The 227,812-nt window shown below is 71.7% G+C and carries 210 protein-coding genes, 3 tRNA genes, 3 pseudogenes and 3 riboswitches (2 of these 219 cut by a window edge); of the genes and pseudogenes, 71 read left to right on the plus strand and 145 right to left on the minus strand.

Annotation, left to right across the window (positions count from 1 at the left end; translation table 11 throughout):
* The 9 genes from DSM112329_RS14755 to DSM112329_RS14795 form a co-directional block, all read right to left on the minus strand.
* Nucleotides 1–403: the beginning of a type IV secretory system conjugative DNA transfer family protein gene (locus DSM112329_RS14755; protein ID WP_354697311.1), read on the minus strand. It extends 1,334 nt beyond the left edge of the window; only the first 403 of its 1,737 coding nucleotides appear in the window; the start codon lies at nt 401–403; the stop codon falls past the left edge of the window.
* Nucleotides 400–885 carry a hypothetical protein gene (locus DSM112329_RS14760; protein WP_354697312.1) on the minus strand — a complete coding sequence of 162 codons (486 nt, stop codon included), beginning with the start codon at nt 883–885 and terminating at the stop codon, nt 400–402. The genes DSM112329_RS14755 and DSM112329_RS14760 overlap by 4 nt, the downstream gene beginning before the upstream one ends.
* Entirely contained in the window at nt 882–2,741 is a 1,860-nt protein-coding gene (locus DSM112329_RS14765) for a lytic murein transglycosylase (protein ID WP_354697313.1), read from the minus strand. The genes DSM112329_RS14760 and DSM112329_RS14765 overlap by 4 nt, the downstream gene beginning before the upstream one ends.
* A complete protein-coding gene (locus tag DSM112329_RS14770) occupies nt 2,738–5,470 on the minus strand; it encodes a hypothetical protein (RefSeq protein ID WP_354697314.1) in 2,733 nt (910 codons plus the stop codon). Before DSM112329_RS14770 ends, DSM112329_RS14765 begins: the two co-directional genes overlap by 4 nt.
* A 106-nt stretch (nt 5,471–5,576) precedes the next feature.
* Entirely contained in the window at nt 5,577–8,030 is a 2,454-nt protein-coding gene (locus tag DSM112329_RS14775; RefSeq protein ID WP_354697315.1) for an ATP-binding protein, read from the minus strand.
* On the minus strand, nt 8,027–8,635 hold the full coding sequence (locus DSM112329_RS14780) for a hypothetical protein (RefSeq protein WP_354697316.1): 609 nt from the start codon (nt 8,633–8,635) through the stop codon (nt 8,027–8,029). Before DSM112329_RS14780 ends, DSM112329_RS14775 begins: the two co-directional genes overlap by 4 nt.
* Complete coding sequence (locus DSM112329_RS14785) at nt 8,635–9,012, minus strand: hypothetical protein (RefSeq protein ID WP_354697317.1); 378 nt, start codon at nt 9,010–9,012, stop codon at nt 8,635–8,637. The genes DSM112329_RS14780 and DSM112329_RS14785 overlap by 1 nt, the downstream gene beginning before the upstream one ends.
* 15 nt (nt 9,013–9,027) lie before the next feature.
* Complete coding sequence (locus DSM112329_RS14790; RefSeq protein ID WP_354697318.1) at nt 9,028–9,861, minus strand: hypothetical protein; 834 nt, start codon at nt 9,859–9,861, stop codon at nt 9,028–9,030.
* A 2-nt stretch (nt 9,862–9,863) separates the two neighbouring features.
* Complete coding sequence (locus DSM112329_RS14795) at nt 9,864–10,046, minus strand: hypothetical protein (RefSeq protein ID WP_354697319.1); 183 nt, start codon at nt 10,044–10,046, stop codon at nt 9,864–9,866.
* 333 nt (nt 10,047–10,379) lie between these two features.
* On the opposite strand from DSM112329_RS14795, the gene DSM112329_RS14800 reads away from it, so the two are divergent.
* Nucleotides 10,380–10,655 carry a hypothetical protein gene (locus DSM112329_RS14800; protein ID WP_354697320.1) on the plus strand — a complete coding sequence of 92 codons (276 nt, stop codon included), beginning with the start codon at nt 10,380–10,382 and terminating at the stop codon, nt 10,653–10,655.
* A gap of 199 nt (nt 10,656–10,854) precedes the next feature.
* Here the strand turns inward: DSM112329_RS14800 and DSM112329_RS14805 are convergent, their stop codons facing one another.
* Nucleotides 10,855–11,517, minus strand: a complete 663-nt coding sequence (locus DSM112329_RS14805) for a hypothetical protein (RefSeq protein WP_354697321.1) — start codon at nt 11,515–11,517, stop codon at nt 10,855–10,857.
* Between the two features lie 299 nt (nt 11,518–11,816).
* Between DSM112329_RS14805 and DSM112329_RS14810 the strand changes: the two genes are divergently transcribed.
* The 5 genes from DSM112329_RS14810 (at nt 11,817) to DSM112329_RS14830 (ending at nt 17,076) form a co-directional block, all read left to right on the plus strand.
* A complete protein-coding gene (locus tag DSM112329_RS14810; RefSeq protein WP_354697322.1) occupies nt 11,817–12,593 on the plus strand; it encodes a ParA family protein in 777 nt (258 codons plus the stop codon).
* Nucleotides 12,590–13,483, plus strand: coding sequence for a ParB/RepB/Spo0J family partition protein (locus DSM112329_RS14815; protein WP_354697323.1), 894 nt, complete (start codon nt 12,590–12,592; stop codon nt 13,481–13,483). The genes DSM112329_RS14810 and DSM112329_RS14815 overlap by 4 nt, the downstream gene beginning before the upstream one ends.
* Nucleotides 13,484–13,907: 424 nt before the next feature.
* A complete protein-coding gene (gene istA / locus DSM112329_RS14820) occupies nt 13,908–15,359 on the plus strand; it encodes an IS21 family transposase (protein WP_354702484.1) in 1,452 nt (483 codons plus the stop codon).
* The gene (istB, locus tag DSM112329_RS14825) at nt 15,356–16,129 is read left to right on the plus strand and encodes an IS21-like element helper ATPase IstB (protein ID WP_354697324.1); all 774 of its coding nucleotides are present in this window, start codon (nt 15,356–15,358) and stop codon (nt 16,127–16,129) included. The genes istA and istB overlap by 4 nt, the downstream gene beginning before the upstream one ends.
* Before the next feature lie 419 nt (nt 16,130–16,548).
* On the plus strand, nt 16,549–17,076 hold the full coding sequence (locus tag DSM112329_RS14830) for a hypothetical protein (RefSeq protein ID WP_354697325.1): 528 nt from the start codon (nt 16,549–16,551) through the stop codon (nt 17,074–17,076).
* A 117-nt stretch (nt 17,077–17,193) separates the two neighbouring features.
* Here DSM112329_RS14830 and DSM112329_RS14835 read toward each other — a convergent pair whose 3' ends face one another.
* Nucleotides 17,194–18,249, minus strand: a complete 1,056-nt coding sequence (locus DSM112329_RS14835; RefSeq protein WP_354697326.1) for a hypothetical protein — start codon at nt 18,247–18,249, stop codon at nt 17,194–17,196.
* 89 nt (nt 18,250–18,338) lie between these two features.
* On the opposite strand from DSM112329_RS14835, the gene DSM112329_RS14840 reads away from it, so the two are divergent.
* The 5 genes from DSM112329_RS14840 (at nt 18,339) to DSM112329_RS14860 (ending at nt 22,607) form a co-directional block, all read left to right on the plus strand.
* Nucleotides 18,339–20,033 carry a hypothetical protein gene (locus DSM112329_RS14840; RefSeq protein ID WP_354697327.1) on the plus strand — a complete coding sequence of 565 codons (1,695 nt, stop codon included), beginning with the start codon at nt 18,339–18,341 and terminating at the stop codon, nt 20,031–20,033.
* Nucleotides 20,034–20,296: 263 nt separating this feature from the next.
* On the plus strand, nt 20,297–21,130 hold the full coding sequence (locus DSM112329_RS14845) for a hypothetical protein (RefSeq protein ID WP_354697328.1): 834 nt from the start codon (nt 20,297–20,299) through the stop codon (nt 21,128–21,130).
* Nucleotides 21,131–21,411: 281 nt separating this feature from the next.
* Nucleotides 21,412–21,792: a single-stranded DNA-binding protein gene (locus tag DSM112329_RS14850; protein WP_354697329.1), complete on the plus strand. Its 381-nt coding sequence runs from the start codon at nt 21,412–21,414 to the stop codon at nt 21,790–21,792.
* 47 nt (nt 21,793–21,839) lie between these two features.
* A complete protein-coding gene (locus DSM112329_RS14855) occupies nt 21,840–22,076 on the plus strand; it encodes a hypothetical protein (protein WP_354697330.1) in 237 nt (78 codons plus the stop codon).
* A 102-nt stretch (nt 22,077–22,178) separates the two neighbouring features.
* Nucleotides 22,179–22,607 (plus strand): hypothetical protein, encoded by a 429-nt coding sequence (locus DSM112329_RS14860; protein WP_354697331.1) that lies wholly within the window; start codon nt 22,179–22,181, stop codon nt 22,605–22,607.
* Nucleotides 22,608–22,631: 24 nt separating this feature from the next.
* Here the strand turns inward: DSM112329_RS14860 and DSM112329_RS14865 are convergent, their stop codons facing one another.
* A complete protein-coding gene (locus tag DSM112329_RS14865; protein ID WP_354697332.1) occupies nt 22,632–22,865 on the minus strand; it encodes a hypothetical protein in 234 nt (77 codons plus the stop codon).
* Between the two features lie 943 nt (nt 22,866–23,808).
* Between DSM112329_RS14865 and DSM112329_RS14870 the strand changes: the two genes are divergently transcribed.
* The 3 genes from DSM112329_RS14870 to DSM112329_RS14880 all read left to right on the plus strand — a co-directional run bounded on the left by DSM112329_RS14870 (nt 23,809) and on the right by DSM112329_RS14880 (nt 28,120).
* Nucleotides 23,809–24,489, plus strand: a complete 681-nt coding sequence (locus DSM112329_RS14870; RefSeq protein WP_354697333.1) for a hypothetical protein — start codon at nt 23,809–23,811, stop codon at nt 24,487–24,489.
* A 428-nt stretch (nt 24,490–24,917) separates the two neighbouring features.
* The gene (gene mobF / locus DSM112329_RS14875) at nt 24,918–27,596 is read left to right on the plus strand and encodes a MobF family relaxase (protein ID WP_354697334.1); all 2,679 of its coding nucleotides are present in this window, start codon (nt 24,918–24,920) and stop codon (nt 27,594–27,596) included.
* Complete coding sequence (locus DSM112329_RS14880) at nt 27,593–28,120, plus strand: hypothetical protein (RefSeq protein WP_354697335.1); 528 nt, start codon at nt 27,593–27,595, stop codon at nt 28,118–28,120. The genes mobF and DSM112329_RS14880 overlap by 4 nt, the downstream gene beginning before the upstream one ends.
* Before the next feature lie 122 nt (nt 28,121–28,242).
* Here DSM112329_RS14880 and mreC read toward each other — a convergent pair whose 3' ends face one another.
* The 3 genes from mreC to DSM112329_RS14895 form a co-directional block, all read right to left on the minus strand.
* Entirely contained in the window at nt 28,243–29,079 is an 837-nt protein-coding gene (mreC, locus tag DSM112329_RS14885) for a rod shape-determining protein MreC (protein WP_354697336.1), read from the minus strand.
* A gap of 4 nt (nt 29,080–29,083) precedes the next feature.
* Nucleotides 29,084–31,183, minus strand: coding sequence for a penicillin-binding transpeptidase domain-containing protein (locus DSM112329_RS14890; protein ID WP_354697337.1), 2,100 nt, complete (start codon nt 31,181–31,183; stop codon nt 29,084–29,086).
* Nucleotides 31,184–31,558: 375 nt separating this feature from the next.
* Nucleotides 31,559–31,963: a hypothetical protein gene (locus DSM112329_RS14895; RefSeq protein ID WP_354697338.1), complete on the minus strand. Its 405-nt coding sequence runs from the start codon at nt 31,961–31,963 to the stop codon at nt 31,559–31,561.
* Between the two features lie 942 nt (nt 31,964–32,905).
* Here DSM112329_RS14895 and DSM112329_RS14900 point away from each other — a divergent pair.
* The 6 genes from DSM112329_RS14900 (at nt 32,906) to DSM112329_RS14925 (ending at nt 39,984) form a co-directional block, all read left to right on the plus strand.
* Nucleotides 32,906–34,657: a DUF1963 domain-containing protein gene (locus DSM112329_RS14900; RefSeq protein WP_354697339.1), complete on the plus strand. Its 1,752-nt coding sequence runs from the start codon at nt 32,906–32,908 to the stop codon at nt 34,655–34,657.
* A 202-nt stretch (nt 34,658–34,859) separates the two neighbouring features.
* Nucleotides 34,860–35,372, plus strand: a complete 513-nt coding sequence (locus tag DSM112329_RS14905; protein ID WP_354697340.1) for an RNA polymerase sigma factor — start codon at nt 34,860–34,862, stop codon at nt 35,370–35,372.
* Nucleotides 35,373–35,425: 53 nt separating this feature from the next.
* Nucleotides 35,426–36,643, plus strand: coding sequence for a hypothetical protein (locus DSM112329_RS14910; protein ID WP_354697341.1), 1,218 nt, complete (start codon nt 35,426–35,428; stop codon nt 36,641–36,643).
* A 106-nt stretch (nt 36,644–36,749) separates the two neighbouring features.
* Nucleotides 36,750–37,292, plus strand: a complete 543-nt coding sequence (locus tag DSM112329_RS14915) for an RNA polymerase sigma factor (protein WP_354697342.1) — start codon at nt 36,750–36,752, stop codon at nt 37,290–37,292.
* Nucleotides 37,282–38,325 (plus strand): hypothetical protein, encoded by a 1,044-nt coding sequence (locus tag DSM112329_RS14920; protein ID WP_354697343.1) that lies wholly within the window; start codon nt 37,282–37,284, stop codon nt 38,323–38,325. The genes DSM112329_RS14915 and DSM112329_RS14920 overlap by 11 nt, the downstream gene beginning before the upstream one ends.
* A gap of 243 nt (nt 38,326–38,568) precedes the next feature.
* Complete coding sequence (locus tag DSM112329_RS14925) at nt 38,569–39,984, plus strand: AAA family ATPase (RefSeq protein WP_354697344.1); 1,416 nt, start codon at nt 38,569–38,571, stop codon at nt 39,982–39,984.
* Between the two features lie 244 nt (nt 39,985–40,228).
* On the opposite strand, the gene DSM112329_RS14930 is transcribed toward DSM112329_RS14925, so the two are convergent.
* On the minus strand, nt 40,229–41,506 hold the full coding sequence (locus tag DSM112329_RS14930; protein ID WP_354697345.1) for a hypothetical protein: 1,278 nt from the start codon (nt 41,504–41,506) through the stop codon (nt 40,229–40,231).
* 545 nt (nt 41,507–42,051) lie between these two features.
* On the opposite strand from DSM112329_RS14930, the gene DSM112329_RS14935 reads away from it, so the two are divergent.
* Both DSM112329_RS14935 and DSM112329_RS14940 read left to right on the plus strand, forming a co-directional pair.
* Entirely contained in the window at nt 42,052–42,819 is a 768-nt protein-coding gene (locus DSM112329_RS14935; RefSeq protein ID WP_354697346.1) for a hypothetical protein, read from the plus strand.
* Between the two features lie 95 nt (nt 42,820–42,914).
* Nucleotides 42,915–43,904, plus strand: coding sequence for a hypothetical protein (locus tag DSM112329_RS14940; protein WP_354697347.1), 990 nt, complete (start codon nt 42,915–42,917; stop codon nt 43,902–43,904).
* A gap of 276 nt (nt 43,905–44,180) precedes the next feature.
* Here the strand turns inward: DSM112329_RS14940 and DSM112329_RS14945 are convergent, their stop codons facing one another.
* Nucleotides 44,181–45,356 (minus strand): hypothetical protein, encoded by a 1,176-nt coding sequence (locus DSM112329_RS14945; protein ID WP_354697348.1) that lies wholly within the window; start codon nt 45,354–45,356, stop codon nt 44,181–44,183.
* Nucleotides 45,357–45,592: 236 nt separating this feature from the next.
* Here DSM112329_RS14945 and DSM112329_RS14950 point away from each other — a divergent pair, with 236 nt between their 5' ends.
* The gene (locus DSM112329_RS14950) at nt 45,593–45,754 is read left to right on the plus strand and encodes a hypothetical protein (protein WP_354697349.1); all 162 of its coding nucleotides are present in this window, start codon (nt 45,593–45,595) and stop codon (nt 45,752–45,754) included.
* A 136-nt stretch (nt 45,755–45,890) separates the two neighbouring features.
* On the opposite strand, the gene DSM112329_RS14955 is transcribed toward DSM112329_RS14950, so the two are convergent.
* From DSM112329_RS14955 to DSM112329_RS14970, 4 genes are all read right to left on the minus strand, one after another.
* Nucleotides 45,891–46,244: a hypothetical protein gene (locus tag DSM112329_RS14955; RefSeq protein WP_354697350.1), complete on the minus strand. Its 354-nt coding sequence runs from the start codon at nt 46,242–46,244 to the stop codon at nt 45,891–45,893.
* 247 nt (nt 46,245–46,491) lie between these two features.
* Nucleotides 46,492–47,754, minus strand: coding sequence for a hypothetical protein (locus DSM112329_RS14960; protein ID WP_354697351.1), 1,263 nt, complete (start codon nt 47,752–47,754; stop codon nt 46,492–46,494).
* Nucleotides 47,755–47,915: 161 nt separating this feature from the next.
* On the minus strand, nt 47,916–48,401 hold the full coding sequence (locus DSM112329_RS14965; protein ID WP_354697352.1) for a hypothetical protein: 486 nt from the start codon (nt 48,399–48,401) through the stop codon (nt 47,916–47,918).
* Nucleotides 48,402–48,646: 245 nt separating this feature from the next.
* Entirely contained in the window at nt 48,647–49,039 is a 393-nt protein-coding gene (locus tag DSM112329_RS14970; protein ID WP_354697353.1) for a hypothetical protein, read from the minus strand.
* Nucleotides 49,040–49,144: 105 nt separating this feature from the next.
* Between DSM112329_RS14970 and DSM112329_RS14975 the strand changes: the two genes are divergently transcribed.
* Entirely contained in the window at nt 49,145–49,909 is a 765-nt protein-coding gene (locus tag DSM112329_RS14975; RefSeq protein ID WP_354697354.1) for a DUF6193 family natural product biosynthesis protein, read from the plus strand.
* Nucleotides 49,910–49,953: 44 nt separating this feature from the next.
* On the opposite strand, the gene DSM112329_RS14980 is transcribed toward DSM112329_RS14975, so the two are convergent.
* From DSM112329_RS14980 to DSM112329_RS15020, 9 genes and pseudogenes are all read right to left on the minus strand, one after another.
* Nucleotides 49,954–50,307 carry a hypothetical protein gene (locus DSM112329_RS14980; RefSeq protein ID WP_354697355.1) on the minus strand — a complete coding sequence of 118 codons (354 nt, stop codon included), beginning with the start codon at nt 50,305–50,307 and terminating at the stop codon, nt 49,954–49,956.
* Between the two features lie 63 nt (nt 50,308–50,370).
* The gene (locus tag DSM112329_RS14985) at nt 50,371–51,030 is read right to left on the minus strand and encodes a hypothetical protein (protein WP_354697356.1); all 660 of its coding nucleotides are present in this window, start codon (nt 51,028–51,030) and stop codon (nt 50,371–50,373) included.
* 729 nt (nt 51,031–51,759) lie between these two features.
* Nucleotides 51,760–52,107 carry a hypothetical protein gene (locus tag DSM112329_RS14990; RefSeq protein WP_354697357.1) on the minus strand — a complete coding sequence of 116 codons (348 nt, stop codon included), beginning with the start codon at nt 52,105–52,107 and terminating at the stop codon, nt 51,760–51,762.
* 10 nt (nt 52,108–52,117) lie between these two features.
* On the minus strand, nt 52,118–52,816 hold the full coding sequence (locus tag DSM112329_RS14995; protein WP_354697358.1) for a hypothetical protein: 699 nt from the start codon (nt 52,814–52,816) through the stop codon (nt 52,118–52,120).
* A gap of 103 nt (nt 52,817–52,919) precedes the next feature.
* On the minus strand, nt 52,920–53,405 hold the full coding sequence (locus tag DSM112329_RS15000; RefSeq protein WP_354697359.1) for an SAM-dependent methyltransferase: 486 nt from the start codon (nt 53,403–53,405) through the stop codon (nt 52,920–52,922).
* 126 nt (nt 53,406–53,531) lie between these two features.
* Nucleotides 53,532–53,687, minus strand: a pseudogene (locus tag DSM112329_RS15005) (type II toxin-antitoxin system VapC family toxin); the annotation flags it as partial.
* A 158-nt stretch (nt 53,688–53,845) separates the two neighbouring features.
* Entirely contained in the window at nt 53,846–54,625 is a 780-nt protein-coding gene (locus DSM112329_RS15010) for a sulfite exporter TauE/SafE family protein (protein WP_354697360.1), read from the minus strand.
* Nucleotides 54,626–54,638: 13 nt separating this feature from the next.
* Complete coding sequence (locus tag DSM112329_RS15015) at nt 54,639–56,048, minus strand: MBL fold metallo-hydrolase (protein WP_354697361.1); 1,410 nt, start codon at nt 56,046–56,048, stop codon at nt 54,639–54,641.
* Nucleotides 56,045–56,398, minus strand: a complete 354-nt coding sequence (locus DSM112329_RS15020) for a rhodanese-like domain-containing protein (protein ID WP_354697362.1) — start codon at nt 56,396–56,398, stop codon at nt 56,045–56,047. Before DSM112329_RS15020 ends, DSM112329_RS15015 begins: the two co-directional genes overlap by 4 nt.
* Nucleotides 56,399–56,508: 110 nt before the next feature.
* On the opposite strand from DSM112329_RS15020, the gene DSM112329_RS15025 reads away from it, so the two are divergent.
* The 3 genes from DSM112329_RS15025 to DSM112329_RS15035 all read left to right on the plus strand — a co-directional run bounded on the left by DSM112329_RS15025 (nt 56,509) and on the right by DSM112329_RS15035 (nt 59,583).
* Nucleotides 56,509–56,865, plus strand: a complete 357-nt coding sequence (locus tag DSM112329_RS15025) for a metalloregulator ArsR/SmtB family transcription factor (protein WP_354697363.1) — start codon at nt 56,509–56,511, stop codon at nt 56,863–56,865.
* A 91-nt stretch (nt 56,866–56,956) separates the two neighbouring features.
* Entirely contained in the window at nt 56,957–59,125 is a 2,169-nt protein-coding gene (locus DSM112329_RS15030; RefSeq protein ID WP_354697364.1) for an MMPL family transporter, read from the plus strand.
* Between the two features lie 209 nt (nt 59,126–59,334).
* Nucleotides 59,335–59,583 (plus strand): hypothetical protein, encoded by a 249-nt coding sequence (locus DSM112329_RS15035; protein ID WP_354697365.1) that lies wholly within the window; start codon nt 59,335–59,337, stop codon nt 59,581–59,583.
* Nucleotides 59,584–59,681: 98 nt separating this feature from the next.
* On the opposite strand, the gene DSM112329_RS15040 is transcribed toward DSM112329_RS15035, so the two are convergent.
* Nucleotides 59,682–61,727 carry a GMC oxidoreductase gene (locus DSM112329_RS15040; protein WP_354697366.1) on the minus strand — a complete coding sequence of 682 codons (2,046 nt, stop codon included), beginning with the start codon at nt 61,725–61,727 and terminating at the stop codon, nt 59,682–59,684.
* 279 nt (nt 61,728–62,006) lie between these two features.
* Nucleotides 62,007–63,710, minus strand: coding sequence for an amidase (locus DSM112329_RS15045; RefSeq protein ID WP_354697367.1), 1,704 nt, complete (start codon nt 63,708–63,710; stop codon nt 62,007–62,009).
* A gap of 223 nt (nt 63,711–63,933) precedes the next feature.
* Between DSM112329_RS15045 and DSM112329_RS15050 the strand changes: the two genes are divergently transcribed.
* A complete protein-coding gene (locus tag DSM112329_RS15050) occupies nt 63,934–64,377 on the plus strand; it encodes an SRPBCC family protein (protein ID WP_354697368.1) in 444 nt (147 codons plus the stop codon).
* Nucleotides 64,378–64,560: 183 nt separating this feature from the next.
* Here the strand turns inward: DSM112329_RS15050 and DSM112329_RS15055 are convergent, their stop codons facing one another.
* From DSM112329_RS15055 to DSM112329_RS15075, 5 genes are all read right to left on the minus strand, one after another.
* Complete coding sequence (locus tag DSM112329_RS15055; RefSeq protein WP_354697369.1) at nt 64,561–64,863, minus strand: MmcQ/YjbR family DNA-binding protein; 303 nt, start codon at nt 64,861–64,863, stop codon at nt 64,561–64,563.
* A gap of 283 nt (nt 64,864–65,146) precedes the next feature.
* Nucleotides 65,147–65,659 (minus strand): hypothetical protein, encoded by a 513-nt coding sequence (locus DSM112329_RS15060; protein WP_354697370.1) that lies wholly within the window; start codon nt 65,657–65,659, stop codon nt 65,147–65,149.
* A 203-nt stretch (nt 65,660–65,862) separates the two neighbouring features.
* Entirely contained in the window at nt 65,863–67,011 is a 1,149-nt protein-coding gene (locus DSM112329_RS15065) for a hypothetical protein (protein WP_354697371.1), read from the minus strand.
* Nucleotides 67,012–67,410: 399 nt separating this feature from the next.
* Nucleotides 67,411–68,301, minus strand: coding sequence for a hypothetical protein (locus DSM112329_RS15070; protein ID WP_354697372.1), 891 nt, complete (start codon nt 68,299–68,301; stop codon nt 67,411–67,413).
* Nucleotides 68,298–68,807: a sigma-70 family RNA polymerase sigma factor gene (locus DSM112329_RS15075; protein ID WP_354697373.1), complete on the minus strand. Its 510-nt coding sequence runs from the start codon at nt 68,805–68,807 to the stop codon at nt 68,298–68,300. The genes DSM112329_RS15070 and DSM112329_RS15075 overlap by 4 nt, the downstream gene beginning before the upstream one ends.
* A 258-nt stretch (nt 68,808–69,065) precedes the next feature.
* Between DSM112329_RS15075 and DSM112329_RS15080 the strand changes: the two genes are divergently transcribed.
* Entirely contained in the window at nt 69,066–69,563 is a 498-nt protein-coding gene (locus DSM112329_RS15080; RefSeq protein ID WP_354697374.1) for a hypothetical protein, read from the plus strand.
* On the opposite strand, the gene DSM112329_RS15085 is transcribed toward DSM112329_RS15080, so the two are convergent.
* Entirely contained in the window at nt 69,560–70,063 is a 504-nt protein-coding gene (locus DSM112329_RS15085; RefSeq protein WP_354697375.1) for an SRPBCC family protein, read from the minus strand. The genes DSM112329_RS15080 and DSM112329_RS15085 overlap by 4 nt on opposite strands.
* Nucleotides 70,064–70,226: 163 nt before the next feature.
* Between DSM112329_RS15085 and DSM112329_RS15090 the strand changes: the two genes are divergently transcribed.
* Nucleotides 70,227–71,600: a hypothetical protein gene (locus DSM112329_RS15090; RefSeq protein WP_354697376.1), complete on the plus strand. Its 1,374-nt coding sequence runs from the start codon at nt 70,227–70,229 to the stop codon at nt 71,598–71,600.
* A 21-nt stretch (nt 71,601–71,621) separates the two neighbouring features.
* Here the strand turns inward: DSM112329_RS15090 and DSM112329_RS15095 are convergent, their stop codons facing one another.
* Nucleotides 71,622–73,115: a hypothetical protein gene (locus DSM112329_RS15095; RefSeq protein ID WP_354697377.1), complete on the minus strand. Its 1,494-nt coding sequence runs from the start codon at nt 73,113–73,115 to the stop codon at nt 71,622–71,624.
* A 108-nt stretch (nt 73,116–73,223) separates the two neighbouring features.
* On the minus strand, nt 73,224–74,219 hold the full coding sequence (locus DSM112329_RS15100; protein WP_354697378.1) for a hypothetical protein: 996 nt from the start codon (nt 74,217–74,219) through the stop codon (nt 73,224–73,226).
* A 117-nt stretch (nt 74,220–74,336) separates the two neighbouring features.
* On the opposite strand from DSM112329_RS15100, the gene DSM112329_RS15105 reads away from it, so the two are divergent.
* The gene (locus DSM112329_RS15105; protein ID WP_354697379.1) at nt 74,337–75,074 is read left to right on the plus strand and encodes an SDR family oxidoreductase; all 738 of its coding nucleotides are present in this window, start codon (nt 74,337–74,339) and stop codon (nt 75,072–75,074) included.
* Nucleotides 75,075–75,086: 12 nt separating this feature from the next.
* Here the strand turns inward: DSM112329_RS15105 and DSM112329_RS15110 are convergent, their stop codons facing one another.
* Nucleotides 75,087–75,671 carry a hypothetical protein gene (locus DSM112329_RS15110; protein ID WP_354697380.1) on the minus strand — a complete coding sequence of 195 codons (585 nt, stop codon included), beginning with the start codon at nt 75,669–75,671 and terminating at the stop codon, nt 75,087–75,089.
* Nucleotides 75,672–75,777: 106 nt separating this feature from the next.
* On the opposite strand from DSM112329_RS15110, the gene DSM112329_RS15115 reads away from it, so the two are divergent.
* A complete protein-coding gene (locus DSM112329_RS15115; protein WP_354697381.1) occupies nt 75,778–76,818 on the plus strand; it encodes an LLM class F420-dependent oxidoreductase in 1,041 nt (346 codons plus the stop codon).
* Nucleotides 76,819–76,827: 9 nt separating this feature from the next.
* Nucleotides 76,828–78,027, plus strand: coding sequence for a nucleotide disphospho-sugar-binding domain-containing protein (locus DSM112329_RS15120; RefSeq protein WP_354697382.1), 1,200 nt, complete (start codon nt 76,828–76,830; stop codon nt 78,025–78,027).
* Here DSM112329_RS15120 and DSM112329_RS15125 read toward each other — a convergent pair.
* From DSM112329_RS15125 to DSM112329_RS15135, 3 genes are all read right to left on the minus strand, one after another.
* Nucleotides 78,024–78,641, minus strand: coding sequence for a hypothetical protein (locus tag DSM112329_RS15125; RefSeq protein WP_354697383.1), 618 nt, complete (start codon nt 78,639–78,641; stop codon nt 78,024–78,026). The genes DSM112329_RS15120 and DSM112329_RS15125 overlap by 4 nt on opposite strands.
* 60 nt (nt 78,642–78,701) lie before the next feature.
* A complete protein-coding gene (locus tag DSM112329_RS15130; RefSeq protein ID WP_354697384.1) occupies nt 78,702–79,874 on the minus strand; it encodes a cellulase family glycosylhydrolase in 1,173 nt (390 codons plus the stop codon).
* A 71-nt stretch (nt 79,875–79,945) separates the two neighbouring features.
* Nucleotides 79,946–81,088 (minus strand): cellulase family glycosylhydrolase, encoded by a 1,143-nt coding sequence (locus DSM112329_RS15135; RefSeq protein WP_354697385.1) that lies wholly within the window; start codon nt 81,086–81,088, stop codon nt 79,946–79,948.
* Between the two features lie 62 nt (nt 81,089–81,150).
* Between DSM112329_RS15135 and DSM112329_RS15140 the strand changes: the two genes are divergently transcribed.
* On the plus strand, nt 81,151–82,287 hold the full coding sequence (locus DSM112329_RS15140; protein ID WP_354697386.1) for a glycosyltransferase: 1,137 nt from the start codon (nt 81,151–81,153) through the stop codon (nt 82,285–82,287).
* Nucleotides 82,288–82,304: 17 nt separating this feature from the next.
* Here DSM112329_RS15140 and DSM112329_RS15145 read toward each other — a convergent pair whose 3' ends face one another.
* The 15 genes from DSM112329_RS15145 to DSM112329_RS15215 all read right to left on the minus strand — a co-directional run bounded on the left by DSM112329_RS15145 (nt 82,305) and on the right by DSM112329_RS15215 (nt 97,187).
* Nucleotides 82,305–82,880: a hypothetical protein gene (locus tag DSM112329_RS15145; protein ID WP_354697387.1), complete on the minus strand. Its 576-nt coding sequence runs from the start codon at nt 82,878–82,880 to the stop codon at nt 82,305–82,307.
* Between the two features lie 4 nt (nt 82,881–82,884).
* Entirely contained in the window at nt 82,885–83,619 is a 735-nt protein-coding gene (locus DSM112329_RS15150) for a 3-oxoacyl-ACP reductase family protein (protein ID WP_354697388.1), read from the minus strand.
* Nucleotides 83,616–84,965, minus strand: a complete 1,350-nt coding sequence (locus tag DSM112329_RS15155; RefSeq protein WP_354697389.1) for a class I adenylate-forming enzyme family protein — start codon at nt 84,963–84,965, stop codon at nt 83,616–83,618. The genes DSM112329_RS15150 and DSM112329_RS15155 overlap by 4 nt, the downstream gene beginning before the upstream one ends.
* Nucleotides 84,966–84,977: 12 nt before the next feature.
* Nucleotides 84,978–85,211 (minus strand): hypothetical protein, encoded by a 234-nt coding sequence (locus DSM112329_RS15160; RefSeq protein ID WP_354697390.1) that lies wholly within the window; start codon nt 85,209–85,211, stop codon nt 84,978–84,980.
* An 88-nt stretch (nt 85,212–85,299) separates the two neighbouring features.
* Nucleotides 85,300–86,190 carry a glycosyltransferase family 2 protein gene (locus DSM112329_RS15165; protein ID WP_354697391.1) on the minus strand — a complete coding sequence of 297 codons (891 nt, stop codon included), beginning with the start codon at nt 86,188–86,190 and terminating at the stop codon, nt 85,300–85,302.
* Nucleotides 86,191–86,200: 10 nt separating this feature from the next.
* The gene (locus DSM112329_RS15170; RefSeq protein ID WP_354697392.1) at nt 86,201–87,349 is read right to left on the minus strand and encodes a glycosyltransferase family 4 protein; all 1,149 of its coding nucleotides are present in this window, start codon (nt 87,347–87,349) and stop codon (nt 86,201–86,203) included.
* Between the two features lies 1 nt (nt 87,350).
* The gene (locus DSM112329_RS15175; RefSeq protein WP_354697393.1) at nt 87,351–88,448 is read right to left on the minus strand and encodes a glycosyltransferase family 4 protein; all 1,098 of its coding nucleotides are present in this window, start codon (nt 88,446–88,448) and stop codon (nt 87,351–87,353) included.
* A gap of 11 nt (nt 88,449–88,459) precedes the next feature.
* On the minus strand, nt 88,460–89,284 hold the full coding sequence (locus tag DSM112329_RS15180; RefSeq protein WP_354697394.1) for a methyltransferase domain-containing protein: 825 nt from the start codon (nt 89,282–89,284) through the stop codon (nt 88,460–88,462).
* A 108-nt stretch (nt 89,285–89,392) separates the two neighbouring features.
* Entirely contained in the window at nt 89,393–89,962 is a 570-nt protein-coding gene (locus tag DSM112329_RS15185; protein ID WP_354697395.1) for a serine acetyltransferase, read from the minus strand.
* The gene (locus tag DSM112329_RS15190; RefSeq protein ID WP_354697396.1) at nt 89,962–90,927 is read right to left on the minus strand and encodes a glycosyltransferase family 2 protein; all 966 of its coding nucleotides are present in this window, start codon (nt 90,925–90,927) and stop codon (nt 89,962–89,964) included. The genes DSM112329_RS15185 and DSM112329_RS15190 overlap by 1 nt, the downstream gene beginning before the upstream one ends.
* Nucleotides 90,928–90,987: 60 nt before the next feature.
* A complete protein-coding gene (locus tag DSM112329_RS15195) occupies nt 90,988–91,734 on the minus strand; it encodes a class I SAM-dependent methyltransferase (RefSeq protein WP_354697397.1) in 747 nt (248 codons plus the stop codon).
* A complete protein-coding gene (locus DSM112329_RS15200) occupies nt 91,721–92,584 on the minus strand; it encodes a methyltransferase domain-containing protein (RefSeq protein ID WP_354697398.1) in 864 nt (287 codons plus the stop codon). Before DSM112329_RS15200 ends, DSM112329_RS15195 begins: the two co-directional genes overlap by 14 nt.
* Complete coding sequence (locus DSM112329_RS15205; protein ID WP_354697399.1) at nt 92,581–93,978, minus strand: O-antigen ligase family protein; 1,398 nt, start codon at nt 93,976–93,978, stop codon at nt 92,581–92,583. Before DSM112329_RS15205 ends, DSM112329_RS15200 begins: the two co-directional genes overlap by 4 nt.
* Complete coding sequence (locus DSM112329_RS15210; RefSeq protein ID WP_354697400.1) at nt 93,978–95,510, minus strand: polysaccharide biosynthesis tyrosine autokinase; 1,533 nt, start codon at nt 95,508–95,510, stop codon at nt 93,978–93,980. The genes DSM112329_RS15205 and DSM112329_RS15210 overlap by 1 nt, the downstream gene beginning before the upstream one ends.
* A gap of 15 nt (nt 95,511–95,525) precedes the next feature.
* Complete coding sequence (locus DSM112329_RS15215) at nt 95,526–97,187, minus strand: O-antigen ligase family protein (protein ID WP_354697401.1); 1,662 nt, start codon at nt 97,185–97,187, stop codon at nt 95,526–95,528.
* Nucleotides 97,188–97,893: 706 nt separating this feature from the next.
* Between DSM112329_RS15215 and DSM112329_RS15220 the strand changes: the two genes are divergently transcribed.
* The 4 genes from DSM112329_RS15220 to DSM112329_RS15235 all read left to right on the plus strand — a co-directional run bounded on the left by DSM112329_RS15220 (nt 97,894) and on the right by DSM112329_RS15235 (nt 102,940).
* The gene (locus DSM112329_RS15220; RefSeq protein ID WP_354697402.1) at nt 97,894–98,994 is read left to right on the plus strand and encodes a hypothetical protein; all 1,101 of its coding nucleotides are present in this window, start codon (nt 97,894–97,896) and stop codon (nt 98,992–98,994) included.
* A 92-nt stretch (nt 98,995–99,086) separates the two neighbouring features.
* A complete protein-coding gene (locus DSM112329_RS15225) occupies nt 99,087–100,595 on the plus strand; it encodes a sugar transferase (protein WP_354697403.1) in 1,509 nt (502 codons plus the stop codon).
* 18 nt (nt 100,596–100,613) lie between these two features.
* Nucleotides 100,614–101,390, plus strand: coding sequence for a hypothetical protein (locus tag DSM112329_RS15230; protein ID WP_354697404.1), 777 nt, complete (start codon nt 100,614–100,616; stop codon nt 101,388–101,390).
* Nucleotides 101,390–102,940, plus strand: coding sequence for a hypothetical protein (locus DSM112329_RS15235; RefSeq protein WP_354697405.1), 1,551 nt, complete (start codon nt 101,390–101,392; stop codon nt 102,938–102,940). The genes DSM112329_RS15230 and DSM112329_RS15235 overlap by 1 nt, the downstream gene beginning before the upstream one ends.
* A 43-nt stretch (nt 102,941–102,983) precedes the next feature.
* On the opposite strand, the gene DSM112329_RS15240 is transcribed toward DSM112329_RS15235, so the two are convergent.
* From DSM112329_RS15240 to DSM112329_RS15255, 4 genes are all read right to left on the minus strand, one after another.
* The gene (locus tag DSM112329_RS15240; RefSeq protein WP_354697406.1) at nt 102,984–104,597 is read right to left on the minus strand and encodes a Calx-beta domain-containing protein; all 1,614 of its coding nucleotides are present in this window, start codon (nt 104,595–104,597) and stop codon (nt 102,984–102,986) included.
* A gap of 109 nt (nt 104,598–104,706) precedes the next feature.
* A tRNA-Asn gene (locus DSM112329_RS15245) sits at nt 104,707–104,778 on the minus strand.
* A gap of 94 nt (nt 104,779–104,872) precedes the next feature.
* Nucleotides 104,873–107,101 (minus strand): DNA primase, encoded by a 2,229-nt coding sequence (gene dnaG, locus DSM112329_RS15250; protein WP_354697407.1) that lies wholly within the window; start codon nt 107,099–107,101, stop codon nt 104,873–104,875.
* A 29-nt stretch (nt 107,102–107,130) separates the two neighbouring features.
* Nucleotides 107,131–108,171, minus strand: a complete 1,041-nt coding sequence (locus tag DSM112329_RS15255; RefSeq protein WP_354697408.1) for a deoxyguanosinetriphosphate triphosphohydrolase — start codon at nt 108,169–108,171, stop codon at nt 107,131–107,133.
* Nucleotides 108,172–108,243: 72 nt separating this feature from the next.
* Here DSM112329_RS15255 and DSM112329_RS15260 point away from each other — a divergent pair, with 72 nt between their 5' ends.
* Both DSM112329_RS15260 and DSM112329_RS15265 read left to right on the plus strand, forming a co-directional pair.
* Nucleotides 108,244–109,161, plus strand: coding sequence for a zinc-binding dehydrogenase (locus DSM112329_RS15260; RefSeq protein ID WP_354697409.1), 918 nt, complete (start codon nt 108,244–108,246; stop codon nt 109,159–109,161).
* Nucleotides 109,162–109,472: 311 nt separating this feature from the next.
* Nucleotides 109,473–110,480 (plus strand): IS30 family transposase, encoded by a 1,008-nt coding sequence (locus DSM112329_RS15265; protein WP_354697410.1) that lies wholly within the window; start codon nt 109,473–109,475, stop codon nt 110,478–110,480.
* Between the two features lie 58 nt (nt 110,481–110,538).
* On the opposite strand, the gene DSM112329_RS15270 is transcribed toward DSM112329_RS15265, so the two are convergent.
* The 3 genes from DSM112329_RS15270 to recO form a co-directional block, all read right to left on the minus strand.
* A complete protein-coding gene (locus DSM112329_RS15270; RefSeq protein ID WP_354697411.1) occupies nt 110,539–111,321 on the minus strand; it encodes a GNAT family N-acetyltransferase in 783 nt (260 codons plus the stop codon).
* 2 nt (nt 111,322–111,323) lie between these two features.
* Nucleotides 111,324–113,897: a pyruvate, phosphate dikinase gene (ppdK, locus tag DSM112329_RS15275; RefSeq protein WP_354697412.1), complete on the minus strand. Its 2,574-nt coding sequence runs from the start codon at nt 113,895–113,897 to the stop codon at nt 111,324–111,326.
* Nucleotides 113,898–113,964: 67 nt separating this feature from the next.
* Nucleotides 113,965–114,711 (minus strand): DNA repair protein RecO, encoded by a 747-nt coding sequence (gene recO, locus DSM112329_RS15280; protein ID WP_354697413.1) that lies wholly within the window; start codon nt 114,709–114,711, stop codon nt 113,965–113,967.
* Between the two features lie 31 nt (nt 114,712–114,742).
* Between recO and DSM112329_RS15285 the strand changes: the two genes are divergently transcribed.
* On the plus strand, nt 114,743–114,997 hold the full coding sequence (locus DSM112329_RS15285; protein WP_354697414.1) for a glutaredoxin domain-containing protein: 255 nt from the start codon (nt 114,743–114,745) through the stop codon (nt 114,995–114,997).
* 3 nt (nt 114,998–115,000) lie between these two features.
* Here the strand turns inward: DSM112329_RS15285 and mutM are convergent, their stop codons facing one another.
* The 4 genes from mutM to xerD form a co-directional block, all read right to left on the minus strand.
* A complete protein-coding gene (mutM, locus tag DSM112329_RS15290; protein ID WP_354697415.1) occupies nt 115,001–115,840 on the minus strand; it encodes a bifunctional DNA-formamidopyrimidine glycosylase/DNA-(apurinic or apyrimidinic site) lyase in 840 nt (279 codons plus the stop codon).
* Nucleotides 115,841–116,447: 607 nt separating this feature from the next.
* Nucleotides 116,448–117,602 (minus strand): phosphopentomutase, encoded by a 1,155-nt coding sequence (locus tag DSM112329_RS15295; RefSeq protein WP_354697416.1) that lies wholly within the window; start codon nt 117,600–117,602, stop codon nt 116,448–116,450.
* Nucleotides 117,602–118,192 carry a hypothetical protein gene (locus tag DSM112329_RS15300; RefSeq protein ID WP_354697417.1) on the minus strand — a complete coding sequence of 197 codons (591 nt, stop codon included), beginning with the start codon at nt 118,190–118,192 and terminating at the stop codon, nt 117,602–117,604. Before DSM112329_RS15300 ends, DSM112329_RS15295 begins: the two co-directional genes overlap by 1 nt.
* Nucleotides 118,193–118,259: 67 nt before the next feature.
* Entirely contained in the window at nt 118,260–119,207 is a 948-nt protein-coding gene (xerD, locus tag DSM112329_RS15305) for a site-specific tyrosine recombinase XerD (protein ID WP_354697418.1), read from the minus strand.
* 180 nt (nt 119,208–119,387) lie between these two features.
* On the opposite strand from xerD, the gene DSM112329_RS15310 reads away from it, so the two are divergent.
* Nucleotides 119,388–122,942: a M14 family metallopeptidase gene (locus tag DSM112329_RS15310; RefSeq protein WP_354697419.1), complete on the plus strand. Its 3,555-nt coding sequence runs from the start codon at nt 119,388–119,390 to the stop codon at nt 122,940–122,942.
* On the opposite strand, the gene DSM112329_RS15315 is transcribed toward DSM112329_RS15310, so the two are convergent.
* The 6 genes from DSM112329_RS15315 to DSM112329_RS15340 all read right to left on the minus strand — a co-directional run bounded on the left by DSM112329_RS15315 (nt 122,943) and on the right by DSM112329_RS15340 (nt 129,450).
* The gene (locus DSM112329_RS15315) at nt 122,943–123,500 is read right to left on the minus strand and encodes an NUDIX hydrolase (protein WP_354697420.1); all 558 of its coding nucleotides are present in this window, start codon (nt 123,498–123,500) and stop codon (nt 122,943–122,945) included.
* Nucleotides 123,497–124,624: a DUF3866 family protein gene (locus tag DSM112329_RS15320; protein WP_354697421.1), complete on the minus strand. Its 1,128-nt coding sequence runs from the start codon at nt 124,622–124,624 to the stop codon at nt 123,497–123,499. The genes DSM112329_RS15315 and DSM112329_RS15320 overlap by 4 nt, the downstream gene beginning before the upstream one ends.
* A 3-nt stretch (nt 124,625–124,627) precedes the next feature.
* On the minus strand, nt 124,628–125,812 hold the full coding sequence (locus tag DSM112329_RS15325; protein ID WP_354697422.1) for a M20/M25/M40 family metallo-hydrolase: 1,185 nt from the start codon (nt 125,810–125,812) through the stop codon (nt 124,628–124,630).
* A gap of 25 nt (nt 125,813–125,837) precedes the next feature.
* Complete coding sequence (locus DSM112329_RS15330; RefSeq protein WP_354697423.1) at nt 125,838–127,514, minus strand: CTP synthase; 1,677 nt, start codon at nt 127,512–127,514, stop codon at nt 125,838–125,840.
* Nucleotides 127,511–128,419: a hypothetical protein gene (locus DSM112329_RS15335; RefSeq protein ID WP_354697424.1), complete on the minus strand. Its 909-nt coding sequence runs from the start codon at nt 128,417–128,419 to the stop codon at nt 127,511–127,513. Before DSM112329_RS15335 ends, DSM112329_RS15330 begins: the two co-directional genes overlap by 4 nt.
* Before the next feature lie 161 nt (nt 128,420–128,580).
* Complete coding sequence (locus DSM112329_RS15340; protein WP_354697425.1) at nt 128,581–129,450, minus strand: DUF5718 family protein; 870 nt, start codon at nt 129,448–129,450, stop codon at nt 128,581–128,583.
* 60 nt (nt 129,451–129,510) lie between these two features.
* On the opposite strand from DSM112329_RS15340, the gene msrB reads away from it, so the two are divergent.
* On the plus strand, nt 129,511–129,921 hold the full coding sequence (gene msrB, locus DSM112329_RS15345) for a peptide-methionine (R)-S-oxide reductase MsrB (RefSeq protein WP_354697426.1): 411 nt from the start codon (nt 129,511–129,513) through the stop codon (nt 129,919–129,921).
* 15 nt (nt 129,922–129,936) lie between these two features.
* On the opposite strand, the gene DSM112329_RS15350 is transcribed toward msrB, so the two are convergent.
* The 5 genes from DSM112329_RS15350 to DSM112329_RS15370 form a co-directional block, all read right to left on the minus strand.
* The gene (locus DSM112329_RS15350; protein WP_354697427.1) at nt 129,937–130,830 is read right to left on the minus strand and encodes a copper transporter; all 894 of its coding nucleotides are present in this window, start codon (nt 130,828–130,830) and stop codon (nt 129,937–129,939) included.
* A 45-nt stretch (nt 130,831–130,875) separates the two neighbouring features.
* Nucleotides 130,876–132,015, minus strand: a complete 1,140-nt coding sequence (gene steA, locus DSM112329_RS15355; RefSeq protein WP_354697428.1) for a putative cytokinetic ring protein SteA — start codon at nt 132,013–132,015, stop codon at nt 130,876–130,878.
* 51 nt (nt 132,016–132,066) lie between these two features.
* The gene (gene recN / locus DSM112329_RS15360) at nt 132,067–133,737 is read right to left on the minus strand and encodes a DNA repair protein RecN (protein WP_354697429.1); all 1,671 of its coding nucleotides are present in this window, start codon (nt 133,735–133,737) and stop codon (nt 132,067–132,069) included.
* A gap of 86 nt (nt 133,738–133,823) precedes the next feature.
* Nucleotides 133,824–134,693 (minus strand): NAD(+)/NADH kinase, encoded by an 870-nt coding sequence (locus tag DSM112329_RS15365; protein WP_354697430.1) that lies wholly within the window; start codon nt 134,691–134,693, stop codon nt 133,824–133,826.
* Entirely contained in the window at nt 134,693–135,487 is a 795-nt protein-coding gene (locus DSM112329_RS15370) for a TlyA family RNA methyltransferase (RefSeq protein ID WP_354697431.1), read from the minus strand. The genes DSM112329_RS15365 and DSM112329_RS15370 overlap by 1 nt, the downstream gene beginning before the upstream one ends.
* A 112-nt stretch (nt 135,488–135,599) precedes the next feature.
* Between DSM112329_RS15370 and DSM112329_RS15375 the strand changes: the two genes are divergently transcribed.
* Nucleotides 135,600–135,959, plus strand: a complete 360-nt coding sequence (locus DSM112329_RS15375) for a hypothetical protein (protein ID WP_354697432.1) — start codon at nt 135,600–135,602, stop codon at nt 135,957–135,959.
* A 153-nt stretch (nt 135,960–136,112) separates the two neighbouring features.
* Here the strand turns inward: DSM112329_RS15375 and DSM112329_RS15380 are convergent, their stop codons facing one another.
* The 8 genes from DSM112329_RS15380 to DSM112329_RS15415 all read right to left on the minus strand — a co-directional run bounded on the left by DSM112329_RS15380 (nt 136,113) and on the right by DSM112329_RS15415 (nt 143,428).
* On the minus strand, nt 136,113–136,856 hold the full coding sequence (locus tag DSM112329_RS15380; protein ID WP_354697433.1) for a class I SAM-dependent methyltransferase: 744 nt from the start codon (nt 136,854–136,856) through the stop codon (nt 136,113–136,115).
* Nucleotides 136,857–136,931: 75 nt separating this feature from the next.
* The gene (locus DSM112329_RS15385; RefSeq protein ID WP_354697434.1) at nt 136,932–137,714 is read right to left on the minus strand and encodes an alpha/beta hydrolase; all 783 of its coding nucleotides are present in this window, start codon (nt 137,712–137,714) and stop codon (nt 136,932–136,934) included.
* Nucleotides 137,715–137,875: 161 nt separating this feature from the next.
* Nucleotides 137,876–139,855: a 1-deoxy-D-xylulose-5-phosphate synthase gene (gene dxs, locus DSM112329_RS15390; RefSeq protein ID WP_354697435.1), complete on the minus strand. Its 1,980-nt coding sequence runs from the start codon at nt 139,853–139,855 to the stop codon at nt 137,876–137,878.
* Entirely contained in the window at nt 139,852–140,763 is a 912-nt protein-coding gene (locus DSM112329_RS15395; protein ID WP_354697436.1) for a polyprenyl synthetase family protein, read from the minus strand. Before DSM112329_RS15395 ends, dxs begins: the two co-directional genes overlap by 4 nt.
* 55 nt (nt 140,764–140,818) lie before the next feature.
* Nucleotides 140,819–141,076, minus strand: coding sequence for a hypothetical protein (locus DSM112329_RS15400; RefSeq protein WP_354697437.1), 258 nt, complete (start codon nt 141,074–141,076; stop codon nt 140,819–140,821).
* Nucleotides 141,073–141,675 (minus strand): transcription antitermination protein NusB, encoded by a 603-nt coding sequence (locus DSM112329_RS15405; protein ID WP_354697438.1) that lies wholly within the window; start codon nt 141,673–141,675, stop codon nt 141,073–141,075. The genes DSM112329_RS15400 and DSM112329_RS15405 overlap by 4 nt, the downstream gene beginning before the upstream one ends.
* A gap of 7 nt (nt 141,676–141,682) precedes the next feature.
* Nucleotides 141,683–142,243 (minus strand): elongation factor P, encoded by a 561-nt coding sequence (gene efp, locus DSM112329_RS15410; protein ID WP_354697439.1) that lies wholly within the window; start codon nt 142,241–142,243, stop codon nt 141,683–141,685.
* A gap of 84 nt (nt 142,244–142,327) precedes the next feature.
* Entirely contained in the window at nt 142,328–143,428 is a 1,101-nt protein-coding gene (locus DSM112329_RS15415) for a CAP domain-containing protein (RefSeq protein ID WP_354697440.1), read from the minus strand.
* A 223-nt stretch (nt 143,429–143,651) separates the two neighbouring features.
* Here DSM112329_RS15415 and DSM112329_RS15420 point away from each other — a divergent pair, with 223 nt between their 5' ends.
* Complete coding sequence (locus DSM112329_RS15420; protein WP_354697441.1) at nt 143,652–144,359, plus strand: calcium-binding protein; 708 nt, start codon at nt 143,652–143,654, stop codon at nt 144,357–144,359.
* Between the two features lie 314 nt (nt 144,360–144,673).
* Here DSM112329_RS15420 and DSM112329_RS15425 read toward each other — a convergent pair whose 3' ends face one another.
* Complete coding sequence (locus tag DSM112329_RS15425; RefSeq protein WP_354697442.1) at nt 144,674–145,519, minus strand: methyltransferase domain-containing protein; 846 nt, start codon at nt 145,517–145,519, stop codon at nt 144,674–144,676.
* A 368-nt stretch (nt 145,520–145,887) separates the two neighbouring features.
* The gene (locus tag DSM112329_RS15430) at nt 145,888–146,667 is read right to left on the minus strand and encodes a hypothetical protein (protein ID WP_354697443.1); all 780 of its coding nucleotides are present in this window, start codon (nt 146,665–146,667) and stop codon (nt 145,888–145,890) included.
* A 121-nt stretch (nt 146,668–146,788) separates the two neighbouring features.
* Here DSM112329_RS15430 and DSM112329_RS15435 point away from each other — a divergent pair, with 121 nt between their 5' ends.
* Entirely contained in the window at nt 146,789–149,332 is a 2,544-nt protein-coding gene (locus DSM112329_RS15435; protein ID WP_354697444.1) for a hypothetical protein, read from the plus strand.
* A gap of 139 nt (nt 149,333–149,471) precedes the next feature.
* Here DSM112329_RS15435 and DSM112329_RS15440 read toward each other — a convergent pair whose 3' ends face one another.
* The 12 genes from DSM112329_RS15440 to DSM112329_RS15495 form a co-directional block, all read right to left on the minus strand.
* Complete coding sequence (locus DSM112329_RS15440; RefSeq protein WP_354697445.1) at nt 149,472–150,560, minus strand: Xaa-Pro peptidase family protein; 1,089 nt, start codon at nt 150,558–150,560, stop codon at nt 149,472–149,474.
* The gene (locus DSM112329_RS15445) at nt 150,560–151,009 is read right to left on the minus strand and encodes a type II 3-dehydroquinate dehydratase (protein ID WP_354697446.1); all 450 of its coding nucleotides are present in this window, start codon (nt 151,007–151,009) and stop codon (nt 150,560–150,562) included. The genes DSM112329_RS15440 and DSM112329_RS15445 overlap by 1 nt, the downstream gene beginning before the upstream one ends.
* A gap of 28 nt (nt 151,010–151,037) precedes the next feature.
* Complete coding sequence (locus DSM112329_RS15450; RefSeq protein ID WP_354697447.1) at nt 151,038–151,454, minus strand: PIN domain-containing protein; 417 nt, start codon at nt 151,452–151,454, stop codon at nt 151,038–151,040.
* The gene (locus DSM112329_RS15455; RefSeq protein WP_354697448.1) at nt 151,451–151,711 is read right to left on the minus strand and encodes a hypothetical protein; all 261 of its coding nucleotides are present in this window, start codon (nt 151,709–151,711) and stop codon (nt 151,451–151,453) included. Before DSM112329_RS15455 ends, DSM112329_RS15450 begins: the two co-directional genes overlap by 4 nt.
* 49 nt (nt 151,712–151,760) lie before the next feature.
* The gene (locus tag DSM112329_RS15460; RefSeq protein ID WP_354697449.1) at nt 151,761–153,299 is read right to left on the minus strand and encodes a bifunctional shikimate kinase/3-dehydroquinate synthase; all 1,539 of its coding nucleotides are present in this window, start codon (nt 153,297–153,299) and stop codon (nt 151,761–151,763) included.
* A 21-nt stretch (nt 153,300–153,320) separates the two neighbouring features.
* The gene (aroC, locus tag DSM112329_RS15465; RefSeq protein WP_354697450.1) at nt 153,321–154,484 is read right to left on the minus strand and encodes a chorismate synthase; all 1,164 of its coding nucleotides are present in this window, start codon (nt 154,482–154,484) and stop codon (nt 153,321–153,323) included.
* Between the two features lie 65 nt (nt 154,485–154,549).
* Entirely contained in the window at nt 154,550–155,446 is an 897-nt protein-coding gene (locus DSM112329_RS15470; RefSeq protein ID WP_354697451.1) for a hypothetical protein, read from the minus strand.
* Nucleotides 155,443–156,291, minus strand: coding sequence for a type II secretion system protein GspM (gene gspM / locus DSM112329_RS15475; RefSeq protein ID WP_354697452.1), 849 nt, complete (start codon nt 156,289–156,291; stop codon nt 155,443–155,445). The genes DSM112329_RS15470 and gspM overlap by 4 nt, the downstream gene beginning before the upstream one ends.
* Complete coding sequence (locus DSM112329_RS15480) at nt 156,288–157,067, minus strand: hypothetical protein (RefSeq protein WP_354697453.1); 780 nt, start codon at nt 157,065–157,067, stop codon at nt 156,288–156,290. Before DSM112329_RS15480 ends, gspM begins: the two co-directional genes overlap by 4 nt.
* On the minus strand, nt 157,064–158,113 hold the full coding sequence (gene pilM / locus DSM112329_RS15485) for a pilus assembly protein PilM (RefSeq protein WP_354697454.1): 1,050 nt from the start codon (nt 158,111–158,113) through the stop codon (nt 157,064–157,066). The genes DSM112329_RS15480 and pilM overlap by 4 nt, the downstream gene beginning before the upstream one ends.
* Nucleotides 158,114–158,339: 226 nt before the next feature.
* Complete coding sequence (locus DSM112329_RS15490) at nt 158,340–159,095, minus strand: prepilin peptidase (RefSeq protein WP_354697455.1); 756 nt, start codon at nt 159,093–159,095, stop codon at nt 158,340–158,342.
* A 56-nt stretch (nt 159,096–159,151) separates the two neighbouring features.
* On the minus strand, nt 159,152–159,580 hold the full coding sequence (locus DSM112329_RS15495; RefSeq protein WP_354697456.1) for a prepilin-type N-terminal cleavage/methylation domain-containing protein: 429 nt from the start codon (nt 159,578–159,580) through the stop codon (nt 159,152–159,154).
* 138 nt (nt 159,581–159,718) lie between these two features.
* On the opposite strand from DSM112329_RS15495, the gene DSM112329_RS15500 reads away from it, so the two are divergent.
* Entirely contained in the window at nt 159,719–161,398 is a 1,680-nt protein-coding gene (locus DSM112329_RS15500) for a hypothetical protein (protein ID WP_354697457.1), read from the plus strand.
* A 58-nt stretch (nt 161,399–161,456) separates the two neighbouring features.
* Here the strand turns inward: DSM112329_RS15500 and DSM112329_RS15505 are convergent, their stop codons facing one another.
* The 3 genes from DSM112329_RS15505 to DSM112329_RS15515 form a co-directional block, all read right to left on the minus strand.
* A complete protein-coding gene (locus tag DSM112329_RS15505; protein WP_354697458.1) occupies nt 161,457–161,900 on the minus strand; it encodes a type II secretion system protein in 444 nt (147 codons plus the stop codon).
* 92 nt (nt 161,901–161,992) lie between these two features.
* Nucleotides 161,993–162,074, minus strand: a riboswitch (cyclic di-GMP riboswitch).
* A 218-nt stretch (nt 162,075–162,292) separates the two neighbouring features.
* On the minus strand, nt 162,293–162,733 hold the full coding sequence (locus DSM112329_RS15510) for a type II secretion system protein (RefSeq protein WP_354697459.1): 441 nt from the start codon (nt 162,731–162,733) through the stop codon (nt 162,293–162,295).
* A 92-nt stretch (nt 162,734–162,825) separates the two neighbouring features.
* A riboswitch (cyclic di-GMP riboswitch) is annotated at nt 162,826–162,907 on the minus strand.
* Between the two features lie 168 nt (nt 162,908–163,075).
* Nucleotides 163,076–163,516, minus strand: coding sequence for a type II secretion system protein (locus DSM112329_RS15515; protein WP_354697460.1), 441 nt, complete (start codon nt 163,514–163,516; stop codon nt 163,076–163,078).
* A 92-nt stretch (nt 163,517–163,608) separates the two neighbouring features.
* Nucleotides 163,609–163,692: riboswitch (cyclic di-GMP riboswitch) on the minus strand.
* A gap of 407 nt (nt 163,693–164,099) precedes the next feature.
* Between DSM112329_RS15515 and DSM112329_RS15520 the strand changes: the two genes are divergently transcribed.
* The 7 genes from DSM112329_RS15520 to DSM112329_RS15550 all read left to right on the plus strand — a co-directional run bounded on the left by DSM112329_RS15520 (nt 164,100) and on the right by DSM112329_RS15550 (nt 172,133).
* A complete protein-coding gene (locus tag DSM112329_RS15520) occupies nt 164,100–164,888 on the plus strand; it encodes a prepilin-type N-terminal cleavage/methylation domain-containing protein (protein ID WP_354697461.1) in 789 nt (262 codons plus the stop codon).
* The gene (locus DSM112329_RS15525; protein ID WP_354697462.1) at nt 164,885–165,709 is read left to right on the plus strand and encodes a prepilin-type N-terminal cleavage/methylation domain-containing protein; all 825 of its coding nucleotides are present in this window, start codon (nt 164,885–164,887) and stop codon (nt 165,707–165,709) included. The genes DSM112329_RS15520 and DSM112329_RS15525 overlap by 4 nt, the downstream gene beginning before the upstream one ends.
* Entirely contained in the window at nt 165,700–167,412 is a 1,713-nt protein-coding gene (locus DSM112329_RS15530; RefSeq protein ID WP_354697463.1) for a hypothetical protein, read from the plus strand. The genes DSM112329_RS15525 and DSM112329_RS15530 overlap by 10 nt, the downstream gene beginning before the upstream one ends.
* A 40-nt stretch (nt 167,413–167,452) precedes the next feature.
* On the plus strand, nt 167,453–168,619 hold the full coding sequence (locus tag DSM112329_RS15535) for an acyltransferase (RefSeq protein ID WP_354697464.1): 1,167 nt from the start codon (nt 167,453–167,455) through the stop codon (nt 168,617–168,619).
* 12 nt (nt 168,620–168,631) lie between these two features.
* Entirely contained in the window at nt 168,632–169,549 is a 918-nt protein-coding gene (gene gluQRS, locus DSM112329_RS15540) for a tRNA glutamyl-Q(34) synthetase GluQRS (RefSeq protein ID WP_354697465.1), read from the plus strand.
* A 248-nt stretch (nt 169,550–169,797) separates the two neighbouring features.
* Nucleotides 169,798–170,964, plus strand: a complete 1,167-nt coding sequence (locus DSM112329_RS15545) for a ribonuclease D (protein ID WP_354697466.1) — start codon at nt 169,798–169,800, stop codon at nt 170,962–170,964.
* Between the two features lie 149 nt (nt 170,965–171,113).
* Nucleotides 171,114–172,133, plus strand: coding sequence for a hypothetical protein (locus DSM112329_RS15550; RefSeq protein WP_354697467.1), 1,020 nt, complete (start codon nt 171,114–171,116; stop codon nt 172,131–172,133).
* Between the two features lie 62 nt (nt 172,134–172,195).
* Here the strand turns inward: DSM112329_RS15550 and DSM112329_RS15555 are convergent, their stop codons facing one another.
* Nucleotides 172,196–173,104, minus strand: coding sequence for a hypothetical protein (locus tag DSM112329_RS15555; RefSeq protein WP_354697468.1), 909 nt, complete (start codon nt 173,102–173,104; stop codon nt 172,196–172,198).
* Nucleotides 173,105–173,164: 60 nt separating this feature from the next.
* The gene (locus DSM112329_RS15560) at nt 173,165–174,109 is read right to left on the minus strand and encodes an SGNH hydrolase domain-containing protein (protein WP_354697469.1); all 945 of its coding nucleotides are present in this window, start codon (nt 174,107–174,109) and stop codon (nt 173,165–173,167) included.
* A gap of 88 nt (nt 174,110–174,197) precedes the next feature.
* Between DSM112329_RS15560 and DSM112329_RS15565 the strand changes: the two genes are divergently transcribed.
* Nucleotides 174,198–175,061: an aldose 1-epimerase gene (locus DSM112329_RS15565; RefSeq protein WP_354697470.1), complete on the plus strand. Its 864-nt coding sequence runs from the start codon at nt 174,198–174,200 to the stop codon at nt 175,059–175,061.
* Nucleotides 175,062–175,091: 30 nt separating this feature from the next.
* Nucleotides 175,092–176,282 carry a hydroxymethylglutaryl-CoA reductase gene (locus DSM112329_RS15570; protein WP_354697471.1) on the plus strand — a complete coding sequence of 397 codons (1,191 nt, stop codon included), beginning with the start codon at nt 175,092–175,094 and terminating at the stop codon, nt 176,280–176,282.
* A 53-nt stretch (nt 176,283–176,335) separates the two neighbouring features.
* Here the strand turns inward: DSM112329_RS15570 and purU are convergent, their stop codons facing one another.
* From purU to DSM112329_RS15585, 3 genes are all read right to left on the minus strand, one after another.
* Nucleotides 176,336–177,193, minus strand: coding sequence for a formyltetrahydrofolate deformylase (gene purU / locus DSM112329_RS15575; RefSeq protein ID WP_354697472.1), 858 nt, complete (start codon nt 177,191–177,193; stop codon nt 176,336–176,338).
* Nucleotides 177,194–177,243: 50 nt separating this feature from the next.
* Entirely contained in the window at nt 177,244–179,739 is a 2,496-nt protein-coding gene (locus DSM112329_RS15580; protein WP_354697473.1) for a PLAT/LH2 domain-containing protein, read from the minus strand.
* A gap of 96 nt (nt 179,740–179,835) precedes the next feature.
* Entirely contained in the window at nt 179,836–182,067 is a 2,232-nt protein-coding gene (locus tag DSM112329_RS15585) for an ATP-dependent DNA helicase RecQ (RefSeq protein WP_354697474.1), read from the minus strand.
* Between the two features lie 357 nt (nt 182,068–182,424).
* Between DSM112329_RS15585 and DSM112329_RS15590 the strand changes: the two genes are divergently transcribed.
* Together DSM112329_RS15590 and DSM112329_RS15595 are read left to right on the plus strand one after the other, a co-directional pair.
* Nucleotides 182,425–182,841 carry a hypothetical protein gene (locus DSM112329_RS15590; RefSeq protein WP_354697475.1) on the plus strand — a complete coding sequence of 139 codons (417 nt, stop codon included), beginning with the start codon at nt 182,425–182,427 and terminating at the stop codon, nt 182,839–182,841.
* 9 nt (nt 182,842–182,850) lie between these two features.
* The gene (locus DSM112329_RS15595) at nt 182,851–183,396 is read left to right on the plus strand and encodes an RES family NAD+ phosphorylase (protein ID WP_354697476.1); all 546 of its coding nucleotides are present in this window, start codon (nt 182,851–182,853) and stop codon (nt 183,394–183,396) included.
* Nucleotide 183,397: 1 nt separating this feature from the next.
* Here the strand turns inward: DSM112329_RS15595 and DSM112329_RS15600 are convergent, their stop codons facing one another.
* From DSM112329_RS15600 to DSM112329_RS15690, 19 genes and pseudogenes are all read right to left on the minus strand, one after another.
* Nucleotides 183,398–183,970, minus strand: coding sequence for a hypothetical protein (locus DSM112329_RS15600; protein WP_354697477.1), 573 nt, complete (start codon nt 183,968–183,970; stop codon nt 183,398–183,400).
* A 55-nt stretch (nt 183,971–184,025) separates the two neighbouring features.
* On the minus strand, nt 184,026–185,234 hold the full coding sequence (locus tag DSM112329_RS15605) for a type II secretion system F family protein (protein ID WP_354697478.1): 1,209 nt from the start codon (nt 185,232–185,234) through the stop codon (nt 184,026–184,028).
* A gap of 2 nt (nt 185,235–185,236) precedes the next feature.
* A complete protein-coding gene (locus DSM112329_RS15610; RefSeq protein ID WP_354697479.1) occupies nt 185,237–186,349 on the minus strand; it encodes a type IV pilus twitching motility protein PilT in 1,113 nt (370 codons plus the stop codon).
* 70 nt (nt 186,350–186,419) lie between these two features.
* Complete coding sequence (locus DSM112329_RS15615) at nt 186,420–188,222, minus strand: ATPase, T2SS/T4P/T4SS family (RefSeq protein WP_354697480.1); 1,803 nt, start codon at nt 188,220–188,222, stop codon at nt 186,420–186,422.
* A 1-nt stretch (nt 188,223) separates the two neighbouring features.
* A complete protein-coding gene (aroE, locus tag DSM112329_RS15620; protein ID WP_354697481.1) occupies nt 188,224–189,030 on the minus strand; it encodes a shikimate dehydrogenase in 807 nt (268 codons plus the stop codon).
* Nucleotides 189,030–190,931 carry an endolytic transglycosylase MltG gene (gene mltG / locus DSM112329_RS15625; protein ID WP_354697482.1) on the minus strand — a complete coding sequence of 634 codons (1,902 nt, stop codon included), beginning with the start codon at nt 190,929–190,931 and terminating at the stop codon, nt 189,030–189,032. Before mltG ends, aroE begins: the two co-directional genes overlap by 1 nt.
* The gene (gene ruvX, locus DSM112329_RS15630) at nt 190,928–191,332 is read right to left on the minus strand and encodes a Holliday junction resolvase RuvX (protein ID WP_354697483.1); all 405 of its coding nucleotides are present in this window, start codon (nt 191,330–191,332) and stop codon (nt 190,928–190,930) included. The genes mltG and ruvX overlap by 4 nt, the downstream gene beginning before the upstream one ends.
* 10 nt (nt 191,333–191,342) lie before the next feature.
* A complete protein-coding gene (gene alaS / locus DSM112329_RS15635; protein ID WP_354697484.1) occupies nt 191,343–193,937 on the minus strand; it encodes an alanine--tRNA ligase in 2,595 nt (864 codons plus the stop codon).
* A 14-nt stretch (nt 193,938–193,951) separates the two neighbouring features.
* Entirely contained in the window at nt 193,952–195,205 is a 1,254-nt protein-coding gene (locus tag DSM112329_RS15640; protein WP_354697485.1) for an MFS transporter, read from the minus strand.
* Nucleotides 195,202–195,342: a hypothetical protein gene (locus DSM112329_RS15645; protein WP_354697486.1), complete on the minus strand. Its 141-nt coding sequence runs from the start codon at nt 195,340–195,342 to the stop codon at nt 195,202–195,204. Before DSM112329_RS15645 ends, DSM112329_RS15640 begins: the two co-directional genes overlap by 4 nt.
* A 21-nt stretch (nt 195,343–195,363) precedes the next feature.
* A pseudogene (locus DSM112329_RS15650) lies at nt 195,364–195,660 on the minus strand (MarR family transcriptional regulator); the annotation flags it as partial.
* 128 nt (nt 195,661–195,788) lie between these two features.
* Nucleotides 195,789–196,610 carry a hypothetical protein gene (locus tag DSM112329_RS15655; protein ID WP_354697487.1) on the minus strand — a complete coding sequence of 274 codons (822 nt, stop codon included), beginning with the start codon at nt 196,608–196,610 and terminating at the stop codon, nt 195,789–195,791.
* 74 nt (nt 196,611–196,684) lie between these two features.
* On the minus strand, nt 196,685–198,118 hold the full coding sequence (mnmA, locus tag DSM112329_RS15660) for a tRNA 2-thiouridine(34) synthase MnmA (protein WP_354697488.1): 1,434 nt from the start codon (nt 198,116–198,118) through the stop codon (nt 196,685–196,687).
* Nucleotides 198,119–198,144: 26 nt separating this feature from the next.
* Nucleotides 198,145–198,861 (minus strand): hypothetical protein, encoded by a 717-nt coding sequence (locus DSM112329_RS15665; protein WP_354697489.1) that lies wholly within the window; start codon nt 198,859–198,861, stop codon nt 198,145–198,147.
* A gap of 75 nt (nt 198,862–198,936) precedes the next feature.
* A complete protein-coding gene (gene aspS, locus DSM112329_RS15670; protein ID WP_354697490.1) occupies nt 198,937–200,721 on the minus strand; it encodes an aspartate--tRNA ligase in 1,785 nt (594 codons plus the stop codon).
* The gene (hisS, locus tag DSM112329_RS15675; protein ID WP_354697491.1) at nt 200,718–201,959 is read right to left on the minus strand and encodes a histidine--tRNA ligase; all 1,242 of its coding nucleotides are present in this window, start codon (nt 201,957–201,959) and stop codon (nt 200,718–200,720) included. The genes aspS and hisS overlap by 4 nt, the downstream gene beginning before the upstream one ends.
* A complete protein-coding gene (locus DSM112329_RS15680; protein WP_354697492.1) occupies nt 201,959–202,618 on the minus strand; it encodes an MBL fold metallo-hydrolase in 660 nt (219 codons plus the stop codon). The genes hisS and DSM112329_RS15680 overlap by 1 nt, the downstream gene beginning before the upstream one ends.
* Nucleotides 202,618–202,998: a hypothetical protein gene (locus DSM112329_RS15685; protein ID WP_354697493.1), complete on the minus strand. Its 381-nt coding sequence runs from the start codon at nt 202,996–202,998 to the stop codon at nt 202,618–202,620. Before DSM112329_RS15685 ends, DSM112329_RS15680 begins: the two co-directional genes overlap by 1 nt.
* A 6-nt stretch (nt 202,999–203,004) precedes the next feature.
* Nucleotides 203,005–203,895 (minus strand): glutamate formiminotransferase, encoded by an 891-nt coding sequence (locus tag DSM112329_RS15690; protein WP_354697494.1) that lies wholly within the window; start codon nt 203,893–203,895, stop codon nt 203,005–203,007.
* A gap of 172 nt (nt 203,896–204,067) precedes the next feature.
* Here DSM112329_RS15690 and DSM112329_RS15695 point away from each other — a divergent pair.
* Nucleotides 204,068–204,141, plus strand: a tRNA-Met gene (locus tag DSM112329_RS15695).
* A 96-nt stretch (nt 204,142–204,237) separates the two neighbouring features.
* Entirely contained in the window at nt 204,238–204,564 is a 327-nt protein-coding gene (locus DSM112329_RS15700) for a hypothetical protein (RefSeq protein ID WP_354697495.1), read from the plus strand.
* Between the two features lie 49 nt (nt 204,565–204,613).
* Here DSM112329_RS15700 and DSM112329_RS15705 read toward each other — a convergent pair whose 3' ends face one another.
* Entirely contained in the window at nt 204,614–204,766 is a 153-nt protein-coding gene (locus DSM112329_RS15705; protein ID WP_354697496.1) for a hypothetical protein, read from the minus strand.
* 250 nt (nt 204,767–205,016) lie between these two features.
* Between DSM112329_RS15705 and DSM112329_RS15710 the strand changes: the two genes are divergently transcribed.
* From DSM112329_RS15710 to DSM112329_RS15735, 6 genes are all read left to right on the plus strand, one after another.
* Nucleotides 205,017–205,751 carry a hypothetical protein gene (locus DSM112329_RS15710; protein WP_354697497.1) on the plus strand — a complete coding sequence of 245 codons (735 nt, stop codon included), beginning with the start codon at nt 205,017–205,019 and terminating at the stop codon, nt 205,749–205,751.
* Between the two features lie 88 nt (nt 205,752–205,839).
* Complete coding sequence (locus DSM112329_RS15715) at nt 205,840–206,196, plus strand: YciI family protein (protein WP_354697498.1); 357 nt, start codon at nt 205,840–205,842, stop codon at nt 206,194–206,196.
* A 12-nt stretch (nt 206,197–206,208) separates the two neighbouring features.
* A complete protein-coding gene (locus tag DSM112329_RS15720) occupies nt 206,209–207,423 on the plus strand; it encodes a sigma-70 family RNA polymerase sigma factor (protein ID WP_354697499.1) in 1,215 nt (404 codons plus the stop codon).
* Nucleotides 207,424–207,435: 12 nt separating this feature from the next.
* Complete coding sequence (locus DSM112329_RS15725; RefSeq protein ID WP_354697500.1) at nt 207,436–207,876, plus strand: PGPGW domain-containing protein; 441 nt, start codon at nt 207,436–207,438, stop codon at nt 207,874–207,876.
* A 129-nt stretch (nt 207,877–208,005) separates the two neighbouring features.
* On the plus strand, nt 208,006–208,194 hold the full coding sequence (locus DSM112329_RS15730) for a hypothetical protein (RefSeq protein WP_354697501.1): 189 nt from the start codon (nt 208,006–208,008) through the stop codon (nt 208,192–208,194).
* A 65-nt stretch (nt 208,195–208,259) separates the two neighbouring features.
* Nucleotides 208,260–209,042, plus strand: coding sequence for an enoyl-CoA hydratase (locus DSM112329_RS15735; protein ID WP_354697502.1), 783 nt, complete (start codon nt 208,260–208,262; stop codon nt 209,040–209,042).
* A gap of 12 nt (nt 209,043–209,054) precedes the next feature.
* Here DSM112329_RS15735 and DSM112329_RS15740 read toward each other — a convergent pair whose 3' ends face one another.
* The 7 genes from DSM112329_RS15740 to DSM112329_RS15770 form a co-directional block, all read right to left on the minus strand.
* On the minus strand, nt 209,055–210,215 hold the full coding sequence (locus DSM112329_RS15740) for an AAA family ATPase (protein ID WP_354697503.1): 1,161 nt from the start codon (nt 210,213–210,215) through the stop codon (nt 209,055–209,057).
* Entirely contained in the window at nt 210,212–210,853 is a 642-nt protein-coding gene (locus DSM112329_RS15745; RefSeq protein WP_354697504.1) for an RNA ligase family protein, read from the minus strand. Before DSM112329_RS15745 ends, DSM112329_RS15740 begins: the two co-directional genes overlap by 4 nt.
* 140 nt (nt 210,854–210,993) lie before the next feature.
* On the minus strand, nt 210,994–211,857 hold the full coding sequence (locus DSM112329_RS15750) for an ABC transporter permease (RefSeq protein ID WP_354697505.1): 864 nt from the start codon (nt 211,855–211,857) through the stop codon (nt 210,994–210,996).
* Between the two features lie 12 nt (nt 211,858–211,869).
* Complete coding sequence (locus DSM112329_RS15755; protein WP_354697506.1) at nt 211,870–212,733, minus strand: ABC transporter permease; 864 nt, start codon at nt 212,731–212,733, stop codon at nt 211,870–211,872.
* A 151-nt stretch (nt 212,734–212,884) separates the two neighbouring features.
* Nucleotides 212,885–215,041 (minus strand): acyltransferase family protein, encoded by a 2,157-nt coding sequence (locus tag DSM112329_RS15760; RefSeq protein WP_354697507.1) that lies wholly within the window; start codon nt 215,039–215,041, stop codon nt 212,885–212,887.
* Between the two features lie 144 nt (nt 215,042–215,185).
* Nucleotides 215,186–216,586: a calcium-binding protein gene (locus DSM112329_RS15765; protein ID WP_354697508.1), complete on the minus strand. Its 1,401-nt coding sequence runs from the start codon at nt 216,584–216,586 to the stop codon at nt 215,186–215,188.
* A 108-nt stretch (nt 216,587–216,694) separates the two neighbouring features.
* Nucleotides 216,695–217,627, minus strand: a complete 933-nt coding sequence (locus DSM112329_RS15770) for a hypothetical protein (protein WP_354697509.1) — start codon at nt 217,625–217,627, stop codon at nt 216,695–216,697.
* A gap of 24 nt (nt 217,628–217,651) precedes the next feature.
* On the opposite strand from DSM112329_RS15770, the gene DSM112329_RS15775 reads away from it, so the two are divergent.
* Nucleotides 217,652–217,876: a hypothetical protein gene (locus DSM112329_RS15775; protein WP_354697510.1), complete on the plus strand. Its 225-nt coding sequence runs from the start codon at nt 217,652–217,654 to the stop codon at nt 217,874–217,876.
* 68 nt (nt 217,877–217,944) lie between these two features.
* Nucleotides 217,945–218,157, plus strand: coding sequence for a hypothetical protein (locus DSM112329_RS15780; protein ID WP_354697511.1), 213 nt, complete (start codon nt 217,945–217,947; stop codon nt 218,155–218,157).
* Between the two features lie 32 nt (nt 218,158–218,189).
* On the opposite strand, the gene DSM112329_RS15785 is transcribed toward DSM112329_RS15780, so the two are convergent.
* A complete protein-coding gene (locus DSM112329_RS15785; RefSeq protein WP_354697512.1) occupies nt 218,190–218,360 on the minus strand; it encodes a hypothetical protein in 171 nt (56 codons plus the stop codon).
* 76 nt (nt 218,361–218,436) lie between these two features.
* On the opposite strand from DSM112329_RS15785, the gene DSM112329_RS15790 reads away from it, so the two are divergent.
* Together DSM112329_RS15790 and DSM112329_RS15795 are read left to right on the plus strand one after the other, a co-directional pair.
* Nucleotides 218,437–220,206, plus strand: a complete 1,770-nt coding sequence (locus tag DSM112329_RS15790; RefSeq protein WP_354697513.1) for an ABC transporter ATP-binding protein — start codon at nt 218,437–218,439, stop codon at nt 220,204–220,206.
* A complete protein-coding gene (locus DSM112329_RS15795; RefSeq protein WP_354697514.1) occupies nt 220,206–222,035 on the plus strand; it encodes an ABC transporter ATP-binding protein in 1,830 nt (609 codons plus the stop codon). Before DSM112329_RS15790 ends, DSM112329_RS15795 begins: the two co-directional genes overlap by 1 nt.
* Nucleotides 222,036–222,047: 12 nt before the next feature.
* On the opposite strand, the gene DSM112329_RS15800 is transcribed toward DSM112329_RS15795, so the two are convergent.
* Complete coding sequence (locus DSM112329_RS15800; protein ID WP_354697515.1) at nt 222,048–222,419, minus strand: hypothetical protein; 372 nt, start codon at nt 222,417–222,419, stop codon at nt 222,048–222,050.
* 68 nt (nt 222,420–222,487) lie between these two features.
* On the opposite strand from DSM112329_RS15800, the gene DSM112329_RS15805 reads away from it, so the two are divergent.
* On the plus strand, nt 222,488–223,180 hold the full coding sequence (locus DSM112329_RS15805; protein ID WP_354697516.1) for a hypothetical protein: 693 nt from the start codon (nt 222,488–222,490) through the stop codon (nt 223,178–223,180).
* Nucleotides 223,181–223,361: 181 nt separating this feature from the next.
* Here the strand turns inward: DSM112329_RS15805 and DSM112329_RS15810 are convergent.
* The 5 genes and pseudogenes from DSM112329_RS15810 to DSM112329_RS15830 form a co-directional block, all read right to left on the minus strand.
* Nucleotides 223,362–223,433 (minus strand) — tRNA-Gln (locus tag DSM112329_RS15810).
* A gap of 76 nt (nt 223,434–223,509) precedes the next feature.
* Nucleotides 223,510–224,706 (minus strand): hypothetical protein, encoded by a 1,197-nt coding sequence (locus tag DSM112329_RS15815; RefSeq protein WP_354697517.1) that lies wholly within the window; start codon nt 224,704–224,706, stop codon nt 223,510–223,512.
* A 63-nt stretch (nt 224,707–224,769) separates the two neighbouring features.
* On the minus strand, nt 224,770–225,438 hold the full coding sequence (locus DSM112329_RS15820) for an NAD-binding protein (RefSeq protein ID WP_354697518.1): 669 nt from the start codon (nt 225,436–225,438) through the stop codon (nt 224,770–224,772).
* A pseudogene (locus DSM112329_RS15825) lies at nt 225,438–225,881 on the minus strand (NAD-binding protein); the annotation flags it as partial. The pseudogene DSM112329_RS15825 and the gene DSM112329_RS15820, both read right to left, overlap by 1 nt.
* Before the next feature lie 18 nt (nt 225,882–225,899).
* Nucleotides 225,900–227,812, minus strand: partial view of an amino acid permease gene (locus tag DSM112329_RS15830; protein ID WP_354697519.1) — the 3' portion only. Its footprint extends 130 nt past the window's final position; the window shows 1,913 of its 2,043 coding nt (coding positions 131–2,043); its start codon lies beyond the right edge, outside the window; it ends in the stop codon at nt 225,900–225,902.

A 227,812-nucleotide genomic window follows, 5' to 3' on the forward strand; every position in this document is an offset into this window, starting at 1 on the left:
GGTCTCGGGGGCGGGCGAAGGCCCGGGGGGACACGTGGCCGCGCGGGTCATAGGGCCGCCGGGCCAGTTCCTTGCGGCCGCGGAGCGCGTCGATGTACATCGCGACGGCCGCTGCTCCGGAGGTGAGCAGGAGCAGCACGAGGATCGTGATCACCCAGAACGCGGCAGCGGGCGGCAGGTCATCCCGCAGGACCGGCGGGAACCCCGCGGCGGGGTCGCTGGTGTGCCAGGGCAGGCGGGCCATGCCGATGATCGCCGGGGCCGGCGGCGGGATCGTCTGGGTGCTGATGAGGGTGATCGCGGTGCACAGCAGCCAGCTTGCGGCGGCGAGGATCGCGCCGGCGAAGACGGTGTAGAGCGCGACGGGGCTGAGGTCCGGCTGCGGGGTCGGCGTGGTGGTCACGGGGTGCTCCGGGGGCTGGTGGGCAGGACGATGTGCACGCGGGGTCCGGCGGCGGTGCTGCGCAGCCGCAGCTCCCAGTGCTCCGTGCGCCCGCCGCGGACGACGCGGGCCTCGAAGGTCCAGCGGCCCGCGGTCAGGACCGGCAGCGCCCGCAGCGATATGAGGCGCCCGGGTGGCGGGAAGCCGCGGTTGGTGGGGCGCGGGCGGGCGACGGCCCGCCTGGTCGCCTCGCCGGCCGTCAGCGCGCGAAGCTCGCGGCGGATGCGCGGACCGGCGCGGCCGACCTCCGCCCTGAGGTAGAGGTGCATGAACGTGCGCGCTGCCGCGGCGGCCGATCGTCGCGGTGACGGGTCAAGGGCCCTGAGGGTCGCCGGGGCGCGGTGGACCTGCGGCTCCGGCCGGGCCTGATCGGAGGCGCAGCCGATGAGAGCGGCGGCGGCGAGCAGGTTCACGGTCAGCGTCCCGGCGCGCCCGGGATTCATAGGCCCGGTGGGTGGCGGGCGGTGAAGCCGGTGTCCGGGCGCTGGGCGGTGTGCCAGCCGTTGCCGGGAACGCCGCGGTCTGCGGCACCCCAGCGGTGGGTGTCCCAGCGCAGGCCGGCGACGTACATGTAGATGTGTCCGTCGTTGGCCTGCAGGGTCACCCAGGTGCCGGCGCCGGGCTGGCCGTACTGGCGGGCGAAGGTGCCGGACACCCAGGCGGTGGTGCTGGGGAAGAGGCCGGCCTGGTGCAGGATGTAGCTGATGGCGCTCGAGCAGTCGTAGGCCGCCACCGCAGTGGTGAGGGGCGGGCCGTGGCCGCCGCCGTAGACGTAGGGGCGTCCGACGATCCGGTTGCCCGCGGCGAGGATCGCTTTGACCTGCGCCGGCGCCTCTTGCGGCGCGACGGCTTTGCCGTCCGGGGTGAGCTGGGCGCGTGGGCCGGCGACCGTGGCGATGTCCCCGCCGGTTGAGAGGGCGCCGGCGGGCGCGCAGTCTGAGCCGGGCGCGGCCTGCACCCCGGTGGGGTTCGCGGCGGCGAGGGCCTGGGCGATGAGGCGGATCGTCTCGTGGCCGTAGCTCTCCCCCGGTCCCTGGGTGAGGATCGCGATCCCGCGGACCTGTCCGGCGAGCGAGATCTGGGCGGCCTGGTTGGTGGTGAAGCCGCCGGGGTCTGGCCGCCAGCCGCCTTTGCCGGAGATCGGCTCGGGGATCCCGGCGTCCCAGATGCCCCACCGCTGGGCGGGCACGATCCGGGCGAGTAGGCGCAGGGCGTAGGTGCGGTGCGGGGCCGGGATGAGCGTGCCCAGCTGGGCGAAGAACCGGGCCTGGTCGGCGGCGGTGATCCGGGAGTTCCCCAGCCGGTAGACGGGGTCGTCGGTGCGCAGCTGAAAGCGCTGCATGCCCGCGGCGCGGGCGAGCTCGAGCAGGTCCTTGCGGGTGAGCTGTGCCCAGATGCGGTTTGCGGCGGTGTTGTCTGAGCGGGTGATCATCGGCTCAAGCTGGGCAGTGACTGCGGCGGGGATGGGCCGGGTGCTGAGGCGGCGCAGGCGGGCGACGAGCAGCATCGCTTTGGTCAGCGACGCGCTGGGGAAGGCCTGATCACCACGTTCGGCGGTGATGATCTGTCCTTGCGCGTCGGCGACGGCGTAGGCGACCTGGCCCTGCCGGGTGCGGGCGATGTCGAGGGCGGCGCCTGTCTGCGGGGCCTCGCTGGCCGGGGTGGTGGCGGCGCCCTGGGCGGGGAGGGCGACGGCGTCGGGGGCGGGGTCCTGGCCGGTGCCGCGGTAGGCGGTCTGGTGACGCAGGACGCGCTGGTAGTACCACTCGGCGTGGTTGTAGGCGAAGACGGCTTTGTGCCAGTCGCCGGGGGCCCCGGAAGCGGCGAGGTACTTGCCGGCGCTGTGGATGGCGTCGGCGGTGTTCTGGATGTCGGCGCGGCCGTCGCCGTCTGCGTCGATGCCGTAGGCGGCCCAGGTGCCGGGCATGAACTGCATGGGTCCTTGGGCGCCGGCGCTTGAGGTGTTGACGTTGCGGTTCTGGTCGGTCTCGACCTTGTGGATCGCGGCGAGCCACAGCCATCCCTCCGGCCCAAGCCCGAAGCGCTCGGCACTGGCGACGTACAGCGGGATGAACTGCGCCGGGATCGACCCTCGGCCGACGGTCGACATCGCCGCCGGGCTGCTGGCCGGGCTGCCGGGGGTGCAGGCCTGCTGGTCGGCGATGCTCTTGCCGCCGAGCAGGAGCAGCAGCACGATGGCGATCAGCGCCGCGATGGCGGCGGCGATGAGGGTGCTGCTGCCGCCGAGCAGCAGCAGCGTCCACGGCACCTGCCGGCGGTCGTCTTGGCGGTCGCTCATTCCGCGCGCCGTGCCTGCTGGCGAAAGGCCTCGCGGCGCTGCTCGGGCGTCGGCGCCGCGATCCGCGGCGTACGCCCCTCGCGAGGGCCGCTGTCGTCTTCTGTCTCAGCGGCCGGCTGCCTCGTCGCGGTATGGCGCGGTCCGTGCTCATCGCGAGCTGACGCGGAAGGCTGAGGTCTGGCCTGTCGCGCGGGCTCGCGCGTCGTCTCCCGGGGTCCGGGCGTCCCGGCTGCCGAAACGGGACGGGGGTCCGTCCGCCGTCCGGGGGCGGCCGGACCGGTGCGGGGCGCGGGGCGCGCCGCCGGGCCGCGGCCGCCCTCTGCGCGGGGCTGCGGGCTTGGGTGCCCGTTGATGGTGCGGCGCGCAGTCGTGCGGTGCTGCAGCTCGCGGTCGATGCGGTGGCGCATCTGCAGGCGCTGGCCGGCGGTGGCGGAGCGGAACTGCTCGGGGGTGCTGTCGATGAGCGCCGTCAGCTGCGGGTACTGGCGTCGCTCACCGGGGCCGGTGGTGCCGCGCGGCAGGTCGGATTGCTGGTCCAGGCGCCGGGCGAGGGTGGCCTGGTCGCGGCGAGGGTTCTCCTCGGCCGCCCGGGTCTTCTGGGCGGCATGCTCGGCCTGGGTGATGCTGGCCTGGACGGCCTGGCTTCGGCGCTGCAGGCTTGCCTGACGCCGCACCAGCACCGCGCGGCGGCGGCCGGTGGCGGCCGGCACCGCAGCGGTGACCTGTCGCAGCTGGCCCTTGAGCTGGGCGCGGCGCTCCCGCAGGGCCGGAACGTCCGCGGCGGCGATCCGGCGGTCGCGGTGTGCGCGGGCGCCGGCGACGGCCCGCTCGTCCTGGCGCTCGAGCAGCTGCCGGGCGCGGTCCACGCGGCGCTGGTCAGGAGCAGGCGCCTCGGCGCCGCTGTCGGCAGCTGACCCGCCCGGCGTGCGGTGCCCGCCGCCGACCGCTACGGCAACTGCCGTGTCGTCAGGCTCTCCGGCGCTTCCCGGGCTGCCGCTCTCGGCGGCCCGTGCTGCGCGGGCCCGGTCAGGTGGGGCGTCCGAGGGCGAGCCCGCGAGGGCTGGGGGCGGCGTCGTGGGCGGGCGGCGGCCGGCCTGCGCGCCGACAGATGCGGCGGGCAGGCCCGACGGACGTCGACGCGCAAGGCGCCGGGCGCCGCCGAGAGCAAGGCCCGTGGTCTGGGCGGGCAGCTGCACGGCTCGTGTGCTCGCGCGGACTGCGGCGGTGGTGCTGGCGTGCCGCACGAGCCGGCTGCCGGCATCCATCGCGGCGGTGCGGGGAGCGTTCGCGGTGCCCCACAGGCTCTTGCGGTTGGCGATCAGCTGCCACAGCATCAGCGCAAGCAGCAGCCACTGCATGACGAACCCGTAGCCCGGCCAGGTCGTGATCAGCCGCCACATCAGCATGATCAGGCCGAGGAAGAAGCTGTATGCGGCGGCGGTCAGCACGTTGCCGGCGAAGTCCCCGGCGAACGAGGTGAGGCGGCGGTTTCCGTGCTCCCCGATCAGCGCGAGCGGCGTGAGGAAGCAGAGCTGCAACAGGCGCAGGGTGGCCATCAGGCCGGCGGCGATGACCTTGACGGCGACGAAGGTCAGGGCGATCCAGAACGGGATGAGGCCGAGGAGAATCACGACGAGGCCGAGGGCGCGCTGCCAGGCGCCGCGTTCGGTGCGGAACTCCGCGTATCTCGCGTTGGGGCCCTTGCAGTCGGTGTCCTCGTCGCTCTGGCACAGGACGCGCAGCAGGCTCTTCTCGTTGTTGATCGAGTTGCGCTGCTTTGAGTTCGCCGGCCACACCTGAAAGAGGTCAAGGTTTGAGCGGGCGGCCCGGACGGCGGCGACCTTCTCCTCGTTCTCGCCGCGCGCCAGCGCGAGCGCAGCGGCCTGTAGCTCCGCGTCGAGTTTGTCGGGGCTGGTGCCCCAGTCAACGTCGCCGAACTCAAGCAGGGCGAGGGGCTGGTCGATGACGCCGTCGGCCATCGCCTGAAGCCCGGACTGGGCGGCCCCCTCCCCGTCCCCGGGCCGGCCCGCGGTCGCGCCGATGACGGCGAGGCCGACGCGCTGGCTCGCGGTGAGCGCGGCGCCGATCGTGCCGATCGGGTTAGCGAGGATCAGCAGGGCGCCGGTGATCAGCAGTCCGGAGAGCAGAGTCTGGGCGGCGGCGTGTCCGGGCCGGCGGCTGACCGTGGTGGTCCACATCAGCCAGACCGCCCCGACCGGTGCCAGCAGCAGCGCGAGCGGCCGGGTGACCGCGGTGATCTGCCGGTCCAGCGTCTGGGCGAGTGACCCGCGATGGGAGGGGTCAAGCGGGTTGAAGGCGAACGCGAACTCCAGGGCGACGAAGACGCCGCGGGTGAGGGTGACCATCAGCGTCCAGGCGAAGCTCAGGATGGTCAGGACGATCGAGATGAACCAGCGGTCGATCTTCGGTGCCCCCGTCCACGACGAGGTGTCCACGTGGCGGTCAAAGGAGGCGTTGTCCCCGCTCGCGCCGGATGAGGCAAGGCCGCCGGATGTGCAGTTGCGCTCGGCCTGCCCCATCAGCCGGCGGCCCGGCGCGCACCACGGGGACCGCAGGCCGTTGTCGGTGAGCAGGTCGCGACTGGTGCCGTGGACGTTGTCCTCCTCCCCTGCCTCGCCGGTGGCCGGGAGGGCGGCCGGGTCCTGCGCGGCGGCGCCCGGGGTCCCGGCGGTCGCGCTCTCCTCCGCGGGTGCCGGTGGTCCGAGCATCTCTTCCCCGGCCGGCGTCGACGGCCGCGGAACTTGCTGAGCTGCCGCCGGCGCCGCGCAGCCGGCCGCAAGCAGCACTGCCAGCGCGAGGGCAGCGAGCGCCCGCCTAGGCACGGGTGCGCTGGTGCGGGTTGGTCTGCACCTGCTCGGCGAGGGTCGGCGGGAGCATGACCTGCAGCCACTCGATCTGGCCGCGGTGATCACGCACCAGCGCCCGCCCCGACGGCGCGGACTGCAGATCCCGGATCAGCTGCCCGGTCGGGGCGCGGCCCAGCAGGTCCAGGGAGCGGATCGCCTCCTGTTCGGACGGGGCGCGGAAGCAGAAGACGGTGCCGAAGAGCGCGCCGACGGAGTCGCGGTCTAGGCCGATGTCGGAGGCGTACTGCGTCTGCAGCACCGGCACCGCCTTTTTGGAGCGGCCCAGTCGCTGCAGCTGGTCGATGAGCTTTCGGCCGAACTGGTGGTCCAGCAGGACCTTGACCTCGTCGAAGTTGAACAGCTTGGCCTGGTCCGGATGGCGGGCGAGGATTCCGAGCCCGAGCATCGCGACGAGCTTCGCCAGGGCGGAGCCTTGGCGCTCGAGCTCGTCGTAGGCGGCGCGGTCGATCCCGCGCTCGGGGACCGGGAGGTGCTCGAGCTGCACGTGGGTGACCTGCCGGCTGCCGAGGGTGCCGGCGATGTCCGTGCGGCCGGGCTGCGCGAACCCGAGCTGGCTCATGCCCGACCGGGACTGCGCCCGCAGGTGTTCGGCGATCGCCTGCGACACCGGCCGCGCGCGCTGCTCCAAGGCGGCGAGAACGAGCTCGTTGCATGGGGCCGCCTCGCGCTCGGCGACGGCGTCGACCGCGAGCAGCAGCTCGGTCTGCCACTCGGCGCTGACGCCGCGGGGCAGCAGGGCGGAGAGGAAGTCCAGGGCGCTGTCGCGGCGCAGCTCGACCGGGGCGTTGCACCACGGGTCAAGCAGCCCACGCCACTTGGCGTGGTCGGCGTCAAGCTCGATGACGTCGCAGTGCTCGTCGACCGGGGTGCGGGTGTGCCAGTGGTGATCGTCGCTCTTGGCGGTGAAGTCGAAGATCACCGCTCCGTCCAGAAACGCCTCCATCGCAAGCTTCGCGGCCGCCGTCGTCTTGCCCGCTCCGGAGTCCCCGACCATCAGCACTCCCGCCGCCGTGTTCAGGCGCGAGCCGTCCTGCGGGCACCACCGCGCCACCGGCCCTGAGCCGGCCGGCCCGGCCACCCCCCACGCGTAGCCGTGCGTGCCGCCCAGGCGATGGGCGCTGGTCGGTGCGGTCGCGGCAAGCTGATCGGCGGTCGCCCGGCGCACGAACCCGGTGGTCCACGGCCGCTGCGCGGGGAGCTGCTCGAAGAAGACGGCGAGCTGCTGTGCGGCGGGCTGGCGAAGCGTGACGCCGTGGCTTCTTAGGCAGGCAACCGTCTCGCGGACCCGCAGCCGCAGGCTGTCCTGATCCGGCGCGGCGACGATCGCGGTGAAGGTCAGCTCGAACAGCGGCTGGCCGCCGGCCAGGTACGCCTCGGCGTCACGGGCGACGTCCGCGCGGGCCAGCGCCTGGTCTGAGGCTCCGCGGGTCGCCTGGTGCTCCTCGCGGGCGGCTTCGTCGGCGCGGGCACGTTCGCTGTCCACGGCCTTGCCGGCGCGGCCCGGGGAGACGTAGCTTGCGCAGAGGGACAGGTCGATCGGGAAGCCGAGCCGGTCCTGCGGTGCGGAGAGGATCTGCAGCACCCGGGAGGCCTCCGGCGCATCCCCGGGCAGCGAGGAGGCGATCAGGCCGGCCTGCAGGCTGGTGCCAAGCTCACCCTCGCAGTGCAGCTGCCGGTACCCGGACTGCACGCAGTCCGTCCAGGCGAGCAGGTCGACCTGTACCGGCCGCAGAACCGACTGGCCGTTGCGCTCGAAGTACAGCGCGCGTGGCTGCCCGAGCCCGTCGACGAGCGGCTCGCCGAGGCCGCGCGTCCATGCGCGCCGCACCAACCACTCAACTTCAGGGACGCTCGCCGGCCGGGTGCCGGGGAGGAAGCTTGCGATGCGGGTCAGCACGTCGGCGGCGCGGTCGTGATCGGCGTCGATGTCCTGCTGGTCGCGAGCCCACGCTCCCATCCCCACCTCGCGCAGTGCTGCGCGTGCCTCCTCAACGTGGGCGGCGGGGTCCACGAGCAGCTCCCCCATCCGCTCGGCCGCCCGCGAGCGGCCGCCGCGCAGCGCGACGCTGAGCCACACCTGCGGGACCGCCGGCAGGCCGTCAAGGTCCGCTGCCTGCTCGGCCAGGTACCGCGTGCGGGCACCCGTGTGCGGCGTTGCCTGGACCTGCTGCTGCTGCTCGTAGGCGTCGGCGTCCCAGAAGCGGTGGGTGCGCAGCAGCTGCACGTCTGCAGCGAGGTCGACGAGCAGCTCGCGCAGCGCATCCAGTGTCCGCAGCTGCGCTGCCTCGTCACCGGGGTTTGTCGTTGGGAGCTGCAGGACGGCCCAGGGGTCGCGCATGTGGCGGGCGTAGATGACGTTGCCGCTGACCCACGTCAGCGGCCGCCGCGGGGCGCCCCTCATCGCTCCCTCCGCACCCGGACGGTGACCCCGGCCGGGACCAGCACCTCGCGCCCCTCCGTCAGGCACCCGGCGGCGGGGATCGGGGTCAGGACCTGGCGGCCCGCACGACGTCCCAGCAGCCGCTCGTGTGGCCGAAGCCGCAGTCGCACATGGCGGGCGGGACGGTGGCGCACGATCAGGCCCGGCCCGGTGTAGGCGAGTTCCTCGAACTGCGGGCGGCTTCCGTCGCCCTCCATTGGCAGCGGGCCCGGCCGCCACTGCTGCTCGGGGGACGGGCAGGGGTGCCAGCCGTGCAGGTGCCGCGGCGCGACCAGGTGCGCCGCCGCGACCGGGGCGAACTGGTGCACCCGCAGGCCGCCGGGCCGCACGAACCCGAGCGCGGCCGCGACGAGCGTGACGATCAGTCCGGCCGGCCAGAACCGGACACCGACCGGGAGGCTGGTGAGCAGCCAGCCGAGGATGACGCCGGCGGCGGCGTAGAAGATGACCAGCTGCGGGACGCCGCGGTCGCCGAGCGACACGTCGCCGATCCGATACCAGCGCGGGTCAGCGCCCCACAGCGCATCGACGTTGACGACCAGGCGGGCCGGGGTGCTCGTGCTCATCAGCGCTGCTGGATCTGGCCTGCGCCGGAGATGCTGTCCGCCGTGCTCTGGCCCGCCTTCCACATCGACCCGGAGACCGCGAAGCCGGCGATCAGGGCCATCACCACACCGATCCCGACGATCTTCATGCTGTTCTGCACCCAGCCGTAGAAGATCGTGCCGATCAGCAGCAGCGCGCCGATGATCTGCGCGATCGCCGCCCCCTGACTTTCAAGGCCCTTGGCGATGCCGAGGAAGTCGTCCCCGCCCCCGCCCGAGGAGGACGCCTGCGCAAGCGCCCCGGCCGGCAGCAGCGCCAGCAGCCCAAGGACGACTGCGGTGGACACGATCAGCGCGGCGGGACGCGAGGGGCGGGTGGTGGTGGGTGTCTGCGGCATGTGGTGCTCCTTGGCCTAGCGGCCGGTTGGGTGGGTGTGGATCGCGGCGACAAACCACCGCTCAGAGGTGCGGGTCAGGGCGAGTTCGTACGTCAGGCTCATCTGCGGCCCGTCGGGCTCCGCGGCGACGACGGTCGCCAGCACCGAGTCCGAGACGCCCTGCTCCCAGCGCAGCTCGCTGATGCGCTCAAGTCGCAGTGGCCGCGTCGGGACGCTGATCACCGCCTCGCCGGTCAGGTCCGCGGGCAGGTCCTGCACGCGGCCGGCGAGGTAGTTGCGCAGTGCCCGCGTGACGACGTCGCGCACGTCGCGGGCATCAACATCGCGGCCGCCCGGGTCGGGCAGCACCCCGGCGGTCAGCGGTCCGCCGACCACGGCCGGGAACCCGACGATCCGCAGCGCGCCGCTCGCATCACGCGTCGCGGTGACGGCGAGGTAGATCCGTCCCTGCGGCACCGTGTCAAGGCCGATCGTGAACCGCGTGCCCTGCGGGACGACGCTGGCCTGCACCACCTGGGAGGCAAGCACCCGCCGGCTTCCCGTCTGCGGCGGCAGGTAGCCCTCGCCGGCTGCGCCGCGGCCGCCGTCAAACGCGGCGAGGGCTCGCTCACGGGCCTCGGGGTCTTCGCTGCTGAACGACACGAACGCCTCAGCGAACCGCGCAGCATGCGCGCTCAGCGGCAGGTCAAGGCCCGCCCCCTGGCGCTCGCGGATCACGACCCGCGCCGGCGGATCCAGTGTCCGCCATCCCGCGAGCACCAGCATCAGCACGAGGCCGGCGGTGGCGAGATGACGGTTGTAGGCGGCCCGCCATTGCAGGCGCCGCAGCGCCACGCGATCGCGCTGCACGCTCACCGCCCCGTCCCGCGGACCTGCGCCGGCGGGGCGCCCGGAGACCGCGGCGGCTCGGCGAAGCCGCTGAGCAGGACACCGACGAGGGACCCGGCCGCGATCGCGGCGACGACCGCCGGCGCACGGCGCCACCGCCGCCGTGGACGTGGCCGCCGCACCGTGCCGGGCTCGCCGGCACTCATCGCCCGGCCCCGAACTCGCGACCGGTCATCGTGCCGCCCCACTCCCGCCGCCGCGGCACCGGCACCCGCCGCGGTGTCTGCACCCGTCGCCGGACCTGCGCCGGCCGGGTCGCCGCGGGGCGCGGCGGCGCCGGACGCACGGCAGCGGGCGACGTGCGGCGCGGCGCCCGCATCGCGGACGACGGACGGGCGCGCGGCCGCGTCACCCGGGCCCGCGGCGCAGCGGCGGGCCGACGCGAGCGCGGCCGCTGCGCTTCACGGCGCGGCGCCTGACGCACGGATGCAGGGTAAGCCGCGCTTCGACTGGGGCCCCGGCGGTCACGGCGCGCCCGGGTGCGCTTGACGGTCACCCGCGGCTTCGGCGCCGCCACGACCCTCGGTGTGGCCCGCGGTGCGCGCCGGCCGGCGTCGGACGAGGCCGGGGTGGGCGGCCGGTCGCTACCACCGGTCGCGACCACCACGATGATGACGGCGAGCGCCGCGGCCGCCGCAACCGCCACGAGCCCCGCCAGCGGCCCGGAGGCCGGCCTGCGCCGCGTCCCGGTGCCCCGCGAGTCCTGGCGCAGGTCCGGCGCGGGCGTCCGGCCGGGCGGATCGCGTCGCAGCTGACCTCGTGAGGACAGGCCGGTCGCCGACGCCGGCTGCGGCATGGCGGACTCGTGCTGCGGCGCGCGGTCCGCCGGCGGGGCTGTGCGCTGCGGCTGGGGCTGCAGGAAGTCCGCGTCGTCCTCAAGGACGTGGTCGGGGGTCATGCCTGTAATCCGCGACCGGCCCCGCAGGCTGCGCACACGAGGTTCCACGCGAGTGCTCACCGGGGCCGGGCGGCGGCGCCGGCGGGGTGCTGAAGTCCGTCGCCGCAGCGCTCACACCACTGCAGGTGCGTGCTGACCAGCGGGTCCCGCAGCGCGTCGGCGGCGCTTCCGGTCAGCAGCAGAAACCGCAGACGGCGCTCAAAGCGCTCGTGCACGGTGCCGTCCGCGACCCCGACGTAGAACTGCAGCAGGTGCTTGTGCGTGCTGGTCATCAGCCGGCGCGCACGGTCATGCCCCACGCCCATCCTGGCCGCCGCCTGGTTTCGCGTCAGGCCCTGCCCGGCGGTCAGGATGAGCCACTGCCGCTCCTGGTCTGAGAGCGGCAGGAAGAGCTCACGCATCCGGGCGCGGCTGACGATCTTCTCAAGCTCCCCCTCGTCCTCCGGGTCTGCGACCTCCTCCTCAAAGAGCTCGGCCGTCGGCGCGATCTGGCGGCGCCGGGCCTCGATCCGGACGCGGTCGAGCATGCGGTACCGGCTGCGGTTGACCAGCTCCCCCACGGCCATCGACACGTAGCTGCCGTAGCGGCGTCGGGCGCGGATCTCCTCAAGGGCATCAACGACGGCGTCGTGACACAGCTCCTCAGAGAACCCGGGGAACTCCTCGCTGAGCATGATCATCAGCCGCTCGTAGTTGCGCTCGAACAGCAGTGCGGTCACCCGACTTGACGCCTCCGCGCTGACCGGCTGAGGCCACACCACGGCGGCCTTCTGCATCCGGGCCTGAAGGTCTGCCCTGTCCTGCACCCGGCCCGCCCCCGGGACCCTGCGCTCCTGCGTTGCCTGCCCCATTGACACCACCCCCTTCGACTCGCTGACGATGCCTCTAGTCAGTGCGCGCTCTCGAATGTGTGTCGCCAACGACGGCGCGAGACACCGCGTGAAGCCGGCCTGCGCAGACGCCCCGAGCTGCGGCGTCTAGGAGCTAAAGACGTCAATCAGCGAAAGGATCGACATCCATGCACTGCACGATCGTGTGGGCCTCCAAGGGCGGCAGCGGCAAGACCACCACCACCGGCAACCTCGCCGCCGCACTCGCCCTCACCGGCTACGACGTGGTGGTCGTCGACGCCGACCCCGACGGCGACCTCTCCCACCTCTTCGGGATCCCCGAATCCGACCCGCTCGTCATCCGGCTGCAGCACCTGATCACTGACCCCGGCATCTTCCCGCCGACGGCCGCCGTCCCGGTCCCCCTGCCCGCCGGCAGCGGCACCCTGCGGGTCCTGGCCTGCGATCAGCAACTCGAGCAGGCCATCGTGGCGCTCGGCGAGAACGACTACACCGACCTGCGCCGCATCCTCGACACCTTCGAAGACCACACCGATCTCTGCCTCATCGACGTGCCCGGCGCCCGCGGCCCGTTCGTCACCGCCGCCTTCCGGGCCGCCGACAGCATCCTGCTGCCGATCCAGCCCGGCGACTTCGAGCGCTCCGCCGTCCACCGCGCGCTCGCCCAGGCCGACACCGACGCCGGCTACGAGCTGCCGGCGCTCGGCGTCGCCTTCGTCAACACGCCGCTGCGCAGCCGTGCCCTGCGCGAGCACCACCTCGAGCTCACCGACGCCGGCATCCACGTCTTGCAGCCCCACGTCCGCCGCGCCTCAAGCGTGCTGCGCGACCCCACCCGCGGCGGTCCCGCCGTCATCTCCACCCCGAAGAGCCCCGTCGCATCCGACTACCGCGAGCTCGCCGCCGCGGTCATCGACCGCATCCTGCGCCTGGGCGACCAATGACCAAGCGCAAGCTCACCGGCACCCGACCCGCGCTTGGCGCGCAGCCTGGGTGCGCCCCCGTCCCCGTCGACGGCGTCTACAAGCAGCTCGCCGCCGGCGGCCAGCTACGCACGGTCCCGATCGACCGGATCCTCCCCGACCTGCAGCAGGCCCGCCAGAGCTTCGACGCCGACGCCCTCGCCGCCCTCGCCGCCTCGATCACCGAGCTCGGCGTCTTGCAGCCGCCGCTGGTGACCGGCCCGCAGGACGGCACCTACCAGCTGATCGCCGGCGAGCGCCGCTGGCGCGCCGCACAGCTCGCCGGCCTCACGCAGCTGCAGGTCATCGTCCGCGGCGCCACCGACACAGCGCTCGCCGCCCTCGCCGAGAACCTGCAGCGCGAGGACCTTGACCCCATCGACGAAGCGACCGCCTACGCCCGCATCACCTCTGAGCACGCGATCTCGATCTCCGAGCTCGCCCGCCGCCTCGGCCTCAGCCGCACCGAGACGAGCAACACGCTGCGGCTGCTCGAGCTCTCCTCGCCGATCCAGCAGCACCTCCGCGAGCGCCGCCTGAGCAGGCGCCATGCCCGGATCCTGCTCACCGTCCCAGACCTCCAGCGGCGCGACCAGCTCGCCGACCGCGCCGCCGCCGAACACTGGAGCGTCGATCAGCTGCGGCGGGCCGCCGTCCCACCCGAGAGGCGTCCGCCTGTGCCTTCTGGCGATCCGCGCGCAGCGGCCGCCGTCGCCGCGCTGAGCCGCCAGATCGGCTGCCCGGTCACGGTGCGCCGCGCCGGCAACGGCTACCGCGCAGCGATGACGTTCAAGACCACGGCAGCGCTCGACGCGTACCTCGACCAGCACGGCGCGGGAGCACCAGACCGCGATCGTCCGTCGTCTGGCTAGGCGTCGTGCGCACAGGCGTCGGCGCCCGCGTCTCGAATCCCTGGGCGTGGAACCCGGGGTCGCGCACCGCCACCGCACGGGCTCAACCCGGCCGGCGAGCGCTGCGGCCGCTCCCACCTTCTCTCCTCACCATGTCCCTCAGCGCATGCCCCGCCCCGTCTTGCACGAGGGGCATCACGCGCCTGCACCACCGTGCACGTCTGCGGGCCATTGGACGCCTGGGAACGACGGTCTGAACTGGCCCCACTGCGACGGCTTGAAGTGGCCCCACCTCGTCCGATGCTGAGCTGACGCTTCGCGCTCATTTCGAGCGCGTGGTGGAGGTCGGCAGGAAGTGGGATCCAGAGTGGAACAGTTCGAGCAGATCCGGCGTGATCGCGACCGGGAAGGGCTGTCGATCAGGGCGCTCGCTGAGCGGCACGGGGTGCACCGGCGGGCGGTGCGGCAGGCGCTTGAGTCGCCGGTGCCGCCGCCCAAGCGCGCGCCCGTGACGAGGCCGGCGCCGAAGCTCGGCGTGTACCGGGAGTTGATCGATGAGTGGCTGATCGCGGACTTGACGGCGCCGCGCAAGCAGCGGCACACGTCTAGGCGGATTTGGCAGCGGCTCGTCGATGAGCACGGCCTGGAGGTTGCGGAGACGACGGTGCGTGATCACGTGCGTAAGCGCCGCCGCGCGCTCGGCCACGCCGGCACCGATGTGTTCGTGCCGCAGGTCCATGCCCCGGGCGCGACGGCGGAGGTCGATTGGGGCGAGGCCGACGTTCGCCTCGCGGGCGAGCAGACGCGGGTGCATCTGTTCTTCATGCGCGCGTGTTTCTCGGGGGCGGCGTTTGCGATGGCCTCGCCGGTCGAGACGCAGCAGGCGTTCCTGGAAGGTCACGCCTTGGCGTTTGACTGGTTCGGCGGCGTGTTCGAGGAGGTCCGCTACGACAACCTCGGCTCGGCGGTGAAGAAGGTGCTGAAGGGTCGCCGCCGGATCGAGACCGACCGGTTCGTGGCGATGCGCTCGCACTACCTCTACGAGTCGCTGTTCACCACGCGCGGGATCGCGGGCGCGCACGAGAAGGGCGGCGTTGAAGGTGAGGTCGGTCGTTTCCGCCGCCGCCACTTCGTGCCGGTCCCGGCGGCCGCATCGATCGCGGATCTGAACGTGATGCTCCGCGACGCCAGCGACCTTGACCTGCACCGCCGCATCGCAGGACGGCCCGGCACGGTCGCCGAGCAGCTGCAGATCGAGCGGCCGCTGCTGCGCGCGCTGCCGACGGCCGGTGGGTTCGACAGCACCGAGATCGCGTCGGTTCGGGTGGACAGCAAGGCGCTGGTGACCGTTCGCCAGAACCGCTACTCGGTGCCGGTCGCGCTCGCCGGACTGCGCGTCTCCGCTGCGGTTGGGGCGAGCGAGATCCGCATCGACCACGGCGGCCGCCAGGTCGCGCGGCATGAGCGGCTGCACGGCCGCTTCAAGACCAGCGCCCACCTGGACCACTACCTCGAGCTGCTCAGGCGCAAGCCCGGCGGCCTCGAGCGCTCCCTCCCGCTGGCCCAAGAGCGCGCCGCGGGCCGCTGGCCGGCCTGCTTTGACGAGCTCTGGGCCGCGCTCGCCGAGCGGTATGACGCCTCGACCGCGGCGGCGCAGATGGTCGACGTTCTGCTGCTCTGCCGCGAGCTCGGCCCTGCCCGCGTTGAGCTCGCCGTTCGCGGCACCCTCGCCGCTGGCGCGGTCGACGGCCGCGCCGTCGCCGTTCTCGCTCGGCGCGCCAGCGGGCCGGCCGCGCCGCCGGCGCCGCTGACCGACCTGGCCCCGCGGCTGGCGGCCTGCGACCGCCCCGAGCCCGACCTTTCCGGCTACGACGAGCTGATCGGCGGCCAGGCATGAGCTCCGCCAAGAACGCCAGGACCGCGGCGCTCGAGGCGCTGATCGAAGCCCACGCCACCGAGCTGAAGCTCCCGACCGTTCGCCGCCGCTACAAAGCCCTGGCCGACGAGGCCACCCGCGAGCAGCAGACCCCGGTCGCCTACCTCGCCGCGCTGCTCGAGGCCGAAACGGCCGAACGAGCTGAGCGCCGCGAGCGACGGCGGCTGATCGACGCCCGGTTCCCCGCGCTGAAGCGCCTGGAGGACTTCCGCTTCAGCGACAACCCGAAGATCCCGCAGACGACGATCGCCGCGCTCGCCGAGGGCTCGTGGATCACCGACCGCGAGAGCGTGATCCTCATCGGCGACAGCGGCACCGGCAAGACCCACCTCGCGACCGCGCTGGCGATCGCCGCCTGCCAGCAAGGCCGACGGGTTCGCTTCACCACGCTCGCCGCGCTGGCGAACGAGCTGCAGGAGGCGCAGACCAGCCGCGAGCTCGCCCGGGTCGTTGGCCGCTACGCCAGAACCGAGCTCGTGGTCCTCGATGAGCTTGGCTACCTGGCCTTGCCCGACGGCGCCGCCGAGCTCGTCTTCCAGGTCCTCTCCGAGCGCCACGAACGCGGCTCGCTGATCCTCACCACGAACCTCCCGTTCGGCGAATGGACCAAGGTCTTCCCCGACCCACGGCTCGCGAAAGCGGTCGTTGACCGGCTCACCCACCGAGCGCACATCATCGACACCGGCAACGAGTCCTGGCGCTTCCGCCACGGCCTCAGCCGCGGCACCTGACCCCCCGCCCCCCGAGGATCGCGCGCGGTTGGGATCGCGCTCCGCCGACGCCCTACGGGCGCCGGCTCCGCACGACCCCAACCGCGAACCCCGCCAGCCATCTGGCAGCATCCGCAGGACAACAACAACCAGCGCGAAGTGGGGCCACTTCAGACCGTCGCGCTGGGGCCAAGCGAAGCCGTCGTTCTCAACGCCACGGTGCGTCGCCGCCCGCCCGTTCGTGCCGGTACGGGCGCCGGCGTCGCGGGGGCACGACTCGCAAGGATCTCGGTGATGCCGCACGCCACAGTCCGCCCCCGCGGCCACGCTGTCGACCGGGCCGGTCGTGCGGACGAGCAGAGCCCGCGGCACGGGACCAGGACGCACGGCCGGCGATCACGATCTCGGGGCCACCGTTGAGGCGACAGCGGCATCACGCAGTGGCCGCGCTGCTGCTGTGCACGGCGACGACAGGCTGCGGCCGCGATCCACTCGTCGGCGGTCCAGCCCGCGCCTCCCCAATCCAGCGAGCCTTCGAAGTCCCGCCCGTCCGCGCGCAGCCGGGCGAGGCGATCATCGGCGTGCGGATCGGATCACCAGCGTCGACGGTGGTGCGCGGCCGCCGCTACGCGGCGCTCGCCGGCCAGGCGATCTCGGCCAACTTCGGCCCCAGAACATTCCCCGCGGCGCAGACACCGACCAGCACCATCTACCTGGAGGGAGCGATCTTCGGGATGCGGCGAAAGCGGGTCACGCAGATTCAGCTCTCAAGCCGCGGTAGCCGCATCGGCCGGTTCCGTGTCGGCCAGAGGCTCCGCGCCGCAGCCGCGGGCGACCCACGACTGGTCTGCCGCCCCGCAGATGCGGGCGCGCCCCACTGCACCGGCCCGGCGACCAAGGAACTTCACATCTGGCTCGGCGGCGACCCGATCAAGAGCATCACGATCTCCAGCGGCCCGATGCGCTGACACCAGACTGGCCGCCTTCGCAGTCCGCGAGGGTGCGCTGGGGGCGCCGGGCCGGCACCCGAACCCGAGACGATCTCAGCGTTCGCGGCCAGGCGGACCGGCGGCGAGCGGATGTGGCTAGCTCGCCGGCACCTCAGGCAGGCGCGGGGCGCCCGGGAGCCGCCAGACCCGCACGACCCGTCGCGTGAACGGCCCGGCATCGGTGAGCACGACGCGGCCAGCGGCCACCGGCGCGGCGGACGCCGTCGGCCGCAGCACCAGCGTGCGGCCAAGCGCGCGAGTCCCTACCTGCCGCGCCCGGGTCACGCCGCTGGGGCCGGAGGTGCTCCAGGCGATCCAGCCGCCGGTGAGCGTCCCGACCGAGCACGACGGTCGGCACGCCGAGAGCGTCAGGACACGCCGGGTGCCGCAGCGCTGCACCACCAGCGGCCCGCGCCGCGGCGTCGTCCCGATCACCCAGCCCGATGCCTCCTGGGGGCTGCGCTGCGTGAAGCCGCGGACACCGGACTGCGTCTGTCGGCGTGATGCCAGCACCGGGGCACACAGCGTCCGGGTCCGGGAGATGGTGTCAAGTGAGTCCACCGTCCGCCGCCCGAGGATCGGCGCCGTCTGCGCGACGATCCCGCGACGCGCATCCAGATCCAGCGGGTACTCAGACTTTTCACCAGGACACGAGGCGCGCACCCACCGCGTTCCAAGTCCCGTCCACGCGCCCGGGCACGGCGGCAGGTAGAACGAGGCGGGCGACGGAAGCAGCGTGGGTAGGCCCGCCGGCAGACGCACCGTCATCGTCCGAAGGTCAAGCAGCGTCGGGTAGGTCGTGACCGTCCCGGTCGTCCCGCACGTCCAGGCCAGCTGCCCGCCGCCGATCGCGGTCAGGCCGCGCCCAGCACCCGCGTCAAACGGCGCCCCGGCCCGGGCCAGGCACGCGTCCGGGACCGCGACATCGGTGAGCGTCCCGGTGCGGCCGTCCAGGATCCGGGTCGTGGACGCGTCCGGCTGCCACGCCGCCCAGCGCTCACCGTCGGCAAGAACCGCGCCGCTCACCGGTCCCAGTGTGCTCGCCCGCAGCGTCGGCGGCGCAGCACCGAGCGCTGGAGCGGCAACGATGCAGGCAAGGGGCGCCAGGGCGCCGAGGAGCCCGGCAGCGCGGCGAAGGAGCAGGCGGGGCATCGGCGATCAGAACGCTGACCCCGCCAGGGAGTTGCGCGCACCTTCCGCGCCTCGTGCGCGTTGCGACACACGTGCCGGCTCACCGCTCGATGCTTCTCACCTGTGCCGCGATCAGCGGGACGATGCTCGCGCTGCCTGCCCCCGCGCCCGCCGCACTGTTCGGTGCGCCGCAGGTGCTCGCCCCGACCGCGGCGGACGAAGACCTCGCCGTTGCGGCCGGGCCCGGCGGACGGGCGGCGGTGTCCTGGTCGCGGGCCGCCGGCCGTATCGCACTGGTCGCGGGCGCCGAGCGCCCCGACGGACTGACGGCGTTCGGAATGCCGCAGGCGCGCACTGGTGCGGCGCAGCTCGGCGACGGAAGCCACGCCAGCGCCTACGGGCCGGACGGGGTCCTGCAGAGCCTGTGGATCGGCCTCGACGGCACCTCCGCGAAGATCCAGACCGGCGACCCCGCCGCGCCGACCGTCCTCGACCGGCCGGCAGGCCCGATCAGCGTGGCGTTCGCGATCGGCGCCGACGGCACCGCCGCTGCCGTTTGGCGCACCCTGCCGACCATGCTGCTGCGCGGCGGCGTCATCCGCGTCGCGGTACGCCCGGCCGGCGGCGCGTGGTCTGCCCCGGTTGAGCTGCAGTCCTCAGACATCCTCGGCCAGCTCGCCGGGCCCCGCGTGGCCGTCGCCGGCGACGGGGCGGTCACCGTGGCGTGGGCGCAGGATGACGGCGCGGGCGACCAGGCCGTCGCCGTCCGGCACCGCCCCGCCGGCGGGACGTTCGGCCCGCCGCAGCTCGTCGCGGTGAAGGGCCCGGGGGCAGTCACGACGCTGCTGCTCATCGGCCGCCGCGACGGCACCCAGACGCTGGTGGCAAGCGAAGGCCTCTCGAGCACGCTCGAGGCCTTCGACGGCACCGCTGGCCGCTTCGGCGCGCCCACCACCGTCGGAACCACCGGCGAGTTCGGCGGTTCCGTGCAGCTCGCTGGCAACGACCGCGGCGACCTGGCGCTGGCGTTCACCGGCGGGCGGACAGCGACGCGCTACGCCCGCACCCAGCTCGCCTACCGGCCTGCCGGCGGCGCTTGGACGCAGCCCGCCCCGGTCGGGGGCTGCGGCGGTCGCCGGCGCGCGCTCGCCGTCGACGCCGGCGGCCGCACCGTCGTGGCGTACGAGCAGCGCCCTGGCGCGAGTGCCCCGGCCTCGTCCGGCACCCCAGGACCCGGGAGTCTGTTCACCGCGGTGCGCCATGCGGACGGGCAGTGGTGGGCGCCCGAGGAACTTGCGTCAGGCCACGACAGCACCGCGCCCGCGATCGCCGTCGATGATGCCGCCGGCGTCGTGCTCGCCGCACGAGTCGAAGGACGCGTGCAGGCCTACTCCGGCACGCTCGCGCCGGCCGACCCGCCCGCCACCGTCACTGAGGTCGGCTCTGAGGCCTACTGCCCGATTCCGCCGCCGGTCCCGGTCCTCCTCCCGACCGTCGCTGCCGGCGCACCGGTTGTGCGCCTGACCGCCGCCCTCGACGCACGCCGCCGACGCGCGACTGCCGCGATCCGCTGCCCCCGTGGCACGCGACGCTGCACCGGTGTGCTCGCTCTCGTTGCTCCCGGCGCACGCCGAAACCTCGTCGCCCGCCGGTTTGACCTCGCAGCGGGGCGCGCACGGAGCTTCGTCCTGACCCCGCCCCGCACCACGCGACTGCACGGGCGAACGTTCACGATCCTCGCCACGACCGCCGGCCCCGACGGGCACGCGGCCGTCGTGCGGCGCGCAGTCCGAGCTCCGAGATAGCAAGCCAACCCAGCACCAAAGATGTGCTCCGCGCCACAGCCGGCAACACCACAGAAGACACTGGCTCATGCCCGCTCCAGCGAGGCAACACGCCTGCCGTCGTAGGAGCGACGCCGCGGAGGTTAACTGTCGCCTAGGCGACACTTTTGGCGCGTTGCCGCTTGGGTGGCGAGCGGAGGTCGGGTCGCTCCCTGTCGCCCGGTAAACGGTTTTCCGCGCAGGACGACGGCCCCGGTCCGCGACCCGACTAGCCTGAGGGACCGGTGATCGGTCCGCACGCCATGCTCAGCTCGCCGGGCACTGCGGTTCCGCTGCAGGACGGCTGGTGCCTTGAGCCGAAGTGGGACGGGTGGCGGTGCCTGGTGACCGAACGGCACGGTCGCGCGGCCGCCTACTCACGGCACGGCACCGCGATCACCACCTGGCTTCCCGCGGACATGCGCAGCGCTCTGGCCGACGTCGCTGCCGGCGGCACCGTCGTCGACGGGGAGCTGGTCAAGCTCACCGCCGCAGCGGCGGGCCCCGTCGCCGACTTCGCTGGGCTGTGCCGGTGTCTGGACAGCCGCCACGGAGATGCGGCCGGACTGCACCTGGTCGTGTTCGATCTGCTTGAGCACCACGGAGCCGACGTCCGCCAGCTGCCCTGGCGGGAACGCCGTGCCCGTCTGCGCAAGCATCTGCTGCAGCGCGCCACACCCGACGGGATCGTGTCACTGATCTCCGAGCTGCCGGTCTCGCAGGCGGCGCACGATCACGCGGTCAGCCTCGGGCTGGAGGGCACCATCGCCAAGCGGGCGAGCTCGGCCTACCGCGCCGGGCGCTCACGCTCATGGCTCAAGCTCAAGGCACGGCATGAACACCCCGGCGTCGTGCTCGAGCTCGTCGACCACGACCGCGGGCCGCGTGCGCTCATCGCGTTGGACGCCGGCGGACAGAGCTGGGCGACTGCACGCAAGCACGTCACGCCCGGGCAGCACGTCACCGTGATCTGTAGTCGCCGTGACGCCGACGGCAGCCTCCGCGAAGCACGGATCGCGCCGGCCGGCCGCAAGAGCGAACCCGCCGGCGCCGCGCCGTCCCGGCAGGCTCGCGTGTAGGGAAGCTCCCCGGCCCGCCGCGCCCGGACCCACCCGACGGTGCGCCTCAGTCCTCCCGAGCGGCCGAAGCGAGCAGCCTGCCGGGACCCCGCTGCCAGGGTGACGCGAAGCAGCGGTTCTGACGTGCGGCCGGACCACGGACCTCCGAGCTCCGCGTCTGTCACGCACGGCGCCGTCGCCTGCGCGCAGCGACGACGTGACCGCTTGGGTGCGCGCGGACGGTGTGTGGGTTCGCCTTCTGGGCAAACCGCCACTCCCGGCGGCAACACCAAAGGAGTCTGATGTCCAGTCCCGCAAACCACGTCCAGCTGATCGGCCGGCTGACCGCCGACCCCAACCTCCGCACGAGCCCGAGCGACAAGGCGATCTGCGAGATGCGCCTCGCCGTCGACGGCCTCGGCGGCAAAGATACCGTCGGCTACATCAACGTCTCGTGCTGGAACGCCGCCGGCGAAGCGTGCGCCCGCCAGCTGACCAAGGGCTGGGCTGTCGCCGTCTGCGGCGAGTTGCGCATCGTCCCGTGGCGGACTGAGCAACGCTCCGGCACCGACGTCGCGATCCCGTTCGCCAGCGTCAAGTTCCTCACCGCCCCGCGCACCCGCACGGAGAACCCGGTGTCCGACCCGGCCCCTGAGCAGACCGCCGCCGAGGTGCGCTTCTGACCGTGGCGCCGGGCGCCCCGGCGCCCGGCGACCCACCCACCTGCACCATGCCATCTGCCCTTCCCCACCGCCAGCTGGCTGCGGCAACGCGCGAACTTCACGCTGCCAGCGACCTCCTCGCCGGCGTGCACTACCGCGTTCAGGACCTCAGCCACGAGCTGCGCGTTCCCATGCCCGCTGTCCTGGCCACGCTCGGTCACCTCGCCCAAGTCACGCTCACCCTCCACGACCAGCTCATCGCCGCCGAGCAGGCCAGCCGCGCAGCCGCGACCGCCGACCCTTAGCCACGCGCCCGCCGCAGGCTGCGGCAATTCTGCGCCGGGCAAGCACCAAGACCGTCCCCTCCCGCCCGGGGCCTACCGCGGCGGCGTAGACATGGATCGACCATGCCTCGCCGCCGTCCGACCGTCCCGCCGCCACTGCCCGACCTGCTGTGCGCACGGCTGCCGTTTGAGAGCCCGGCGCCCTGGCTTACCCGGCAGCTGCTGCGCCGTGCTGAAGCCGCCGCCCAACAGCACACTGTCCTGACGTCGGCCGAACACGCTGCCCTGCACCGCCTGCACGACGCCCTCACGCTGATCTGCCAGGCGGAGGACCTCCTCATCGAGGCCGGCCTCGAACCGGTCGCCACGCGGGTCCTGAGCTACTCCCCGGGAGACATCATCCTCGGGCTGCTCTGGCGCATCCCCGCCGCCGGACCCGAGGCCTACGGCGTGCAGCGCTGCCGCCTGATCAACGACACCGTCACCCTCCTGGAAGCCGACAGCGGCCTGCGCGTCGACGTCGCATGGCCCCGCTACCACGAGCTGCGCTGACCGGCGACCGGCACCCGGCTGCCGCTACTGCACGCTAGAGCGCGATACGTGAGCTGGGACCTCGATGCGCTCATCGTCAACGAAGCTGACCGTCCCGTCCTCAAGCCGCACCCGGTAGCTCAAGATCGCCCGCGTGCCCGCCGGAAGGCCGCGGGTGAACCGCGGCACGCGGCGCCTGTCTACGAGCTCTACGACCGTGACGTACTGCTCGTGGACGAACGAGTAGATGCGATCTCCCGGATTCAGCAAGATCGGCACAGCCTTTCACAGCCTATGGCGGGCGCCGACAAGTTTGGTTCCACACCCCGACAACCGCGACAGAGCGCGACGCCTGGTCGCCGCAGCGAATGTGGGAGGCACCCGCTCCGCTGGAGACGAAGGCGAGTCCGACTGCTGGCGCTGGCAGCATCACGCACCGTGACACGCGTCGTTGACCGCAACCCCGCAAGATCATGCTGTGCGTGCCTGCGCTCGTGGCCTGACCCGCGTACCGCCGGTTACGGCTGGGACCCGACGGCGAACGGCTGGCGCTGCCCGGACTGCAGCCGCCGGCGTCGCGCCCGAGTTGACGCCGGCGCCCGCGTGCTTCTGGCGCAGCGCGAGGACTGGTGGCAGCACACCACCGTCGAACGCGGGGCACGGCCGTGCCTGTGGTCAGAGGCAGTCCTGCGGGCCACCGACATCAAGCTCAGCGCCCCCAACCGCTAAGGCTCAGCGCATTTTCGAACCCCGCAGCGGTCTGCCGGTCGGGCCTGGGACGCGGTCGCCGTCTTGAGCTCGTGCCACGCGGTCCGCACTCGCGGCGAGGTGCTGCGTGCAGAGCACACATGCCTCCCAGTACCGCACCCGCGACGCTGCGCGACCTCGGAGGTTTGCAGGCGTCAGTAGCGCGCGTGGCTGACAGACTGGGCTCATGCGCTCGTCGATGGCGATGGTTGTCGTGCTCGTCGGGGCTACGCTGGCCGGCTGCGGCGAGGCAGCGGACCCTCCGGTGTACGCAGACGACCTCCCGCCCGCGGCGCGAGGCTTCGCGCCCGCTGTGCGGACAATCGATGACGCCCTCGGGCCGGTCGGCTTCGTCGCTGCGGACGCCGGAGCGGTGGTGTGGAGCGCCCCGCGCGCCGGCGGCATGAGCCTGCTGGCTCGGGCGACCCCGAGGGCAGGGACACGGGAACTGGTGCCTCGGTTCGAGACAAGCGTCGTGAGCGACGGCGCCTTCGACGTCGGCCGCGGGTCTCGCGGCCGGGCCGTCGTCGTCTGGACCCAGGGCTGCGATGGCCCTGGCCGCTGCCTGGTGCAGTCCGTTGCGCTGACAGGTGGCCGCCCGCGCACGATCGCGCGCCTGCCGGACGGTGCCCGCTCGCCGGTCGCGATCGACGGCACCTCCCTGGTCTATGTGGCGGACGCGGCCGGCTGCAACGAGCTGCGCCTGCTGACGCTGCCCGGCGGCCCCGATAGTTCCCTCGGTCGCGGTACCTGCGGCAGTGTTCTGCAGGTCGACGTTGACGGGTCGTTCGTCGCGGCCGCGGTGTCGACCGAGCCGCCCGGAGACGAGGACAGCTTCCCGAGCGAAGCGTGGCTCAGCGACGTGCGAAACGGCGGCGTGCGTATCGCCCAGGTCGAGGACGCCGGCTACAGCGGACCAGACCAAATCACGCAGGTCATGCTCGACCGGGGCGCGCTCTTCACAACGCGCCTCGGCGACAGTGGCGACCAGCTCGTGCGGATTCCCGTGAACGGTGGAGCCGCCACCCGGACGCGTGTCGCCGGCTCCTCCCCCGCGGTCGTCGCGCGGGACGCCGGGACCACCTACGTCATTGACGCGGTCAAAGAGGGTCGCCGCTCGGCGCTCCTGCAGTACCGGCTGGACACCGGACGCTGAGCGCCGTCCCCCGCGCGGGCGGGGCGGCGGCGGGGAGCTTTCGCCTGACCACCCCGTGTCGTCCTCCAGATCGCCTGCATGTCAGTTCCACGCTACGGCACGGTCTAGTGGCCTTCGCCGCTGTCTGCAGTTCACCGGCCCACCGACCGTCAGTTCCTCTCTAGTGCCCCAGCCCGAGCTCTGAGTGACGCCGAGGCGGCAAGGACCGTGGCCTCCGGGACGACCGCAGCCGCCCGCCACCCGAGCGAGAACCCGAGGCCAACACACGGACAGGCCCGACCTACAGCCCTTCGTGCTGACCGGCTAACGGCGACAGCAAAAGCAAGAACAGACTAAATGCACGAGGTGCCGCGTACTGCAAACGACTCCACCGCAGTGCGCACCCGGCGGCGCCCGTGACGCATGCCGGGCATGAGAAATCTCTCCCGATGGGCACGCCCGCGACCCGGTGGCCGGCGATGATGACGGTGCGGTCGATCGCTGCTGACGGCGTCGGCGACTACGCCGACTACCTGGACTCAAAGACCGTCGCCCCGGACCGCGGCGACTACTACCTCGGCCGCGACGGTGAGCCTGTCGAGGCTGCGGGCCGGTGGCTGACCCGACCGGACGCCCTCGAGGCGCTCGGCGTTGACACGGCCGCTGCCGTTCGCCGCGAGGACCTCGTCGCGCTCATGCAGGGACGCCGCCCGGGCACTGAGGAGTTCCTCCGCGCGGCGGGCCCGACCGGCAGCCGCAACGCCGGAGTCGACGTCGTGCTGTCTGCCCCGAAGTCCGTCAGCGTCGCCTGGGCGCTCGCCGGGACCGAGCAGCGCGCGGCGATCGAGGCCGTTCACCAGCAGGCGGTACAGCGGACCTTTGCGTTCATCCAGGCCACCGTCCCGCTCACGACCGAACGCGCCGGTGATCGCAATGCGCCGACGACCGCCCGTGACCTGCACGCCGCCGAGTTTCGGCACTCGACCGCCCGCGGCCTGCACGGTCGTGTCCCGGATCCGCAGCTGCACTCCCACCTCGTCGTCACCAGCGTCACTCGCAAGGACGGGAAGATCGCCGCAGTTCGCGACCGGGCGATGTACCGCGCCGCACGCGAAGGCGGCGCCTACTACCGCGCCGCGCTCGCCGAAGGCCTGGCCCGCGCCGGTTACGACATCGAGGCCGGGACGGGGAGGCATGGCCGCTACTTCGAGCTGGCCCGTGTGGACGAGGCCGCCCGCGAAGCGTTCAGCGGCCGCGGCAAGGAGATTCAGCGCCTCATCCACCAGCTCGAGGCGCGGGAAGGACGACGGCCAAGCCACCAAGAGCTGCAGCTGATCAAGGTCAGTAGCCGGCAGGGCAAGACCCCGCACACCACTCGTGATCTGACGGACGCCTGGAAGCAGACCGCTCGCGAGCATCGCCAGCAGCCCGTGCGGCCCCGCGCCCGGCCGCGAGACTTCAGCGACACCGACCCGCAATGGGGCCAGCGCGTCGAGCGTGACCTCACCCGCGAGCGCGCGACGTTCGCCGTCCGCGAGCTGCGCGCGACCGCCCTGGAGCAGGCCGCCGGAACCCTCAGCCCGGACACGGCCCTGCGCCGAGTCCACGAGCTCATCGTGGCGGGCCGGCTGATCGCGCTTGAGAACCGCAAACTCACCACCCGCACCCTGCGCCGGCTCGAGCTCTCCATCACCGAAAACACCCAGGCCATGAGTCGCCCCTCAGACGACCGCAGCCCCGCTGCCGAACGCATCCTGACGGCCGCCCGCGACCAGGTCAGCGAGCGTCTCGGCGCACCGATGTCTCATGAGCAGGAGCGCGCGCTTCGGGCGCTGACCGGCCCTGAGCGCATCGCGGCCTTGGAGGGCCAGGCCGGCACCGGCAAGGGGGTGGTCATCGACGCGGTCGCCCGCGCTGAACGCTTCAGTGGCCGGCGTGTCCTCGGCGTCGCGCTCGCAGGCGCAACCGCGCAGCGCCTCGGCGAGGACTCCCCCGCGCTCTCCGGCCACACCACCACCATCGCCTCGCTCCTCGCCCGCCACGACCAGAGCGGCCAGGAACTCGACGCGCAGACCACCGTCGTCCTGGACGAGGCCGGGATGGTCGACACCCCCACCCTCGCCGCCCTTGTCGGGGCCGCGCACGACTGCGGCGCGAAGCTGATCGCGGTCGGTGACGGCAAGCAGCTCCCGGCAATCGGGCCCGGCGGCATGTTCGACCAGCTCACTAAAGCCGCATCCAAAGCCACGCTCGCGACCGTCCGGCGCACCCAAGACGCCGACGAGCGCCGTGCGTGGCGCGCGCTTCGCAGCGGGTCGCCAGCCCGCGCCCTCGCGCACTACCTCGCCCGCGACCAGCTCCACCTAGAGAAAAGCCGCGACCAGGCGCTGCTCGCTGCCGCCAGCCGCTACCACGAGCTCTCGCAACAGCACGGCATTACCCGCGTTGCCCTGATGAGCGACGGGCCGACGAGCGAGATCGACCGGCTCAACGCCCGCGTGCAGCACCTGCGCGCCGAGCGCGGCGAGCTCACCGGCCAGCCCGTCACGCTCACAAGCACCGACGGGCCGAGCTACGCACTGCGCGCCGGTGACCTCGTCGTCTGGCGGCAGATCCAGCGGATCCCCGGCGACGCCCGGATCGAGAACGGCACCCGCGGCATCATCACCACCACCCGACCGCAACACGACGAGGTCGAGGTAAGCCTCGTCGGGTCTAAGCGAACCGTCACGATCACCGGACAGGACGACCTGGACGGCCTACGCCTGGGCTACGCGCAGCACCTCGTGCGCCAGCAAGGCGCCACCGTCGACCGGGCAGTCGCGGTCACCGGCGGCTGGCAGACCAGCCGCGAAGCCAGCTACGTGCAGGCCTCCCGCGCCCGCCAGGGCATCGACTGGCACATCGCCAAAGACCAACTCGGCGAGGCCGGCACCGACACCGAACGCCTGCAGCGGCTCGCCGACCGCATGACCAAAAGCCAGGCCAAGACACCGAGCATCGTCCATCGGGACGGGCCGCCACCGATCGATCTCATCGCCGGCGCGAACCTCCTACACCACGCGTTGCCGGACATCGCGCTTCGACCACGGCCCGCCGCTGCTCCGGACCGGAGCGTCGAGCGATGAGCCGTCGGCTGCAAGTCCGCGTCTCAGAAGAGCAGTACGAGGCACTCGCCGCGCTTGCGACGCTGCGACACCTGAAGACCGGCACACTCGCCGTGGTGATCCTCGCCGAACACCTGCAGTCCGTCGCGAGTGGGCCGCCCTCGCCACCTCCCGCCGCCGCGGACCCGATGCCCAGCCCGCCGCCCGCGCCAGCCACCCAAGCGGCGTGGCTGCAGCGCGACCGAGGCAGCGAATGGCTCCAGGAGATCTGGGACATCGCCCAGCAACTGCGCGAGTGGTATCCCGATCTTCACGATGCGACCCGCGATGACTGGCACAGCGACCGCTTCAGCCGCGACGGCGTCTTTGCTCTAGCCATCTGGCGAAAGCAACTCGACGAAGCCGCGGAGAACGACCCACGACTTGAGCTGCAGTGGCTTGCCGCCCTCCGCGACTTCAGTCGCAACCATGAAGAACACCGCCGCTGCCGCCCGACGCCGGGACGACAGCAGCTTCCGGTAGCCCAGAATGCTCGCGATGTCTAACGGTCGAGTGTTGACCTGCGCTTGCTACTCGATCGCTCAACGGCCTGGCGTCGGCTACGCAGAGCAAGACCGGCAGGACTCACGCAACGGCGCGCGAGTTTCGGGCCTGCCTGAGGGGAACGTCATCGCGGGCTGCGAGTTAGAACCACGACGTGCTCAAGCGTGCGGACGTCGACGATGGGGCGAACGTGAATGCGCTGGGTGTCGCTTCCCGGCTGCTCAAGCCGGCTCACCTGACCGAAGGCGACATTCGGCGGGTAGATCGACGGCAGGCGCGCGCCTGGGGCCGTGCCCCGCGTAATCAGCACCGCGCCCACGCGCACGTCTGCTCGCGGGTCGGTGGCGCGGAACAGCAGGTCGAGGGGATTGTTGCCCATGCGTGAGACCGCACCGACGATGTCGGTGCCGCGAACGCGAGCTTGGATCCCTAGGCCTTTGCTGGTGAGCAGCGAGATCCTCGCGGTCTCCGCGGTGACCGCGTCGACCTTTCCAACGATGCCGCCGGCAGTCACGACGGGCTGTTCGACCCGGAGGCCAGACGCCGAGCCCTTGTTGATCGTGACCTGGTCGTAGAGCCTGGTGCCGCCGGTGAGGATCACGCGGGCCCGCACCGGTCCGAGGCTGTCAAGGCCAGCCGAGTCGATCGTCCTTGCGATCGCGGCCGAGGTCTTGGTCTTTCGCAGCGCCGCCTGCAGCGCGATGTTCTCGCGGCGGCGCCGGTTTCGATCTGCAGCCAAATCGTCGTTACTGCCTTTGGCATCCCACGTCGCCGACACCCAGTCACGCAGGTCACGAGCCGGTTTCAGCGATCCGCTGGCGATGTCGCCGACCGAGGAGAAGCCGCGGCCGATCGAGCCTGAGCTGCCTGCGCCGGCGAACGACAGCGTGAGCAGCACGGCGCAGGCGACCAGGATCACGGCAAGGACGGCCCTGCGCCGCCAGATGGTGCGATGGTCCACGCCGCTATTTGGTTTCGCTTGCGCCGCGAACGACCGCGGCCTTGACACCGAACCAAGCGGAGAGAATCAGGCGGGCGATCGGCGCGGCGGTGTCGGCGCCGAAGCGGCCCTTCTCGGCGGTGACCACGACGACGATCGGTTTGCGCTCGGGAGACCGATCGTAGGAGTAGGCCACGTACCAGGACTGGTCGATGACCTGTGCGACGTTCTCGGCCGTGCCGGTCTTTCCGAAGATCGGAAAACGCTTCTGGTTCCACGGCGGGGTGGAGTTGCTGAACACGTCCGCGGAGGTGCCGCCGGGCTCGCTGGCCGAGCGGTGCAGGCCATCCATGATCGCGCTACGAAACGCGGCTGGGATCTTGATCTTGCGGCTCTTCTCGGCTGGGATCGGCTGCAGGACGGCGCCGGTATCGTCGATGACCTTGGAGCCGAGGTGGGGCCGGACGATGCGGCCGCCGTTGGCCAGGGCGGCGTAGGCGACCGCGAGCTGCAGGGGGTTGGTCTGCAGCGCTCCCTGGCCGACAGCGAGGTTGACCGCCTCGCCGAGGGTGAAGGGCCCGACGTCATACAGGCCGCAGTTTCGGGTGCCGGCGACGTCGCTTGGGGCCGACAAGGGAATCTTGTTTTTCTTGCGGCAGTCGATCTCGATCTGTCCTACGCGCCTGCGCCATGCGGCGTCAGGGACGTTGCCCTTGGTCTCTCCGCCGAGGTCGTTTCCAGTGATGCGGCCGAACCCGAGGCGCCGCGCCCATTTCTGTAGCGGCTCGCCTCTCTTCTCGAAGAGACGCAGCCCGAGGTCGTAGAAGAACGTGTCGGAGGAGACCTTCAGCGCCGTCGCGACGTTGATCTCGCCGTTGCCCTTGCCACCGCCGGAGTTACACGCCCTGCGTTTGTCGCCGCCGAACACGATGCAGCCCGTGTCCGCGTATGTGCTTGAGGGGGTGATGAGGCCCTCGTCGAAGCCGGCGAGAGCGGTGACGATCTTGAACGTCGAGGCGGCCGGATACAGCGACTGCGACACCCGGTCAAGCAGCGGACCGGCGCTGCCGTCCTTCGGCTCGAAGATCGCCTTATAGCGCCGGTCGCTGATCGGCCTGGCCAGCAACGTCGGGTCGTACGTGGGAAACGAGCCCGTAGCGAGGATCGCGCCGTTGCGCGGGTCCAGCGCGACGAAAGCGCCGTCCAGGTTGCCGGCGACACGCCGGTACGCGGCGTCTGCCGCTTTCTGAAGGTCCAGGTCGAGCGTGAGCTGCACCCCACGGCCCGGGGTCGGCTCGATGACCCTGCCGTTGCCGCGCGGATTGCCCTGCGCATCGACACGGAGCGTCTGACGGCCATCGGTGCCGCGCAGATAGTCGTCGAAAGCAGCCTCCACGCCGCTGCGTCCGATGACGGTGCCCGGCCTGACCTTCCGCTCCCGGTAGTAGCGCTCCTTGAGCTGCTCGGGGGAAATCTGGTTCGTCGTCCCGAAAATCTGCGCCGCCAGGGACCGCTGCGGATATGCACGCAGGAGCACCTGCGGTGTCTCGACCCCGGGGAACTGCTTCGGCCGCTCGAGGATGAACCCGGCGACGTCCTCTGGCAAGTTGGCCTTGATCGTGACCGGGGCGTAGCCCGCGAGAAATAGCCCGCGGATGATGCGTTCCTGAATCGTCGCCACACGCATCCCGAGCGTGCGGGCGAGGCGCTGCACGCGCGGCGCGAAGTCAGGCGGCACCGCCGGGATCGAGATCTCGGGGCCTTGCCGGCGCTTCGAGAGCTTCGCGCGCTCGATGACCTTGTCGCCGTAGTCGGCGGCGGCTTCTTTCTCGCTGGCCGGCAGCGAGTCCGGGCGCAGGCGTGCGACAACCGCTGCGGTGTTCTGCACCAGCGGTTCGCCGTTACGGTCGACGATCGAGCCGCGCGCGGCGGGGAGCGTCTCGACGCGGCTGCGGTTGCTGTTGGCCTGGACACGGTACGAGTCGCCGTCGAGGACCTGCAGGTACCACAGGCGAAAGAACAGCACCGAGAAGAGCAAGAACGCGACCAGCCCCACGGCGCTGATGCGCAGCGCCAGCTGCGGCGAGACCGCCGGCCGCCGATCGCCAGGGACCGGATCGATCACCGTCGACCTTCCAGTCCATGGGCGCGCGCGGGCATCATGAAGTAGGTAGTCGACGCAGCTCCGAGTGTGACGGATGCACGAAGAGTTTCGTCTCGCCGCCAGCCTCGTGCGAGATCGGCAGATCCAAGAAGGACATCCGACGCGTGACGAATGACCGCTCAGCATGCGAGCGTGCCTCGAGGTCCCAGCAGAGGCCGGTCATGCCCGCGCGCCCGCAAGCTCCCGCCGGCATGGCTAGGGAGTTGAGGTTTCGGCGCGCTGCCGCGCCAGTCCGGGAGCACGCGGCGTGCGTGCCTCGCTTTCCCTGCCCCTCGCCCAGGTAGCCGACAAGGCCGCTGAGCGCGCCGGTCGCACGCCGGCTGCGGCTGGGTCAGGTCACTCGGGGCACTGCATCGGGTACCGCGTCGTCGGATACCGCTGCAGCTTGCGCGCGTCCCGCGGGCGCAGCGCTGTTACGCGAAGCCGTCGGAACACCCGGATCGCGCCGCACGTCCCAACCACGTCCACACGCACCTTCACGGGGATCCGCGCACGTTCGTAGAAGTCGCCGTAATCGAAGATGCCCGTAGCGATCGCCGACTTCTCGCCCCAGAACGACCAGCGCAGCCTGATGTACCCGCCGTGGGCGCCCTGCCCTAGCGTCGTCGGCTTGTAGCTCAGCTCGTTGCGCAAGTAGTTCGGTAGCAGCGTGTATGGCGACGTCGCGGACGCGATCGCCGGGACCGCCAGCAGGACGGCCACTACGGCAGCGACGACCATCGAGCGAACGCGGACAGTCATGCGAACACCTCGCACATTCGAAGGTCCCGCGCCACAGACCGCGGGATTCGCGCGGGGATATCCGAGCACGGCCCGCCCGTGTCGCCCGATCCTTGGAACACCATCCGCCATCGACCCTCAGACTTGTGCGCCGCGATCTGCCCGTTGCCTTGCGGGCACCCGCGTCGGTTCGTCAGGACGACCTTCGCCCACCTGGTGCTAACGGTCGAGAGCGTCACGCGCGTGCATATCGTCGACCGTGCCGGCTTGCTCACCGTGGCACGCGTGACCGCACCGTGCTCCTTCGCGGTCGCCTTGCGCACGGCGTTCGCTGGCGAGGACGCACCCAGCAACGCCGTGACCGCAGCACCGGCTATCCACAGCTTCGTCATCTCATGACTCCCACTCGCCGTTCCGGTCTGCGCACCCGTCGCTACGCGCGAGCGGGGAACGTCGTCGCCTATCGCCTCAGTCAGCCGGGCGCCAGACAGATTCTCTAGCTGACGCCAGCCCAAACCCTTGCCCACCTCGGCTCACCCAGCCGCGACCTTACCGCGCGACTCAAGTCGGCAGGCCGCGAATGCGCGCTGCCACGGCTGACCAGACCCTTTCCTCCGTCGCCGCGAGCCACTCGCCTCGCGCAGCGAGCCGGCGCAACCGCACCGAGGTTGCGCGGGGCGCTCAGGCTACGGTCCGCGTATGAGTGACGAGGTCGAGGTAGTCGTGACAGTCGCGGGGCCGCGAGGTCCCGGAGTCGTGCGCAGCCGGGGGACGTTCTGGCTCACGGACGACGTGTCGCGTGGCGGCGCCTCGGGCCTAGAGGACTGCTCGGTGGTCCGGCAAGGGACGGCGGACGGGCGAACGATCGTGGGCGGCCTACTGCCCCGCGGCGCGGCCCGAGCGATCGTGACCGATGCACGCGGGAACCGCCACGATGCCGTCACGGGTCACGAAGCTTGGGCGATGGTGCTCGACGAGCACTACGACCGGCAGCTGCCGGCGGTGGCTTACAGAGACGCGGTCGGGGCGCTCGTCCGGCCGGCGGTCCCGGCGGCGTGGACGCCGGAACCAGTGATCGACGCGACCGAGGTGTGCCCGGCCTGCGGGGCGCACGTGTGGGAGCAGATCACCGCCGATGACTACTCCAGAGGTGCGTACGGAACCAACGACGCCGACATGCAACCGACACCATTTGTCGTCTGTGGTGCGTGCGGTCACGAGGAAGCCACAGTGTCGTTCTTCGCGCTGCCAGAAGAGGATCCGGACGCCGAGCCGCCCAGTCCCGACACCGTCGCCCGGTGGAAGGCCGAAGCCGTATCGCGGGCGCGCGAGGACCTTCGTGAACGCCTATCCGAGCTCGCGTTCACGCCGCGCGTGGTCGTTGGCCTCCCGATGGTGGCAACCGGATGGGGCGGGTCTGATGGTCGGGTGACCGAGCTGGTGACGCGTTACGGCGCTTCGGATTCGACGCCGTGGATGGAAGTCCGTGATGCCGAAAGCAGCCCGCTGTCCGAAGAGCCTGACGCCGTCGCGCAGGACGCGCTGGAGTCCATACTGAAGACGAACGAGCCGTGGCCTCGACGCTCCGAAGCCGCGCTGGCCCTGTGGCTCAGTGCTCGCGATCGCGACGCCACGCAGGCCGCAGCGTCAGCGTCCGTGAGCGTCATCTCACTCCCAGTCGACGGCGTGGCCAGCGGCTTCGGCCTGCGCCGGCTCGGCGCCCGCTGGGCTGCAGCGGCAGCGATCGGCACCGGGCGCCGGCGCCGATGGCTGATCCTCACCTGCGACGGGCTCGACGCCGCCGGTCTCGAGCTGCGCACGGTGCAAGACCCACTTGCACTGCTCCCGATGCAGACGCCAGAAGCCGAGGATGCCACGATCGCCTACGCGCCGTTGAACGAGCCGGTGCCAGCGTCCGGTGGGGACCGAGTCAGCCAGCTTGCGCGAGATGGGTCGCTAGCGCGTGTCGCCGCCGAGCTTGCGGCACTCGCCCGGCCGACCCTTGCACTGATCGCGACCTCGACGGCGTCCCGCACCGGGGAGACCCGTGTCGGCGGGGCGCCTGATCTTCCCCCGGGCACGCCGTGGCCGCGATTCGACGGCGAACACGGCGACATGCCGTTCACGTTCCTCGCCCAGGTCGCCCTTGACGAACTTCCTGGTGACGTCTGGCCCGGTCCCCGGTCCGGCCTGCTGTGCATCTTCGGCGCGATCGACGCGGACAATCTGAGTATCGATCGGCCTCAAGGTGCCGCCCTGATCCACGTCCCGGCCGGCGTGCCAGTCAGCCGCGCCGCCGTCCCGCCCGACCTCGCTCCCGAACTTCTAACCGAGGCACGGCCGGCGACGATCACGACTCACCTCTCGGTGCCGGGAGCATCGGTATCCGTCTCCCCGCCGCTGCGCGCCCTCGGACTGGCCGACGAGGACGACATGCTGAACGATGAGGACCAGGAAGCCCTCGACGAGCTGCAGGAAGAGCTCGCCCCCGAGGGGCACGAGCTCGGCCAGATCCTCGGCTGGCCCAAGCTCATGCAGCACGATCCGCTGGAAAGCCTCCAGCTTCAAGCGAGCGACGACCCGCACCCCTATGACGACTGGTCAATGCTGCTCCAGGTCGACCGCGACGGCACTCTGCTCACCGTCGGGCTCCTGACCACCGACCTTATCGCTGGCAATCTGACCATCGCCGAAGCGACCGTCGACTTCGACTAGCGGCTCCCGGCGGATCTCATGCCGCGGACAACCGAACGGTCGAGCGGACTTCCGCCAAGCCGTGCGCCTCACAGCGGGCCGCACTGCGCAACACTCCGCTGGTCCCGGCCGACGGCGCTGCGACCGTTGAGGCGCGGGATCGTCGACCCACGGTCACATGAGCCGACGTAAGGAACGGGGCCATGACGGACATGACGCTGATGTGAGCACGGCGCAGATCGAGCAGCTGTTCAGCGCACATGCGCAGGACGTGCTCGCGTACGCCCGGCGCCGGACCGACGCGGCATCAGCGGATGACGTTGTTGCAGACGTCTTTGCCACCGCCTGGCGGCGAGCGGACGTGATCCCGGAAGCCGACCCGCTGCCGTGGCTGTACGCCGTCGCCCGCCGCGTCCTTGCCAACCAGCGACGCGCGGCAGGCCGACGAGCAGCGCTGTCTGACGTTCTTGGCGTCCTGGCCCGGACACGCGAGCCTCCTGCTCCACACCAGAGCCTGCCGGTGCTCGAGGCGCTCGCCGCCCTCTCGCCCGCCGACCGCGAGCTGCTGATGCTCACTGCGTGGGAGGGCCTTGACGCTGCCCAGGTCGCGACCGTCCTGGGCTGCTCAACCGGCGCCGTCCACACCCGGCTTCACCGTGCCCGCCGACGACTTGAGCACGAGCTTCAGCGGGCAGGAGCCGCTCCCTACCCCACGCCGGAGGCCCACGCGCCATGACGAACGCCCTTGACCAGCTCGCTGACGCAAACCCCATCGACGCCTGTCAGGCGGTGGTGTCCGACGAGGTGCGCACCCGGGCCCTGACCCAACCGGGCCCGCCAGAACACCATGACTCCCGGTCGGGCCGGCGCCGCTGGATCGCCGGAGCGGCAGTCGCCACCGTGACCGCGGCGGCGGCAGTCATCGCCATCGGGAGCGCCGGCGACGGCGGCCCGCGACTCCCGGGACTTGCCGACCGCGCCTACGCCGCGACGACCGGCCCCGGGGTCCGGCACTGGCGGACCGATATCACGCAAAGCCGCTCGCGTCAGCCCGCTCGCGCGGAGGGATGGTCGGCCGGCTCAATTACCCACGTGGTCCTGTCGGCGGGCCGCACGGTGGCCACGTTGCGGCCCGAGCTTGAGCTACGCACCGCCGGCGGCCGCACCCAGTCGCTCTCGCCAGGTGACAACACAATCACCGAGCGCAAGGCGGCCGACGGACCGGGCGCCGACGTCTCGCAGCCATTTGAAGACCCGATGGCCGCCTTCCGCGCCGCGCACCAGGACGGACGACTCGTGCAGGCCGGGCCACGCACGTACCGCGTTCGCGAAGCCGCTGCGCCAGGACGACAGTTCGTGGATACCGCCAGCACCCGTGTGCTGACCTACGAGATCGACCCCCGAACTGCCCTCCCGCGGCGCCTGGTCATCCGGTACAAGCCGCGACCAGGCGCCGGTGCCGCGGCCCGGCGCGCGGCCGAGAACGTCGTGACCTACTCCTTCACCGTCTATGAGCGCCTGCCCGCAACCGCGGCGAATCTCGCCCGTCTGGCGCTACCCGCGAATGCCGGCAAGGGCCCGCCGCTGATCGACGCCCGCCCGCATTTCGCGGTCCTGCGCAGCGAACGCCGGCTGAACCCCCGCGAGCGGCGGCTCGCACGAGGGCTCGCCACCGGCTTTGGCCGGCAGTCCGCCAGGACGACGCTCAACCGAGCACTCGACGTGGACGCCGCACGCAGGGCCCGCGCCGGGGTGATCCTCATTCCAGGCGCAGACTCCGTCTGCATGATGATCAAGGGCGGCGGCACCTGCAGCCCAACCGAGACCGTCCTGCGCACAGGCCTTGCGTTGAGCGGCACCCGCATCCAGGGCATGGTCGTCGCCGTTCCCGACGGGGTGCGCAAGCTTCGCGCGCGGCTGCCCCGCCACCCGTGGCGGACCTTCGCCGTCCGCGACAACATCGCAACGCTGCCAAACGGCGGATACCGCTACCGGCTCGTCCACTAGAGACGACGGCCAAATCACGACAACTACCCGCGCGGCGGATCGCGCCGTGCGCCCGCGAGACCAAAGACGGTGTCACATCCGTACGCGGCAGTCCGTCCTATAGGTGGTGAAGCTCGACGCGGCCCTTCTGGGCGACATCTACCGGCAGGAAGCGACAAGCCTGGTCGCCGCGGTGACCCGGCAGACGCTCGACGCCGACCTTGCGCTCGACATCGTGAGCGAAGCCTTCGCCGTCGCGTTTGAGCGCCGCGCCACCTTCCGCGGCACCTCACGTGCGGAAGCCGTCGGATGGCTCTACGCCATCGCCCGCACCACCGCGACCGACCACTTCCGGCGCGGCGGCGCCGAGCGTCGCGCAGTGGTGCGGCTCGGAGTCGAACGCCCTGAGATGCACGAGGACGAACGCCGCCGAATCGAGGACCTCGCCGGTATCGCCAAGCTGCGCGCGAGCGTCGCCACCGAGCTCAGCCGGCTCCCGGGAGACCAGGGCCGCGCGGTCCAGCTACGGGTCGTCGAAGAGCTCTCCTACGCCGACATCGCCGACCAGCTTCACATCACCACCGAGGCCGCTCGTACCCGCGTGTCGCGCGGCCTCCGAGCGCTCGCCCGCGAGCTCGCACCCCTGAAGGAGCTGTCCGATGCTCTCTGACTCCGAGTTCCCCGCGATCTCCGCCATGACCGAATCGGTGATCGCCGCCATCGAACGCGCCGAAGCGTCCGAGACGGCGAGCGTCCGCGCCACCCGCAGCAGGCGTGTCCGTCGCGGCGGCCTGATCGCGCTTGCAGTTCTCGGGATAGGCACGCCCGCCGCGATCGCCGTGAAAGGAGCGCTCAGCCCAAACGCCGTCCCGGTGACCATTGCGGTGCCAGACCCCGTCACCGGCACCGTGCAGGAGGTCGACGCGACCGGCGTCGTCGTCGCCGAGGGGTTCCACGACTCCAAAGCATGGACGATCTACGCCCGCCGCTGCGAAGCCGGCGGCCTGGTCACGATCGCCGACGCTGCCGCCGTCGGCCTCCAGCGCCGCTCGCAGCCTGGAGGAATCTCCGCATGCTTCGGCGCCCGACCCAACCCAGATCGGCCCGGCACCCTCCACCCCAACGGGGCAGCGAACTTCCGCACCCGCGGACTGACCGTCCTCTACGGCTTCGTGCCTTCCGCCGCCGCCACCGTCGAGATCACAGCGACGTCCCACAAGGACCCTGCGGTCACCCGTACGTTCCCCGTCAGAGCCGAGCCGCTGCCCAACGCCGTCGTTAGGGAAGGCGACCTACTGGACGGATACAGCGTCTATCACGTCGAAACCGCCGAGGATCTCGCGATCCGGCGCGCAGACGTCAAAGACAGCGCGGGCCGCACGATCCTCATCTGCACCCCCACTGCCTGCAACCGACCGGGCAGCCCGCCGACCCCGCGACTCCCGGCACCACGCCCCGTCCCTTCGCCTCGCCCGCTCCCGGCCACCCCCCAGATCGGGAGCGGTCGCTGCTCGGCTATCGCCCGCAACACCGTTGGGCGCACCGAGATGCAAGCCGGCCGGTACGCGGTCTCGCACGGCTGCGCGCTCAGGGTCGTCCGCCGCGACGGCACCAGCCTGGAGCACTTCATGGACTTCCGCTCAACCCGCATCAACGTTGCGACCCGCAACGGCACGGTCACCGCCATCGAGTCCGTCGGGTAGGTCACGGTGACCGGCCACCATGCGACCGGTCAGCTCGTGCGATCGTGCTCCCGACAATCGGACACTCATCCACGACCTCGCTCGTGCAGCGGGTCGAGACGCCAGCGGCGAGCCGCCGTCAACTCTCTCGGTGCTCGTCCGAAGCGGTAGTGCTTTTGAGCGGCGTCAATGCCGTCTCGATGAGATCGAGAAGGATCCGTGCGCTGGGGACGGATCACAGTGTCCGCTGCAAGACTCGGACCTATGGACCTGAACGCTCCGCCATACGTGCTTACCGACCTAGCGAGAATCAACGTGCTGCTTGGTAAGAACGGGTGTGGCAAGAGCACGGTGCTCAAAGCCGCCGATGCACAAAGCGCAGCCGCGGGCGTCACCAGCCGTTACGTCACGCCCGAGCGAGGTGGATCGCTGGTATTCGATCCCAACGTCGAGAACAACATGCTCTCCGCGGCGGGGTGGCTCGGCCAGTCTCGTCGCGTCAACCGGTTTGAACAGTTTCGACAGCAGAGCTTTATCCAGTTGCGTCGGCTAGAGCTGCAGGTCCTCCGCGATCGCGAGCGCGAGGGGATCGTAGGGGATTTCGATCGGCACCTGCAGAAGCTCAACGGGCTACTAGATAACATCGAGATGCGGCGGGACGAGGGCAGCTTCCCGCTGTACTCGAGGGCGACGGGCGAGCGACTGGAACCGACGGCGATCTCGAGCGGCGAGTCTGAACTCATCTCTCTCGGCATCGAGATCTTGATGTTCGCGCAGGTAGCGTCTTCGGGCCAGAGCAACGTCTTGTTCTTAGACGAGCCCGATGTACATCTGCATCCGGATCTCCAGGTGCGCCTGATGACTTTTCTGCTTGAAGCCATCAGGGATCATCCGCTTTCGGTAGTGCTCGCCACGCACAGCACCGCGATCGTCGGCGCGTTGGCCCAAGTGGCTGACGCCCGCGTCTGCTTCATGCGGCCTCATCAGCAGGAACTTGCCTTCGATGCCATCTCGGAGGTCCACCGCCGCGTGCTTCCCGTCTTTGGTGCGCATCCGTTGTCCAACGTGTTCAACCAGGCTCCGGTCCTTCTGGTTGAAGGAGAGGACGACGTGCGCATATGGCAGCAGGCGATCCGGAGCTCCCAAGGACGCCTGAGTCTCTTCCCTGTGGCCTGCGGAAGCGTTGATGCGATGAACAGGTACGAGGTCGAGGTGGACAAGCTCATGTCGGCGGTCTACGAGAACGGCCGCGCGTACTCATTGCGAGACGGGGACGGCATCCATGGACTGATGAACCCGGAAGGGGCGGTTACACGCTTGCGACTCGACTGCCGCGCTGCAGAAAATCTCCTGCTGACCGACGAGGTGCTGGCTGCTGCTGGAGCGAGTTGGGATGACGTGAAGGCTCGCGTTGAGCAGTGGCTCGCCACGGACGTGCCGCATCCGAAGCGCGCAGCCGTACTTGCGTTCGCTGAGGCTGGTTTCGACCGACGAGAACACGACCTCAAGGACCTTCGCATGCTGCTGCTGGGTGAGATGATCGCCAGCAGCAAACCCTGGGAGGTGCTAGTCGGGCAGGCCATCGCGGGCCTCGACGCGACTAGATTGGAGGATGTCCGCTCCGCGCATTCCTTGACCGTCTACCTCGGCTCATCCATCCTGGACGCGGTGCTGGGCTGACTTTGGCCGGGTCGTTTGCGGCAGCCCAGGGCGCGGTTCGACGCCGCGAGGGCCGCGAAATCTGACCGAAATCCCCGAAGGCGCACGCTCCGACATCGACAAGTCGTGGCCCACTCGTCACGGGCCAGCTCGACCGTGCTGGAGCCAGTGTGTAAGCAGGTCGGCCGCCTTCGCTACGTCGCCTCCGACCGCACGCCTCGTCGCGGCAGCAGCGGGCTGCCCTAACTCTGTCCCTCACGCAGGGTTAGTTGTCCGTCGGCATCCCCAGGATTGCGGAGAGCTCCCAGTCCTTCATAGCCAGAAGGTCGCGGCGCTCGAAGAGAAGAGCCTCGAGAACGCGAATAACTAGGCGAATTGCAGAGTCCTCCTCGTCGTTGATCAGCTCCGGAACGGTCCCGCCGTGCACGATCTTGCTTCGTAGGCCATACAGCGTCTTGACCTGCCGGAAGATGTCGTGCCGAGCCTTCCGGTCCTCACCTAACAGGTGGGCGACGGCGGCACTCAGGCGGAAACTCAGTTCCTGCGAGACGGAAAACAACGACTCAAGAGCAATCATCGCGTCGACGAGCGTGTCCTCTGCGAGGTGGCTGGCGACCTGCTGACCAGACCGAGCCCGAGCCTGTCCGAGCCGCCTAGCGGCAGTGTCTACCCGCGTGTCCCACTCGACGACAAAGCGCTCCATCAGATCGCACACGCTCGGCAGGTCACGGACGCCAAAGCCGTGCCCGAATGGGTCGGGAGCATCGACGAGCTGGTTGCCGGGTCCGACGATGAGCGTGGCGAGCTGCACAAGCGTCACCCGAGCAGGCGGGCCGAGCTCTCCGTTGCGCTGCGACCGGCTCATCAACGCGACCCGGAACTGGCTGACGAAACGGTCGATCGCGGCTTGCGTGCGGTTGAAGTCCCGTGCATAGAAGTACTTTCCTTCCGGGACATCGATGAGGTAGAGCGGCAGGCGCGTGAAGATCGTCAGCCCGGTGAACGGCGGGGCTTCTTCATAAGGCGGCGGGATCTTGGTCCAGCAAACCCGACCAAACGCCGTGTCGCGCGAGAACCGCTTCGACATCTTCGGGCCATCGAACATGAAGCGCGCGGGAACCTGGATGGTCTGGCCGCAAGCGAGAGCGCGAGCGTCGTCAATGGTCTCCCACGCCGAACGGTCAAGGCTCTCGGCTGATGCCGGCCACCCCGCGAGGTTCATTCTCAGCCAGGGTCGTGAGACCAGGTCGAGGGCGATGTCGTCCGGTTCAAGCCCGGCGTCGACGCCGGTGCCCGTGCTTAGGAAGAAGCGGTCATAAAAGCGATCGAAGGCCCTGTCGGCGCCGACGAGCTCGACGAGCTCGCTCCATCGCGGATGCGCGCTCGCGGCGTCCGGCAGCATTCGCCACAGGTCGTCCCAGCCAGGAGACCGGTCATAGGGCGTGACTGCCGCGACAATCTCGGTGTAAGTGGCAATGAGCCGGCCGTCGACCGCTTCGGGCTGCTGTTGCTTCTTGCCGGTTTTCGTAGGTACATCGGACATGTGACCCTTTCTACGCCCCGCTCCAGACGTGAAGCTGTCACCTGGTTCGCTGGCTGTCGCACCGGCCGACTCGACCGCCGTGAGCGCCTCGCTCCGACACTCGCCGGAGGACTACGCGCCTACGACGAGCTTTCCCCGGCAACTCGATGTCGTCGACTCCCCGCTGACCGTCAGTCGCCGGCGGCCTCGGCCCAGCAGACACGACGGCGACCAACGCTCGTCTTGGTGCCGGAGGTCGTCGGCCCTGGACGACTCTTGCGCTGTGACTTGACTACCGCTTCGGGACGAGTTCCGGCTCGTTCGCCCGCTCGACCCTCACTTCTGTCAAGTCGCTCGCGATAACCCGCCGGCCTAGCGTTCGCGACCTAAGGCTCGGGCACCTGATCCGCGACTCGCCCGGACGACGGCGCAGACCGATCGAGCCGAGTCGACGCTCGGCTACCGGTGCGGCTAGTTGCAGGTACAAACGCGGAAGCCGTTGCTGCTTCAGATCCAGGCCGGAGCAAACGACGCAGCAGAACGTGGTCATCGCGAGGAGCATGTTGGTGGAGGTCCTGCGCTCGGTCTGCGCGCGTCTCGCAGTCGTCGCCGGCTCGGTCGCTGTGCGTGACCGCGGTTCGGTAGTGACCGTTACCGGGACATTGAACAACTGGCCCGTGGTCGCTGTCAGGCACGGCCACCGCATCTGGGGCGATCCGGTCCTGCTCAGGCTTGCCAGGGACCTGGCTCAGGAGCGGCCTGGCGAATACCTCGCCCCGCACCCGCTCTTGCCACAGTCCCTTCCGGGCCTTCACGCCGACGTTCCGTTCGTCGTGACCGTCGTTGATTTTTTCGATCCCGGTTCCTGGGCGGTCCGCAAGACAGTCATTCTCCCCCCGGTGCGGCTTCTAGTCGAGGCGCTCCGCAAGCGTTTTCGCCGCCGGACCGGGCGGCAGATGACCACGATCACCGGCGAGTTACGCGGGCACCCGGTGTGCGCAGTCCTCGTCGAAGACCGCGTTTGGGGCGATCACGTCCTCCTGGTCGAGTCTCGCGGCGACGCAGCCGGGATCAAGGCGCGAGCCGCGATGATCGGTGATCCCGGATGGGCCAGCGAGATTCTGTCGACGCCGTCGGGACGCGGACTGTGGCGCCAATGGCAGATCGAACACGTACTCGACCGCGCCACTTACGAGACCGCAGTTACCGCGTGGCTCCCACCCATCGCGGTCCTAGCTCCCGCGCTAGCCGACGCAGCCACGTTCTGGCCCGATTGGTGGTGGACCCTTGTGCGGGAGCGCATCCGAAGTTGCCGTCGGAGCCCACCGGCCTGACATTCCCGCGGCGGGCGCGCTTGCGCAGCCCCGGTCCGCGCATAGACCCCGCGACTCGGTGTCATGTTTGGCCCGCGATAGGCGACACTCCGCTCGTGACCGCTCCAGGCTGGGCCAGTTTTGCACCAACCGTCGTCGCCGCGATCAAAGCGGGCGACCCAAGCGCCGTCGACAAGAGCCCCACCGGCGGCATGCGATCACCGTTGAAAGGTGATGACGCATGGGTCCCCTGGGCCGCTGGTGACTACGCGAAGGGAACTGTCGGTTTCGGCGCGCCTTCGATGTCGCTTCGGGTGAGCCCGACATACGTGCTGGACGACCCGCTGGAGAACTTCATCGTAGGGCGGGACCTTGTCAGCCAGGCCTTGAACGGGCAGTGGCAGAAGGCCGAAACACACCGACTTGGATACGAGAACAGCGAAGACGCCGTCTCGTGGAACGTCTTCCGTTTGCTCCAAGAGGCCGGATTGCTCACCGCGGTCGCCTCCGCGCTCACCGAAGAGTCGTTCACAGTCGAGCCCGACCTCATCCTCTGGGGGCACCGCGTCACGCAGAACGCCGCACACGATGTGCCGGAGCTGCAAGTGGCGCTGGACACTCTCGAGCACGGGTACGCGCAGCAGACCGAACCGGACGTCATCCTCCGCGTGCCTGGCTGGGGTTGGGTGTTCATCGAGGCCAAGCTCGCTAGCCCATCCCCGAAAGTCGAGAAGCACAAGTTCGACAGCTGGGTCAAGCGGTACATCGACCCTTCGCCAACGGTCTTCGATAAGGAGGCCGTACTCGCAGCCGGCCACGCGAACGTCCACGGACAGCTTGCGCGGAACGTCGCCGTCGCATCTAGCGCCCTAATAGGAGGCGAGCGGGCGGTCGTCGTCGCACTTGTGCGCAAGAAGGACATGCCCAAGGTCGACGGGTGGGGTGCATCGATCGTCGTCTCGCACGGACCCGTGACAACCTCCTCGGCGTCATGGGAGGACTTTTACGTCCTCGCGCAAGCAGCTGCTGAACCACCCTCCTCGCTCCTCGAGTTCATGCGGGGCAAGAGTGTCGGACTGCGTCAGGCGTTCGACGTCGGTCAGTGACCAGCGAGGCGCACCGAGTGAACCCCGCGGCGCACCTTTCGGCGCCGTTGTTGCCGATTGCTGCGGACGGTGAGCAATCCCGTTAGCGGTCGAGGCCGTGGTCGGTGCAACAGCCGGTCACCAAGAAACCGAAGCCGATGTTCTCGGCCCCTTGATGGCGGCGAGAGTGCTGGTTTGGACGAGAAGAAGACGCAACGGGCCTTTGGGCGGTTGCGCAGCATCGCGGCAAGACGGACGGCTGCTCCGTGCGACGAGCAAACGTCTAGGCGCGGTCGCTCAGCGCAGCCCAGGTGGGAGACAGTTGCGGAGCGGCACGCCGCCGAGGTAGCGCGCGGTCGCGGCGGCGTCGCCTGGAAGCCCGTATGCGGCGGTCGCGAGCAAGAAGTGGCCGAACGTGTAGCCACCGATGGTCCAGACCCGAGGCGTCGTCGCAAGGACCTGGAGCAGCGCGTGCTGGGCCGGCGTGAGGTCAGAGGCCGTTGCGGGCGGTGAGGGACCGTCCGGCGGGAAGAGTTGCTCGAGCAGCACCGTCAAGAGGGTGACGGCTGCGAAGCCGTCGAGGGTGGCAAGCAGCGAGACGGCCTGCTCGATCGTCGCGGCGTCGAAGTGCTCGGCGACGACACCTAGCGTGATCCAGCCGAGCCCGAGGAGATCGCCGTCATTCCACGGGAGGTTCGAGCTGCTGAGGGCCTCGCGCTCGTCCGCGAGCATCTGCAGCAGGCGTTCCTGCGCGGCGCTGTCCGGCTGCCCTTCGGCATGGGCGATCCTGGCCGCGGCGCTCAACGCGGCGTACCGCACGACGGGATCCTGGTGCGCGCATAGATCGCCGACCTCCGCCTTGATGGCCGTAGCGCTGTTGCCGGATGCCAGCAGCCCAAGGGCGAGGAGCGCGCCCGCGAGCTCGGCCGGCTCCGGCCGGCGAGCGATCAGCCGCTCGAGGACAGGCACGGTGACGGCGGCCGCGTCCGCGAGGAAGCCCAGCGTGTGCAACGCAGCCATCCGGACGAGGGGGTCGTCGTCCTCCTCGGCCAGCGCGACGAGCCTCGGAGCCTCCTTGATCGCGGCGTCGTACACGGCGACGGCGTCGATTTTCCATTCGTCCCCGTCCTCGATCGTTTCCTGCTCATGCACCGCGTCGGACCGAGTCAGGCCCGTGCGCAGAAGGTCACCTTCCTGGAGGCCGACCGCCAGATGCGCGACGAGGCCCAGGATGCGCGGCCGGTCAGGGACGGTCGCCTCGCACGCGAGCTCGACGAGGAAGGGCAGCGCGTACGACGACGCCTCATAGCGCGTGCCCTGATGACCGATGCTCCCGTACAGGTCGTCCCGGGCCTCGTCACGGACCGCAGGGTCAGAAGAAGCCAACGCCCGGATTGACGCGGGGACGTCGCGAGCGGGACCGTACGCGTGGGTGAGGTCCTGCCATCTGATCTGATCGAGTCCCTCGAGCACGGCGACGATGGTCGCAGACGGATCCTTCGGTCGTTCGACACCGTGTGGCAGCGTGCTCCTGGTACTCGACGTCGTTCGTATCGGCCTGGGCTACCACTTCAAACGACGAGCAGTCGAACCGCGTTCGCGCTTGTCGGCCAATCGTGTCCGGGAAGCGCCACGATCGTTCTAGGGACTCGCCTTCGGACCCACGGCGCCGGTGGCTGAGTGACAGCCAGACTGGGCATCCCCAGGGCATGGACGACGAGGACGACTGGGTCGGTACCCCGCCAGAAGGGCGTGTGACGCGAGACCGCTCAGACCCGAGCTACTGGCAGCGCTCGTTCCCTGCGGTCAACGTCGCGCTCGGGTTACTCGGTGTTCTGGTCGTTGTCGTGATCGTCCTCGCGGCGACCTAGCGTCTTCAAATCGACACGGTCAAGCTAGGCGCTTGGTACCGGACCCGTCTTGCAAGCGCCGTCGACTTCCGTGAGGAGCGGGACTACCGCTCCGGACGATCTCCGACAGCGATACGAAGCCGAGCGTGCAGCGTCATCACCGCTCCCAGGCGAGTATTGAACGCCAGTCGGATTCGTTGAAGCTCCACGCCCGTAGCGCGCGCTGCGCGGCCGCCATCTCGTCTACCACCGCGCGGAGTTGATCGTGCGGCTGTGCGGGGTCGTCGCAGACCTGAACCGCCCAGAGGTCGACGTTCCCGACTCCCTCCAATATGACTTGGGCGAACTGACCAGTGGGCAGGTCGGCACGCTCGACCACGAGGTATCCGCCCGTGCTCGTCACGTAGTCGACAAGGGCGTCCAGAGAACTCGGTGTGAGGTCCGTGTACCGCTCGCCAAAGTCATCTTCAGCGCTTACCAGTCCAACTCCGCGGTCGCCAGGCGAGGCCATCGCTGAATGCTGCCGCACTCGGTAGCAAGCGACAACCTGCGCGCTGCGAAGGCGAACCCTGACCCGCTACCGCTCTGGGCGAGGAGTGGCGCGGGTCCAGCGCCCGACGTCCGCGGCTCGCGTTCCGGCAACCGTTGGCGCCGCAGGATCAGCCTGACGTCACCCAGCGTCGATTGCGTCTGCCCGCCATGGTCTCGCGATCGCTCACAACCCGAACACTGCTCACCGGTGCCCCTGGCCCGACGATTTAGGGGCGGACAAGCCTCACGCGCGGGCGCATCTTCTGCGGACCAAATGGCGTGAACGTTCGCGCGACAGGACGGTAGGTCCATCCGGCTACGACCTTCCCGCCGCCTGCGTCGAGGACGGCCGGCTCCTGGGCGTCGTCGGAAGAGATCAAGCGGCTCGTCCCAGTCGGGCGGCCGGCGGCATCCGCGCGGCGCACAAGGAAGCTGGTGGCGAGGTCGCGGCCTTCGGTGACGTGTCCGTAGAGCCAGCCCGCTCCGAACGGGGTAACGCCGATGCGTCCGGTGCCGAGGGTGAAGGGAAGCTTCACTGGCGGCCCATCTGGCGTCCCGTCGAACCTGAGCCGACGGGCTTTGAAGCCGCGTGACGCTCCAGATCCGGTCTCTGCGAACACCGTCAGCACGCGGCGTGGTCCGGCGGCGGCTGCGAGCGCGAAGGCGTTCGCGCCCCCAGGCTCTGAGACCACGCTGGTCTGGCCTTGTGCTCGGCCGTCGCTGTCCAGCGGACGCGCGTAGAGCTCGTCGTCGCCGTGCGCAAAGACCAGGAGTGCGCCGCCTTTCGGGGCGGCGAGCAGACGCAGATCAGTAGATGGCTTCTCGCCGCCGGTGGCGGCCGCGAGTGACTTGACGGCGGCCGCCGGCTCGCCGTCCGGGCGCAGCGCTTGGGAGATCAGCGACCCCTGCATCCCCTGGGCCGCGAAGGCCGCGAGCAGGAAGCGGTCGGCGCGGCGGTCGTAAGCGATACCAGGAACCGCCGCGCTCGCTGCGACGTCCGCTTCGTCCCCGGTCGAGGTGACCCGTCGCGCCTGTCCGGCAGGCTTGCCCGACGCGCCGATCGCGCGCACGAAGATCTCGCGCTTGGCCTCCCGGCAGGGAGACTCCGGCGGCCGATCTGGGCACGGCCGCTGAGGCATGTCGGTGGTGCGTCCGGACCACGCGACAAGCCACCGGCGGCGCTTTGAATCGTAGGCCGCGGCGGCCGGGTCGCCCGTCGTCCACGGACCCGAGGCGGCGTCCTCGCCGACGAGCACCGCCTTCCCCGCGGGAGCGCCGCCTGCGCTTATCCGGCGGGCGTAGACGTTGATCTGGAGGAGATCCTGGCCGCGGTACACCCCGCGGAGATAGACGCCGAGTTTTGGGCCGGCTCCAGGAGCCCCAGTAAGCACGAGGCTGCTGCCGTCCGCCGCGAGGTTCGAGGCGTGGGCGGCGGCACCGCTCGACGCGAGGAGCCCGGCCGTCAGGATCATGAGAAGGCGCCGCCGCATCAGCTGACTCTACGCGCGTGAGGGAGCGGCCCGATGCCGAGCGGCCAGGCGATCGCCCTCTGCGAGCAGGGTTCCTTCGTGGCCTCCCCCGGTCCCGCTGTCCGACCTCGCCGGCGGCATGCGGGCAGCGGCGTTGGCGCCGCTGCCCACTGCAGCTGAGCTCAGCGCAGCGCGTCGCCGAGCGAGGTGATGGTCCAGTGCCCGTCGCGCTGCTCAAGCTCGGTGCGGCCGGGTCCGGCATCCTCGAGGTCGGCCGTGCCGGGGATGTACACGTCCTTGTCGGTGATCCAGGCGCGGGTGCCCCGGACGGTCTCGCGGTGCGCTCGGACCGTGAGCAGGCGCTGCTGATCCAGCTCGTCGAGGTCGGCATAAATGGCGTCGATCATCTCGCCGCAGGATGCGAAGGGCATGTCCGTTGCCGTGCGCAGCTGCCGCACGGCGTCCCGTGTCAGGACCGAGCAGGCCATGTCCGGGGCGCCGGTGGCGATCCCGGCGAAGTAGCGGTCCACCGCCTCGCGCGGGGTCATGGCGGCATCGGTGTCGCCGCAGCCGGTGGCGGCACAGCCGGCGAAGGTCGCGCCGCAGGCGAGGAGCAGCGTCCTTGCTTGAGCGAAGTAGAGGGTGGACGAGGCCAGTCTTGTGGTCATGCCCCGAAGGCGCGACAGCCCCGGTCAGCTGCGCAGCGCCCTTCCCGCGGGTGGCCGCGCCGACGTCCAACGCGCACACGGCGGCCGTCGATCTTGTCCCGATGCGCGCCGTGTACGAGCAGACCCGCAACCAGCCGGTGCGTCAGCGCGGCGCTAACGACCACCGCCATACGTCCCCGCGCCAGCCCGATCATGCGTAGGCGCTCAGAGCATCGAGCGTGGCCGCCTCGCCCGCGGCTCCAGGTTCACACGAACTCCACGCGACCTTCCACGATCTGAATGGCGTCACCAAAACGGTCATGCAGGATCTGCCGAGCAGCATCGGTCACCGGGTCGAGCATGACCTCGACGAAGTTGCCGATGACATCAACGCTGATCGCGGACAGGAAAGACCCGACGTGGTCGAGGGCCGAGTCGAGGTTCGTGACCTCATGCTGGATGCGCTCCAGCTCCCGCAGGGAGCGGACGTGCTCGACGATCGTGACGTTCCGGGAGAGCCCGAGCACGGCTCTTGCCTCGGCGGCGTGCTGGTAGGGCTCGCTGGTGTACGCGACGAACTGGCGTCGTCCGTCGAGCCAGATACCGGCGAACGTCTCCGGAGCGAGCTCCTGCAGTTGTCGGGCGTGCGGGCCGGACATCTTACGAGCCTCGCACACCGCTGGACCGGGACGCGCGGAGATGCCGGCGCCGCCGCGATGTCGCGTGAACCACAGCCAGCACGCCCTAACCCTAGGATCGGTGACATGGCGGAGTCGCAGGACGCCCAGCTGGCAGGTTTGTATGGCGACATCGTTACCGCGGGTGGACTTGGACCCGTCCTGGAAGGTGTGCTTGGCCCGGGCTTCAGCGTCACGAGAGCGGGCTTCTATGAGGCTGTTGTCCGGCGGTGCGACCCAGGACGCGAGCAGGACATCCTGAGTGGCAGGCACTGGAGAGCATCCGTCGGGGTGGCGTTACTGGAGCGTCTGTTCCACGTGGACCTCGCCCCGGCCGGGCACGGCGTCGCGCTCGCGGGCGGCTGGATGCGGAGCGAGCATGAGGCGTGGGCGCTCATCGCTTCAGCGCTCGACGCCGCTGATGTCCGTCCGATTGTCGACGGGTGCTCCGACCTGAGCTGGTCATCGAACGGTCTGGCGGTGCTGTCGGGCGACGAGACCGAGTGGTGGTGGCAGTTTCATCTTGCGGAGACGCACGATCCGTTGCCCGTGCTCGCCCCGCTGATCGCCGCAGCCGCCGCCCAGCCGCGACTGCGCCAGCTGCGTCCGTACACAAGCATGTGGTCGCTGTGCTTCTCTCGCTGCACGCGTTACCCGTTTAGCGACGAGGGCCCGTTCATCGAGGCCGGCCGCGATCCGCGGACAAACGCGACCACGTACACGGTCTCCGCGTCGCCGCAACAGGCGCGGCGACCGCGCGTGGTCCTGGCTGACCCCGTGGAAGCGGCCGCCTACGCCGCCGGCCTGGTGCCGGCGAACTCGCCGGCCGTCGCTGGCTCTGGCCCCGATTAGCGCGTCCGCGATGTGTCGCGTGCGGCGCGGCGGGCCATAGGTGGTCAGTCAGATGTCGCCCGGATCGTCGGGCCGTATTCGTCGTCGAGCGTGACGCTGAACGCCCGGTCGGGAAACGCCCGCTTCAGACTCTGCTCCCAGCTGCTCACCATGAGCTCCCCGAGGTTCCAGAGCGGCAGGTAGTCCTTCTCGCCGGTGTCCGGGAGCACGTCCCACAGATGGACGTGGTTGAGCACGGCCTCGATGCTGCGGCGGTCACCGCCGGTGCTTTCCCACCACTGCTGGAAGTTCGCAGCGTCGAACTGGCGGGCGAGGATCACGCACCCGCGCTCCTGCCTCCACGACGGGACAACGACCTGGGCGAACGCCAACGCGGTCTCGGCATCGAGATGGAACATGCCTTGCGGCGGAAGAGATCCCGGCATCCGCAGAGTGTGGCGCGCGACGCGAGCGCGGCTGGCTTAGGCCGGGTAGCCGAGGTCGCGCGCCTCAGCTAGAACCGTGTCGACATCGGCTTCCGGGTTCAGTGCGCGGATGACGGCCGCGTCGAGCGGACGGCCTTGCATGACGTGCTCGACCGCGTCGATCGACAGCTCGACCTCGTAGTAGTCGGTGGCAAACTCGGCGTACGTGGTCGGGTCGCCGTTGAGCGTGCTGAATAGCTCAGTGGCTCCGCCGTCCGTGTCCGGCTCGACGTCGCTGGTCGCGACCCCGAACGACCATTCCGTCGCGTGCCGCTCGCGCCACAGGCAGACGGAGATCGACGGGACGTCGCTGATGATGAACGCCGGCTCGTCGACGTGCCGGCGGAGCGTCGCGGGCACATCGTCCGTCAGCCCGGGGAACACGCTTGGCGGTTCGTTCGTCCACGGTGAGAGCGCCGACTCATGATCGAAACCCCGGACGTACGTGCCCTCCGGAGAGAAGATGATCGAATACTCGTCGCCTCCTCCGTCGCTCATGGAGGCGTGCCGCTCGGTGTCGCTCCAACGGGGGTCAAACCGGTGGTACCGCATGTCCGGCTGGTCGTACATGATGACGTCCAGGGCCGCCAGCGAAACGCACCAACGTTCCAGCGTCGCGGGGTCAGGCAGGCGGGCAGCAAGCGCAGCAACGGACACGTCGCGACCTTACCTTCGAAGCGCTGCACGGCTCGGTTGCTTCTCGCCGCTTACGACCGGTGCCGTCGCCGGTGGCGACACACCGGCAGAGGTCGCGCCGCAGGCGAGGAGCCGCGTGCTTGCTCGTGCGAGGTAGAGATCGGCATGGGCCGGTGTATCGGCATACCGGGAAGCGCGACGGCCCCGGTCAGGTGCGCAGCGCTTTCCGCGGGTGGCCCGCGCCGACGTCGAACGCGCCACATTCGGTGGTCACCGCGGCCGTCGATCTTGTCCTCTGCGTTGTCCTCCGGGGGCCGGTTTGTCCTCCGGATTGTCCTCACCTCGCCGGATGGGCCTCGCGCGAAAAGCCCATGAACACTGGCTTTTGGCGGCAACGAGACGCGACAGTCTGATGCAGGTCAGCACTCATAATCCGTCAGATCCTGGTTCGAGTCCAGGCCGCCCTACTCCGAAAGCCGTGGAATCCATAGTTTCGAGCACGCGAGACCGAGGTTTCGTGCGCAAAGCTCGTGCCCGCCATGCCTCTTCAGGTGTCCGGAATACGCCCGGCCCCGTCGACTCGGCCGTTTGAGGTCGGGTACCGCCTGGTGTTTCGCGCGGACAGCGTCACGGGGCGAAAGTCAGCTTCATCGCAGCGTAGCCCTGGCCGGTCTTGTCCTTCGCACCTCTAGCGCGGCCGGTAGCGGTCCCTACCGGACGTACGCGCGCCGAGCCCGGACCCAGGAGGCCTCAGTCCTCGTCATCTCTGGCAACACCGGCCGGCCACGAGGCATCCCAAGCCGCGACGCGCCCAGGCGGGTTGTGCGCCCGGACCGAGGCGGCCTTGGCCGCGACGCCCTCGTCGTGCTCGGCGACGTAGACGACGAAGTCCTCGGTGGGAACGGCCACTCCGCGCCAGTCCGCTTGCGCGAGTTCGCGAGCCACCGCACCGAGCACGGTCCAGTACGGGTCGGCGGGCTGCAGCACGCTGGCCTCGCGCAGAAGGAGCCGGTCCAGGTCCTCGTCCAGCACGTCCTCGGAATCGACGACGTGGTCCTCCGGGTACCACAGCCTGATGCACGCGTTGAACCGGTCCATCTCCAGCGCTTCAGCACGTCCCCCCCTGGGTGCCGAACCGGGAATCGAAGCGCAGTGAACCGTGGACGTACATCAGCATCAACGCAAAGACCTCGGTGCCGGCAAGCTCGCCGTCCGCTCTCACCGCGGCGAGGACCCGCCCGGCCAGGTCTGGCACAGTCGCGGCCAGCTGATCGGGCCAGCTGCGTGATGGGCGCGCCCACACGGTCCCCTGCGAGCCGGCGATCCGCAGGAGACCGTCGGTGTCGTACGCGACCTTCAGCGTGCCACCGGTTTCGGCGCGTTCACCGTTCGCGGTGCCCCAAAGGCACTCGGCTTCCTCGATCGTCACCAGTCGCCCGGCAGCGTCATAGCTATAGCTCTCCTCCCCTTCGTCGCTGCCGGAGTACGTCGTGCAAGTCGGGCGATCGTCGGCGTCAAGACGGGTCCGGACCTCTGTACCGCTGTCGAGCTCGACGACGACCTCTTGCCCGAAGCGGACCGCCACCTCGATCGTCGGGTCGGTCTGTCGCTCGCTCTCGACGCAGCGCCGCGCCACCGGGGTGCCGTCGGCGGTGAGACCCGCCTCAACCCACGGGCCATCGTCGTCAGGATGAGCGCTGAGCAGCAGCGGGCATCCCCATGCGCGCTCGTGCAGCAAGGGCTCGCGGCGGTGGCCCAGCCACCGCGGCGACACCGGCTGCCAGCTCGCGACCTCGGGAGCACGCATGCCTCCCAGCCTACGACGGGTAAGTCTCACCGAAGATCAAGCGGGCCGAGTAGCCCGACCGATAACCGTCCGGCGGGGTTCCGGTATGGAGCGGTCGGACGACCTACCAGTAGTCGCGCATGAGGTCGATCGACCAGGGCGGCTGTATGACCTCGCCGCGGGCTGCGAACTCGCGCATGTGGGGCTTGATGTCGATGACCGGCGTGCCGTCGATCGCGTCGAGACCACGCACGCGCACCGTGGTCCCGGCGACCTCGATGAGTTCGCAGATCGTCACGCCAAGCCGGTTCGGCCGGTTTTTGCCGCGCTGCCCCAAGATCCCGACCTCCGGCCATTCTGGGTTTCCGCGAGGTCGGCGAGCTCCGTACTCCACTTTCGCCTCAGGGACCCGGTCGAAGACATAGACCACCTCGACGTGGCTGAAGCTCGTCAGTCCGCGCAGCGCGTCGGCAGACAATCGCGGGTGCGTCAGCTCTATCGACGTTTGCTCGCTGTCCCAGTTGTCGTCGCGCGCCTCGGCACGGGTGCTCCTCACCACGGCGATCGGCACGACGAGGAACGGCTGAGCACCGGCTCCGGGTTCGGTCACACTCCCGAGTCTGCCCGACCGCGCGCTTTGAGGGAGTGGAACGCCCGCGCCCGCGTTCGCGGGGTTCGGGTCCGGGCGGTGGCTGGTGGCTTCGAGTCGTTGCGGCGCGACGGGCACGCCCTTTGTTCACCAGGCAGTCGGCACCGCGTACCGGGCGATCTGGGAGTCGCGAGTGAGGACCGTCGCGCCTTCGACGACGGCCTGCGCAGCCAGCAGCCGGTCAAATGGATCGTGGTGATGGTCAGGGAGATCGCCGACGGCACCCACGTGCTCCAGCGTGATCGTCCGGCGACCCTTGCGAAGCGGGCGCCGCCCCATCACCAGGGCCGCGTCGCCTGGGCAACGAGGTCGGGTTGACCCGAGCGGGCACGCCGCAACCGGAGTGGCTGTGAGCTTCATGCCGTTCACGTCGCGGGCGCGAGCGAGTCATCACGAGGGGGTCAGGCTCCGGGGGCGCCGCCGGAGATGGCGGTGGCGATGAGGACGTAGCCGGCGACGAGGATGAGCAGGGCGGCGAAGCCGTGGGCGAGGTGCTGGGCGCTGACGCGGCGCCCGAACTGCGGGCCGGCGACGGCGCCGGCGATGCAGCCGGCGGCGAGCGGGACGGCGATGCCGAAGTCGATGGTGCTGCCGGAGACCAGGTGGGCGGCGAGGCCGCAGGCGGAGACGATCGTGACAATCGAGAGGGAGGTGCCGATGGCGCCGCGCATCGGCATGGCGAGCAGCACGGCGAGGACGGGGACGATGACGAAGCCGCCGCCGACGCCGAGGAAGCCGGTGAGGAAGCCGACGCCGAGCCCGGCGAGGATCACGCGGGTGCGCTGCACCGGTGGGCACTGGGTGCCGATGACGCCTTCCGTGGCGGCGGCGCCGTTGTTCCAGGTGGCCAGTGCGGCGGCGAGCATCAAGCCGGCGAAGAGCAGTAGGAGGGCGGTTGCGCCGACAAGTTGGTTGAGCGCCGTGCCGGCGACGGTGCCGGCGAGGGCGGTCGGGGCGAAAGCGCTGGTGTGTTTCCAGCAGACGCATTCGTGGCGGGCCTGGCCCCAGGCGCCGACGCCGGAGGCAAGCGCGACGACGAGCAGCGAGGTCGTGGTGGCGGTGTGGACGTCCTGGCCGAGGGCGTAGACGAGGACGGGGACGGTGAGGATCGCGCCGCCGCCGCCGAGCATGCCGATGACGACGCCGATGAGCAGCCCGAGGGTGACAGCTTCGATGATCATCGGCGTGCGGGTCTCAGGCCGCGGCGGCTGCCGGATCCTCAGGCGTTTGGATCGGCCAGCCCTGCCGGCCCCACTGAGGGACGCCGCCGTCCACGATGTGGGTGACGTGGGCGACGCCACCACGCTGCACGAGGCTCGCGCCGGTGGCGGCGCGCTGGCCGGAGCCGCAGATCACTGCGACCGGGCGGGTCGGATCAATGGTGTCCGGGAGGGCCGTCAGGTCGTGGTAGGGACGGTGACGGGAACCGGGGATGTGGCCTGCGTCCCATTCGGCCTGCTCACGGACGTCGAGGATCTGCGGTGCCCCGGCGGTCTGGTAGAGCTCACGGAGCTGCGCGGTGGTGACGCGGTCGATCCGGTCCACGGGGAGGCGTTCCTCGCGCCAGCTGGTCATGCCGCCGGCGAGGTAGCCGCCGATTCGCGTGATGCCGACGGCCTGCGCGAGGTCGATGGCGGCGCGGGCGTCCTCATCGTCGCGGCCGATGAGGACGATGTCCTTCTCGCGGTCGGCAAGCCACGCGAGCTTGGTGCCGAAGCCGGCGCGCAGCGCGGTGATGCACACGGCGCCGGGGATGTGCGCCTCGTCGAACTGCAGATCGGTGCGCACGTCGACGAGCAGTGCTCCATCTTCGTGCATCACTTGCACCTGGCGGGGGGTCAGGGGGCGGCCATCGACGCTCGCGTCGTGCAGGGGGCCGCGGTTGATCGCGACGATCGCCTCGAAGTTCGGCGGCTGCGGCCCGAGCTTGGCGAGGGCGTCGTCGACGAACGCGTCCTCGTCGGTGATCGCCAGGGAGGGGTTCTCGGCGCGCTCGTAGCCGATGGTGGAGCTGATCTTCATGTCCATGCCGGGGCCGCCGCACATCGAGCCGCCGAGGTGGCCGGGCCAGACCTCGACGTCCGGCGGCAGGTTCAGCAGCTTGGTCTGCAGCGACTGGAAGATGCCGCGGGCGCCCTCGTCCTTGTCGACGGCCAGGTCCGGGCGGGCGACGTCCCCGACGAAGAGGGTGTCGCCGGTCAGCGCGGCCCAGGGTCGGTCCGGGTCACGGCGGTTGTCGAACAGCAGGAACGCGGTGTGCTCGGGCCGGTGCCCGGGGGTGTGGAGCGCGCGGATACGGACCTGTCCGACGGCCAGCTCGAAGCCGTCGTCGAACGGCTCGTGTTCGTAGTCGGGGGCGGCGAGGCGGTGCACGTGGATCGTGGCGCCGGTGGCGGCCGCAAGGCGGCCGTGCCCTGAGACGTGATCGGCGTGGTTGTGGGTCTCCAGGACGTCGGTGATCTGCACCCCGAAGTACCGGGCCAGGCGCAGGTACTCGTCGATGTCGAGCTTCGGATCGACGACGCACGCAACGCCGGCATCCTCGTCGCCGATCAGGTAGGACGCGCAGCCCAGGTCGTCGTGGGTGATCTGGCGGAAGATCATGGTCCGGCCTCGGTGGGCAGCCCGGCCGCCTCCCAGGCGAGGTACCCGCCGGTGACGTCGTGGATGTCGGTGCGGCCGGCCTGCAAAGCGAGCTTGGCCGCCTTCTGGCTACGGGCGCCGGACTTGCAGCTGAGTGCAACCGGTCCGGGCGGGAGCTTGTCCAGCGCGGCGGGAAGGGTGCTGAGTGGGACGTTGCGCGCCCCGGCGGGGCGGCCGGCGGCGTACTCGTCCGGCTCGCGCACGTCGATGAGCGCGAGGGTGCCGGCGCTGCTGCCGCGGAGCGCGTCGGCCGGGTCGATGGCACGGGGCGCCGGCGTCTTCGGGCGGCGCGCGAAGGGGTTTCTGGGCATATGCCGGGTCCTTTCAGGCTGAAGGTCAGAGACGCTCGTGGAGCGCTGCAACGACCGTACCCACTTCTCGTCTGCTTTACAACTTCAAAGTTGTCGAGTAGTCTTTGGGTATGGCGACCGACAAGACCACCGTCCCGCACCCGATCCCCGCCGAGCTCGCCGAGCTCATCGCCCAGCGCTTCCGCGTGATCGGCGACCCGCTGCGGATCCGGCTGCTGGACCACCTGCGCGATGAGGAGTCCAGCGTGCAGCGGCTCACCGAGGTGGTCGGCGCCACGCAGCAGAACGTCTCAAAGCACCTGCAGGTCCTGCACCAGGCCGGCATCGTCGGCCGCCGCAAGGAGGGCACTTCGACGATCTACCGGATCGTCGACGCCTCGATCTTCGAGCTGTGCGAGCAGGTCTGCGGCGGGCTGCAGCGCCAGCTCGCCGACCTGAACGCCGTCATCCAGGGAGAGACCCGATGAGCACCCAGGCCGCGACCGAGGCGCGCGGGCATGGCTCCCCCGCGTTATCGGGCCGGCAGCCGGTGTTCGGCGTGACGCGGAGGCTGGCGCCATGACCCCGCCCGCCACGATCACGGCCCCGGCCCGCGGTCCGAACGCTGCCGCTCCGGCACAGCCGGCGCTTGGGCCGATGGGCCGCTTCGGCGCCTTCCTGATCGCGCACTCGCGGCCGGTCGCCATCGCATGGGCGGTTCTCGTGGTCGGGCTCGGCACGTTCGCGCCCGGCGTCGAGAAGGCGCTCTCCGGCGCGGGCTGGGAAGCGTCGGGCTCGGAGTCCGTCCAGGTCCGCGACGTCGTGGACCGCGAGTTCGGCGGCCTGTCGTCCTACGGCCTGACCGTCGTCATGCACAGCGACACCAAGACGACGACCGATGCCGCGTTCCGGCAGACCGTCGCCCGCGTGCAGCGCATCCTCCGCAGCGACACGCGCGTCGCCACCGTCACCACCCCGCAGCCGGGGGCGTCGATCAGCCGCGACGGCCACACAGCCATCGTGTCCGGCGGCGCCGGCCGCGACAGCAACGAGATGGTCCGCGTCGCCGACGACCTCAAAGGCCCGCTGCGCGCGGCCGGAGCCGGCGACGTGCAGGTCGCGCTGACCGGCGCGAGTGGCCTGTGGTCTGACTTCAACAAGGCGAACCTCGACGCGATGCTCCACTCGGAGCTCGTCTCCTGGCCGGTGACGCTACTGATCCTCGTCCTCGCCTTCGGCGCCCTGGTCGCCGCCGGGCTGCCGCTGATGCTCACGATCCTCGGGCTCGTCGCCACCGCCGGCTCGCTGTACCTGATGACCCTCTTCACCCCGGTGTCGGTGTGGGCGATGAACTTCGCGCTGATGTTCGCCCTCGCCCTGGGCATCGACTACGCCCTGTTCTTCGTCGTCCGCCACCGAGCGCTGCTGTTCGGCGAAGGACGCACACCACAGCAGGCGGCCGCCGAGACGATGGACAGCGCGGGCAAGGCGATCCTCTTCTCCGGCCTGACCGTCATGGTCTCCCTCAGCGCGGTGATGCTCGTCCCCTCGCCCGCGTTCCGTTCGATGGCTCTCGGGATCATGCTCTCCGTGGTGTTCGTGCTCGCCGCGACCCTGACGCTGCTGCCCGTCGTCCTCGCCCGCCTCGGCCACAGGGTCAACCGCCTCGCCCTGCCCTGGGCCCGTGCCGGTGAGGGGCGATCCGCCCGCTTTGAGGCATGGGGAAAGCGGCTGTGGCGAGCACCGAAGCTCCCCACCGCGCTGACCGTGGCCGCCTTGGTCGCCCTGGCGATCCCGGCGCTGTCGCTCGACACCGGGATGCCCTCGATCAAGGTCTTGCCGAAGGGCGACGGTGCCCGCGTCGGCTACGACCTCGTGCAGGCCGGCTTCGGCCCCGGCGCCCCAGGCACCTTGCAGATCCTCGCGCCAGCCGGCACCGCGTCGCAGGTGGTCCGGATCGCGGGCCGTGACCCGAACACCGTCCAGGTCGCCCCACCGCAGCTGAGCGGCGACGGCCGCACCGCCCTGATCGCCGTCGTCCCCAAGACGGACCCGTCCGCGCCGGCCACGGGCGCGATGATCGACCGCCTTCGGGGCAGCCTGCCCGACGGCGCGCAGATCGGCGGCGCCGCCGCCGAGAACCACGACCTGGAGGCCGTCCTGGCCGACACCACCCCGTACGCCATCGGCATGGTCCTCGCCCTCGGGTTCCTGCTGCTGCTCATCGCCCTGCAGGCCCCGCTGCTCGCCTTCCTCGGCGTCATCTCGAACCTGCTCGCCGTCGGCGCCGCGTTCGGCATCGCGAAGTGGATCTTCCAGGACGGCGCCCTGCAGTCACTGCTCGGCTTCGAGTCCCAAGGCTTCCTCGACGCCTGGGGACCGATCTTCTTCTTCGCGATGATCTTCGCCATCAGCATGGACTACACCCTGTTCCTGCTCTCCTCCGCCAAGGAACACTGGGACCGAACCCACGACCCCGAGCAGGCGATGGTCGGCGGCCTCGCCAGCTCCGGCCGCGTCATCTTCGCGGCCGGCGGCGTCATGGTCGCCGTCTTCTTCACCTTCGCCCTCTCCGGCCCGCTACCCCCGAAGGAGATGGGCGTCATCCTCGGCATCGCCGTCCTCCTCGACGCCGCCCTGATCCGTCTCCTGCTCGTCCCCGCGATCCTCGCGATCACCGGTCGAGCCGCGTGGTGGCTGCCCCGGCCGCTCGCACGGATCCTGCCCGCCGTCCGCTTCGGCCACTGACCCCGCGCGGCGGCCGCGGCCGCCGCCGCCTCACACCAGACGGAGCTCAACAATGGCCCAGGCCCTATCCCGTGACCAGGCGATGTCGAGATTCACGCGACGGCGCGCCACGTCCCTCAAGACGGGGCACCGCTGGTCGATCGACTGGTTTGTCGTCCGGCGAGTGGTTCCGTGGCAGAACGGAGCCGACGCGCGACCCTGCGTAGGGGGTGGCCGTTCACATATCTGATCTGGAGTTCCCCGACGGACCTGCAGGTGCTGAAGTCCGCAGCGGTGCGCCGCAAGACGTCGGCTGCGACGCGGATGCAGTCGTCGCGCTGCTCGTGCAAGAGGTGGAGGACTACGCGACCTTCGTCCTCGACTGCGAGGGTCACGTGGCGAACTGGAACGCGGGGACGCGGCGGTTCAAGGGCGAGGCCGCGGAGATCGTCGGCCGCCACTTCGCCGCGTTCTCATAATGCTGCGTCTCCCCGGCGATCCGGCCGCGGCGCGGGAGAGCCCGATCACCGAAGATGCTCTTCGCCGCACCCGGCCTGCCTCGATCGCCGCGTAGGCCCTAGGGGACGAACCGAGTCAGCACGAAGGGCAGGCCGCGCGTCGGCAGGCCCGCGACCGCGACCGCGGACATTCCGAGAAGACGGCCGTCAGGGAGCTGGCGTAGCTCGTCGCGGACGCGACACCACGGGAGCGGCGCGTCCGTGGAGTAGGAGAGCAGCAGGACGGGGCAGCCGTCGATGGCCGAGACGGCCGCGGACGCGGTCATCTCGAGGTGGGTGGCGGCGCCGTCGTGAATGATGTTGGTCCCGCGGCCGCGGGCGTCGAACCGCTTGCCGACCCAGCCGGGCAGACCGGCCGCCGCCACCCCTCGGGGGGCGATCGCCCGGAGGGCCTTGGGGCCGACGAAGCTCGCCTGCCAGTCGCCTTCGAGCGTCTGCCCGACCGGCGAGGGCAGCACGGACCAGAGCTTTGCGAGCTTGCCGAGGCCGGCCGGCAGGTCGGTCGCGGCGCTCGTCAGCGGACGCTCTTGCGGCGCCCCCAGACGCGACGCGAACCGTTCGCTCATCGCCGTGATCGTCAGCGACGGGTTCACGCCGACGTCGGCCGGGATCACGCTCGCGTCAGCGACGTAGAGACCGGGATGGCCGAAGACCTCGTGGTTGCTGTCGACGACGCCCTCGTCGGCGTCCTGCCCGATGACGGCGCCGCCAAGGATGTGGGCGGTGAACGACCGGCCGGCGATCGACTCGACGGTCATGTTCAGTGGCGTGCCGCCGGACGCGCGGGCGAAGGCCCGCGTTGCCTCGTTGGCGACCGGAATGTAGCTCGGGGCGGCCGGCCCGTCTGTGCGGGCAGACCGCAGGACGCGCTTCCAGGGGCGGACCGGGGAGCGGCCGTAGCGCAGCGCCAGGACCCCGTCGCCGGACTGCATCACGCTGAGCGCCGTGTACCGCGCTTCGAAGTCCTTCGCGAACACGATCCTCAACTGCGCGATCGGGTCCTTCGCGATCGCCTTGAGGGTGGCGCGGGTGCGCGCCGCGGGGTCGTGCCCGTCGACGAGCGGCCCGACCGATAGGCGCAGGATCCTGCCGCCGCCGACGTAGCGGTTCTGCGTGATGTGGGTCTGGGCGTCGGGGTGGAAGTCGGTGGAGATCGACGGCCCCCGCGTGAGCGGCGGTCCGCCGGGCGGCTGCAGGACGCCGGTGATCGCCTCGCTGTTGGTGCGCACCTTCTCGCCAAGCGTCCGGCTGAGGTGCGGGAGCGTGCCGAGCTCGTCGCGGCAACGGAGCAGCAGCTCCAGCGTCCCTAGGACCCCCGCGCTCACCACCACGCGCTCGGCGAGGACATCCGCCCCCGCACTCGTCCTGAGGGCATAGCCGCCGCCGAGCAGCGGGACGATCGCTTCGACCTTGGTGTCTGCGACGATGCGCGCGCCGGCCCGCTCGGCAAGGTGGAGGTAGTTGCGGTCCAGGGTGTTCTTGGCGCCGTACGGGCAGCCGACCAGGCAGCCGCCGCAGAGCCGGCAACCCGTGCGGGCTGGACCGTGGCCGCCGAAGAACGGATCCGGTCTGGTGATGCCCGGGCCGTCCCCGTAGTAGATGGCGGCAGGCACGCGGCCGAACGAGTCCCCTGCGTGCATCGCCTGCGCGGTCTGCTCGAGGTAGGTGTCCTGTAGCCCCAGGACGTCCGCCGGCGTGTGTGTCCTGCCGAGCATCTGAGCCGCCGTGGCGTAGTGCTCGGCCAAGGCCTGCCGCCACTCGCCGCCGCCCTGCGGCCACGCCGGATCGTCGAAGAACGCCTGGCCCGGTTCCAACAGGACGGCGGCCCAGACGATCGAGCCCCCGCCGACGGCGTTCGCGCCGATGATTCCCATGTGGCGGAAGACCCGCTGCCAGAAGAACCCGCTCGAGCCCGGTCCCCACAGGTAGGCCCGCAGATCCCGACGGGCGGCAAGCAGATCGGCGTCCGTCAATCGGCGGCCCTGCTCCAAGATCGTGACCTGCCATCCCTGCTCGGCGAGGCGAAGCGCGCTGACTGCGCCGCCGAAGCCGGAGCCGACGACGACGACGCTGCCGGGTTGCGGAATCGTGGAGTGCGTGTTCATGCGTGAGAGCCCTCGGCGGGACGGCACAGCTGCGCCGTCCCCGGGGACGCAGGAGGGTGCCACACCTGACCGCGGCGCAGCGCCTTCCACGGGCTCCCCGACCGTACCCCGGGTGCGTCCGCCCTGTTGGATCGCCGGCTGCCGCCGTCCAACACAGCCCGCGGCTTGCTCGAACTCGCGCTACGCCTATCGAGGCGTTCCACCACCGGCTGACGCCGAGGCCGCATGCCCGACGCCGACGGCCGGCGTCACGTCGGCTGGAGGCGATCGGCGCTCGCGCTATGCCGGCTCCGTGGCCAGGGTCGGGATGATCTGGAAGGCCGGGTGCTTGGCGTCGGTGTTCGTAGGGTCCGGCTTGCCCTTCGGGCCGGTGATGACCTTGCTGGTGGGGATGTCGCGCGGGGTCGCGAGCGGCTTGGGTGCGTCGGCCCAGTACGGGTGCGCGGCCTGGTAGTCGACGGCGAGCTGCAGCAGCTCGGCCTCCTGCCAGGCGCGCATGCCGATCTGCACGCCGAACGGCATGCCCGTCGCGTCGGAGCGGCCGATCGGGGTGGACAGGGCGGGGACGCCGGCGAGGTTGGCCCACACGACGTTGCCGGTGACCGAGCCGGCGAGCAGGCTGAAGATCGTGAGCCCGGCGACGGTCTTGCGGGTCGGGCCGTCGACGTTCGACCCTGGGTACACGATGCACGTCAATCCCTCGCGGGCGAAGAGCGCGTTGTACTCGTGCATGTATCGCGTGCGGTCGCGGTTCGCCGTGAGGTAGTCGCTGACCGGCAGGGCCTGAGCACCGATCGACGCGGCGACGACCGCCTGCAACTCCGCTCGGTACCTGCCGGTCGACGCAGGCGCGAACTGCTGGTGGTAGACGCCCGTCTCCGCCAGCGAGGACACGCCGCCGATCGTGCCGGTCGGGATCACGGGCATGTCGACCGTCTTGACCTTGGCGCCGAGCGCCCGGACCTCGTCGAGGAACCGCGCGAACAGCTTCGCGGTCGCCGCCGGCAGCTCGTCGACGCTCTCCCTGGCCACGCCGAACGTCTTGCCGGCGAACGGCCTGGCACCTCTCGTCGGGGTGTGCGGGTAGCCACCGGACGGCACTGCCGGGCCGGCGAGCGTCGACGGATCGTCCTGGTCAGCGCCGGCCATGTAGGACAGAAGCAGCGCGACGTCGGCCGCCGAGCGCGCCATCGGACCGCAGTGGTCGCGTGTCCAGACCAGCGGGATGACGCCGTAGGCGCTGACCCGTCCGAAGGTCGGCTTCAGCGACGTGATGCCGCACGCACTGGCCGGCAGACGCAGCGACCCGCCGGTGTCGGTCCCCGTGGCGGCCGGCACCATCCGGGCACCGAGCACCGCCCCGGATCCGCCGCTGGAGCCACCCGGCGAGCAGGCCGGGTTCCACGGGTTGCCGCTCTGCGGCGTCCCGACCCCGAACGCGAACTCGTCGGTGTGCGCGTGGCCCAGCAGCACCATGCCGCTGTGCCGCAGTTTGGCCCACACGGTGCTGTCCCCGGTGGCGACGTTACCCGCCAGGACCTGCGAGGAAGCCGTGACCGGGAGCCCCTTCGCGGCGTACAGGTCCTTCAGCGCGAGCGGGATTCCGCACACCAGCGGCGACTTGCGCCTCCGGGCCTTCTCGCTGCCCGGCGCCAGGCGCTCGTCGGCGGCCTTCGCCAGCCGCTCGGCGTATTCGGGATACACCCGGATCCAGGCGGTCGTCTCGCCATCCCGCGCGCGCGAGCGGGCCAGGCACGCCCGCGTGAGCTCCACTGATGAGAGCTTGCGGTTCTGCAGCAGCGACGCGCACTCCAGCAGCGAGAGATCGGCCGGATCGCCGACCTTGATCGTCGACGGGTCCGGGAGCCCAAGACGCTTGGACGTCGAGGCCGGCTTCTTCACGGCCGCCGCTGCGGACGCGGTGTGCACCCCGGCCGCGGTGGCGGCAGCGGACGCGAGGAATCGGCGGCGGCTGACAGGCATGGAGGCAATAACGGCAGCAGACCCCCTGTTCACGCTCGCCATCCGGTCCCAACCTGCACGACACGCGGTCGAATCCTCCGAACCAACACGGTCGAACACGGAGCTGCAAGCATCAGGCGCATGGGTGGAACAGCCTGCACCAGCATCGGTCGTGAGTCGTGAGCGACGAGGCTCGCGGCGAGTGTCCGCAAAGCACGCCGGGGGCGACGGAGGTAGGGCTGTGGTGAGGCTCGTGGTGAAGCGGACCATCCACGCAGCCGGCGAGCCGGTCTTCGACTGGCTCGCCGACTCAAGCAACTACACCGTTGCCCCTGTACTGCTGCGCGAGCGCCGCGTACGCGACGGCGAGGCAGCGCCCTACGGCGTCGGCGCGATTCGCGAGATGCTTGCCACGGGCGCGTGGTTCCGCGAGGAGATCACGACTTACGACCGGCCGCGGACCATCGGCTACCTCATCATCAGGTCCTACCCACGGCTGCTGCACCGCGGCGGCACCATCCAGATCACCCCGGTCGGTGACGCGGTCGACGTCGTCTGGACGTCGGAGTACACCGTGGCCCGGGCCTGGGGCGGGCGCCTTACCGCGCTTCTCTTCAAACCCGTCCTGATCTGGTCGTTCACGCGGATTCTCCGTGGCGCCGAGCGCGCCACGGCCGGCCGCGCCTGAGCCTCGGCAGCGGCAGGCACCGGGGCGCTCGACACCACCCCGACTGCCCAAGGGGCAGGTCCGCGCGGCGGTACCGGTCTACCGCTATTGGACGGGCGAGGTCGCCCCCGGCACGTCCCGGTCCCGGACCCGGGCGATCGCCTGGTGGCGATGCTCAGCGAGGTTCGGTAGCGGCGTGCGCCGTCATCGCTTGAACTCCCACGCTGCCTCGAGAAGGTCGGCCAGCAGACCCGGGTCGGCGGCATCGAGGTCCACTCGTACCGCAGCGATCCGGCTGCCCCATCGGACGACCTCGCAGGACCGCGGATGCTCCTCGACCGCCGCCATGACCCGGCCTTCCTCGACCATGACGTTCATCAGGCGCGGAGTCCACAGCGTCGCGAAGATGCGGCCGCAGACCCGAAACGACGGGCGTCCGTGATGGTCCTCCTCGGTGCAGCCCGGCAGCGCGAGCGCGCATGACCTGGCTGCGTCGGTCCGTACCATGACTGCGCAATGCCCGCCAGGGACTCCTGGCACGCCTCGGCCGGGAAGCAGCGTCCGGCGAGGTGCCGTGGGGCTGCTGCTCAGCGCTGCACATTCGCTGGACGCGGGTGGTTCCGTTCCGGAAGGTCGCGGTGATGGTGACGGTCTCCGGCGGCAGCTCCCCGCTGCAGGCGGTGATGAACGACGCTCACCCTGACGTACAGGGCCGGCCCCGCGGGACGCGGATCGAGACCCTCGCCGACCGAAGCGCTCGGTCGGCGAGGGTTCCCGGCGGAACGGCCTGCTACTTGTGGCCCATCCTGAGGATCTCGATCATCATCTGCTTCTTGCCGCCGCTGTCACCGCGGCGGTGGAACGCCACGAGGCCGCCGGAGACGGCCATGTGCGTCTCCTGACCCTCGACCATGGTCAGCTTGTGGCCGTTGACGATGACGTAGGGGCGGCCGACGCTCGGGTTGAACAGGTAGAAGTAGAACGTCTGGCGGTTCGTGGCCCGGACGATGACGCCCATCGGGTTGGCCGTGTAGTCGTTCCAGCGGCCGCCGTTGGCGTGGAGGTTGTGCACGAACGGGGTCACGTCGCACGGGTCGTGCCTGGTGCCGAACTGGTAGTGGATGCTCACGTGGCCGTTGGGACAGTAGGCGGCCGTCGTGTTGACCGTGCTCTTGTTGACCACGTGCAGGTTGATCGGGTTGCCCTTGTAGACGTACGAGGCGTTCGACGACGACGTGGACACGGTCATCGCGGTCAAGGCGAGGGCCAGCATCGTGGCCAGCTTGAGGGTCCTGCGGAGCATTGCGTGTTCTTTCTCTCTGATGGACGAGCCCGACTCAGGGAGGTCCAGCGCACCACCGTGCGCCGTCGCTGCTCTCTGGACCGAGCGGCGATCGTGTCCGAAGCGACGGGCTTGGTCAATCCACCATTCGTCCGCCGATCGATCCCCAGTTTTGCCAGCAGCCGGGGAGCGACCTGCAGCGCGTTCGCCCGCTCGACCGCCTGCTACGCGCCGACGTCGCGGGTCTCGCTGCCCGGGCCGCGGCGCGACTCGTCGTCGACCCAGGCGACCACTGCCGCGCTGAGCGCACGTGGCGAGGGCGACGCCTCACGGGCGCTCGCGACGAGCTGAAGGGAGGCAGGCACGACGCGCCGGTCGGCGCGGAGGATCGGGGCGAGGGCGGCCGCCTCCCGCACCGCCGGCACTCGGCGCAGCGCGCGGAGCCCGCCCGCGGCAAGGCGACGCACCCCGTCCGCGCCGACGACCGCCTGCACGAGCGACGCGGACGCAACGAGCAGGAATGCCCGGACCGCGCGACGGGTGGCGTCGTCGAGGTCCACGGCACCGAGCAGGCCCGGGACGATGGCTCCCAGCGCCAGCGCGGACCCGAGCGCCGCCCCGAGCTGCATCGCCCGGCGACCGGACCGCCCCGCGGCCACGGTTCCGACGGCGACCGCGGCCGCCACCGCCGCCAGCACAGGCCAGGCCGTCGTCGCGAGCATGAGGATCCACGCCGCCACGACCGACCAGGCCAGGACGACGACCCACCGTCCCGATCGCTGCGCCGGCAGCTCGCCCCTCGCCGCGACCGCCCGCGGCGTCCCGTCCTCCTGCGTGAGGGCGCGCCGGTAGACCGCGACCTGGATCACCGAGAACACGACGGCGCTGGCGACCTGCGACAGCGCGGACAGCCCGAGGGCGGCGGCCGTTCCCGTCGGCAGCAGTCCACCGGTGAGCTCGACGATGCGGTCGTAGGAGTCGACGTACGCGTCGATGCCGCCGACGACGACCGCCAGGAAGAAGGTCGTCAGCAGCGCGTAGTGCGCGAGCCGGACGGCGAGGCAGGCGGCGATCAGTGCGTTGCGGCCGCGTCCCCCCGCGTACATCGCTCCGAGCAGCGGGGCGCTCAGCGCCTGCGTCACCGGCCCGCTGATCCGCGCCGGTCCCATGACGGCGACCGTCTCGGTCATCACGGCCAGCGAAGCCCCGTAGCCGCCCCGCGCTCCGGTCCGGGCGCCGATCCGCGCCAGTGCGACCCCGCCGGCGAGCGAGACCCAGAACGCACCGACAGGCGTCACCCGACCCGCGAGGAACGACACGGTCCCGACGTGAGCGAGTCCCTCGACGGACGGGGGCGGCGGGGACGTCTGCACGATGCCGGTCACAGTACGTGGGCCGGCCTCCGCCGGTGCGCCGGGTCGCGGACTGAGCGTGGCGTCTCCGATCGTCACGCAGGACGGCGGCCGCCGGTCTGGCCACCGTCCGGGTCCCTGCCCCGCCTCCTCAGCTCAGTCATAGGACGTGCGGAGGATGAACTCGATCTGGGCTACGAAGACGTCGGTGTCAATTCGCGTGCTCGAGGGCGAGCGACACTGGGTCGGGGTTCGGCGGCTGCGCAGCGGCGCTCACGGCGTCTTCCCGCGGTGCTCACCATCGCTCGGACTGACCCGCGGGGCGCCGGCGAGCGGTGGCAGCGGACGGCATGACGGCGATGCTGACGGGTGTCGGCTGCCCTCGCCCTGCGGACGTCCCGGGCTCGCAGCCTGAGCCCGTCAGCGACCGTGCGGGTGGCTGGGCGCGGGCCTGGCGATCGTGCCCGGGGGGACCTGGATGGCGAGCAGCCGTTCGTTGGCAGCGGTCGCCGGGAGGCGCTCGTAGGTGGCGACGGTGAAGCGGATCATCGGCCGCACGTCCTGCCGGTCGGCCCCGAACTCCATCGTGCCGCCCACCGGCACGAACGTGTCCGGATCGACGTCATAGGTGAAACGGCTGAAGCCGGCGTCGTCCGTCAACGCGGTGACGAGCCGCCTCACCGTCCGGCCGCCGACGGTGCGCTCCCCCGTGTCCGTGACCTTGCCCGAGGCCAGCGCCGCCTCGAGGCTCGCCGCCGCGTTCCCGGACGCGCTCGGTCCGAGGAGCCCGGGGCCGGCCGCCCCGACGGCGTCGCTCCTGCGGGCCGTGACCTGCAGCTGGTTCTGTGAGCGGTCGTAGCTGCGCAGAGCGCCGTCGGCGTAGGCGTACTCGGACGGGACGCCGGCGGCGGCGCGCGCCGGCAGGAGTCGCCAGCGAGCCGGGTCCGATGCCAGCCACCACTCGGTCGACGACGGGGCCAGCTCAGGGCTGCCGACGTAGTCGAGGTCGATCTTGACGTGGAGGATCCCGGCACCAGGGGCGAGCGCCGCGCGGGCTTCGCTGACGATATCCAGGCGCTTGCCGGCCGACCCGCCGTCGATGAGCGCGCCCGCGGCGAGGATGACGAAGGCGAGCGCGACCGCGAGGCCGCCCGCGAGCACGGGTCCCCGCCGCGACATGCGCACCCGCGGGCGCTCGAGGACGTCGCGTCCGGGGACCGTCACCGCCAGCGGTCGCAGATCATGAGCTGCGTCGTCCGGCGACACGGGGTTGGCCGCCCGCAGGCGGTCGATGGGATCGGTGACGGTCATGGAGCCTCCGCTGCGGTGAGTGTTCGGTGGGACGAGTCGGGTCGGCCGGCGAGCTCGGCCGACAGCCGCGTGCGGGCGCGGTGCAGGCGGACGGCGAGCGTCCCCGTCCGCAGCCCGAGCGCGGCGGCAGCCTGGGCGGGCGTGAGCTCCTCCCAGGCGATCAGCATGAGGAGCTCGCGGTCGGACGGGCTGAGGGCCGCCAGCGCGGCGGCGAGGGCGTGGTCGCCGGGGATCGCCGGCGGATCGATGTCCGCCGGGACGTCGCGCGCCATGCGCTCGCGGAGCGCGGCGAGACGCCGGTGACCGCGACGCTGGTTGGCCAGGACCCGCCGGGCGGTCCCGAAGAGCCAGGGCGCCGCATCCTCCGGCACGCGCTCGGGACGACGGCACACGATGGCCCAGACCTCGGCGCATGCGTCGTCGGCGTCCGCGGGGCTGCTGCGACGCAGCGCATAGGCACGGACGGCGACGGCGTGTGCTTGGTAGAGATCCTCGGCCGATGCCACGAAGAGCAAGTGTCCGGCAACCGCGCCCGGATTACACGCCTGACCACGTGAGCGCTGCATCGCGCAGCTCCCTGGCCCTGCGACCGAGTCAGGGGTGTCCACCGACTGCGGCTGCGAGGATGGCGGGATGCCGGGTCCACCCACCGCGACAGGCGCACCATAGGCGCGCGGCTGGCACGCCTCGCGCTCGGCCTCTGGCTGTTCGGGACCGGAGAGGGTCTCGTCGTCCACAGCGCCCTGGGCAACTCGCCGTGGTCGGTGTTCGCCGAGGGCGTGTCGCTGCACACCCCGCTCTCGATCGGGACGGCGACGGTCGCGGCGAGCTTCGTGATCCTCGTGTGCTGGCTGGCGCTGCCGGTCCGTCCCGGCCTGGGAACGATCGCCAACGCGCTGTCGATCGGGCTCGTCATCGACCTCACGCTGGAGCTGCTCGGCGGGACGTCAGGCCACGTGACCGTCCAGGCGGTCGAGGTGCTCGCCGGGATCGGGCTGGTCGGCATCGGCTCCGGCCTCTACCTCGGTGCGGCGCTCGGTCCTGGGCCGCGCGACGGTCTCATGACCGGCCTGCACGCGCGGACAGGCACACCGATCGCTGCTGTCCGGGCGGGCATCGAGCTGAGCGCGCTGGTCCTAGGCGCGGTCCTCGGCGGGACCGTCGGCGTCGGGACGGTGGCGTTCGCGCTGCTGGTCGGGCCGGCGGTCCAGGCGTCGATGGCCGCGCTACCGGCGGCCACGACCGCCGCCGCGGACGACTAGTCGCGACCGGTCTCCCCGGCCGTGGGCGGGCGCTCCGACCTGCACCCCGCGCCCGGGCCGGTCTCGGCCGCTTCGGCGAGCCGGGCGACCGCCAGCACTGCAGCCGGCGAGGCGGGACGTCCGAGCATGCGCCCGAGCACGGCGCCGAGCGGGCGCGCCAGGATGCCGCTGAGCGCCACGCGGTGCGTGATGCGGGCTCCGCCGCCCGGCAGCTCGACGACCTCGTAGAGGTAATGGCCCTGGGCGAGACGCGGCCCGTGACCGTGGGTCCCGGTGTGGACGAGGCGCCGTCCCTCGTCGACCTCGCCGACCACCACGTCGACCGGCCGGGCGCCGGCGGGCTTCCAGCGTCCCGGCGTCCCGGGTCGCAGCGGCCCGTCCTGGGAGGCCCACTCCAGGCGCGGGTGCCACTCGGGGCGCAGCGCCGGGTCCGCCCAGACGGCCCACACGGCACCGGTCGACGCGGTCGTGTCGGCGGACGACTCGGCGACGGTGCGCATGCCCGGGGTACGCGTCCCCGGCCGCGGTCGATCGCTCCGGATCGAGAACGACGGTCCCGTGACTGCACGCCGTTCAGGGCGGGTCCCTCGCAAGATAGGCTCGGACGGTGCTCGACCTTCCCCGAGGCGACCGCGGCGCAGCGTCTCCGCGGTCTGACCGTGCTTGACTGATCTGGCGATCCGCAGACGACTGTTCAGCGGCGCACGGGCGCAGCTGCTCAACCACGTGGTGATGGTCGTTGCTCAGCTGGCGGGCATCGCGCTCTTCACCGCGCACTGGGGTCTGGACCTCTACGGCGAGTGGCTCATCCTCGCCGCCATCCCGGCGTACCTGACGGCAAGCGACCTCGGGTTCGTCACGGCGTCGATCAACGAGATGGCGATGTCAGTCGGCCGCGGCGACTCCGCGCAGGCCGCGGCCGTGCTGCGTGCGGTGTCGCTCCTTCTGATGGTGGTTGCTGTCGGCGTGGGTGCCTTGGCCCTTCCGGCCTGTCTCCTGCTCCCGCTCGACGACTGGCTGAACCTCGACCAGATCGACAGCGCGACGGTGACGCTCGTCCTGCTCGTCCTGGCGGCGGACGTCGTCGCCGCGCTGTACGGCCGCCTGCTCTACGGCGTCCTCGCCAGCCAGGGCCTTTACGCCCAGGGTTCCAACTGGATCACCGCGATCATCGTCGCGCAGACGACGGCGATCGCCGCGGTGCTGATTCTCGGCGGCGGCCCCGGAGCGGTCGCGGTCGCGATGCTGACGGCACGCGTGCTGACGACCACGGCGATCTACGTCTTCGTGCGGCGGCAGGTGCCGTGGGTCGCCGCTCCGGACGCAGCGCCAGCCGGCGCGCGGACCGTCCTCAGACCGCTGCTGGCACCGTCGCTGGCCTCGGGCGCGCTTCCTCTCGGGTACGCCCTGAACCTCCAGGGAGTGCTGATCCTCGTGGGCGTCGTGTCGGGGTCGGCGGCTGCCGCGGTCTTCGCGACGCTCCGAACCGTGAGCCGGCTGCTCTACACCCTCCTCAGCGCGCTCATCGCTGTGATCTCGCCCGAGATCGCACGCGCGTTCGCTGCCGGGGACGTCGCCCTGGTCCGTCGGCTGCATCGGGGTGCGGTGCAGCTCGCGGTCTGGGCGGCCGCAGCGGCACTTGCCTTCCTCGCCGCGTTCGGCTCACCCATGATCGAGTTGTGGACCTCGGGCCGCATCGACTCGGGCGGCACCCTCTTCCTGCTGTTCCTCGTCGGTGCCGGCGTGAACGCGCTGTGGTTCACGAGCTCGACGGTCCTGGTCGCCACGAACCGCCACGGCCCCCTCGCCGTGCGCTACCTGGCGATCTGCGTGCTCACGCTGCCTGCTGCGTATGCGCTCCTCGAGCTCGTCGGCTCCGAGGGCGCAGCGATCGCGCTCATCGGCACGGAGCTTGCCATGGCGGTGGTCGTCCTGCGCCGCGCGCTCCCCGCGGTATCGGACACGTTCGGCGGGCTGGTGATGTCGCTACGACCGCCGACGCCGGCAGCAGTCAGGAGCCTGGTCCGCAGCGGCTGACTGCCTTGCGTCGACCGGCGCTCAGCGCCGCTTCACCTTGCAGGGGACGAACGACGTCGTCGCCACCGCCCGTTGCCGGCCCAGCTCGTCGTAGGCGACCAGGCGCGCACGCCCGGGGCGCTTGGGGAGGGCCATCGTGATCGTGGTGGTGGCCGTCCGGCGGCCGGCGGCGTCGGGGTCACGGACCTCTCGACGCAGGCCGCCGGGCAGCGCGATCACGAACCGCCGATACGGCTCCGGCTCCGCGCCGAGGGTGAAGCGCACCCGCACCCGGCGCGCGGAGCAGCGGCGGGCCAGGGTGATTCGCAGCGGGCCCTCCACGCGAGTGGGGGCATGGATCAGACGAGGCAGGTCGGGCCGGCCGCACGGGCCTGGCCGGGTCGCCGGCGGCGGGTTCGACAGCACCCGCGCGACCGCGGCGACGTAGGCAGCTGCCGACGGCCGCATCACGGCGGTGACCGGGTCCGCCAGCCCGAACCACTCGGAGCCCTCGAAGGCCAGCTGCTGCTGCGTGACCCAGGCGTACGGCTGCACGGTCCCGAGGCCGCAGTCAGACGCGGCCAGCAGCTCGACCACCTCGCCGAGGTACCCGCCGCGGATCTCGTCGGTCACCGGCGTGATGTCGGTCAGCAGGACGCCGCCCGACGTCGTCCACCCGGTCTCGTTGACGTCGATCGCTGTGTCCCGTGCACCGAGCTCGTCCAGGGTTCGGCGGAACGCGACCACGTCCTCGAGGACCTGCTGCGGGATCCGTCGATAGATCGTGACGCCGACCGCGTCCATCTCCTTCACGAGGGAGGGTCGGGCGGCGACCATGGCGCGCAGGAAGCGCGATGCGGTGTCCTTCCCCTGCGCGAGGCCGCCGACCGCCACGCGTGCCTGCGGCTCAGCGGCGATGATCGCGGCCCGCACCCCGGCGTAGAACTCGGCGTACGTCGGGGCGGTCCACGACATGTCCAGGTTGGCCTCGTTCCACACCTGGTAGGTCGTCACGGGGACGTACGGCAGCTCCGGATGGTCCCGCCAGAACCGCCCGCCGCGGCCGTACCGCTCGGCGAAGGCGGTGGCGAACGCCGCGAATGGCTTCAGCGGGGCCGGGCCGGCAGCCGTCCCCGGCACCGTGCCCGCCCACGCCGATGAGAAGCCGAGGATGACGTCCCAGCGCAGCCCGTTACGGGCCAGGCCGCCCGCAGTGGCATCGGTCAGCGTCCACCGGAAGCGATGCGCGCCGGTCGCCCGGTCGGGCGCCTCCGGCTCGGCATGGTTCCAGTCGGCGATCACCCGCACCGACTGCAGGGGCGTCCGCCCGATGGCCTCGGCGTGAGGGGCTTCGTCGATCGGGCCCCGGAGGTCATCGTCGTGCCACAGCAGCCCGCCGCTGATGCCGAATGTCGGCGGCGCGGCAGCGGACTGCTTGCGCGCTTGCGCCCCAGGCGCGCCCACCCCCGCGCAGGCGAGCGTCGCCGACGCCAAGACGACGAAGCGCCGCAGCGGCGAGCCCCCTGTCAACCCCATGGCCGCGATCGTACCCGGGATGCCGACCCGGTACGACGTTTTCAGGCCTATTCCACGTTTTCGGCCCATGTTGGCGCCTCGCTACCTGTCCGGCCGATCAGGCGACGCTCAGCGCGGTGTCACCTTCGCCACCGCGCGCTGCAGCTCGCCGACGGAGACCGCACCCTCGAACCGGGCGGCCACACGACCCGCCTTGTCGACGACGAAGAACCACGGCTCGCTCGGCAGGCGGTACGCCCGCAGCTGCGGCCGGTAGCCCTTGGACGCATCGTTGTCGTTGAAGATCTCCTGGTGGATGAACGCGACGCGGCTGCCGACGGCCGCCCCCACCTGCGCGGCGATGTCGACGACGGGGCCACAGACCCGGCTGACGCACAGCTGCGGCGTGGCGAAGACCAGGACGATCGGCTTCTTGCCCAGGACGTCCGCGAAGTCGGTCTTGAGCAGGTCGACGTCAGGCGGGACGCGGGTCGTGATCTTGGTCGCGTCCCCCGCGACCGAGGCGAGGGTCGGCGTGTGGATCCGCGGCGCCCGGTCGCCCACCTTCGGCGGCGTGTTGCCGCTGCCCAGCACCTCCATCGAGCGCTGGCTGGTGGCAAGCAGCCGGCCGTCGACGCGGGCGACGGCCAAGACGAGATACTTCCCGGTCTTGGTGAACGGGACGTCGGCGACGTAGACGCTCTTGGCGGAGTCGGGGTCCTGGCTGGTGGTCCGGCTCTCGAACTGCGGCTTGACCACGAGCGACTCCGAGCGCGCGATGTACGGCCCGCGGACATGCGACCCGTCCGCGTCCGCGATGTACAGCGCGGCACCCGCCCCGGCGATCTCCTTGCGGGCCACGTCGAACAGGCCGAAGCCGAAGCGGTTGCGCCCGGGGGTGAGGACCGACACCGTCGGCGACAGGACCGGCCCCTCGGCCATTCCCGCCTGCAGCGCGCCGAGCGACTTCCCAGCGGGCTTCGGGAAGTCCTGCGCCGCGGCGGTCGGCGCGGGCTGGGCGGGCGGTGCCTTCCCGTCGCCGTCCTCCGACGAGCCGCACCCGGCGGCGGCCAGCGTGAGCAGGACGGCCCCGGCGAGGGTGGCCGATCGACAGGCGCGAAGCATTGCGCGGCATCCTGCCATGCCGGGCGGGGACGGGACGCCGGTGGCGCAGGCACGTCGTGAGCGTCTGGTTGGATAGCGGCGGCAGCGACACCTGGCGACGAGAGGGCGGGACACGACATGACGCAGCGAGCAGCACTGGTCACGGGAGCATCGAGCGGCATCGGCCTGGCGATCGCCGAGATGCTGGGCGACGAGGGCTACGCGCTCACGGTCGCCGCCCGGCGGCCGGAGAAGCTCGAGGCGGCGGCCGACGGCCTACGGGCGAAAGGCCTCGAGGTCCAGCACATCGCCGGCAACCTGGGTGACGAGGCGACGATCGAGTCGGTGGTCGCCGCCCACGTGGAGCGTTACGGGCGGCTCGACGTCCTCGTCAACAACGCCGGCGTCGGCGTGGGCCAGCCGGCCGACGCGCTGACCACCAAGATGATCGACATGCAGATGAACACGAACCTGCGCGCGATCTTCCTCTTCTACCGGGCGGCCCTCCCCCACCTGCGCAAGGCCGGCGCGGAGCACCGCAACGCGCTCGTCGTGAACACGTCGTCGATCAGCGGCATCCGCGGCGAGGCGTGGCTCAGCGTCTACTCGGCCACCAAGCACGGCGTCATCGGCTACACCGAGGCCATGAACAAGGAGCTGGGGACCGCGGGCATCAAGAGCACCGCGCTGTGCCCGGGCTTCGTCGACACGCCCATGACCGACTTCGTCAAGGAGCACGTCCCGGCGGACGCGATGATCCGCCCGGAGGACGTCGCCGAGGGCGTCCGCTTCCTGCTGCGGACGACTCCGGGCTGCGTCATCCCCGAGATCCGCTTCGAGCAGCCCGGCGGCGGTCTGGACCACCTGCCGGGCTGACCCGCGGATCGATCAGGCGGGCGTGAGCTCCTGCTCCCGATCGGCCAGCTCGCGCTCGCGCTCCACGCGGTCGAGGGCACGCTGCGTGTCGCGGTCCTCGCGGCGGCTGCGCAGGAAGCCCCAGTTGCCGTCGTCCTCCGCGGCCTCGCGGGCACGGCGGTCGCGGGCGGTCGCCTGGTGCTCGGAGATCGCGTCCCCGAGGGCGGGCACCACGAAGGCCTCGCGGCTGTGACGTTCGCGGCGGATCTCCTGGTGGGCCTGGATCGCAGAGCCGAGGTCGCTGACCGGAGCGGACTGCTCCTCCATCAGGCTCGCCTCGAGGTAGGTGCGCAGGATACGGAGCTCACGCTCGCTGGCCCGGCGCGCGCGCTTGACCCCGGCGAACGCGTCCCACGCCTTGGCGAACGAGACGAAGCTCGTGCGGCCACCGCAGCGGTGGGCGGCGAGCATCGGGCAGACGCCGCCTTCGCGGTCGGAGTAGGCGCCGACGATGATGTCGTTGGTGTTGATGCCCTCGAGCATCGCGCTGCGGGTCTTCTCGGGCAGGCAGTCGATCGCGAGTCGCAGATCGTCTGCCGGTGAGCGTCGGGTTCGCATAGGTAGGCTTGCGCGCCCCGGTCGGAATCGGGCGCCTCCGGTGCCCAGGGTACGGATGGTTCGTCCAAACCCCAAGACATTCCCCTCCCCCTGAATGAGGTCTTGCATGAAGCTCGGAGTGCACATCGGCTACTGGGGCCTCGGCCTCACCCGCGAGGACCAGCTCTCGATCGTCCAGGAGGCGGAGCGCCTCGGGTACGACTCGGTCTGGACCGCCGAGGCCTACGGCTCCGACGCAGCGACGATCCTCGGCTGGATCGCCGGGCAGACGACGACCATCAAGATCGCGTCGGGCATCCTGCAGATGCCGGGCCGGTCCGCCGCGATGACGGCGATGACCGCGGCGACCCTCGACCAGCTGTCGGACGGCCGCATGATCCTCGGCATCGGGTCGTCGGGCCCGCAGGTCTCCGAGGGCTGGCACGGCGTCCGGTTCGGCAAGCAGCTGCTGCGCACGCGCGAGTACGTCGACGTCCTGCGGATGACGCTCGACCGCCAGCGCCTCGAGTACCACGGCGAGTCGATCGACCTCCCGTTGCCGGACGGCCCCGGCAAGGCGCTGAAGCTCACGATCGCCACCGTCCAGGACCGGATCCCGATCTACATCGCCGCGATCGGCCCGAAGAACACGCAGCTGGCAGCCGAGATCGCCGACGGCGTCATCCCCACCCTCTTCTCCCCCGAGCACGTCACCGTGATCCGCGACGAGCTGCAGATCGGCGTCGACCGAGCCGGTAACGGCAAGACGCTCGACGACGTCGCCATCGCCCCCGCTGTCCAGGTCTTCGTCGGGGACGACCTCGAGGAGGCGCGCAACCTGATGCGCCCGTTCATCGCGCTGTACGTCGGCGGCATGGGCTCGCGGAAGCAGAACTTCTACAACACGATGGTCCGACGGTACGGCTTCGACGACGCAGCCCAGACCATCCAGGACCTCTACCTGGACGGCAAGAAGGACGAGGCTGCGGCGGCGATCCCGGACGAGCTGATCGACACCGTCTCGATCTGCGGACCCCCGGACCACGTCCGTGAGCGCCTCGCCGCGTACAAGGCCGCCGGGGTGCACACGCTCGGGGTGACGCCTATGGCGTGGACCCGCGAGGGCCGCATCGAGCAGCTGCAGAAGATCGCCGAGCTTGCTGAATAGCGCCTGCCGGTGAAGGTCCTCCTGGGCGCGTTCGGCGATCCCGGCCACACGTTCCCCGTCATCGCGCTCGGCGTTGCGCTCCGCGCCGCCGGGCACGACGTGACGCTCGAGACGTGGAAGCGGTGGCGGCCCGAGGTCGAGGCCGAGGGCCTCGCCTTCGCCGCTGCGCCCGAGTACGACGTCTTCCCCACCGAGGGCCGCTACCTGAAGCCGTACGAGGCGGTGGCGCGGGCGACGGTCCACACGCGCGAGCTCGTGCGGACCCTACGGCCGGACGTCGTCGTCCAGGACATCCTCACCCTCGCCCCTGCGCTCGCCGCGGAGCTCGAGGGCATCCCGGTCGCGACCCTCGTCCCCCATGTCGACCCTCGCCCGGCGTCGGGCTTCCCGCCGTACTCGATCGGTGCGCGACTCCCCCGTACGGCCGGCGGACGGCGGCTGTGGGACGGGCTCGCGCCGCTCGTCCGCCGCGGCCTGATCACCGGCCAGGCCGAGCTCAACGAGACCCGGCAGCGCCTCGGCCTTCCGGCGCTGGACCACGTCCACGGCGGGATCTCCCGCAGCCTGTGCCTGGTCGCCACCTTCCCCCAGCTCGAGTACCCGCGTCCCGGCGACCTGGACGCGCCCAACACGCACGTCATCGGGCCGCTGCTGTGGGAGCCGCCGACCGGCGACGTGGCGCTACCGGCGGGCGACCCGGCGGCGCCGCTGGTCCTGGTCGCGCCCTCGACCGCGCAGGATGCCGGGCACCGGCTGCTCAGGGCCGCGCTGGAGGGGCTCGCGGCCGAGCCGGTGCGCGTCCTCGCGGCGACGAACCGGAGGCCGCTCGCCGAGCCCGTCCCGTCCGTCGGCGCGAACACCCGGCTCGTGGACTGGCTGTCCTACGCGCGGACGATGCCCCACTGCGACGTGGTGGTCACGCACGCCGGCCACGGGACGATGGTCCGCGCGCTGGCGAGCGGCTGCGTCGTGGTCGCGGTCCCGGCGGCCGGCGACATGAACGAGAACGCGGCGCGCGTGGCGTGGGCGGGCGCCGGGGTCCGCCTACCGCGGCGGCTCGCCACGCCGCAGGCCGTCCGGCTCGCGGTCGGCCTGGCGCTGGAGCGCCCGGCGCTGCGGGCACGGGCGCAGGAGTTCGGCCGCTGGGCCGCCGGCAACGACCCGGCAGCGCGGGCGGTCCACCTGATCGAGCACCTGGTCCAGCGCTAGCGGCAGGCCACGCGCAGCTCGTGCAGCCGCTGGCGATGGGGGCGCAGCGCCCGGCGATCGACGCCGAAGAAGCGGTCGAACGCTCGGGCGAACTGCGCCGAGGACTCGGACCGCACCGCGACCTCGAGAGCGTCGGCGGCCCGGCCCAAGCGGTCGTAGACGAGCAGCTCGCCCTGCCGGTACCGCAGTGCGTCCCGGCACGGGACGTCGGACACGGACCGTCGCAGCGTCTGGTTCATGGCCCGGCCGGCTGCCGCCTGCCGCCGGACGGCCGACGCGTACCGGCGGATCGCCGTGACGCAAGGGCGGACCTGCTTGCAGCCCGTGATGTCGCCGAGGCGGAGCACCGCGTCGACGTCACCGCGGCAGGTCGCCCGGAAGGCGGCGACCAGCGCGGAGGTGCGCGGGAGCGCGCGGCAGGCCCGGTCCGCGGCCCTCACGCGGGCGGGGACAGGACGCCGGGCGTCGAGCGTCACCGCGCGCTTGCGCACCTCGACGATCGCCGCGTACTGCGACGGCGCAATCGGCGGCTCGGCCGCGGCGGCCCCTGTCGCGAGGAGCAGGCCGGCGATCACCGCGACGCTCACCGCCCAATGTCCAGCCGGTCGACCCATGCACCGGAGCGTAGGGTGTCGACGCCCGTCGTGCTCCGGTTTTCGTTGTGTCGCCGACCGTCAGCGACGAGCGGCCGCCGCATAGGCGGTGCGGACGGCGGCCAGCGCCGGCTTCGGCGTGCCGTCGAAGCCCGTGAGCCCGTAGTTGTGCTGCGGGTCGTCGGCATCGACGCCGATGTCGCGCAGGCGGTAGACGAAGACCCCGCTGGCGATGTCGATGCCCCAGGTGGCCGTCTGCAGCATGGCCAGCGACCGCACGAGGTAGTCCGCCTGCTGATCGGGCGAGACGCCGTCGAGCCAGAGCGACCCGCGCAGGGTGCTCGTGTTCCAGCCCAACTCGGACAGCCAGACCGGCGTGCGGTCGCCGCGAGCGTCGCGCGCGGCACGGATCGCCCGCAGCCCTTGGAGGAACGTCGCCGAGGCCCAGCGCGCGTCGATCAGCGCCTCGGGATCGCGCCCGTCGTTGTAGGGATGGACCGACAGGACGTCGTAGAACCCGTTGATGCCGGCGTCGTAGAGGCGCTGGAGGAACGCGGCGTCGCCCCCGGCGAGCGCTCCGGCGAGGACGGGCGTGGCCGGCGCTGCCCGCTTGATGAGCGGATAGGCGGCTTTCAGCAGCCGCGCGTACGCGAGGGCGGCATCGGGTGCACTCCAGAACGACGTGAGGTTGGGCTCGTTCCACACCTCGATGCCGGCCAGGCGCGAGCCGTAGCGGCGCGCCAGAAACGCCGCGAACTGCCCGTACGTCGCCGGATCGGCGGGCGGGGTGACGGCGGCGGCCTGCCCGCCCGCTGCGGCAGCGCAGAGCGAGGAGCCGTCCGCCGGCGGGACCGCTGCCCAGCACGGGGTGCGCAGCGGAGTCAGCAGCACCTTGACCCCGCGGGCGGCTGCCCGCGACACCAGCGCATCCACCCGACTCAGGTACCACCCCGCGTACTCACCCCGCCTCAGGGGCTCCAGGCCGGCCCAGTCGAGGGCGACCCGGACGCTGTTCGCGCCCATCGCGGCTGCGGCGTCGACGTCGGCGAGCTCGGCCGAGGCGGGCTCGAAGAAGCTGATGTCGATCGCGACGCCACGCTGCTCCAGGCGGGGCGACGACGAGAGCGTCGGCGACGGCGGACCGGGCCTGACCGCCTGTGCCGCGGGTGCGGCGACGCAGAGCACCAAGAGCGCGAGGATGGGGGCGTGCGCGCGGCAGCCCAGACGACGCAGGAGCCGACCGCGAGAGGACATGCCTCCGTTGTCGGACGAAGATCGACCGGCTTGATAGGCGATGCACCGTCAGCGGACGAGCGTCGGAGCGATCAGTCCTTGCCGCCGAAGGCCGCGCGGACCGCCGCGAGCGCCGGCTTCGCCCTGCGGGCCTTCGTGATGAGGCCGTAGTTCTGGTCCGGCACCGCGGGGTCGGCGCCGACGTCACGCAGCCGGTAGACAAAGACTGCCTCGGGGAAGCCGATGTCGCCGCCCGGCGATCGCAGCAGCTCCAGCGCCCGGCGCAGGTACCGCGCCTGCTGCGCCTCGGTGACGCCGTCCAGGAACGGCTGCCCGCGCTGGGTGCTCGTGTTCCACCCGATCTCCGTCACCCACACCGGTCGCCGCTCGTCGTGCCGGTCGAGCGTCTCCCGCAGCCGGCGCAGCCCCTGCAGGACGGTGGTCTGCGCCAGGGCCGGATCGACGAGGGTGTCGGGCGCGCGTCCGTCGTTGTAGGCGTGGACGGACAGCACGTCGAAGTGGCCGTCGATCCCGGCGGCGTAGAGGTCGTCGAGGAAGGTGCCGGTGACCCCGGCACCCGCGAGCGCGCCCGCCACCACCGGGACCGACGGCGCCGCCCGCTTGACCGCGGGATAGACCGCCTTGAGCAGGCGTGCATAGGCGGCCGCCGGGTCGGGCGTGTCCCAGGTGCCCCGCAGGTTCGGCTCGTTCCAGACCTCGATGCCCATGAGGGTGTCGCGATAGCGGCGGGCGAGGAACGCGAGGAAGTCGGCGTAGTCGCCGGAGCGCGTCGGCGGGAGCCGCGCCGTCTGCGCGGATCGCTCCGGGGTCCCGCAGCCGGTCGTGCCGTCCGGTCCGGGCGTGGCGACCGCCCAGCAGGGCGTGGTCACCGGCGTCAGCAGCACGCGCAGCCCGCTCTCTCGCGCGCGCCGGAACAGCGTGTCCAGACCGTCGAGGTAGTAGCCGGCGTACCTGCCCTTCGCGATCTCGAACGTCGACCACTGCACGCTCACCCGCAGCGCCTCGGCGCCCATCGCGGCGGCGATGTCGACGTCCGCGACCACCGCGTCCGGCGGCTCGCCGAAGACGACGTCGACCGCGACTCCCCCCACCCGCGTCGGCGGTCCCGAACCCGACCCGCACGACGCGAGGGCAGGCGCCGCCAGTGCCAGCAGCACGAAGAGGAGGAGACGCGCGTGCCCGGGGGCCCGTCGGAGCAGAGAGGCGCGCGACATCCGGGCGAGGATCGCACAGACGACCGGGTGCGTCCCGGACCTCCTTTGCCAGACTTCGCGCGATGCCGCCCGCCACGCAGCCGCCGGACGCCCCGCCCCGGCCCGGGCCCCTCGCTCCCGTCCTCGTCCACGACTACCTGCTCGTGTACCGCGGGGCGGAACGCTCGTTCGCGCAGATCGCCGCGTGCTGGCCGGGCGCGCCGGTCGCCTCGCTGCTCTATGACCACGAGGTGCTGGGCCCCCACCTGCAGGGACACCCGGTCCGCACGTCGCGCCTGCAGCGCCTGTCCGTCGACCAGCAGCACTTCCGTCGCCTGCTGCCGCTGTATCCCGCGGCCGCCGAGCGCCTGCCGGTGAGCGGCCACGACGTCGTCGTGTCGAGCAGCAGCGCATTCGCCCACGGCGTCCGCCCCGATCCGGGTGCTGTACACGTCTGCTACTGCTACACGCCGTTTCGCTACGCCTGGTTCGAGCGCGAGCGCGCGGCGGCCGAGCTCCCGGCCCCGCTGCGCCCCGCGCTCGCCGCAGCGCTCGCCCTGATCCGCCGCTGGGACGTTGAGGCATCGCAGCGCGTCACCCACTACATCGCGATCTCCGAGTTCTGCCGCGAGCGCATCGAGCGGACGTACGGGCGCGACTCCGAGGTCATCTTCCCGCCGGTGGACACCGAGCGCTTCACGCCGACCGACCCCGAGGACTTCCTCCTGGTGGTGACCGAGCTCGTCCGCCACAAGAACGTCGAGGTCGCGCTCGCCGCGGCCGAGCGGGCCGGACGCCCCATCAAGGTCGTCGGCGTCGGGCCGGACCTCCCCCGGCTCGAGGCGCTGCACGGACACCACGCGGAGTTCCTCGGCCGGATCTCCGACGCCGAGCTCACCGAGCTTCACCCGCGCGCGCTGGCGCTCGTCGTCCCCAACGTCGAGGAGTTCGGCATCGCGGCCGTCGAGGCACAGGCCGCCGGGCGACCGGTGATCGCCCCCGACGACGGCGGCACCCGCGAGACGGTCATCGACGGCGAGACCGGCGTGCTGCTCCCCCGGGTCGACGTCGCGACGCTGACCGAGGTCATGACGACGGTCGACTTCACGCGCTTCCGTCCCGAGCGCTGCGTCGAGAACGCCAGCCGGTTCTCCGAGGCGTCCTTCCGGAGTCAGATCACCCGGGCGGTCGAGCGCGCGGCGGCGCAGCGCGGGCGCTGACCGCCGCCTCCGGCGCGTCAGCCGTGGCCGGTGGCGGCGAGCGGCACGTTGCCGCGCGGCGTGACCATCATCCGGGGCGGGACGTCGCGGGTGACAACGCTGTTCGCGCCGATCACGCAGTCGTCGCCGATCGTGACACCGCCTACGAAGACGACGCCGGGGTACACGGTGACGCGGTCCCCGATGACGGGCCGCCCGTCCTGCGCGTCGCCGGCCAGCGTGACGTTGTGGCCGAGGCCGACATTCGTGCCGATCTTCGAGCCGGCCGCGAGCAGGACCCCGATCGGGTGCGGGATCTCGAAGCCGGGGCCGATCTCCAGCTTGCCGCTCCAATCCATCGAGTGCAGGCGCACGAAGAAGTTGCGCCAGATCCACCACGTGGCGCGCGGGCTCGCGTTCGCGACGCGCACGACGAAGACGGCCTGCAGGGACGGGTTGACCAGCAGGCGCGGGATCGCCAGGAGACGCCGCCGCCGGGGCGACTCCGGGGCCTTGTGGCTGCAGTGCGCGTGGTAGTCGGACCGGTACAGCGCGATGACCGAGCTGTGGGCGGTCGTGCCGGGCGGGTGGACGGGCGACGGCACGGCGGTCATGGCCTCACGCCGTCAGGCCGCCGTCGACCACGATGGTCTGGCCTGTGATGAACCCGGCGGCGGGCGAGGTGAGGAAGACGACGACCGAGCCGATGTCCTCGGGCTCGCCGAGCCGCCCGGCGGGGGTGCGCCGGGCGATCTGGTTCAGCTGCGCCTCGTCGAGCCCGTGGGACATCTCGGTCCGCAGGTAGCCGGGTGCGACCGAGTTCACCGTGATGCCGCGTGAGCCGAGCTCCCGCGCCAGCGACCTGGTGAAGCCGTCGAGGCCTGCCTTCGTCGCCGAGTAGATCGAGAGCCCGCGGTAGCCGGCGGTGCCGACGACCGAGGAGATGTTCACGATGCTGCCCGAACCCTGCCGCAGCATCCGGCGCGTGACGAGCCGCGTCATCACGAACGTCGCGCGCAGATTCAGGTCGAGCACCGTGTCGATGTCCTCCTCGAGCGCCACGGCGATCATGCCGTCACGGGCGATGCCGGCGTTGTTGACGAGGATGTCCACCCGGCCGAAGCGCGTGACGACCTCCCCGACGAAGGCCGCGGCGGCGGCGCTGTCGACGATGTCCACCGCGGCGAAGAGGAACCGGTCGGCGGTGGCCGGGTCCGCGGCCCAGCGCTCGGTGCGGTCCGTGGCGCTGCGGCTGCACGTCGCCACGATGTCCCCGTTCGCGAGGAAGGAATCGACGATCCCTGCTCCGAGCCCACGGCTCCCGCCGGTGATGATGACGACGCGAGGGGTCATGGCTTTGCCTCCAGGGCTGTACGGACGGTCTTGTTGCCGCGAACCTCGAGTGCCTCGACGATGCGGATCCGGCGCGGCCGGCCGGCCGCGGGCTGATCGGCGCACGCCGCCCGGACCCCGGCCAGCACCGCGTCGCCGTCGGCGCCGTCGTCGAGGACGACGTCCGCGGCGACGATCTGCCCGGTGATGGCGTTCGGGCGACCGTAGACCACGGCCGCGGCCACACCCGGGACCGACGCGATGAGCTCCTCGAGCGGCAGCGGATGGATCTTGGCCCCGCCGACGTTGATGATCTCGACCGTCCGCCCGACGAAGTGCAGGCGGCCGTCGCGCTCCTCGACGAGGTCACCGGTCGCGTGCCAACCGTCCCCGGCCGCGGCGTCCTGGCCCTGGTAGCCGAGCATCGCGTTGCGCGAGCGCACGTGCAGCTCGCCGTCGACGACCTTGAAGTGGGTGTCTGCGGACTCGTCACGGTCCAGGATGGAGACCGGCAGACCGCTGAGCCCGTCCCGCACCGAGACGACCGAGCCGAACTCGGTCCCGGCGTAGATGTGGGAGATCCCGGCGGCAGGAAACGCGGCGCGCAGGCGATCGATCACCGAGGCCGGCGCGGCCTCACCGCCGAGGGTGATCTGCTCGAGGGCCAGTTCGCGCGGCTCGGCCGCAAGCACCCCGAGCAGCATCCGCCAGAACGTCGGGGTCGCGCTGACGGAGGTCACGCGGTGCTCGAACATCGCGTCGATGGCGTCGCGGGCGTGCGTCGACGACGGCACGACGATCGTCGCCCCGTTCACGAGGCCGTGCAGCAGCACCTGGAAGGCGGCGAACTGGTTGATGTTGTAGGCCAGCAGCCAGCGGCCGGCGGCCTTGTCGGGGTTGCGGCGGACCGCGCGCAGGAGCCGCGCCCAGTCGTGACGCACGCCCTTGGGCGTCCCGGTGGTGCCGGTCGTGAGGATGAGGACAGTGCTCGCGGCGGGCGCGGGGAGCTCGTCGTCGGCGCTGCCGGCGAGCGCGTCGAGCGTCAGCCCGCCGGACCGGCCACGGTCGACCAGGACGGTCTCGTGGCCGAGGCGCTGCGCGAGCGTCGCGGTCGCCTCGGCGTCCAGCCCGCGCGGATAGACGCACGCCTCGACTCCGGCGGCGGAGGCGGCCGCCAGCACCGACACCACGTCGACCGGGTCCTGGACCGCGCAGCCGACCGCGACGATGCCCCGCGCGTGGAGCCCGCCGGCGATCGACCCCGCGGCGGACACCAGCTCGGCGTACGTGATCGTGCGACCGGCGGCGATGATCGCCTGGCGCTCGGGGTGCTCCGCCGCGGTGGTGCGCAGGACGTCGATCAGCACCGGGCGCCGTCCTCAGGCATAGAAAGCGACGAGTTCCCCAACGGTCGCGGGAATGATGCCCTGGCTGTAGGGGTCGCTGCCGAGCTCGTCCTCCAGCGCGGCCGACAGCTCGGCGAGCTCGAGCGAGTCGAGGTCCAGGTCGGGGCCGATCTTCGACTCGTGCGTGATCTCCGGCGGTGTGTCGCCCCGCCGCGTGATCAGCTCACGGATGGTGTCGGTGATCGTCTGCTCGGGTCCTTGCGTCATACGTATCCCATCTCGTGGCTGCCTGGTCGCGCGCTGCGCAGGGCCGTGTCCTCCCAGCCCGCTGCGCCCGGCGGCATCGTATAGCGAATCAGCGGTCGGGTTCGACCGGCGCCATGCTCTCGAGCGCCGACTCGTAGAAGCCCAGCCCGGAAGTCGGTCTTTTGGACATCCGCTCCCGGTACCGGTGGTGGACCCAGATCAACGGCAGCAACGCTTTGAGCCACAGCGGCCGGGCGTGGTCGCGCCGGGCCCGCTGACGCAGGCCGAGCAGCCATTTGGCCTCGTCGGGGTGGCCGAGGTGGCCGAGGGTCAGCGATTCGGCGTGGACGCGGTAGAGGCGCGCGGTCTCGCGCAGCATCACGATCCGTCCCCGCACGGTCAGCGAGGCCGCGAGCGCCCAGTCCTCGAAGAACTCGATGTCGTCGGCGAACCCCCCGGCGTCGCGGACCACGGCGGTCGGGAAGAGGGCGGGACCGGTCGTCGTGAACGGGCAGTAGAGCTGCGCGATCACCGCGAACAGCCGCGGGCGCCGCGAGAGCCGGTACATGAGCGACCGCGGCCACGGCCAGCGCTCGCCGGGGCCGGTCTCCGGGGTCCAGCGGAGGCTGTCCATGGTGACCGCGACGTGGCGGGGATCGGCCTGCAGGACCGTCAGCATGCGGGCCAGGGCCCCGGGCAGCATGAGGTCGTCCGCGTCCCAGAACATCACGTACGGCGCGCGGACCTCGGCGAGCCCGCGGTTGCGCGCGCCGCCGACCCACACCCGCTCGGCGGTCCGTACGACGTCGACCTCAGCCGGGAGCTCCGGCATCGGGACGTCCGAGGCGTTGTCGACCACGACGATCTTGATGCTCACGCCGGCCTGCGCCTGCAGCGACTCCACCGCGGCCGGGACGTACGCGACGTGGGCCCCCCAGGCGGGGATCACGACGCCGATGGCGGCGTCGGGCTGGTCGACGGCTGCGGCGGTGGGCGGCACGTCAGCGACCCTATGCCTTGCCGCGGGTCGGCGAGGCGAGCTCGCGGTAGCAGGCGGCCATTTCGCGGACGACGCGATCCATCAGGAACCGCTCGCGCGACCGCCTGCGTCCGGCCGCCGTCAGCTCGGCGCGGAGCCCGGGGTCGCCGAGCACGCGGTTCACGGCGTCGCCGAGCGCGGCGTGGGCGCCCTCGGGTACCACGAGACCGGCGTCGGCCACGACCTCCGGAAGCGCGCCGTTCGCGTAGGCGACGACCGGCGTCCCGACGTGCATCGCCTCGACGACTGCCAGGCCGAAGCCCTCCTTCCAGCCACCACGCTCCTGCAGCCGGCTCGGCTGGACCAGCACGTCGCAGGCGCTGACGACCGCCACCGCTTCACCCGGGCTGTGCCCCTTCAGCTTCGAGAAGCGGACGGCGTCGCCCACCCCCGCGGCCACGGCCCGCGCCCGGAGCTCGTCGCGGTAGCCCGGGTAGAACGAGTCCTCCACGCCGAGCAGCAGGATCCGCGCGCCCGGGTTCGCGGCTAGGATCGCGGGCGCGGCGTCGATCAGGTCCGTCTGCCCCTTCCCTGGGCACAGCCGTCCCGACAGCGCCACGACGGGACGTGCGTCCTCGCCGTCGAGCTCCTCGCGGAGCAGCGCGGCGCCGACCGCGTCGTCGACCTCGTAGTCGCGGATGCCGGCGAACACGACCCGCGCACGGCGAGCAGCGCGCGCGCTGAACGTCTCGTTCACGGCGGCGCTGATGCCCACGACCATGCGGCAGCGCAGGGCGACGAAGGTCGCCAGGGCCCCGTCCCAGCCGAAGTCGTACTTGAGCCACAGCACGGGCGGGCCGCCGAGCGGCGTGGCCAGGACGGCCGCCAGCGCCGCCTTGATGCCGTTGGCGTGGATGACGTCGGGCGCGGTGGCCCGAATGCTGCGGCGCAGGCGGAGCGCGTCGGTGAGGACGCTCGCGCGCCCGCGGGACGGGATGACCGTCACGTCGTGCCCGCCCTCGCGCAAGCGGCCGACGAACGGCCCGTCGTGCAGCGTCACGACACCGGCGGACCACCCGTCGCCGAGACCCTCGACGATCGAGCGCAGATAGGCCTCGCCGCCCCCGAGCTGGGCGTGCGAGGAGACGAACAGCACCTTGACGGGATCGGGCTCCGGCACGTCAGCTCCGTCCCTGCTCGGCGTCGGGCAGTGCCGCGAGGAGCGCTCGCGCGGCCGCGCCCCAGGTCCAGCGGCCGGATTCGGCGATCGCCCCGGCGCGGAGGGCAGCGTGGCCGTCGGTGTCCGTCAGCGCGTCCTGGAGCACCGCGCTCAGCCCGGATTCGGAGTCCGCGTCGTACGTGCGGCCGGTCGCGCCGTCGGCCACGAACTCCGCCGACGCACCGGTCCCCGGGCAGATGGGCACGCTGCCACAGGCCATCGCCTCGAGCATCGTCAGGCCGAGCAGCTCGGGCGGCGCGGCGCCGCCATAGCGCCGCAGGTCGACCGGGACCTGGACGGTGTGGCGCGCCCCGCGGTAGGCGGCGACCAGCTCGAGGTCGCTGACGTCGTGGCGGATCGGGACGCCGCGCTCGTGCGCGAGGGCTCGGACGCTCGCGACGTAGGCCGCGTCGTTGTTGTCCGATGGTCCGATGAGCTCCGCGCGCGCACCCTCGGGCAGCTGCTCGAGGAACCGCAGCTGTCCCTTGTACGGCTCGAAGCGGCCGACCATGAGGAAGTCCCGGTCGGGGGTCGTCCCGTCGGGCGTGAAGCGGCGCTCGTCGACGCCGCCGCGGACCGTCACGTGCCGGTCGGCCTTGATCGGGGAGATGCCCGCCTCGAACTCGCTCTGATGCGCGCCCAGGGTCGCCCCCGCCAGGGGAAGCCACGACAGCGCGTAGCCGAGCCGCGTGCCCGCGCCGTGGTCGATGACGACGAACGCCGTCCGGCGGCGGACCGGACGAACGAGGCGCAGCGTCGTCGCGGCGCGGGTGCGCCACTGGTGGCAGACGACGACGTCCGCGTCACGCAGTGTGTGCCGGAGCACCGTGGGCGCGCCCATCGCGTCGCCGACCGACAGGAAGCGCGCCCCGGGCCCGCCGACCGCCGTCCAGCCCTCGGGGACGTGGCGCTCGCGCTCGCGGGTGGCGACGACCAGCGCCCGCGTGCGCCAGGAGGGAAGCTCGCGGGTCAGCGCCTCGTGCAGGGCGACCGCGTAGCGCTCCGCGCCGCCACGCGCCCTCGCGAGGTCGGACGGGAGTAGCGAGACGAGCGTCGGCACGGGCGACGCGGTCAGGGCTTGACGGCGGCGATCAGCGCGTACCCGAGGGTGCCGTCGTCCCAGAACCCGCGCAGGACGTCACAGGAGTCGGCGAAGTCCCGGGTCGCCTGCTCCCCGATGAGGGCGACGACCTCGTCGTGGTGGCGGACCGCGTTCGCGGCCCATGCGTCGAAGGTCGGGCGCGTGAGCTCGGTGAGGTCGTGCTCCTCGTCGACCCGCAGGCCGCTCGCCTCCGCGAGGCGGCGATACTCGGAGACCTGCTCCATGCGGGCGTCCCCGTAGACGGCCCGCAGGAGCGTCAGCGGCTCCCGCAGCCGGCGGACCTCGGCCAGGTCGAGCGGTCGCTGCAGCACCAGGTCGCAGAGGACCATCCGGCCGCCGGGCTTCAGCACCCGCGCGTTCTCGGCGATGAGCCGGTCGCGCCGCCGCATCAGGTGGGAGGACTCGAGCACCCAGACGCGGTCGAACGCGGCGTCGGGAAGCCCGTTCGCCATGCCGTCGCGCTGCTCGAAGCGCGTGCGTTCGCTGACGCCGGCCGCCGCCGCGCGGGCGGTCGCGGCGGCGATGCCCTCGCTGCTCGTCGTGATGCCTGTGACGTGCACGCCGAACTCCTGCGCGAGCCGCACCGCGGGCGCGCCGGTGCCGCACCCGACGTCGAGGACGTTCTCCGCGCCGGCGATCTGGCCGCCGTCGATCATGCGCCGGGTGAGCTCGCCGGTCGCATCGGCCAGACCGGAGATCCCGTCGCTGAAGACGCCGTAGTGCAGCTCCTCGCCCAGCAGCAGGCCCCAGGCCGCCGTCACGCGGTCGTAGTGGTCGGCGGGTGCGTGGCTCATCGCGGCACCGTCAGGCGGTGGCGCACGGATCCGGGGACGTCGGCTGAGATCGGCATGTTCGGCGCAAAGAGATACCAGGTTCGCCTGCCGCGCCGACGGGGATCGTTCCTAGACGTCCCACTTGACCTGGCGGGCGACGATCCGGGTCCGCGGCGCGGCGGCCATGCCGCCGTCGGGCACGTCCTCGGTCACGACGGTGTTCGCGCCGATGACCGCACCGTGGCCGATGCGGATCGGACCGGCCAGCATGGCCCCGGGTAGGACGACCACGTCGTCTCCGAGCTGCGGCTCACCGGCGTGACGGCGGTCGGACCCCATGGTCACGTTCTGCGACAGCGTCACGTTGCGTCCGATAGCGACATCACCGCCGACACCGATGCCGAACGGGTGCGGCAGGCACAGCCCCGGGCCGATCTTCGCGCCGTACACGACTTCGCTGGAGTGCAGGGCGACAAGCACCGAGCGCCAGAACCAGTGCATCCACCGAGGCGACGCACACGTCAGCCGGACGAGTACGCACGCCCGCAGGGACGTGTTGGTGAGGAGCCGGATAGGCGCGCGCAGCAGCGCCGATCGGCGCTCGTCGCCGCGCCAGGCGACGTGGTGCTCGTAGTCGGACCAGATGAGCTGGAGCAGACCGAGGGTCTCGGGTTCCGGGGCGTCGGGGTGATTTGTCATCAGAGCAGGAGGGTGCGGTAGCGGACATTGCCGCTCATGAGCGCGACGAAACCGACGGCGTCGGCGACGACACGCGCGCCAGTCACGCGCGGTCCGAGACGGGCGGCATCACGTGCGACGAGCGCACCGTACGGCGCGGCGACCGTCAGAGGTCGGCCATCGCGGGTGAGCGCTGCGACCAGGATCCCGGCGACCGCGAGATCGACCAGCGGGCTACGGCGGTTGACGAACAGGCCGCGCCAGACGAACGAGGCACGGCGCAGTTCGGGGATCGCCAGCAGGAAACCCGGTGCGTGGCGACGGCGCGCGTGCTCGCTGATGTACTCGGCGGCGCCACGTCGTAGGACGGCGTGATGCACCATCGCGTCCGGCGCGAATGCGGGCCTCGCCCCGGCGCGGCGCAGCCGCCATCCGAGCCAGGTGTCCTCGCCGACCGGCGCGCGCTTTCCCTGTGCGTCGACCGCGAGGCGGCCGTTGTCGTGCAGCGGCGGGACCTGGAAGCCGCCGACCTGCTGGAAGAACGCCCGCTTCACGAACAGCGAGGCGGTCGTATAGGTGCCGTCGTCCTCCGAGATGCTCACCCAGCGGTCGTATGGGCGGGGCTCGGGACCCGGGTCGGGCGCGACGGCACCTTGGACCAGGTCCGCGCTGTCGAGGGCGTTGAGGCCTTCCGCCAGCCATGACGGCGTCGGGCGGCAGTCCGCGTCGGTGAACGCGAGCAGCTCCGCCGCGGCCTGCGCGACCCCGGCGTTCCGGGCCTCGCCGGCGCCGGACGGAGCCGGCCGACGCACGAGCGTCACCCCGGGGCGCGTCGCGACCGCCGCAGTGTCGTCGACCGACCCGTCGTCGACAACGATGACCTCGAACCGCGAGCGGTCGAGGGTCTGCTGGTCGAGGGCGTCGAGCGTAGCTGCGAGGGTCGCGCCGGCGTCCCGGGCGGGGATCACGACGGACACGTCGAACATGGGCGCGACCCTAACGCCTGAACCGCACGGGTGTGCCTTTCGCTCGCGCCCGGCGAGCGCTCACGCGAACCGATAGGCGGTCGTCGCGATGGTGCCCTCAGGGTGCTGGACGACGCATAAGGCGCGGGCTTCGCTCGGACGCAGGCTGAACGGCGGCGCCTCGAGGACGACCCCGGAGCGGACGGCCGTGCGGATCGCGGGGCCGGGGCTGATGTCGCGGTTGGGCACGAAATCAGGGTCGCCCGGGACGTGCTCGGTGATGACGGCCCAGTCGTACTGCGCGAGCTTCGGGAGGATCGTGCCGATCTGCGCGTTGCTCAGGTGCTGCAACACCTGCCGGATGAACACGACGTCGCCGGCGGGCAGCGGCTCCTCGATCATGTCGAGGACGCGGAAGTCGACGCTGAGGTCGGCGAAGCGCTCGCGGTTGCGCTCGATGACGATGGGCGCGACGTCGCAGGCGACGTACGCGCCGCACGTGTCCCGCACCCGCGCACCGACGTTGAAGTCGCCGCAGCCGAGGTCCACAACGTCAGGCGGGTCCCCGAGGGTGGCGACGAACTCGCGCACGGCGCTCACGTACGGGTCGACGATCGCGGCCTCGCGGCTGCCGCGGCCCGAGGTGATCTCCCCGCCGGCGTCGTCGTCCCAGAGGCCCTCGGCGTAGATGGACTGGAAGACCTCGGACGTGGACATCGTCGTGAAGCGGCGTCCGGCACGATCGGCGCGGACACGGTCGCGGGCCGCCATTGCCCGTTCGGGAACGAGCGTGCGCAGCAGGTCCTTCGCGCGTTCAGCGGGTCGCATCGATGAGATAGTACGGGGCGAGGTTCGCCCGGCCGGCGGTGTAGGCCCACTCCTCGTAGGCGAGGTATGGCGCGCGCAGGAGCGGGGACCACTGCAGGTACCAGCCGCCGGTGAACAGCGGCAGCACCTCGGCGTCCGACCACGCGGCGTCGGCGATGTCGGCGAGCGCGTCGTACCAGCAGTGGTCGTAGTGCGCGCGGAACACCGAGTCCGGCTCCCGTCCCCACAGGCGCTGCATCAGCGGGCGGGCGAGCCGGTGCGGCACCGCCCGGTTGAGCACGGCGTGGAGCGAGCGCCCCCCGGAGAGGTAGCCGAGGAACCGGCCGCCCGGACGCTGGTAGCGGCTGAGGTTGTGCAGCGCCGCCGGCACCGGCTTCACGTGCTCCATCGTGAGCCAGCTGAGGACGAGGTCGAAGCGATCGACGAGCTCGTCGTGCAGCACGGTTACGTCGCCTACGACGGTCTCGTCGTAGCTGCCGGGCGGGGCCTTGGCCAGCTCGTCGCCGTCCACGTCGAAGCCGACGTAGGTGACGCCCTCCGGGCGGTCGGCCGGAGGGACCATCGGCCGGGCGCCCGCGCCCAGGTCCAGGATCGAGATGCCGGGCCGCAGGGCCGACTCCAGCCGCGGCCGGAACGGCATGGCCCAGGTGTCCGTGGCGTAGCGCGCCGGCAGCCTGCCGCGGGGGGACTCGGCTGCCGCCTTCCACATGCGGGCGGCAAGCGACGGTCGCCGCGGGCGGTCGGTCCAGACCTCGATGCCGAGCTCGGTGGCGAGCGCGTGCAGCTCCGCGTCCGTCCTGCCGGCGGGACCCTGCGGCGGCGCCGCGGGCGCGGGTCGAGGCGCGCTCACGAGGGCGCCACGACCACGTCGCGCGGCCCGCTGTCGAGGTTGACGCGGAGTCCCACGGCGCAGCCGACGAGCACGAAGAACGCGGCCGCGAGCGGGGCGGCTCCGAGCGCGTAGTCGAGGATGCCGTTCACGAAGAAGGCGACGAACGACGCGGCGAGCGCGAAGGCGAACCCGCGCTCGAGTCCCGACCCGAGCCGGATCACGGCCAGCAATGCCCTGGCGACCGCTGCGTACATGAACAGGAACGCGGCAAGCCCGACGACGCCGGTCTCCGCGGTCATGGTGAGCAGCAGGTTGTGGGCGTGGTTGGGGATGCCCTCACGGGTCTCGAGGTCGTACTGCGGCGCATAGTGGGTGAACTCGAGGGCTCCGATGCCGAAGAACGGATGGTCCTCGATGATCGCGGGCGTCTTGCGCCAGAGATCGAGACGCGGGTTGGACGACGCGTTCTGGGTGGTGCCGCTGAGGCGGTCCACGACGTTGGACCCGATCGGCGTGGCGGGGTTGCTGCCGACGATCGTCAGCGTGATGAGGAGCGGCACGGCGATGAGCAGCGTACGCCGGAAGGGGTCCCAGAACGCGAGCACCAAAAACGCCGCGGCAAGCCCGATGAAGGCGCCGCGGGAGACCGACAGCGCCATCCCGGCGAGCGCCAGCGCCGCGCACCCGGCCCCGAGGATGCGGAGCTCCAGCGTCGGCGCTCGGAGCGCCAGCACGATCTGGATGGGGACCGTCAGGCCGAGAAGCATCCCGAGGGCGTTCGGCGAGCCCAGGCCGCCCGTCGCGCGGTTGACGTCGGTGCCCAGGAACACGGCGCCCACGAGTGGCTGGGGGTCGACGACGGCGATCGCCCCGGCGAGGCCGCCGGCGACCGCGACCGCGATGAGGATCAGCTCGACCCCCTTCGCGTTGGCGGAGTGCGCGATGGCGCCGGCGACGATCAGCAGGGCGCCCCAGGTGGCGAGCTGGCGGCCGACCACCGCCGGCTCCGGCGCGAACGCCATTCCGAGCAGGATCACCGCCATCAGCACGAGGAAGCCTCCGAGGGCCGGGTGCCGTGGAAGCGCGACGGGCGGACTCGAGGCCCAGCCGATGAGCCAGCCGAGCGCCGCGAGCCCGAGCAGCGCCTGCGAGGGGCCGACGAGGCCGGGGAAGTACCCCTCGAGCGGGATGGCCAGCACGCCGAGGCAGACGACCGCCAGGGGGCGCAGGACGGCGACGCAGAACAGCAGCGCGCCGCCGACGAGGGCAACGGGGACGAGCGGGTTCTCCGGAGCCGCGGCGACCGATCCCGCTGCGACGGCCGCCGCGAGCAGGCTCAGCGCGAAGACAGCGACCGTCGGCAGGCCGCGTGCCGGACGCGGTGAACCCCCGGCACGCAGCGTCAGCCCCATCAGCTGCTGGCGCCCGCCGGGGTGCTCGAGTAGCCGTACGAGCCGGTGTAGTAGACGCCCTGGCTCTTGTCCGCCGCAGTGATGACCAGGCCGACGGACTTGGTGTCGGCGCGGTCGAGCGTCGCCTTCGCCGCCTCCCCGTCGTCGCGCGTCGTCTGGCCGAGCCGCAGGCAGAGCACGACGCAGTCCGCGCGGGGCAGCAGCGCCAGCGTGTCGCTCACCGGGAGCAACGGCGCGCTGTCCAGGATGATGCGGTCGTAGACCTCGCTCACCTGAGCCAGGAAGTTCTCGAAGCGCTCGGACTCGAGCAGCTCGGCGTGGTTCTCCGTGTGCGCGCCCGCCGGAATGCAGACGAGTGACGTGGCGGCCTTCCCGGACAGGCCCTCGAGCTCGAGCGAGTGCACGATCTCCGACGGCTCGGCGTCGCCCCGGAGGAAGTCCGCCAGGCCGGGGCTCGCCGGGATCCCCAGCCGCTCGGCCACCGACGGGCGCCGCAGGTCGCAGTCCACGAGCAACGTCCGGCGACCGGTCATTGCCTCGGCCCAGGCCAGGCCGATCGCAACAGTGGACTTGCCCTCGGCGGGCAGCGGGCTGGAGACGAGGACGGTCTTCGACTCCCGGCCGCTGCTGACGAGGGCGAGGTTGGTCCGCAGGATCCTGAACGGCTCGACGTCCTCGTCACGGCGGTTGCCGCGACGCTTGCGCGGCGCCCACGGGGTGTGACCGAGCGCGGCCGTGTGCAACTGGCCCAGGACCGGGTCGTCGAACGCGCTCTCGACATCGCTCGGGTCACGCAGGCGCCGGTCGAAGGCCTGACGCAGGGACGCGAGCGCGACGCCGAGCATCAGCCCGAGGAGCCCGGCGAGCACGGCGTTGCGCACAGGCTTCGGCGACGTCGGTGCCGACGGCTCGACCGCGCGGCGGACGACGTCGACCGGCCGGGCGAACGAGGCCAGCGTCAGCAGCCGCGCCGCCTGGTCCTCGAAGACCGCGCGGCGGGCTGCGTTCTTCTCGCCCTTGAGGCGGCGCGCGCGAGCCTGCGTGTCCCGGGCGATGGCTCGGTACCGCTGCTGCGCCTCTCGCCGGGCGGCGGTCCGCGTCACGGACGCGAACGTGTTGGCGAGGTCTGCGGCGAGCTTCTCGTCCGACGCCTCGGCATCGATGGCGACGAGGTTGCTGGCGACCTCGACGGTCGTCGACACGGACGACTGCACCTTCTCGGGCGACTGCTTGAGCTCGAGCAGCTCGATGACCCTGGCAACGGCCGCCGGACTCGTGATGCGCTCGGCGGCGGCGGCGATCTCCTTCTCGGGCTGGAAGCTCGGCGTCGACGGGATGCCGATGGCCTGGAGCTCGGCCTCGTCGCTCGCGTAGCCGATCTGCGCGGACGCTTCGTACTTCGGCTCCTGCGAAGCGGAGATGGCCACGGAGGCACCGACCGCCAGCACCACGGTCAGTCCGACCAGCAACGCGTTGCGGCGGAGCAGGGCGAAGACGGAGGTGAGCGAGATCAATGATTGTGCGTCGTGCATCAGTGCAGTCCGTCCTCAGGAACCGGTGTGCCGGCGGCGGGCGACCATACCAGCGGTGGAAGCGGCCGGCTGCCGCTGTCCTCGCGCGAGCATCGCCGCCCCGCAGGCCAGCGCCGGGAGGGTAACCGAGCCCAGTTGCCAGTCCCAATCGAGCGCCGAATGGACGAGCCACACCGTCAGCACACCGCCGGCCGCGGCGGCCTGCGATCGGGTCAGCCCGCCGGTCGCGCGCCGCAGCCCGCGCATCCCTCCCACGAGCGGCGCCAGCATCGCGCCGAGCAGGAGGAGCCCGACCAGACCCAGCTCGGACGCCGTCTCGAGCTCGAGCGAGTGCGCGTTCCTGAAGCTCTCCGGGACGGTGCGTTCGCGATACCAGCGCACCTCGTAGCCGGCCGCGCCGTCACCCGCCAGAGGGTTCGCCTGGAAGCCGTTGATCGCCACCTCGTAGGCCTCCGAGCGACTGGACCTCGCGCTCGCGAGGCGCTCCGTCCCGACGGGCGGCGGCTTCGAGGTGTCCATGAAGGCGTCGTACTGCCGGTCGACGAAGCCGCGCACGCCGAACGTGCCGTTCGCCGCCTGACCCTCGAGCGTGTCCGCCGAGGTCGCGTACACGCCGACGAGCAGGACGACGACCAGCCCCGCGCACACTGCGTAGCCGGTCGCCGCGCGCGACCGCGGCGAGTAGTGGCTGACGTGCCGGTGCGTGCGGTTCAGGGCGCTCACCCGCGTGAGCGCGAGCTGCACGAGCGCGGCCCCGAGCGCGATGGCGAGCAGCGCCACGAGCACGGGCCGTCCCGCGTCCTCCTGCGCCGCCAGCGTCCCGGGCTCGTCGACCAGGATCCGGTCTGCCGAGAGGACCAGGACGCCTGCGGTCACCGTGGCCAGCATGAGGACGCCGGAGACGGCGAGCCGCACCCGCCGCGGAGACAGCACGAGGACGACGACGAGCGCGGCGGCGAGGGCGAGTCCCGCCCCGCGGGAGATGGTCAGGTAGAGGACGCAGCCGGCGATGGTGCCGCCTGCCGCGCCGGCGGCGCGCACCGCGGGGTGCTCGCGAGCGTCGGCGGCCAGGCCGAGGCAGCCCATGACCGCCATCGCCGCGACGGCGCCGAGGCCGTTCCAGTACCCGACGGGGAAGGCGAGGCGACCCTGGGAGACCTGCAGCAGCTGCGGGTCCACGTCGAACAGCGACGGGCGCAGCCGGCTCAGGAGCGCGACGACACAGACCCCGACCAGCAGCAGCACGACCAGCTGGACCAGGAGCGCCGCCCGTCGGCCGTTGCCCACGCCGAGCAGCGCAAGCAGGAGGAATGCGGCGTAGCCGAGGTCGCGCCGTGCTGCGAGGGTCGCGCCCTCGGGATCGGGTGACCAGGACGCCGAGAGCGCGGTCCAGAGCGTGAGGCCGACCGCCGCGCCGACGCACACGAGCGCCCCGCGCGTGGGGCGCCATGACGGGCCGACGACCAGCAGGCCGACACCGCAGGCGACCAGGGTCAGCGTCGTGACCGCGGCGACGTCGTCGGCGAAGTACCCCCCGTCGCGGTAGGTGCTCCACAGCGCGAGCACGACCGTGGCGACGCACAGGACCGGGGCCGCCCAGAGGGCCGTCCTCGCCGGCCCCGGGACCGGCGCGGTCGTCGACGCCTGCGGCGGCAGGGTCTCGGCGTCGGCCGTCATGCGCGGCAGCGTAACCGACCTCGGACCGCGTCCGGCGTAGCTGCCGCGCGTCGCGTCATCGGGCGCGTGCTTCCTCGCCTGTGAACGGTTCGACGAGGAGGCCACGCAGCGGGTCACGGCGTTCTCGAAAGGAACCGGACGGCGGAGGATGACGGCAGGCTGCCTCTGCGCCCCGCAAGCTTGGTCTAGGCTCGCGGTCGCTGTGTCCCCACTCCCCAAGATTCGCGTCGCAGCCGCCGTCGTCTGTTTGCTCGTCGCAGGGTGGAGCGCCTACGGCTGGCGGGGCGAACACCGGCTCGAGCGTGCTCGTGCGGCTGCAGCCTCGGGCGACGCTCGTGCGATTGCGAACATAGCCGACACGGTCCGCGGTCCCGGTCTTGCAGTCCGTCGCGAGCGCGTCCGTGTGCTTGCCGCGGTCCAGGCCGGCAACCTCGGAGACGCCGACCGCGCGCTCCGCTCCGCGATCGCCAAAGCCCCTAGAAACTGGGCTCTTCGGCGCGACAGAGCGGTCCTGCTGCAGCGCCTCGGCGACGTCCGCGGCGCCGAACGGGAGATGCAGAGCGCGCTGCAGATGAATCCGCTGCTCGTCCTGCCCCCGGGTTTTGGTCGAGTTGGCTAGCGATGCGACCGGGTCGAGACTAGGCAAACTCCGCTAGTCCGGTTAGTGTCCTTATAAGGGACTAATTCAGGGGGCTTCATGCGCAGGATGTTGTTGCTGGCCGCGGTTTTGACTGCGGGATCGACGGGGGCAGGTGTCGCTCTGGCACAGACGGCGGCCACGGACCAGTACGGGACGGACACTCCACCCGGGACGCCGACCACCACGACGAGTACGACGTCGACGACGCCCACCCCGGCTCCGGTCGGCGGCAGCGGCACAACGAGCACGACGCCGACGACGACCACGGGCGGCGGCACGACGACGACGCCGGCGACCGGGACGGGATCGTCCGAGACGCCGACCACGACCACCGGAACGACCACGCCGGCCACAGCTGGCGGCGGCACCACCGGGGGCGGCACGACGGGTGGCGGCACCACCGGCGGCAACGGCGGCAACGGCGGCAACGGCGGCACCGGCGCCACGGGCTCCGCGAACGGGACGGCGGCCGCTCAGGCGCCGACGGTCCACATCATCGACTTCGGCCGTGCGTCCGCGGTCCTGCGCAGCAACATCCAGGCAGCCATCGCGCTGACCGGCCTGCAGCGCGAGGCTGTCACCAAGGCCAACGCCGCCGCCTTCAAGCGGTTCCTGAGCTCGCCGTTGATGCGGTCGCTGTCGTCCGCCGGCGTCGGTGCCGCGGGTCGGGCGTTCGGAGCGCAGCTCGCGAGTGGGTCGCCCATCGCGCGGCAGGTGTACCGCCGGCTGTTCGGTGCCGCCGCACCGTTCGCCCCGGTCACCCACGCGGTCCTGACGCGACGGGTGAACCTGTCCTCGAAGGAAGCGCAATTCCTCAACGGCGTCGCACGCGGACTGAAGAGCTCCGGCATCCCGCTTGCCTACGTCGAGCGCACCGACGCGAAGAAGTCGTTCGCCAAGGGCTTCCGGAACCTGAAGGTCCTGACCGTCACCGACGTGGACAAGGCCCTCGGGCAGCGCCGCCTCGCGCGGATCATGCTGGGGCAGGTGACGTCGCAGAAGGCCGTCAACGCGCTCAAGACCACACGGGCCTCGCAGTCCCTGGGCAGCCCGGACGGCTCTGCGTCCGGTGAGTCGTGGGCACTCGTCGTCCTGCTGGTTGCAGCAGGCGGGTTCGTCGCGACCGGGGCCGTCCGACACCGGTCCAGGACGTCCGCACGCTCCTGAGCTGACGGGCATCACAGGCAGCACCCAGGACGGCCCTCGCTGGCAGGCGGATGGCCGTCATGAATCCTGACTTGAGAGAGGGGTGGTGAACCATGGCAAGCATCGAAGAGATCGGTCTGCACGCGCTCGTCCCGACCGTCCCCGGTGGGCAGCGGGTCGGGGACCTCGACGACCTGGGGTCGACGAGCAGCGGCGGTTTTACGCCCACGCTGCTCATGCCGGGCAATCAGCGGGTGTCCTCGCGTGACCGCTGGACGCGTACGGCGCTGGTCGGGGCCGACCTCGTCGGTCTCGTTGTTGCGGCGACCTTCGCCGTAGCCGTCACCGGGCCCGCCGGCGAAGCCTTCGTCCTGATCGCTGCCACCGGGCTGGCCCTCGTCCTTGTCCAACTCTTCGGCCTTTACGCCCGTGACGCCGTCGTCCTCCGCGCGGGCATGCTCGATGAGCTGCCGCGCCTCCTGCAGGCCCTCACGTTCGCCGCCGGCCTCGTCGTCGTCGTCGGTCCCGAAGTCGCGACGGTGTCGACCGGACTGGTGACCGCCTGGTGGGGAGCCGGGTGCGCGACCATCCCCGTCAGCCGCAAGGTCGCACGCACGGTCGTCCGCCGGCATACCTCCAATGACCGCGTCCTGATCATCGGCTCCGGCCGGATCGCCGACCTCATCGCGTCCAAGGCGGACAAGCACCGCGAGCTCGGCCTCGAGATCGTCGGCTGCATCGACGCGGTCGGCAACGGTCCCCGTCTGCTGTCCACCCTGCCGCAACTCGGCTCGCTCAACGACATCGATCACGTGATCGAGACCGAGCGGATCGACAGCGTGGTCATCGCGTTCTCGGCGGTGCCGCATGACGACCTACTGGACGCCATCCGCCGCTGCAAGCGCCGTCGCGTGAAGATCAGCGTCGTCCCGCGACTGTTCGAGGTCATCGGCAGCCGCGTCGAGCTTCACGACATCGAAGGCCTGACGCTGCTCGGGCTACGGGGCCCTGACCGCTCGCGCGGCGCCTTGACCGCGAAGCGCATCATGGACGTCGGCGGCGCGACGGCCGCGCTCATATTGCTTGCTCCGCTCATGGCGGCAATCGCGGTGGCTGTGCGCCTGACGTCACACGGGCCCGTGGTGTTCCGCCAGGAGCGCATCGGTCGCGGTCAGCGCCCCTTCTCGATGTACAAGTTCCGCACGATGGTCCAGGACGCCGACCTGCGGAAGGCCGAGATCCAGCACCTGAACGAGTGCGCCGGCGGGAAGATGTTCAAGATCGCCCACGACCCGCGGGTCACGCGCGTCGGCCGGTTCCTGCGGGCGACGAGCCTCGACGAGCTGCCCCAGTTCGTCAACGTCCTGCTCGGCGAGATGAGCATCGTCGGGCCCCGGCCGCTGATTCGCGAGGAGAACGACGCCGTGCTCGGGTGGCACCGGACGCGACTCGACCTGACCCCGGGACTCACCGGCCCCTGGCAGGTCATGGGCCGCCAGCACGTCCCGTTCGATGAGATGGTCAAGCTCGACTACCTCTACGTGGCTGAGTGGTCGCTGTGGAATGACATCAAGCTCATGCTGCGAACCGTGCCTGTGATGGTGCGGCGCACCGGTGCCTGAGGCGCGTAGGGTTACCACGTGAGCTCGAACGTCGAGGACGACACCACCCGTTCGCCGTGGCTCCCGGCCGAGCTCGGCAGCGTCATCGCGCCTGCCCCGCCGGAGCCCGTTCCGGCGCCAGTGGAGGGCGACGCCGCGCGCTGGCTGCCTGCTTCGGCAGCCTCGTCAGCCACGTCGTCGGCCGACGAGGGCCCGGCCTCGTGGTTTCCCGCAGACACCACCCCCACCGCCGTCCGGACGACCGTCCCCGCCCCCGCTCGGCGGACCCGGCCGGTCGCCGGCGTCGCTGCAGCCACGGTGGTCGCCGTCGCGGCCGGCGTCGGGATCGCCGTCATGACGGCGTCGGGCTCCGACGAGGCCCCGGTCCGGCCCCCGTCGGTCACCGCCGCCACCGCGTCCATCACGCCGGGCGACGCCCGCGAAGGCCTGGCCGAGATCGCGCGGTTCGGGTCCGGTGCCACGAAGCCCGCGCGCGTCGCCGCCAAGAAGACCAAGCGCACCGCGAGCAAGAAGGCGAAGAAGAAGACGCCCGCCAAGGCGTCGACCGCGAAGGCCGCCGCGCCGCGGACGCCGGTCGTCGCGACGCCGGCCACGGTGGTCACGCCGGCCGCACCGGTGCGCCGGACCCCCGTCGTCACGCCCCAGCGGACCCAGCAGCCGACGAGGACCACCGCCCCCGCGACGACCACCGCAGCGGCCGCGCCCGTCGCCCCCGCCAAGGCGGCCCCGGCCGGCCCCAAGGGCGCGGCTCCCGACAGCAACGACCCTGGCCGCCTCGGCACCGTCTCACCCTGATGCGCCGCGGTGTCGTACTTGCCGTGGTCGCCGCCGGCGGCGTCGTCGTCGCGCCGGCCACCGCGGTGTCGATCAAGGACCGGACCGTCCTCGTCAGCAAGAGCGCGGGGACCTCGCCGGTGGGCAGCGTCAACCAGGCCGTGCTCTCAGGCCGTGGCGACGTCGCTGCCTACGTCCAGCCCGTCGCAGACCCGCGCCTGCCCGACGGGCTGCGGACCGACGTGATCGCCACCGACCTGCGGGGCGCGGGCCGGCTCGTGGTCTCGCGCGCGCCTGACGGCAGCGCGGCCAACGGGCCGTCGAGCCGGCCGGCGATATCGGCCTCGGGCACGCGCGTGGCGTTCGTGTCGTCGGCGACCAACCTCGTCTCGAACGACACGAACGACGCTGCAGATGTCTTCGCCCGCGATCGCGCCGGCCTGCTGGTCCGGGTGTCCATCGCCTCTGACGGCACCCAGGCCAACGGCCCGTCGGGGCAGCCGGACATCTCCGGCGACGGGCGGTTCGTCGTCTTCAGCTCCGCTGCCACGAACCTCGTCGCCGACGACACCAACGGGCGCATCGACGTGTTCGTTCGCGACCTCCGGGAGCGCAAGACGACCCGCGTGAGCGTCACGCGCGAGGGAGCGAACTCGAACGCCGACTCGGTGGCTCCGGCCATCAGCGCGAACGGCGGCACCGTCGTCTTCACCTCGCTGGCCGACAATCTCGTGCCGGGCGACGACAACGGGTTGACTGACGTCTTCGCTCGACCGCTGACGGGGCGCGTCGAGCGGGTTTCCGTCTCGACGTCGGGCCGCCAGCAGGACAAGGCCGTGTCACTACCGTTCACGTCGGCAGCCGATGTGAGTGGCGACGGTCGCTTCGTCGTCTTCGACACCGACGCCACGACCCTCTACCAACAGGACCGCAACCAGCGGACCGACGTCTACATCCGTGACCGCAAGGCGCGCACAACGACCCTTGTCAGCGCGAGCTCTCTCAACGTCCAAGGGAACAACGACTCGGTCACGCCGCGCATCACGCCGGACGGACGTTTCGTGACGTTCCAGTCTTTCGCGTCGAACCTGTACCCCGCGGACGCCCCAGGAGCCGATCTGTTCGTACGCGACCGCCTGACGGGGACGACATCGACGATCAGCGCCACCAACACGGGCGCACGCAGGCAGCCCGAGCCGGGCGGGTTGACCACGCTCCAGACCGCTCCTATCCGTGATGACGGGACCGCGGCGCTCTTCATCTCCGCGGCCGCCAACCTGACGAATGCCTCCTCGACCCTCGGTACCCAGTTGTACGCCCGGAAGTTGGCTGCCCCAAGGCTGTCGCTCGCCGTGCCGGTCGCGCGGAAGGACGGGCTGGTCGGCGTCTCGATGCGGACCGACGACAAGGCGGCGACGCGCTTCCTGTGCCGCATCGATCGGGCGCCGGCGTACTACTGCGGCCCGATCGTGCTGGTACCACGAAGGGCCGGTCGTCGCCTCACGGTGCGCGCCGGCGGTCCCGGCCTCCGGTGGTCCGCGGGCCTCGTCGTGGTCCTCGCGACCCGCTGACGCGATCTGGCGGCTGCGCGTCCCAACGGCGCGCGGCCGTCGCCTACCGCTTGAGCGTGCCGGTGTTCTTGGCGGTGGAGACCCCGAACGTCGTGCTCGTGGAGACGCCGTAGGCGATCACCTTGTAGGTCTTGGCCTCCTTCAGCCACCGCTTCGCGGCGGCCGACAGCGTGTACGAGAGCGTCACCGTCTGCCCCGCGGCGAGATCGAAGCGCTTGGACCCGATCTTCCGCTCCGTGCGGAGGGCCTTCACCTTCGACTTCAGGATCGGGACCGTGAACACGGTGACGTTGCCCTTGCAGCGTCCCGCCCCTTCCGGGCAGCGGACGTCGTAGCGCAGCGCCGACGTAGCCCTCTTGAAGTTCAGCTTGCCGAGCTTGATGGGCGCCTTGCCCTCGGAGGAGTCAACGGGGGGCAGCGAGCCGGTCTTCCCTGGCTCGGAGATCACGCCGGTGCCCGGCGGGGTGGCGGTACTCCCGGGCGGTGTCGCGTCGTCGTTGCGGATCACGACGGGCGCGGTGCCGCCGTTCGTCGCGATCGCAGCCCCGGCCGGCTCGCTGAGGGTGACCCCGAAGATCTCGTCGGGCTCGGCGGTGGCGTCGCCGGTCACGGTGACCGCGACCAGGCCGCCAGGTTCGCCGGCGGCGATCGTCAGGGTGCCGCTCGCGGCGGTGTAGTCCGACCCCGCGGTCGCGGTGCCGTCGACCGTCGCGTACTTCACGGAAACCGCCTTTGCGCTGGGGGTCGACAGGCCGACGACCAGGTTGACGGCGGTCTGCGCCCCCGCGGCCCCTTCGTCGACGCGCGCCCCACCGATCGTGATCGTGGCGGTGTCGTCGTCGGTGATCGTGCCGGTCGCGACCTCGGTCCCCGCGGCGGCGAGCGAGGCGTTCGCCGGAGCGCTGAGCCTGAGCGTCAGCGTCTCGTCGTCCTCGTCGATCGCGTCGGCGGTGACCGGCACCGTGACGGTCCCGGTCGTGGTGCCGGCCGGGATGGTCAACGTGCCGGTGGTGGCGGTGTAGTCGGTGCCGGCGATCGCGGTGCCGTCGGACGTGGCGTAGGCGACGGTCACCGCGCGCCCGGACGCGGCCGAGAGCGTGACGGGGAACACGAGCCCGGTCCCTGCCGTGCCGGTGCCCTCTCCAGCAGCAGTCGGTGCAGCCGTCGTCACGGTCGGCGTCGGGTCCTCGTCCGTGATCGTGACAGTCGTCGTGCTGACGGCCGTCGTCGGCGCGGCCGCCGTTGCGAAGGAGACGGTGAAGGTCTCGTCGGCCTCATCGAGGGTGTCGCCCTTGATCGTGACCGGGATCTGCGTCTTCGGGCTGCTGGGCAGCAGGCCGCCACAGTCGATCGTGACGGTGGAGGACGAAGCGGGCAGGACGACGTCGGCGGGGGACGCCGTGCCGGGCGTGAGGGTCACGTCGTACGTGACGTCGCCCTCCAGCGGGCCGCAGGTCCCGTTCACCGCGAGGTTTAGCGTCTGGTCCGCATTGGTCTCGGCCGCCGTCGCGGTGGCCGCGGCGAACACGCCGGACGCCGCCTGGGCAGGTGCCGTCCCCACAACACCACCGAGCGCCATGGCCAGCGCCAGCAGCACCACTCGATATCCCCGGCCCCCGCCGCTTCGGGCCATCCCGGCCCGGGTCTGACTCTGCATCGCACGACGCTACCGCGCGCCGCCATCGCGTGCCACACGAGATCGTGCCGGCGGACGCTGTCGGGTCCGGAACGACGAACGCCGCCCGGTGGGCGGCGTTCTGTACAAGCTCCGGGGGTGGGATTCGAACCCACAACCGCTCGATTAACAGTCGAGAGCTCTGCCGTTGAGCTACCCCGGATCGGCTGTGCTGGAAGTGTACGGCAGCGCGCGCTGTCCGGCTTCCACCTCGGCGTGGCAGTTCGCGCAGAGGCCGACTTCGCACACCGGACGGATCAGCGGTCCGTGTCGCTCGCGTCCATGTGCCGCCCGATCGCCTCGCGCAGGGCGATCTGCAGCTGCTGACGCTCCCGCGCGAGCGCCGGGACCTCGCCCTTCGGCGCCCGCCGCATCTGCCGGTCGACCGCCGCGAGCTTCAGCTTCAGGACCTCGGCCTCGAGCGTCGCGGCGTCGGTCGCCTGCTCGGTGGCGCGGATGACGAGGCCGGCCATCAGCGAGGCGAGCACGGGATCGCTCTCGTCGACGGTCGCCATCGGCGGGCCGTCGTGGGTGAGCAGGTGCGCGGCGGCGCGCTGGTGGACACCGGGGATGAAGGCGTCCGGCCCCCCGAGCTCGATCAGCGCCGGGCGCCCGATCGCCGGCTGGGCGATGACCTGGATCAGCAGCGCGCGCTCCATGCGGGCGTGCGGGCCGTCGGGCATCGGGTCGCGGACCGGGCCGTCCGCCGGCTCCGGCGTGGGCACGGCCGCCGCCGGGGACTGCGCAGGCGCACCCGCGCGCGCGGGCTGAGCCTGCGACGTCGCGGCGGACGGCGGCGTGGCCGGCGTCGGCACCTGCACGTCCGGTGCCGCACCGGGGTCGAGCTCGTCCGGGTGCGGCTCGAGCGCATCCATCCCCTCCCAGCCCTCCCCGGCCAGCACGGTCGTCACGCCGCCGGTCCCCCGGTCCGCCGCGGCCGTCGGCCCCGCTCCCGGCGTCCCCGTCGGCCGCGGCGCCTGGACCGGCTGGGCCGGCCGGTTTGCCTGGGGCGGCCGGTTCGGCTGAGTCGCCTGCCCGCGCACGTCCCGCGGGTCGGCGCCGGCTACCCGCGGCTGAGCCGCCTGCAGCTGCTGCCGGGGCCCAGCCGGACGCTGCGGCGCGCCACCCGCCGGCCGTGAGGACAGCGACGAGGACGATGCCGGCGCGCGCGGAGCCACCACCGGCCGCGTGGCGAGCTCGCGCTCGATCACGCTTGCGGGCATGTCGGTCCGGTCGGCGACCACGCGGACGAGCTCCTCGCGCAGCGCCCCGGCCGGGACCTCGTCCAGCACGGGCTTCAGCGCGCCGAACGCCTCGTCGCGCCCCTCCGAGCTCATGAGGTTCGCCGTCTCCAGCGTCCGGTGCACACGGAAGGAGACGAACGGGACGCTCTCGTCGACCAGCCGCCGCATCGCATCGGCGCCTTCCGCCTGCACCAGGTCCGCCGGGTCCATGCCCGCCGGCAGCTTCACGACGCGCAGCTGGACCTTGCGACCGGCGGCGACCTGGGCCGCCCGCAGCATCGCCTCCTGCCCGGCGCTATCGGCGTCCAGCGCCAGAACCACCACGGACGCCAGCCGCGCGAGCTCCGTCACCTGGTCGGTCGTCAGCGACGTCCCCATCAGGCCTACCGTGTTCCGCAGACCGGCCTGGTGCAGCGCTATGACGTCGGTGTAGCCCTCGGCCAGGATCACCTGGCCGGCCTTCGTCGCGTGCGCCCGCGCGATGTCCGACGCGTACACGTTCTTGCCCTTGTGGAACAGCGGCCCGTCGTTCGAGTTCAGGTACTTCGGGCCCTTGTCGTCCTCGGCCAGCCGCCGGGCGCCGAAGCCCATCACGCGGCCTCGGCGGTCGCAGAGCGGGAACGTGATCCGCGCCCGGAAGCGGTCGTAGGGCGCGCCGCCCTTCTGCGACCGGATGACGAGCCCGACGTCGAGCAGGTCCTGCTCGGTGTAGCCCGCCCGCCGCGACGGGATCAGCACGGCGTCCCACTTGCGCGGGGCATAGCCGACGCGGAACTCCCGTAGCAGCGCCTCGTCCATCCCCCGCTCCGTCAGGTAGGCGCGCGCGTGCGACGCCTCCTTGGACTCCCACAGGTGGCGGACGTAGAAGTCGGCCGTCCGGCTCAGCAGCTCACCCAAACGGGCCTGCCGGGCGCGGGCCTGCGCGGCGCGGGGGTCCTCGTCCTCGACCTCGAGCTCCACCCCGAAGCGCTCGGCGAGGTGCTCGAGCGACCCGACGAAGTCCAGGCCCTCCTTCTTCTGCACGAAGGTCAGCGCGTCGCCGCCCTCGCCGCAGCCGAAGCACTTGAAGAACTTCTCGTCGACGTTGACGTTGAACGACGGCGTGCGCTCGTCGTGGAATGGGCACAGGCCCTTGTAGTTCACCGGCCCGGATTTGCGCAGGTCGGTGTACTGGCCGACCAGCGCGAGCATGTCGACGCTGTCCTTGACCCGCTCCTTGCTGGTGTCCGTGTACCGGGCCATCGACCGTTCAGCGTACCGGCGCCCGCCCGCTACCCCACGAAGCCGTCGGGGACCGCGAGCTCCTCGTAGGTGCGGATGCAGTACCGGTCGGTCATGCCGGCGATGTAGTCGGTGATCCGCTGGGCCCGGTCGGCCCCAGGGGCACCGCCGCCGTCGGGCGGCCCGTCCGGCAGCGACGCGTAGTGCTCGAAGAGCGTGCGGATGACGTTGCCGATCTTCTCCTGCTCCCGCAGCGACCGGGCACCCAGGTAGACGTTGTCGAACATGAACGTGCGCAGCGCCGACATCGCCTCGCCGGCCTCGCTGCCCTGCACGATGTCGCCGGCGGCGGCCGAGCACTCCACCAGGTCGTGCACCAGCCGGTCGATCCGCATGGAGCCGGTCGTCCCCAGGACCTCCAGCGGGCCGGACGGCAGGTCGCGGGCGTCCAGGACACCCGCGCGGATCGCGTCGTCGATGTCGTGGTTGATGTAGGCGACCCGGTCGACGATGCGCACGATCTTGCCTTCCAGCGTGCGCGGCTGCGGTGAGCGGCCGGAGTGGCACAGGATGCCGTCCCGGACGTCGGCGGTCAGGTTGAGCCCGAGGCCGTCGCCCTCCAGCACGTCGACGACCCGCAACGAGTGCTCGAAGTGCTTGAAGCTGCGGCCGAACCGCGCCTGGAGCGCCTCGTCGAGGTGGTCCTCGCCGATGTGCCCGAACGGCGCGTGGCCCAGGTCGTGGCCCAGCCCGATCGCTTCGGTCAGGTCCTCGTTCAGGTCGAGGGCCCGGGCGACCGTCCGCGAGATCTGGGTGACCTCGATCGTGTGCGTGAGCCGCGTGCGGTAGTGGTCGCCCTCGGGCGCGACGAACACCTGGGTCTTGTGCTTCAGGCGGCGGAAGGCCTTGCAGTGGACGATGCGGTCGCGGTCGCGCTGCAGCGGGCTGCGCAGGCCGCAGTCCACCTCGGGGACAGCGCGCACGCCGGGCCAGGACCGGGCGGCGAGCGGCGAGAGGTGCCCTGCCTCCCAGGCCTGGCGGCGCGCGGCGAAGGCGGAGGCGACCGGGCCGGGCTGGGCGTGCGGATCCATTGCCTCCATGATCCCAGCCCGGGCGATGTGTCTCGGTCCGGTGCCGCGGCGACAGGCCGCTACGGTGACCCGATGCGCGCCCTGACCGTCACCGCCGAGCCCCCGCACATCACCCTGGCGGACATCCCGGACCCCGTCCCGCTGCCGTCGCAGGCGCTCGTCCGGACGACGGCGTTCTCGCTCAACCGCGGGGAGATCAAGCGCCTGCCGACGATGACGGCCGGGGCGCAGAACGGGTGGGACGTCGCGGGCGTGGTCGAGCAGGCCGCGGCGGACGGGAGCGGCCCGCCGGCCGGCACCCGCGTCGTCGGTCTCGTCATGGGCACCGCTTGGGCGGAGCTCGTCGCCGTCCCCACCGCCATCCTGGCGCCGATCCCCGACGGCGTGACCGACACCCAGGCGGCCGCGCTGCCGGTCGCCGGGCTGACGGCGCTGCACGTGCTGAAAGTCGCCGGCCTCGTCCTGGGCCGCCGCGTCCTGGTGACCGGTGCCACGGGCGGCGTCGGCCGCATCGCGATCCAGCTCGCGCGGGAGTCCGGCGCGCACGTGACCGCGCTCGTCCGGGACACGGCCGTCGCCGACGACCTGACCCGGCTCGGCGCCGGCGCCGTCGTGACGAGCATCGACCGCGAGTACGACGTGGTGGCCGACGCGATCGGCGGCCCCGTCCTGGGCAGCGCGATCGAGCACGTCGCCCCCTACGGCGTGGTGGTCTCGTTCGCCAACACGGTCGCCGAACCCGTCAGCTACAGCACGCGCGAGCTCTTCGGGCGCGCGCCGGGGGCGCGGGTCTACGGGCTGATGGTCTTTAACGAGCTGGCCCGTGAGCAGTCCGGCACGCGGGACCTGGCCACGCTGCTGGAGCTGGTCGCGGCCGGCCGGCTGGACCCGCAGGTCAGCCACGAGGCGTCCTGGAAGGACGCGGGCACTGCGCTGACGGCGCTCATGGACCGGACGATCACCGGCAAGGCGGTCCTGCACGTCGACTGACGGTGCCCGATGTGCCACTACCCGCCACCCGCGCACGTGACGGCGCATCGGACAGCCCGCGGCGCTCGATGTGCCACCAGGCGCCGATGTGGCGGTGGGTTCCAGTGGTTGTTGCACGGATGTTGGTTTCCGTCGCGTGATCGTTGGGGGTTGGGATGAGGAAGGGTCGAGGTCGTAATGAGAGGTTGGGTCCCGCGGAGAGGTTGCAGGTGAGGGAGATCGTGGGTGGGGGCAGGTCGATGCGTGAGGCGGCGAGAGTCGCGGGGTGCTCGCGGATGACGGTTCAGCGGATCCTGCGGGAGAGTGGGGGGATGAAGCCCAGGAGCCGGGCGGTGTCGCCGTTGCGGTTGTCGGTTGTGGAGCGGGAGGAGATCTCGTTGAAGCTGGTGGCGGGGCTTTCGTTGGCGCAGATCGCGAGGGATCTGGGGCGGGCGGGTTCGACGATCAGTCGGGAGGTCGCACGGAACGGGGGCCGGGAGGGGTATCGCGTGACGGGGGCGGAGTGGGCGACGTTTCGGCGCTCCAGGAGGCCGAAGGTCCGCAAGCTGCTGTCCAATCCGGCGTTGCTTTTGGAGGTCCGCGAGGGCTTTGCGCAGTGCTGGTCGCCGCAGCAGATCTCGCGGGCGCTCAGACTGAAGTACCCGAACGATCTGAGCATGCGCGTGTCGACCGAGACGATCTACCAGTCGTTGTTTGTGCAGGGCAAAGGCAGCTTGCGGAAGGAGCTTGCGGTGTCGCTTCGTAGCGGCCGCGTGCATCGTCGCGCGCAGGGCCGCAAGGACGGTCGCGGCCAGATCCAGGGGATGGTGTCGATTTCAGAGCGCCCGGCGGAGGTCGAGGACCGGGCGGTTCCGGGTCATTGGGAGGGCGATTTGATCGTCGGCGCGTACGGCCGCTCGGCGATCGTCACCTTGGTCGAGCGGCATACCCGGTACGTGATGCTTGCCCGGATCGGAAAGGACCGCTCAAGCCTTGCGGTCTGTGAGGCGATTACCGGCCAGATCAAGCAGCTGCCCGCGCATCTGGCCAAGACGTTGACCTGGGATCAGGGCAAGGAGATGGCCCGGCACGCCGAGTTCACGATCGCGACCGGGATCGACGTGTACTTCTGCGACCCGCACAGTCCCTGGCAGCGCGGGACCAACGAGAACACCAACGGGCTGCTGCGGCAGTACTTCCCCAAGGGCACCGACCTCGCCGTTCACGACCAGGCCGAGCTCGACCGCGTCGCCCATCAGCTCAACGGCCGGCCCCGCATGACCTTGGAATGGCGCAACCCAGGTGAGACACTCAACGCACTCCTTGCGATGACCGCCTGAAACCGTCGGCGCCTAGTGGCACATCGACGGCGCCCGTCCGCGATCGGCCGTCCAGCGGTCAGCCCGATACACCGCGCAGGTGCAGCATCTCCCCCGCGATCCGGAAGCCCGCCCGGGCGTAGACCCGCCCCGCCGCCTCGTCGGCGGGCGTCAGGAACGGCGTCCGTGCCCCGCGCGCCACCGCCTCCCGCGCCAGGACCGCGGTCAGCGCACCGGCGATCCCCCGGCCCCGGTGCGCCGCGTCCACACCGATGCCCGCGAGCTCGGTGAACCCGTCGCGCACCGTGAGCGCGACCCCGCCGGCGATCACCTCACCGTCCGCGTAGGCGAACGCGACCACCCCGTCGCGCGCGGTCCGGCGCAGGCGCTCGACCTCGCCCTGCTCGACCACCCGCGCGGGCGCACCGAACGCGGCCTCCTGGACCGCGACGATCCGCGTCAGCGTCAGCGCGCTCGTCCGCGAGTCGGCGACCACGATGCCGACGCCGAGCGGGGGCGGGACGTCAACCAGGTCGGCGGCCGGCGCCAGCATCACCGGGATGCGGGCCTCCACGCCGAGCCCGCCCGCCCGCAACGGGCCCTCCGCGTCCGGCGACAGCGCAGGGAGGTACTCGAGCGCCGGGGTCAGCTCACGCGCCGCGAACGCCGCCATCAGCGCGGACACCTGCCCGCGCGACGGCGCGGTCCCATCGTCCGGGATCGCGTAGTTCAGCCCCGGCGACGGCGAGACCGCGTCGAGGTGCAGCACGAACGGCCCGGACCGGACGACCTCGCGGTGGTGGACGGCGGCGACCCGCAGGTAGGCCTGCAGCGCGACCAGGTCAGCGGCTGCCCGCAACACCGTCAGAAGCGCTTGTCGGCGATCTGCGCCTGCGCCGCCGCCAGCCGCGCGACGGGCACCCGCGGCGGCGAGCACGACACGTAGTCGATCCCGGAGTCGTGGAAGAACGCGATCGAGTCCGGGTCCCCGCCGTGCTCGCCGCAGACCCCGAGTTTCAGCTGCTCCTTCGTGGTGCGGCCGAGCCACGCCCCCATCCGGACCATCTGCCCCACCCCGGGCGTGTCGATCGTCTCGAACGGCGAGCGGTCGAGGATCTTCACGTCGATGTAGCGCTCCAGGATCCGCGCCTCGATGTCCTCGCGGCTGAAGCCCAGGCCCGTCTGCGTGAGGTCGTTCGTCCCGAAGGAGAAGAAGTCGGCGTGATCAGCGATGCGGTCCGCCAGGAAGCACGCCCGCGGGAGCTCGATCATCGACCCGAACTTGTAGTCCCGGCCGCGGACCACGCCCTCCTCCTCGCCGATCCGCTCGACGAGCTCCCGCATGAACTCGAGCTCCTGCTCGTAATCGACGAGCGGGATCATCACCTCCACGTCGGCGTCCGGGACACGGGCCGCAGCGCGGAACAACGCGCGGACCTGCATCTCGTAGAGCTCGGGCTGCAGGATCCCGAGGCGCACCCCACGTGTGCCGAGCATCGGGTTCTCCTCCTGGAGCGACTCGACGCGCGCCCGTTCGGGCGACCCCTCCGGCAGCTCGTGCGGCTCGGGCAGGAACTCGTTCAGCGGCGGGTCCAGCAGGCGTACGCACAGCGGGCGGCCGGCGAGCGCGACGAGGATCTGCTCGTAGTCCTCCTCCTGCAGCGGGCGCAGCTCGTCGATCGCGGCGGCACGCGCCTCGTCGCCCTCGGCCAGGATCACCGCCGCCATCAGCGGCTGGCGCTCGCCGAGGAACATGTGCTCGCTGCGGCAGAGGCCGATGCCCTGGGCGCCGAGCTCGACGGCCCGCAGCGCGTCGTCCGGCGTGTCGGCGTTGGCACGGACGCCGAGCCGGCGGATCCCGTCCGCCCAGTTCAGGACCTGCTCGAGCTCGCTAGAGACCCCCGGCGCGATGACCGGGACGTCGTCCAGCGTGATCTCGCCGGTCGTCCCGTTGATCGCGATGAAGTCGCCCTCGCCGACGGTCGTGCCGTCCGGCAGCCGCAGCACCTTCGTGCTCACGTTGATCTTCAGCGCGGCGGCGCCGGTGACCGCCGGCCGGCCCATGCCGCGGGCGACGAGGGCCGCGTGGGACGCCTTGCCGCCCGTCGACGTCAGGATCCCGCGGGCGGCCGCGAAGCCCGCCACGTCGCCGGCGTCCGTGAACGTCCGCACCAGGATCGTGTCGCGCTTCTCCGCGCGGGCGGCGACCGCGGCCCCGGCGCTGAACACGACCTGGCCCTTGGCGCCGCCCGGCGAGGCACCGATGCCGGTCGCGGCGACCGCGTAGTCGACGGCCGGATCGAACATCGGCGACAGCAGCGTCTCCAGCGACGCCGGGTCGATCGTCATGAGCGCCTCGGCCTCGGTCAGCAGCCCCTCGGCGACCGCGTCGACCGCGAACCGCACGGCCGCCTGCGCCGGGCGCTTCGCCGACCGGGTCTGAAGCATGTACAGCCGCCCCTCCTGCACCGTGAACTCCGTGTCCTGCATGTCCTTGTAGTGCGCCTCGAGCGTGCGCAGGATCTCCATCAGCTGCTCGTGGGCGCCGGGCAGGACGTCCTTCAGGTCGGCGATGTCCTGCGTGTTGCGCACGCCGCTGACGACGTCCTCCCCCTGGGCGTTGATCAGGAAGTCGCCGGACGGGTCGGGCTCCCCGGTGACCTCGTCGCGGCTGAACGCGACCCCGGAACCCGAGCTGTCGCCCATGTTGCCGAAGACCATCTGCTGGACGTTGACCGCCGTCCCCCAAGTGTCCGGGATGCGGTTCAGGCGCCGGTAGGTGACCGCCCGGTCGCCGAGCCAGGAGTCGAAGACCGCGCGGATCGCGCCGGCAAGCTGCGCCTGCGGGTCCTGCGGGAAGTCGTAGAAGCCCTGGAAGGTCCGGGTCAGCTCCTCGAGGGCGGCGGCGTCCAGGTCGGTGTCCAGGTCGACGCCGCGGGCGTCCTTCACCTCGGCGATCGCGTCCTCGAACCGCTCGCCGTCGATGCCGACGACCACGTTGCCGTACATCTGCACGAACCGCCGGTAGGAGTCCCAGGCGAAGCGCGCGTTGCCGGTCTTGTCCGCCAGGCCGCCGACCGAGGCGTCGTTCAGCCCGAGGTTCAGGACGGTGTCCATCATCCCGGGCATCGACTCGCGGGCGCCGGAGCGGACGGACACCAGCAGCGGATCGGTGTCGTCCCCCAGCCGCTTGGCGGCGTGGGACTCGAGCCGCGCGAGCGCCTCGGCGACCTGGGCGTCCATGCCGTCCGGCGCCGTACCGCCTGACTCCATGTAGGCGACGCACGCCTCCGTGGTGATCGTGAACCCCGCCGGGACGCGCCTGGCGCCCAGGATCCGCGTCATCTCCGCGACGTTGGCGCCCTTCCCGCCGAGGAGGTCGCGCTGCTCGCGGCTGCCCTCGCTGAAGTCCTGCACCCAACGTCGCTCGGCGCTCATCGAGCCAGCGTATAGACCCGATTCGGCTCCGGTCGGCGCCCCTCCGTCCTGTTCACGAAGCGTGACCTCAGCGCGCGGTCGCGCTGCGCAGGTGGGTGCCGACGTGGTGCTCGACGGTGTCGGTGATCGCGCGCTCGGCCTGGCGCAGCGCACGGCTGCCGACCCCGGTCGGGACCTCCGCCAGCGGCCGTCCGATCGCCGCGGCGAGGAAGTCGTGCGCCTCCTGGTCCAGCCGGAAGCCGCCCGCCTCGCAGGAGGCACAGACCACGCCGCCGGCTGCGCCCGAGAAGCCGACGAGGTGGTCGCCCTCCCCGCAGGTGGCGCACGCGGTCAGCTGCGGGGCCAGGCCGGCGACGAGGAGCAGCTTCATCCGGAACGCGAGCTGGTTCTCGTGGTGGGCGTGCGGCGCGACCCCGTGCACCCCGCCGGCGCCGGCGTCCAGGAGCTGCAGCTCGTTCGCCAATAGGTGGAAGACCGGCGGGCTGGGCTCGGCGGTGTCGAACAGCCGGGCGACCGCGTCGCAGGCGCGAGCGGCGCTGTCCAGCGCGGGGCCGTCGACCCGCAGGGCCGCGTACGCGCTCACCGTCTCCACGCTGGTGACGGTCATGAGGTCCGAGCGGCCCTCGTGCAGCACGAGGTTCAGCCGGAAGAACGGCTCCAGGCGCCCGCCGAAGCGGCTGCGCGTCTTGCGGACGCCCTTCGCGATCGCGCCGATCCGGCCGCGGCCGGGCGTGTAGCAGTGCAGGATCCGGTCGGCTTCGCCGTAGCGCAGCGAGCGCAGCACGATCGCCTCGGTCTTGACGGGCCCGGGCACGCGCTACGGAGTCGCTATCTTTGTTGAAGTAATGGCCGAAGTCATCGTTTACACCACCGAGCCGTGCCCGTACTGCACGCGCGTGAAGAGCCTGCTCGCCAAGCGCGGCGTCGAGTACTCGGAGATCAATCTGGCACGCGACGCGGACGGCCGGTCCGAGCTGGTCGAGAAGACCGGCATGATGAGCTTCCCCCAGGTGATCATCGACGGCACGCTGGTCGGGGGCTTCGACCAGACGCTGGCGGCCGACAAGTCCGGCAAGCTCGCGGAGCTGCTCGCCGCCTGACGTTCACCGCCGCCGCACCCGCGGCGGCCGCTGGCACGTCCGGCAGACGTAGGTCCCGCGTCCCGCCGCGACGAACTTGACGATCTCGGTCCCGCAGGTCCCGCACGGCTCGCCCGCGCGGAGGTGGACCAGGAACTCGTGCTGGAAGTTGCCGGACACGCCGTCCGGGTGGCGGAAGTCGTCGATCGTCGCGCCGCCGGCAGCGAGGCCGGCCTGGAGCGCGTCGCGGACCGCGCCCGCGAGCAGCTCGTACTGGGCGCCGGTCAAGCTGCCCGCCGGCCGCAGCGGATGGATCCCGGCCCGGAACAGCGCCTCGTCCGCGTAGATGTTCCCGACGCCGGCGACGCGGCGCTGGTCCAGGAGGAAGGCCTTGATCGGCGCGCGCCGGCCGCGCGCCAGGGCCCTGAGCGCCGGCCCGGTCAGGGCGCCGTCGAGCGGCTCGATCCCCAGGCGGGTGGCGAAGAACGCCTCACGCGCGTCATCGCCGAGCACGAGCTCCCCCGTCCCGAAGCGCCGCGGGTCGCAGAACGCCAGCTCGTGGCCGTCGTCGAAGGTGAAGGTCACACGGCGGTAGCGCTGGTCCGGCGCCGTGTCGTACAGCAGCGTCCCCGTCATGCGCAGGTGCATGAGCAGGTGGACCTCGTCGGTCAGCACGAGGTCGAGGTACTTGCCGCGCCGGCCGAGCGCCTCGATCCGCCGGCCATCGACCGCCTCGGTCACGACGAACGGGTCCAGCGGCTCGGTCCAGCGCGGGTCGTGCACCCGCAGCGCGGTGACGACGCGGCCCTCGACGAGCGGCTGCAGCCCGCGGCGGATCGTCTCGACCTCGGGCAGCTCCGGCATCACCCGAGTCTAGGAACGCCCCCGGACAGGGAGCTGCGCGAATGTGCCCCGACGCGCGACGCGCACGGAGGGTATGGCGGGCCTGACCCGTCGAACCCTCCGCGGCCCCGGGCGATCGAGCCGCTCCAGCGGCACCGGCTACGGCGCGTCCCCGATCCCCAACGGTCTGACGTCCAGTTTTGGTCGTCAGGACGACCAGAACTGGTCGTCAGGACGACCAGAACTGGTCGTCAGACGGGTGGGGACGCCGAGGATCCACCACTCGGCCCGTGCAGCCACCTGCCCGCCCCACGCCCCGCACCCGAGCCCCCGCAGCCCCCCAGCGCCCACCGCCGTCAGCAGCCCGCAGTTCCGAAGCCGCCACATCCGGGGCGGTCTTCGGCGTCAGCGCCACCGACCCCGACCACCAGCCCCGCAGCGTCAGCGCCCACCGACCCCGACCACCAGCCCCGCGACGTCAGCGCCACCGACCCCCACCACCAGCCCCGCGACGTCAGCCCCACCGACCCCGACCACCTGGCGCTCGGCGTCGGCCAGCCGACCCCACCGGCCCCCTGCCTCACCCCACCGACCCCGACGCCTCGGTCAGCGCAAGGAAGCCACTCGCTCAGAGGAACGACGTGCCCGGCAGGTCCGGCGCCGGACCGCCCGTCAGCCAGGCGTGGACCGACGCGCCCACGTCCGCCATCGGCCCGTCGTGGTGCCGGCCGCCGTGTCCCGCGAACGACGCCAGCAGCGGCGCGTGCTCGCGGGTGTGGTCGTAGTGGTCGGTGTCCGGGTCGACGCCGTGGTCGGCCGTCAGGATCAGCAGGTCGTCCTCCCCCGCGAGCTCCAGCCACTCCGCGACGGCGGCGTCGATCACCCGCAACGCGCCGGCGAAGCCCGCGACGTCCTTGCGGTGTCCGTACAGCTGGTCGGTCTCGATCAGGTTCGTGAAGATCAGGCCATGGTCGAGCTCGCGCAGCAGCCGCGTCGTGTGCTCGATGGCGGGGCCGTTCATCGCCGCCGCGTGCTTCTGCGTGATGCCGCGGTGAACGAAGAGGTCGTCCACCTTGCCCACCGCGTGGACCGGGATCCCCGCGCCCGTCAGCGCGTCCAGGTAGGACCGCGACGGCGGGTCCACGGCGAAGTCCCGGCGACCCGTGGTCCGCGTGAAGGCCCCCGGCGCCCCGGTGAACGGGCGCGCGATGACCCGGCCCACGGCGTGCTCCCCCAGCATCACGCCGCGCAGCGTGCCGCAGAGCGCCTGCAGCTCCGCCTCGGAGAGCACGCTCGAGTGGGCCGCGATCTGCATCACCGAGTCCTGCGACGTGTAGAGGATGAGCTCGCCCGTGGCGAGGTGGTGCGCGCCGAACTCCTCGATGACGGCGGTGCCGCTGTAGGGCTTGTTGCAGCAGAAGCGCCGCCCGGTCGCCGCGGTCGCCGCCGCGACCACCTCGGCCGGGAAGCCGTCCGGGTACACCGGCAGCGCGACGGGCGGGACGACGCCCATCAGCTCCCAGTGGCCTGTGGTCGAGTCCTTGCCCGGGCCCAGCGGATGGACGCGCCCGTGCAGCACCGGCGCTGACGACATGCCCACACCGTCGATCGGGCGGATGAGGCCGAGCCCGAGGGCCCCCAGGGTCGGCAGCTGCAGGCCGCCGACTGCCCGTGCCACGTGGACCAGCGTGTCGGCCCCCGCGTCCCCGTAGTCGGCGGAGTCCGGCAGCTCACCGGCGCCGCACGCGTCGAGGACGACGACGATCGCGCGGCGGCCGGCCATCAGGGGCTCGTCGGCGCCGTGATCTTCATCGACGCGACGAGCGGCCGGAAGGCCTGCGTGTCGACCCGGCGGAAGTCCTTCTCGGGCGCGTAGGCGTCGACCACGATCTCGCCGCCGAACGCGTAGATGTGCGTGGTGCGGACGGTGCGCGGCTTCCCGGCGATCGTCTCGGTCCCGCGGATCTGGACGGCGGGCTGGCCGTCGACCTTCAGCCGCGCGCGCTTGAGCTCGGTGAACGACGGGTCACGGGCCTTCGCGGCCGCGATCAGCGCGGTCGCCGCGTTGTCGAGGTCCTTCTTGGTCTTCGGCAGCGCCTCGGTGCGCGGATAGCGGAAGATCCCGATCGTCGCCTCGCCGGTCGCGATCGTGACGATCGCCGGTGCCGCCGCGAGCGACCGCGACCACCCCGAGGGCGCCTGCGGGAACTCGAGGCCGGCGGCCGGGTAGCGGACGTTCTCGCTGCCGTAGACCGGGCCGGGCGTCTTGACGTCGGGGGACGGCTGGCGCTCCTTGCCGCACCCGGAGGCGACCAGGGCGAGGAGCAGCGGCAGCGTGCACAGCGAGCGGCGGGCGGAACGTGAAGCGGTCATCGCGGGCGATCGTGCCACAGACCGCCCCGCCAAGGCGTCGCCGGACATCCGTCCGCCGGCGGCGTCCTCAGGCGTCCTTCGCGGCACGCGGGTGCGCCTTGAAGTAGACGTCCTTCAGCCGCTCGGCGCTCAGATGCGTGTAGATCTGGGTGGTGGCGATGTCGGCGTGGCCGAGCATCTCCTGCAGGGACCGCAGGTCGCAGCCCCCGGCGAGCAGGTGCGTGGCGAACGTGTGGCGCAACGTGTGCGGCGACATCGCGTCCTGCAGCCCGACGGTGGCGGCGTGACGCTGGACGATCTTGTAGAGGCCCTGGCGGGTGAGCCCGCCGCCGCGCTGGTTGACGAACAGGTGGCGCTCCTCGCGGGCGCCGACCAGCATCGGGCGGCCGCGCTTGAGGTAGATCGCGACCGCGGCGAGCGCCTCGCGGCCGACCGGGACCATGCGCTCCTTGCTGCCCTTGCCGCGGGCGCGCAGGACGCCGGCCTGCAGGTCGAGGTCGCCGACGTGCATCTCGGTCGCCTCGCTCGCGCGCAGGCCGCAGGCGTACATCAGCTCGAGCAGCGCGCGGTCGCGCAGCGCCGCGGGGGTCGTCCCGTGCGGGGCGGACAGCAGCGCGGCGACCTGGTCGCGGCTGAGGACCTTCGGCAACCGCTGCTGCTTGCGCGGCGCGCGCAGGTCGGCCGTCGGGTCGCGGTCGATCAGGTTCTCGCGCCGCAGGTGCCGGTAGAAGGAGCGCAGGCACGCGGTCTTGCGCTGCAGCGTCGCGGCGGCGACGGGCGGACGCTGCTCGCTGCCCTGCGCCAGTTGGGACATGAAGGCGGCGAGGTCGGCATGGACGGCCGTCAGCGCATCCTGGCCGCGGTCGTGCAGGAACGTGCCGAACTGCAGCAGGTCCGACCGGTAGGCCTCGAGGGTGTTCCGTGACAGTCCCCGCTCGAACTCGAGGTAGGCCAGGAAGTCCAGGACGTGATGCTCGAAGGAATGCCGGGTGCTCTCACCCGTAGCGATGGCCATACGCCGACTCTTCGCCCCCGGCCGCGGTCCCCCTGGTTGCTGCAAGGGACCTCTCATGACGATTCGGCCAACGGCCGCAACGCGCGTTGGACAGGTCGCCTGACCGTATGCGAACAGCCCTGGTTTCAGATGGGACCGCTGAGGAGACGTGCCGTGCCAGCCAACCTAAGGAAGCTCTAAATGCGCATCGCTCGTCGTGCCCGTCTCCCGCTGGTCCTCGCCACGTCGGCCGCCCTCCTGGCGCCGTCGGTTGCGTCGGCCGATGCGCTGAACGCCTACCGGGTCAAAGCGACCCCCAAGAACCTCCAGGCGCTCGCCCTGGCCGGGTTCGATGTCACGGAAGGCCGCAACCTGAAGCGCGGGACGATCGACGTCATCGGCACGTCCGGGCAGGTCGGTGCCGCGAAGCTCGACGCGAAGCGGGTGACGAACTACAAGGAGCCGGCCAAGGCCCCCGTCGCGAAGACCAGCCGGCGGGCAGCGCCGACCGACGGCGCGACCGACGCCGCGTTCAAGGTCTGGACGAAGTACGACGCTGTCGCGGGCGACGACAAGGAGCAGTACACCGAGCAGTTCGACCGCCTCGAGTCGTCGTTCCCCGGCATCGTCAAGCGACGCGTCGTGGGCAAGACCGTGAACGGGCGCGACATCATCGCCCTGCAGGTCACCAAGGGCGCGACCGGCGCCGACATCGCGGGCCGTCCGGCCGTCCTTTACACCGCCATGCAGCACGCGCGGGAGTGGCTGGCCGGCGAGACCTGCCGCCGCACGCTCGACTTCGTGACCGCCAACTACGGCAAGACCACCAGCGCGGGCAAGGAGGTCACCGGCCTCGTCGACAGCTCCGAGCTGTGGTTCGCCTGCGTCGCGAACCCCGATGGCTACGAGTTCACCTTCACCCCCGGGCACCGCCTGTGGCGCAAGAACCTGCGCGACAACGACGGCAACGGCACGATCACCGACGGTGACGGCGTGGACCCCAACCGCAACTACCCGTCCAACTGGGGCCGGGACGACGAGGGCTCCTCGCCGGATCCGCGCAACGAGACCTACCGCGGTCCGTCAGCCGCCTCCGAGCCCGAAACGAAGGCGATGCAGGCGCTGTTCGAGGAGGTCAAGCCGGTCTTCCACAAGAACGACCACACGGCCGCCCAGCTGCTCCTCTACCCGCAGGGCTTCCAGCAGGACACCCCCACGCCGGACAATCCCATCTTCACCGCGCTCGCCGGTGACCCGTTCAAGCCCGGGATCGAGGGCTTCCTGCCCGAGCTGTCCGCGGGGCTCTACATCACCAACGGCGACTTCACCGACTACGCCTACAACAGCCAGGGCTCGCTGTCGTTCACGCCTGAGGGCACGGCGGCCGAGGACCCGGCGGTGTCCGGCTTCGAGTACGCCGACTCCCCGCTCCAGGTGGACCAGGAGTACCGCCGTCACCTGCAGTTCGCGCTCGACCTCGCCAAGTCGGCGACGCGCCCGGACAACCCCGACTCGCACCTGGGCAACAAGGCCGCGTCCTTCGAGGTCGACAAGTTCACCTACTCGTTCGGCGACCCGCAACCGGTCGGCGCCGTCGTCAAGCGCTCGCTGGGAGCGGTCACGCTGAAGTACAAGGTCAACGGCGGCGCAACGCAGACGGTGACCACCGCCGACTACGCCGGCGGTGAGCGGTACAACAAGGACAAGGGCGTCTTCTACAAGCGCGTGCGCGGCTTCGTCGTCGGCACCAAGCCGACCGACAAGGTCGAGGCGTGGTTCAGCGGCGGCGGACAGGACTCCGAGCACTTCACCTACACCGCCGTCAGCGAGACCACGAACCCGGTCCTGCTGCTGGCCAACGAGGACTACTCGGGCAAGGTGCCGAACGCCGACCCGGCAGCCGGTCCTGCGTACCTGGACACCTACAAGGCCGCGCTCGACGCCGCAGGCGTGAAGTACGACGTCTACGACATCGACCTGGCGGGTCGCGTGGCGCCGAACGCGCTCGGCGTCCTGTCGCACTACTCGCACGTCATCTGGTACTCGGGCGACGACCTCGTCACCCGCGCGCCGAACGCTCCGGGCGGCTCGGGCATCGATCGCCTGGCGGTCGACACCCAGAACGAGGTGCGTGACTTCCTGAACGACGGCGGCAAGCTCTTCTACTCCGGCAAGAACGCCGGCCGCCAGTTCGCCGAGGGCTACACGTACAACCCGTTCCAGGTCGAGGAGGGCACGTACTGCCAGAACGCGAACCCGACGTGCATCGCCGTGCAGGACGACTTCCTGCAGTACTGGCTCGGCGCGTACCGCCGGGTCCTCGGAGGCGGTGAGAACGCCGCCGACGGCGCGGCCTTCCCCGTGAAGGGCACGACCGGCGCGTTCAACGGCCTGGACCTCGCCCTCGCGCCGACCGGCGGCGCCAACGACGCGAGCACCGCGACGATGCTCACCACGTCCTCGGTCCTCGACCCGACGACGTACCCGATCTTCGCGGACTCCGCGTCGGCCGGAGCCTGGCAGCGTCCCGGCGCACCGCCGTTCAGCCCCCACGCCGGGAGCTGGTTCGTGAGTGCCGGGGCGGACGACGGCGCCTACAAGCGCCTGCAGAAGCCGTTCGCCGTGCCGAGTGGCGGCGCGACGCTCGACTTCTGGACGTCGTTCGACGTCGAGCCCGAGTACGACTTCGTGTTCGCCGAGATCCACACCGTCGGCCAGGACGACTGGACGACGCTCGCCGACAAGAACGGTCACACGTCGGATTCCGTGGGCCAGTCGTGCATCGCGGGCGGCAACGGCTCCAACTGGCAGTCGATCCACCCGTTCCTGGCGCACTACCAGACCAAGACGGCCGACGGCTGCACCAACACCGGCACGTCCGGCAAGTGGAACGCGGCGACGGGCAACTCCGCCGGCTGGCAGCACTGGGAGATGGCGATCCCGGACGCCTACAAGGGCAAGAACGTCGAGATCGCGATCACCGTCGCGTCCGACCCCGCCGTCCAGGGCCTCGGGACGTGGATCGACGAGGCGCAGCTGCTGAGCACCGGCGGCCAGCCGATCACCTCGGCCGACCCGTCGTTCGAGACGGGGATCGACGGCTGGACCACCCCCGGTCCGCCGGCCCCCGCCGGTGAGGGCCAGTCGAAGGCGACCGGCTGGGTCCGCGCGCAGACCGCGCCGTTCGTGGAGACGCCGATCGTGACGACCGGCGACACCGTCTACACGGGCTTCGGCCTCGAGGCGGTCACTGACGCAGGCAAGCGCGGGGAGCTCATGAAGGCGGCCATCGGCCATCTCGGCGCCCCGGCCAAGCCGGTGTTCAACGCGCCGGCACCGACGGTGGAGACGCCGCCGGTGACGACGCCCACCACGCCGACGATCCCGACGAAGCCGACCCCGACGATCCCGGCCAGGAAGCGGCTGACCAGTCTGGCATTCGGCTCGCGGTCGCTGCCTTTGGTGTTCGCCCGCGGGCTCGCGGTGACGACGAAGTGCACCACCGGCTGCACGGTCAGCGTGAAGCTGACGGTCGACGCGGCCACGCAGCGGCGTTACAAGCTGCGCAGCCGGACGCTCGGCAGCGCGACCGCGAAGCTGACCAAGACGGGCAGCAAGACCGTCCGGGTCAGGCCGTCGGCGCTGATCCGCAAGCGCCTCGCGAAGGCGAAGACGCTGGTGGTGACCGTCGCGGCGACGCAGGCCGGGACGAAGCCGGCGGTGCGCAAGACGACGAAGGTGACCCTCCGGCGCTGATCAGCCGGGCGTCGGCGCGGTGCTGCTGCTCAGGCGCTCCCTGAGCAGCAGCAGGCCGATGAGGGTCTTGGCGTCCTTGACGGCGGCGATCGCGCCGTCGAGGTCGTCCAGGGGCCAGGCGACGAGCTCGATGCGCTCGTTCTCGCCGGAGTCGGCGTGCCGCTCGCTGAGGCCGGTCGCGCGGTAGACGTGGACCGTCTCGCGGTTCATGCCGACCGACGGGTAGAAGGTTTTCAACAGCTCCCAGTGGTCGGCCGCGCGACCGATCTCCTCCGCGAGCTCGCGCTGGGCGGCGGGCAGCGCGTCCTCCCCGGGCTTATCCAGGCGGCCGGCTGGGATCTCGAGCATGTCGGGCTCCCCCACGGCCTCGCGCGGCTGACGGATGAGGAAGACGTGCTCGTCGTCGTGGACGACGATCGCGACGGCGCCGGGATGGACGACGATCTCGCGGCTGACGACCTCGCCGTCGGGGTAGCGGAAGCGCTCCTCGCGGACGCCGATGATGCGGCCCTGCCAGAGCTGCTCGCCGCCCAAAGGCTCGAAGTCGCGTTCGCTCACGGCAGGCCATCCCCGTCGTCGTGCGCGTCGTCTTCGTCGTCCGGCGGCGGACCGGCGGCGAGCTGCATGCCGCAGGCCAGCGCGGCCTCGAAGAAGACCGGGTCCTCGGCGCTGCTGCGGCCCATCGTCCGTGCGGGCAGGCCGCTGGCGACGTAGCCGTCGAGGTCCGCCGTGTGGGCGGACCAGGCGTGGAAGCCGTGGTCCTCCGGCGGCGTCGTGCCTGTGGGCAGCGCGATCTGGACGGGCTGCAGGAGCAGCTCGACCACGGTCTGCGTGTGGTGGCTCAGGCCGCGATGGCGCGGGCGCGGGTCCCCCGCGGACATGCGCGCGCACAGCGTGGTCGGGTACCCCAGCGCCAGCGCCGCGTGGGCGGTGTCGAGGGCGATCATGCCGCCGTGCCCGAGGCGGCTGCCGGATCCGAGGATGCCCGGTCCGGGCCCGCAGAGCGCGATGTCCCAGCCGAGCACGGTGAGCGCATGGTCGATCGCACCGATCGTCGTGATCGCCTCGCCGTCGCGGCCGCCGTAGGCGGGGCTGGCGGCCAGGTGGCCGACCAGCAGCCCGCGGTCGAGCAGGTCGGTGACGACCCGCGAGTGGCCGCCGGGGAGCGCGCCGCCGGCGGTCTGGACGTAGCCGACGCGAAGCGGTGTGGCGGCGTTGGCGGCAACGGCCCAGGCGATCGGCGCCAGTTGCCCGTGGAGGCCGAAGACCCCGACCGCGGGCTGCGGCGACGGCGGGTGCTCGGGGGCGAGCGGCGCGTACGTCGTCCAGTCCGCGTCGGTCGGCAGGTCGAGCAGCTCCCGCTCGATCGGCAGCACCGCGTGCTGCAGCGGGCTGTAGTTCAGCTTCATGACGTGCGCACCGTCGACCCCGCTGCTGCCGAGGCCGCGCGTGAGGTTCACGTGGACGACGTCGAAGCCGCCGGACCCGAGCCGCAGGTCGACCGCCTGCCCGTTGACGACGACATCGTCGCCAACCTCCGCCGGGCCGACGTAGGCCACGTCGGCGATCGCCTGACGCTCGGCACCGTCGATCGTCACGACGAGCCGCTGCTCGCCTGTCGCCGGTGCCGGGTCCGCGGCGGTGACGGTCCCGCGGCGCAGGACGAGGCGCAGCGGGGCCATCGGTCAGCCGCCGAGCTCGGTCAGGAGGGCATAGGTGACGTCGAGCATGCCCTCGAGCGCGTCCGTGCTGACCCGCTCCGTCGGCTCGTGGTTGCGCTCGGTGCCGTTGGCGAGGTTCGTGCAGACGAAGCCCTGCACGGCGAACGCGTTCGCGTCCGATCCGCCGCCGGTGACGATCCGCTGGGGCGTGTAGCCGCAGGCGCGCAGCGCGTTCTCCGCCGCGACCACGGACGGCAGCGTGCCGGTGTGGCGGTAGCCGCTGAACAGGCGCTGCATGTCGATGTCCACGTCGCAGCTGCAGCGCGGATCGCCGGCCGCGTCGTGGCAGGCGTCGACGATCGCGGCGACGGCCTCCTCCACCTTCCGGTCGTCCAGCGACCGCGCCTCGGCCAGGACCGTGCAGTGCTCGGCGACGACGTTCGTCCCGCCGACGCCGCCGTGGACCGACCCGACGTTCGTGGTCGTCTCGGCGTCGAGGCGACCGAAGGGCATGGCGGCGACGGCAAGTGCTGCGGCCAGGACTGCGGAGCGGCCGTCCTCGGGACGGATGCCGGCGTGCGCCGGGCGCCCGTGGAAGTGGGCCGCGATCCGGTGGTACGTCGGGGAGGCCATGACGATCTCCCCGATCGGGGACGCGTGGTCGTAGACGTAGCCGAAGTCCGAGCGCAGGCGCGAGCAGTCGAAGGCCTTCGCCCCGGCCAGCGCGACCTCCTCGCTGGCGGTGAACAGCAGCTCGATGCCGACCGGCGGGCGCCCGCGCGCTGCCGAACCCTGCTGGCCTGGGCTGTCGCCGTCCGGGGCGGGCGCGTACCGCCGCGCGACCGCGAGCAGGGCTGCAACGGCCGCCTTGTTGTCGGCCCCGAGGATCGTGTCCCCGGCGCTGACCCAGCCGCCGTCCTCGAGCACGGGCTCGATCTGGCCCGCGTGCGGGACGGTGTCCAGGTGGGCGCACAGCAGCACGCTGCGGGTGCCGTCCCCCGGGATCCGGCAGAGCAGGTTCCCCGAGCCGGCGCCGGTGACGCCGGCCGTGTCGTCCTCTTCGACCTCGTGGCCGAGCCCGCGCAGCAGCCCGGTCACGTGGTCGGCGATCGCGCGCTCCTCGCCGGAGACCGAGCGGATGCGGCACAGCTGCGCGAACTCCTCGTGCAGCCGTGCCCGCTCGATCTCGCTCGCGCGTCCCTCGGTCACTGCGTTCGAGCCCCTGGGCGGGTCGCTACGAGACCGCGCGCGACGCGCGGACCTCGCCGTCGACCGGCTGCGGCGCGCGTTCGCGGGCGCGCACCAGGGCGGCGGCGACGAACTCGCGGAACAGCGGGGCGGGGCGCTCCGGGCGGGACTTGAACTCCGGGTGGAACTGGGCGGCCACGTAGAACGGGTGGTCGCGCAGCTCGACGATCTCCACCAAGCGCTCGTCCGGGGACGTCCCCGAGACCACGAGGCCCGCGGCCTCCAGGCGCTTGCGAAGGGAGATCGAGACCTCGTAGCGGTGCCGGTGGCGCTCGTAGATGACGGCCTCGCCGTAGATCTCGCGGGCGCGGGTGTCCGCGTGGAGCTTCACCGGGTCGGCGCCCAGGCGCATCGTCCCGCCGAGGTCGGAGACCTCCTTCTGCTCGGGCAGGAGGTCGATCACCGGCCATTCGGTCTCGATGTCGAACTCGGTCGAGTTCGCGCCGGGCATGCCGGCGACGTGGCGGGCGAACTCGGCGACGGCGATCTGCATGCCGAGGCAGATGCCCAGGTACGGGATCTGGTGCTCGCGGGCGACCTTCGCCGCGATGATCTTGCCCTCGATGCCGCGGCCGCCGAAGCCGCCGGGGATCAGAATGCCGTCGGCGCCGCCGATGCGGGCGACCGCCGTCTCCTCGTCGACCAGCTGCTCGGAGTCGACCCAGTCGATCTCGACCTTGCCGTGGTCCAGCCAGCCGGAGTGGCGCAGCGCCTCGGCGACGGAGAGGTAGGCGTCCTCGAGCTGGACGTACTTGCCGACCAGCGCGATGCGGAACGGCTCGGTGGCGTCGGCGGCCCGCTGGCAGAGCTCGGCCCAGCTCCGCGTGTCCGCCGGGGCGGCCTCCAGCCCGAGCTCACCCAGGATGAAGTCGTCGACGCCCTGCTCGGCGTACCAGAGCGGCACGTCGTAGATGTTGTTCACGTCCTTGGCGGACACGACCGCGGCGACCGGAAGCGACGCGAAGAGCGCGATCTTCTTGCGGATGTCGAGGCCGAGCTCGGACTCCGAGCGACAGAGGACCATGTCCGGCTGGATGCCGATACGGCGCAGCTCGTTGACCGAGTGCTGCGTCGGCTTCGTCTTCAGCTCACCGGCGTGACCGATGTACGGGACGAGCGTCAGGTGCACGAACAGGCAGTTGCGACGGCCGACGTCGACCGGGAACTGACGGATCGCTTCGAGGAACGGCAGCGACTCGATGTCGCCGACCGTGCCGCCGATCTCGGTGATGACGACGTCGACGTCGCTCGTCTCCGCGATCAGCTTGATGCGGTTCTTGATCTCGTCCGTGATGTGCGGGACGACCTGGACGGTGCCGCCGAGGTAGTCGCCGCGGCGCTCGCGGCGGATGACCGAGTTGTAGATCCCGCCGGCGGTCACGTTGGACGCGCGGCTCGTGTTCGAGTCCGTGTAGCGCTCGTAGTGGCCCAGATCGAGGTCCGTCTCGGCCCCGTCCTCGGTCACGAAGACCTCGCCGTGCTGGTAGGGCGACATCGTGCCGGGGTCGACGTTGATGTAGGGATCGAACTTCTGCAGACCCACCGACAGTCCCCGGGAGACGAGCAGCCGCCCGATCGAGGCGGCGGCGATGCCCTTCCCGAGGGACGAGACGACACCGCCGGTGACGAAGATGTAACGGGTCTTGGGGCGAACGTCGGTCACGCTGAAGCGTCCTTCCGGGGGTTATGGATCCTGCCCACCGAGTCTAGATGGCGCAGTCCTGGGGTGCGTTCGACGAACGCGGAAATAGAGCGGAATTCTCCGTAGGCCGTGATGGCCAGGAGGACGGCCGCGCAGAGGGCGAGGCCGAGGGTGCTCGTGATGCTCGTCACGAGCATCAGGCCGGCGACCGCACCGAGCAGGTTGGCCCCGGTGTCGCCGAGCATCCCTCGCTCGCGGAGGTCGTAGACGGCGACGACGGCGATCGCGCCGAGGTAGACGCCGAAGGCGTCGAGCAGCTCCGTCCCGACCGCGATCGTGCAGCCGATTACGACGAAGAGCAGGCCTTTTGCGGCACGGCCGGGACGGAGGTCGATGATGTTGAAGAGGTTGGTCGACAGCACCAGCACGACGACGGAGAGGAGATACGGCGCTGTGTGCGAATCGGGGTCGGCCACGATGTACGGCCCGATGTCCAGCGCGGCGAGATTGCCCGTCTCGGGGTACGGCGGGAGCTGGATCGCGTAGGCGGCGAGTCCGACGGTCCCCACCGCCTTGAGGAGCCCGCTCGGAAACTCACCGCGCCGCACGGCTGCCCCGTGGCCGCGCCAGCCGCGACTCGGACCGCTGTAGGCGTCGTCGAAGAGCCCGAGCGCGGCAACGCCAAGCACGAAGACGGGGCTGACGACGAAGAAGAGGCCATCGCCGTGCCACCCGAAGGAATCGATCGCCTGCAGCGCGCCGAGCGTGAGCGCGATCGCGGCGACGAGGATGATGCCCAGCGGGCAGGCCAGCTCGGCGCCCCGGTAGTTCTTGACCGTGTGGCCGCCGTCCACCAGCCCCTGCCGGAGCCCGGGTGCGACAGCCGCGGCGGCGACAGCGCTGAGGGCGATGGGCAGGACTTGCACCGCGGAACCGTACCCCGCCCCCCGGACGCCCCGCTGCGTCCCGTGCCCCCGCGTCCTAGCCACGCCCCTCCCCACCCGTCTGACGACCAGTTTTGGCCGTGGGAGCGACCAAAACTGGTCGTTAGACGCTCGAGAGTCCCGCCGACGCCGGGCGCCGGGGGTCAGGCCGGGAGGTCGTAGACCACTTGGCGCAGGACCGAGGCGGACTCGAGCTCCTCCTCCCGCCGATCCGCGATCATGCCGCGGACCTGGGCCGGCGAGTGGTGCTCGCTGTCGTAGACGACGACCACGGCCTCGTCGCGGGCCTCCAGGAAGGTCACCTCGCCGAACCGCTCGTAGCGCGTGGCGCCGATCCCGATCAGGACCTCAGACGGGTTGCCCGCGCCCCGCAGCAGCGCACCCACGTCCTCCAGCGGCGTCCCGTCCGCCCCCTTCTGGTGGTTCAGCCGGTCGACGATCCAGTCCAGCAGCTGCGTGCCGTAGTACGAGTAGCCGGGCAGCGGGCTGTCGACCCCATACGGCCGCGTCTTGCCGCCGCGCCGCATGAAGCAGGCCAGGCGGAACGACGCCGTGGGCCCGTCCGGCTCGAGGTCGGTCAGCTCGAAGGCCTGCGCCGCCACGCCCTTGGACTCGGCGCCCCAGTTCTTCTTGTGGCTGATCTTCGCCGCGCCCTCGCGCCGGATCGAGCAGTCGTTGAACGCCATGATCGCCTGCGGGGAAAGCCCGGCGGCCGTCCCGTCGTCGGCGTAGGTCACCGTGCACAGCACCCCGACCTCGGGCTCGATCTGCAGGCGGATCGGGTCGACGGACGCCGGCTTGGCGACCTCGTCGAACGCCAGCGGGAACTCGCCGAGGAAGGACGCGTGCCCCGGGACGTACCACGGGAAGATGCCCTTCGGCGCCTCGGCGGAGGCCGCCTCGACGGAGACGAAGTCACCCGCCTCCCCCGCCTGCTCGAGGTGGCCGGCGAAGTTCCCGGCGACGCCGAAGCCGAAGATGCCGCGCAGGCCGGAAAGCTGGAGTTGCCTCATCGCGCCCGCACTCTACGTCTGTCCCACATTCGCAAGCTCTGCGGCCCTATCGTCTATGGCATGGCCGATACCAGCGAGAAGATCCAGAAGACCGACGAGGAGTGGCGGGCCGAGCTCAGCCCCGAGGCCTACGCCATCCTCCGCCAGGCGGGCACCGAGCGCCCGTTCACCGGCGAGTACAACGCCACGAAGGACAAGGGCATGTTCACGTGCGGCGGGTGCGGCAACGAGCTGTTCTCGTCCGACACGAAGTTCGACTCCGGCTCCGGCTGGCCGAGCTTCACGGATCCCGTCAACCGTGAGAACGTGACGCTGATCGAGGACCGCTCCCACGGGATGGTCCGCGTCGAGGTCCGCTGCGCGAAGTGCGACGGCCACCTCGGCCACGTCTTCGACGACGGTCCCGCGGACGCCGGCGGCCAGCGCTACTGCATCAACAGCGCCGCCCTGCAGTTCGCCCCGCCGGAATAGCGGCGGCGCCGCCGTTCAGGGCTGCTTCGCGCCGACGATGTCGGGGAGCAGCCCGTCGGCGCTGTCCTTGCGCCCGAAGGCCCCCTGCTTGCTGCCCTGGAGCGTGAAGACGAGGGACGCGCGACCCGACGTCTCCTCGACGTCGTCGACCGACGAGATGTCGCGGTCCTTGTACCAGCCGATGCGGGACGGCTCGGTGCTGGACCGCTCGATCCCGACCACCGGGATCCGCGACTCACGCAGGCCGTCGACGAACCCGCGGTCGAAGCGGTCGCGGGCATTGCGTGCGTACCCCTTCTCGAGCTCGTCGGGGTCGTAGACGACCACGACCGCGTCCAGCGGCTGCAGCTCGGCGTTGCCCGGGTTGAAGGTCTCGAAGATCGTCGAGCGCTCCATCGTAAGCAGCTTGCCGGGGTTCACGTACTGCGCCCCGATGCGGAAGCCGAAGTCCTGGACCAGGTCCAGGTCGGGCTCGGGCGAGGTCGCCAGGTCCGCGTAGCGCGTGCCGACCGCGATGCGGCCCGCCTCGGCGAGGTTCGTCGGGTTCCCCGTCGCAGCGACCGACCGCAGCTCGGCGCCGGTGTCGCGCAGCGCGTCCTGTACGTCGTCGGTGAGGTCCTTGCCGGGGTTGCCCAGGAACACGAGCCCGATGGAGCGGTCGTCCAGCTGCCCGGCGACGAGCAGCGGGTAGACCTCCCGCTGGAAGCGGTTGGCCTCGGCGACGTCGCCTTGCGCGCTCTTCAGCTGCCGGCCGGCCTCGTTGACGTCGCTGCGCAGCGACTCGCGCAGCTTGCGGTCGGCGGACGAGACCAGGCCCGAGTCGCCGATCGCGACGCCCAGCAGCAGGCCGACCGCGAGCGCGATGAACACGGCGGTCAGCGAGAGGGCGTGGTAGCGGAAGTCGAACATCGTGGAGCAGGTACGGCGTGTGTGGACCCTAGACGCCCCGCGGCCTCAGAGGTCGCCTCCCAGGAGGATGCGGAGCTTCAGCCACAGCAGGTCGGCGACGCCGCGCAGCCCAGGGGTCGCGACGACGATGATGACGAAGGTGATGACGCCGATGAACGCCAGGCCGCCCACGGGCTTCAGGTCGGGGCGCGGCTGGTAGAGCCGGCTGACGCCCTTGGCGTCGACCAGGATCTCGCCGATCCGCAGCCGCGTCAGGAACGTGGACGACATCCCCTTTCGGGCCTTGTCCATGAACTCGACGAGGTTCGACTGCGACCCGACCGACACGATCAGCTCCGCGCCCTTCTCGGCGGCGATCAGCATCGCGATGTCCTGGCTCGTGCCCGGCGCGGGGACGACCTTGTGCGCCAGGCCCAGCTCCTCGAGGAACTCGCGGCCGGGGGCGCGCCCGTTCGGGTAGGCGTGGACGACGAGCTCGGCGCCGCAGCGCAGCGTCGACTCCTGGGCGGAGTCCATGTCGCCGACGATCATGTCGGGCTTAAAGCCGGCCTCGATGATCGCGTTCGCCCCGCCGTCGACGCCGACCAGGACGGGCTTCTGGTCACGGATGTACGGGCGCAGGATCTCGAGGTCCTGCTGGTGGTCGACGCCACGGACGACGACGAGCGCGGGACGGTCGCGGAAGTCGGTGTCGAACATCGGCAGCTCGAGCTTGCCGCTGAGCAGCTCCTTCTCCTCGAGCATGTGCTCGAGCGTGTTCTTCGCGAACGCCTCCAGGGCCTCGCCGATGTCGTCGCGGCGCTTCTGCGTCGCGGCCAGGACGTCCTCGGGCTCCAGGACACGGCCGGTCGCGACCACCTGACCGGCCCGGCGCACCGAGCCGCCGATGACCTCGATCGGGTCGCCGTCGTCCAGCAGCTCGAAGAGCCGGTCGTCCTCCATGTCCACGAGATGGACACCCGCCTGCACCAACAGCAGCGGGCCCATGTTCGGATACGACTCCGCGGCGCTCGCCTTGCAGTTGAGGACGCCGACGACGCCGACGCCGATCAGGTCCTCCGCAGACACGCGGTCCAGGTCGCGATGGTCGATGATCGCGATGTCGCCGGCGGTCAGCTTCTTGACCAGGTGCTTGGTCCTGCGGCCAGGGCGCGCGGGCCCGCTGATGTCCCGGGGGGCGGACAAGACGCCCGATCTTACGGACCAACCGGCAACCGGCTGCCCGACCCCCTGCAATCAGGCCGCTTTCAGGAGCTCCTTGGCGTGCCGCCGTGCCGCCACGTCGTCGGATTCGGCGCCGAGCATCCGCACCAGCTCGGGCACGAGGTCCTTCGTCCCGAGGGTGCGCACGGTGGTTCGCGCCGGGCTCGTGGAGGTGTCCTTCTCGATGCTGAAGTGGCGCGCGGCGAGCGACGCGATCTGCGGCAGGTGGGTGATGCAGACGACCTGCCGGCCGGCCGCCAGGTCGCGCAGCTGCTCGCCGACCGCGCGCGCCGTCTGCCCGCCGATGCCGGCGTCGACCTCGTCGAAGACCAGCGTCGCCGAGGAGCCGTCGTTCGCCACGCCCATCAGCGCCAGCATCACGCGCGAGAGCTCGCCGCCGCTGGCGATGTCCCGCAGCGGACCGGCCGGGACGCCGGGGTTCGACGCGATCAGGAACTCGACCGTGTCCGCCCCGGTGGCCGTCGGGGCCGCGGGCTCGCGGGGCTGGACGTCGATCTCGAACACCGCGGCCTCCATGGCGAGCCGCGCGAGGCGCTCGCGGACCGCCGCGGCCAGTTGCGGCGCCTGCTTGCGACGTGCCGCCGTCAGCTTCGCGGCGAGCTTCGCACGCTCCGCGGTCGCCGTCGCCAGCCGGGCGTGCGCCTCCTCGAGCGCGACCTCGGCCCCGGCCAGCTCGTCGCGTCGGGTCTGGCAGACGTCCGCGTGGGCCAGGACGGCGGCGATCGACCCGCCGTGCTTGCGCATCAGGCGGTCCAGCGCGGTCAGCCGCTCCTCGACCGCGTCCAGCGCCTGCGGCGAGCTCTCCAGGCCTTCCGCGTAGCCGCGCAGCTCGGTCGCGAGGTCCTGCGCCTCGATCGCGAGCGCGTTCCAGCGGACGGTCAGGGCGTCGAGGTTCTCGTCCACGCCCGCGGCGAGCTCGAGCCCACTGCCCGCGACGGCGAGCAGCCCGGTGACGCCCATGCCCTCCTCAGGGGTTAGCGCCTCGGCCGCGCCCCAGGCGCCGGAGCGAAGCGTCTCCACGTGCCGCAGGCGGTCGCGGGTCGCGCGCAGCTCCGCCTCCTCGGCCTCGGACGGGTCGAGCTCACGGATCTCGGCGAGCTCGAACTCGAGCAGGTCGATCTCGCGGTCCCGCGCGCCGGCGCGCTCGCGCAGCTCGTCGAGCGACGCCTCCAGCGCCCGGACCTGCTCGTGGACGGCGGCGTAGCGGACCCGCAGCTCTGCGTGGGCCGGGCCGCAGGCGGCGTCCAGCAGCTCGAGCTGGGCCGAGGCGAGGGTCAGCTTGCGGTGCTCGTGCTGACCGTAAAAGGCGATCATCCCCGCGGCGACGTCGCGCAGGTCGGCGACCGAGCAGGAGCGGCCGTTCAGCGACGCGCGGGTGCGGCCGTCCTCGCGGACGCGCCGCGCCAGGACCAGCTCGTCGGCGTCCGGGGCGATCTGATCGGCGGCGACCAGCGATTCGCGCAGCGGGTCCGGAAGGTCGAAGACGCCCTCGACGTAGGCCTCGGCGGCGCCAGGACGGACGATCCCGCTGCGCGCGCGGCCCCCGAGGAGCAGATCGAGGGCGTGGGCCAGGACGGTCTTGCCGGCGCCGGTCTCCCCGGTGAGGACGTTCAGCCCGGGCTGGAGGTCCAGCGACGCCCGCTCGATGAGCAGGAGGTTCTCGACGTGGAGCTGTGACAGCACACGCGTCGTTGTACCGACGGGCGCGGATGGACCGGGGCCCGTCGTGCAGTTCCGAGACGGTGCCGGCGCAGCCGCGGCGCAGCGCCCTAGGACGCCAGGCGGCCGAACTTCTCGCGGATGCGGCGGTAGAACGAGGAGCCCGGCACCTGCGCCAGGTCCGCCGCCTCGCGCACGAAGCGCGCCGCGACGTGCTCCCCCGGGCCCAGCTCGCCGACCGGCCGCCCGTCGACCGTCAGGTCCACGGCATCGCGGCCGCGGTTGTGGATCACGAGCTCGTCGTCCGGGGCGACGACCAGCGCACGGGCGGTCAGGGAGTGCGGCGCGATGAACGACACCACGTATCCCTCCACGCCCCAGGCCAGGACCGGGCCGCCGTTGGCCAGGTTGTAGCCCGTCGAACCGGCGGGCGTCGAGATCACGAGGCCGTCGCAGCGCACGCTGCCGACCTCCTCGCCGCCGACGCCATAAGCCAGCGTCGCCACGCGCTCCCCCACTCGGCGGTGGATGGCGACGTCATTGACCGCGGCCTGCACGCCGCCCGGCAGCTCGAGGGCGATCGCGGGCAGCGTCAGCACCTCGAAGTCGCCGGCGAACGCCCGCTCGAAGCCGGTGTGGACCTCGTCCGGGTCGATGGTCGCCAGGAAGCCGACCTCGCCGAAGTTGACGGCGAACACGGGAACGCTGGTCCCGGCGTAGCGCCGCAGCGCCCGCAGGATGGTGCCGTCCCCGCCGAGCACGACGCACAGCTCGACGTCGTCGCTCAGCGGCGCGCCGACGTGCATGACGTCGTCCCCCGTGAGCGCGTGCTTGTCCGTCTCCTCCGCGTCGAAGCGCAGCGTGACGCCCGCGGTCTCGGCGGCAGCCCGCAGCGCGCCGAGCGCCGCCTCGGTCTGGCCCGCACGCTGGTGGGTCAGGACCGACGCCGTGCGCGGGCGGCCGGCCGGGCGACCGCTCATCAGATGCCCTCCACGCCGGCCAGCGCCGCCGGGACGTCGTCCCAGGCGCCGTCGCGCCCGGCCTCGGCCAGCCAGAGAAAGGTCTCGTGGTTGCCCTTCGGACCGGGCAGGCCCGACGGCGCGGCACCGCAGACGACGGCGCCGCAGGACGCGGCTGCCGCTGCGACCGACGCGACGGCGGACCGGCGCAGCTCCGGCTCCCGGACCACGCCGCCCTTGCCGACCAGCGCGCGGCCGACCTCGAACTGGGGCTTGACCATGAGCAGCGCGTCATACCGGGGCGCCGCGCAGGCCAGCACGGCAGGCAGGACCTTCGCCAGGGAGATGAACGACACGTCGGCGACCACCAGATCCGGAGGGTAGGGCAGCATGTCCGCCGTGACCGACCGGGCGTTGCAGCGCTCGAGCACCGTGACGCGGTCGTCCGAGCGCAGCTTCCAGCTGAGCTCCCCGTAGGCAACGTCGAGCGCGACCACGTGCGACGCGCCCTGCTGCAGGAGGTGATCCGTGAACCCGCCGGTGGACGCGCCCACGTCGAGCGCGCGCCGCCCGGCCACCGGGACCGGCAGCGCCTCCAGAGCGTTCGCGAGCTTGGTCCCGCCACGCGAGACATGGCGCGGCGCCTCGTCGACGCTGACGACGGCGTCCTCGGTGACCATCTGGCCCGGCTTCTGGGCGCGCTCGCCGGCCGACCCGAGGCGGACCTCCCCGGCCATGATCGACGCCGCCGCACGCGTGCGGGACTCGAAGATGCCGCGCTGGGCCATGAGGGTGTCCAGCCGGACCTTGGGCATCCGCGGGGAGCGTAGTCCATGCCAAGCCCGGCGACCTACACCGTCGGCCGCCGACCTCGTGTGACCGACGTCACACCTGGTTGCGCGCGCAACCACCACACTCCATGGCCTGATGACCGCCGTCCGCCTCGTCCCCCTTCCCGTCCACGCCGTCCTGCGCATGACCACCGGTCTGCTCACGATGGCAGCGCCGTTCCTGTTCGGCTTCGCCGTGCCGGCCACGATCATGGCGATCATCGTCGGCTCGATCGTCGTCGGCGTGTCGCTCATCGCCTCCCCGGACGAGCGCGGCCGCACCTCGATCCCGGTGTCCACCGTGCACGCCCTGGACTGGGCGACGGTGATCGGCCTCCTGGGCGCTGCGGCGGTCGTCGCGGCCGACGGCGACGCAGTCGCCGGCATCGTCCTGACCGCGATCGGCGCCGCGCAGCTGGCCGGCAACCTCACGACGCGCTACAGCCTCCGCGGCTGAACCAAACTTCCCTCATAGCTCCATAAGCTGGACCCACATAGCAGTATCTCTCCTCCCCGAGACGGCCCGCCTCCCAGCGGGTCGTCTCATTTAACGACCCGCGAACCGGCGGGCGACAGCGACGAGGCCGCCACCGGCCGGGGAGAGCAACGCTCACTCCGGCTCGGAGACCACCAGCCGCAGCGAACCCTGGAAGCCGTCCTGCGCACGCAGGTGCCCGTGGGCCGCGTCCCAGGCGCCCGACTGCAGGGCGTCGGCCAGGCGGGCGACGATCTGCTGCTCGACACCGGGCTCCAGCAGCGTCCACATCGACTGCGCACGGCGCACGTCCGGGTTCAGCAGCGACTCCGGCCGGCGCCAGAACGCCTCGACGAAGCCGTCGTAGCAGTTGCCGGGGGTCGGGATGCCCTCGACGCGGGTCCGGCCGCCGAGCGCCTCGGCGATCGTGGTGACGGACGGGAAGCGCGCCCGCTCGGCCGTCACGGCCTCGTAGAGGAACTCCTGCTGCCAGCCGGGCAGGCCGTCGATGTCGAACGTGAAGACGACGACGGGACCGCGCGCGACGCGCCGCAGCTCGGCCAGGCCGGCCTCCAGCTGGTCCCAGTGGTGGACGGTGGCGAGTGCCATCGCGGCGTCGACCGAGTTGTCGTCGAGCGGCAGCCGGTGCGCGCGGCCCTTGATCGCGGGATGCTCGGGCGGACGCTGGGCGCGCATGGTCTCGCTCGGCTCGACCGCGAGCACGAAGCGGTCGTCCGGCTCGTACGACCCGGCGCCGGCACCGACGTTGACCACGGTCCGGGCCGCGCCCAGGGCGGCGTGGATGCGGGACGCGATCCGCGGGTCCGGGCGACGCTCGCGGGCGTAGGAGCGGCCATGCTGTTCATAGTCGACGGTCACGCCACGAACGTACCATCTGGATTCGCGGCCTAAACACACTCAGGCACGGCGGCAGCCGCCGCGCCGGGCCGCGGCTCAGCGCGCGATCGCGGCGGCGGCGTACGTGCCCATCGCGGCCAGCGTCTCCCCCGCGGCATCGACCACGCCCGCCCAGCGGAGGAAGCCGTGCACGTGGCCCGGGACCTCGCGCAGGACGACCTCCACACCCGCCATCCGCAGGCGCTCGGCGTAGGCGACTCCGTCGTCGCGCAAGACGTCGTGCGAGGCGAGCACGATCATGGCGGGCGGCAGTCCCTCCAGGTCCTCGGCCAGACCAGGTGACAGCTCCGGATCGCTCGGGTCCAGGCCGCCCGCGTAGTCGGTCCAGCAGAGCTCCATGTCCTTGCGCGTCAGCATGGTCTCGGGACCGAACGCGTCGTACGACGCGCCCGACATGGTCGCGTCGAGGGCGGGATAGGCCAGGATCTGCGCGCAGATCCGGCCGCGCCGGTAGCGGGTGGCGGCCGCGGTCAGCTGGGCGCCCGCGCTGTCCCCGACGAGCACGACGCGCTCGCCGTCCCACCCGTAGCCGTCGGCCGTCGCGGCGTCGACGGCCCAGTCGACGACCGTGAGCAGGTCGTCCTTCGCGGCCGGGAACGGATGCTCGGGGGCCAGGCGGTAGTCGACGCTGATCACGTGGTGGCCGGACCCGGCGCACAGCGCGCGGGCGATCCGGTCGAACCCGTCGAGGTCCCCGAGGCGCCAGCCGCCGCCGTGGGTGTAGACGACGACGCCGGCGGGCCCGTCGGCCGCGGGCAGCGGCCGGTAGACGCGGACGGGAACGGTCCCGCCCGCGATCGCGTCGTCGACCGCCGCCACCGCCGGCGGAGTGCCGCCGAGGCGGTCGGCGATCGCGGCGTACGCGCCGCGCAGGGCGACCAGGTCCGTGGGCTCGCTGTCCCCCGGGTCGCCGGCGATGAGCTCCTGGATCTGCGGGTGGAGCTGCGAGAGGTCCGCGCCCGCCGGGACGCCGGACTCGGCTATGACGGCAGGGCGGCGTCGAGCGCGCTGCTGATGTCCACGCCGAGCGCGTCCGCGACCCGGCGGGCGATCGCGCGCCCGGTCAAGCCGACCTCCTCGTGGAGCAGGGCCGGCTTGCCGTGGGTGATGTAGCGGTCGGGGATCCCGATGCGCAGCACCCGGGCGGCGTCGCTGCCGCCGTCCAGCCCGGCCTCGTTCAGGGCCTCCCAGACCGCCGACCCGAAGCCGCCCTGGAGGACGCCCTCCTCGATGGTCACGAGCAGCTCGTTGTCGGCGCTGAGCCGTGCCATCAGACCGGTGTCGATCGGCTTGACGAAGCGGGCGTCGGCGACCGTCGCCGTGATGCCCGCCTGCGCCAGGAGTTCTGCCGCCTCCTGCGCCTTGAGGACGCCGGTGCCGTAGCCGACCAGCGCGACCCGGCCGTCGCCCTCGGCGAGGACCTCGCCCTGACCGATCTCGACCGGGGTGATCGCTGCGGGCGCGAGCAGCGGCGCCCCGGGGCCCTCCCCGCGCGGGTAGCGCAGGGCGAACGGGCCGTCGTCCTGCAGCAGGGCGGTCCGCAGCATGCGCTGCAGCATCGGCTCGTCACGCGGCGCGGCGACGACGATGTTCGGCAGCGACCGCATGTACGCGATGTCGAAGACGCCGTGGTGCGTGGGGCCGTCGTCGCCGACCAGGCCGGCGCGGTCCATCGCGAAGACGACGTTCAGCTTCTGCAGGCAGACGTCGTGCACGATCTGATCGTAGGCGCGCTGCAGGAACGTCGAGTAGATGGCGGCGACCGGCTTGCGGCCCTCGAGCGCCATGCCGGCGGCGAACAGGATGCCCTGCTGCTCGGCGATGCCGACGTCGAAGTAGTGCTCTGGCTCGGCCTTCTGCAGGATGTTCAGGCCGGTGCCCGAGTTCATCGCCGCGGTGATGCCGGCGACGCGGCGGTCACGCCGGACCTCCTGCACGAGCGCGTCCCCGAAGACCTTCGTGTACTGCGGCGGCGCGGGCGTGGCGCCGACGATCGCGGGCTTGGCGGGGACGGGCACGCCGCCGGCGATCGACTTCGGCTTGGCCGCGTGCCAGGTCTCCTGACCCTCCAGGCCGCCGTCCTCGGCGGGCGCGAAGCCCTTGCCCTTGACCGTCGCGACATGGACGACGACCGGGCGGCCGGCCTTGAACGCCTGGCGCAGGGCGATGCGCAGGGCGTGCGTGTCGTGCCCGTCGATGACGCCCATGTAGGCCCAGTCGAGCTCCTCCCACCACAGGCCCGGGGCCCAGAAGGACTTGATCGACTCCTTCAGCTGCGGGCCGAGCCGCTCGACGGCCTTGCCGATCCGCGGCAGCTCGGTGAGCCGGTGCTCGACGGTGTCCCGCGCGTGCCACAGCTTCGGGTTCAGCCGGACGCGGTTGAAGTAGCCGCTCAGCGCACCGACGTTCGGGCTGATCGACATGCCGTTGTCGTTCAGGATCACGACGATCGGCGTCTGCATGCCGCCGGCCTGGCTGATCGCCTCGAACGCGACGCCGCCGGTCATCGAGCCGTCGCCGATGACCGCGACGACCTGGCCCTCGTCGATGTCGCCCTTCAGGCGCATGCCCTCCTTCAGGCCGACCGCGTAGCCGATCGACGTGGACGCGTGACCGGCGCCCATGATGTCGTGCTCGGACTCGAAGATCGCGCAGAACGGGGCGAGGCCCTCGTACTTGCGAATCGTCGACAGCTGGTCGCGCCGGCCGGTGAGGATCTTGTGCGGGTAGGCCTGGTGCCCGACGTCCCACAGGATCTTGTCCCGCGGGGAGTCCATCAGCGAGTGCAGCGCGACGGCGATCTCGCACGTGCCGAGGTTCGCGCCGAAGTGGCCGCCGATCTCGCCGACGGTGTCGATGATGTGCTCGCGCACCTCCTGAGCGACCTGGGCGAGCTCCTCCTCGCCGAGACCGTGGAGGTCCTGGGGTTTGTCGATGCGGTCGAGGATGCGTGAGGTCATGAGGTCCGGGTGAAGATGAAGTCGGTGATCTGCTCGAGCTCGGCGAGCCGGCCGCCGGAGTCCGTTCCGGTCCGCGCCAGCGCCGCGTGGGCGCGCGCGTGGCATTCAGTTGCAAGGTCCTGGGCTCCGTCGAGCCCGTACTCGCTGACGTAGGTGCGCTTGCCGTGGCGCTCGTCGCTGCCCTGGGGCTTGCCCATGGCGTCGGCGGTCGACGTGACGTCGAGGATGTCGTCCACGATCTGGAAGAGGACGCCGAGCTCGTCGGCGAAGGTGCGGAAAGCGGTGATCGTGTCGCCGCCGGTGCCGTTCAGCAGCAGCACGCACTCGACGGACGCGGCGATCAGGCGGCCGGTCTTGAGCGCGTGGACGGTCCGCAGGCCGTCGGCGTCGTCGGGCGCGACGTCGGCCACGTCGAGGTACTGGCCGCCGACCATGCCGTCGACGCCGGTCGCGGCCGTCAGCTCGCGCGCCGCGGCGAGGATGCCCGAGGGCTCGCCGGCTTGGGCGGTCAGGAGGAGGCGCAGCGCCTCGGCGTAGAGCGCGTCCCCGGCCAGGATGGCGACGTCCTCGCCGAACTTGACGTGGCAGGTGGGCCGGCCGCGGCGCAGGTCGTCGTCGTCCATCGCCGGGAGGTCGTCGTGGATCAGCGAGTACGTGTGGATGAGCTCGATGGCGGCTGCGAGGGGCAGGACCTGCTCGGGGTCGCCGCCGATCGCCTTCTGCGTCGCGAGCGCCAGCACCGGGCGGATGCGCTTGCCGCCGGCGAGCAGGCTGTACCGCATCGCGTCCTCGAGCCCCTGCGTCTGGGGGGCGACGGACGGGAAGCGCAGCTCCTTCAGATGGGCGTCGACCCGTTCCCGGAGGGCCTCCGGGTAGGTCGCGGTGGTGGTGGCGCCGTCGGCGGTCACAAGAGGGATACGTCCGTCGGGACCCCGCGGATACATCTGGGCGCGGATCCGGTCATCACAACAGCTGGTCCTGGCCGGGGAGCGGTTCGGATGCGGCCACCCGAGCGAGGCGCTCGAGCTCCGCGCTGGCGTTCGAGGCGACCTGCGCGCACTCGTCGACGAGCTTGGCGGCGGCGTCGGGTTCGAGGTCGCCGCTGCGCAGGCGCGCGGCGATGTCCTCCAGGTAGGCCGTCAGGCGCTCGAGCGCCGCCGTGTCACGGCCCTGGGCGGGGACGGCAGCAGCCGGGGCCGGGGCGGACGCGGGGTCGCTCATGCGGCTTCCGGGCCGCGGGACGGGGTGGCCGGGCGGGGCCGCGGGGCGGGCTTGACGGGCGGGGCGGCGGTGACCGGCGGGGCCGGGGTCGCCGGTGGTGCGGCGTCGTCCGTGACGGTGTCCGCCGTCGCCGTGTCCGTGGGCGGGGTCGCCGTGTCCGTGGGCGGGGTCGCCGTGGCCGTGCCGTTCGCGGTCGGCGCGGCATCGCCCAGCCCGCGGAAGACGGCACCGAGGATCCCGTTGACGAAGCCCGGCGCCTCGGCGCCGCAGAACTCCTTGGCGGTCTCGACGGCCTCGACGATGGCGCCCTCAGCCGGGATCGCCGCATCGCCGGGGGCGGCGTCCGGATGCAGCATCTCGAGCAGCGCCACGCGCATGATCGCCTTCTCCAGCGGCGCGATGCGATCGAGCGTCCAGCCCTTGGCGTACTTCTCGATCAGCGCGTCGAGGTCCTCGGCGTAGTCCTGCGTCGCGTACGCCAGCGCGCGGGTGAAGGTCGACGCGGCGGGCTCGAAGAGGTCGTCCAGCTCCCGCTTGGTCAGGTCGTGCTGGTACAGCGCGAAGACGGCGGCGCGGCGCTGGTCGGTGCGGCGGGGCAAGGGCGGGTCAGACCCTCGACATGTACTGACCGGTCTCCGTCTGCACCTTGACGCGGTCACCGACGTTGACGAACAGGGGCACCTGGATCTCGGCACCGGTCTCCACGGTGGCGGGCTTGTTGCCGCCGCCGGAGGCGGTGTCGCCGCGGACGCCGGGCTCGGTGTGGGTGATCTCAAGCTCGACGGACGACGCGAGCTGGATGTCCGCCGGCTCGTCGTCGATGAACAGCAGGTCCACGGTCTCGTTCGGCTTGGTCCAGCGCAGCTTGTCGGCAAGCGCGGTCTCCGGGATCGCCGTCTGCTCGAACGTCTCGGCGTCCATGAAGTGCGCGTCGGTGCCGTCGCCGTAGAGGAAGGTCATCTTGCGGGCCTCGGTGCGGACGGAGCGGAACTTCTCGCCGGCGCGGAAGGTCTTGTCGATGACGTTGCCGTCCTTGGTCCGGCGCAGCTTCGTGCGGACGAACGCGGGGCCCTTGCCAGGCTTGACGTGCTGGAACTCGACCACCTTGAAGATCGTGCCGTCGACCTCGATGTGGTTGCCGTTCTTGAGCTGGTTCGTGCTGATCATGTCTGCCCAGGAGTCTAGAGCGGCGCGAGCGGGACCGGTCGCTCGGCCGCTCGCGGCACGTCGGCTCGGGCAGGCTCAGGCGGCTCAGCCCAGGCGGACGGTGATCGCGGGCTGGACGCCGCGACCGATGCCACGCACGACGATCAGGACCTTGCCGCGGCCGCTCGGGCGCTTCGCCGTGAGCGAGTAGACGCCCCGGCGGACCTTGACCGTGTAGGCCTTGGCCGTCGCCGGCCGGGCGGCCGCCCTCCGGACCGTGACGCGGACCTTCGTGCGCCCCCCGCCGATGAAGCCAGTGACCTTGAAGCGGCCGGCGTTCCGCCCGGTGAGGCTGACGGCGCGGGCACTGATCCCAGGCTTGGGCGGTGTCGAAGGGGTCGTGGTCGACGTGGTGGTGCTGGTGGTCGGGGTGATGCCGGACGTAGTGGTCGTCGGCGGCTTGGTCGGGGTGGTCGCGCCGGTCGGGGTCGTGCCGGTGGTCGTTGTGGGTGTCCCGGTCGTCGACGGCGGGGTGGTCGTCGTCGTCCCTGGGCTGGTCGTGGTCCCGGTCGCAACGAGCGCCGCGTAGGGGCAGCCGGCCGCGGCGGTGGTGGAGGCGGGACTCGTCGGCTGGACGGCCGTCGCCCCGAAGTTCTGCACCCACATCGCGCCCGACGGTGCGCCCGGCGCCGCGCCGACCCCGAGGTGCTGGTAGCGCGAGCTCATGAAGTTGCGGCAGTGCCCGTCGCTCTTCAGCCACTGCGCGACCGTCTCCCTGGCGGTCGTGTTGCCGTAGGCGATGTTCTCCCCCACGAACGACGACGGGTAGCCCGCGGCCTGGGCGCGATCCGGGGGCGTGCGGCCGTCCAGCGACGCGTGCGCGAAGTAGTCCCGCGCGACCATGTCCTCGGCGTGCTGCTGCGAGGCGACGTCGAGTCGCGCGTCGGCGGTCAGGGCCGGGATCCCGCGGGAGACGCGCTCGTTGTTGACCAGGCAGAGCACCGCGAGGCGGACCTGCGCGACGTTGCTGCCCGTCAGCGCGACGTCCGCCCCGGCGCACGGCTCGACGCCGGGCCCGACCTGTGCGCCGACCGGCGCGGCGCCGAGCGCTACGGCCGCCGCGATGCCGGCCAGGCCTGCGGCGGCGATCCCGCCTGCACGGCGAGCGCGTGTCGTCCGTCCCTGACGTGCCTGCGATGACCGCATCGGACGATGGTAACGGCGGGAAGGGGACCGGGGACCGTCCGTCCGCGCCCGACAAATACGAGCGTCTACGCGCCAATGAAATGGATGTCTTTCGCGGGGCCAACCCCGCGCACACGGACGCCACCCTGCGGCCGATCCTTCCCGCATAAGTCGCTCCTCTGAGCCTGGTTGCTCCATCAAGTCCGGCACCCGGACGCCACCCCCCGAAACCAGGAGATCCACCATGTTCACCAGCACCCGCCCCGCCGCCCGCATCGCCGCCCTCGCCCTGGCCGGCCTCGCGCTCTCAGCGCCGTCCGCGCTCGCCAGCGGCAACGTGGTCGACGTCTACAACGACCCGTCCAGCGGCGTCCGCGTCATCGGCAGCGAGAAGGCCGATCAGGTCGTCGTCATGAACGGCGGCAACGCCACGCACGCGATTCACTTCGCCAAGTCCGACATCCCGGTGAAGGTCCACGGCTCCAACTGCACGCCGCTGAACCCGGTCACGAAGCTCGTGCGCTGCGCCCGCTTCCAGGGGGCGATCGACGTGACGGTCGTCGGCGCCGGCGGGGACGACAACCTGTTCGCGTCCTCGTCGTTCGCGCCGAACGTGACGTTCACCGGGAACGACGGCGACGACACGCTGACCGGCGGCGCGGGCTACGACTCCCTCGCCGGCAACGCAGGTGAGGACGAGATCAAGGGCGCCGGCGGCGGCGACCGCATCTGGGGCGGCGCCGACCGCGACGCCATCGTCGGCGGGGCCGGGATCGACAACATCGAGGGGAACGAGGGCAATGACGTCATCGACCTCCGCGACGGCGCGTTCGACGGCGTGAACTGCGGGTCCAACCCGGCGTCGATCAAGGACGTCGTCTACGCGGACCCGGAGGACGGGAGCGCGTCGTACCTGAAGACGCGCAGCTGCGAGGTCGTCGCGTACATCTGACGCGCGCTGTCATGCGGCCCGGCGCCCTTGACCGGCGCCGGGCCGCTGCCGCAGGATCGGCGTATGCCGCCCGAGGGGCCTGACCTGACGCTGTCCGACGTCGGCTTGCGGTTCGTCGCAGCCGCCCGCGGACGCGCGCTCACCGACAGGTTCGCTCCCGGGGTCGTCGCGGGTCAGCGACGCTTGGGGACCCTCGCCCCGCTGGGGCCTCCGTCCGGGGAGACGGGGTGTGACAGGGCGGCCGCGGGCCGTCGATGTGCCACCACACGCCACCGGCGCATGTGGCGGCACATCGAGCGCCGCTCTTGGACGCGTCAGCGGCGGACCGCGACGACCTCGACCGCCGGCGCGATCCGCCGCCACGCCTCGTAGCCGACCGGGCGGTGCGTCATATCGTCCGCCAGTTGCAGGAACTGCTGGCCGGCCGTCATCAGCGCGCGGTCCAGGCGACGGGCACGCCAGCGCGTGCGCCAGTGGGTAGTCCGGTCGTCGCGCAGCTCGCGAGCCATCTCGCGCATCCGGTAGCCGGGCTCGAGCGACTGCGGGTGGGGACAGAAGCGGCTCGGCCCGGCGCTCGTGACGTCGAAGTCGTCGCTGAAGAGGCGTCGTAGTCCGCTCTCGGTCGCGTTGAAGTAGTGGTCGGGGTAGCCGTGGAGCGGCTGCATGAAGGCCGCGAGCGTGTAGCACTCGCCACCGGGCTTGAGGACCCGGGCGATCTCCTTGGCCGCCGTCCACGGCGAGTGCAGGTGCTCGAAGACCGCCAGCGAGAACACGTAGTCGAAGCTTGCATCTGGGAACGGCAGGGCGTGCGCGTCGGCGACCAGGTCCAGGTGGTCCACCCCGTAGACGAACGCGTCGGTGCGGACGACGTTCTCCGCGCGGTGCGCGTCGAGGCCGGCGCCGAGCTCCAGCATCAGGTCCCCGCGGGCCAGGGCCGCGTCGACCGACGGGATGCCCATCGCCGAGCAGTCGTAGGTCGGCAGGTGGCCGCCGGTCTCGCGCAGGTCGATCGCCTGGAGGTCGGCGTCCGGGACCAGGACGGGGACGCCGGCAAGTGCGGGGTACGTGGTGCCGCAGGCGGTGCAACGCTGCTCGTCGGCCGGGTCGCCCTCGAGCGCGCCGTGGCAGCGGGGACAGCAGGGAGTCGGCGGCGCGGTCACGGGCGGTGGAGCCTATTTGGTCGTCGTTCCTCCGGGCTGCGGGCCGGCCGCCGGCGGATCGCACGGCTCTCAGCCCGGCGGACCCACATTCACCGCCGCCGAAGCCGCCGGCACCCGGTCACTGGCGAGACGCACGGCTCCGAGCCCGGTGAACCGCCATTCACCGCCGCCGAGGCCGCCGGCCCCTCGGTCACTGGCGAATCGCACGGCTCCGAGCCCGGTGGACCACCACTCCCCGCGCATGCGACCAGGGCTCGGCGATCCACGGCGGCGTGCGGTCCAGAGCTCGTCATGGGAGCTCTGGACCACACGCCGCCCGCTCAACCAGGACGCGAGGTCCGGCGCTCACGCCGCCCCGGGTCAGCGCGTCAGGCCGCGCGCGGCGTCGCGCCCAGCGCCGCCAGCAGCGCGTCCCAGGCAGCCGCCCGCGCCGCCGCCGCTTCCGGGCCCGCGCCCGCACCGCGGACGCCCACCCCCGGCGGGACCGGGACGAACGTCCCTGCCTCGAGCGTCCCCGCGTCGGTCGTCGCCGGCGGTATCGCCGCGACAGGCACCCGCCCACCGGCGTCCGCCGCAGCCGGCAAAGCGGCAACGCGCTCGACGGCGAGCGCCAGCGCCGCACGACCAGCCCCCGGCGCATACCGCGCCGGTGGCGCCACGACCAGGCTCAGGACGCCGCGCGACGCCAGCAGCGCTCCCGCGAGCGCGCCGACCGCCACCGCCTCGGCCCCTTCCGTCGCGTCCAGCACCGCCGCTGGGAACGGTCCCTCGCCGGCGGGCAGGTACAGCGACGCGGCCAGGTCGTCTCGCCAGCGCCGCACGCGCACCCCGTCCCCGACGAAGCTCCGCGTCACCGTCCGCGCCAACGCACGGCCGTCCGGCAGCTCGACCCGCACCTCCACCGCGACCGGCCGCAGCGACGCGTGCGCCGCCAGCTCACCCGTGCTCGACTTCGCCGGCACCCATGCCCTGGACAAGGCCCCCGGACTGTCGGCGATCGCCCGCCAGACACGACCCTCGTCGTCGTGCACCTTCGCGCGCCACACGGCGTCCGGCTGCTCACCCGCGCCGCGCAGGCGCGTCCCCGTCAGCCCATCGTCGAACAGGGCGACCGGGGCGGCGGACAGTTGAAGGGTCGGTTCGCTCACCCCCCGAGCCTGCCACGCAGGACCCTGAACGCGCCGAGCGGTGGGACATTCGTCCGCGCGCAGAAGCCCGGAAACCAGGCCACCTTGTTCTGGTACGCCCGTACAGCATACGATCGCGTCCATGCGCGCCTCGCCCTCCCCTGCCCGCACTGCAACACGATGGACCGCAATCGGGAGCGCGGCGCTCGTGGCGGCCTTCACCGCGACCCTCGTCCCGGCGACGCAGGCGCAGGCCGCCGACCTCGGGCCGAACGCGCGCTACGACCTCGTCCACGGGTGCTACGCGCTCAAGGCCGAGTCCGGCGGCAAGCTCGTCGCCAAGGCCGCGAACGGCTACGCCGTGAGCGCCGACGGCGTCGCCACCGCCGAGCCGTTCCGCCTCCAGGCCACCCGCCTCGGCGACTACCTGCTCTACGGCAAGGCCGGCGACTTCCTCAGCACGACGGCCGGCGGCGCCGTCGTCACGTCCACGGACCCCGGCCCCGCCGCCGACTTCACCGTCGACCGTGCCGCCGGCAACCAGGCGTTCACGCTCGTCAGCCAGGCCGGCAAGGCGCTGACCGTCGGCGACGGCGGCCGCCTCGCGCTCACCACCCCGGGCAGCGCGGGTCGCTTCACCTTCGTCCCCGCCGAAGGCTGCGCGACGTTCCCCGAGGCGGAGCTCGGCGCGACCGGCAAGCCGTCGACGGGCAAGACGCCGTACTCGGAGACGAAGGGCCTCATCGACGCCCACATGCACATGATGGCCTACGAGTTCCTGGGCGGATCGATCCACTGCGGCGCGCCGTGGAACCCCTACGGCATCACGAAGGCGCTGCCGACGTGCGCGAAGGACAACATCGTCAACCAGCAGGGCAGCGGCGTCGTCGACAACTTCCTGGCCGGTGGCAACCCCATCCAGCAGAAGGATCCCGTGGGCTGGCCGACGTTCGGCGACTGGCCCAATCACGAGTCGCTCATCTACGAGCAGAGCTACTACCGCTGGCTCGAGCGCGCCTGGATGAGCGGGCTGCGCGTGTTCGTGAACCTGTTCGTCGAGAACCACGCCCTGTGCTCGATCTACCCCGTCAAGAAGAACAACTGCAACGAGATGGAGAGCGTGCGGCTGCAGGCCAAGCGCCTGCGCCAGCTCCAGGACTACATCGACGCGCAGGAGGGCGGACCGGGCAAGGGCTGGTTCCGGATCGTCAAGGATCCGTTCGAGGCGCGCCGCACGATCAACGCCGGCAAGCTGGCGGTCGTCCCGGGCATCGAGGTGTCCAACCTCTTCGACTGCGGGCTGAAGGACGGCAGCGCGACGTGCACCCGCGCGCAGGTCGACGCCGGGCTCACCGAGGCGTACGACAAGCTCGGCGTCCGCGACATGGAGCTGATCAACAAGTTCGACAACGGCTTCGGCGGGGTCGCGGGTGACGCAGGGTCGACGGGCCTGATCATCAACGGCGGCAACAAGCTCGAGACCGGCGCGTTCTGGGACCTCGAGACCTGCACCGGGCCAGCGGAGGAGTCCGACCGCGAGCAGCTCACCCTGCCCGGCCTGGGTCGCGACGAGCTGCTCGGCGCTGCGCTCGGCGTCCTGGCCCCCAACAGCACGCTGCCGCTCTACCCGCCCGGACCGCACTGCAACAAGCGCGGGCTGAGCGACCTCGGCCGCTACCTGGTCCGCTCGATGGCCAAGCGCGGCATGATCATCGACCCCGACCACCTCAGCGTGAACGCGCGGCGCTCGCTGCTGGCCGAGGTCGAATCGACGGGCTACGGCGGCATCGTCTCGAGCCACAGCTGGTCGACGAAGGACGCCTACCCGCGGATCTACGAGCGCGGCGGGATCGTGACGCCCTACGCCGGCGGGACGACCGGCTTCCTGCAGGCCTGGAAGAGCATCAAGCCCACCCGTGACAAGCGCTTCCTGTTCGGCTTCGGCTACGGCGCGGACATGAACGGCTTCGGCAGCCAGGGCGGCCCCCGCAACGGCCCGAACCCCGTGAAGTACCCGTTCAAGTCCTTCGACGGCGCAGTCACCTTCGAGCGCCAGAAGACCGGGCAGCGGACGTTCGACATCAACACCGACGGCGTCGCGCACTACGGCCTGTACGCCGACTGGCTCGAGGACCTGAAGAACATCGGCGGCCGTCAGATCATCGACGACATGGCCAACGGCGCCGAGGCGTACGTGCAGATGTGGGAGCGCGCGATCGGCATCGACGCCGAGCACAGCCAGCGCCGCGAGGGGCGGCTGCGCTTCACCGCGAAGGGCCTTGGGGCGACGCGCCTCGCCGTCGATCCGGAGGAGCTGCTGCGCGGCGGTGGCCAGCCCGCGACCCGCAAGGCCCGCGTCTGGTCCTACCGCGTCAAGGGCAAGGGCAACGCGGGTTCGCGCATCAAGGCGGTGTTCAGCGGCGCGGAGAAGGTCGTGCTGGTCAGCTCGAACGCGGTCCGCCACCGCGCGGTGAACGTCGGTCGCGGAACGTCGGCGGCGAAGCTGAAGGGCGTGGCGCGGCCGTTCGGTGCGGGTGTCCTGATCCGGTCCGCCGGCGGTGGCCGGTCCTACCTGTACGGGGTCCGCAAGGGCCGCGTGACGTGGACGGCGGTCGCGAGCAGCGGGGTGACGAAGTCCGCGGCGACGACCCGGCGGTACCTGGCGCTGGCGGACCTGATCCGGTGAGCGCGGCCGCGGCCTGACTCGACCGGCCGGGCGCGGCGGTCGTCGCTGCCGCCCCCGGCGCGACTCGGCCGCGGCGACATCGCGGGTACTCGGGCCCTACTGGTGTCGTCGGAGTGACACCGGACGAGCCGATCCGCGCTCAGCCGACGACCGTGAGGTCCTTGGTCAGCCCGTTCAGCACCTCGTGCCCGTCCTCGGTGACGATCACGAGGTCCTCGATCCGCACCCCCACGGCGCCGGGGACGTAGACCCCGGGTTCCACCGTCACGACGTGTCCAGGGACCAGCGCGACCGTCCCGAGCTTCGACAGGCGCGGGCCCTCGTGGACCTCCATGCCGACGCCGTGGCCCAGTCCGTGCCCGAAGTGCTCGGCGTGGCCGGCGCCGTCGATGATGCCGCGGGCGACCGCGTCGACCTCCTTGCCGGTCGGTCCCGGCTTGACCGCCGCCAGCGCGGCCAGCTGCGCCTCCAGGACGAGGTCGTAGATCTCACGGTCGCGCGGGTCCAGCTCGCCGGTGGCGTAGGTGCGCGTGCAGTCGGACGCGTAGCCGTCCAGCTGAGCGCCCCAGTCGATGACCACCAGAGTCCCTGCCGGGATCTCGACGTCCCGCGGCGAGGCGTGCGGAAGGGCGCCGTGCGGTCCTGCCGCGATGATCGGGGAGAAGGAGACGGCCTCCGCCCCCATCTTGCGCATGGTGAACTCGAGGTCCAGGCCGACGTCCCGCTCGGTGCGGCCGACCAGGCCGCGGCCGATGACCTCGGTGAGCGCCGCGTCAGCCAGCAGCGCAGCCGCCTTCAGCCGGCCCTTCTCCGCGTCGTCCTTGACCGCGCGCAGCCCCTCGACGAGGCCGGCGCACGGCACGAGCTCCACGTCGTCGCCCACCAGCTCCTGCAGGCGCGCGTGCTCCTTCACCGTCACCGCGGCGTCGTCGAACCCCAGCCGAGTGACGCCGTCCAGCAGCGGCGGGACGGCAGCCGCCAGGTCCGGGACGATCCGCCGGTCCCAGCCCGCGTCGAGCTGCTCGGCCGACTGCGTGAGGTAGCGGAAGTCGGTCAAGAAGGCGCGCAGGTCGCCGGCGCCGATCACGGCCGAGCCGCTCGAGCCGGTGAAGCCCGTGAGCCAGCGGACGTTGACCGGGCCGGTGACGAGCAGGGCGTCAGCGCCGGCGTCGTCCAGCAGGTCGGCGGTCCGCTGAGCGCGGTCCATGTCGGTCTTGGTGGTGCTCATCACGCGTCCTTCAGCAGGGTCTGACAGCGGGTCAGTGCCTCACGGTAGCCGTCGGGTCCCTGGCCCTTGATCGTGCCGACGCAGAGGTCGCGGATGACAGAGACGCGGCGGAACTCCTCGCGCGCATCCACGTCCGACAGGTGAACCTCGAACGACGGCAGCGCCGCGAGCTCGAGCGCGTCGCGGATCGCCCAGGCGTAGTGCGTCCAGGCGCCCGGGTTGATGATGATCGCGTCGGCCAGGCCCTCGAGCGTGTGCAGGTGCTCGACGAGGTCGCCCTCGTGGTTGGTCTGGAAGAACCTGACCTTGAGGCCCAGCTCTTCGGCCCACGCGGAGATCCGGAACGTCAGCTCGTCGTAGTTCAGGCCCCCGTAGTGCTCGGGGTTTCGGCGTCCGAGCTGGTCGAGGTTGACGCCGTGGATGACCTCGATGCGGTTGCGTGCGCTCACGCCACCGATCCTCGCAGGTGCGCTGGTGTCAGTCGCGGTCGAGCCGCACACTCAGAAAGCCGAGCACGGTCGCGAGCGTGTCGTAGTGGCTGTCGAGGTGCAGCACCCCGAACCCGCGCTCGGCGGCCGCCGCCGCGATCAGGTAGTCGGCGGCGGGCAACCGCCTACTTCCGCGCAGCTGCCGCGACGCCCCTAGCGCCGCTGTACAGACTGTCGCGGTGACCGGTGCCTGCGGAAGCGCGCCGAGCGCCCCGTCGAGGGCTGCGTGACCGGCTTCGTCGCGCGCGCTGGCCAGAATCTCGAGGGCGGCGACGGGGCAACTGGCCACCAGCCCGGCGCGGAGCGTCGCCTGCCACCGCTCTGCAACTCCCGGATCGCGGTGCCGAGCCCACGCCGAGGTGTCGACGACGAGCGGGATTCCCGATCCGAACGGGCGATCGTTCACCGCAGCCGCTCGCCTCGCGCGTCTGCTAGCGCACCTGCGGCGGCGAGGTCGTAGTCGCGGACGCCCGTGGCGATCTCAAGGAGCACGTCGATTGCTGCCTGCGAGCGCTGCTGGTCCTCTTGCCGAGCTTGCGCGCCACGGAGGGCGAGGTCGCGGACAAGCCGCGATGCGCTCTGCCCGCCGGGGTTCACGGCATCCAGCGCCTCGGCGAGCTCGTCATCGATAGTGACCTGAATGCGCGGCCTGACAGTTGCCATCAGGCAAGTGTACCACCGTCGTGGTACACCTCGATGGGGAGCAGCCGGATTACGGCAGCAATGACGCGATCGCCCCGCGGACCTCGGGCAGGCCGCGCTGGTGCCCGAACGTCACGTCCCCCGGCGCGCCGACGAGCACGAACGGGGTCGACTCCCCCACGCGCTTCTTGTCCTTCGCGGTCGCGGCAAGAACGGCGTCGACCTCGATCGCCGGGTCCATAGTCACGGGCAGCCCGGCCGCCGCGACCAGGTCGGCGACCTGGTCGCGCAGGTCCTCCTGCCCGGACAGCGTCAGGGCCGCCAGCAGACCGAGGGCGACGGCCTCGCCGTGGCGGTAGCGGGCGTAGCCGGTGACGGTCTCGATGGCGTGGCCGATCGTGTGGCCGAGGTTCAGGACCTGGCGGCGCCCACCGTCCCGCTCGTCCGCGGCGACGGTCGCGAGCTTCGTCCGCGCGCAGGCGAGGATGACGTCGTCGTCCACGGGTTCCCCCGCGGCGATGCGATCCCACAGCACGCCGCCCGCGATCAGCGCGGTCTTGACGACCTCGGCGTAGCCCGCCGCGTGCTCCTCCGGCGGCAGCGTCGCGAGCGTGGCGGTGTCGACGATCACGCCCGCCGGCTGGTGGTAGGCGCCGACGTAGTTCTTGGCCTCGGGCAGGTCGACGCCCGTCTTCCCGCCGTACGCTGAATCGACCTGCGCGACGACGGTCGTAGGGACCTGCACCACGGGGATGCCGCGCTGGAAGGTCGCGGCGGCGAACCCGGCCAGGTCGCCGACGACACCGCCGCCGACGGCCACGACGTGGTCGCCACGGGTCGCGCCAACGTCGACCAGCGCCCGCCACACGCGCTCCGTCGTCTGCAGCGTCTTCGCCTCTTCCCCCGGCGGGATCTCGATCAGCCCGGACAGGTCGCGGACCCGGCCCGCGTGCAGCTCGCCGACGGTCTCGTCGCTGATGCCGAAGCGGCGGCCGGTCGCCGGCCACGGCAGCCCCTCGTGGCCCAGCAGGGCGCGGCCGACCCAGACCGGGTATTGCGCACCGCCGGCGCTGGCCCACAGCAGGCGCGTCCCGGGCGGACCGGACGGCAGTCCGCGGATGGCGTCGATCGCCCCGCGGACCGCGCCGAGCCCGGTGCCGGCGGGCAGGACGACGTCCGCCGCGGCCAGGTAGATGGCCTCGCGCTCGCGGTACAGCGCGGTGAACGCCTCGCGGTCCTGAGCCAGCGGCCGGCCCTTGCCATGGGCGCGCTGCCAGGCGACCTCGAGGTCGACGTCGACCAGGACGACGGTGTGGCGCTGGAGCGCCGTGCGGACGCGGTCACTCCCGAGCGCGCCGCCACCGAGGGCGATGACGCCGCCGTCGGCGCCGTCGAGCAGCTCGCCGACGAGGCGCGACTCCTCCGCCCGGAACGCCGCCTCGCCGTTCGCAGCGAAGAACGCCTCGATCTCCATGCCGAAGCGGTCGGTCAGCAGGCGGTCGCTGTCCTGGACGGGGACGTCGAGGACGTGCGCGACCTCACGGGCCAGGGTCGTCTTCCCGGCCCCCATGAAGCCGGTGAAGACGATGGCGGGCTGCAGCTGCGTCACGTGGTGAAGAAGCGGCGCGGGCTAGGAGGCCGGCCAGCCGATGCGGGCCCGGTAGGCGGCCACCGCGGCGCGGGCGTCGTCGATGTGGTCGCCGCCGAACTTCTCGATGCAGGCGCTCGCCAGGACGTGGGCGACCATCGCCTCGCCGACCACGCCGGCCGCCGGGACCGTGCAGGAGTCGGTCCGCTCGCGCAGCGCCTGGGCCGGCTCGTGCGTGGAGATATCGACCGATTGCAGGGGTTTTGTCAGCGTCGGCAGCGGCTTCATCGCGCCACGGACGAGCAGCGGGTCGCCCGTCGTCATCCCGCCCTCAAGCCCGCCGGAGCGGTTCGTGTGGCGGGCGTAGTGGTCGTCCTCGTAGAAGATCTCGTCGTGGGCCTGCGAGCCCGGGCGGCCCGCCACGTCCCACGCGTCCCCGATCGAGACGCCCTTCACGGCCTGGATCGAGCAGATGGCCATCGCGAGGCGGCCGTCCAGGCGCGTCTCCCAGGAGACGTGCGAGCCGAGGCCGGGCAGGACGCCGAACGCAACGACCTCGAAGACGCCACCGATCGACTCGTTCGCCTTCCGCTGCTTGTTGATGTGGGCGACCATCTCCTTGCTCGCGGCCTTGTCCAGGCAGCGGACCGGATCGTCGTCGATGCCCTCGAAGTCGCTGAGGCCCAGGACGTCCGGCTCCGGCGCCTTGACCGACCCGATCTGCACCACGTGTGAGCGGATCTGGATGCCGAGCGCGGCCAGGTACGCCTTGCAGAGCGCGCCGCCGGCGACGCGCGCTGCCGTCTCCCGGGCCGACGCGCGCTCCAGGATGTTGCGGATGTCGGTCTGGCCGTACTTCCAGGCCCCGACGAGGTCGGCGTGGCCGGGACGCGGAAGGTGGACCTCCGGCACGTCGGCCTCCACCGGCCACGGGTTCATCCGCTCCTCCCAGTTCTTGTAGTCGCGGTTGGCGACCAGCAGGGAGATGGCGGACCCGAGCGTCTTGCCGTGGCGGACGCCGGACGTGACCTCCGCGCCGTCCTTCTCGATCTTCATGCGCCCGCCGCGCCCGTGACCGAGCTGGCGGCGCTGCATGTCGAGGTTGATCCCCTCGCGGTCGAGCTCGAGGCCCGCCGGGAGGCCGTCGACGATGCAGGTGAGGCCGGGACCGTGTGATTCGCCGGCGGTGATGAGCGTCAGAGCCATGTGAACGCCTCATCCTACGTGGCGACCGGCGCCCGGCGGCGCCCGGTCGCCTGGTGCGGCGGGGCTCAGCCGATGGCGCGGACGGTCCGGGTCACCTGCGTCGCCGGGGCGACCGAGCGGCTCGTGGACTTGCCGCGGCTCTTGGCCTTGCTGACCTCGGTCAGCGTGATCCGGTTCAGCTTCAGGCGGACGTGGACGATCGGCTGGCCGTTGCCCGCGGGCGGCGTCTTGTGGATCAGGACGCTGTCCCCGGCCTTGAGCTCCAGGAACTGGCAGTCGGCGGAGGCCGGCGTGCAGTCCTTGTCGCGGCCGGCGACGACGACGCGGTCCTGCGGGACGAAGACCGCGGTCTTGCCGTCCGGCTTGATGCCGACGAACGCCAGGAGCGGGTAGTCGTTCGACGGGACGTAGTTGACGGCCCGCACGCCGCGGCGCGTGGTCACTTCGCCGAGGCGCTTGGACTCGAAGGACAGCGCGTAGTCGAAGAGCTTGGTGCTCGACGAGGTGCTGGTCGACGGGGTCGTGGAGGGGACGGTGACGCCGCTGTTGCCGGTCGTCGAGGACCCGCTGGACTTGCCGGAGTCGGTCGCCGTGCTGCCGGTGTCGGCCGGCTTGACGGCGCCGGCGGTCGCGCCGCTCGCGCTCGGGGACGCGGTGGCGCCCGTCGTGGCCCCTGTTGCCGCTTGGGCCTTCTTGACCTTGGCAAAGACCTGGGCGCGGAAGGGGTCGCGAGCCTTGCCGGGGCGCGACCGGATCTTGGTCGTGTCGGTCACCGCAACTGTCACGTCACCGGCCGCGGCGCCGGTGGCCGGAGCCGCCGGCGGCGGCGCTGAGGCGACGTCTGAGGACGAGTCCGACCCGAGGAGGATCGGCGTGGCGATCGCCGCCAGGACAAGCACGACCGCGACCGGCCACAGCCTCTTGTCGACGAGGTCGCGCCACAGGTTCTGGATGAAGGTCATCGTCCGACTCCTACGGCGGGGGTGGCGGTGGCAACGGCAGGGGCGGGCGTCCCTGCGGACGCGGTAGCTACGGCGGGCGCGCCGGGCGTCGCAGCGGCCGTTGCGGCAGCTGCGGCGTCGGCGGGCTGGAGGAACGCGGTCGCGTGGACCGACGCCTTCATGTCGGGGAATCCGACGAGCGAGAAGCCGTCGATAGTCAGCAGGCGCCCGGACACGGTGACCTTGTCGCCGACCACCTTGGTGAACTTGCCGAGCTTCCGCATGAGCGTCTCGAAGTTGTCGAAGACGGTGCCGAACTGGAAGTCGAACGGCATGGTCGGGAACCCGGCCTCGCCGATCGCCGCTCCGGGCGGAAGCCCGGCGAACGCCGTCTGGGCGGCCGCGACCTCGGGGGTGGCGGCTGCGGCGGGCGCCGGGGCGGCCGTCGTGCCGGTCGTCGTGCCCTTCTGCTCGGCGGCGAGGCCGGCGACCTGACCGGTCGGGGTGGCCGCGACGGGGGCGGCTGCCGCGGCGGCGGTGCCCGTGAGCTTGATGGACGCGAAGGCCACCTTGCTCCCGGTCGATGCCTGCTGCAGCTGGAACACCAGGGACGGCACGTCGTCGTCGGCCGGGACTGCCTTGCCCAGGTTGGCGACGGTCTTGTAGTCGCGGCGGTAGGTCGCCTTGGCGGCGGTCGCCGACTGGAGCTCGGTCTGAGCGGTCTGGAGACGCGCTTGGCCGGCTGCGATCTGGTCCTTCAGCTCGCCGACCTCGCCGTTCTTCGGCGACAGCAGCAGGAACCAGAAGGCGGCGAGCATTGCGAGCAGGCCAAGCACCATCACCACGGTGCGATCACGCGAGGTCACTTTGCACCTCCAGTAGAAACGGCGGTCGTCGTAGGGGCAGCGGCAGCGGCGGCCGGGTCAACGGCAGCGGCAGGCGCGGCCGGGGCAGCGGGCGCGGGCTTCGGGTCGAAGAACACCACCGCCTGGAAGTTGCGCGAGCACTCCGTGATGCCGCCGGCAGGCTTCGCGCCGGGGGCCGGCGGAACGTCGGTGGCGGTGGTCGGTGCCGCCGACTCGGTCTGCGACTTGTAGACGGACTGCTGGAGCGTCACCCTGCGCACGCCGTCGATCTGCCGTAGTGCCGTGAGCATCGACGGGATGGCCGCCTGACTCGGGGCGCAGCCCTCCAGCTCCAGGGCCGGGACGTCCAGCGCCGAGCGCAGCGGAACGGTCGGACCGTTCTCGACCGGGACGCCGTTCTTGACGGTGCCTCGGAGGCCGATGAGGGTGATGTTGCTCGGCAGGGTGCGGCCGAGCTCGTGCATGGCGTGCGCCCAGTCGAAGCGGCTGGCGGCGATCGACTTGACCGTGGTCAGCCGCGCCTCCTTGGTGGCTGCGAAGGCCTTATAGGGAGCGAGGGCCGTGGCCTGCGCCTCGGCCGAGGTCGCCTTCGCCTCGATGCTCGCGAGCTCGCTCTTCTTGTCGTCGAGCGACTTCGAGGTCACCGAGTAGGCGACGAGCATGACGACGACGAGGCCGAGGGCCGCGAGCAGGACGTACGCGGCGCCGCCCGTGCGTCCGGCGGCTCCTCCGGCGCCCTTGCGCTCGCCTTCAGGAATGAGGTTGACAGCCTTCATGCGACCAGCGCCTCCTCGATCGCGAGTCCGGCGGCGACGGCCAGGCGGCCGGCCTCGAGTCCGGGCGGCACCTTCATGGTGCCGGCCTCGACAGGGATGTTGAGCTCGGCGCCGAGCGCCGCGGCGAAACCGGCGACGGCCACGGCGGGCCCGGTCAGGACGCAGCGCTGCACGCTGGCGGCGGCACCGGAGCCCTGGTGGAAGTCGACCGAGTTACGGACCTCCCCGCCGATGCGCCGTACGCCGTCCATCAGGATGGCGCGAGCGTCATCGATGATGTCGCGGTCGTCTGCGTAGCCCTTGAGCATCTCGACGGGCTGCTCGAGGCCGACGTGGACGAGCCAGCCGGAGGCGTGCTCGAGCGTGAGGCCGCGGCGCTCGGCGAGCTCGACGGCGAGCGCGTCCAGACCGCCGCCGATGACGCGGGTGAAGGTGCAGACCGTCCCCTGAGCGACGGCAAGATTCGTGACGCCGGCGACCGAGACGTAGACGACGGTCTCGCCAGGCTTGCCGTGGTGGTGCAGCGCACGGACCATGCCGAACGCCGCGAGGTCGATGCCCTCCGGCTTCAGGCCGGCGTCGCGGACCGCCGAGAGGACCCGGTCGATCATGTCGCGGCGGGCAGCGACGACGGCGACACGCTGGCGGGGGCCGGCGTCGGTGTCGATGATGTCGAGGGCGCGGAAGTCGAGGACGGCCGAGTCGAGCGGCATCGGGATCTGGTCCTGAGCCTGGAAGCGGACCGCGGTAGCGAGCTCCTTCGGGTCCTTGATGACCGGAAGCTCGATGACGCGCAGGACGATGCGCTGGTTGGCGATCCCGATCCGGACCCGCTTGTCGAGGTCTTTGTGGTCCGCGAAGAGGGTCCGGAGGACTTGCGCCAGTCCGGCAACGTCCTGCACCTCCCCGTCGCGGATGACGCCCGGCTCGAGCGGCGCATAGGCCGCAGTCGTGACGGAGAGGGCGCCATCGGTACCGACTGCAGCTGCCGTGACGGAGCTGGGGTCGATCTCGAGGCCGGTCAGGTGGGGTGTGCGCTTGGCCATGGGGTGAATGGTCCTGCCTGCGTTAGGGGGTCCCGTTGACCCCTCGTGAGAGACATCGGCACCTGGTCTCGTCTGTCAAGACCGGATGCTTCCTCCCTCCCCCTTTCGTCCAGACGGCCCCAACTCTTGAGCCTGTTGGACGACGAAACTGGCCTCACCGACGCGAGATCCCTGGGTGTCCACCTCACCGGTTCCCGGGCGAACGCCCGTTGCGCCGGCGCCGCGGTCAGAAGCTGTCGGCGTACGCGTCGACGAGGTCGTCGCCCACGAGGAAGGCGATCAGACCGCCAAGGGCGAGGAACGGCCCGAACGGCACCCGCTTCTTGCGGCCGGCAGCCACGCCGACGCGCGCCATGATCGCGCCGCCGACCACGACGCCGGAGATCAGCGCGATGAAGATGCCCGGAGCGACCGCGCGGCCCAGGTAGAGCCCGAGGACGCCGGCCAGGCGCACGTCGCCGAACCCCATCCCGCCGGGCTTAGCGATGTAGGCGACGTAGAAGAAGAGGAAAGCAGCCACGCCAGCGATGAGATGCTCGGGCAGGTCGCCGGCCTCGAGGACGGCGAGCGTGACGAGCGCAGCGCCCGCGAAGGGGTACACGAGCGCGTTCGGGATCCGTTGGACGTCGAGGTCGATCATCGTCACCGGCACCAGGAGCGTGACGAGCAGGATCCCGAGGGCGATCTGCGTGGTGTCGTCCCACGCCACCGCAACGACCAGCACGTAGAGCGCACCGGTCGCGGCCTCGATGAGCGGATACCGCGGGCTGATCGGCGCCTTGCAGCTCCGGCACTTCCCGCGCAGCTGCAGCCACCCGAGGACGGGGATGTTGTCGTATGGCTTGATCGGGGTCTCGCACTTCGGGCAGTGCGACGCGGGGTGCGACAGCGACTCGCCCCGCGGGAGCCGCCAGATCACGACGTTCAGGAACGATCCGATGGTGACGCCGAACACGGCGGCGAAGACGAGTGCGGCGAACATGGTGGCGACCGTATCGGTCGGCCGCAGTCAGCTCTTGACCGGCGCGGCCGGCGCGGTCACCAGGACCCGTTGCGGCAGCCGCCCGAGTCACTCCCGGTCGACGTGCAGGTCCGCACGACGCCGTCCGCATCCCGGGTCAATGTGAACCGGTTGCCGGTCGCGGAGACCCCGGACACCTCGAAGCTGTCAGCGGTGCTCTCGACCACCGCACCGTCGATACCGCCGCTGTCGAAGCCCGGCGCGCCGGTCTCGCATGCGGTGTAGTCGCGGGCGAGCGCGTGGCACGCCTCGACCTGCGAGACGAGGTTGCGGACGTCCGACTTGGTGGCCGTGTCGTGGGCCTTGTCGGACTGGCCGACGAACGACGGCAGCGCGATCGCAGCCAGGATGCCGACGATGAGGATCGTCAGCAGCAGCTCCGGCAGCGTGAAGCCGCCGTCCCGGTGTGCGCGCTGGGCGTCGTCCGTAGTCCCGGGCTTCCTCACGATGCTCTTGAAGTCGACCGATCGCGCGCTGGTGCCGAGTGGCGCACCCCGTGGGTGGACGTCTGACCTAGTCAAAAAGTGCAGGGCCGGAGCGGACGCCCGGTACGCTTGCTCGCGACGTGACGCGACGGACACAGCTTGATCCCTGAGCCCAGCTCACCGCCGCGGGACACCTCCTCGCCGCGCGGTCGTTCCCGGACCCGCGTAGCCGCCCGGTCGTCGCTGCTGGCCGCCGCCGCAGTGGTCGTCTTCTACGCAGCCTTGTACGCCCTCGCCCCGACCGACCGGCCGGTGATCATCGCCGACTCGCCCGGGTACCTCGCCGTCGGGCGGTGGCTCACCGGAGCGGGCGAGATCCCGCAGCAGCTGAGTCCGTTCTACTCGTGGTTCTACGGCGCCGTGTTCGCCGTCCCGTACTCGATCACGCCGGACCTCGACGTCGCGTACGCATTCGGCGTGGCGCTGAACTGCGTGACCGGTGGCGTTCTGTTCGTGCTGCTCGACCGGATCGTGCGGCGCGCGTTCCCGGACCTCGCCCCGCGCCTGGCGACGGTGCTCGCGATCAGCGGCGCGTGCTGGGCCGGGGTGTCGATCCAGGTCGGCCAGATCTGGCCGGAGATCGTCCTGGCCGCGATGGTGGCCGGCTGGACGCTCGCGATCCTCCGGCTGGGCGCGGGAGCCGCACGGGCGCCACTGGAGCTCAGCCTGATCACGGTGGTCATGTTCGCGACCCACCACCGGATGGCGGGGGCGATCCTGGTCGCGGGCGCCCTCCTCGCATCCCACGCGCGGCGGACAGGGCTGCGACAGGTGGTGGCACCGTTCCTCGTGCTGGCCGGCGGGCTCGCGCTCACGCTCCTCGTCGATCGGGTGGTGAAGGACGCGCTGTACCCGCGCGGCGCGGCCGACGTCCCGTTTCGCCTCGCGCTCGACGCTCCGGATCTGGTGCTCCAGGTCTTGATCGGCGAGCTCTGGGCCACGGCGGCTGCGACCGGTGGCCTCATCGCGCTTGCCAGGTCCTTCCCACGGGAACGATCGATGGTGCTGCCCGCCCTCGGGGCGGCGTTCGTGCTCACGGCTCTTCTCGGTGCCGCCCAGCTCGGCGCTGCCCTCGAAGCCGGGGCCGCGTTCCGCGGTGACTTCTTCGCGTACGGCCGCTACGTCAGCCCGTTCGTCCCGGTGCTCGTGGTACTCGGTGCGGCGCGCCTGGTCACGTCGCGTCGGTGGAGCGTCGCCGGTGTCGCTCCCGCGGCAGTGATCATCGCGTCCGCGCTCCAGCTGACCGTCAATGGGACGACCCTCGGCGGGTTCACCGTGCCGCTGCAGGTGTCCGGTCTCCTGGGCATGGGGATCTTCGGGGTGCCGCTCGACCTCGTGCGGCCGTCGCTGCTGGCCTGCGGGTTCGCGGTGGCGCTGGCAGTCCTGACGGACCGTGTCCGGCCGGGGATGCTCGCCGGAACGATCGCCGCGGTGACCCTGCTCGTGGCGGCGGGCGGCGCCGAGCGGATCTCGAACTACCTCGGCCGTGCGGACGACGGCGGGGACCACATCGTGTCCTTCCTCGACACGCTGCCTTCCGATGTGCCGGTGTACGTCGACCCCTCGACCGGATCGGGCACGTTCGAGCTGCTGCAGATGATGCGCCCCGCGCGACGGTTCCGTGCCCAGGCGGCGGACGCGCGCAGTCCGATGGCCTACGTGGTCCATGGGCAGCTGTGGTCGCCGCCGCCGCGCGCCGAGGTGACGACAGTCTCCGATGTCGGGGCGTTCCAGGTGCTCTCGTGCGTCGGGGACCAGTGTCCGCGACCCACCCGTTAAACGCCGCGAGGCGGGCCCGTGGGCCCGCCTCGCGGATGAAGCTCGATGGGGCCTGGGGCTACCAGACGCCGCCGGCGGGGCAGCCGCCCGTGCCGGCCGTGGTGCAGGCGCGGGTGTAGGAGCCCGGCGAGCCCGAGGTCTTCGTGATCGAGAAGACCTGCGTGTTGGCGGTCGAGGACACCGCGTTGATGGTGTAGCCCGCGCCGCCGAGGCCGGTGACCGTGACGGCGGAGTCGCCGGCGCCGAGGACCTGCGGGTTCGTCGCGCAGGCAGCGATGACCGTCGCGGTCGCGCCGGTGCCGTCCGCCGCGCAGGACTCCATCTGCGTCACGGCGTTACGCGCATCAGACTTCGCGGCGGAGTCCTTGGCCTTGTCGGACTGACCGAGGAAGGAGGGCAGGGCGATCGCGGCGAGGATACCGATGATCAGGATGACGACCAGGAGCTCGATGAGGGTGAAGCCCTCGTCGGAGTTCTTCTTGGCCAGCAGGTTACGCAGCATGTGAATCCTCCAGGGATTGCAATGAGTGGACCGATCTGAGTGAGTCAGTAACCCGCGGTATCCATCTGGCCGTGGGGGTCCACTTCAACCCCGGTGGCAACCCGGCTGCCTCGCTCGTCGCGAGGCCCTTGGGCTTTGCGTCCCACCCTCACGAGTGGTTTGCCGTTTTCACCTTAGGACTGCTCAATACCCCTATCGGAGGACTGTCGCGCGGACTAAAGCCCTTCCCCACAATTTCTTTTGGACTGGACGTTTGTTCTAGGTGGACGACCCCAGCCTGCCCAGGTACCGCGGGCCCGCGCAACCGCAGCAAGGGCTCACGGAGGCCGGTTTAACGCCGCGAGGCGGGCCCGTGGGCCCGCCTCGCGGATGAAGCTCGATGGGGCCTGGGGCTACCAGACGCCGCCGGCGGGGCAGCCGCCCGTGCCGGCCGTGGTGCAGGCGCGGGTGTAGGAGCCCGGCGAGCCCGAGGTCTTCGTGATCGAGAAGACCTGCGTGTTGGCGGTCGAGGACACCGCGTTGATGGTGTAGCCCGCGCCGTTGGTCGTGACGGTGACGGCGGAGTCGCCGGCGCCGAGGACCTGCGGGTTCGTCGCGCAGGCAGCGATGACCGTCGCGGTCGCGCCGGTGCCGTCCGCCGCGCAGGACTCCATCTGCGTCACGGCGTTACGAGCGTCCGACTTCGCGGCGGAGTCCTTGGCCTTGTCGGACTGACCGAGGAAGGAGGGCAGGGCGATCGCGGCGAGGATACCGATGATCAGGATGACGACCAGGAGCTCGATGAGGGTGAAGCCCTCGTCGGAGTTCTTCTTGGCCAGCAGGTTACGCAGCATGTGAATCCTCCAGGGATTGCAATGAGTGGACCGATCTGAGTGAGTCAGTAACCCGCGGTATCCATCTGGCCGTGGGGGTCCACTTCAACCCCGGTGGCAACCCGGCTGCCTCGCTCGTCGCGAGGCCCTTGGGCTTTGCGTCCCACCCTCACGAGTGGTTTGCCATTAGCACCTTGGGACTGCTCGAGGCCGCTATCGGTCGATGTGCGCGCGGACTTGAGGCCCGGTGACGTGCTCCTCCGGAAACTGGACGCTCGTTCGATGTCGGACACCGTGCGTCTTAAACGCCGACGAGGCGGGCCCGGGGGCCCGCCTCGCGGATGAAACTGATGGGGTCTGGGGCTACCAGACGCCGCCGGCGGGGCAGCCGCCCGTGCCGGCCGTGGTGCAGGCGCGGGTGTAGGCGCCCGGCGAGCCGGCGGCCTTGGTGATGCGGAAGACCTGCGAGGCCGCCGTCGAGGACACCGCGCTGATGGTGTAGCCGGAGCCGTTCACGGTGACGGTGACGGCGGAGTCGCCGGCGCCGAGGACCTGCGGGTTCGTCGCGCAGGCAGCGATGACCGTCGCGGTCGCGCCGGTGCCGTCCGCCGCGCAGGACTCCATCTGCGTCACGGCGTTACGCGCATCAGACTTCGCGGCGGAGTCCTTGGCCTTGTCGGACTGACCGAGGAAGGAGGGCAGGGCGATCGCGGCGAGGATGCCGATGATCAGGATGACGACCAGGAGCTCGATGAGGGTGAAGCCCTCGTCGGAGTTCTTCTTGGCCAGCAGGTTACGCAGCATGTGAATCCTCCAGGGATTGCAATGAGTGGACCGATCTGAGTGAGTCAGTAACCCGCGGTATCCATCAGGCCGTGGGGGTCCACTTCAACCCCGGTGGCAACCCGGCTGCCTCGTATTGCGGACGAGGCCCTTGGGCTTTGCGTCCCACCCTCACGAGTGGTTTGCCGTTAGCACCTTGGGACTGCTCAATTGCCCTATCGGACGACATTCGACCGGACTAAAGACCATCCCCGGAAATTGTTCGAACCTGGACATCTGTACTAGGGGCCGCACCCCAGCGCGGTGGGCGTCCGGGTCAGCCGGCGCTGTCGGCCCGGCGGGCCGCCTGCGCGTCGTGCGCGGGTATGAAGGTGCCGGAGCCCTCGCACCACGGACAAGGGACCTCGTGTGCATCCCCGCCCAGCTTGGAGCTGAGGCGGCCGGTGCCGCGGCACGGCGAGCACGGGGCGGGATCGGGCGAGGGTTCGTCGGTCACGGGGCGCGGAGCGTAGCGCCGTGACGTTGCTCGCGACGCGAGGTGGACGTTCGGCAATCCGCCCCTCCCCACTATTGGGGATGCAGGCTCGCTGCCGATAAGAGCAGTGTGAAGGACAACGGCCACCCCACCCGCACCGACGCAGGCTTCACGATCGTCGAGGTCATGGTCGCGATGATGATCCTGCTGGTCGGGGTCCTCGCGATGCTCAACTTCACGCTCTCCGGCGCGAGCAGCACCGGGAAGACCGCCGCTCGCGAGCAGGGCACGAACGTCGCCCGCGAGCTCATCGAGCGCAGCCGACAGGTCCCCTACGCCAACGTGACGGCGACCACAGCTCCGGCGCAGCTCCGGGCGACGCTCCCTGACGCCGGCGCGCTCTCGGGCTCGTCGTTCGCGGTCACGCGGCGCGGCACCACCTACACCGTCTCCATCGCGGCCTGCTCGATCGACGACCCCTCGGACGGCGTCGGCGTTGGTGACGCCACGTACTGCGCCAACCCGAACGGCTCGGCCGGCCCCGGCAGCGCCGCCACGAGCACCGCGGTGGGCCTGAACGTCCTGGGCATCTCGGTCGCCGCCGGCGGCAGCCTGCTGAGCACGGTCTGCAACGCGCTTGGCACCAACTCCACCATCCTGAACGCCGTCACGGCCGCGGTCAGCGCCATCGCGCCCGTCTCGGCCTGCACGAGCACGTCGGGGACGGCGGCGTTCGACAGCCGCCCCGACGACCTGCGCCTGGTCCAGGTCACCGTCAACTGGACGAAGGGCACGGCGCAGACGCTCCGGCAGACGACGCTGCTCACGAACCCGCTGCCGAACGACTGCCCCATGGCGCTCGCCCAGGTGACCACCGCCACCCCCCTGCCCTCCGGCTGCCCCACCCCCACCTCATGACTCCACCCCGCCCACGTCGCCGGGACGACGACGGCCTGACCCTCGTCGAGCTCCTCATCGCGATGTCGTTGTCGACGATCGTGCTGCTCGCGACCTTCCAGTCCTTCGACGTCTTCTCGTCGGAGACGACGAAGCAGACGCGGCAGACCGGTGCCAACGACACCGCCCGCGCGACGATGGACAGGGTCGTCGACGACCTCCGGGGCGCGTCCACCATCCGGACTGCCGCTGCCAACGACCTCGTCTACTCCGTCGCCACCGCCACCGGGTCGCGGTCCGTCCGCCTGTGCGTCACCGGGACCACGCTCTACCAGTCCAGCTCGACCACCACCACCACGCCTGGCAGCGCCTGCGGCGTCGCCGGGACCGGCTGGACCCAGGGTGTCGTCGGCACGGTTCCCGCCGCGGGCACCACGGGCTTCACCTATGACGGTGCCGCGTCGTCCGCGACGCCCGCGGCCGTCAAGTCCGTCGGCATCACGCTGAACATCGACGCGACCAGCGCCAAGTCGGTCGCCACGAGCACCCTGCGGGCCAGTGCGACCGTGCGCCGGACCGCCGGTCAGCTGCCGATCTCCGACGGCGACGTCAAGGTCGACTGCAACAGCACCGGGCCGCTACTGACGCTCGGCGCCGGACTCAGCGGGCTGAACGTCGCGAGCGTCACCTACGCCAGCACCGGCGGGGTGACGCTCGGAACGGGCGTCACCGGAACCCCGGTCCAGCTGACGATCCCGAAGGCAGTCACCACGATCCTGGCGACGATCACCGACACCGCCGGCATCACCACCACGATCCCGAAGACGGTCGAATGCAACTGATCAAGCAACCCCGGTACGACGACCGCGGCTCAGCGCTCTTCACGGCGCTGATGAGCACCCTGGTCATGCTCGCTCTCGGGCTGGCGCTGCTCGCGGTCGTCGACACCCAGGCACAGCAGTCGACCACCGAGCGCACGCGCGATCGTGGCTTCAATCTGGCCGAGAGCGTGCTCACGAGCGAGGCATTCGTCCTGGGTCGCAACTGGCCCGCGTCGGCGGTCACCTCGGGTACTGGCACGACGTCCGTGCCCGTCGAGCGCAACTGCTCGGACGCCGCCGCCGGCGTCAGCGGCAACCTCAGCACCGCGGCTGCAGCCGGGACCCCGGCGGCGCTCATCCACGGGACGCTCCGCGCGAGCTTCACGGACGCGGCGTTCGCCGGCGCCACGTGGCAGGTCAACGTCTGCGACAACGCCGCCAGCGCAGTCTGGGACGACGCGCTGCTGACGAACGGCACGAAGAACTGGGACAAGAACGGCGACAACAAGGTCTGGGTCCGCGCGCAGGCCACCGTCGACGGCCGCACCCGCGCGTTGGCCGGACTCGTCCAGGTCCGTAGCACCGCGGCTCTGCCCTCGAAGTACGGACTCGCCACCGGCAACGTGACCGACGACCTCGGTAGCACCGTCAACAACCTGTCGACGAACGCGCTCGGCGGCGTCCTGTCCGGCCTGCTCGGGACCACGCCCACGGTCGCTCCTGACCCGACAGCGCCGGCGCCGGCCAGCGGCGTGACCGGGCTGCGGTGTGGCGTCACCGACATCCAGGACGGCGCGCTCTGCATCACCGGCACGATCGCCTCCGTCAGCGCGCTCCCGGTCGTCAGCAGCCTGCTGACCGGTAACGCGATCACGCAGATCCCGACCGTGCAGTCGACCGACGACGAGACGATCGCCCAACTTCGCGCTCAGGCGGTCGCGTCGCATACCTACGTCGCGACGTCGCCGGGCAGCGCGTCCTACGCCTCCGCTCCCGCCTGCAACCTGACCGGGTCCACCGCCCCCGCGGGCACACGCTCCAGGAACACGATCGTGTTCATCGAGCAGGTCGGAACGACCGGGACCAGCGGCACCGCCGGCGGACCCGGCGACCAGTACTGCTTCGTGAACGTCGGCAGCCCCGGCCTCGCCTACAAGGCCCTGATCGTGGGCAGCGGCCGCGTGATCCTGCGAGGCAACAACACGCCGACCGCACCGGCCGGCACCGCGACCACCCCGAGCAACAACATGTTCTACGGCGTCGTGTACGCGCTGAACCGCCAGCGCCTGACGACGGCCCAGGGCGGCCGCGGGCTCGGCGACGCCGCCAACAGCCGCGAGGTCCTGGTCATCGATCAGGGCGCCCACGTGAAGGGCGCAGTCCACGCCGACGGCAAGAGCGCGAAGGTGACGATCGTCCCGCCGCCGCTGACGGTCAATACCAACGCGCTGGTCGACTCGCTGATCCCGTGCACAGGGCTGGTGAGCTGCCTGCTGAACACCACGGTGAAAGTCGTCGGCGGCGTGCTTGACATCGTGAACCGGTTGATCAGCGAAGTCGGGCTCGGACCCGTCGTCAACGGACTCCTCAACCAGCTGAACCCCCAGCGCGCCTCATACGGCTCGGCCATCACGTCCGATGTCGCCACGGCGAACGCGCTCACGGTCTACAGCGCCTCGGGCGTCATCCCCGGCACGTTCAAGGACCTGAACCCCACCGGGTAGACCGCACCGCCGCACCCGAGCGCGCTGCTAGCTTGACCGCGTGGCGAGCAGCGCGCCCTCCAGCGGTCCCCCACGCCAGCACGCCCTCGACGGCCTGCGGGCGGTCGCGGCGATCAGCGTGCTCGTCTACCACGCCTGGCTGTACACGCTGCCCACTGTCAGCTCAGGTCGTAAGTCGACCACGAGCGACTACTGGTGGCACGAGCTCCGGCTCGGCCTGGTGCTGTTCTTCGTCCTGAGCGGGTTCCTGCTCTACGGCGCCTGGGTGCGCAGCGCGATGGGCGACAAGCCCGGGCCGTCTGTCCGCGGGTACGCGATCCGGCGGGCGGGGCGCATCCTGCCTGCCTACTGGCTGGCCATCGCCGGCTCAATCGCCCTGCTGTGGCGGTCGGCCGACACGCCCGGTGTCCGGCTGCCGGACGCGGGCAACCTGTGGCTGTTCGGGGTCTTCGGACAGAACTTCAACGAGAACACGCTGCTGAAGCTCAACCCGCCGAGCTGGACGCTCGCGGTCGAGGCGACGTTCTACGTCCTGCTGCCGCTCGCGGGGGTGCTCGCGGTCAAGGGGCGGAAGGTCGGCGTTGTGCTCGCGCCGCTCGTCCTCCTGGCGGTCGGCGTCGCCTACAACTACTCGCTCTCCGATGAGACGGGCCTGTCCCCCATCGTCTCGAAGGTCCTCCCCGCGTACCTGCCCTACTTCGCGGTCGGGATGCTCGCCGCGGTGCTGGCGTACGACCGCCGCCTGCGCAAGCCCGCCACCTACGCGCTGCTCGGCGCCGGCGCCGTGCTGGTCTTCGGCAACGCGTATTGGGCGGGGGACGCTGCCACGCGCGGCTCGCACGACCAGGCGCTGCGCATCTGGCGCGACCTGCCCGCGGCGACGGGCTTCGCGCTCGTCCTGCTCGCCGTCGCGGCGGCAACGCAGGCGCCCCGCTGGCTGAGCACGAAGCCGATGGTCAAGGTCGGCGAGCTCTCCTACGGCATCTACCTCTGGCATGTGCCTGTGATGCTCTTCCTGCGCGCGCAGGAGCTGCTGCCGCTGTTCACGACCGGCGCCGTGGCGGTCGCGCTGCCGGTGACGTTGCTCGTCGCCGGCGCGAGCTGGCGCTGGGTTGAGCGGCCCGCCCAGGACGCGAGCCGCCGCATCGCCGCCCGCGGCTCGGCGCGCCGGGCCCAGCGCCTCGAGACCGCTGCCGCACGGGCGTAGAGCAGCGCAGACGTGGTCGGCCGCTACGCCCCCAGCCCCAGCGGCGACCTGCACCTGGGCAACCTGCGCACGGCGCTCGTGGCGTGGCTGATGGCGCGGTCGGCGGGCTCACCCTTCCTCGTCCGGGTCGAGGACCTGGACCGCGGGCGCTCCCGTGAGCACTTCGTCGCCACGCAGCTCGAGGACCTTGCGGCGCTCGGCCTCGATCACGACGGGCCGGTCATGCGTCAGTCCGAACGGGCGCCGCGCTACGACGAGGCGCTCGCACGCTTAGGACGCGACGACCGGTTGTACGAGTGCTTCTGCACCCGGGCCGAGATCCGCCAGGCGGCGTCAGCGCCTCACGGCGATGGGCCAGAAGGCGCCTATCCCGGGACCTGCCGGCACCTCAGCTCCGCCGCACGCACCACCCACCTGGAGGCCGGCCGCCGACCGGCATTGCGGGTCCGGGCGGACGACGCGTCCTTCGCCATCGAGGACCGCCTTGCCGGGACGGTGACCGCGACCATCGACGACTTCGTCGTCCGCCGCGCCGACGGGGAGCATGCGTACAACCTCGCGGTGGTGGTCGACGACGCCGACCAGGGCGTCCAGGAGGTCGTCCGCGGCGACGACCTGCTCTCCACCACGCCGCGCCAGGCATGGCTGGCCACTCAGCTGAACCTGACGCCACCCGCCTCCTACGTCCACGTCCCCCTCGTCCTCGGTCCCGACGGCACCCGCCTGGCCAAGCGGCACGGCGCGGTGACGCTGCGCGAGCTGCTCGCGGCGGGCTGGACCGACGCCGACGTCCTCACCTTCATCGCACGCTCGATCGGCGTAGACGGCACCCCTCAGAGCGCCGCGGACCTCGTCGCCGCATGGGACCTCGCGCAGCTGCCGCGGGACCCCGTGACACTCGACCCCGCGACGGCCCTCCCGCCGCGCTGAGCGTCCATTCCCCCACGCCACCGCGCGGGGAAATGGATGTTCGGCATCAACAGCCACGCTGCGCCGCAAACGAGCGAGGTTTCCCCGTCCCTGAGCGTGGGGAAATCGACGTCCGGATCCCTGGAGCCGCACCGGCGTGCGGCAGTCGTCCCGGCCCCTGCGCATCATCCGCCAGGACGTCGAACGCCACCACCCCAAAAGGTCCCCGTGCGCCACCGCAAAGGCGCCTGCAGATAGGGTCGCTGCGGATGTCCGCCGTCGATACCGCCGCCATCGCCGCACGCGCCCGCGAAACCGGCCGCCTGGGCATCGACACCGAGTTCATGGGCGAGGGCCGCTACCGGCCGCTGCTTTGCCTCATCCAGGTCGTCACCCTCGACGAGGACGGCGAGTCCGAGGTCAGGATCCTCGACCCGCTCGACGGCCCCGGGTTCGACCCCCAGCCGCTCGCTGAGGTCCTGGCCGACCCGGACGTCGAGATCGTCTTCCACGCCGGCCGCCAGGACGTCGCGATCCTACGCCGCTGCTGGGACACGACGATCACCAACATCTTCGACACGCAGGTCGCCGCCGGATTCGCCGGCCTGCGCGCGCAGCTCGGCTACGAGCCGCTGCTGAACGAGGTCCTTGGCGTCCGCCTGCAGAAGTCCGCGAGCTTCACGAAGTGGGACGCGCGCCCCCTCTCCGACGAGCAGGCCGCCTACGCCCGCGAGGACGTCCTGCACATCCTCCAGGTCGCGTCCCGGCTGCAGGAGCGCCTGGAGACGATGGGCCGTCTGGAGTGGGCGACCGAGGAGTGCCGCTTTCTCGAGTCGATCTCCGACGACCGCGATGTCGACGCGCTGTTCGAGCGCCTGCCCCGCATCGGCGGCATGGACCCGGGCGTCCGCGCGGTCGCACGGGAGCTCGTCGCCTGGCGCGAGGAGACGGCACGCGAGTCCGACCGTCCCGTCTCGAGCGTCCTGCAGGACGCTGCTTTGGTGGAGATCGCCAAGCGCAAGCCCAAGTCGATGGAGCGCCTGACGCAGATCCGCGGCCTGCACGAGGGGACGCTGCGCCGCCGCGGACGGGCGATCATCGAGGCCGTCGAGCGGGGACGCGAGCAGCCCGGGATCCCGTCCGACCAAGAGCGCGGACCGGCGCCGAACGCGGACGACGCGCCGCTGATCGCGCTCGGCGAGTCCCTCGTCCGGACCCGGGCGATGGAGGCCGAGGTCGCGTACGAGCTGCTGGCCGCCCGCGCAGACCTGCAGAAGATCGTCGTCGCGCTGCGGGACGGCAACCCCGAGCCCGCCGTGCGGACGCTCGAAGGCTGGCGCCGGGTGGTGGTCGGCGAGGAGCTGCTGGCCCTGCTCCGCGGCGAGCGCACGCTCCGCGTCGGGCCGGACCGCAAGATCGTCGCGACCGACGTCTGACTGACACGCGGTCGCTCCTGCGACCGTCACCTGAGGGGTCGCCGCTCCGTTCGTCCGGTGGGGCGTGTTTCCTCTGACCAGGCCCGACCGTGGTTCGCTACCTTGCGACGCGGCTCCCACCGCCGCGTCCCTCGACCGATAGGACTTTCATGCGCCGCATCCTGATCCTGCTCGTCCCGCTCCTGCTCGCCATGAGCTTCTCGGCCACCGCTGCTGAGGCCAAGCCCGTGCTCGGCATCGCCGACCAGAAGCCCGAGACCTTCCAGGACCAGCGTCTGAAGGACCTCAAGCTCAAGTACGCGCGGCTGTACATCCCGTGGGACGTCCTCAAGGACAGGCACAGCCTGGAGGTCACCGATCGCTGGATGGCCGGCGCGAAGGCCGACCGCCTGGAACCGCTGCTCACGATCGCGCGCTCCCGCGTCCCCAGCAAGATCCGCATCCGCCCGTCGGAGAAGGCCCTCGTCGCTGAGTTCAAGAAGTGGCGCAAGCGCTGGCCCGGCCAGGTCAGCAAGATCTCGACCTGGAACGAAGCGAATGAGTCGGAGACGGCGGCGCGGGTCGGCGGCTGGTGGCTGGCCCTCCGCAAGGCCTGCCCGACGTGCACCGTGCTCGGCGCGGACCTGCTGGACTCGCCCAACGTCCTGCAGTGGGCGTCCGACTTCGCCGCGTTCACCCAGAAGAAGGCGAAGAAGAAGCCGACGATCTGGGGCCTGCACGCCTACAACGACGCGAACACCTACCGGACGACGATCACCAAGGCGATCTTGAAGGGCGTCAAGGGGGACATCTGGATCACGGAGACCGGTGGCGTCTCGACCCGGCCGCGCCCGATCTACACGTTCACCGCCTGCGGCGTGAAGCATCAGACGAAGGCCACGAGCTTCCTGCTCAACAACATCGCGAAGCTGTCCCCGCGCATCAAGCGGATCTACATCTTCAACTGGGGCCTCGGGTCGAACGACGCGAGCTTCGACTCCGCCCTGGTCGACGCAGAGAACCGCGAGCGGCCGTCGCTGAACGTGATCCGCAAGTTCCTGGGCCAGCCCGAGGTCACCATGCCCGAGGGTGGCTTCAGCCCAGGCTCCAAGACGTGCAAGTTCAAGGGGACGCGCAAGGCGTCGGTCCCGAAGGCCGTCAAGAAGGCCAAGACGACGAAGAAGAAGTAGGCGGGCGCGGCCCACGCGCCGGTTTCCGTGAGACGCAGAGCATGAGATAGGTGCTCTGCGTCTCACGCAGCGACGCCGGCGAGCAGTCGGCGCAGCAGGTCCGCTGTGATCGCCGACTGGTCGGGGCGCAGGTCGTCCCAGACCAGACGCAGGATGCGGCAGCCCGCCAGCTGGTAGTCGGCGTCCCGGCGCCGGTCGGCACGCATCTGGGCGCGCCGCTGGTGGTAGGCACGGCCGTCCAGCTCGACGACGAGCCACGGCCGGCAGTGATAGACGCAGTCGGCCTTGTGGCCCGCGACCTTCACGTTGATCGCGTCCGGCCGCGGCAGGCCGTGCGCGGCGAGGAACCGCAGGAACCGGCGTTCGAACTCCGATTTCGTATGGGCGTCGTCCGCCTCGATGAGGCGCGTCACCAGGCCCCGTCCCGTCCGCTTCGGCGTGCGTAGCTGGGCCGCGCGGATCTGACGGATAGGGAGCCGCGGCAGCGAGTCGGCCAGCGCCCGGTAGGCCGGCCAGTCCATGACGTCGGCGAGGTCGACGAGCGTCCGCGGGATGTGGGCGACCCGGAACGGGTCCGCGCGGAAGACGTCGACGCGGTCGAGGCGGCTGACACGGTGGACGGTCAGGCCCACGCGGCTGCGGATCGTGCCCGTGACGCTCACGTGGACGTCGTCCGACGGCGGCTCGAGCCGCCAGCCGTGGAACGCAGCGGCGCTCCAGTGCGTGAGCGCGGACTCCTTGCCGCAGACCCAGAGACCCGCGAGCCAATAGGCCTCGCGTCGCAGCTGGGTGTGGCCGAGCGCAAAGACGCCGTCGTGGACGCGGTTCAGGCGGCATGCGTCGATTCGGCTCTGGATCGCGCCGCGCTTGAGGCCCAGCGCGAGCAGATCCGCGTACCGGAGCAGCCCGAACTGGCCGTTTGCCTTCTCGAGCAGCTGCTGCTCGAGTTCCCTGCGACCTAGAGCATCCATTGCATGCTCTAGGTCTCACGGAGGCGAACTCGCCCCCGTTACGTGCGCAAACAGCAGCAGTTAGGTCGTTGGCGGCAGGCCCAGCGCGCGGTAATCGGCCAGCAGGTAGGGGCCGAGCGTCGCGCTGTAGGTCATCGTGATGTGGCTGGTGTCCTTGTAGACCAGCGCGCCGCCGACCACCGGGTAGCAGAGCGCGTCGTCGCAGAAGAAGCGCGTCAGGTCGATGGTCCGCAGCCGGTCGCTCCCCATGGAGGCGGCGGCGTCTGCGAGTTCGTCCGGCTCCAGGGCCGTCGCCCGCGGCATCGCGCACCGGGTGTCCGGCCGCCAGCCCCGTGACCGCGCGCGCTCGACGCAGGCGGCCGTCGTCCCCGCGGCCTCCGGGTTGTCGCGCAGGATCACGATGCGCTTCACGCTCGCCGGCAGCGAACTGAGCGCCGACCGGTAGCCCTCGACGGCCGCCGCGTGCGGGTCGAGGCCCCGGACGGGCTTCCACCGGTAGGCCGCCGAGTTCACGATGAACACGGTCTTGATCTCGGGGTGGTGCGCGAAGAAGCGGATCGACGCGCGGACCCAGTCGAAGCAGGCGTCGGCAGCGGCCTTCTCCACGTAGTGCTGCGCGAAGCTGAACGGGCAGCTGGACCGGCGCACCGTCAGGCCGCGCCAGCGCTGCGCCCGCGCGAGGTGATCGACGGCGGCCCGCCACGCCGGCGCGTGGCTGTCACCCAACAGGCCGATGGTGGCGACCGCGCGCTGCTTGGACACCCCGAACGCGCAGACCCGGCTCGGCGGCGCCTTCGTCGGCAGGATCGTGCAGGGCGAGCTCGGCTGCAGCAGCGCGTCGTCCGGGCGCGGCGTGACGCTGAAGTAGAGCGCCGGGTTCTTGCACGGGTGCGCGGCATCGCGGGCGGCAGCGCCGAAGCAGGCCGGAACACGCGTGCTCGCAGCGGGTGCGACCCCGGCGGGGAGCGCGACAGCGCCCGCGCAGACCGCAGCCAGGGTGAGCATGAATCGACGTCCGGACCTTCGCACCATTCGTGAACCTAACAACGCGGGGGTCCATTCGATGTTCCGCCTACTGCGAGACTGCTCGCCGATGATCACGCTCCGCGCAGGTGACCTCGAGGCCGACTGGCTTCCGGACGACGGGATGGTCGGCGCCTCGCTGCGCTGGCGGGGTGGCGAGCTCCTTGGTCAGCGCGGCGGCCTGGACGCCTACCGGGCCAAGGGCTCGGCGTTCGGCATCCCCCTGCTGGCGCCGTGGGCGAACCGCCTCGACGGCCTGCAATACGGCGGCGTGACCATCGATCCAGACGCGGTGAAGCTCGACGGCAACGGGCTGCCGAAGGACGGCGTCCTGGCCGGCCGGACGTGGACGGTCGCCGAGCAGACGGACGATCATGCGGTCGTCACCCTCGACGCCGACGAGGCCATCCTCGCTGTCTTCCCCTTCCCTCACGCCTGGCAGGTCGCGGTGACGCTGGCCCCGGACGCGATGACCGTCGCCACGACGCTCACCGCCACGGGCGACGTCCCCGTCCCCATCGCGTTCGGCTGGCACCCGCTCTTCCAGCTCCCCGGCGTGCCGCGGGCGGAACTCGACGTCACCCTTCCCGTCACGACCGAGCTGACCCTGGACGACCGCGGGATCCCCGACGGCGGCACCCGCCCGGCCGAGTGGGCGACCGGCCCGCTCGCCGACCGCACCGTCGACGCCGAGTACAGCGCCTTCGACGGGGACCTGGTCCTGCGCGGCGGCGACCTGGAGCTGCGGGCGAGTTTCGGCGGGGACGACTACCCGGTCGGCCACGCCTGGGCGCCCGCGGGTGAGCCGTTCGTCGCGTGGGAGCCGATGACCGCGCCGACCAACGCGCTCGTGACCGGGGACGGCCTGCGCCACGTCCAGCCGGGTGAGTCCTTCACCGCCACGTTCAGCGTCCACGTCCGCAAGCTCACCTGAACGCCAGCGATTCCTTTAGCGTCGGGGGTCATGGAGCCCACGACGCCCCCCACCCGCATCCCCGTCCCGCGCGACCGCGAGGACGACTACAGCAACGCCGCGGCCGCCGCCCGCCGCGCGTTCGTCACGGAGCACACGGGGGCGAAGCTGGACCACGTCGGCAGCTACTCGATCGACCCGGCGACCCTGCCGGGCAACGTCGAGCACTTCGTCGGCGTGGCGCAGGTCCCGATCGGGCTCGCAGGGCCGCTGCTGGTCAACGGCGAGCACGCGCAGGGCGAGTTCTACGTCCCGCTCGCAACCGCGGAGGGGACGCTCGTGGCGAGCTACAACCGTGGCATGCGTCTGCTGCACGAGGCCGGCGGCGTGACCACCACGATCATGGCCGACCACATGCAGCGCGCGCCGTCGTTCATCTTCCCGAGCGCCCGCGAGTCCCGCGCGTTCGGCGAGTGGCTGGACGAGAACTTCGACGCGATCAAGGCCGCGGCCGAGGAGACGACGTCCACCGGCAAGCTGCAGGAGATCGAGCGCTACTCGGCCGGCCGGATCCTCTACACGCGCTTCAACTACACGACGGGCGACGCCGCCGGCCAGAACCTGACGGGCAAGGCGACGCAGGCCGCCTGCCGCTGGATCCGGGCCAACAACGACACGATCGAGCATCACTTCCTGGAGTCGAACTTCGCGACGGACAAGAAGAGCTCGACCATCAACATGCTGCGCACGCGCGGCAAGCGGGTCGTCGCCGAGGCCACGATCCCCAACGAGATCCTGCAGCGCGTGATGCGCTCCGACAGCGCGCTGATGTTCCGCGCGCGGCAGGTGTCCAACCTCGGCGGGTTCATGTCCGGCGTGAACAACAACGGCGCGCACTCAGCCAACGGCATCACGGCGATGTTCATCGCGACCGGGCAGGACGCGGCGAACGTCGCGGAGTCCTCGGCGGCGTACGTCTACGCCGAGCTGCGCGACAACGGCGACTACTACTTCTCGATCACGATCCCGTCGCTGATCGTCGCGACGTACGGCGGCGGGACGGGCCTTGGGACCCAGCGCGAGTGTCTGGAGATGATGGACTGCTACGGCACGGGCAAGGTCGGCAAGCTCGCGGAGATCGTCGCGGCGACGGTCCTCTGCGGGGAGCTGTCACTCGGGTCGGCGATCGTGGCCGAGGAGTGGGTCGACGCGCATGACGCCCATGGGCGTAATCGGCCGTGACAGCCTGAGCGGGGCGTCATCCGGGCGCATGACGCCCACGGGCGCAACCGCCCCTAGAACACGACCGTGCTGCCGTCGTGGGCGATCACGCGGTCGTCCAGGTGCCAGCGGACCGCGCGACCCAGGACCAGGCGCTCGACGTCCGCCCCCAGGCGCGCGAGCTCGTCCACGTCGGCGCGGTGATCGATCCGGACGACGTCCTGCTCGATGATCGGGCCGCTGTCGAGCTCCTCGGTGACGTAGTGCGCAGTGGCGCCGACGATCTTCACGCCCCGGTCGAGCGCCTGCTGGTAGGGCGCCGCGCCCACGAAGGCCGGCAGGAACGAGTGGTGGATGTTGATGACCGGGACGCCCACCTGCGCGAGGAACGAGCCGGACAGGATCTGCATGTAGCGGGCCAGGACGACCAGGTCGCAGGTCCCGCTCAGGAGGTCCAGCAGCGCGGCCTCGGACTCAGGCTTGGTGTCACGCGTCACCGGGACGTGGTGGTAGGTGAGCCCCATCCGCTCGACGGTGTCGCGGTGGTCGGGATGGTTCGAGATCACCGCGGTCACCTCGCCGCCCAGCGTCCCCCGCTCCGCGCGCCACAGCAGGTCCAGCAGGCAGTGCGGCTCGCGCGAGGCCAGGATCGCCACCCGACGCGGATGCGACTCGGGGACCAGGCGCCAGGCCATGCTGAAGTGGTCGGCGACGGTCGCGGCGAACCCGGTCCGCAGGTCGGCGAGGCGCTCGCCCAGCCGCGGCAGGTCGAACGTCATCCGCATGAAGAAGTGGCCGCCGGACGCAGCGGTCGAGTGCTGGTCTGACTCGACGATGTTCGCCCCTGCGGCGGCCAGGAACCCGGAGACGGCGGCGACGATGCCCGGGGCGTCCGGGCAGTCGATCAGCAGGCGGGCGCGCTCGTCGCTCATGCCGCGGGAGTATCGCGGAGCACGCGCCGACCTGGTCGCCGACCTACCGCTCAGCAGCCGCCCTTGTGGTCGCGGGCGTTGTTCGTCTCGTCGCTCTCGTCCACCTCGTTCAGGACGTCGCCCTCGGCGTGGCCGGTGGCGATGCACTTGTCGGCGTAGGTGAGCGTGGCCGAGGCGCCCGGCGCGAGGCTCATGACGCGGACCGTCGGGAAGCCGGTGACGGTGACGCCGAACGCCACTGCGCGCACCGGGCCCCGGTTCTCCACCGTGAACCTGAACGGCGTCAGGGCGGTGAGCACGAGATCGGGCCGCAGCGGAGGCGGCGGTGGCGGCGGTGGTGTGGTCGTCGTCGGGGGCGTCGTCGTTGTCGTGGTGGTGGTCGTCGTCGTCGGCGGCGTCGTCACGGTCGTTGCGGGCGGGCTGGTGGTCGTCGTGGGCGGCGGCTCCGGCGGCGGCGCCAGCGGGACATCCGGCCCCGGCCCCGGCGTCGGAGGCGGAGTCGGGTCGGCGACCGGCGCCAGCCCGGGCGGGCTGGAGATCGCGAACGGGTTCCCGGTGCCGATGGCCGGAACGATGGTGTCGAGCTCGTAGGTGACCCGGCCCTGGTCGCCGCCGAGGTCCCCCGCGCCGCCCAGGTCGTTGCCGCCGGTCACCGTCCGCCGCACGCGGGCGCCGGGGGTGTACGGATGCACGACGGCGTCGCGGTTGTCGAAGCTGTTGATGTCCCCCTGGTCATCGCTGCCGTAGATGAAGGAGTCGTCCTCGCGCAGCTCCATCCAGACCGGCAGCGCCTTGGAGGTGCGTCGGTTGCGCGCGATGGACTTCCGCCACGTCCGGTGGTCGTCCTCGAGCCAGCGGTCGACCGCCACGTCGACGATCGACGTGTCGTTCACGACGACCTTCACCCGCCCGAGTCGCCACCCGCCGCCCACGCCGTCCGAGGACTTCTCGATCTGCACGTAGCGGATGTCGCCGACGCTGAGTCCGGCGCGGGCGACCGCGTCGATCGGGACGCTGTACACGTCGTTGTCCCCGCGCTCGAAGTCGTCGTAGAGCGACTTCTCGAGGGGAAACCGCAGGGTCGGGCTGACGCGGAGGAAGACGTCGTCGTTCGTCCCCGCGTACCTGACGTCCCCAGTGTTGATGCGGACCCTGATGCTCGTCACCGGCAAGGGGTACGCGGCGCCGCGCTTGACGGCCCGCACGAAGGTGTAGGGCGCGTAGGGCTTCGGGAAGCGGAACAGGTCGTGGTCGTCGATGATGGCCGACAGGTAGTCCTGGCCGCCGATCGTGGCACGTGTGTAGAGGTCGGCGCCGTCGCCGGGTGGGAGGTCGCCGAGGTCGAAGCCGCGGACCGACAGGAACCTGAGCCGCACGAACTGCGTCGCTGCCTGGAGCGACCGGGACGATGGCACCGGGACCATGCTCTCGGTGACGTTGGTCGGCTTGCTGATCAGGCCCGGGACGATCCGCTCGAAGGTCCGGCGATAGAGCGACGGTGCCATGTCGCCGTGGTAGTCCTTGATGGCGGACCGGGCACCGAGCAGCGTGCCGCCAAAGCCCTCGCCGTCGCCGCAGCTGGGACCGGTGTCGAAGCTCACGCCCGGCTGGCACGGCCCGCCCTCGCCGTACCACCGACCGGTGGCCCGGGAGACGTCGGTGACCCCTTGCCCGATGTCGTCCGCGATCTGGAGCGTGTTGCCGACGTACCGCTGCGCCGATGCCCAGAGCGCCGGGTCGTCGAGCCAGAGCCGGATGGCCTGCACCCACTGCCGCGTGGCGAAGTAGCTGGTCTGGAACGCCTCCAGGTAGCGCGGGCGCCCGGGCCAGTCCTTGTTGAGTCCGTCCGTGAGCTTGGCGTTGCCGTTCTGCTGCCAGGACCCGTGTAGGCGATGGTTCGGGGCGCCCGAGGTGTACACGTCGCCGCGGCGCTCGCGCGGGACGTCAAACCACGTGGGGACACTGCCCTCGACCCGCTCCTCCCACCCCGGTGCCGACCCGCCGTCGCCCGTCCGCTCCACCCAGTTGCTGTGGGCGTAGAAGTCCTGCACCTCGTGAAGGCTCATCCCGATGACCGCGAGCAGGTCGAGGGCGTTCCGGCTGTCCTTCGCCGCCTGCACGAGGTTGTACGTCGCGGCCCGCAGACGCAGCCACTCGGCGGCGACGGTCGCCGTCGTCGGGAACCCCGCCGGGCGGTCCGTCGCGTCGAAATGCGAGATGGCGGCCGCGTGCCGGACGTCAGCCGGCCACATCTCGTACTCGGCCGGCAGGATCGGCTGAGCCGCAACAACGACCGCAGCGTCCGCGTGGCCGGAGTACGGGTTGTTGCCGGCCTGCCCGTAGAAGTCGACGAAGTAGTTCTGCGCCCACGTGACCCTCTCTGCCGGTCTGCTGAAGCCTTCGGCCTGCATCGCGTCGACCGTGATGTCGCCGTGCGGTCCCGAGTCGAACGCCTGCGCCGGTGCGGCCGCGAGGAGCGCGGCGACCGTTCCGATCAGGGCGCCGTAGCGGCGCGCGGAGGGCAGGATGGCGAGGTAAGGGGACATGGGCGTCCCCCTGCCCTACCGGAACTTTGTAAGTTTAGCAACAAACCGACAACGAGTCGCAGTACCGCGGGACGGTGCCCGCGACCCCGGCCGCGGTCAGCCCTGCAGCAGCGCCAGCAGGTCCTCGGCGTGCTTCTGCACGAAGCCGGGGCCGATGCCCTTGATCGCCAGCAGCTCGTCGGCGGTGGAGGGGCGGCGGCGCACGACCTCGCGCAGGGTCGCGTCCGTCGCGACCGTGTACGCAGGCTTGCCCGCGGCGCGCTGGCGGCGCCACGCCTTCAGCGGCTCGAGGTCGGCGTCGGCGACGGGCGGGCCATCGTCCACGGGCGCGGAGCCCGAGCCGCTACGGGACGACCTGCGCGCAGCGACCTTGATCTCCGGCAGCCAGTCGACGGGGTCGTGGACGTCGCAGCAGCGGCCGAGCGGGTGCCCCTCCTCGGGGTCGCCGAAGTGGTCCAGGAGCTGACGCCGTCGGCAGACGTCCCCGCCGCCGGCGTACTTCTCGATCGATCGGTAGGCCTGCCAGCGCCGGTCCGTCGACGCCCGGCACATCTGCGCGATCGCGCGATGGTCGACGTCGCCCGCGGCGAGCTGCACCCGCAGACGGCCCCCGGCGCCCGGCTGCAGCGTGAGGGCACCGGCACGCTCGGCGATCGCCAGCGCGATGCGGTCGCGGTCCTGACCGGCGTCGACCTCGGCCGCCCCGCCCCCGCCGGCCTGCGCGCGCAGGCGGCCGACGAGCGCGCCGACCTGCTCGACGGTGACCTCGGCCTCGCGGATGAAGCGGACCAGGCGCCCGAGGTCCGACCGCGAGGCGAGCAGGACCGCGCGCCCCAGCTCGCCGTCGCGGCCCGCACGCCCGGCCTCCTGGTAGTAGGCCTCGAGCGAGGACGGCAGCGCCCAGTGCCAGACCGAGCGCACGTCGGCCTTGTCGACGCCCATGCCGAAGGCGTTCGTGGCGACGACGACGTCCGCGTCGCCGCGCATGAAGGTGTCCTGGCGCCGGGCGCGCACGTCCCCGGACATGCCCGCGTGGTAACCGACGGCGTTCAGGCCGGCGGCCGCGAGCATGTCGGTGACCTCCTCGGTGCTCTTGCGCGTGCCGCAGTAGACGACGGCCGGGCGGTTGGCCGGGTCGGACACACCGGCAACCAGCGTGGCGCGCTTGCGGGCGACCGAGCCCTCGCCGTCGAACGGCAGCACGTCGAAGGACAGGTTCGGCCGGTCGAAGCCGGAGCGCACGCGCTCGGCCTCGCGCAGCGCCAGCCGCGCGACGATCTCGTCCGCAACCTTCGGCGTCGCGGTCGCCGTGCAGGCCATGACCGGCGGATGGCCGAGCTCGGCGATGACGGCCGCCAGGCGCAGGTAGTCCGGCCGGAAGTCGTGGCCCCACTCGCTGACGCAGTGCGCCTCGTCGACGACGAACAGCGCGAGAGCCCGCGTGCGCAGGGCGTTCCGGAACACGCCGGACGCAAACCGCTCGGGTGCGGCGAAGACGACCTTGGCGGTGCCGTCGCGGATGGCGCCGAGCGCGCGGCGGTTGCTGTCCCCGTCCCCACCCGACGCCAGCATCACGGCCGGGTGCCCGAGGTCCGTCAGGCGCTGGCACTGGTCGCGCATGAGGGCGATCAGCGGTGAGACGACGACGGTCAGGTCCTTACCCGCGAGCGCCGGGAGCTGGTAGCAGAGGCTCTTGCCGCCACCGGTCGGCATGACGACGAGCGAGTCGCGCCCGTCGAGGGCGGCCTGGACCGCCTCGCGCTGCCCGGGACGGAAGGACTCCAGGCCGAGGTGCGCCAGGAGCGAGTCGGGCGTGACGTGGGCCAGCGAGGCGCGCTCCGGCGGCGGGCCGGCGGGGACCGGTGATTCCGCGGAATCGCCCTCCCAGGCGGGGGCCGACCCCCAATCCTCGCCGCCGGACCCTGCGGAACCGTCCTCGACGGTCGCCAGGTAGGCGAAGTAGTCGTCCTCGTCGCTCGGGGACGCGGTCGTTGCGGGTGCAGGCCCGTGGTCGGCCGGCGCGGGCGCGGGCGCGGACGCGGGCGCGGACGGGACGGGATCGCGGTGGGCGGGCACGGGGGCGGTCGGCGCCGCGGCGACCGGCGGAGTGGTGGCTGCCGCGGCGGGAGCGTCGAACAAGGACGGGCGGGCAGCCTCCTCGGCTGCGGCGACGCGCTCGGCGGCCAGCTTGGCCAGCGGCGTCAGCGCGGCCCGCTCGGCCTTGTCCAGCTGCTTCCAGGCGGCGCGGACGGTGTCCAGGCGGCGGGAGGCGTCAGGCGCGCCGGGATTCGCGAAGACCTCGGCAAGCTGGGCGAGCGCGTCGTGCACCCCTGGAACGTAGCGGCGCGACCCGACCGCACCGCGGGTCCCCTGCACGACGGGCTGAGGACCGTCGCGGCCCGGGCACATTCGGGCGCCCCGACCGCAGTCGGCGACGGTGGCAGTCCTTGGTCGCGCCTGACGCGCTGCCACAGCCTGGCCGCTCACCCGGTGTGGCAGCACCAGATGTCGTTTTCCGACACCTGGTGCTGCCACACCGTTGGGCTTACGCCGCTCCGAGGCCCACTCGCGTCTGCACGGCACCGGCCGTGTCAGCCCGCGCCGCCTTTGGAATCGTCCCGCTAGGCGGGACGGCCGCCCAACAGATCCGTTGCGCGCAACGATAGCGTTGGGTAAGATGAACCGATGAGCACCGCTGCCGCCCCGAAGTCCCGCAAGCCGTCCCCCCGCCCCGCGCGGCTCGCTGCGGTAGCCGATAAGGACCCCCAGACCTGGCGTGCCGCCGAGCGCGCGCAGTTCCTCATCGACACCGTCGGCGGCGTCAACGTGCTGGCACGGACGCTCGGCGTCTCCCCCAGCCAGCCCTCCCGCTGGCGGTCGGGCAAGGAGGTGCCCAGCGCCGAGGTGGCGGCCCGGCTCCTGGACCTCGACCACGTCCTCGCCCTCGCCGTGCAGTCCTGGCACCCGAAGGTCGTCATGGACTGGATGACCACCGCCAACGGGTTCCTGGAGGGCGCCCGGCCGCTCGACGTCCTGCGCGAGCACGGCTCCGCCGAGGTGATCGACGCCCTGAAGGCGACCCTCAGCGGCGCCTACGCCTAGCCGCCGGCCGTGCTCCTCTACCGGGTCTTCCCCCACCGGCCCGCGGCCAGGCCCGGGACCCCCGGCCACCCGTCCTATGTCCACCCCGTCCAGGGCAAGGGACGCTGGGACAACCCGCAGCACTACCTCGCCTGGTACGTCGCGAGCGACCAGGCCAGCGCCGTCGGCGAGGTCTTTGCGCACCTTGCGACGTGGCGCGAGGAGATGTTCGAGTTTCCGCACGTCCCGGGGTCGCGGCGGGCGCTCGGCGTGTACCGGCTGCCGGACGACCTGCCGTACGTCGACCTCGACGACGCTCAGACCCTCGTCGACCGCGGCATGCGCCCGAGCCAGGTCATCGAGCGCAACCGGCCGTACACGCAGGACAAGGCGCTCGAGATCTACCGCGAGCAGCGGTGGAGCGGCCTGCGCTGGTGGTCCTTCCACCGGCCGCAGTGGCGGGTCTGGTGCCTCTGGGACGTTGCCCCGGTGGTCGAGGAGGTCCAGCGCCTGGACATCGCGCACGTCGCCGTGCGCGATGCCGCCGGGGCGCTGGCCCGGCCTGTCGCCGGCTGACTCAGCCGCGGCCACCGCCCGCGAGGTCGACCGAATCCCCGGGCGAGCGCAGCAGGAGCCGCTTGGCGCCGGTGAATGTGTTGACGCTCCAGGTGCCCGACGTCTTCAGGACGGCCGGGACCGGCGCCGTCACTGTGACGGTGTAGGTGACCTTCACGCTCTTGACCTTCGCGAGCTTCTTCCGCACCGCCGCGGACGCCTTCACGTCGACGGCCCCACCGTCCTCGCCCTCGCCGGTCGCCGCCTTGGCCACGACCTTCGCCGTCCCGAGGGTCGCGGACGTGAGCTTCAGCTTCTTCTTCGTCGCGGCGTCGACCGTGATCTTCGCCGTGCCGGTGGGGACGCAGTCGACGAACGTGTTCGTGCCGGCGGCGACGCACGAAACGGTGAGGTGGTGCGTGATCGCAGGCCCGGTGTCCAGCTTGGTGACGCCGATGCCGCGGACGGCGAACGCCGCGTCCTGAGCGGAGGCAGCTCCCGATAGCGCGAGGAGCGCCGCCGAAGCACCGACAACGGTGGTGGCAGCGGCGACCGCGGCCCAGGAACGGCGAGACGACGGAATGGCTTGGCGCATGGGCTCTTCCTGGTGGACGGCACGGACGTGCCGAGGGGCCCGACCCTACCCGCGTCTACTTGATCGCGTCGTACACCTTGAACAGCGGCAGGTACATCGAGATGACGATGAAGCCGACGATGCTGCCGACGACCACGATCATCACCGGCTCGAGGATCGAGGTGAGCGCCTTGACGGCCGCCTCGACCTGGTCCTCGTAGAAGTCCGCGACCTTCGAGAGCATCGTGTCCAGGGCGCCGGTCTCCTCACCGACGCCGAGCATGTGCGTGACCATGCCGGGGAAGACGGGCGAGTCCTTGAGCGGACCGCTGATCGTCCCGCCGTTGCGGACGGAGGTGATGACGGCGTCCATCGCCTCCTCGATGACGGCGTTGCCGGCGGTGCGGCCCGTGATCTCGAGGGCGAGCAGCAGCGGGACGCCGGCGCTCATGAGGGCGCTCAGGGTGCGCGACCAGCGGGCGAGGGCGATCTTCTGGACGATCGTGCCGATGCCCATGGGGATGCGCAGGCGGAAGCGGTCCCACTGGGGCCGTCCTGTCTCGCTGACCTTCCACTTGCGGAAGGCGACGATGAGCGCGGCGGTGACGCCGAAGATGATGTACCAGTAGCCCGTCAGCGCGTTCGACGCGGTGACCGTGATCTTGGTGACGGCCGGCAGCTCGCCGCCGAACTCGTCGAAGACCCCGATGAACACCGGGATCAGGAAGGCGACGAGGGCCAGGACGACGACCAGCGAGAAGCCGATGACGACGGAGGGGTACGCCATGGCGGCCTTGACCTGCCGGCGCAGCGCGTCCTCCTTCTCGAGCTGATCGGCGACGCGCAGCAGGGCGGAGTCCAGGACGCCGCCGGTCTCCCCCGCCTCGGTCATCGCCGTGAACAGCGGGCTGAAGACCTTGGGATGCCGGGCCATCGCCTCGGACAGCGGCAGGCCGGCCTCGACGTCCTTGCGGATGTCGACGATCGTGCGCTGCAGCAGCTCGTTCTCGGTCTGGGCCTCCAGCACGTAGAGCGCGCGCAGGATCGTCATGCCGCTGTCGACCATCGTCGCCAGCTGGCGGGTCATGACGGTCAGGTCCGCGGCCTTGACGCGCTCGAAGAACTTGAAGTTCAGCTCACGCGAGCTGTGCTTGTCGGCGATCTCCAGGACGATCAGCCCGCGCTGCTTGAGCTGGTCGGAGACGGCCTGCTTGCTCTCGGCCTCGACCTCGCCACCGGCCTTCGCGCCGGTGAGGTCCATCGCCTTGAAGACGTAGGTGGACATGATCAGGCCGCCATCCCGTAGTTGCCACCGGCTCCGCCGCCGCCGAAGCTCGACGCGCCGAGGATCCGGCGCAGCTCGTCCGGCGTGTCCGACCGCGCCTCGGCGACGCGCTGGGTGATCTTGCCCGAGCGCACGAGCGCGGCCAGGGCGGTGTCCATCGACTGCATCCCGACCCCGGAGCCGGTCTGCATCGAGGAGAGGATCTGGTGGGTCTTGCCCTCCCGGATCAGGTTCCGCACGGCGGCGGTCGGGACGAGGATCTCGCAGGCGACCGCGCGGCCGGCGCCGTCGGCGGTCGGGATCAGCGTCTGCGTGATCACGCCCTGCAGCGCGATCGAGAGCTGGACCCGGATCTGCTGCTGCTGATGGGCGGGGAAGACGTCGATGACGCGGTCGATGGTGGACGGCGCGCTCTGCGTGTGCAGCGTCGCGAACACGAGGTGGCCGGTCTCCGCCGCGGTGAGCGCGGTGGAGATGGTGTCCAGGTCGCGCATCTCGCCGACGAGGATGACGTCCGGATCCTCACGTAGGGCGGCCTTCAGGCCGGCGGCGAACGAGTGCGCGTCGGCCCCGATCTCCCGCTGGTTGACCATGCACTTGCGGTGGCCGTGCAGGAACTCGATCGGGTCCTCGATCGTGAGGATGTGCTCCTCGCGGGTCGCGTTGATCTCGTCGACCATGGACGCGAGCGTCGTGGACTTGCCGGAGCCGGTCGGGCCCGTCACGAGGACGATGCCGCGCGGCTTCTTGCACAGCTCGTGGACGACCGGCGGCAGGCCGAGGTCGTCGATCGGCGTGATCTGCGCCGGGATCAGGCGGAAGGCGGCACCGAGGGCACCGCGCTGGAAGTAGGCGTTGACGCGGAAGCGGGCGCGGCCCGGGATCGAGTAGGCGAAGTCGAGCTGCCACTCGGTCTCCAGGCGCTGGCGCTGGTCGTTCGAGAGGATCGAGTAGACGATCTCCCGCGTCTCGGTCGCGTCGAGCATCGGGTACTCGTCCAGCGGCGTCAGCCGGCCCCGCACGCGCACCATGGGATGCGAGCCGGCGGTGATGTGGAGGTCGGACGCCCGGCGGTCCAGGACGTCAAGGAGGAGATCGGCGAAATCGAAGCGCATCGTGCTGTTCCTATCGGCCCCGGCCCCCGATCCTTGAGGGTTCAGCAGGCCTTTTGGACAGCGCCGGCGCTCAATAATCCTCGGCGATGCCGGTGCCCGTCACGCGGGCGACCTCGCTGATGGACGTGCGTCCCTGACGGACCTTCTCGAGGCCGTCCTCGCGCAGCCGGCGCATGCCGGACCGCATGGCGGAGGCGGCGATCTCGTCGGCCGACGAGCGCTCGATGATGAGCTTGCGGATCTCCTCGGTGATGGTCATCACCTCGTAGAGGCCGAGCCGTCCCTTGTAGCCCGAGCCGCCGCAGCGGCCGCAGCCGACCGGGTCGTACGCCTCGATGTCCATCCGCGCCGGGAACCCGCTGTTGCGCAGCACCTCGGCACTCAGGATCGTCCGCGTCTTGCAGTTCGGGCACAGCGTCCGGGCCAAGCGCTGGCCGACGACGCAGTCCAGCGCGCTGGCGACTAGGAACGGCTCGATGCCCATCTCGATGAGGCGGGTGATCGCGGTCGGCGCGTCGTTCGTGTGCAGCGTGGAGAGCACCATGTGCCCGGTGAGCGCGGCCTCGATGGCGATCTGCGCGGCCTCGCGGTCCCGGATCTCGCCGACCATGATCACGTCGGGGTCGGCGCGCATCATCGAGCGCAGGCCGTTGGCGAAGGTCAGCCCGGCGCGGGTGTTGACCTGGATCTGAGTGATCCCGTCGAGCTCGTACTCGACCGGGTCCTCGATCGTGATGACGTTCTTCTCCGGCGTGTTCAGCTCGCCGAGCGCCGCGTAGAGCGACGTGGACTTGCCCGAGCCGGTCGGGCCGGTGACGAGGACCGCGCCGTAGGCCTGGTGGAACGCACGCTGGAAGCGGACCCGCTCGGGCTCCAGGAACCCGAGCTTGTCGAGCTCCATCACGACGGCGGTCTTGTCCAGGATCCGCATCACGGCGCCCTCGCCGTGGACGGACGGGAGCGTGACGATGCGCAGGTCGATGTGGCGGCCGTCGATCGTCAGGCCGACGCGGCCGTCCTGCGGCAGGCGCTTCTCCGCGATGTTCAGCTCGGCCATGATCTTGATGCGGCTGATGACGCCGTTGACCATCCGGCGGGGGACGGTCGTGGTGTCCTTCAGCACGCCGTCGATCCGGAAGCGGACGCGCATCTGCGTGCCCTCGGAGGCGAGGTGCACGTCGGAGGCGCCCTGCTCGGCGGCCTGGGCGATGATCTGGTTGACGAGCTTGATGACCGGCGCCTCGTCGGCGGACTCGCGCAGGTCGACGACCTCGGCGTCGTCCTCGGCGGCCTCCTGCGCGGTCGAGGCGACGACGTCGTCCAGCCGGGTGAGGCGGCTGACGAGGCCGGTGATGTCCTCGCGCGAGGACACGACCGGGCGCACGTCGTAGCCCGTCATCAGCGCGATGTCGTCGAGCGCCAGGACGTTGGCCGGGTCCGCCATGGCGACGACCAGACCGCGGTCGCCGACGAAGGCGACCGGGACCGCGTCGTAGCGGCGGGCGGCAGCGGTGTTGATGAGGTTCGCCGCGCCCATGTCGACGTTGAACGCCGTCAGGTCGAGGTGATCGAGGCCGTGGCGTTCGGCGACGGCGCGCGAGAGCGAGATCTGGTCGATCTCCCCGCGCTCGAGGAGGACGGCCTCGGGGGTGACGCCGCCCGACCGCGACGTGTCGATGGCGGCGTCGACGCGCTCGCGCGGGACCATGCCCAGGTCGACGATGACGTCGGTCAGGAAGCGTGCGTTGCCCCCGCGGGACCGAGGGCGCGTGATCCCGTCCCACTTGTTCCCGGCCGCGCCCTCGCCGGCGGTTGCCGCCGCCGAGGAGGCGGGCCCGGGGACGGGGCGCAGGTGGGGTGGATCTGGGGACATGTCAGTGGGGTGGTATTCCACGAGCACCGTCTCGCATGGCGTCGATTGGCGCCCGGACACCGGTCCAGGCTTCAAGACTCAGTGCTCCCTGATGAACCAGTATCTCCAAGCCGTCAACCACGGACACCTCGCGGTCCCGAGCCGCGCCGATGAGGGCCGTGTCGCCGTCTCGGTAGACCAGGTCCACCAGACACGAGTATTCATTGATCGCATCGGCGCTCAGCGGCAGTTCCTTGAACGTCGTGGACACATCGTGCAGTCCGACGCTCGTGCAGTTGACCAGCAGGTCCGCGCTGCCGATGACCTCCACCGCGCGCACGTCCAGGTCAGCTGCGAGCCGCTGCGCCCGCTGTGGACTGCGGTTCCAGACCGCCACGTCGGCCGCGCCGGCGTCACGCAGCGCCCACGCGACGCCGCGCGCGCTGCCCCCGGCCCCAAGCACCACGGCCGTCCGTCCGCGCACCGGCCACGGCAGCGTGGCGATGAGCCCCGGGGCGTCGGTGTTGTCGGCGTGGATCGCGCCTTCAGCGCTGAAGCTGAGCGTGTTCGCCGCGCCGATCGCCCGTGCGGCCGGGGTCGCCGTGTCGGCCAGCGCGAGCGCGGCCTCCTTGTGCGGGATCGTCACGTTCGCGCCGACGAACCCGGCGCCGGGCAGGCCGCGGACCGTCTCGGCGAACAGCTCGGGCGGGACCGGGAGGCGCTGGTAGGACCAGCCCTCCCCCAGCCCCATCTGCGCCAGCGCCGCGGTGTGCATGGCGGGGGACCGGCTGTGCGCCACCGGCCACCCGAGCACACCCAGCCGGCGCATCAGCAGTTCGACGGGTCCTTGCCGCCCAGCTCTTCGCGCTTGGCGTTGTACGCCTCCACGTCGCGCACGAACTTCTCGTCGCTCGCGCTGAACGCGTGGGCGCCGTTGCCGCACGGCTTGACGACGTAGTAGAGGAAGTTCACCTTCGCCGGCCGTGCCGCCGCCCGCAGCGACGCAAGGCCGGGGCTGGAGATCGGCGTGGGCGGCAGGCCCTTGCGGGTGTAGGTGTTGTACGGCGCGTCGCGCTCGAGCTCCGACTGCCGGATGGGCCGGGCGTCGGACCCGTAGTTGCCGGTCCCGTAGCGGATGGTCGCGTCGATCTTCAGCTCCATGCCGAGCTTGAGGCGGTTGTAGATGACCGCGGCGATCAGCGGGCGGTCCTTCGCCGTCTGCGCCTCGTTCTCGATCAGCGACGCGATCGTCAGCACGTCGTAGCGCGACAGGTTCTTCGACTTCGCGTAGGCGTAGTCGACCTTCGCCGTCTCGCGCTTGTAGACCTTCAGCTGCTCGGCGACGAGCGTCGCGGTGCTGGCCGTCGTCCGCAGGCGGTAGGTCGCCGGGAACAGGAAGCCTTCGGGGGTCTTGACCGACTTCGGCGCGCCGAGCGACCGGATCGTGCGCCGGGCGGACGCCGATCGGGTGGCCTTCGTGTAGCTGCCGCTGAGCTCCGCGCGGTGGGCGAGCGACCCGACCTGCTTGATGGTCAGGCCCTCGGGGATGGCGACGTCGAGCGTCGCGACGACCTTCGGCGCGATCATCAGCGCCTTGATCGCGTCGTCGTACGCCATGTCCTTCTTCAGGACGTGGGGCCCCGACCGCAGCTTGTCGCGGTCGCCGGAGAAGCGGGCGCGCAGCGAGAAGATGAGGCCGTTGTCGACCACGCCGGCGTCGGCGAGCTGGTCGCCGATCTGGCGCGCGCCGGAGCCGTCGGGGATCACGACGCGGACCTGCCCCTCCCCGTCGCCGTGCAGCGGCTGCCAGAACTTGTTGGCGCCGTAGGCGATCAGGAGCAGGACGATGATCAGGATCGCCGGGCCGACGCGCTTGACGCCGCGACGGGATCGCGGGGTCCCGCGGCCGCGGGGCGGCGCACCGAAGCGCGGCAGGCCGTCGGCGCCGGCCGCGGTCGCGAACGCCGACGCGGGGACGCGCTTGACGCCGACCGGCCGGTCGGACTCGCCGTCGTGCCCGAGGACGCGGACGGGACGGTCGTCGTCGTCGTGGTCGATGGCGACGTCGGGACGGGTCGGCGGGACCGGGCGGTGGCGGGCGGTGTCGTCGTCCGGCGGCGGAACGGGGTCGATGCGCGTCGGCTCGTCGGTCTCCCAGCTGAGCGCCGGGCGCGGCGGGATGATCCGCGGGGCCGTGCGGGCGTCGGCGGACTCGTCGGCGAACGGCTCGTCCTCGTCCTCGTCGAAGAACGACTCGGCCGCGCGCGGAGCGGGCGCGGCGGGGGGCGTCTCGCGCGGTGCCGGCGGGGTCTGGAAGGACTCCTCGTAGACGGGCTCTTCGTCGGCCGAGTCCTCGAAGTGGTGAGCGCGGTTGTCGACCTTGCGCGGTGCGGCCTGCTCGGGGGCGGGGACGTGGTCGTCGGCGAGCCACGCCGGGTCACCGGGAAGCGGCTGCTCGTCGGGCGGGAGCGGCTGCTCGTCCGCCGGCAGGTACGGCTCGGGCACCGGGACGTCGTCGTACGCCGCCTCGGCCGCCGGGACGTCCTCGAACGCCGTGTCCGGATCTGGCTCCGCTGCCGGGCGGACCGGCCGGGCGGGCGGCTCGCGGCCGTCCTTGCGCGCACGGCGCGCCTCGCGCTCGAGGCGGGCCTGCTCGCGCGCCTCGGCGCTGCGGGCGCGCTCGTCGCTGCCGCCGCCACCGCTCTTGCCGCCGCCGAAGACCGGGCTCATGCCGTCGTCCCCCGCGCCTGGTGCGTCATCCAGTCCAGCAGCAGGACGGCGGCCGCGCGTGAGTCCTCCGACGTCCGCGCGTCACCGCCCGCGGCCTGGGCAGCGATGCTCGTGGTGAAGCGCTCGTCGTACATCTCGACCGGGACCCGCGGGATGGCCTCGGCCAGGCGCGCGGCGAACGCGCGGGCCTCGGTGGTCTGCGCGGTGTCGCGCCCGGAGAGCCCGAGCGGCAGGCCGACCACGACGCGCTTGACCCCGTGCTCGCGGACCGTCCCGATCACGCGGGCGAAGCCCTTGCGGGTGTCCGGCCGGAGGACCGGCGCGATCGGCGTGGCCAGCGTCCCGGTGGGGTCGCTCAGGGCACAGCCGCACCGCGCACTGCCGTAGTCGAGCGCCAACACCCGCACGATGCTACGCGAGGGCCGCCTGGATCGCCGCACGTGCAGCGTCCAGTGCGTCAGCGAGCTTGCCGGGGTCGCGACCGCCGGCCTGGGCCATGCTGTCCTTGCCGCCGCCCCCGCCGCCGACGACCTGCGCGGCGACCTTGACGACGGCGCCCGCCTTCACCCCGCGGGCGATCGCCCCCGGGCCGGCCGCGACGACGAGCGCGACCTTGCCGTCGACGGCGCTGCCGAGGACCGCGACGCCGTCGTCGCCGAGCTTGCCGCGGACGTGGTCGGTCAGCTCGGCGAGGTCCTTGCCGCCGACGCCGTCGACGGACGCGGCCACCACGGCGATCCCGTCGGTGTCGGTGGCGGTCGCCGCCAGCCGGTCGACCGTCCCGGCGTCGGTCCCGCCGCCTGCCTTGGCGGCGGCCTTGGCCTTGGCCTGCAGCGCGGTGATGGCGTCGACGACACCCGCGGGCTGGGTGCGCAGGGCGGTCGCGGCGCCGGACAGGGCGGCGTCGTGCTCGCGCAGGAGCGTGACGGCGGCCGGGCCGGTGATCGCCTCGATGCGGCGGACGTTGGCGGCGCTCGAGCCCTCCGAGAGGATCTTCACGAGCCCGATCTCCGCCGTCGAGCGCACGTGCGTGCCGCCGCAGAGCTCGCGCGAGAACGAGCCGTCCCCCACCTCGACCATGCGCACGACGTCCCCGTACTTCTCGCCGAACAGCGCCATCGCCCCCAGCGCGCGTGCCTCGTCGAGCGTCGTGGACATCGAGCGCACCGGGTGGTTGCCCAGGACCCAGGCGTTGATCTGGTCCTCGACCTGGGCGCGCTCGGCGTCGGTCAGGCGCTGGGTGTGGTTGAAGTCGAAGCGCAGCTTGTCCGGGCCGACGTACGAGCCGGCCTGGCTGACGTGGTCGCCGAGGGTCTGGCGCAGCGCCGCGTGCAGCAGGTGCGTGGCAGTGTGGTTGGCGGCGATCGCGTGGCGGGCGGTGCGGTCGACGGTCGCGGTGACGCGCTCGCCCTCCTTGAGCGTGCCGGTGACGAGCTCCACCTCGAGCGCCTGGTCATCCCCCGCGCGCAGCACGTCGGCGACGCGGGCCTCGCAGTCGCCACCGTCGCAGGCGATGGTGCCGGCGTCCGAGACCTGGCCGCCGCCCTGCGCGTAGAACGGCGACTCGGCGAGCTTCACGAAGGTCTTGCCGTCCCGCTCGGTGACCGCGGCGACGGTGGTGTGCTGCTCGAGCGACTCGTAGCCGACGAACGTGGTCGGCTCGGTGCTGAGGCCGCGGACGAGGTCCGCGGTCCCGCCGACGCGCCCGCCCTTGCCGCCGACGCCGCCTGCGGACCGCAGCCGCTGCTCGTCCATCAGCGTCTTGAAGCCCGCCTCGTCGACCGTGACGCCGGCCTCCTCGGCGACCTCGATCGTCATCTCGACGGGGAAGCCGAAGGTGTCGTGCAGCTGGAACGCGGCGGCGGCGTCGAGCGTCCCCTTCGACAGGTGATCGGTCAGCAGCGCCATGCCCTGCTCGAGGGTGCGGCCGAAGCCCTCCTCCTCGGCCAGGACCCACTTCAGGATGCGGTCCTTCTCGGCGTGCAGCTCCGGGTACGCCGCGCCCATGGTGTCCAGGACGACGTCGACGTAGCGCGGCAGGAAGCTGCCGGTGATGCCGAGGCGGCGGCCGTGCTGGATCGCGCGGCGCATCAGGCGGCGCAGGACGTAGCCGCGGTCCTCGTTGGAGGGGACGACGCCGTCGGCGATCAGGAACGTCATGCCGCGGCTGTGGTCGGCGAGGATCCGCAGCGAGCGGTCCTCGGGCTCCGCGACGGTCGCCAGCTCGCGGCCGAGGGCGATCAGCGGCAGGAACTGGTCGGTGTCGAAGATCGTCTCGACGTCCTGCAGGATCACCGCCATCCGGTTCAGGCCCATACCGGTGTCGATGTTCTGGTTCGGGAGCGGCGTGAGCTGCTTCTGCTCGTCCTGGTCGAACTGCATGAAGACGAGGTTCCAGAACTCGAGGAAACGCTCGTTCTCTCCGCCCGGGAGGTCGTCCGGCTCGCCCCACTCCACGCCGCGGTCCAGGTAGAGCTCGCTGCACGGTCCGCAGGGCCCGGTCTCGCCCGACCACCAGAAGTTCTCGCTGGCCGGGCACAGGACGATGCGCTCGCGCGGGACGCCGACCGAGAGCCATGCCTCGATCGCCTCCTCGTCGGGGCCGATGCCCATGGCGGGGTCGCCCTCGAACACCGTCGCCCAGACGTCCTCGGGCTTGAACCCGAAGCCGTTGAGCGTCAGGTCCCAGGCGAACTCGACGGCGCCCTGCTTGAAGTAGTCGCCGATCGAGAAGTTGCCGAGCATCTCGAAGAACGTGAGGTGGCGCGCGGTGACGCCGACGTTGTCGATGTCCGGGGTGCGGAAGCACTTCTGGCAGCTGGTCAGGCGCGGGGCGGGCGGCGCCTCGAGCCCCATGAAGTAGGCCTTCAGCGGGTGCATTCCCGCGGTGGTCAGCAGGACCGACGGGTCGAACGCCGCGGGCACGAGCGACCCCGAGCGCTGGCGCTTGTGCGCGTGCTTCTCGAAGAAGGCCAGGAAGGTCTCGCGGATCTCGTCGGACGTCACCCCCTGATTGTCCCTCAGGTGGCGAACGGGTGCGTCGCGGCGCGTGGCCCTGCAGCGTGGTGCGCGCTGTGGTGGGCAGCGCCGACGAGCGCGGCCACCCCGGCGAGCATCGCCGCGGCCGCCCCCACCCCGAGTCCGGCCCGGGGGCTGACGTGCTGGCAGATGAACCCCAGCAGCGGGGCGCCGACCGGCGTGGAGCCCAGGAAGACGACGCCGTACAGGGCCATCACGCGGCCACGGAGCGCGGGCGGGGCGGCCAGCTGCAGCTGTGCGTTGACGGCGCTCGTGAAGGTGACGCTGCCGGCGCCGACGACCACCAGCGCGGCCAGGACGAGGTCCAGGGTCGGCGCGATAGCGGCCAGCCCGAGTGCCCCGCCGAAGACGATCGCCGACACGCTGATCAGGGCGGGTGACGTACGGCCACGGGCGCCGTTGACCAGGGCCCCGGCGATGGCTCCCGCCCCCATCGTCCCCATCAGCAGCGCGTAGGTGGAGGCGCTGCCGTGGAAGGTGTACTTCGCCAGCAGCGGCAGGACCGTCTGGAAGTTGTAGGCGAGCATGCTGACCGCGCCCATCAGCGCGAGCGGGATCCAGAGGTCGCGGTCGGCGCGAACGACCGCGATCGCCTCGCGGATCTGGCCGGGGGCGCGGCTGGCCGGCGGGGCGTCGTGGAGCTTGTCCGGGTCCATCCCGCGGAGCGCGAGGATCATGGCGCCGAACGAGAGCGCGTTGAGCGCGAAGCAGGCGGCGACGCCGCTCAGCGCGATCACCAGTGCCGCGGCGGCCGGCCCGGCGATGCGGGCGGTCTGCACGAGCACGCTGTTGAGCGAGACGGCGTTGACCACGCTGGCCGGGCCGACCATCTCGCTGATGAAGCTCTGCCGGGTCGGGTTGTCGATCGCGGTGACGAGGCCACGCATCAGGACGAGCGCGTAGACCATCCACAGCGTCACGACGCCGGTGACAGTGAGCGCGAACAGCGCCAGCGCGGGGATGATCATCAGCGTCTGGGTGACGATCAGCAGCCTGCGCTTGGGGAAGCGGTCGGCGAGGACCCCGCCCCAGGCGCCGAGTAGCAGGATCGGGAGGAACTGCAGCGCGGTCGACACGCCGAGCGCGACACCGGACGACGTCAGGCTCAGGACCAGCCACGCCTCGGCGACGGTCTGCATCCACGAGCCGCTGACCGAGACGACCTGGCCGCTGAAGAAGCGGCGGAAGTTGGGGATCTGCAGGGAGGCGACCGACTTGCGCAGGCCCGCGCTCATGGACGCTGCCCAAAGTCGGCCTCGAGGATCCGCTCGAGGATCGTGGCGGCCGCGTCGAGGGTCTGCTGGTCGGCCTCGCTCAGCTGCTCGAGCGCCTCGGCGAGATACTCGGTCTTGCGGACGCGGGACGCCTGCACGAGGGCGGCACCCGCGGGGCTGACGGCGATGCGGTGCGAGCGGCGGTCCTCGGGGTGGGCCTCGCGGACGACGAGGCCCTGCTCGGTGAGCTTCGCGATCAGCCGGGTCGCGGTCGGGCGCTGGACGCGCTCGCGGTCGGCGAGCTCGGACGGGGTCAGCGGGCCGTGGCAGTCGATGGTCGCGAGTGCGGCGCCGAGCGACGGCGACAGGCCGGAGTCAGCGCGTTGCCGTAGGCGCCGGGCGAGGCGCGTGGTGGCGAGCCGGACGCGGTCGGCGAGCTGGGTGTGGGTGACGGCGGGTGGTGGTGCGGTGCTGATGTTCGGCCTCGGTGCGACGGTGGTTAGCTCAGGTAGTTACCTGGCTGAACTACACCGTAGCAAGCCCTCGATGTGCCACCACGTGCGCCGGTGGCGGGTGGTGGCACATCGAGCGGCGCGGGCGGTCGTCAGTCGTCGGAGGTGTCGACGTCGTCCTCGAAGTCGCGGCGCTCGTCGTCGCCCGCGAAGTAGTCCGCGCCTGAGCCACCGGTGAGGATGTCGGCGCCGCTGTCGCCGAAGAGCTTGTCGTTCCCGGCCCCGCCGCTGAGCTTGTCGTCACCGTCCCCGCCGACGAGGTCGTCGGCGCCGGCGCCGCCGCTGATGGTGTCCGCGCCCGCATCGCCGAACAGCTTGTCCGGCCCGAGCGTGCCGGTGAGGACGTCGTTGCCGGGGCCGCCGATCAGGCGGGAACCCGTCAGCCTGTCGTTCCCGTCGCCGCCGAACATGTCGCACGGCTTGCGGGGCGGGGCGACGTACGGCGCGCTGAGGCGGTCATTGCCCGGGCCGCCGTCGGCGCAGGCCAGCGGCTGCGCGGCGGTGAAAGCACTGACGGGCAGCTGCGCGGTGAAGGTGTCGTCGCCGGCACCGGCGATGACCTGGATGCGCACGGAGCGCTTCGGCCCGGCCGCGCTGATGGTGAGGCTGTCGTTGCCGCGGTAGAGCTCCGCGTAGATCCCGACCGTCCCGCGGGCGGGGCAGCTGACCGAGCGGGCGCTGATCCGCCGGCACACGTCGCCCTTCCGGAGGTTGATCGTCGCGCCGCCGGTGACCGTGACGCTGGACGGCTTCACGGTGGCGGTCAGGCGATCGCCCTTGATGTTGTCCCCGTAGATCCGGATCAGGCCGCCCCGCGCCGTGTCCACGAGCGCCGGCGACGCGTGCGCCGCCTGGGTCCCCCAGCCCACGGCCACCGCCGTCATCGTCGCCGTCAGGACCGCGCGTCGCCGCATGGACGCGACCCTAGGCGGCCGCCGCGCGCCGATCCATCCGATGCGTCAAACGACTCAGGACGACGCGGGAGACGTCAGCGGCGGGCGATCGTTGCGTGGCCCGCCACGACGTCTCCGTCCATCAGCACCGCCAGCTGACCGGGCGCCGCCCCGGCGAAGGCGCCCGCAAGCACGAGCTCCCCCGCGTCCGGGTCCAGCCGCGCCGCGACCGGGGCGGCGTGCGAGCGCAGCCGCGCGGCGCGCACGCGGGACGCGTCCCCGTGGACCACGACGTCGTGAACCGGGATCCGGCGGACCGCCAGCGCCTCGCGCGGGCCTACCGTGACCGTGTTGGTGCGGACGTCGGTGCGCAGGACGTAGACCGGATCCCCCGTCCCGCCGGTCGTCAGCACCCCGCGGCGCTGGCCGACGGTGTAGGCGTGGGCACCGCGGTGCCGGCCGACGACCAGTCCGCCGTCGTCGACGATGTCCCCCGGCCGCTCGCGCAGGCCGCCGTGGCGGGCCAGGAACGCCTCGCGGCCGGTGCCGGCCAGGAAGCAGAGGTCCTGCGAGTCGGGCTTCTGCGCGACGGCGATCCCGGCGTCCTCGGCCAGCGCCCTGACGGCGGGCTTGTGCAGGTCGCCGAGCGGGAAGCGCAGCCGCCCCAGGCTGCTGGGCGCCAGGCGGGCGAGCATGTAGGACTGGTCCTTGGCCTCGTCGGCGGCGACCCGCAGCTGACCGTCCTCGGTGAGCCGCGCGTAGTGCCCGGTGACGAGCGTCGCGGCGCCGAGGCGGTCGGCGTAGTCGAGCATCGCGTCGAGGCGGACGTGCCCGTTGCAGCGCACGCAGGGGTTCGGGGTCAGCCCCTCGGCATGGGCGCTGAGCCACGGGTCCACGACGCCCGCGCGGAACTCGGCGCGCAGGTCGAGCGTCAGGTGCGGCAGCCCCATCCGGTGGGCGACGGCGCGGGCGCCGCGGACCGCGTCCGCCGAGCAGCAGCTCTTGCTGCCGTCGTGGTCCTCGTCGGCCCAGAGCTCGAGCGTGACGGTGCAGACCTCGTTCCCGGCCTGCTGCGCCAGCAGCGCGGCGACGGCCGAGTCGACGCCGCCGCTCATGGCGACGAGCGTGCGCGATGGGGCATCGCCGGCCGGCGCCGGGACGGCGGCACCGCGACGGACCGCGGCGCCGAGCGCGCGGTGCAGGGCGTCGGACGCCAGGTCGGCGGCGTGGAGCTTGCCGACGCTGAGCCCGCCGAGCTCGGCGGAGACCTCCCGCGTCCCCACCCGCGCGGCTTCGAGCACGGGCGCGCCGGTGACGAGCTCGACGACGGCCGAGCCCGCGGCGATGACCGCCCCGCAGCCCGACGCCTCGAAGCCGGCCTCGACGACGCGGTCGCCGCGGACCGTGACGGCGATGGTGACCAGGTCACCGCACGCCGCGCCCCCGGCGGCGCCGCTGCAGGCGCCGTCGGGCACGAACCCACGTCCACGCGGGTAGGTCAGGTGCTCCTCGAAGCGCTCGTCCGGCACAGGACGAGTGTAAGACGGGTGGCCGCTCAGCGGCCGGCGCGCACGTCGCCGACGAGCTGGTCGATCTCCCGGGTGGTCGTGAAGCCGACGATCGTCCGCGCGGTGCGCTTGCTGCCGATGACCAGCACGGTCGAGGACTGGCCGATCGTGACGTCCCGCGTGATCGCCTCGTAGCGGCCGACGCTCGACAGCGGCAGGATGTGGACGTCGACCTTGCCGCCGCGGCGGTCGATGCGCTTCACGGCGGCCCGCACGGCGCGGTCGTCCGAGGCGCGGGTGTCGGCGAAGGCGACGACGACGGTGTGGCCGCGGTCCAGGGGCGCCAGCAGCTTCTCCGAGGGGTCCTGCGGCGTCGTGGCGGTCGACGGGGTGGTGGTCGACGGCGTCGCGGGGGCGTTGGTCGACGGGGTCGCGGGCGCCTTCGTGCCGGGCGGCGTGTTGGCCGCGGCCGGGGTGCTGCTGGCCGGCGTGGAGGTCGTCCCGCCCGTCGCGGCCTGGGTGGCCGCGTTCGCGCCGGCGGACTTCGCGGCGGCGCCGTTGGCCTTCTCGACCGCGTTCCCGAGCCCGTTCACGCCGGGGGCGGTGCTGCCGGTCGTCGAGGCCGGGGCCGGCGCCACGGCGGCCGGGACGGGAGCCGAGCCGGCACCGTCGTCGTCCTTCGGCTTGAGCACGAGCAGGTACAGCGCCCCGAAGACCAGGAGGCCGACGAGCGCGATGCGGTACGGGAGCGAAAGCTGTTCCACGTGAGTTGAGTCGGCGGATGCGGGGCGGAACTTGAGCGTCCGCCCCCGGCGGAGTGGACGCCCCTGGCCGGCTGCTCAGGCGGCCGGCGGCGGCGCGATCGACTTCACGCCGAGTTCGCGCAGCTGGCCCGCGTCCACGGGCGCCGGTGCCCCGGTGAGCGGGTCGCCACCGGAAGCGGTCTTCGGGAACGCGATGACGTCGCGGATCGACTCCTTGCCGGCCAGGATCGCCACGATCCGGTCGATGCCCATCGCGATGCCGCCGTGCGGGGGCGCGCCGTAGCGCAGCGCGTCGAGCAGGAACCCGAACCGGGCCTCGGCCTCCGCGGCGTCCAGGCCGAGGACGTCGAAGACCTGCTGCTGGACCTCCGGGGTGTGGATGCGGATCGAGCCGCCGCCGATCTCGGTGCCGTCCAGCACGAGGTCGTACGCGCGCGAGCCGAGCGCCGCCACGTCGTCGAACGAGCCGCTGGGGGCCGTGAACGGGTGGTGGATCGCCGTGAAGCCGCTGTCGGTCGGCTCGAACATCGGCCAGTCGACGATCCACAGCGGATGGTGGACGTCGTCCGGGATCAGCTCGAAGCGCTCGGCGATCTCCAGGCGCAGCGCGCTGAGCGCCGCGGCGGCGACCGGCTCCTTGTCGGCGACGAACAGCAGCAGGTCGCCGTCCTGCGCCGCGAGGGCGGCGTTGACGCCGTCGATCTGCTCGCGGCTGAAGAACTTCGCGAGGTTGCCGACCCAGCCGGCGTCGCCCCCGACGACGATCGGCGCGGTGGCCTTGGCGCCGTGGATCCGGACGACCTCGTTGAGCCCCTCGAGCTCCGAACGCGAGAACTCGCGCGGTCCCGCGTTGAAGGCGCGAACCACGCCGCCGCCGGTGATCACGGACTCGAAGACCTTGAAGTCCGACCCGAGCAAGAGGTCGGACACGTCGCTGATGTGCAACTCGAAACGCGTGTCGGGCTTGTCGTTGCCGTACTTGAGCATCGCGTCGGCGTAGGACATCCGGGGCCACGGCGTGGCGGGGACGGGGAAGTCGGCCGCGGCGAAGACGGCGCTCATGACGTCCTCCATCACCGCGATGACGTCCTCCTCCTCGACGAACGACATCTCGATGTCGAGCTGTGTGAACTCCGGCTGACGGAACCCGCGCAGGTCCTCGTCGCGGAAGCAGCGGGCGATCTGGAAGTAGCGCTCGTAGCCGCCCATCATCAGCAGCTGCTTGAAGAGCTGCGGCGACTGCGGCAGGGCGTACCAGGCGCCCTGCTGCAGGCGCGAGGGGACGAGGAAATCGCGGGCGCCCTCGGGCGTGGAGCGCGTCAGGATCGGCGTCTCGACCTCGAGGAAGTCCTGGCGATCCAGCACGTCGCGCATCGTTTTCACGATGCGGTGGCGCAGCGCCATCGTCTGCTGCATGCCCTCGCGGCGCAGGTCCAGCGCGCGGTACTTCAGGCGGGTGTTCTCGTCGACGGGCGAGTCCTCGTCGATCGCGAACGGCGGCGTCTCGGACTCGGCCAGGACGTCCATCTGCGTGATCGCGAGCTCGATCGCGCCCGTCGGCAGGTTCGGGTTGACGTTGCCCGGCTCGCGGTCGACGACGTCGCCGAACGCCGACACGACGTGCTCGGAGCGCAGGCGCTCGGCCGCCGCGAAGGCGGGGCCGCTGGTGTCCGGGTGGAAGACGAGCTGGACGAGGCCGGAGCGGTCGCGCAGGTCGATGAAGATCAGGCCGCCGTGGTCGCGGCGGCGGTGGACCCAGCCGCTGACCCGGGCGGCCGAGCCGCTGCGGGACGCGTCAAGGTCACCGCACCAGGTGTCGCGGTAGGCGTTGGCGCTGGGTGCCTGCTGCATGTTGCTCATCCGGGGTGACGTCCCTTCAACGCACGGGCGATGACCGCGGTGGTGTCGGGCACCACCGTCTGCTCGCCCGTCTCGGTGTCCTTCAGGTGGATCGTGCCCGCTGCGTCGTCGACGACGGCGACAGCGGTGGCCTTCAGCCGGGCGGCCTGCTTGAGCGCGCCCTTGGTCGAGCGTCCGGCCAGCTCCTGCTGGACGGACAGCCCGGCGCGGCGGCCCTCGGACGCGAGCGCAAAGGCGGTGACGCCCTCGCCGGCGACGTAGAGGTCGCAGACGGCGACGCGGTGCGGTGCGGGCTCGGCGGCGAGCAGGATGCGCTCGACCCCGGCCGCCCAGCCGATGCCGGGCGTCGCGGGCCCGCCGAGCTGCTCGGCGAGGCCGTCGTAGCGGCCGCCGCCGCCGAGCGCGGAGGACAGCGCGTCCGTCTCGAACTCGAACAGCGTGCGCGTGTAGTAGTCCAGGCCGCGCACGAGCGTGGGGTCGATGACGTAGTCGATGCCGGCGGCGTCCAGGCGGGCGCGGACGGCGGCGAAGTGCTCGGCGTCGTCGGGGGCCAGCTCGTCGAGGAGCAGCGGCGCGTTCGCCATGACCTCGCGGGTGCCCGGGTCGTCCGCGTCGAACGCCCGGAGCGGGTTCAGGTCGATGCGGCCGACGACCTCGGCGCTGAGGCGATCCTCGTGGGTGCGTAGGTAGGCGACCAGACGCTCGCGATAGGCCGCGCGCGTCTCCGGCGTCCCGAGCGACCCGAGGCGGAGCTTCAGCGAGCCCGTCCCCACCTCGCTGAGGATCGCGTGCAGCAGCGTGATGAGCTCGGCGTCGACCGCGGGCCCTGCGGCGCCGATCGCCTCCGCGCCGACCTGCCAGAACTGGCGATAGCGGCCGGCCTGCGGCTTCTCGGCGCGGAAGAACGACTCCCAGTACCAGAGCTTCACCGGCTGCGGCAGCTTGTGCATGCCGTGCTCGAGGTAGGACCGGACGATCGGCGCCGTTCCCTCCGGACGCAGCGTGAGCGAGCGGCCGCCCTCGTCCTCGAAGGTGAACATCTCCTTCTGGACGATGTCGGTCGAGCCGCCGACCCCGCGGGAGAACAGCTCGGTGACCTCGAAGGCCGGGGTCTCGATGCGCTCGTAGCCGGCACCCTCGAGGATGCGGCGCGCGATCCGCTCGAGCGCCAGGCGCTCGGGGGCCTGGTCGGGCAGCACGTCGTGCGTGCCCTTCGAGGCCTGCAGCTTCGTCGCCACTATGCGGAGAGCGATGTGAGGAACGGGTTCGTCGCCCGCTCCTGCCCGAGGGTGGTCAGGCCCATGTGGCCCGGGTGGACGACGCTGTCGTCCGGGAAGCGGTCCATCAGCGTGCGGATCGACTCGAGCAGGACGGTCATGTCGCCGCCGGGCAGGTCGGTCCGGCCGACCGACTGCTGAAACAGGACGTCGCCGCTGAAGAGCGCGGGCGCGACGCTTTCGTCGTCCCCGATCTGGCGCGCCGCGTACGTGACGTGGCCGGGGCTGTGCCCGGGCGTGAAGACGACGTCGATGTCCAGGCCGCCGAGCTGCAGCTGCTCGCCGCCCTTCACGAGGACGTCGGCGTCGTAGCTCTCGAACGGCCCGAAGCCCGCGTACGGGACGTAGTCCATGACGTTCGCCAGGACCTGCTGCTCGAGCTCCGGGCAATAGACAGGCGCGCCCGTGGCCTTGGCCACCGGCGCCACCGCGCCGAGGTGGTCGAAGTGCGTGTGCGTGAGCAGGATCGCCTCGAGCGTCACGCCGGCGCGCTCGATCTCGGCGAGCAAGCGCGGCGCTTCCTCGCCCGGATCGATGATGATGGCCTTGTCGCCGCTGTCGGCGGCAACCAGAAAGCAGTTCTCCTGGACCGGGCCGACGGTGTACATGCCCACGCGCATCAGTCCCGACCACCCTTCTGCGGCTCGACGACCTTGCGCTTCTGCCGCCAGCGGTAGAGGAACAGGTCGGTGTAGTACCCGAGCGGGATGTAGAGCAGGAAGATGAACCCGGCGAGCGCGATCGTCTGCGCGAAGCTCTCCCGGAAGATCAGCATCAGGGCGATGACGAAGATGACCGTCGCGATGGCGGCGCGGTTCATCGAGCTGCGCCAGGTGGGCGGCCGGTTCAGGCGGTCCGCCCGGGCGAGGGCCGCCTGGGCGCGCTTGTCCGCGGTCTTCTCGGCGGCGGTGAGCGGTCGGCCGGTGCGGCCGCGCGTCTCGATCATGCCGGCGGCGTTGCCGCGGTGCTTGCTCTTGCGCTTGCGCTTGGTCTGAGCCATGGGGAGCTACAAGCCTACGACCTGGAGCGCCTCGGCCACGGTCCGCCGGTTCCGGACGGGGACGTCGGGCGGAAAGCCGTCGAACGCGGCCGCCGGGGCGAGGCCGACGAGCTCGGCCCCGGTCACCCGCGCGTGGCGCGCGACCGCTTGCACAGCGGTCGCCAGCGGGACGGCCAGGTGGTCCTCGACGTTCATGCTGACCTGCGCCACGCCGTCCCGCGCGGGCAGCGTCAGGCCGATCGCGCGCAGCCCCGGAAGGCCCTCCTCGCCGCCCTCCCGGATGAGCGCCGCGATGCGCTGCGCGTCCTGGAGGGTCGCGGGCGGCGCGAGCTCGACGTTGAACGCGACCAGCGGCGGCCGCGCGGCGACGAGCACCGCCCCGGCGGTCGGGTGCGGCTGCTGCGGGCCGAAGTCGGCGCGCAGGTCACCGGTGCTGAGCCGCTGGGCGAGGGTCAGCGGACCGCCCCGGCGCAGGTCGGCGCGCCGGCGGCCGTTCGCCAGGGCGCCGTAAAGCAGGACGGGCAGGCCGAGTCGCCCGAGCAGCTCTGCCGCCACGAGCGCCTCGGCGCACGCGGCACCGCGGCGTGCGTCGTCCAGGTGCACGAACGGCGCGACGTCGAGGGCACCGATGTGCGGGTGCGTGCCCGCGTGGCCGGTGATGTCGACGCGCTCGATGACCGCTGCTGCGCCTGCGGCGACCGCGTCCGCGAGGGCCCCGGCCGGGCCCGCGAGCGTGTGTACCGTGCGGTGGTGGTCGGGGTCGCTGTGCACGTCCAGCAGGTGCACCGGCCCGGTCGCGGCGCTGCCACCCGTGTATGCGGCGGCGATCGCGGCGATCACGGCGGCGTCGCGGCCCTCGGACACGTTGGGGATCGCCAGGAGCGTCGGAGCAGCCATCGCGGGGCTGATCTTCGCGCGTCGACGCTGCGCGCGTCGCCGCAGGTCGCCGAGTGGCGGGGACCGTGCGCGCCCACGCATGCATGCCATGCACCAGCGCACACGGTCCTCCGCCAACCGCGCGGCCACCGGGCGGCGCCGGAGGGTTGTCGTCTATCCTCCGCTGGCCCGTGGCTGGGTAGCTCAGCTGGTTAGAGCGCACGACTCATAATCGTGAGGTCGGGGGTTCGAGTCCCCCCCCAGCTACTCGCCGAAGCGTCGCGCCGGCCGCTGAGGTCGCGGGCCGCGGACTGCGGCAGATGACGCACCGCTTACCTGTACAGCGCGGGGTATCGTCGGCCCATGAAACGCACCGTGCTCATCGGGCTCCTCGCATTCGCTGCCGCCGCCATCTCTCCGCAGGCCGCGTCGGCCGCCGGATGTGCCGGCGACATCAGCGGCGTCGCGCAGGAGTTCCGCAAGGTCTACGTATCCGGCGGCGTCACGTGCGCCCAGGGCAAGAAGGTCGCCAAGTACTACTTCTCACGCCTGGGCAGCAATCCGAACCCGCGCAAGCCGCGCAAGACGCTGACCTACAGCTGCAAGCTGCAGAAGGAGCTGGTCTGCACGAAGGGCGGCAAGCGCATCACGACGAAGATCACCTCCGCGCCGCTCGACCGGCGCCGCTAGGGATACCGACGGCCACTACCGCCCGCGAGCATCCGCGGGCGGGGCGGCTTCAGGTCGCGCGCTTGGCGAGGGTCGCCTCGCGGGCGACGGCCTCCTCCAGGCGCCGGCCCGCGTCGGCCTTCAGGTCCTTGCGGTCGGCGCGCAGGTCGGGGTCGCCTGCAGAGACGGGAGTCGGCGAGGATCGCGCTCGGCGACGCTGCACATCAGCGGCAGGGGGGCGACGGGTGGACAGGTCGGTCGTTTTACGCACTCGGGCACCGTCGTCGCCGGACCTCAACCGGCCGTAAGCGATGTTCGCCGCCTGACTGCCCGCTCCCACACCGGAATCCGTCGTCACCCGCTGCGCCGGGCGAAGGTAGCCTGCGCCCATCCGCCCAGCTCCCGCCCTCGCCTGCCCGCCGAAGCCCTCATCGACGCGTAGCGGTCCACGGACCGCCACGGCCGCCGTCGCGGTGCTCGCCGTCGTCGTCGCCCTCACCGTGCTGCCCACGACGGACAGCGGCGCAGCGCTCGCTCCGGGCGACCACGGACGCGCGACCCGCGCTGCCCCGTCCGCCTGCCCGCCCGGCGTGCGGCCGGTTCAGCCGGCGTGGTCCAAGGGGCGCCGGATGACGGTCATCGTCGACTCCGTCCTGCTCAGCGGCGAATCCGCCCTGCGCGCCGCCATGCCCGGCTGGGTGATCAAGAAGCGCGGGCGGCCGGCGCTGATGATCCGCGTTGCCAACCGCGAGCTGCAGCCCATCAAGCGCGTGAACAGGCTCGTGGTCGTGGCCATCGGCTACAACACGCTCTGGCAGCGGGGACGGCAGCGGTACGGCTACTGGGCCGCGCGCTTCGACCGCGAGGCGGCGACGCTGCTGCGGACCCTGCGCGCCCGTGGCGCGGAGCAGATCGTCTGGGTGAACCTGCGCCAGCCCCGGCCGTCGACCGTCCCGCGCAGCTCGGTCGGCGACCTGAGCCAGTACTCGTGGTACTTCCCGTACACGAACGAGCGGCTGCGGGCCCTCGATCGCCGCAACGGCGACGTCGTCCTCGCCGACTGGCGGACCGCCGGCGACCGGCCCGGCGTCACCTACGACACGATCCACCTGAACAGCAGGGGCGGCAAGCTGATGGCGAAGACGATCAAGGGCACGATCACCGCCGAGGCCCGGCGCCAGGCGTGCGGTGCAGGCACTGCCGGCTGACCGGCCGAGGAAAGTTTCTAACGAGGGTGTCGATCCGGCGTCCGCTCGTTCGTCTTCCCCCTGAGATCACCCACCGAGGAGGACGACGATGAAGTACATGCTGCTGATCCACCAGGGCACCACCCCGTTGCCGGGGAGCGACGCCTGGGACGAGCTCTCCCAGGCCGAGCAGGGCGCCGTCTACGCGGCCTACCAGGCCGTCAACGAGACGCCGGGCTTCACGCCGGGCGTCCGGATGCACCCGCCGGAGCTCGCGACGACGGTCCGGGTCCAGGACGGCGCGGCGCTCACGACCGACGGCCCGTTCGCGGAGCTGAAGGAGGCGATCGGCGGCTACTGCTTCCTGGAGGCGGACGACCTCGACGCAGCGATCGCGCTCGCGGCGAAGATCCCCGCCGCGAGCATGGGCGGCGCGGTCGAGGTCCGGCCCATCATCGAGTCGTAGCCGCGCTGCCCGATGGATCCGGTCGCTGCCGAGCTCGAGCGCACGTTCCACGAGCAGTGGGGCCGGGTCCTCGCGTCCCTGATCGGGTACCTCGGCGACTTCGAGCTCGCCGAGGAGTCCGCGCAGGAAGCGTTCGCCGCCGCCGCCGAGCGCTGGCCGCGCGACGGGCTGCCGGCGAGCCCCGGTGCATGGCTGATCACGACGGCGCGCAACCGGGCCATCGACAGAATCCGCCGCGAGCGCACGCTCGCGGCGAAGCTGCGGCTGCTCGACGTCACCGAGGCGCAGGAGGACGCGATGGACAGGGACCGATTCCCCGACGAGCGCCTCGAGCTGGTCTTCACCTGCTGCCATCCGGCGCTGTCCGTCGAGGCGCAGGTCGCGCTGACGCTCCGCACGCTCGGCGGCCTGACCACGACCGACATCGCGCAGGCGTTCCTCGTACCCGAGGCGACGATGGCGCAGCGGCTGGTCCGCGCCAAGCGCAAGATCGCCGCGGCCGGCATCCCGTTCCGCGTCCCGGCGGACCACACGCTCCCCGACCGGCTGGCCGCGGTGCTCGCCGTCGTCTACCTCATCTTCAACGCGGGCTACGGGGCTCGGGCGGACCTCGCCGCCGAGGCCGTCCGCCTCGCGGAGGCGCTGGCGCTGCTGATGCCGGACGAGTCAGACGTCCACGGCCTGCTCGCCCTGATGCTGCTGCACGACGCCCGCCGCGCCGCCCGGGTCCGGGACGGCGACCTCGTCCTGCTCGAGGACCAGGACCGCACGCTCTGGGACGACGCGGGCATCGCGCGTGGACGAGCCGTCCTGGACCGTGCGCTCGCGCTGCGCGGCCGCGGGCAGTACGTGCTGCAGGCCGCCGTCGCCTCGCTCCACGCCGACGAACCCCGGGACTGGGGCCAGATCGCGGCGCTGCACGGCGAGCTCGCTCGCCTCACGGGGTCACCGGTGGCCGAGCTGAGCCGCGCCGTCGCCGTCGCCGAGGCCGACGGGCCGGCGGCCGGGCTGGCCATCGTCGACCGACTGGACCTGCCGACCTATCGCTACTTTCACGCCACCCGCGGCGAGCTGCTGCGCCGCCTGGGCCGGGACGCCGAGGCCCGGGCGGCACTGGAGCGCGCGCTCGAGCTCGCGACCGACGAGGCCGAGCAGCGCCTGCTGCAGCGGCGGCTGGCCGAGGTCCGGGGCCCGGCCGGCCCTGGCCCCGACCGCGGCCTCTCGTAAGATCGCCGTTCGATGACCGACGCGACCGATCAGGCAGACAGCGAGCCCGTCGTCGGCGACGACCGCGGGATCGACGCGGCCAACGTCCCTGTGGGCGGGCGCCGGCACCGGCTGCGGACGAACCCGGTCACCCGCCACCCGTACCGCATCGCCGTCTTCGTCCTCGGCCTGCTCTGCATCGCGACCGGCATCGCCCTGGCGGTCCTCCCCGGCCCCCTCACCATCCCCCCGGTGCTGCTCGGCCTGTGGATCTGGTCGTGGGAGTTCCGCTTCGCCCAGAAGTTCTTCGAGTCCTTCCAGGAGAAGGCACACGAGGCCTGGGCGCACGCCAAGCGCCGCCCCGTGACGTCCGCGATCGGGACGGGCTTCGGGCTGATCCTCGCGGGCGTGGCCATGTGGGCCGTGATCCACTACGACCTCGTCGCCGAGGCGCAGGACCGCATGGGGCTCTGAGCCGCAGGCGGCACGCGCCGACGCCGCAAAGTTCAGGGGGTCGTCCCCGTCGCGACCCCGGCCCGGCCGCGCGAGGCTGGTGGTGCTGCTCCCGGCACACCGCCAACCGACCAGATCCGGAGACTCCCCATGGCCACGCTGCTGTTCCTCGGCCCGTCCAACGACGGCGAGCGCGACACCTACGTCGTGAACGAGGACATCGACACCGTCGTGCAGTCGCTCACGAGCGACGCGCGCTTCGTCCGCTTCACCGACCCCGGGGACGGCGAGCCGGTGTGGTTCCGCGCGGACGCGATCCGCTACTTCTACGCCAACTGAAGCGCGCCGCCCGGGTCGTGGATGCGCCCCGGGCGAGCCGGCCGCCGGCCCGATACGTTGCACCGATGAGCACCGACGAGAGCACGATCCTCCTCGAGCGCCGCGACGACGGCGTGGCGACCATCACCCTCAACCGGCCCAAAGCGCTGAACGCGCTGAACCTCCAGGTCATGCGCGAGCTCGCTGCCGCCCTCGCCGAGCTGGAGGCCGACCCGGCGATCGGCTGTGTGCTGCTGACCGGGTCAGAGCGCGCGTTCGCCGCCGGCGCGGACATCAAGGAGATGGCGCAGGCGTCGTACATGGACATGTACATGCCCGACTGGTTCGCCGGCTGGGACGCGGTGGCGAACTTCCGCAAGCCCCTGGTCGCGGCCGTCGCGGGCTACGCGCTCGGCGGCGGCTGCGAGCTGGCGATGATGTGCGACGTCCTCATCGCGGCGGACACCGCGACGTTCGGCCAGCCGGAGATCACCCTCGGTGTCATGCCCGGCATGGGCGGGTCGCAGCGGCTGACGCGCGCCGTCGGCAAGGCGAAGGCGATGGACCTGATCCTCACCGGCCGCAACCTGAAGGCCGAGGAGGCCGAGCGCGCCGGGCTGATCTCGCGCATCGTCCCCGCCGACGACCTCGTCGACGAGGCGCTGAAGGTCGCCGCGAAGATCGCCGGCATGTCGACGCCGATCGCGATGATGGCCAAGGAGACCGTGAACCGCGCCTTCGAGGTCACGCTCGCCGAGGGCACCCGTTTCGAGCGGCGCGTCTTCCACGCGATGTTCGCGACGGCCGATCAGAAGGAGGGCATGGACGCCTTCGTGGGCAAGCGCAAGCCCGAATGGACCGGGAGCTGACCCGGCCCCCGGCTACGGGCTCGTGGCGTCCCAGACCACGAGCTCGTGGCACTCGGTGAGGGTCGGCGCCTCCCACTGACCCAGCATCCGCTCGAGCGCGTCGGCCGGGACGGGATGCTCGCGGTCGCGGTTGCGCCGGTCCAGGTCGGTCGCCGGCGCCTCCACGGCGACGATCGTCACGTGGGCGTCGTAGCTCGCGAACAGGTCGATGAGCTGGCGCCGCATCTGGGCGGAGAGGTTCGTCGCGTTCCAGACGAACGGCTCCCCGGCGCGCAGGTGGGTCCGCGCCAGCTCGCGCGCCTGCTGGATGATCTGACCCTGGGCGGCCTTGTCCGACCGGCGCGCGCCACGGGCACGACGTAGGTCGTCGAGGGAGACGACGGGCCGTCCGTCGCCGTGGCGGTGGATCCAGAGGTCCTTCCCCGCGCCGGGCAGGCCGGACAGCAGGACGACGCGACTGCGGGTGGTGTCGTGGGCGGCGTACGCGGGATCGCGGTCGCCGCGGCCGAAGAACGTGAAGCGGGCGTGCGCCGTCGCGAACGGGTAGGCCGTGTCCAGGCAGCCGAGATCCCGGCAGAGCTCGGCGAAGAGCTCGACGTTCGTCGCCATCGCGTCGCGGTCGGCGGCGATCCGGCCGAGGGCATCGGCCCGCGTGAGCAGGTACTGCGGTGCGGCACCCCCGCCCCACTCCAGGGCGATCGCGATCGCACGCCGCGTCGCCTCCGCCGCGGGCGCGTCGATCAGGAAGTGCGGGACCATGTGATGGCGGACGAGCGCACAGATGCGCTCGCGGGCCGCGGGGTCGACGCCGGCCTCCCAGAGCACGCGGCGGGCGATGATCGCGCCGCGCCGGGCGTGGCCGGGCGCGCGCCAGCGACCGTCCTCCAGGCGGGTGGTGGCCGGCTTGCCGACGTCGTGCAGCAGCGCCGCGAGCCAGAGCTCGTTGCGCGTCGCGGCCTCCAGGGCCTGCCAGCGCGCGTCGGCCAGCAGCTCGTCGGCGACCATCTGGGTGTGGCGCAGGACGTCCCCCTCGCCGTGGTGGTCGGCGCTCTGCTGGACGCCGGCCAGCGCGCCGAGCCAGGCGTGGTCCGAGCCGAGCGGCTCGAGCGGCGGGCAGGCGTCGCCGGGCTTCGGGGCAGGCGGCAGGGCCGCGCGATGAGCATGCGTGGTCATGACGCCAGTCCGTTCGACGGCACCCGGCCGTGCATCCAGTGCTGGTCGGTCTTCACGTGGTTCCGGCGCACCAGCTTGCCGACGGCCTCCTGGTGCTGACCGACCGCGAACGCGGCAGCCCAGCGGACGACGACGCCCTCGCGCTCCGGGCCGTACGCCGACGGCCCGTCGAGCAGCCCGAGGAGCGCGGACGCGTCGAACGTCCCGCGGTACAGCACGTGGACGAGATCCAGCTCGAGGTCCGCCGCCCAGCGCGCGGTGTCGCCCCAGCTCAGGCAGAGGTCGTGGTCGTCGTAGACCGCGAACAGCTGGAAGTACGACGGCAGCGCGTCGTACGCGATCGAGTGGACGCCGAAGGTGTTCTCGCCGCTGATCCGCCACCCGGCGGGCAGGCGGTGCCCGATCCGGCCGGCGAGCGCGGAGACCCAGGTACGGGTCGGGTGGTAGCCCGAGGACACCGAGCGCGCGTGGCAGCTGCCGTCTGCGTAGATCGTCGTGTTCTCGCCGTCGAGCTTCTCGGTGACGACGACCTCGCGACCGGTGAACGACGCGTGACCAGGATGCACATGGTCGCCGTCGGTCCCGCGGTTCGGGCTCTCTGGCAGGTGCCAGGTTCTGGGGTACTTCACGCGGCGCACGCCGGGGAGAGTACGACGGCCGATACGCGCTCGCGGCGCCGCGGCACGTCCCGGACGCGCGCGTCCGCGGCCGGCGACGACGAGCGGCGGCGGGGTTCGAGCCCCCGCCGCCGCCAGGTCACATCACGTCCTGCCCACGGTCAGCCGCCGACGGGGATCTTGGGGTTGACGCCCCAGAAGAAGAACGTGAAGCCTTCGTTGAGGACCATCGTCAGGACGAGTGCGACAACCATGCTTTTCGCGGTTGCTGCGCCGACGCCGACGGGTCCGCCCTTGGCTTTGAAGCCGTAGTACATGGCGGCGATCACGATCGACACCCACATGATCAGCGTCTTCACGTAACTGAAGATGATCGAGGTCAGATCGGTGAACGACCAGTGCACCGACTGCCACGTACCAGAACTGATCTCTCCGATCTGGCCGAGGATGACGAAGATCTCACCGAGGTAGAACGTCGCCAGGCCGATGATGAAAATCGGGGCCGAGACGAGGATGTTCGCCAGCAGGCGGGTGCCGATGAGGTACCGCATCGGGTTGATCCCCAGCGACTCCATCGCGTCGATCTCGTCGTTGATCCGCATCGACCCAAGCTCAGCCACGTAGCCGCAGCCGATCTTCGCGCCGACGAAGTAGGCGAACATGAACGGCGTCGCCTCACGAATCGGACACAACGCCGAGAACACGCCGGCGTAGCTCGATGCGCCGTAGCCGCGCAGGATGTACACCGACTCGTTGCCGCACGTCAGGCCGAACGTGAACTGCATCGCCAACAACACCAGCGCACTGCCCGTGATGAGCATCCCGAGCTGGCGCAGCATCTCGCTGAAGTAGCGGAGGCTGCCGGGGATCTCCACGAACGCCCGCCCGGCGAACTGGGCCATCTCACCAGCCTCGGTCAGGCTGTTCCTGACCGGCTCACTGAACCCCTTCGCCAACCGGCTCGACGCCTCGCTGCCGCCGGCACGCTGCCGACGGTACGGGGAGGTAACGGTAGAAGCTTCCATAGCTCTCAGCCCCTATCGCAACGTCGCCGTCTCAGGGAACGCCCCGAGCAGCAACGAGTTGAGCAAGTAGTTGTAGACGTAGATCAACGAAAACGCGACCACGACCGCCTGGTTGACCGCGCGACCCACACCCGCCGATCCGCCCTTGGCGTTCATCCCCTTGTAACAACAGACGATCGCGATGATGAACCCGAACGTCAGCACCTTCAGACCGTTGAACACGATCTCCGCAATCGTGAAGTTCGACCCGAACGTCGCCACAAACCCCGCCGCGGTCTCCTTCCACACCGTCATGTTCGCCACCATCTGCCCGACGATCGAGATCAGCGTGTTCCAGTAGTTGAACACCACCGTCATCAACCCCAGCGCCAGGAACCGCGGGACGATCAACGACTTGATCAGATCCGTACCCAGCACCGCGAGAGCGTCCAGCTCATCCCGGATCTTCCGGGCACCAAGATCAGAACAGATCGCGGTGCCGGCCACACCCGCCACGACCATGCCGTTGATCCACGTCGCCAGCTCCCGGATCGACGCCATGATCGCGAACGACCCCAAACGATCCGTCGTCGCCAAAGTCGCGATGATCGACCCACCCGTAATACCCGGGGCACCCCACGAGAACACCGCGGTGCAGAACATGCACGGAATGAACGCCCGCTTGACCACCAGCCACGACTGCTCGATGAACTCAGGCCCCCACGAATACGGCGGCGTGAACATCGACACGATCGTCTGACCGGTCAACATGATCATGCCGGCCAGCTGCTCCAGCCAGCCAAAGGGGCCATTGCCAAGCGTGGGCTTGGGAGCCGGACGAACGGGGCCTCCCTCAAGGCCTATACCGGGACCAGTAACTACCTCTTGCGTCGCCACAGGGCGCCTCCGCAATGTCGGTGTACGTTGATCCTCTCTCTGCCCGATAGCTTCGCACGCCCCCGGCCGGCGGATCACGCACGCGGAGCGGCCGGGCGCCATCCTGTCCGCGCGATGCCGGCAGCGCGGCGCAGAGCCGCTCGTGACGGGGTCAGCCCCAGGCGTCCGCGAGGTGGCTAATCTTGCGATCCAGGTACGGCCCGAGCGTCGTCGAGTACTCGCGCGTCAGGTGGTGCACGTCCTTGTAGACGAGCACGCCGCCGATGACCACGTCGCAGCGCTTGGGGTCGCACAGGTAGTTCGACATGTCCACGACCTGCGCCCGCGGCGGACCGATCTGCCGCGCCGCCCGCGCGGCCGGATCGTCCGCGATCGCCTTGCTGCGCGCCACGCTGCAGGCAGGCCCGGCCTCCTTGTCGTCCGCCGTCGCCGCGTCGACGCAGTCGAGCGTGTCGGTATGGACCTTCGGGGTGTCCCGCAGCACCACGATGTGCTTGATGTTCGGCGGCAGCGCCTCCCAGGCGGCCCGGTAGCCGTCGAGCTTCGCCTCGGCCATCGTCTTGCCCGCCGGCACCTCGACCTTCCCGCCCGTGATGTTGGAGAGGACGACGGTGTCCACCTGCGGGTTCTTGGCCAACATCCGCGGGACCTCGCGGTTCCACTGGATGCAGCGCGAGCGGGTCGGCTCGGGCAGGTCGTACGGCGCCCGCGAGAACGGGCAGCCCGTCCGCGTGATCGAGAGGCCGTGCCAGCCCTCCTTCTTCGCGACGACCTCCATGCCGGCGCGCCAGTGCGTCGCGTGGCTGTCCCCGATCAGCGCGAACGTCCGCTTCGCCTCGGCCGGCGGGACGCCGAACTCGCAGATGCTCACGCTGCTGACCTTCGTCTTGCGCGTGCAGGCGGGGTTCTCCTCGTTGCGCGCCTCCAGCGGGGACGGGACGACGGTGAGCCGCAGCGCCGGGTTGCGGCACGGCACACGCGGGTCCTGGGACGCCGCGCCGAAGCAGGGCGGGCGCTCGGCGATCGTCTCCTCCGTCTTCGCCTGGGCGTCCCGGAGCTTGTCCTCGACGTGGTCGGAGCCGGTGACGGCGATGCTGTAGACGCCCGCGGTGATGAAGAGCGCGAGGGCGAACGTCAGCACCGGCCGGGCCCGGCTGAGGGTCCGGTTCTGCCGGACGGGGTCCTCGATGTAGACCTTGCTGGCCCAGGCGAAGCCGACGCCGAGCACGAAGACGAGGGCCCGGATCGGGTCGGTGGTGTCGTGGCTCAGGACGTAGGGCGCCAGGACGAGCAGCGGCCAGTGCCAGAGGTAGAGCGAGTAGGAGATGTCGCCGAAGAACTGCACGGAGCGGACGCGGTAGCCCGCGCTCGGCGAGAGCAGGCCCGTGGGCGCCCCCGCCTGGATGATGGCGAGCGTCCCCAGGACCGGCAGCAGCGCGGTGTAGCTGGGGAACGGCGTGGAGTCGGTGTAGAGCAGCGCCGCGACCGCGATCGCGGCGATCCCCGCCCACGCCAGCGCGATCCGCGGGAGGGCGCGGCCACGGCCCGTCATCCCGACGAGCGCCAGCAGGCCGCCGGCGCCGAACTCCCACGCACGTGTCGGCGTGATGAAGTAGGCCTGCGCCGGGTCGCTCGCGGTCAGGACGACCGAGTAGATGAAGCTGACCGCGGTGACGCCGCCCAGGATCAGCAGGATCCGGCGGCGCCGGTAGATGCGGTGCCCGCGCCCGACGACCGTCGCGGCCAGGATCAGGATCGGCCAGACGAGGTAGAACTGCTCCTCGGCCGAGAGCGACCAGAAGTGCTGGACGGGCGACGGGGCGTCCTCGGCCCGCAGGTAGTCGACGCTCGTCGACGCCAGGTGCCAGTTCTGCACGTAGGTCGCGCTGGCGCGGATGTCGTCCAGGAACGACTGCCAGTGCACCTCGGGGACCACCGCGATCGTCGCGAGCCCGCAGAAGAACAGCGTCGTCAGCGACGCCGGCAGCAGGCGGCGGGCCCGACGGGCCCAGAAGCCGGCGAGCGAGACGCGCCCCTCCTTGTCGACCTCGCGCAGCAGGTGCCCGGTGATCAGGAACCCGGAGATGGCGAAGAAAACATCGACGCCGACGTAGCCGCCGCTCAGGACCGACGGCCACAGGTGGTAGACGACGACGAGCAGGACGGCGGCCGCGCGGAGCGCCTGGATCTCCGGGAGGACGGGGCCGGGCGCGGCCGGACCGGGACGCGGCGCCGGGGCGTCGGGCGCGAAAGTTGGCGGGGCAGGGCCACTCGCGGTGGCCGTGCCACCGAGGTGGAGCTCGCGCACGGGGGTCAAGTGTAGAACTGGCAGGGGTTTTTCCGCGTCAGCCTGCGCGGCGGGTGCCGGGCGGCTGTCGGTCATCACCCCCCTGCAACGCGCGCGAGCGCCAGAGGTTGCACGCCGTCGCGTGGCCCCTGACCGCCGGCGGTGCTACTTGATGCGCTTCTCGCAGTCGTTCGCGACCTTGGCCTTCTTGTTCGCCTGGACGGTGTCGTACCCGGGGCCGCAGTGGATCGTCGTGCTCTTCTTGGTGTACGAGATGATCTCGTCGTTGCCGGACCCGGCGTACACCACGTTCGGTCCCTTGCCGCGCAGGCGGATGACGTCGTCGCCCTCCTGGCCGAGGATGCGGTTGCGTCCGGTGCCGCCCTGCAGGTAGTCCGCGCCCGCGCCGCCCTCGATGCGGTTGCGCCCAGGGCCGCCGTACACGATGTCCTTGCCGCCGCCGGCGAAGAGCTGGTCGAGGTCGGAGCTCTTGTCGCCGTTCAGCAGGTTGCCCCAGAGGACGTCGTCCCCCTTGCCGGCGTGGATCGTGTCGGCGCCGTGGCTACCGAGGAGGTTGTCGTTGCGGTCCGTCCCGGTCTTCGAGCCACCGGTCTTCGGGGCGATCCACGTGATGCCGACGGAGGGGTGCTTCGGCGGCGCAGCGGCGGTGCGGATGGTCTCGCAGTTCTTGATGCCGCCCTCGCGCAGGAGCTGGTCGTCGGAGATACCGCCCGGCGCCGAGCGGCGGTCCATGACGATCACGTCGTTGCCCGGACCGCAGTCGACGCCCAGCACGCTGTGGCCGTCGTTGATGCGGATCAGGTCCTCGCCGGCGCCCCCGTACATGATGTCGCCGCCCGAGTCGGAGTACAGGATGTCGTTGCCGTTCCCGCCGTAGGTGACGTCGGGGCCGCTGCCGCCGTGCAGGATGTCGTCACCGTCCCCGCCGTTCAGCTTGTCCTCCGCGGGGCCGCCGTACAGGATGTCGTTCCCGCCGCCGCCCTTGAGGTCGTCGAGGCCGAACCCGCCGGACAGGACGTCGCGGCCGTCGCCCCCGCTGAGCAGGTCGCCGCCGGCGGCACCGTCGACCCAGTCGTCGCCGGCGTTGCCGTAGACCTTGTCCGGACCGGTCTCGCCGTAGAGCTGGTCGTTGCCGCCGAGGCCCTTCAGCGTGTCGACCCCGCCGAGGCCGTACAGGATGTCCGGGCCGCTGGTGCCGCGCAGGCTGTCGTGCGGCTGGCCGCCCTTGAGCGTGCGGAGGGAGTACGTGACCGGCAGCGGGGCGTTCGGCGGAATGGCGCTGTCCAGGTCGATGTCCGGCGCGACGATCGACGGCAGGCCGTTGTCGACCGGCGTCGTAGGGGTCGTCGGGGTGGTGGGCGTCGTCGGGACGGTGGGGATCGTCGGCGTCGTCGGCGTGGTCGGCTGGGTCGGCGTCGTCGGCGGGCAGAAGATGACCAGGAAGCAGCCGGACGCCTGCGCCTGGCTGGTCGCCGGGGCGATCCCGAGCGCGAGCCCGGCCGCTGCGGCGGCAGTCAGGAGGAGTCGAGGCGCCCGCGGCTTCATGCCGTCTGCATCGGCCGGTCCGAGCGCGCGCTTGACCCGTCGCCGCCGGATTCTCAGCTTTCGCGCGCCCGGTTGACCCACACGGCGCGGCGCAGGGCGTCGGCCCGGTCAGCGGCAGGCGATCTCGGCGGCGAGCCGCAGGGCCGCCTCGGCCTTCGCGGTCATCCGCGTGAGCCCGTAGGCGTCGAGGGTGGCGCGCGGCAGCTCGTCCTCGGTGAAGTTCGACGCGGTGAGGCGCTGCATCAGGGCGACGATCTCCGCCTGTGGCACCTCGTCCAGGGTGCGCGGGCCCAGCTCGCGCACGCGGACCGGCGGTGACCCCGCGGGGCGCAGCAGCTCGTCGTCCTCGCCCCCGGCAGCGGGCGCGGACTCGAGCTCGATCGCGCCCGCCTGGCGCAGCCGGTAGGCCGACCCCGACAGCGGCGCCCGCGCGATCGTCGTCAGCGCCTTCCCGCCGGCCGCCCGGTTGTAGAGGCGGTACGCCCGCGAGGCGAGGATCGGCCCCTCCTTCGCCACGATCTCCAGCAGCACCGGGCCGATGGCCTCGCGCCCGGCGGTGCGGGGGTCCGGTACGGCCCTCGCCTCCCACGGCGTGTACGGGGAGAGCGCGATGCCGCCGTCGGTCCGGACGGGCTCGGCGTCGGCCCACTCGGCGAGGGGCCAGCCCGCGATCGCGGCGGACGGCGTCTGGGGATCGGGCAGCGCGACGACCTCCACCAGGCCGAGGCGCGCGACCTGCTCGCGCTGGGCGTCGGCGCCCGGCCCGCTGACGATCACGCAGGCCACGGCGAGGCCGACGGCCCGCGCGGCCTCGACGGTCAGCAGCGCGTGGTTCGCGAGGTCCGGTCCCGCCGGCGCCAGCACGCAGACGACGGCACCGCGGGCCCGTGCGTCGTCGCGGACCGTCCCGTCCCCGGCCGTGCTGAGCAGCCCCGTCGCGGCGGCCGCGGTGGCCGTCCCGTCCAGGGCGCGTTCCAGGCCACGGACGAGGTCGCGGGCGTCGAGCCCGGCGGTGGTCGACACGACAAGGAGCTCCGGCATCGAATCGGAGGATAATCCGCCGCGATGCGCTCGATTTTCAGCTTCTACCGCGCCAACCCGGTGATCCTCGTGCTCGCCCTCGTGGTCGGGCTCGGCCTGAGCCTGCTCGTCAGCGTGGCGGGAAGCGACGGGATCCTCGGGCCGATCATCCTCGCGGTGGCGGTCGGGGTCATGATCGGCCTCGGCGTCGCGGCCGCTCGCGCACCGGATAGGGACGACGACGAGGACGAGCTGGACGACCTCGACTGACACACCGCCGCCCGCCTCTGGACGGATATGCGATTGCGGGCCGGGGTCGCGGCACCGAAGCAGGAAGCATGGACGCCCCCCTCGTCAGCTGCCAGGACTGCTCGCGCACATGGCACAGCCGGACGATGGCGGACGGGCTGCGCACGATCGGGCACTGCCCGCGCTGCAGCGGCACGCTGGCCTGGGCCGAGGACGCAGGCGATGCCGCCGTCGTGGCGACGCCGGCCGGTGCGGCGGCGGACGTCGCCCCGCACCTCGTGCTCGGCCTGCCGCGCCGCTGATCGCCAGGCGCGCCCGACGCCCGGCCGCGTGGTCAGGGTCGCGGCTCGCGCCCCGCGCAGCGCAGGACCGGCAGCCGCGGGTACTTGGGGTAGGACGGGTCGATTTTGTTGCGCGTGCACATCGAGAACTCCGATCCGCGGCCGCTGCGGATGACCTTCTGGAAGCGGCAGGACGTACAGAGGCCGATGGGCGTCGCAGGCATTCGCCGGCAAGGATGACATCTGACGCCCTCACCCAGCGATCGTTGCGGAAGCAACTAGATAGACTGGGACGGCTTCATGGCGACCTTCTGGCGACTCCTCACCTTCCTGCGGCCCTACCGGGCAGGCGTCATCGCGTCCCTCGGGCTCGCCGTCCTCGCGATGGTCGCCACGGTCTCCATCCCCTACCTCACCGGGCGCGCGATCGACGAGGTGCGCGGTGGCGACAAGGACGCGCTGATGGTGCTCGGCGGCGCGGTGGCGATCGCCGGCCTCCTGCGCCTGGTGCTGACGATCTTCCGGCGGCTGGTCGCCGGCCGGGTGTCGCTCGGCGTCGAGTACGACCTGCGCCGCATGCTGTTCGGGCACCTGCTGAAGCAGGAGCTCGCGTTCTTCGACCGCCAGCAGACCGGGCAGCTCATGTCGCGGGCGACCGTCGACCTCGCCAGCGTCCGCTTCTTCCTCGGCTACGGCCTGGTCTTCCTGGTGCAGTCCGCCCTGACGATCGTCCTCGCGTCGGTCGCGATGATCATCACCGACCCGCTGCTGGCCGCGATCGCGCTGGCGCCCGTCCCGGTCGTCGTCTACACCGCCACCCGCTACGGCCGTCAGTCGCGGCCGGCGATCCAGGAGGTCCAGCAGCGCCTCGCCGAGCTCACGGCCGACGTCGAGGAGAACATCTCCGGGGTCCGCGTGGTGAAGGCGTTCGCCGCCGAGGAGCGCCAGCTCGACCGCTTCTCGCGCGGCGTCGGGCGGGTCTTCGACCAGTCGATGGTCTCCACGCGCCTGCAGGCGCGGTACAACCCGCTGATCGGGTTCCTGCCCCAGCTGGGGCTCGCGGCGCTGCTGTTCCTCGGCGGGCGGCGCGTCATCGACGGGGACCTCACCACCGGCCAGTTCGCGTCGTTCTACGCCTACCTGATCATGCTGCTGGGTCCCATGCGGATGCTCGGGATGGGCCTCGGCCTGGCGCAGCGGGCGACGGCGTCCGGCGTGCGGCTGTTCGAGATCCTCGACCGCGATCCGCAGATCGTCGCGCGGCCGGGCGCAGGCCCGCTGCCCGACGGCAACGGGCAGGTCGAGTTCCGGGACGTGACCCTGCAGTACGAGGGGACACGGTCGCCGGCGCTGCGGGACGTGTCGCTGACCGTCGCGCCGGGCCGGACCCTGGCGGTCGTCGGCGCGACGGGGTCCGGGAAGACCGCGCTCGTGCAGCTGATCGCCCGCCTGTACGACGTCAGCGATGGCGCCGTCCTGGTCGACGGCACCGATGTGCGGGACGTCGAGCCCGCCGCGCTGCGCTCGCAGATCGCGATCGTCGGGGACGACCCCTTCCTGTTCAGTGCCACCGTCGCCGAGAACATCGCCTACGCCCGCGCGGACGCGTCCCGCGAGGAGGTCGAGCTCGCCGCCGAGCGCGCGCAGGCCGCCGGCTTCATCGCCGCGCTGCCGGACGGCTACGACACGCGCATCGGCGAGCGGGGCCTGACGCTGTCCGGCGGCCAGCGCCAGCGGATCGCGATCGCCCGCGCGTTCCTGGCCGACCCCCGGATCCTGATCCTCGACGACGCGACGTCGTCGGTGGACGCGTCGACCGAGCAGGCGATCAAGGCGTCGCTGCGCGAGGTCATGGCGGGCCGGACGACGATCGTCATCGCGCATCGCCTCTCGACGATCGCGCTCGCCGACGAGATCGTGGTCCTGGAGGGCGGGACCGTCGCCGCCGCCGGCAGCCACGACGAGCTGCTGAGCGCCTCGCCGCTGTACCGCGAGCTCGTCGAGAAGGGCCTGCCCGACCAGGTCTTCCTGACGCGCAAGCCCGCCGAGCGCGAGGTGGCAGGCTTCTGATGCCGGCCCCGGCCGACACCCCCGCCGTGGCACCCGGTCGCCGGGACGAGCTGCGCCGTCGCCTGCGCGGGACGTCGGGTCGCGGTCGCAAGCTCCGCGGACTGGTCGTCCTGCTCCGTCCGTACCGGCTACGGGTCGCGGGCCTGTTCGTGGCGCTGATCGTCAGCACCGCCGCGGGCCTCGCCCCTGCGCCGCTGGCCCAGCGCGCGATCGACGACGGCATCCTGGCCAAGGACGTCGGTGCGCTCGACTGGATCGTCGTCGCGTTCGTCGTCAGCGCGCTGCTGGTGTGGGTGGCGACGATGGCCCAGACGTACCTCACGGGCTGGGTCGGCCAGCGGGCGTTGCAGGACCTGCGCCTGCAGATCTTCCGCCACCTGCAGGAGCAGCCCGTCGGCTTCTACGAGCGGCGTCCGGCCGGGGTCCTGATCTCCCGCATGACGAACGACGTCGAGGCGCTGAACGCGCTCGTGACCGACACCGTCGCGACGCTGTTCACCGCGACGCTCACGCTGATCGGCTCGATCGTGATCCTGCTGACGTTCGACGCCGAGCTCGCGCTGCTGACGTTCCTGATCTTCCCGGTGATGGCGATCGGATCGCTCGCGTTCCGGGTGGCGTCCGCCGACGCCTACCGGCGTACCCGCGAGACCATCGGCGGCATCACGTCGTACCTGCAGGAGACGCTGTCCGGCGTGCGGGTGGTGCGCGAGTACGCCCAGGAGGAGCGCCACCTCACCGAGTTCGCGCGCCGCAACGAGCGCAACCGCGAGGCCAACCAGACCACCGTCCGCCTCAACGCGGCGTACTTCCCGCTCGTCGAGTTCGTCAGCGCCCTGGCGACCGTCGGCATCCTGCTCTACGGCGGCCACCAGGCCATCAACGGGGAGGTGAGCGTCGGCGTCCTCGTCGGGTTCATCGCCGCGCTGAACGGCTTCTTCGACCCGATCGGCCAGCTGTCACAGGTCTACACCACCTACCAGTCGGGGATGGCGGCGCTGGACAAGATCTTCGAGCTGCTCGACGAGGAGCCGACGCTGACCGACCGGCCGGACGCCACCGACCTGCCGACGCCGCTGAGCGGCGAGATCCGCTTCGAGGACGTGTCGTTCGGCTACCAGACGGCGGATCAGGGCTTCAAGCTCGCGCTGGCCGACGTCGACCTGATCATCCCGCCGGGCCAGACCGTCGCCCTCGTCGGCGCCACCGGCGCCGGGAAGTCGACGTTCGCCAAGCTCGTCGCGCGGTTCTACGACCCGACCGGTGGCCGGATCACGGTCGACGGCGCGGACCTGCGGACCGTCCGGGCCTCGTCGCTGCGTCGCCAGATGGGCATCGTCCCCCAGGAGGCGTTCCTCTTCAGCGGCACGATCCGGGAGAACATCGCCTTCGGGCGGGCGGACGCGACCAATGCCGAGGTCGAGTCCGCCGTCGCGGCGGTCGGCGCCGACGAGTTCGTCGGGCGCTACGAGCACGGCCTCGACACCGAGGTCGGCGAGCGCGGGGTCCAGCTGTCGGCCGGGCAGCGGCAGCTGGTCGCCTTTGCGCGGGCGCTCGTCGCCGACCCGCGGATCCTGATCCTGGACGAGGCGACGTCGAACGTCGACCTCCACACCGAGGGCAAGCTCGAGGACGCCCTGCGGCGACTGCTGGCCGGGCGCACGTCCCTGGTGATCGCCCACCGCCTGTCCACGATCCGCCAGGCCGGGCGGATCGTCGTCCTGGACGGCGGCCGCATCATCGAGCAGGGCACCCACGACGAGCTGCTGGCCGCCGAGGGCGCCTATTGGCGGCTGTACCGCGACTGGGCGGAGCAGGCGGCCGCGTAGGACGGGCGGCGGTCAGCCCTGGGAGTCGAAGAAGCGGATGACCCGCTCGGCGTCGGCCTTGCTCTTGCACGTCACGCGGACGCCGCCCTCGCCCTTGCGCGGCTTGCAGACGAACCCGCGGACGGTGCAGGTGCGTGCGCGGTCCTGGATGAAGCCCTCCCCCGCCGGGATGCAGGCCGACGACCGCGCCCACGAGTAGATGACCCGCCGCGCACCGGGACAGGTGACCCCGTCGACGGTGAGCTGCTGCAGGAAGCGGTCGAAGGTCTCGCACGTCTGTGCGCGCTTCTTGGCGGGCGCCGCCGTGGCGGACGACGGGACGGCGACCACGAGGGTGGCGGTGGCGATCGCGGCGAGGACAGCCGGGCGACGTGTTGAGCTCATGGTTCTGGACAATATTCGACGTCGGCACCGGGTCCAGGACGTCCGCTGACGGGTGGTAGCTTCCGCCGATGAACACGCGAACCCAGATCGTCTGCGCCTGGGCGGGCTTCGTCGGGATCGGTCTGACGCTCGTCGCCCTGCTGACGGCCGGCCTGCTCCCGGCTCCTGCCGCGGACTGGACCGCCGACGAGCTCGCGCTCTGGTATCAGGACAACACCGATCGGATCCGGGCCGGCGCCGTCCTCGGCGTGCTGTCGACGGCGGGGTGGGGCGCGCTTGTGGCTGTGGCATGGGTCCAGCTCTCGTCGCGCCAGGACAACCGCCCGGCACTCGCGGCACTGCACGGCATTGCCGGCGCCGTCACCTACGTCGCGTTGATTCTGACCTTCACCGTCGTGGGGGTCGCGTCCTTCCGCCCCGACCGGTCGCCGGACACCACCCAGGCCCTGCACGACCTGGCCTGGTTCTGCCTGTTGTTCACCGTCGTCGCCCCGGCGACCCAGGCGATTGCGGCCGGTCTGGCAATCCTGAGCGACTCCAGGCCGAACCCGACGTTCCCCCGCTGGCTCGGCTATCTCGGCTGCTGGGCCGGTGTGCTGTTCATCCCGGGCATCCTGCTCGTCTTCTTCAAGGCCGGGGTCTTCGCCTACCAGGGCATCATCTCGTACCTGATCCCGCTGTTCGCCTTCGGCGTCTGGGTGATGGCGTTGTCCTGGGGCTGTCGACGGGCGGCCCTGGATGAAGCGGTCCCCGCAACCTGACGGTTCGTCCGGAACCGCGAGGATGGTCCCGGCACGCGGGCCCGTCCCTCACAGACGCAGGCAACCGTCAGGAGATCGTCGCCGAGGCACTCGACCGGGACGGATCAGGAGGCCGATATCAGGTTCCCCACCGGCGCCGTAGAACGACGAAAGCGCCCGGATTGCGGGCGCTTTCAAAAGGCTGCGGAACTAGGACTCGAACCTAGAATACCTGCTCCAGAGGCAGACGTGTTGCCGATTACACCATTCCGCAACGGGGTCCGGGCGCGTGGCCCGGACGGCAAAGTATAGGCAATCCGGCGCCGCGGAGGCGGCTGCCCGTCAGCGAGTCAACTGCCGCCCTTGCCTTGGCCCGGCGCGCCCGATCCGCCGACCGAACCGGCGCCCGACGAGGAGCCGGCGCTGCCGGACGAGCTGCTGCCGCCACCGCCCTTGACGCTGCCACCACCGGCGGGCGCCGACGGGGCTGCGGGGGCGGGCGCCTCGGAGCCGCTGGACTTCACCGCGCCACCGCCGCCGACCGACGACGCCGACGACGACGGCGCCGAGGACGCCGAGGACCCGGCGCTGCCCGAGCCGCCGGAGCTCTTCGCCTGACCCGGCGACGCGGACGAGCTGCCCGCGCTCGAGCTCGATGCGCCTGAGCTGCCGGTGGAGGACTTCCCGGCGCTCGCGGCCACCGCGCCCTTTGACTGACCGCCCCCGGCAGACGCCTTGGCGGACGAGGAGGAGCTGCCTGACGACGCCGACCCGCTGCCGGACGCTCCCGAGCTGCCCGAGCCGCTGGACGACCCGGAGCCGCCGCTACCCGAACCGCTGGAAGACCCGGAGCCGGCCGACGACGAGCCGCCCGCGCTGCTCGAGCCCGCGCCGCCGGACCCGGCCGCAGGCGCCGAGACGACGGGGGTGGTCGGGCGCGCGGTGGCCGCACCGCCGGCGGAGCTGGCCGACGGCCGCCGGGATGACGCCGTCCCGGCGCTTGCCCCACTGCGTCGCGGTGAGGCCGCGGACCCGCTCTGCCCGGCCCGCGACGTGCGACCGGCAGCCGTGCCACCCGGCGTCGGGACCAGTCCGGAAGCGGTACCCGCCGCGGCCGCGGCCGCGGCCAGGGTCCCGGGACCGGACACCGCGGGCGCGACGACGGCACCAGGGAAGACCGGGGCATTCACCGCACCGGGCAACGACCCGATCCGGCCGGCGAGCACGTTGCCCCCCGGCAGCAGCGGGTTTGCCCGCGTGAGCGGGTCGTTGATGCCGGCGGTGGTCGGCGAGACCCCGGGCACCTCGAGCTGGCGGGCGGCCGGCCCGCCGAACGCCGGCCACAGGTCGAAGCCCAGCTGCGAGCCCACGATCCCGGCGACGCCGAGCATCAGGACGACCGACGCGGCTGCCGCTGCACTGCCGGCGGCGAGCGTGCTGCGCAGGTTGAGAGCGGCCGACCCGACCAGCGTGTGGTCGCTGTGCGTGCGCGCCGAATCGGGGCGTCCGCCCCACCAGCCCGCACCACCGAAGTTCTGGTCGGCCATTACCTGTAAATCCTACCCGTGTCCAGCACCGGCTACCTACGACCAGCCGGATGTTCGATCGGGTCAGTCCGTCTCGGGGGCCGCGAACTGCTCCGTGATCGAGTCCTCGAGCCCCGGGTCAAGCACCAGCAGCACCTCGTCGCTGGCCCGGATCACGGAGTCCGGCTTGGGCACGAAGCCATCGCCCTGACGCAGGATCGAGATGATCAGGACGCCCTCGGGCAGGACCACGTCCGCCACCCGCTGACCGGCGGCGGGCGAGCCCTCGGCCACCTCGACCTCGATGATCTCCAGGCGCTCGTCGCGCAGGTCCAGCAGGTGGACGAGGCCGTAGGACGGGACCTCGTGCTCGATCAGGCGCAGGATGAGGTCGGTCGCGCTGACGGTCGGGGCGACGCCCAGCAGCTCGAACCACTCGCGGTTCCGCGGGTTGTTCACGCGGGCGATGATCCGGTCGCAGAGGTACTTCTCCTTGGCCATCTGGCAGATGAGGATGTTGTCCTCGTCGTCGCCGGTGACCGCGATCACGAGGTCCGCCCGCTGGATGCCCGCACGTTCCAGGACCCAGAGCTCGGTGGCGTCGCCGTACTGGACCTGGTGCTCGAGCTCCTGCTCGATGGTGAGGTAGCGGTCGCGCTGGGCCTCCAGCAGCGTCACCTCGTGGTTCTTGGCGAGCAGCTCGCGGGTCAGGTTCCAGCCGACCTTGCCGCCACCGGCGATGATCACGTACATCAGGAGACCTCCGCCAGCGCAACCTTGAACTGGTCGATGGCGTGCGCCGTCGGCGAGATCGTCCGCAGTCCCTGCGTCTCGTACCAGGCGGCGCGGGCCGGATCCATGACCCGGGCGATCACGTGGTCGATCCCGAACTTCTTCTGGGCGATCTGGGCGATGATCAGGTTCGTGTTGTCGCCGTGGGTGCAGGCGATGAACATCTGGGCCTTGTCGATGCCGGCCTCCAGCAGCGCCTCGACCTCGATGCCGTGGCCGACCGTGAAGCGCCCGCCCGCGTCCTCCCACGACGTGGCCTGACCGGCGTCGAGCCGCTCGTGCGACAGCGGATCGTCATCGAGCACGGACACCTCGTGCCCCGCAGCCAGCGCCGACCGGGCTGCTGCTGATCCGACGCGACCGGCTCCCACGATGAGGACGAACATGGGCGGGGACGATAGTCCCTGGAGACCGCCGGTGGCCTATCCCTTGCCGGGGGTGGCGTCCCCGGCAAGGTCGGACGCGGGTGACGGCCAGCTGTCGTCGGCAGGCGGAGCCGTGAGGATCACCGGGCAGTGGGCCTTGGTGACCACGTACTTGGTGATCTCCCCCACGAAGTTGTCGCGCGGGCCGCCCCGGCCGCCGAGGCGGGCGCCGCCCTTGATCCGGGACGGCTCCTCGGCCGCCATCACGATCGCCTCGACGCCGCGGCGGCGGGCCTCCTCGACGATCGCGTGCCCCGCGCTGCGGGTGCGGACCGTCGCCGTGACGACCTCGACGCCCTGGTACTCCTCGCCGACCGCCTTGGCCCGCCGGAGCGCGGCGCGGGCCCGCTCGATGGTCCCGTCCGGGAGGCGGGCGTCGATCGGCAGGGACATCGGCACCTCGATGATCCACAGCGCCTCGACCACCGCGCCCTCCTCGGAGTCGAAGTCCTCGTGCTCGTCGCCCGCCAGGCGGCCGGCGGTCTGGATGATGTCGTCGTCCAGGGCGGAGCCCATCAGCGGGACGAGGATCGAGCCGTAGGCGACGCCGGGGAGCCGCGAACCACGTAGCGCGAGCTCGGGCACGGTGATCCGGGCGAAAACCGACTTCTCCTGTGTCAGGCGGTAGGCGACGTAGAGCACGACCCCGAACGCCATCCAGCCGAGCCCGACGTAGCGGGCGCCGGAGTGGAAGACGACGACGCTGACCCAGGCCAGCAGCGCGAGGACGGCCCCCAGGATCGCCGGGAGCGGCAGGCTGCCGCGCCCGAAGCGGACCGACAGCGGGACGCGGTACGGACGCCGGCGGTCAGGCTCCTTGAACCGCAGGCGGATGATCGACGCGTGCGCGATGGTCAGGCCCAGCAGCGAGCCGAACGCGTAGATCCCGACGAGCAGGTCCAGGTCGGCGGGGATCACCAGGACGACCGCGAGCACGGAGGCGAGCACGACCACCACGTACGGGGTGGAGCGCGTCGGGTGCAGCCGGCCGAGGGCGGACGGGATCTGCCGGTTGAGCGCCAGCGAGTAGCCCAGGCGCGAGAGGCCGAGCATCGCCGAGTTGGCCGCGGCGATCAGCGTCACCGTGGCGGCCGCCGCCAGCACGTACTTGGCCCCTGACGACAGCCAGTCCTGCTCGAAGGCGTCCGCGATGCCGAGGACCGGCGCGTTCAGCACCTCGTCGTCGAGCGGCTCCTTCAGCCGCGTCGCCGGGATGGCCGTGACGGCGACGGTCGCGATGCCCGTGTAGATGACGACGACGAACGCCGTCGAGCTCGCGACGAAGCGCTTCAGGCCGGCGGTGCGGACCCCGACCTCCCCCGCGAGCCCCGACGCCGACTCCAGGCCGGTGAGGACGACCGTCGCCACGCCGACGGCGAAGATCGCGTCCGACCAGGTCGGCGTCGTCCCGAGCTCGATGTTGCTCGTCAGCACGTCGGGGTCGAAGAACACCGCCAGCCCGACGACGACGAGCGCCAGCTGCAGCCCGAGGTCGGCGAGGACGATGATGATGAGGCGGCGCGCGCGGGTGCTCTGGAAGCCCCGGATGGTGCCGGTCGCGACGTAGCCGATGATGGCGATCGCCGCGGCCAGCTCGACCCCGCCGCGGCCCAGCGGCGCCCAGAACGCAGCCGCGTAGTTCGTCGCCGAGAACGCGCAGACCGCGACGAGGATGATGTAGTCGAGCAGCACCGCCCAGCCGGCCACGAACGACCACAACTCGTTGAAGGCGTAGCGGGCGAAGACGGTCGAGCCGCCCTTGTCCTGGTGCAGTGACGCGCCCTCGACGTAGGTCATCGTCGCCAGGGCGAAGAAGCCGCCCGCGATCAGGAAGATGACGGGGGTCAGGCCGAGCGCGTGATCGGCGACGACGCCCAGCGAGAAGTAGACGCCGCTCGCCAGCGCCGTCC

The organism is Paraconexibacter sp. AEG42_29 (assembly GCF_040581415.1).
In the GTDB taxonomy this organism is placed as follows: domain Bacteria; phylum Actinomycetota; class Thermoleophilia; order Solirubrobacterales; family Solirubrobacteraceae; genus Paraconexibacter.

Coding starts and splice junctions, on each gene's coding strand:
- DSM112329_RS14760 (WP_354697312.1), bottom strand. CDS start 885: ATGAATCCCGGGCGCGCCGGGACGCTGACCGTGAACCTGCTCGCCGCC.
- DSM112329_RS14765 (WP_354697313.1), bottom strand. CDS start 2,741: ATGAGCGACCGCCAAGACGACCGCCGGCAGGTGCCGTGGACGCTGCTG.
- DSM112329_RS14770 (WP_354697314.1), bottom strand. CDS start 5,470: ATGCTCGGACCACCGGCACCCGCGGAGGAGAGCGCGACCGCCGGGACC.
- DSM112329_RS14775 (WP_354697315.1), bottom strand. CDS start 8,030: ATGAGGGGCGCCCCGCGGCGGCCGCTGACGTGGGTCAGCGGCAACGTC.
- DSM112329_RS14780 (WP_354697316.1), bottom strand. CDS start 8,635: ATGAGCACGAGCACCCCGGCCCGCCTGGTCGTCAACGTCGATGCGCTG.
- DSM112329_RS14785 (WP_354697317.1), bottom strand. CDS start 9,012: ATGCCGCAGACACCCACCACCACCCGCCCCTCGCGTCCCGCCGCGCTG.
- DSM112329_RS14795 (WP_354697319.1), bottom strand. CDS start 10,046: ATGAGTGCCGGCGAGCCCGGCACGGTGCGGCGGCCACGTCCACGGCGG.
- DSM112329_RS14810 (WP_354697322.1), top strand. CDS start 11,817: ATGCACTGCACGATCGTGTGGGCCTCCAAGGGCGGCAGCGGCAAGACC.
- DSM112329_RS14815 (WP_354697323.1), top strand. CDS start 12,590: ATGACCAAGCGCAAGCTCACCGGCACCCGACCCGCGCTTGGCGCGCAG.
- istB (WP_354697324.1), top strand. CDS start 15,356: ATGAGCTCCGCCAAGAACGCCAGGACCGCGGCGCTCGAGGCGCTGATC.
- DSM112329_RS14835 (WP_354697326.1), bottom strand. CDS start 18,249: ATGCCCCGCCTGCTCCTTCGCCGCGCTGCCGGGCTCCTCGGCGCCCTG.
- DSM112329_RS14840 (WP_354697327.1), top strand. CDS start 18,339: ATGCTTCTCACCTGTGCCGCGATCAGCGGGACGATGCTCGCGCTGCCT.
- DSM112329_RS14850 (WP_354697329.1), top strand. CDS start 21,412: ATGTCCAGTCCCGCAAACCACGTCCAGCTGATCGGCCGGCTGACCGCC.
- DSM112329_RS14855 (WP_354697330.1), top strand. CDS start 21,840: ATGCCATCTGCCCTTCCCCACCGCCAGCTGGCTGCGGCAACGCGCGAA.
- DSM112329_RS14860 (WP_354697331.1), top strand. CDS start 22,179: ATGCCTCGCCGCCGTCCGACCGTCCCGCCGCCACTGCCCGACCTGCTG.
- mobF (WP_354697334.1), top strand. CDS start 24,918: ATGGGCACGCCCGCGACCCGGTGGCCGGCGATGATGACGGTGCGGTCG.
- DSM112329_RS14880 (WP_354697335.1), top strand. CDS start 27,593: ATGAGCCGTCGGCTGCAAGTCCGCGTCTCAGAAGAGCAGTACGAGGCA.
- DSM112329_RS14895 (WP_354697338.1), bottom strand. CDS start 31,963: ATGACTGTCCGCGTTCGCTCGATGGTCGTCGCTGCCGTAGTGGCCGTC.
- DSM112329_RS14900 (WP_354697339.1), top strand. CDS start 32,906: ATGGTGCTCGACGAGCACTACGACCGGCAGCTGCCGGCGGTGGCTTAC.
- DSM112329_RS14920 (WP_354697343.1), top strand. CDS start 37,282: ATGCTCTCTGACTCCGAGTTCCCCGCGATCTCCGCCATGACCGAATCG.
- DSM112329_RS14925 (WP_354697344.1), top strand. CDS start 38,569: ATGGACCTGAACGCTCCGCCATACGTGCTTACCGACCTAGCGAGAATC.
- DSM112329_RS14930 (WP_354697345.1), bottom strand. CDS start 41,506: ATGTCCGATGTACCTACGAAAACCGGCAAGAAGCAACAGCAGCCCGAA.
- DSM112329_RS14950 (WP_354697349.1), top strand. CDS start 45,593: ATGGACGACGAGGACGACTGGGTCGGTACCCCGCCAGAAGGGCGTGTG.
- DSM112329_RS14955 (WP_354697350.1), bottom strand. CDS start 46,244: ATGGCCTCGCCTGGCGACCGCGGAGTTGGACTGGTAAGCGCTGAAGAT.
- DSM112329_RS14960 (WP_354697351.1), bottom strand. CDS start 47,754: ATGCGGCGGCGCCTTCTCATGATCCTGACGGCCGGGCTCCTCGCGTCG.
- DSM112329_RS14965 (WP_354697352.1), bottom strand. CDS start 48,401: ATGACCACAAGACTGGCCTCGTCCACCCTCTACTTCGCTCAAGCAAGG.
- DSM112329_RS14970 (WP_354697353.1), bottom strand. CDS start 49,039: ATGTCCGGCCCGCACGCCCGACAACTGCAGGAGCTCGCTCCGGAGACG.
- DSM112329_RS14975 (WP_354697354.1), top strand. CDS start 49,145: ATGGCGGAGTCGCAGGACGCCCAGCTGGCAGGTTTGTATGGCGACATC.
- DSM112329_RS14980 (WP_354697355.1), bottom strand. CDS start 50,307: ATGTTCCATCTCGATGCCGAGACCGCGTTGGCGTTCGCCCAGGTCGTT.
- DSM112329_RS14990 (WP_354697357.1), bottom strand. CDS start 52,107: ATGGACCGGTTCAACGCGTGCATCAGGCTGTGGTACCCGGAGGACCAC.
- DSM112329_RS14995 (WP_354697358.1), bottom strand. CDS start 52,816: ATGCGTGCTCCCGAGGTCGCGAGCTGGCAGCCGGTGTCGCCGCGGTGG.
- DSM112329_RS15010 (WP_354697360.1), bottom strand. CDS start 54,625: ATGATCATCGAAGCTGTCACCCTCGGGCTGCTCATCGGCGTCGTCATC.
- DSM112329_RS15015 (WP_354697361.1), bottom strand. CDS start 56,048: ATGATCTTCCGCCAGATCACCCACGACGACCTGGGCTGCGCGTCCTAC.
- DSM112329_RS15020 (WP_354697362.1), bottom strand. CDS start 56,398: ATGCCCAGAAACCCCTTCGCGCGCCGCCCGAAGACGCCGGCGCCCCGT.
- DSM112329_RS15025 (WP_354697363.1), top strand. CDS start 56,509: ATGGCGACCGACAAGACCACCGTCCCGCACCCGATCCCCGCCGAGCTC.
- DSM112329_RS15030 (WP_354697364.1), top strand. CDS start 56,957: ATGACCCCGCCCGCCACGATCACGGCCCCGGCCCGCGGTCCGAACGCT.
- DSM112329_RS15040 (WP_354697366.1), bottom strand. CDS start 61,727: ATGAACACGCACTCCACGATTCCGCAACCCGGCAGCGTCGTCGTCGTC.
- DSM112329_RS15045 (WP_354697367.1), bottom strand. CDS start 63,710: ATGCCTGTCAGCCGCCGCCGATTCCTCGCGTCCGCTGCCGCCACCGCG.
- DSM112329_RS15055 (WP_354697369.1), bottom strand. CDS start 64,863: ATGGTACGGACCGACGCAGCCAGGTCATGCGCGCTCGCGCTGCCGGGC.
- DSM112329_RS15060 (WP_354697370.1), bottom strand. CDS start 65,659: ATGCTCCGCAGGACCCTCAAGCTGGCCACGATGCTGGCCCTCGCCTTG.
- DSM112329_RS15070 (WP_354697372.1), bottom strand. CDS start 68,301: ATGACCGTCACCGATCCCATCGACCGCCTGCGGGCGGCCAACCCCGTG.
- DSM112329_RS15085 (WP_354697375.1), bottom strand. CDS start 70,063: ATGCGCACCGTCGCCGAGTCGTCCGCCGACACGACCGCGTCGACCGGT.
- DSM112329_RS15095 (WP_354697377.1), bottom strand. CDS start 73,115: ATGGGGTTGACAGGGGGCTCGCCGCTGCGGCGCTTCGTCGTCTTGGCG.
- DSM112329_RS15100 (WP_354697378.1), bottom strand. CDS start 74,219: ATGCTTCGCGCCTGTCGATCGGCCACCCTCGCCGGGGCCGTCCTGCTC.
- DSM112329_RS15105 (WP_354697379.1), top strand. CDS start 74,337: ATGACGCAGCGAGCAGCACTGGTCACGGGAGCATCGAGCGGCATCGGC.
- DSM112329_RS15110 (WP_354697380.1), bottom strand. CDS start 75,671: ATGCGAACCCGACGCTCACCGGCAGACGATCTGCGACTCGCGATCGAC.
- DSM112329_RS15115 (WP_354697381.1), top strand. CDS start 75,778: ATGAAGCTCGGAGTGCACATCGGCTACTGGGGCCTCGGCCTCACCCGC.
- DSM112329_RS15125 (WP_354697383.1), bottom strand. CDS start 78,641: ATGGGTCGACCGGCTGGACATTGGGCGGTGAGCGTCGCGGTGATCGCC.
- DSM112329_RS15130 (WP_354697384.1), bottom strand. CDS start 79,874: ATGTCCTCTCGCGGTCGGCTCCTGCGTCGTCTGGGCTGCCGCGCGCAC.
- DSM112329_RS15135 (WP_354697385.1), bottom strand. CDS start 81,088: ATGTCGCGCGCCTCTCTGCTCCGACGGGCCCCCGGGCACGCGCGTCTC.
- DSM112329_RS15140 (WP_354697386.1), top strand. CDS start 81,151: ATGCCGCCCGCCACGCAGCCGCCGGACGCCCCGCCCCGGCCCGGGCCC.
- DSM112329_RS15145 (WP_354697387.1), bottom strand. CDS start 82,880: ATGACCGCCGTGCCGTCGCCCGTCCACCCGCCCGGCACGACCGCCCAC.
- DSM112329_RS15150 (WP_354697388.1), bottom strand. CDS start 83,619: ATGACCCCTCGCGTCGTCATCATCACCGGCGGGAGCCGTGGGCTCGGA.
- DSM112329_RS15160 (WP_354697390.1), bottom strand. CDS start 85,211: ATGACGCAAGGACCCGAGCAGACGATCACCGACACCATCCGTGAGCTG.
- DSM112329_RS15180 (WP_354697394.1), bottom strand. CDS start 89,284: ATGAGCCACGCACCCGCCGACCACTACGACCGCGTGACGGCGGCCTGG.
- DSM112329_RS15185 (WP_354697395.1), bottom strand. CDS start 89,962: ATGACAAATCACCCCGACGCCCCGGAACCCGAGACCCTCGGTCTGCTC.
- DSM112329_RS15190 (WP_354697396.1), bottom strand. CDS start 90,927: ATGTTCGACGTGTCCGTCGTGATCCCCGCCCGGGACGCCGGCGCGACC.
- DSM112329_RS15195 (WP_354697397.1), bottom strand. CDS start 91,734: ATGCGACCCGCTGAACGCGCGAAGGACCTGCTGCGCACGCTCGTTCCC.
- DSM112329_RS15205 (WP_354697399.1), bottom strand. CDS start 93,978: ATGGGGCTGACGCTGCGTGCCGGGGGTTCACCGCGTCCGGCACGCGGC.
- DSM112329_RS15210 (WP_354697400.1), bottom strand. CDS start 95,510: ATGCACGACGCACAATCATTGATCTCGCTCACCTCCGTCTTCGCCCTG.
- DSM112329_RS15215 (WP_354697401.1), bottom strand. CDS start 97,187: ATGACGGCCGACGCCGAGACCCTGCCGCCGCAGGCGTCGACGACCGCG.
- DSM112329_RS15220 (WP_354697402.1), top strand. CDS start 97,894: ATGTTGTTGCTGGCCGCGGTTTTGACTGCGGGATCGACGGGGGCAGGT.
- DSM112329_RS15225 (WP_354697403.1), top strand. CDS start 99,087: ATGGCAAGCATCGAAGAGATCGGTCTGCACGCGCTCGTCCCGACCGTC.
- DSM112329_RS15235 (WP_354697405.1), top strand. CDS start 101,390: ATGCGCCGCGGTGTCGTACTTGCCGTGGTCGCCGCCGGCGGCGTCGTC.
- DSM112329_RS15240 (WP_354697406.1), bottom strand. CDS start 104,597: ATGCAGAGTCAGACCCGGGCCGGGATGGCCCGAAGCGGCGGGGGCCGG.
- dnaG (WP_354697407.1), bottom strand. CDS start 107,101: ATGGCCCGGTACACGGACACCAGCAAGGAGCGGGTCAAGGACAGCGTC.
- DSM112329_RS15255 (WP_354697408.1), bottom strand. CDS start 108,171: ATGGATCCGCACGCCCAGCCCGGCCCGGTCGCCTCCGCCTTCGCCGCG.
- DSM112329_RS15260 (WP_354697409.1), top strand. CDS start 108,244: ATGCGCGCCCTGACCGTCACCGCCGAGCCCCCGCACATCACCCTGGCG.
- DSM112329_RS15265 (WP_354697410.1), top strand. CDS start 109,473: ATGAAGCCCAGGAGCCGGGCGGTGTCGCCGTTGCGGTTGTCGGTTGTG.
- ppdK (WP_354697412.1), bottom strand. CDS start 113,897: ATGAGCGCCGAGCGACGTTGGGTGCAGGACTTCAGCGAGGGCAGCCGC.
- DSM112329_RS15285 (WP_354697414.1), top strand. CDS start 114,743: ATGGCCGAAGTCATCGTTTACACCACCGAGCCGTGCCCGTACTGCACG.
- mutM (WP_354697415.1), bottom strand. CDS start 115,840: ATGCCGGAGCTGCCCGAGGTCGAGACGATCCGCCGCGGGCTGCAGCCG.
- DSM112329_RS15295 (WP_354697416.1), bottom strand. CDS start 117,602: ATGGCCGGCCGCCGCGCGATCGTCGTCGTCCTCGACGCGTGCGGCGCC.
- DSM112329_RS15300 (WP_354697417.1), bottom strand. CDS start 118,192: ATGACCGCTTCACGTTCCGCCCGCCGCTCGCTGTGCACGCTGCCGCTG.
- xerD (WP_354697418.1), bottom strand. CDS start 119,207: ATGGCCATCGCTACGGGTGAGAGCACCCGGCATTCCTTCGAGCATCAC.
- DSM112329_RS15310 (WP_354697419.1), top strand. CDS start 119,388: ATGCGCATCGCTCGTCGTGCCCGTCTCCCGCTGGTCCTCGCCACGTCG.
- DSM112329_RS15320 (WP_354697421.1), bottom strand. CDS start 124,624: ATGGCCCCGCTGCGCCTCGTCCTGCGCCGCGGGACCGTCACCGCCGCG.
- DSM112329_RS15340 (WP_354697425.1), bottom strand. CDS start 129,450: ATGAGGCAACTCCAGCTTTCCGGCCTGCGCGGCATCTTCGGCTTCGGC.
- msrB (WP_354697426.1), top strand. CDS start 129,511: ATGGCCGATACCAGCGAGAAGATCCAGAAGACCGACGAGGAGTGGCGG.
- DSM112329_RS15350 (WP_354697427.1), bottom strand. CDS start 130,830: ATGTTCGACTTCCGCTACCACGCCCTCTCGCTGACCGCCGTGTTCATC.
- DSM112329_RS15365 (WP_354697430.1), bottom strand. CDS start 134,693: ATGAGCGGTCGCCCGGCCGGCCGCCCGCGCACGGCGTCGGTCCTGACC.
- DSM112329_RS15370 (WP_354697431.1), bottom strand. CDS start 135,487: ATGCCCAAGGTCCGGCTGGACACCCTCATGGCCCAGCGCGGCATCTTC.
- DSM112329_RS15375 (WP_354697432.1), top strand. CDS start 135,600: ATGACCGCCGTCCGCCTCGTCCCCCTTCCCGTCCACGCCGTCCTGCGC.
- dxs (WP_354697435.1), bottom strand. CDS start 139,855: ATGACCTCACGCATCCTCGACCGCATCGACAAACCCCAGGACCTCCAC.
- DSM112329_RS15400 (WP_354697437.1), bottom strand. CDS start 141,076: ATGAGCGACCCCGCGTCCGCCCCGGCCCCGGCTGCTGCCGTCCCCGCC.
- efp (WP_354697439.1), bottom strand. CDS start 142,243: ATGATCAGCACGAACCAGCTCAAGAACGGCAACCACATCGAGGTCGAC.
- DSM112329_RS15415 (WP_354697440.1), bottom strand. CDS start 143,428: ATGCGGTCATCGCAGGCACGTCAGGGACGGACGACACGCGCTCGCCGT.
- DSM112329_RS15420 (WP_354697441.1), top strand. CDS start 143,652: ATGTTCACCAGCACCCGCCCCGCCGCCCGCATCGCCGCCCTCGCCCTG.
- DSM112329_RS15435 (WP_354697444.1), top strand. CDS start 146,789: ATGCGCGCCTCGCCCTCCCCTGCCCGCACTGCAACACGATGGACCGCA.
- DSM112329_RS15440 (WP_354697445.1), bottom strand. CDS start 150,560: ATGAGCACCACCAAGACCGACATGGACCGCGCTCAGCGGACCGCCGAC.
- DSM112329_RS15455 (WP_354697448.1), bottom strand. CDS start 151,711: ATGGCAACTGTCAGGCCGCGCATTCAGGTCACTATCGATGACGAGCTC.
- aroC (WP_354697450.1), bottom strand. CDS start 154,484: ATGGCTCTGACGCTCATCACCGCCGGCGAATCACACGGTCCCGGCCTC.
- DSM112329_RS15470 (WP_354697451.1), bottom strand. CDS start 155,446: ATGACCTTCATCCAGAACCTGTGGCGCGACCTCGTCGACAAGAGGCTG.
- DSM112329_RS15480 (WP_354697453.1), bottom strand. CDS start 157,067: ATGAAGGCTGTCAACCTCATTCCTGAAGGCGAGCGCAAGGGCGCCGGA.
- pilM (WP_354697454.1), bottom strand. CDS start 158,113: ATGGCCAAGCGCACACCCCACCTGACCGGCCTCGAGATCGACCCCAGC.
- DSM112329_RS15490 (WP_354697455.1), bottom strand. CDS start 159,095: ATGTTCGCCGCACTCGTCTTCGCCGCCGTGTTCGGCGTCACCATCGGA.
- DSM112329_RS15505 (WP_354697458.1), bottom strand. CDS start 161,900: ATGCTGCGTAACCTGCTGGCCAAGAAGAACTCCGACGAGGGCTTCACC.
- DSM112329_RS15510 (WP_354697459.1), bottom strand. CDS start 162,733: ATGCTGCGTAACCTGCTGGCCAAGAAGAACTCCGACGAGGGCTTCACC.
- DSM112329_RS15515 (WP_354697460.1), bottom strand. CDS start 163,516: ATGCTGCGTAACCTGCTGGCCAAGAAGAACTCCGACGAGGGCTTCACC.
- DSM112329_RS15525 (WP_354697462.1), top strand. CDS start 164,885: ATGACTCCACCCCGCCCACGTCGCCGGGACGACGACGGCCTGACCCTC.
- DSM112329_RS15530 (WP_354697463.1), top strand. CDS start 165,700: ATGCAACTGATCAAGCAACCCCGGTACGACGACCGCGGCTCAGCGCTC.
- DSM112329_RS15545 (WP_354697466.1), top strand. CDS start 169,798: ATGTCCGCCGTCGATACCGCCGCCATCGCCGCACGCGCCCGCGAAACC.
- DSM112329_RS15550 (WP_354697467.1), top strand. CDS start 171,114: ATGCGCCGCATCCTGATCCTGCTCGTCCCGCTCCTGCTCGCCATGAGC.
- DSM112329_RS15555 (WP_354697468.1), bottom strand. CDS start 173,104: ATGGATGCTCTAGGTCGCAGGGAACTCGAGCAGCAGCTGCTCGAGAAG.
- DSM112329_RS15560 (WP_354697469.1), bottom strand. CDS start 174,109: ATGCTCACCCTGGCTGCGGTCTGCGCGGGCGCTGTCGCGCTCCCCGCC.
- DSM112329_RS15565 (WP_354697470.1), top strand. CDS start 174,198: ATGATCACGCTCCGCGCAGGTGACCTCGAGGCCGACTGGCTTCCGGAC.
- DSM112329_RS15570 (WP_354697471.1), top strand. CDS start 175,092: ATGGAGCCCACGACGCCCCCCACCCGCATCCCCGTCCCGCGCGACCGC.
- purU (WP_354697472.1), bottom strand. CDS start 177,193: ATGAGCGACGAGCGCGCCCGCCTGCTGATCGACTGCCCGGACGCCCCG.
- DSM112329_RS15580 (WP_354697473.1), bottom strand. CDS start 179,739: ATGTCCCCTTACCTCGCCATCCTGCCCTCCGCGCGCCGCTACGGCGCC.
- DSM112329_RS15590 (WP_354697475.1), top strand. CDS start 182,425: ATGAGCACCGCTGCCGCCCCGAAGTCCCGCAAGCCGTCCCCCCGCCCC.
- DSM112329_RS15600 (WP_354697477.1), bottom strand. CDS start 183,970: ATGCGCCAAGCCATTCCGTCGTCTCGCCGTTCCTGGGCCGCGGTCGCC.
- DSM112329_RS15605 (WP_354697478.1), bottom strand. CDS start 185,234: ATGTCCACCTACGTCTTCAAGGCGATGGACCTCACCGGCGCGAAGGCC.
- DSM112329_RS15610 (WP_354697479.1), bottom strand. CDS start 186,349: ATGCGCTTCGATTTCGCCGATCTCCTCCTTGACGTCCTGGACCGCCGG.
- DSM112329_RS15615 (WP_354697480.1), bottom strand. CDS start 188,222: ATGTCCCCAGATCCACCCCACCTGCGCCCCGTCCCCGGGCCCGCCTCC.
- aroE (WP_354697481.1), bottom strand. CDS start 189,030: ATGCGCCGGCTGGGTGTGCTCGGGTGGCCGGTGGCGCACAGCCGGTCC.
- mltG (WP_354697482.1), bottom strand. CDS start 190,931: ATGAGCCCGGTCTTCGGCGGCGGCAAGAGCGGTGGCGGCGGCAGCGAC.
- DSM112329_RS15640 (WP_354697485.1), bottom strand. CDS start 195,205: ATGAGCGCGGGCCTGCGCAAGTCGGTCGCCTCCCTGCAGATCCCCAAC.
- DSM112329_RS15655 (WP_354697487.1), bottom strand. CDS start 196,610: ATGCGGCGACGCGCGGTCCTGACGGCGACGATGACGGCGGTGGCCGTG.
- aspS (WP_354697490.1), bottom strand. CDS start 200,721: ATGAGCAACATGCAGCAGGCACCCAGCGCCAACGCCTACCGCGACACC.
- DSM112329_RS15680 (WP_354697492.1), bottom strand. CDS start 202,618: ATGCGCGTGGGCATGTACACCGTCGGCCCGGTCCAGGAGAACTGCTTT.
- DSM112329_RS15685 (WP_354697493.1), bottom strand. CDS start 202,998: ATGGCTCAGACCAAGCGCAAGCGCAAGAGCAAGCACCGCGGCAACGCC.
- DSM112329_RS15690 (WP_354697494.1), bottom strand. CDS start 203,895: ATGGCTGCTCCGACGCTCCTGGCGATCCCCAACGTGTCCGAGGGCCGC.
- DSM112329_RS15700 (WP_354697495.1), top strand. CDS start 204,238: ATGAAACGCACCGTGCTCATCGGGCTCCTCGCATTCGCTGCCGCCGCC.
- DSM112329_RS15715 (WP_354697498.1), top strand. CDS start 205,840: ATGAAGTACATGCTGCTGATCCACCAGGGCACCACCCCGTTGCCGGGG.
- DSM112329_RS15720 (WP_354697499.1), top strand. CDS start 206,209: ATGGATCCGGTCGCTGCCGAGCTCGAGCGCACGTTCCACGAGCAGTGG.
- DSM112329_RS15725 (WP_354697500.1), top strand. CDS start 207,436: ATGACCGACGCGACCGATCAGGCAGACAGCGAGCCCGTCGTCGGCGAC.
- DSM112329_RS15730 (WP_354697501.1), top strand. CDS start 208,006: ATGGCCACGCTGCTGTTCCTCGGCCCGTCCAACGACGGCGAGCGCGAC.
- DSM112329_RS15735 (WP_354697502.1), top strand. CDS start 208,260: ATGAGCACCGACGAGAGCACGATCCTCCTCGAGCGCCGCGACGACGGC.
- DSM112329_RS15740 (WP_354697503.1), bottom strand. CDS start 210,215: ATGACCACGCATGCTCATCGCGCGGCCCTGCCGCCTGCCCCGAAGCCC.
- DSM112329_RS15750 (WP_354697505.1), bottom strand. CDS start 211,857: ATGGAAGCTTCTACCGTTACCTCCCCGTACCGTCGGCAGCGTGCCGGC.
- DSM112329_RS15765 (WP_354697508.1), bottom strand. CDS start 216,586: ATGAAGCCGCGGGCGCCTCGACTCCTCCTGACTGCCGCCGCAGCGGCC.
- DSM112329_RS15770 (WP_354697509.1), bottom strand. CDS start 217,627: ATGCCGGAGCTCCTTGTCGTGTCGACCACCGCCGGGCTCGACGCCCGC.
- DSM112329_RS15775 (WP_354697510.1), top strand. CDS start 217,652: ATGCGCTCGATTTTCAGCTTCTACCGCGCCAACCCGGTGATCCTCGTG.
- DSM112329_RS15780 (WP_354697511.1), top strand. CDS start 217,945: ATGGACGCCCCCCTCGTCAGCTGCCAGGACTGCTCGCGCACATGGCAC.
- DSM112329_RS15785 (WP_354697512.1), bottom strand. CDS start 218,360: ATGCCTGCGACGCCCATCGGCCTCTGTACGTCCTGCCGCTTCCAGAAG.
- DSM112329_RS15790 (WP_354697513.1), top strand. CDS start 218,437: ATGGCGACCTTCTGGCGACTCCTCACCTTCCTGCGGCCCTACCGGGCA.
- DSM112329_RS15795 (WP_354697514.1), top strand. CDS start 220,206: ATGCCGGCCCCGGCCGACACCCCCGCCGTGGCACCCGGTCGCCGGGAC.
- DSM112329_RS15800 (WP_354697515.1), bottom strand. CDS start 222,419: ATGAGCTCAACACGTCGCCCGGCTGTCCTCGCCGCGATCGCCACCGCC.
- DSM112329_RS15805 (WP_354697516.1), top strand. CDS start 222,488: ATGAACACGCGAACCCAGATCGTCTGCGCCTGGGCGGGCTTCGTCGGG.
- DSM112329_RS15815 (WP_354697517.1), bottom strand. CDS start 224,706: ATGGCCGACCAGAACTTCGGTGGTGCGGGCTGGTGGGGCGGACGCCCC.
- DSM112329_RS15820 (WP_354697518.1), bottom strand. CDS start 225,438: ATGTACGTGATCATCGCCGGTGGCGGCAAGGTCGGCTGGAACCTGACC.